Raw genomic sequence first — 230,686 nt, 5'->3', positions numbered from 1 at the left:
CGTGCTCGCCGCCTTGCGTCGCAGTCCGCTGATCTGTGGTGGGCAAGCCGGGCCGTTGCGGCCGCTGCGGATCGTCGAAGCCGATGCCGAGGGCGGCGCGCTGCTCTACCTCGACCGGTACTACCAGCAGGAACAGACGCTGCGGCGGGTGCTCACCGAGCGCAGCGCCGATCACCCGTCGGTCGACACCGAACTGGTGCGCGCGGAACTCGATCGGCTCTTCGCCGACCCCCTCGGTGCGGGCCCGGACCGGCAGCGACTGGCGGCCGCGCTCGCCGCCACCCACTGGACCACCGTCGTCGCGGGTGGACCCGGCACCGGCAAGACCCACACCATCGCCCGGATCCTCGCCCTGCTCACCGCGCATCGCCGCGCCACCCCGAAACTGCCCGCCCTGCGCATCGCGCTCGCCGCGCCGACCGGCAAGGCCGCCGCGCGACTCCAGGAAGCGGTGCGCGAGCAGGCCGCCGAGCTCGGACTGCCCGAGCTGACCGCCGCCACCCTGCACCGCCTGCTCGGCTGGCAGCGCGGACGCACCACGCGGTTCCGGCATCACGAACACAATCGGCTGCCCTACGACGTGGTGGTGGTCGACGAGACGTCCATGGTGTCGCTCACGATGATGAGCCACCTGTTCTCCGCGCTGCGGCCCGACACCCGGCTGGTGCTGGTGGGTGACCCGGACCAGCTCGCCTCCGTCGACGCCGGCGCGGTGCTGGCGGATCTGGTCGCCGGGCCGATCGGCGGTGCGCCGAACCCGGCACTGCGAGAGTTGCTTCAGTCCGATTCGACGCTCGGCGCGCAGGCTGCGACGGGGACCGACGCGGTCGAACAGGCGGTAGCGGGTTCGCCCGCAACGGAACACCGGACGGCGGCTCCATCCGCGACGGAACACCAGACGCCTGGGGTGTCGGGTCTGCCCGCGACGGAAAGCCGGATTGCGGCGGGGTCGGCCAGCGAGGACGAGTCGTCGCTCTGGACGGGCGCGTCAGCGAATCTGTCTGGAGCGCAATCGGAGACAGAGTCGCTCAGCGCACTGGAGCAGCGCCGCCTGCGCGGCGGCATCGTCCGGCTGACGCGGGGCAGGCGCTTCGGCGGCCGGATCGCGGACCTGGCCGTCGCCGTGCGCGCGGGTGACGCAGATGCCGCGCTGGCGATTCTGCGGGCGGGCGGAGACGACGTCTCGCTGTGCGCGCCCGACGACACCGCCGCGGTGCGCGCGGACGTGACCACCGCGGCCCTCGCCGTCACCGGCGCCGCGAACGCGGGCGACGCTGTCGGCGCCCTCACCGCACTGGAATCGCATCGACTGCTCTGCGCCCACCGGCAGGGCCCGTTCGGTGTGGAGCGCTGGGACCGGATGGCCGCGGACTGGGCGGCGGCAGGTGGCGCGGGACCGGAAGGGCCGCACTCGGTCTGGTACCCGGGCCAGCCGCTGCTGGTCACCGCCAACGACCACGAAGCCCGCATCTACAACGGCGACACCGGGGTGATCGTGCGCCGCCCCGACGGTTCCCTGCGCGCGGCCCTGCAGCGGGGCAGCGAGCCGTACCTGGTGCACCCGACCCAGTTCCCCGCGGTGGTCACCGTGTTCGCGATGACCATCCACCGCAGCCAGGGCAGCCAGTACGACACCGTCTCGGTGGTGCTGCCCGAGCCCGAATCCACGCTGCTGACCAGGGAATTGCTCTACACCGCCATCACCCGCGCGCGGGTTCACGTGCGGATCATCGGCACCGAGGAGTCGATTCGCGCCGCCATCGGACGGCGGGTGCTGCGGGCCAGCGGACTGTCCCGGAGCACCCCGCCGTCGTAGCGGTCAGCGGGCGGAACTGCGCGAGAAGTTCCAGGACCACCAGTGGTCGTCGTCGAGGTCGGCGCGGATGGGGTCCTCGATCTCGGTGCGGAGCTCGGGGGGCAGCTGCGTCAGCGCGGGAATGATATCGGGGGAGAGGTCGCTCAGATAGGCGGTGTCGAGGCGTTTGCCGTGCTCCCAGCGATCGATATTCCGATCGGCGACAAGATGTTCCGGGTTGAGGACCGCCAGCGCGATGAGCGTGCCGAGCGCGGTGCCGACCGCGGCGCGTGGCACCCAGCTCCATCGCAACCGGGTGATCGCGACCAGCACGAGGACATACACGAGGCCCACCCACAGCTCACACACCTCCACCAGCAGCCGCAGCACCGTGAACCCGTACGCCTGCTGATAGGTCCACATCCGCGCGAGCGCCGACCCGACGATCACCAGCGCCAGCACGCTCACCGCGCTCAGCAGAATCCGCAGCCAGCGCCGGTCGGCGGCCGTCTCGTGCGAGGACCAGCGCAGCACCGCCAGGATCACCGCCAGCGTCAGGATGCTCACCGCCGACAACTGCCAGAACCCACTGCGCGCGTACTCGGCGTAGGTCAGGCCCGCGGTCCGCTGCACGTAGTCGTCACCACCGAACAGCGCGACGAACTGCGCACCGACGAACACCCCGAACAGTACGGTCAGCGCACCGACCGGCAGCACCCACTCACTCCGCGACCACAACCGCGCGGGCCGCGGCGACACCGCCGCCGCGGCAGGCGGACCGGCGAGCAGATACAGCGCACCGAGCGCACCCGCAGCGACCACGCCGAACAGCAGAATCCACTGCCAGGCGGTCGCCGCATCCACGGTGGGCACCAACCCGCTCAACAAGTCGGCGAACGTCGCATCCGCCCCACCCAGCAACGGCACGAACACCACCAGCAACGCCACCGTCGCCGCGACCGACACCCCGTACCGCCGCACACTCGACAACTCCGCGGGCCGCGCCTCCCGCAACCCCGAAAACGCCCACGGCACAGCACCGAACGAGGCGAACGGCACCGCCACCATGTCGTGCACGATGCCCCGCGACGTCCGCCGGCCCAGCACCGCCAGCGAACCCGCGACACACGCCGCCAGCACACACAGCACGAACAGCCACCCGGCGGCGCGGACCGTGCCGACCCCGAGCAGCACGAGTGCGGCCACGGTCCACCACAGGCGATCACGAGCGGTGATGGGCTCGGCGCTCGGCGCCTTGCCACGGCCGGTGGCGTCGTCAGCGCCTTGCGCTTGCTTCTGGACCGATGCGTTGTCGGGTGCTGTGCGCGAGGATTCCCCGGGCGGGGTTGCAAGCGAAGGCTTCCCGGCTTCTGCCGACGAGGTGTGACCTGCTGCTACCGCGGGCGAAGAGCTGCCCGGCGCCGCGGCAGCTGAATCCTTGTCGACCACTGCCGGCCGATCGGTGTCGGTCGCGTCCACTGCAGCTGCGGACGTTTCGCGGGACGATTCCGTCGTGCGGGAGGATCCCCCCACGCTCGCAGGCAGTTTCGCTGCCACGTGGCCTTCGTCGGTGCTCGGGACAGAGTCCGCTTCGACATCGGCTGACCCCTCGACAGCCGATGTCGACGCGGCAGCCTGAGCGTTGCCGGCGGGCTCCTGCGCCGCTGCCTGGACCTCCGCGGTGGCCTCACCTGTCGCAGGCATCGGTGGAGTGGTCGAGTGTGCTTCTACCGCACCGCTCTCAGCGGTTTCGGTGGCGGATGCCGGGGCATCGTCGTCGGTGTTGCGGGAGCGGGCGCGGTAGTCGACGACGCACAGGGCACCGGTGATCACGCCACCGGCCAAGAGCCAGCCGATGCCGGGGCGGTCGACCGGAATCACTGTCGCGCCGACGATTCCGGCCACGGCGGCAGCCGGGAGGACCCCCGCAGGTCGGGCGACACGTTGCCAGCGCTGCGGGGCCGGGGGTAGTGGCGGAGGTAGGGGTGACATGGGGCGTACTGGGGACATCGTGGCGGCGGCCTGCCAGCCCGCGGTCCATGGCTGTGGTGTGTCGGTACTGTTTTGTCCCGCAGGCGATGTCGTGCCGGAACTCGGCTTGTCGGCGACGGTGACGGTTGCTTCCGGCCCGTCGGGTGTTCGCGGGGTCGCGGGCTTGTCGGTCATGGTGTCCCCTCACGTGGGTGTGCTGGATCGTCCCGGGACCTGAGGTCCGGGATGGTGTGCCTGGATGTGGTCGGGTCAGTCGGCGGGCAGGACGACGCGGATGCGGGAGCCGGGGTCGGCGACGGCGATGGTGCCGCCGTGCAGGTCGATCACCCAGCGGGCGATGGCGAGGCCGAGGCCGGTGCCGCCGCCGTCGGTGCGGCCGCCCCGGGTGAAACGGTCGAAGACGGTGGCGCGGTCGGCTTCCGGGATGCCGGGGCCGTCGTCCTGGATCTCGAGCACGGTCGCCCCCGGCACGGTGCGCGCCCAGATCCGGACCTCACCGCCCGCCGGGCCGTGCCTGGCGGCATTGTCGAGCAGGTTGAACAGCACCTGGTGCAGCCGAGCGCGGTCGGCGTGCACGGTGGCGTCGGCCGGTTCGATCGAGGTGGTGAAGCGGACACCGCGACCGAGCGCGGCCGTCATCACCTCGGCCTCGGCGATCACCTCCGCCAACAGCGGTGCGAGCGGCAGGTTTTCGCGGTCCAGCGTGAACGCGCCCGCCTCGATGCTGGACAGATCGAGCAGTTCGGACACGAGCAGGCCGAGCCGTTCGGTCTGGGCCAGCGCGGTGCGCAGTGTCGCCGGATCGGGTTCGCTGATCCCGTCGACGATGTTCTCCAGCACCGCGTGCAGCGCCGTCACCGGCGTGCGCAATTCGTGGGAGACATTGGCGATGAGGTCGCGGCGCTGCCGATCGGCCGCGGCCAGATCCGCCGCCATCTGGTTGAACGCGGTAGCCAGCTGGCCCACCTCGTCGCGGGAGCTGGCCCTGACCCGGAAGCTGTAGTCGCCGTGCGCCATTCGCCGCGCGGCCGCGGTCATCTCGCGCAGCGGGCGGGTGATGCCATGTGCGAGGAACTGCGAGGTGACCAGCGCGATGATCATGGCGGTGAGCGTGGTGAACGTCGGCAGCCAGCCGATCCGCAACCAGAAGTAGGCGAACGCGACCGCACCGGAACAGACCATGAGCACGGCCAGCTTCAGCTTGATCGAGCGCAGCGGGTCCAGCGGTCGCGGCATCCGGTCGGCGACCCGATCGAGGAAGCTGCGCGGCGCCTCGGTAGCCAGCTCGCTCATCGCGCGTCCAAGGCGTAGCCGACGCCGTGCACGGTGCGGATCAGATCGGCGCCGAGTTTGCGGCGCAACGCCTTGATGTGGCTGTCGACCGCGCGGGTGCCCGACGCGTCCGACCAATCCCAGATGTCCTCGAGCAGCCGCTCCCTGGCCAGCACCGCCCGCGGCCGTTGCGCGAGACGGGTGAGCAGATCGAACTCCAGCGGCGTCAGCCTGGCCTCGGTGGCGCCGCGCCAGACACGTCGTTCGTCGAGGTCGATACGCAGATCACCGACGACGATCGCGCTGTCACCGCGCTCGGCGGCCCGCTCGACCCGGCGCAGCAGGGCGTGCACCCGGGCGGCCAGCACCCGCATCGAGAACGGTTTCGTGAGGTAGTCGTCGGCGCCGACACCCAGCCCGATCAGCTGGTCGGTCTCGTCGGTGCGCGCGGTGAGCATGAGCACCGGGACATGCCGGTCGGCCTGGATGCGCCGGCACACCTCGAGCCCGTCGAACCCCGGCAGCATCACATCGAGCACCACCAGATCGGGTTCCCCCGCGGCAGCCGCAGCCACCGCACCCGGACCGTCGTGCGCCAGGTCGACCACGAACCCCTCGGCCCGCAACCGCGCCGCGACCGACTCGGCGATCGTCACCTCGTCGTCGACGACGAGGATCCGCCGCGCGGGCTGTCCTGTCCCGCCCCCACTGAACTCCATGGTCAGACCCTAGCGAGCGGGTGTGGAGGGTTGCGTCGCCAATTGTGGAGATTCTGTGTGCAGCGCGCTGTGTACGATGACGACGTGCCTCAGTGCTTCCGTTCCACGCCGCCGCCCGCCTCCTGAGCGAGGTGCGCCGAGCGCCCGTATCGCCCGTCGCCGGGTAGGTACGCGAGTCGCTCGGGCGTCGATGGCCCGTGCCTGGACGGCAACTGTTCGCACCTCGCTTCCGCGACCCCCACCCCCTCTGTCGCAGGAGCGAATTCCCTGATGTCTGTTTCCCTTTCCGTGTCCGCACCCGCCTGCGGTGGCCTGCTTGCGCTCGTCGCCGCCGGGATCCTGTGGGGCACCGGTGGCCTGCTCGGCGCTCTGGTCCAGGATCGGACCGGCCTCGCCCCGATCGCGGTCGCGGCCTATCGCCTCGGTGTCGGCGGCGCGATCCTGGTCCTGGTCTCGCTGCTCGTCCACCGCGGTATCCCGCGCGGTCGCGCCGCCTGGCACCGGATCGGCGCCGTCGGTGCGCTGGCCGCGATCTTCCAGGCGTGCTACTTCGCCGCCATCGCGGCCTCCTCGGTGGTGCTGGCCACCCTCGTCACGATCGGCGCGGCACCCGTGGTCGTGGCTCTGTTCGACCACGTCACCGGCCGCAGACCGGTGGATCGACGACGCGGCGCGACGCTCTTTCTCGCGGTGACCGGCCTGGCGATCCTGGTCGGCGTCCCCACCACCGGCGCGGCCGGGCTGATCGCGGGCGCGGCGCTGTCGCTGATCGCGGCCACCGCGTTCGCCGCCGTCACCATCGTCACCGCCCGCCCCGTCCCCGATCTCGACGCGGTCACCGCCACCGGCTACGGATTCCTGGGCGGCGCGGCCCTTCTCACCCTCCCCGCCGCGGGAACCGGCCTCACCATCACCCCCGCGCCCGCCACCCTGCTCGCCGTCGTCGCCCTCGGCCTGGCACCCACCGCCGTCGCCTACGCCCTGTTCTTCCACGGACTCCCTGCCGCGGGCGCGGCCACCGCCGCCGTTCTCACCCTGCTCGAACCCCTCACCGCCACCGTCCTCGCCGTCATAGTCCTCGGCGAACGACTGACTCCCGTGGCCTGGACCGGCGCAGGCCTCCTCGCGATCGCGCTGGTGCTGACCGCGACGACGACCGCGCGAGAGCCGGTGACCGCCGATGCCGGCGACCGCTAGGCGGCATGGAGTTTGGCGGGCATGGAGCGGTAGCTGTTCAGGTTCACCAGGCCGCGCGGGATCGGTGGGCCGTCCAGGTGGAGGTCGGGGTACCGCTCGAAGAGTGCTCGCAGTGCGATGGTGCCTTCCAGGCGGGCGAGGCTGGATCCCAGGCAGCTGTGCACGCCGCCGCTGAACGAGAGATGTTCGGCGGCATTGGGTCTGGTCACGTCGAATCGTTCGGGATCGGGGAAGACGGTGGGGTCCTTGTTGGCGCCCGCCAGCAACAGCAGGACAAGCGATCCGTATTCGACGTGCTGGTCGGCGATGTCGATGTCGGAGCTCGCGATGCGGCCGGTGATCCGGATGGGACCGTCGTAGCGCAGGATCTCCTCGACCGCGCCCGGCCACAGCTCCGGCTGCTCGAGCAGCATCTGCAACTGGTCCGGATGTCTTGTCAGCAGGGCGATTCCGTTGCCGAGCATGTTCACCGTCGTCAAGAATCCGGCATCCAGCAGCAGGGCCGCGTTGGCGACCTGCTCGCGGTGGGTGAGCTCGCCACCCGTCACCAGCGTGCTGAGCACATCGTCGCCCGGTTCCTCGGTGCGCTTGGCGATCTGCTCGTCGAAGTACGCCTGCCCCTCGGCCATGTCTTCGACGGCGCGGCGGAACGTGGCCCAGGTCAGGCCTCGGTCGAGCAGCGGCGCACCGGTGTCGCCCCACCGCAGCAGGGTGGAATGCATGTCGGCGGGCAACCCGAGCAGCTCGGCGATGATCGCGATGGGCAACCGCTCGCAGAACTCGTCGATCAGATCCGGTCGCGGCGTCGATGTCAAGCCGTCGAGCAGGTCGTCGGTCACTTCGACAACCCGCTCCCTGAGCTTGGTGATCGCCTTCGGCGCGAAGGCCTGCCCGACCAGGCGGCGGTAGACGGTGTGTTCCGGCGGATCGGTCACCAGCATCGAGGGCGGTTCGGCGAGGTTGGGGAGTTCCAGATCCGTCTTGGTCATCACCCAGCGCATCAGCTGCGGCAGGGCCCGATTGTTGGGGGTGACCACGCCGAAGCGACGGTCCCGCAGGATGAGCTTGCATATTTCGTGGTCCGCGGTCACGCGCACCTTCGAGACGGTGGGCATCCGGCCCAGCTGCCGGATCTCCTCGATGGAGCGCGGCGCGCCACGCCCGCGATCCGGTCCGGCCAGGATCAGCGCGAGGGGATCGCCGCGTCGCGCCGACATCAGGAGATACGTCCGGGACAGGCGATGGACGACCAGCCACCGAAACCATGCGCGTGTCAACATCGTCGTCACCTCCCACGCAGGATCTCCCCATGGTAGAGCGCCTCAGGCATGGTTGGCTAATTCTCGGCTAGCCTGGATCGACAAGCCTTCAGCTCGGGTGAGGGGCACGATGGACAGGCGCGGTTTCATCAAAGGTGTCGGCCTGGCAGCGACAATGCTTACCACGGGCACGTCCACAGGCACGTCCGCGGCGTGGGCGCAGGACTACGGTCTCGGCCCGCATGCGTTGGTGTACCGCGCACTGGTGCCGGAGATCTTCGCGCCGCTGCCGGACCCGGCCGACCATGTGCCCGCGATCGTCATCGGCTCGGGATTCGGGGCGTCGATCACCGCGCTGCGCCTGGCACAGTCCGGGACCGAGGTCGCCGTGCTCGAGCGCGGGTCACGCTGGCCGAACGATCCGTGGCGTGACATCTTCGCCGTCGACACGTTTCCGGACGGCCGCGGCTTCTGGCAGCGCACCGCCTTCACCGCCGTGACCGGGAGGCCCATCGCGCTCGATCCGTTCGGCGGGGTCCTCGACGTCACCAGTTACCCGGGCATCGACGTGTGGCGCGGTGCGTGTGTCGGCGGCGGCTCGGTGGTGTTCACCGGGGTGATGATCGAACCCGAGCAGCGGTTCTTCGAGCAGGTGTTCGGCGGGGTGGTCGACTACCGTGAGATGCACGATGTCTACTACCCCAGGGTCCGGGAGACCTTGCGGCCGAGCCCGATACCGGACGACATCTACCACTCCATCGCGTTCGCGCACTCGCGGGCCTGGGACGGTCAGGTCCGCGCGGCCGGCTACACGCCGCAGCGCACCGACGGCATGTGGAATTGGCACATCATCCGCGACGAGCTGGCCGGGCGATCGATGCCGTCGGCGACAGTCGGCTGTTCGAACCTCGGCAATTCCAACGGCGCGAAGTTCGATCTCAACCAGAACTACCTGCGCTATGCCGAGGCCACCGGCCGTGCCCGGATCTACCCCGGCCACCGGGTGGACGCCATCGCCGTGGAAGCGGGAGGGGCGGGTCGTTATGTCGTCGGCGTGACCAAACTGGCACCGACCGGCGAGGTGCTCCGAACCCGGACGCTGACCTGCGACAAGCTGTTTCTCGGCGCGGGCTCCATCGGCACCTCCGAGCTGCTGGTGCGCGCGCGGGACACCGGCGCGCTGCCGAACCTGAACGAGCACATCGGCGAGGGCTGGGGCACCAACGGCGACGTCGGCCTGGCGCGGCCCCTGACCTCGCTCGAGGTGGGCACCCAGGGCGCGCCGTCCGCGAGCCGGATTCTGGACGAGGCGGGCGCACCGGTGTCGCTGGAGAGCTGGTTCATTCCCGGCGCGCCGCCGTTCGACATCGGCACGCTCGGATCGCTGGGCATGGTGCTCGACGACACCCGAGGCAGGTTCGCCTACAACCCGGCCGATGGGCGGGTGAACCTGCAGTGGCCGCCCAACGGCCAGGCGGGCTACCTCGCGCGAGCGCAGGAAGTCAACGGCGCGATAACCGCGGCCTGCGACTGCGTGCCCATCGGCCAACCGGCCTCGGGTGGGGACGCCTCGTTCACCTCACATCCGCTGGGTGGCGCGGTGATCGGTCGCGCGACCGACGGATATGGCCGGGTGCGCGGTTATCGTGGCCTGTACGTCATGGACGGTGCGGCTGTGCCCGGTAGCACCGGAACGGTGAACCCGTCGTTGACGATCTGTGCGCTGGCCGAGCGCAATATCGAACAGATCATTAGTTCTGGGGAGTAATAGACGACCGCGAGTGTGGCAGATGTACTCGGCAATTAGGCGTCGAAGTAATTGCAGTGGGGTATCGAATTTTCGCTGTATATCGCTTTCGTAAATTTGTTCATTACTTCGCGGTCAGGATCGTCGGTCGGGGGTAACCGCGGCCGATCAGTCGGCCTAGACTGGCGCGGTGGGGTCTGGAGGCGGCTGATGGCCATTGCGCGACAACAGTTTCCATCCGACGGTGGTCATCGGCCGGTGCCACTGTCGGCAGGGCAGCGGGGGCTGTGGATGGCGCAACAATGGAGCCCTGACGTGCCGATCTGCGAGGCGCAGTATCTTGAGTTTCATGGGGATCTGGATCTCGAGATACTGCGTAAGGTGTCAATTCAGACCGGTCACGAATTTCAATCGGGTTATTTGCGGCTGGTGGAGATCGACGGTGAGCCGTATCAGTTGTTCGACCCGTCCTTGGCGTCGCGCGGACCGCTCATCGATCTGCGTGGGGAACCGGACCCCATGGCGGCGGCCTTGCGGTGGATGCACAGGGAGTACACCACGCCGTTGGACATGACCAGGGACCGGTTGGTCGCCTGGGTGGTGGTGCAGGTCGGGGATCGGCATTTCCTGTGGTACCTCAGGGTTCACCACGTCGCTGTGGACGGTTACGCTGCGATGACGATCGTGAACCGGGTCGCGGCGCTGTATACAGCGGCGGTGGAGGGCCGGACCGCCGAGCCGAATCGGGCGGCGGACCTGCGCACCCTCTACGAGGCCGACCGCAGTTACCGGGAGTCGACGCGGTTCACCAGTGACCAGGCCTATTGGGTGGACAGACTCGCCGACGTCGATGGCGACTCCAGCCTGGCCGCCGGGTCCGCACCCGCGAGTGCGGACAGTGTGGTCGCGAAAGCCGAACTGCCCACCGTGACGGTGGGACGGATCGATCATTCCGCGACCCTGCTGGAGGCGACCCCGGCCGCGGTGGTGATCGCGGCATTCGGAATGTATCTGGCCCGGATGACCGGCAAAGACGAGGTCATGGTCAATATTCCCGTTTCCGGTCGCACCACCGCGGTATTGCGGCGGTCCGGAGGAGTCTTCGTCAACGTTGTGCCGCTGCCGATCGTGCTCGGCCAGGGGGACACGGTCGCGTCGCTGGTGCGGCGGGTGCAGGCCGACCTGATCGGGGCATTGCGGCACCAGCGGTGCGGCCTCGTCGACATTCGCGCCGCCGCGGGGAACAACGGGCAGCGGCGTTTCGCGGGCCCGGTGGTGAACGTGATGTTCTTTCCCCAGGAACTCCGGCTCGGGTCGATGACCGCGGAATTCCACATTCTCAGCTCGGGGCCGGTCGACGATTTGCTGGTCGACGTGTATCAGACCGGAGACCCGCCGCAGACGATCCTCCATTTCCTGGCCAATCCCCACCGCTATACGGAGCAGGAACTGTCGGCGCATCACACCGGGTTCACCGAGTTTCTCGACGCGTTCGCCGCCGCCGCGCCGGACGCTGATCTCGGGCAGGTCCACCCCGACAGCGCCCGCCACGGCGCCGGGATTAGGCGCCGGCGCGAGAACCTGGCGTTCTGGCGAGCCACGCTCGCGGACCTTCCCCTGGAGCTTCGTCTGCCGGCCGACAGGTCGCGGCCCGCGGTGCTGTCGAATCGGGCAGCCACCGTGGATTATCCGGTGGCAGCCGAGGTAACCCGGGCGTTGGAAAGATTTGCGCGGCAATATTGTTCGTCACTGTCGGTGGTGATTCAGGGCGCGCTGGCTGTCCTGCTTGCCCGGTTGAGCGGTACAACCGATATTCCGATCGGCATGCCGGTCGCCGGGCGGCACGGAGCCGCTCTGGTTCTGCGGACCGAGATCGATCTCGATGAAACGTTCACCGATCTGCTCGACCGGACCAGACACATCGATCTGGATGCCGTGGAGCATGCCGACGTTCCGTTCGAAGAACTGGTGGATGAACTCGCCCCGCAGCGGTCGCAGTCCCGGCATCCACTGTTCCAGGTGCTGTTGGCATTCCAGAGTCCGGATGGGGAGACGCCGGAGCTGCTCGATGCGGCGCCTCCGCTCGATCTGCGGATTGTGCTGTCGGACAACGACGACGGTGGCGGGATGGCGGTAGCGATCACCTACGCCACGGATCTGTTCGACCCGGCGACGATCGATTCTCTGATGCGCCGGTGGATTCGGATACTCGAGTCGGTGGCCACCGATCCGACGGTGCCGGTCGGGATGATCGAAATCCTCGATCCCGGCGAGCGAGCCGATCTGTTGTCGCGCTCCGGCGCACCCACCGCGCCACCTACCACGCTGGCCGCATTGCTGGCGGCGGCAGTTGCGCACGATCCCGAGGCTGCGGCGATTGTTTTCGACGGGCAGCGGCTGAGCTACGGCGAGCTGGACGAGCGTTCGAATCGATGGGCCCGACTGCTGATCCAGCGTGGTATCGGCCCCGAGGATGTCGTCGCCATCGGTATGCCGCGTTCTCCTGAATCCGTGCTCGCGGTGTGGGCTGTCGCCAAATCGGGCGCCGCGTTCCTGCCGATCGATCCGACCCACCCCGGCGGACGCATCACGCACATGCTGACCGATTCGAAAACCGCGATCGGTCTGACGCTTTCGTCGGTGCGAACTCGGTTGCCCGGCACCATCGAATGGTTGACGCCGGAGGACCTCGACGCGGGTGCGGACCGTCCCGTGGCCGACGGTGATCGGGTGCGCCCGCTGCGTGTCGACGATATCGCCTATGTCATCTACACCTCCGGTTCGACCGGGCTACCCAAAGGTGTCTCGGTCACCCACCGCGGACTCGGCAACTGCGCCATCGAGCATCGCCATGCCATGCGCATCGAATCGAATTCCCGTACTTTGCATTTGGCTTCCCCGAGCTTCGATGTGTCGGTCTTGGAATTGTTGCTGGCTTTGTGTGCGGGCGCGACGATGGTCATCGCACCCCACGATGTCTACGGCGGCGACGAACTCGCCGCACTGCTCGACCGCGAACAGGTCAGCCACGTCCTCATCACACCCACGGCATTGTTCACCATCGACCACACGCGGTGGCCGCTACCTGATTTGCGGTATCTGCTGGTCGGTGGCGAGAACTACGGCAGCGAGCTGGTCCAGCGCTGGAACGGCAGCCGGAGCGTGTTCAACGAGTACGGGCCCACCGAGACCACCATCGCCGCGACGATGTCCGCACCGTTGGTGACGGGTGAGCTGGTCACGATCGGCGGGCCGATTCGCGGTGTCTCGCAATGGGTGCTGGGTCAACGGCTGCAACCGGTGCCGGTCGGTGTGGCGGGTGAACTGTATGTCGCGGGTCCGCTGCTGGCCCGTGGATATCATCGCCGGGCCGATTTGACGGCCGAGCGTTTCGTCGCGTGCCCTTGGCTACCTGGTGAACGGATGTACCGGACCGGTGATGTGGTCCGGTGGACGGCCGAGGGGACGATTCAGCATCTCGGCCGGTCCGATTTCCAGGTGAAGATTCGTGGTCTGCGGATCGAGCTCGGCGAGATCGATGCCACCCTCGCTGCGCACGAGACCGTCGGTTTCGCTACCACCATCGGCCATCACAGCGAATCCGGGGCCGCCTCGCTGGTTTCGTATGTCGTTGCCGCACCGGGTGCTTCGATCGATACGACGGTCCTCACCGAGTACCTCACCAGCCGGTTGCCATCCTATATGGTTCCGGTTTCGATCATGGTGCTGGACCGGATTCCGTTGACGCCGGTGGGCAAACTGGACCGAAAGGCGCTGCCGGATCCGGTATTCACCGACCGCAAACCCTTCCGGGCACCCGAGACACCGATCGAACGCGTGATCGCCGAATCTTTCGCCGACGTCTTGGGTATCGACTCGGTCGGTCTCGACGATTCGTTCTTCGCCCTCGGCGGCGACAGCGTGGTCGCGACCCGGGTGGCGGCGCGACTCGGAGCCACGCTGGATACCGAGATTCCGGTGCGGGTGATGTTCGAGGCCCCCACGGTAGCGGCGCTCGCGGCCCACATAGCGCAGCATTCCGGCACCGGGCGACGACGCCCACCACTGACCGCCGGGCCGCGCCCCGATCTCGTACCCTTGGCGCCGGCCCAACAGCGGATGTGGTTCTTCAACCAGTACGACACCGGTTCGGGTGCCTACAATGTGCCGATCGCCCTCCGGTTGCGTGGCGAGTTGAACGTCGAGGCCCTGCGATCGGCCATGGGCGACGTGCTGCGCAGGCACGAGTCCTTGCGGACGCGGTACCCGGATAACGACGGAATGCTGATTCAGCTGATCGAACCCGCCGACGAGGTAGACCCCGAACTGGCCCTGGTCTCGGTGCTGCCGAGCGAACTGGACGCAGCGATCACCGAATTCGTCACCGAAGGCTTCGACGTGAGCGTTCGGGTGCCGGTGCGGGCCCGATTGTTCCGCGCTGCCGGTAGCGAGGAGCCCGACTACGTGCTGGTCGTCGTGGTGCACCACATCGCCGCGGACGGCTTCTCCATGACACCGCTGGCCCGCGACGTGACGACCGCGTACACCGCTCGGATCCGCGGAGAGGCCCCTTCGTGGACACCGCTGCCTGTCCAGTACGCGGACTACGCACTGTGGCAACGAGCCGCCCTCGGCTCGTCCGATGATCCGGAATCGCTGGGTGCCCAGCAGATCCGATACTGGACCGCGACGCTGGACGGGGTCGCCGAGGAACTTCGGCTACCGGCTGACCGGCCGCGGCCGGTGGTGGCGTCCCATCGGGGTGCCACCGTCGACTACACGGTCGATGCCGAGGTGATCCAGGCCTTGGGAACGCTGGCGCGGCAACGCAATGCCTCCCTGTTCATGGTGATCCACGGCACGCTGGCGGTGCTGCTCGCCCGGTTGAGCGGTACCACCGACATTCCGATCGGCACACCGATCGCCGGACGCGGCGCGGCCGAACTCGACGACGTGATCGGCATGTTCGTCAACACCCTGGTCTTGCGGGCCGGAATCGAGCTCGATGAATCGTTCACCGACCTGCTCGACCGGATCAGGCAGATCGATCTGGATGCCTTCGGACACGCCGACGTTCCCTTCGAACAACTGGTGGATCAACTCGCTCCGCAACGCTCCCCGTCCCGGCACCCCCTGTTCCAGGTAATGCTGGCATTCCAGAACCTGGAACAGGTGCGGCTGACGTTGCCCGGTCTCGACATCGCAGTGCTCGACCTGCCCACCGCGGTGTCGCGCTTCGACCTGCAGATGGTGCTGTCGGACAACCAGGTCGGCGGCGAGATGGCGGTGGCGGTCACCTACGCCACGGATCTGTTCGACCCCGGCACGATCGATGCCCTGATGCAGCGGTGGATTCGGATACTCGAGTCGGTGGCCACCGATCCGACGGTGTCGGTGGGGGCCGTCGAGATACTGGACTCCGCCGAACGAGCCGATCTGCTGGCACATTCCGGTGCGCCCATGACCGTGCCCACCACGTTGGCCGACTTGCTGACCGCAGCTGCCGCACGGGATCCCGACGCCACCGCGATCGTGTTCGAGGGGCAGCAGCTCAGCTATCAGGAGCTGGACGAGCGTTCGAACAGATGGGCCCGGCTACTGATCCGACGCGGTGTCGGCCCGGAAGATGTTGTCGCGATAGCGATGCCACGTTCCACGGATTCCGTGCTCGCGGTGTGGGCTGTCGCCAAATCGGGCGCCGCGTTCCTGCCGATCGATCCGACCCACCCCGGCGAGCGCATCACGCACATGATGGCCGAGTCGAGAACCGCGATCGGTCTGACGGTGTCGTCGGTGCGCGCGCAATTGCCCGACGATATCGAGTGGTTGACACCGGACGATCTCGACCAGGGGGAGAACCGTCCGGTCGCCGACAGTAACCGGGTGCGCCCGCTGCGCGTCGACGATATCGCCTACGTCATCTACACCTCCGGATCGACCGGGCTACCCAAAGGTGTCGCGGTCACCCATCGCGGACTCGGCAACTGCGCGACCGAGCACCAGATCGCCCTGCACATCGAACCCGATTCCCGGACTTTGTATTTGGCGTCACCGAGCTTCGACGTCTCGGTGCTGGAATTGCTGTTGGCGACGTGCGCGGGCGCGACCATGGTCATCGCGCCCAGCGATGTCTACGGCGGCGACGAACTCGCCGAACTGCTCGACCACGAACACGTCACCCACGTCCTCATCACGCCCACCGCACTGTCCACCATCGACCACACCCGGTGGCCGCTACCGGATTGGGGGCACCTGGCGGTCGGTGGTGAGGACTACGGCACCGAGTTGGTCGAGCGGTGGGGCACCGCTCGCGACATGGTGAACGAATACGGACCGACCGAGGCCACGATCACGACGAATCAGAGTGCTCCGCTGGTGGCGGGTGAGTTGGTCACGATCGGTAGCCCGATTCGCGGGGTGTCGGAATGGGTGCTGGATCAGCGGCTGCAGCCGGTGCCGGTGGGTGTGGCGGGTGAACTGTATGTCGCGGGTCCGCTGCTGGCGCGCGGATATCATCGCCGGGCGGCGCTGACGGCCGAACGTTTCGTCGCGTGTCCCTGGATGCCGGGTGACCGCATGTACCGCACCGGTGATGTGGTCCGGTGGACAGCGGATGGGACGATCCAGCACCTGGGCCGCTCTGATTTCCAGGTGAAGATCCGTGGTCTGCGGATCGAACTCGGTGAGATCGATGAGACGCTCGCGGCGCACGAGACCGTCGGTTTCGCCACCACCATCGGTCATCACAGCGATTCCGGGGCGGTATCGCTGGTTTCGTATGTCGCTGCCGCACCGGGTCGTTCGATCGATACGACGATTCTCACCGAATACCTCGGCGGCCGGTTGCCGTCCTATATGGTTCCGGCTTCGATCATGGTGCTGGACCGTATTCCGTTGACGCCGGTGGGGAAGCTGGACCGTAAAGCGCTGCCGGAACCGGTATTTGCCGACCATACACCGTTCCGGGCACCCGAGACCCCGATCGAACGCGCGATCGCCCAATCCTTCGCCGACGTGTTGGGTATCGACAGTGTCGGTCTCGATGATTCGTTCTTCGCCCTCGGCGGCGACAGCATCATGTCGATCCAGGTGGTCACTCGCGCCAGGGCGGCGGGTGTGGTGTTCTCCGCACGCGATGTCTTCGAGCGTAAGACGGTCGCCGGGCTGGCCGCGATCGCCGTTCGCGACAGCACCGTGACGACCGGCCTTCCGGAGGAATTGCAAGGTGGGGGTGTCGGGCCGATACCGCTGACGCCGAGCATGCGATCGCTGATCGAACGCGCGGAGTCGGGGTTCGACCGTTTCTCGCAGGGAGTAGTGCTGGAGCTGCCGGTGGGGATCGACCGGCGGCAGCTGGCGGGCGCGGTGCAGGCCGTACTCGATCGGCACGACATGCTGCGCGCGCGGCTGCGCCCGGGCGCCGACGGGAGCTGGATGTGGGAGGCGCTCCCGGTCGGGACGATTCGAGCCGAGGACGTTGTCCACCGGGTGCCGATGCCGGGCAGCGTCGAGTTCCGTGCGTCGGCGGCGGCGGAGCTAAAAGCCGCCGCGGACCGGCTCGATCCGGGCACCGGGACTGTGCTGCAGGTGGTCTGGTTCGATCCGGCCGACGCGGCAGAACCGGGCAGAGTGCTTGTGCTGGTGCATCATTCGGCGATCGATACGGCTTCCTGGCCGGTTCTGGTGGCGGACCTCGCGGCCGCGTGGACGCGGATCGCCTCCGGCGAGCTACCCGACCTGGCCCCCGTCGGGACATCGATGCGCAGGTGGGCGCACGGGCTGGTCGAGGTGGCCCGGCGCCCGGAACGGGCCGCCGAACTCGAAGTGTGGCAAGCGATGACCGTCGGGGACGATCCGGTGATCGGGTCCCGGCCCCTCGACCCCGCCGTCGACGTGGCTGCCACTACCCGCACCGTCGAGGTCGAAGTCTCCGCCGAGGTGACAGAGGCACTGCTGACCGAGGTGCCCGCGGCATTCCACGGCAGCGTCGACGACGCGCTGCTGGCCGCGCTGGCGATAGCGGTGACCAAGTGGCGGCGCGAGCGTTCGGCGGCCTCCGGCGGCCAGCTCACGGATGTGGTGATCGGTCTCGAAGCGGACGGTCGCGAGGAAGACGCCGTCCCCGGCTCGGATCTGAGCCGGACGGTCGGCTGGTTCTCGACGAGTTATCCGATGCGCCTGGACCTTTCGGGTATCGATCTCGACGACGCGGGTACCGGTGGGAAGGCGCTGGGTGCGGCGGTCAAGTCCGTCAAGGAACAGCTCCTCGCTGTCCCGGACCACGGAATCGGCTACGGCTTGCTGCGGTACCTCAACGACGACACCGGCCCGCTACTCGCGACTCTGTCGGCACCGCAGATCAGGTTCGACCATGTCCGCCAAGGAACACAGTCGGCCGGAGGGATGCCGGCGGACGACGACCTCGCCGGTGCGCAGAATCCGGAGATGCCGGTGTCGGCGGCGCTCGACATCCATGCCCGCACCCTCGACAGCGACGGCAGGCCGCGGTTGCGGGCGGCCTGGTCGTACCCGGAGGGGGTGCTGACCGCCGACGAGGTGCGCGAGGTGGCGCAATCGTGGTGCCGGGTACTGACCGCCGTGGCGACACACATCCACCGTGCCGGGGCAGGCGGCCGGACGCCGTCGGATCTCGAGGTGGTCCGGCTCGGACAGTCCGAGATCGAGCGACTCGAAGACAGCTATCCGGCACTGAGCGACGTCTGGCCGTTGACGCCGCTCCAGGAGGGGCTGCTGTTCCATGCGCTCGTGTCCGAGGACTCGACGGACGCCTACCTGGTGCAGCTGGTCCTCGAATTGGGTGGGCAGGTCGATCCGGGACGGCTGCGCCGAGCCGCGCAGATACTGCTCGACCGGCATCCGAACCTGCGCACCGCCTTCGTCACCGACACCGCCGCGGGACCGGTGCAGGTGGTCGACGACGACGCCGAGGCCCCCTGGTCGGAGGTCGACCTGTCCGGACTGGACGACGCTGCACGCGGCGAGGAGTGGGATCGGCTGATGGCCGCGGACCGGGCGACCCGGTTCGACCCGGCTCGGGCCCCGCTGCTGCGCTGGATGCTGGTCACCACGGGGCCGCAGCGCTACCGGCTGGTGCTGACCAACCATCACCTGCTGCTCGACGGCTGGTCGACGCCGCTGCTCCTCGAGGAGTTGCTGATCCTCTACGCCACCGACGGCGACCCCGCGATACTGCCGGATGTCCGTCCCTATCGGGACTTCCTGGCGTGGATCGCCGGGCGGGACACGGCCGCCTCGCTCGACGCCTGGGCCCGCGCGTTCGACGGCACCGACGGGCCGACCCTGGTGGCCCCGCCCGACCCCGGCCGCCGATACACCGCATCACGCGCGGTGCTCGGCGAACTGACCGAGGAACAGACCGCGGCGCTGACCGAGTTCGCGCGGGCCCGTGGCATCACCGTCAACACCGTGATCCAGATGGCCTGGGCGATCGTGTTGGGCGCGTCGACCTCCCGGGAGGATGTGACGTTCGGTGCCACGGTGTCCGGACGGCCCGCACAGGTCGCGGGCATCGAATCGATGATCGGGCTGTTCATCAACACCCTGCCGGTGCGTGTCCGGCTCGACCCCGCCGAGCGCGTGGGGCAGCTGCTCGACCGGATCCAGGCCGAGCAGGCCGCGTTGCTCGATCACCACTACGTGGGCCTGACCGACATCGAGCGGGTGGCCGGGCCGGGGACGATATTCGACACGATCACGGTGTTCGAATCCTTCCCGATCGATCGTGGTGGGCTGACCGCGGACACCGATATCGCCGGCATGCGCCTGCTCGACGTGACCGGCACCGACGGCGCGCACTATCCGCTGGGCGTGATCGCGCGGGTCGACACGCGACTGCACCTCGACATCAAGTACTTGCCCGAACTCTTCGACCAGGACACGATGGCGGCGACCCTGCAGCGGGTCCTGCGCGTGATCGAGACCGCCGTCGCCGACCCGGATCTGCCGCTGGCCCGGCTGGATCTGCTGTCTCCGGCCGACCATCGCGAGTTGACGCCGGTGTCGGGTGATCCAGCTGGGCCGGAGCGGGTGTTGCCGGAGTTGCTGGCGGCAGCAATGCAGCGGGATCCGGAGGCGGTCGCCGTCGTCTGCGGGGATCGGCGGTGGACCTACGGCGAGCTGGAGGCGGAGTCGAATCGGTGGGCTCGCGTGTTGATCGGCCGGGGAGTGGGGCCGGAGTCGAGCGTCGCGGTGGGATTGCCGCGATCGATCGACGCGGTACTGGCGGTATGGGCGGTGGCCAAGTCGGGGGCAGCGTTCGTACCGGTGGATCCGCAGTACCCGGCAGGCCGGGTCGAGCACATGCTCACCGATTCGGGTGTGACGGTGGGAATCACCCTGTCGGAGTGGTGTGCTCGGCTGCCCGGGCCGGTGCGATGGCTGGTTCTCGACGAACCGGCCTTCGCAGCGGAGGCCGCGCAGTTGCCCGCGGGACCGGTGACCGATGCCGAGCGAACATCGCCGGTGCGGCCCGACAACGCGGCGTACGTGATCTACACGTCCGGCTCGACCGGTGTGCCGAAGGGGGTGGTGGTGTCGCATCGAGGGTTGGCGAATCTGGTGGCCGAGCAATGTGCGCGATTCGGTATCGGGCCGAGCGCGCGGGTGCTGCATTTCGCGTCGCCCAGTTTCGATGCGGCGGTGCTGGAACATCTCTGGGCGTTCGGGGCGGGCGGGCGACTCGTCATCGCACCCCCGACCGTCTACGGCGGGGGCGAATTGGCGCAGATCCTGGTGCGCGAGAAGGTGTCCCACGCCGCGCTGACGCCCGCGGCGCTGGGCACGGTCGATCCGGAGGGTCTCGACGACCTCCGGACCGTCGTGGTCGGCGGCGAGGCGCCCTCACCCAAACTGGTGTCGCGGTGGGCGCCCGGCCGCAGATTCTTCAACACCTACGGTCCGGCGGAGGCCACGATTCTCACCGATGCCGGTCCGCCGCTGGCGCCGGGCGCGGCCGTGACGATCGGCGGACCGATTCGCGGGGTCGGGCAGGTCGTGCTCGACGGGTGGTTGCGGCCGGTGCCGGTCGGGGTCATCGGGGAGCTGTATCTGGCAGGCCCCGGTCTGGCTCGCGGGTACCGCAACGCGAGGGGTTTGACCGCGTCGCGGTTCGTCGCCGATGCGTTCGCGGGTCCGGGCCAGCGCATGTACCGGACCGGTGACCTGGTCCGGTGGCTGCGGCAACCGGACGGGAGTCTGGCGCTCGACTATGTGGGCCGGTCGGATTTCCAGGTCAAGGTCCGTGGTTTCCGTGTCGAGCTCGGCGAGGTCGAATCGGCGCTGGTTGCCTGTCCCGGCGTGGCCGACGCGGTGGCGACGCTGCGCCGGGACCCCGTCATCGGCGACCGGTTGATCGGGTACGTGGAGCCCGAGCCCGCCGCCGATCTCGACGCGGCCGCGGTGCTCGCGTTCGCCGGCGAGCGGCTGGCCTCGCACATGGTGCCCGCGATCGTCGTCGTCCTCGACGCGCTGCCGGTGACGGCGAACGGCAAGCTCGACCGCACCGCGCTGCCCGAGCCGGACTTCACCACGGGCCGAACCGAATTCCGGGCACCGGCCACCGAGGTGGAGACGACGCTGGCGGGTCTGTTCGCCGAGGTGTTGGGGATCGACACGGTCGGTCTCGACGATTCGTTCTTCGCGCTCGGCGGCGACAGCATCATGTCGATCCAGCTGGTGACCCGGGCCAGGGCGGCCGGTGTCGCGTTCTCCGCGCGCGAGGTGTTCGAGCGCAAAACCGTTGCCGGGCTGGCCGAGATCGCCGTTCTCGACGACAGCGCGGCGGCAACCGCCCTGCCCGCGGAACTGCCCGGCGGGGGAGTGGGGCCGATACCGCTGACGCCGATCATGTGCTGGATGTTCGAGCGCGGCGGCTTCGACCGGTTCTGCCAGTGGGTGCTGCTCACACTGCCGGTCGACATCGATGCCACCGGCATCGACGCCACCGTCCAGGCGGTGCTCGACCACCACGACATGCTGCGGGCCCGCCTGCACCCGGACACCGCGCACAGCTCGGGCTGGGCGCTGCGGGTGCCGCCGACCGCGCCGCCCGCCGGCGAACTGATCCGGCACGTGCCGGTGGACGCGGCGCCCGGCAGCAGCGCCTTCGGCGCGCTCTTGGATGCCGAGGCGAATGCCGCGGCCGAGCGCCTCGACCCTGCGGCCGGAATCACGGTGCAGCTGGTCTGGTTCGACCGGGCCGGACAGCCGGGCAGGCTGCTCGTCGTCGCACACCACCTGGTCATCGACGGCGTCTCCTGGCGGATCCTCATTCCCGATCTCGCCGCGGCCTGGGCACAGCGCAGCGTCGGGCAACGGCCGCGGCTCGCGCCGGTCGGCACCTCGATGCGGCGCTGGGCGCATGCCCTGCAGACCGCCGCCGAGGACCTCGACGAACTCGACTGGTGGCGGTCCACGCTCGGCGCCGCCGATCCGCCGATCGGTGCCCGCCCGATCGATCCGGCCGTGGACGTGCACGCCACCGCCGCCACCGTCGAGGTGGCGCTACCGCCCGCGGTAACCCGCGCCGTCCTCACCACCCTGCCCCGGGCGTTCCACGGCAACGTGGACGACGCCCTCGTCGCCGGTCTCGCGCTGGCGCTGACTCGATGGCGGCGCCGCCGCGGCAACACTGTCACCGGGACGCTGCTCACCCTCGAAAGCCACGGCCGCCACGACACGGTGCTCCCCGGTGCCGATCTCACCCGCACCGTCGGATGGTTCACCACCAACTACCCGGTGCGGCTCGACCTGTCCGACATCGACATCGACGACGCGTTCGCCGCCGGTGCCGCCGCGGCGGCGGTCGTCAAGTCGGTCAAGGAGCAACTCCGGCAGGTCCCCCACCGCGGGATCGGCTACGGGCTGCTGCGCTATCTCAACGCCGACACCGCGCCGATCCTGCGTGAACTGCCCTCCCCGCAGGTGAGTTTCAACTACCTCGGCAGGCTGGACACCACGCCCGCCGCGGTGCGTGATGCCGGGTGGCTGCCCGCGGGCGAGGGCACCGACGGCGGCAGCATCCAGAACCCCGACGCACCCGTCGCGGCCGTGCTCGGTGTCAACGCGGTCACCGTCGACACCGCGGACGGGCCGACGCTGACCGCCGCCTGGGAGTTTTCGACGGGCCTGCTCACCGCCGCCGAAGTCACCGAGCTCGCAGAACTGTGGCGGGACGCGGTGACCGCGCTGGCCACCCACGCGTCCCGGCCCGGTGCGGGCGGCCTGACTCCCTCCGACCTCGACCTCGTCGACCTCGACCAGGAGGCGATCGACCAGCTCGAGGCGGGACGTTCGGCGCTCGACGACATCTGGCCACTCACGCCGCTCCAGACGGGGTTGCTGTTCCACGCCCAGCTCGCCGACGGCACCATCGACGCCTACCTGGTGCAACTTTGGGTGGAACTCGGCGGACACGTCGACCCGGACCGGCTGCGCCGCGCGGCGCAGACGCTGCTCGGACGGCACCCGAACCTGCGGACCGCGTTCCTGCGCAAGGGCATCGGCGACGCGGTCCAGGTGGTGCACCGGTACGTCGATGTGCCGTTCACCGAGCTCGACTGGACCGAGCGCGACGACATCGAGGCCGCGCTCGACCAGCTCATGGACACCGACCGCCGCGCCTGCTTCGACCTCACCACCGCACCGTTGCTGCGACTCACGCTGATCAGCACCGCACCCCAGCGGTACCGGCTGCTGGTGAGCATGCACCACATCCTCATCGACGGCTGGTCGACGCCCCTGCTGATCCGGGAACTGCTGACCCTCTACGCCGGTGCGGGCGACGCCACGATGCTGCCCCCGGTGCGCCCCTACCGTGACTACCTGAGGTGGCTGACCGCGCAGGACCAGGACGTGGCGGAAACCGCCTGGGCGCGGGCACTCGACGGTGTCGCCGAGCCGACCCTGCTGGCGCCCGCGGACCGCGGCCGCCGGACCACCGTCGCCGCGCGCGAAGTCCGGGTGCGGCTGAGCGAACAGCGCACCGCCGCTCTGATCGCGGCGGCCCACCGGCACGAGGCCACCCTCAACACCGTCGTCGAAGCGGCCTGGGGGATCGTGCTCGCCACCTCGACCGCCCGCGAGGACGTGGTCTTCGGCACCACCGTCTCCGGGCGTCATCCGCAGATTCCCGGCATCGAATCGATGGTCGGGCTGTTCGTCAATACCGTGCCCGTCCGGATCCGGCTCGACCATCGCGAAACCCTGGCTCAACTGTTGCGGCGCATCCAGACCGAGCAAGCCTCGCTGCTCGACCATCAGCACCTCGGGCTCGCGCAGATCCAGCGCGTGGCCGGACCCGGCGCGATGTTCGACACCGTGACCGTCCTCGAGTCCTACCCGGTCGATCGGGCCGGGCTGTCCGCGGACACCGACATCGCGGGCATGCGGGTCCTCGACGTGCACGGCCGCGACGCCGCGCACTATCCGCTCGGCCTCGTCGTCCACCACGACACCCAGGTGCACCTGACGTTCAAGTATCTGCCGGAGTTGTTCACCCGGAACCAGATCGACGTCATCGCCGACCGGATGCTGCGCGTGCTCGACACCATCGCCGAACACATCGACCTCCCGCTGGTCCGGCTGCATCTGCTGTCACCGGCCGAGCGAGCCACGCTGGTACCAGTGCACGGCAGGCCGAGCGCGGTGATGTCGGTGATGCCGCAGGTGCTGACGGCCGCGATGACGCCGGACACGGAAGCGGTGGTCTGCGACGGTGTCCGGCTGTCCTACCGCGAACTCGACGACACCTCGAACCGATGGGCGCGGGTACTGATCGATGCGGGCATCGGACCGGAATCGTTGGTGGCCATCGCGTTACCGCGCTCGATCGACGCCGTCGTCGCCGTGTGGGCGGTTGCCAAATCCGGCGGCGCGTTCGTCCAGATCGACCCCGCCCATCCGCACGACCGGATCACCCGCATCCTCACCGATTCCGGTGCGGCCGTTGGGCTGACACGGCACTCCTACCGAGATCGGCTGGCGGACACCACGAGCTGGCTCGCCCTCGACGACCCTGCCTTCGCCGCGGCGACAGCGTCGGCGTCGCCCGCCGCGATCACCGACGCCGACCGTCCGCGCCCGCTCCGGCCACAGCACCCGGCCTACCTGATCTACACCTCCGGCTCCACCGGAATTCCGAAAGGTGTCCTGGTCACCCACAGCGGGATCGCCGATCTCGCCGCCGAAATCCGGGAGCGGTTCGGCCTCACTCCGGACTCGCGCGTGCTGGCCGCCGCCGCGCTGACCTTCGATGTCTCGGTCCTCGAATTGCTCAGCGCCGCAGCGGCAGGCGCCACCCTGGTGCTCGCTCCCGCATCGGTGGTCGCCGGCGCCGAACTGGCCGAGTCGATCGCCGCCGAACACGTCACCCATGCCGCCTTCACCCCGACGGTGCTCGCGTCGCTGCCTTCCGGCGAACTCGACACCTTGCGCACCGTGATCCTCGGCGGCGAGACCTGCCCACCGGCCCTGGCCCGGCAATGGATTCCGGGCCGCACGGTGATCAACTCCTACGGTGCCACCGAAACCACCATCATGAGCTGCGCCGAAGCTCCCCGGACCAGCACCGACGACACCCCGATGACCTTCGGCGGCCCGACTCGCGGATTCACCGCTGTCGTCCTCGACCGCAGGCTGCGTCCTGTCCCACCCGGCGTCGCGGGCGAACTGTACGTGTCCGGACCCGGCCTCGCCCGCGGCTACCACAATCAGCCCACCACCACGGCGGCCCGGTTCGTCGCCGACCCCTACGGACCACCGGGGACACGGATGTACCGCACCGGCGACCTGGTCACCTGGACCGCCGACCGCACACTGCACTACAGGGGCCGCAGCGACCTGCAACTCAAAATCCACGGCCACCGCATCGAACGCGGCGACATCGAAGCCGCGCTGCGCAGCCACCCCGACATCAGCTACGCCGCCGTCACCGTCCACACCCACCCCAACGGCACCGACCAGCTCACCGGCTACGTCGTTCCCGTCCCGGACACCACACCCGACACCGGCGCGCTGACCGGCTACCTCGCGACCCGGCTGCCCACGCACATGATCCCCACCGCCATCCTCACCCTCGAGCGAATTCCCTTGGCCCCCACCGGGAAACTCGACTATAAGGCCCTCCCGGCCCCAGCGCTGGGGCCGTCCCGGTTCCGGTCACCGTCCACCCCGCTCGAGGCCACCGTCTGCGACGCCTTCGCGCGGACCCTCGAGATCGAACGCGTCAGCGTCGACGACGGCTTCTTCGCCCTCGGCGGAAACTCGCTGGCCGCCACCCAACTCGTCGCGCGGCTGGTGGAGTCGACCGGTGCCGACGTACCGATCCAATGGGTCTTCACCGATCCGACACCGCAATCGCTGGCCCGCCGCATCGACGCCCGCCTGCGCGGCCTCGACGAACAGGAACCCGGCGACGCACTCGCGGTCCTGCTCCCACTGCGTGCCGCAGGCTCCGAGCCACCGCTGTTCTGCGTCCACCCGGCCATCGGATTGGCCTGGGGTTTCAGCGGACTCGTGCAGCACCTCGACCACGACCGACCTGTGCTCGGGCTGCAATCCCCGGCGCTGAGCGACCCCACCGCGCAGTTCGGCTCGCTCGACGACCTCGCCGCCCGCTACGTCCGCGAGATCAGGTCCGTCCAGCCGCACGGCCCCTACCACCTGCTCGGCTACTCGCTCGGCGGCACCATCGCCCACGCGATCGCCGTCCGGCTGCGCCGCGCCGGCGAACCCGTCGCCACGCTGGCCATGATGGACACCCGCGTCGTCACCGACCGCAGCAGCCGCACTCCCGAACCCACCACCGTGGACCTGCTCACCGAGTTCGGCGGCCTCACCGCCGCGGAGCTCCCCGCCGAGCCCACCATGGAGGTCGCGGCCGAGTTGCTGCACCGGCAAGGCGGCCTCTTCACCGCCCTCACCGCCGAGCATCTGGTGACCCTGCACCGCGACTACACGCGGCTCGTCGACCACACCCGCGACCACCGGCCCGCACTCTTCGACGGTGACCTGATCTACTTCAGCTCCGCCGCGGACCACACAGACGACGGCGCCTCGCCTGCTCTCGCCTGGCACGACCACATCACCGGCCGGATCACCGAACACCGCATTCCCGTCCGGCACGAACGGATGACCGACCCGGACGCCCTCCGCGCCATCGGCCTCGTCCTCGCCGAACACTTCAGGCGCGGCGGTTCCGGGGTGAGCGCGGGTCAGGCGTCGCGGAAGAGGCCGGGCAGCTCCATGGCGTAGGCGAGGTCGTCGCGGGTGCCGAGGGTGACCAGCAGGACACGGATCATGGTGACGCGGGCTTCGGAATCCAGCGCCGGATCGGGATCGCTGCCGGGTTCGGTGCCCGCGGTGAGGCGGTAGACGATGTATTCGCAGACATGCAGCGCCGCGTCCATGTCGAGGGGCGCGGGGACAGGGCGGTCCAGTTCATCGAAGGTCTTGCGCACCAGGTCGCGGATGTCGTCGAGGGCACGCTCGCGGTAGGCCGAGACGGGGGAGCCGGGGTCGTGGAGCTCGGCGAAGAGGGGACGCAGCATCGGGCCGTGGCCGCGCGCCCAGTCGACATAGGCGTCGATCAGCCGGATACCCAGCTGGACCGGCTCGTCGGTGCCGGTCAACGCCTCCCGGATCGCGCCGACCAGGCCGTCGTTGGACGCGGTCAACACCACGTGCAGCGGCTCGGAGGCATTGCCGAAATAGCGGTAGAAGGTGGGCCTGGCCAGCCCGGCCTGCTCGATGATCTGGGCGACGCTCAACCCGCGCGAACCGTTACGCGCGAACACGGCGGCGGTCGCCTCGACGATCCTGGCGCGGACCTCCTCGGCCTGCTCTTGCGTCTGCGGCGGGCGCCCACGGCGCACCGTGGCGGAATCACCGGACATCGCACCTCCCTCACAACCGCGGGTCAACCACGGAAAGCTTGACACGGTACCGCCATCAACCATTAATCTAACACTAGTGTTCAGGCAAATAGCCGAACCTGCGCGATCGATCCGCGCGACCCATCTGTTGAGGAGAAGGGCCGACAATGACGACAGCCCCCGAGCTGACCGCCGAACCAACCGCGCTGCCGACCGCGCTGGTCAAGCCCCTGTTCGACCGTGCGGTGGCAGGTGGCGCCGCGTCGGTGCCGGTCTTCGCCCCGGCCACCGGACACAAGATCGGCGACCTGCCGCAGTCCTCGATCGCCGACATCGACCGTGCCTTCGCCGTGGCCCGCCACGCGCAGCGCGACTGGGCCAAGGTGCCGGTCAAGCAGCGCGTGGAGATCGTGCGCCGCTTCCACGACATCGTGCTGGCCGAGCAGGACACGATCCTCGACATCGTGCAGACCGAGACCGGCAAGTCGCGCCCGCACGCGTTCGACGAGGTCGCCGACGTCGCGCTGAACTCGCGCTACTACGCCGCCGTCGCGCCCAAGCTGCTCGCCGACCGCAAGCCCCGCGGCGTGCTGCCGGTGCTCACCTCGGTCGACGTGCGTCACCGCCCCAAGGGCGTCGTCGCGGTCATCTCGCCGTGGAACTACCCGCTCGCGCTGTCGGCCTCCGACGCGCTGCCCGCCCTGGTCGCGGGTAATGCCGTCATCGCCCGCCCGGACAACCAGACCGCGCTGTCGGCTCTGTGGGCCATCGACGCCGCCGAGCGCGCCGGTCTGCCGCGCGGCCTGTGGCAGGCCGTGCTCGGCCGTGGCCGCGAGATCGGTGGCGACGTGATCGCGCGCGCCGATTACGTCGACTACACCGGTTCCAGCGCCACCGGCCGCACCATCGCCCAGCAGGCCGGTGAGCGCCTGATCGGCTACTCGCTCGAGCTCGGCGGCAAGAACCCGCTGCTCGTGCTCGCCGACGCCGATGTCTCCAAGGCCGCCAAGCTGGCCGTGCGCGCCTGCTACTCCTCGGCCGGTCAGCTGTGCGAGTCGATGGAACGCATCTATGTCGACGCCTCGGTCTACGACCAGTTCGTCGCCGAGTTCGTCGGCAACGTCAAGAACATGACCCTCGGCGGCGACCTCGACTACAGCAAGGACATGGGCTCGCTGACCTTCCAGCGTCAGCTCGATACCGTCACCGCGCACGTCGACGACGCCGTCGCCAAGGGCGCCAAGGTGCTCGCCGGTGGCCGCGCCCGTCCCGACCTCGGCCCGTACTTCTACGAGCCCACCGTGCTCGCCGACGTGGCGCCCGGCATGACGGTCTACCGCGAGGAGACCTTCGGCCCCGTCGTGTCGGTGTACAAGGTCGACTCCGACGAGGCAGCCATCGAGGCCGCCAACGACACCGCCTACGGCCTCAACGCCAGCGTGTGGAGCAAGGACGCCGAGCGCGGCAAGGCGGTGGCCGCACGGATCAACGCCGGTTCGGTGAACGTCAACGAGGGCTTCAGCGCCGCCTGGGGCAGCGTCGACGCGCCCTCGGGTGGCCTCGGCATCTCCGGTCAGGGCCGTCGCCACGGTCCCGAGGGGCTGCTGAAGTACATCGACACCCAGACCATCGCCGTCCAGCGGGTGCTGCCGATCGCGCCGCTGCCCGGCATGTCCGAGCAGATGTGGGCCAAGACGATGACGCTGGTCTTCGGCGTCATGAAGACGCTACGCCAGAAGTAGCGGCAAGCAGGAAACGAAGCAGGGGTAGGCATTACATGAAACTGGAGACGGTCGCGGGCAAGCGGGTGCTGGTCACCGGCGCCGCCATGGGCCTTGGCAAGTTGTTCGCCGAGACGGCGGTCCGCGAGGGCGCCGACGCGGTGGTGCTGTGGGACGTCAACGAGATCGCCCTGCGCGAGACCGCGGCGCAGCTGACCGCCCAGGGCGGCAAGGTGCACTCCTACGTCGTCGACGTGTCCTCGCAGGACTCGATCCGCGAGACCGCCGACGCGGTGCGCAACGAGATCGGCGGGATCGACATCCTGGTCAACAACGCCGGAATCGTGCGCGGTAACACCTACTTCTGGGAAACCGAGAACCGCGCTGACATCGACATGACCATGGCGATCAACTCGCTGGCCCCGATGTACATCGCCCTGGAGTTCCTGCCGGGCATGGTCGCCGGTGCCGGACAGGCGCGGGTGCTCAACATCGCGTCCTCGGCCGGTCTGGTCGCCAACCCGCGCATGGCCGTCTACGCGGCGTCGAAGTGGGCGGCGCTGGGCTGGTCGGACTCGGTGCGCCTGGAGCTCGAGCAGGCGGGCCACGACCACGTCAAGTTCACCACCGTCTGCCCGACCTACATCAACACCGGCATGTTCGACGGCGCCAAGGGCATCCTGTTCACGCCGATGCTCGAGCAGAACGAGGTCGTCGAGACCTCGTGGCGGGAGATGAAGAACGGTGGCGCCCTGGTGGTACTGCCGTGGACCTCGCGGATGAACCGCGCGCTGACGGGTCTGCTGCCGATCAAGGTGCGCGACTTCTACCTCAACGCGGTGGGCGTGTACCACTCGATGGATCAGTTCACCGGACGCAAGTAGGCACCGGGTGGGGGATGCCCCCGTCGACCGGCCGCGGATGCGGTTGTCGGCGGGGACATCGTCGTTCCGCTACCTCGAGCGGATACCGAGGACGACGGTGGCGTAGTACTCCTCGGAGTGCTCGACCCGCGGCACGAGACCACGCTCGGCGAGCACCGCACACGCCGTGTCGACCTGTCCCGTCGAGGTTTCCACCAGCACCGTCCCGCCCGGCGCCAGCCAGCTCGCCGCGCCCTCGGCGACCCGCCGGAACACGTCGAGCCCGTCCGCGCCGCCGTCGAGTGCAACGAGCGGTTCGTGCTCGCGCGCCTCCGGCGGCATATCGGCGACCCGCTCGCTCGGTACATACGGCGTATTCGCCAGCAGCACATCGATGCGCCCCCGCAGATCGCCGGGCAGCGCGTCGAACAGATCACCACCGAACACCGGCGCGCTCAACGGCGCCAGATTCTCCCGCGCGCAGGCGACGGCCACCGGATCGATATCGGCGGCGACCAGCTCCACAGCGCAGCCGCGGGCGGTGAGTTCGGTGGCCGCGGTCAACCCGAGCGCCCCACAGCCACAACACAGATCGACCACGCATGCCTGGGCCGTCCCCGGCGCGACCCCGGCCACCGCCTGCTCGACCAGGAACGCGGTGCGCTGCCGCGGTACGAAAACGCCGGGCCGCACGCCGACCCGTACCCCGCGGAATTCGACCCAGCCGAGCAGATATTCCAGAGGTGTCCCCGCGACACGCTGTGCGACGAGCGCGTCGAGGCGGGCCGCGTCCCCGGCGGCGGCCGCCAGCAACAGGGCGGCCTCGTCCTCGGCGAAGACACACCCTGCGGCACGCAGCGCGACGATCACGTCGGCGGGGTCGGAAACACTCATGCAGCGATTGTCCCTGAGCGGACAACCGATTTATCAGCGTGCGCTGTCGAGCTGGAACGTGCGGGTGGCGTCCAGGTAGATCCCGCGCTGCGCGGCCCTGGCAGGCGGCGGCAGCTCCGAGACCAGCTGTTCGAGCGAGGTCATCGCCCCGACGACATGCGTACCGGCCACGATGAAGTCGGCTACCGCGCGCCGGATGTGGTTCGGCGAGGTCACCACCACGGCACCGGTCGCGCCGAGTTCACGCAGCATGCGGGAGCTGAACAGCGCGTTCTGCACCGTCGACCCCGCCCGGTCCTCCACGTAGATCCGCGCGCTCGGCAGACCACGCCCGACCAGCCAGTGCCGCATCGCCTCCGCCTCGGAGATCCCGTTCTGCGGATTGCCGCCGGTGACGATCACCGGCGAGAGCGGCGCCGCGACGGCCTGGACCCAGGCCGCGGTGAGCCGGTTCTCCAGCTCCGGCCGCAGCGCGCCGTCGGGCAGCAGCCCGTAGCCGAGGACCACGATCCCGGTCTGCGGACCGACCAGCGCCGGCAGCGGGTTGGGCAGCGTCGACGCCGCCGCGGTGACCGCGCGCAGCACGTTGGCGGTGCCCGCGGCCATGCCGGCGTCGACCGCGCCGAGCCGGGCCATCGCCTCGCCGACCCCGGCGTGGTCGCCCGCGTAGTGCGACCAGATGGCCTGCAGCGCGAGGGCGTCGGCGTCGTTCGGGTCGGCGGCGATGAGGGCGCGCAGGTCGGCGCGGCCCGCGGCATCGTCACCGTCGGTGAAATGCCGCTGCGCGGAGTTGTAGAGCGCGGTCACGTCCGCTTCGGCCGCGGCGGGGCCGATGGTGGCGCTCGTGACCGCGGCGACCGCGGCGACCGCGGCAGCCACCTGTTTCCAATGCCTCGAGATCTTCACGACAGTCGACACCCTTCCCGCGAACGGTTTCGGCACGTGCTGGTAAAGCTGCTGGCAGAGCTGCCGACACCCTACGACCGCGTGCGGCGGGCACCCCGGATCCCGACGACGTTCCGCGCGTCGCCGCCCGGTGGACCGCGCAGGGGGTAACGGCGGATAAGCTGACCCACCGTGGATACCGCTTCGCTGACCGGCAAGGAACTCGCCGCCGCCATCAACGCCGACACGAAGGAGCGCGCAGCCGCGCTCACCGCCGCGGGCACCGCGCCGACGCTGGCGCTGATCGTGGCCAACGACGACCCGGCCAGCGCCTGGTACGTGAGCTCCCTGCGCAAGGCCGCCGAACGGCTCGGGATCGCGTGCGAGCGCATCGATCTCGGCGCCGACGCGAGCGCGGAGACGATCCGCGCCGAGCTGACCGCGCGCAGCGCCGACCCCGCCACCGACGCGATCATGCTGCAGACCCCGCTGCCCGCAGGCGTCAGCCTCGACGACGTGAGCTCGGCGATCGCGGCGAGCAAGGACGTCGACGGCGTCAGCCCGCTGTCCCTCGGCCTGCTCGCCTCCGGCCTGGACGGCTTCGTTCCCGCCACCTCCGAGGCCGTGGTCGAGTTGCTGAAGCATCACGGCATCGCGCTGCAGGGCCGCCTGGTGACCGTCGTCGGCCGCTCCAACATCGTCGGCAAGCCCCTGGCCCAGCTGCTGCTGGCCGAGAACGCCACCGTCACCGTCGCGCACTCGCGCACCGCCGACCTGGCCGCGGTCACCACCCCCGCCGACATCGTCGTCGCCGCCGCGGGCCGGATCGGGCTGGTCACCGGCAAGCACATCGGTGACGGCGCCGTCGTGATCGACGTCGGCACCAACGAGGCCGCCGACGGTGGCATCGTCGGCGACGTGGACGCGGCTTCGGTCGACGGCAAGGCGGCGGCGCTGAGCCCCGTCCCCGGCGGCGTCGGCCCGGTGACCACCGCGCTGCTGATGCGCCACGTGGTCGTGGCGGCCGAGAAGGCCCGCGCCTGAGCAGGTTTCGAGTCGGCCTCGATCGGGTCTAGCGCACCGGCCCGATCGAGGTGATCAATGTCTTCCCGCCGACCTTGGCGGTGCCGACCAGCTGCGGGTTGTAGATGATCGGCGCCGAGTCGGGCCGGAACTCGGTGATCACCACGAAGTACTGTCCGGCGAACGCCGAAGGCGTGATCGACAGGCAGTGGGTGGTGCCCACCGGGATGGTGTCGATGCCTGCCTGGATCTCCGCGCCGGACGGCAGTGCCGCATCGCCGGATACGAGTGTCCGGGCCTGATCGCCGGAGCGCGCAACGTAATACGCGTGCTGGAACGCGAGGATGGCCGCGACGCCGTTCTCGGTGCCGCCGGGACCGTTGCCCTGGATCTTGCTGCCGACCTGTTCGGGGGGACAGTCACCGGCGACCGGAGCCGCACTCGCTGGTGCGGGCTCGAGCACGGTGCTCGCGGCCGCGGATTCCGGTGCGGGACCGCGCAATTGGTAGTAGCCGCCGCCGATCAGCAGCGCGCCGGCTACCGAGGCGGCCAGCGGCGCCGCCCAGCGCGGCGGGCGTCGCTTGCGCCGGGCACGGTCGATCATCCGCGCGAAGACCTCGTCGTCACCGGAATAGTCGGGTGTCGGCCGCGGTTCCTGGTCGGCCGTGACCCAGTCCACCCAGGTGCCTTCGGGCGCGGGGGCCAGGATCGGCAGTTTGTCGGTGGTCGGCCCGTTGTCGGGTTCGGGTCTCGCCTGCGGCGGATCCGGAAGTGCGTGGCGCGCACCAGGATCGAAAGGTCCGCCGACGATGGGCAGCCGATCGGTGGCGTAATTGTCCGCCGGGGCGAGACTGTGCACGGCAGCGAACTGCCCGGTCCGCTCCGGCGCGTGCGCCGCGGACAGGGAGATCACCGGAATGCCCGCCGGGGTCGCAGGCCCCTCGATCCGGTGCCGCGGGCCGGTCACCGGCTGCGGACCAGACGTTTCGGTCAGCCTGCGCGGCCGCGGCGCCCCCCGGTCACGACCGGGCCGCCACGGCGTGGCAGCAGTGAACGGATCACCGGCCGAACCGGGGTCGTGCTGTCGAGCCCCGGTCGGTCTGTGTGCATCCGGTCGATCCATCGCCCCACCTTCATCAGGGGAGTCGCCGTCAGGTTCCGTCCCGCAACGATTTCGTTACGGGCACGATACTGCGCTGACGGTGGGAACGCCGAATGCCACGAGGGAATTACTCACCAGTGAATGTAGACCGGGTCACCGATGCCGACATTTTCGTAGTACCAGGCCGCGTCGCCGGGGGCGAGATTGATGCATCCGTGGCTCACGTTGGCATAGCCCTGCGAGTCCACCGACCACGGTGCGGAGTGCACGAATACGCCACCCCAGGTGAGCCTTTCGGCCCACTCGCCGTCGATGATGTAGCCCTCGGGGTCGTCGAGTGGGATGCCGATGGTGCGCGAGTCGAAGACCACCGACCGGAACTTCTCCAGCACCGTGAAATTGCCCGTCGGCGTTTCGAAACCGGGCTTGCCCATGGACGCGGGCATGTCGCGGACGACCTGTCCGCCCATGCTGACGATGAACCGGTGCGACGACAGGTTCGCTTCGGCGTAGACACCCTGGTTGGTCTGGAACTCGGTGCGCTGGTTGCCGAATTGCACCGAGATCGGTGAGCTCGCGGGCAGCGTGCCGGTAGGTGTCCAGCGCAACTGGGTGTCGTCGACCCAGGCGAAGGTGCCGGGCAGCGCGTCGGTGGACCGGATCGCGGCGGCGCGTTCGGCGCTCGCGCGGTCGGCGACCGGCGCCGCGAAGGTGAACGTGACCGGCGCGGCGACGCCGACGACCTGTCCGTTCGCCGGTGATATCGCGGTGACCGTCGCGGTCGGAGTTCCGCTGATCAGAGCCGCCGATGCGGAACCGGACCAGAATGCGGCCAGCAGGGCCGCCATGGCCGCGACGAACAGGAAACGAAGTGCGTTTCTCATAAACGCCACCCCTTCAGTCACTCGTAGGCGGATTCCAAGTCTAGGCCGCCATGATCAACTAGACCTATCGAAGTGGTAACGGCCGACAGGTCTTACGGTGTGTCGTCTTGTGTTTGCGCTGGTGCGGAACTCGGGAAATCGTTCCCGGATCGACGTCGTTCAGCTGCGTACCGCGTGCAGGACATCGGCGTGCAGGGCATCGGCCCGGGCGGCGATCGTGTCGACGCGCAGCAGGGCCGCGGCGAACGCGTCGCCCAGCGCCGCGGGCAGCGAGCCGACATTGATCTCGATATTGAGCTGCGAGCTCATGGCCGCCGCGCGGGCGGCATCGGCGGCGGCGCCGATGTCGGTGACCACGTTGGGATTACCGATCGGCAGGAGTTCGGCGGCCAGCGACAGGATCTCGTCGGCCTCGTCGACCACCGCGGCGGGCACCCGCGCCGCCTCGACGAGCGCGGCATTGATCGCCTCGGTGCGAGCGGCGATCTCGTCGTCGGTGTCCTTGGGCAGCTTGTAGGCGGCGCCGACGGCGGTGAACGCGGCGGCGTCGGCATCGGCCAGCGCCAGCGACCGCGCCTGGGCGGCATCGGCGGCCTCGATGATCCGGTCGACGATCGGCCGGTGCACGGCATCCTTGGCGCGGGTGGTGTAGCGCGCGACCATCGCGACCAGCGCCGCGGCCTGGGCCGCGTGCAGGGCAGCCACGGCCCCGCCGCCCGGTGCGGGCACCTTGGCGCCCAGCTCCGACAGATAGTGCTCCAGGGTCACCGACCCGAACGAAGGGGCGATCTGCTGCGGCGAGGCGGTGGGCTGCGACACGACGTGGTGACCTTTCGATGCGGCGAGAACTGCGGTGGTACTCGCCTTTAACGCTACCGCGTGGCGACCGGAACACCCCGCCCGACCAGCACCTGCGTCGACAGACCGACCGGTCGGGGTCGCTGTGTGCGCCGGGGCTATGTTGGGTGTCATGCGGATCGGATTGAGCATCAACTACTCGGGCGGCTTCAAGGAGGTCGCGGCCGAGGTCGCCGACCTGGAACGGGCCGGCCTCGACATCGTCTTCGTGCCGGAGGCGTACTCGTTCGACGCGGTCAGCGCCCTGGGCTTCCTGGCCGCCCGCACCGAGCGGGTGCAGCTGGCCTCGGGCATCCTGCAGCTCTACACCCGTACCCCCAGCCTCACCGCGATGACCGCGGCTGGCCTCGACTTCGTCTCCGACGGCCGCTTCATCCTCGGTATCGGCGCGTCCGGCCCGCAGGTCATCGAGGGCTTCCACGGCGTGCCCTACGACGCCCCGATCGGCCGCACCCGCGAGCTCGTCGAGATCTGCCGGAAGGTCTGGCGCCGCGAGAAGCTCAACTACCAGGGCAAGTACTACCAGATCCCGCTGCCCGCCGACCGCGGCACCGGGCTGGGTAAAGAGCTCAAACTGATCAATCACCCCGTGCGCGAACGCATTCCGGTGCTGCTCGCCGCGCTCGGCCCGAAGAACGTCGAGCTGGCCGCCGAGCTCGCCGAGGGCTGGCAGCCGATCTTCTTCCTGCCCGAGAAGGCCAAGGATGTCTGGGGCGACGCGCTGGCCGCGGGCAAGGCCAAGCGCGACCCGTCGCTGGGCGAGCTCGAGATCTTCGCCGGCCCGCCGCTCGCGATCGGCGAGAACGTCACCCCGCTGCTGGACTTCGTGAAGCCGCACCTTGCGCTCTACATCGGCGGCATGGGCGCCAAGGGCAAGAACTTCTATCACACGCTGGCCACCAAGTACGGCTACGGCGAGGCCGCCGACCGCATCCAGGAGCTGTACCTGGCCGGTGACAAGCAGGCCGCCGCGCAGGCCGTGCCCGACGACCTGGTCCGCGACGTGTCGCTGATCGGCCCGGAGGGCTTCGTCAAGGACCGCATCGCGGCCATGGCCGAGGCGGGCGTCACCACGCTGAACGTCACGCCGCTCGCCGAGAACGCCGCGGGCCGGGTCAAGCTGATCGAGCAGCTGCGCGCGCTCTGCTGACCTGCCGACGACAACGCGCCGCCGCCCGGAGAACTCTCCGGGCGGCGGCGCGTTCTTCTGGGGTCAGGACGTGAACGACGCCAAGGCGGCGGCCAGCGTGGTGTGCATGGCGAACACCTGGTCCAGGCTCGTCATCTTCAGCTGACGGCTGGTGGCAGGCCCGTCGGCGACGATCGCGATCGCTGTCGTCTGGCCTGCCCGCTGATGCGCGGCGACCAGGGTCGCCATGCCCGCCGAGGCCAGGAACCCGACCGCGGTCAGGTCGATCACCAGCGTTGCCGGTTTGTCGGCCAGGATGGCCTCGATCGTGGCATCGAGCGCGGGTGCGGTCGCCAGGTCGACCTCGCCGGTCACCGTCAGCACCGTGACGCCGTCGTGTACCGCCGTCGTGGTGGTCATCGTGTCCGTGAGTGGATACGCGTCTCCGGATGAGTTGGTCACGACTCAACAACACACAACTTCGCCCGAATACGCAAGCCATTGCCGGTGCCGACCCGGTCGCACCTATACTGGAAAACCTGTGTGAGTCCTCCGTTGACCCGCCGGGCCAGCGCCTTTGTCAAGGGAGTACCGATGCTGCCCGATCCCGTCGACGCGACCGACCTCAACATCTACGGCACCGACCAGCTGCCCTGGAGCCGGGCGCGCGCCGCCATCGAGAACGGCCTCGCCGCCCTGGAGACCGCCCAGTTCCTCGGCACCGTCGGCCCGGACGGCCGACCCCATTCGGCAGGCATCGGCGCGACCCTCGTCGGCGAGCATTTCTACTTCACCAGCGGCCCGGGCACCCACAAGTCCCGGTACCTGGCCGCGAACCCGGCATGCACGCTGTCGTTCCGCTTCCCCGACGACGTCGACCTCGTCTTCGAAGGCACAGCGGTCCGCACCACCGACCACGCCGAGATCGATCTGGTCACCGCCGACTACCGAGCCACCGGCTGGCCCGCCGAACGGGAGGGCGACGCGGTCACCGCCCCCTTCAGCGCCCAGAGCGCGGGCCCGGCCCCCTGGCACCTCTACCGCTTCACCGTCCACGCCGCGGTCGGCGTCGCCCTGACCGATCCGCACGGCGCCACCCGCTGGCGGTTCACACAGCCGTCGTGAGCTGTACTGCCGACGGGGGCAACGGCTGGTGTTATCCGGAAGTCGTCGTACTGTGAGGGCGTGAACATCGATGTGACGCCATTACCGGGGATCGGCGTGTGCAAGGACTTCCCGCTGGCGCAGGCGCGTCGCCGGATCGGCGTGATCGAACACCGGGACGGCAGCGTCGATCTGGTCGTCTCGCGGGCGGGGGACTACGACACGACCACGTCGATTCCCTTGTCCAGCACCGAGATCGGCGTGCTGGCCGGGCTGCTCGGTGCGCCGCAGGTGGTGCAGAAGACCGCGGACGTCCATGGCGTCGGGGAGCTGTCGACCAGGCAGTTCGCGATCGATCGCGGCAGCCCGTTCGACGGTCGGCCGTTGCGGGACACCGCGATGCGCACCCGCACCAAGGCCTCGGTCGTCGCGGTGGTCCGCGCGGGGGATGTGACCCCTTCGCCGGGAACGGATTTCACCTTCATCGCCGGTGATCTCGTCGTCGTCGTCGGCACCGACGAGGGGCTCGAGGCCGCCGGAAGGTTGCTCGACCAGGGCTGAGCGGCCGTGCGGATGGTAAAGAGAAGGTAAGGTGTTGCCTAGCTGAGGTTAGGTGATCCAATGAATGTAGATGTGACTTCCCTGCCGGGAATCGGTGTCCGGAAAGAGTTTTCGCTGACGAAGGTGGACCGCCGCATCGGCGTCGTCGACCATCGCGACGGTGGCACCGATCTGATCTTCACCAAGGTCGGCGACCCGGATGCCACCGTGCAGATTCCGCTGTCGAGCACCGAGGCCCGTGCCCTGGCCGGTTTGCTGGGCGCGCCCCAGCTGGTCGCGCAGCTGCGCGAAGAACACCGCGACCTCGACGGGGTGAGCACGCGGTCGATGCCGGTGCCGTCGAACTCGGCCTACGCCGGACGGCGCCTCGGCGAGACCGAGATGCGGACCAGGACCCGCGCCTCGATCGTCGCCGTACTGCGGGCCGGGCAGGTCCATGCCTCACCGGGACCGGAGTTCGAGTTCCTCGGCGGTGACATGGTCGTCGTGGTCGGCACGCACGCCGGACTCGACGCTGCCGCCGCGATCCTCACCGACGGCTGAGCCGGTGCAGATCAGTGGATCCGCGCTGGCTTTGATCCAGCTCGGGGCGGTGTTCTTCGGTTTGGGTGTGCTCGGGCGAATCGCGGCCCGCGTCGGCCTCTCACCCATCCCGCTCTACCTGCTCGGGGGTTTGGTCTTCGGGACCGGCGGCCTGATCGAGCTGCACGAGGTGGAGGACTTCATCCACATCGCCAGCGAGATCGGCGTCGTCCTGCTGCTGCTGTTGCTCGGCCTGGAGTACACGGCGGGGGAACTGGTCACCGGCATGCGCAAGTCGTGGACGGCGGGCCTGCTCGACCTGGTGCTCAACGCGACACCGGGCGTCATCGTGGCGTTGATGCTGGGGCTGGGGCCGACCGGTGCGATCGCGATGGCGGGCGTCACCTACATCTCCTCCTCCGGCATCGTGGCGAAGGTGCTCAACGACCTGGGCAGGCTGGGTAACCGGGAGACCCCGGTGGTCCTGTCGATCCTGGTGTTCGAGGACCTGGCGATGGCGGTCTATCTGCCGGTGCTCACCGCCGTGCTGGCCGGTCTCGGCTTCGTGGCCGGGTTGACCACCGTCGGCATCGCGCTGGTCGCGGTGACCGTGGTCCTCGTCGTCGCGCTGAGATACGGCAAGTACGTCTCGGCGATCGTGGCCAGCGAGGATCGGGAGATCTTCCTGCTCAAGCTGCTCGGTTCGGCGCTGCTGGTGGCCGGTGTCGCCTCGGCGGTGCAGGTGTCGGCGGCGGTCGGCGCGTTCCTGCTCGGCATCGCGATCTCCGATTCCACCGCGCACGACGCGACCAAGATCCTCGAACCGCTGCGCGATCTGTTCGCGGCGATGTTCTTCGTCCTGTTCGGGCTGAGCACCGATCCGGCCACGATTCCGCCGGTCCTGGGCTGGGCGGTGCTGCTGGCCGTGGTCACCACCACGACCAAGATCGCCACCGGCTGGTGGGCTGCCAAACGCGCGGGCGCGTCCCAGCTCGGCCGGGCCAGGGCGGGCACGGCGCTGGTCGCCCGCGGCGAGTTCTCGATCGTCATCGCCGGTCTGGCCGTGGCCGCCGGTGCGGTGCCCGACGGGTTCGCCGCGCTGGCGACCACGTATGTGCTGCTGATGGCGATCATCGGCCCGATCGCGGCGCGCGTGGTCGAGCCGGTCATGCGGGCCACGGTCGGCCGCAAGCAGCGCGTCGCGGTGGACCCGACCGCGGAGTGAGGCACGTCCTCGGCCCCCCAGCCGTCCGGCGCGGGGGCCGTCGACGTTCTCACGGCTCGATCAGCCCCGTCCGGATCGCGTAGCGGGTGAGTTCGAGCCGGTCGCGCAGCCCCAGCTTCTGCAGGATGTTGGCGCGATGCCGGTCGACGGTCTTCGCGCTGATCACCAGCGTGGTGGCGATATCGCGGGCCGAACAGCCCTCGGCGATCAGCTTGAGCACCTCCTCCTCGCGCGGAGTCAGAATCGCCTCGGGTAACGCCGAACCCTGCCTGACCAGCTGGAGGTAGTCGCGGACCAGGGCGGTGACCGCGCCCGGGTACAGGAAGGACTCGCCGCGCATGGTGGCCCGGCACGCCTCGATGAGGTCGCGGTCGGCCACCGATTTGAGCACGTAGCCCGACGCGCCCGCTTTCAGCGATTCGAAGAAGTACTGCTCGTTGTCGTACATCGAGAGCATGAGGATGCGCACCCCGGGCCGGGTACGGGTGATCTCGCGGGCGGCCTGGATGCCGGTCATCCGCGGCATGGCGATGTCGAGGATCACCAGATCGATCCGGTCGTCGGCCAGCGCGGTCACCGCGTCGTATCCGTTGGCCGCCTCGGCGACGACGCGCAGATCCGGCTCGTTGTCCAGGATCATCCGCAGCCCGCTGCGGACCAGGGCGTGGTCGTCGGCCAGCAGGATCCGGGTCGGCTCGCTCATGACGGTGCTCCGTTCTGCCGCACGGGAATCGCGAGTTCGACCGCGGTGCCGCCCGCGATCGGGGAGGTGATGGTCAGCGTCGCGTCGATGAGCATGGCGCGTTCACGCATGCCACGGATGCCGGTCCCGTTCTCGAGCACGCCGCCGCGGCCGTTGTCGGACACCCGCAGGATCACGGTGTCCGCGCGCGGTGTCAGCTCCAGGTGCACCTCGTCGGCGCCCGCGTGGCGCAGCACGTTCGTCAGGCTCTCCTGCGCGATGCGGTAGCAGACGAGTTCGACATTCGGGTCGAGCCGGTCGATGTCCGGGTCGAGCCGACGGTGCACGGGTATGCCCGCGGTGCGGGTGAATTCGTGACACAGCGCGTTGATCGCACTGTGCAGCCCCAGATCTTCGAGCACGTCGGGCCGCAGGCGTGCGGCGATCCCGCGGACCTCGTCGAGGCATCCGCGGACCGTTTCCTGCGCCTCCTCGACCTCCTCGCGCAAACCGGCGGGCGCACGGTCGAGTACCCGTTTGAGCCGCAGCAGCGCCACGGTCAGGCTCTGCCCGATCTCGTCGTGCAGCTCGCGCGCGATGCGCTGCCGCTCGCCCTCCTGCGCGGCCAGCGCGGTCGCGCCGGCGACGGAGCGTTCGGCTTCGAGCCGGTCCAGCATGGCGTTGAACGTCTCGATCAGGTGATGGAAGTCGCCGCTCGCGCGCCGGTCCAGCCGGGCGGCCCGATTAGGTGGGTCGACCCGGCGCATCGAGGCGACGAGCTCGTCGAGCGGCGCGAAGCTGGTGCGCAGCGCGATCGCGTTGGCGGTGAGGATCACCGCGAGCCCGATGACCAGCACGGGCACCTCCGTCAGCCGGACCCTGGCGGAGACGGTGGCGGGGGAGAGCGCCAGGACCAGCGTGCCGAGGGTGAACACGACACCGTTGAGCAAGCAGACCCGCCAGAACAAGGCCGTCACCGGTGTCCGGGCTGCTAGACGGTTCATACGACCCAGCATGCTGGTGCGCCTGCGCTGTGTCCATGGGGTCCGGCACCCATTCGGCACTCTCCCCGCCTGCCCCTGAGCAGGGGGAAATGGGTGTCACGGCCGATGGTGGCGACGGCCACGTCCACCGAGACTCGGTGGGTAGACGCATTCGATCACGTCGGGAAGGACTCGCTCTCCGATGGACACCGATCGCACGACGATCCCCGGCACCGGCGTGCTGCACAACTTCCGCACCCGCGCCGGCACCCGCTTCGCGCTGCTGACCGAGTCGACGGGAACCCGCCACCTGCTCACCTACACCGCGGGCAGCGACGAACCGGCCGCCGATATCGCCCTGACGCCCGACGAAGCCGATCAGATCGCCGAACTCCTGCACAGCAGTTCCGTCCGCGACCGGCTCGCTCGGCTGGAGCAGCGCATCGAGCACCTCACCGATCGGGGATGAATCACGATGCGCGCCAGGGATATCGCGATGAACCTGCCGACCGTGCGGCCCACCGACCCGGTCGCCAAGGCGGTGCGGCTGATGGTCGTCAACCGGCTGCCCGGCCTGATCGTCGTCGACGACGCCGACCGGCCCGTCGCCGTGCTACCCGGCACCCAGGTGCTGCGCCTGGTGATTCCCGGCTCCTACCAGAATGATCCGACGCTGGTCCGCACGATCGACGAGGTGCACGCCGACCTGTTCTGGCAGGAACCGGGCAGCCTGACCGTCGGTGACTGCCTGCCCGACGGCGCGGTCTCCCCGGCCACCGTCACCCCGGACGCGACGCTGCTAGAGATCGCGATCCTGATGGCGCGCAAGCACAGTCCGCTCATCGCCGTGGTCGACCGCTCGCGCATCCTGCGCGGCGCGATCACGCTGGAGCGGCTGCTGACGAGCCTGGCCGTCGCCGGTCCCGGCGACTGAGGCAGGACCGATGGCCGCAGCCCTCGCCGTGCTGATCTTCGTGGTCGCGTTCTTCTTCATCGCCACGGAGAAGGCCGACAAGGTCAAGACCGTGCTGATCGCGGCGGGCCTGATGGCGGTATTCGGGCTGATCCCCGGCGAGCGGGTGTTCTTCTCTCCGCACGAGGGTATCGACTGGAACGTCATCTTCCTGCTGCTCGGCATGATGATCATCGTCGGCGTCGTCAAGCAGACCGGCCTGTTCGACTACCTGGCGATCTGGTCGGCCAAGCGGTCCCGCGGCAAGCCGTATCGCCTGATGGTGATGCTCATGCTGATCACCGCGGTGGCCTCGCCGTTTCTCGACAACGTCACCATCATCATGCTGGTGGCGCCGGTGACGGTGGTGGTGTGCCGCAGGCTCGGGCTCGCCGCGCAACCGTTCCTGATCGCCGAGGTACTCGCCGCCAATATCGGTGGCGCGGCGACGCTGATCGGCGATCCGCCCAACATCATCATCGCCAGCCGCGCCGGCTTGACCTTCAACAACTTCCTGGTGCACATGGCACCGATCGTCGTGCTCACCTTCGCCGTGTTCGTCCTGATGACCCGGCTGCTGTTCTGCTCGGCCCTGCGCACCGAGCCGGGATCGGTCGACGCGGTGATGGCTTTGCAGGAGCGTCGCGCGATCCGCGATCCGACACTGCTGGTCCGCTCGCTGATCGTGCTCGCCGGGGTGATCGTCGGATTCTGCCTGCACGGCATCGTGCACGTGTCGCCGTCGGTGATCGCCTTGGTCGGCGCGGGCACCATGGTGCTGGTCTCCGGGCTCGACGTCGGCGACATCCTGCAGGAGGTGGAATGGCCGACCCTGGTGTTCTTCCTGGGATTGTTCGTGATGGTCGCGGGACTGGTCCACACCGGCGTGATCGCCGCGATCGGCACCGCCGCGACCGAGGTGGTCGGTGACAACTACTTCCTCGCCGCCACCGCGCTGGTGTTCGGCTCGGCGCTGCTCGGCGCGTTCGTCGACAACATCCCGTACACGGCCACCATGGCGCCGGTGGTCGAGGGCATCGTCGCCGACGCCCCCGACCCGGAAACCGGCCGCTCCCTGTGGTGGGCCTTCGCCCTCGGCGCCGACTTCGGCGGCAACGGCACCGCGGTCGCGGCCAGCGCGAACGTCGTCGCCCTCGGTATCGCCGCTCGCGCCGGGCAGCGGATCTCCTTCTGGCAGTTCACGAAGTACGGCATCCTGGTCACCGTGGTCAGCACGACGATGGCCTGGATCTATGTGTGGCTGCGCTACTTCTGACCCCGCGATCTCACTCGGCGGGCAGCGTCACTCCGGTCGCCTGCGCGATGTCGGCCAGCATCCGCTGCGCCGCCTGCACACCGATACCCGACATCCAGGTCTCGTCCGGCACCTCGAACACCGTGCCGGCCTTGACCGCGGCCAGATCGCGCCACACCGGGCTGCCCGTGACGGCGTTCTTCGGCGTCTTGCCCGGATCGTCGATGGTGGCGACGAAGATCATGTCGGCGTCGGCGCTGTCGATCTGCTCCGGACTCACCTCGACCATGATCTTCTTGGGGTCGCTCGAGATCTGGTTGGCCGGGCGGTTCAGGCCGACATCGGCCAGGACCACGCCGCTGAACGACTGGGTCAGGTACAGCCGGGTCGGGCCGGCAAGGAACCGGACCACCGAGGCGGTCGGCGCGGTGCCGTTGTGCTTGGCCTTGATCAGCTCACCCAGCGCGTGCGCGCGGGACTCGTACTTGCGCAGTGCGTCGGTGGCGCGCTGGTCGAGGCCGAGCGCGGACGCGTGCACGGCGAGGTTGGCTTTCCACGGGCCACCGGTGGTTTCGGTGAGCACGGTCGGTGCGATGCCGCTGAGCTTGTCGTAGATCTTCTCGTGCCGGATCTTCGAGGACAGGATCAGATCGGGCTTCAGCGAGGCGATGCGCTCGAGGTTCGGCTCGAGCAGCGGACCGACATCGGTGACGTCGGCCAGGCCCGCCTTCAGGTAGTCGGGGAACCCGCCGGCGGTCTTGGTGTGCGGGACGACCGCGCCGACCGGGGTCACCCCGAGCAGGGTGGTCGAGTCGAGTTCGGCGGTGTCGAGGACGACGACGCGTTGTGGGGCGCGGGGGATGGTCACCTGCCCCATGACGGTGTCGAGCGTGCGCGGGAAGCTCGCCGCGTCGGCGCCGGTGTTCGCGGTACCGGTCTGCGCGGTGTCGGCACCGCAGCCGACGAGCGTGCCGAGCGCGATGAGCGCGCCCGCGGCCACGGCGCCTGCCCGGCCGAATCCGCGGGTGCGGAGACGTCGTAGGGACATGAGGTCCTCATTTCTGGTCGGAGGAAGCGGCGACCCGAGCCGGGTCGCCGTGTGGTGCGGGAGTTCAGACGCGGGCCCTCGCGGCACGACCGAGCGGAACAACCAGTGGGGTACCGGTTTCCGGATCGGGGATCACCCGGCACTCGACATCGAAGACGGTGCGCACGAGATCGGCGTCGAGGACGTCGGCCGGCGGTCCCGCCGCGGCCAGTGCGCCGTCGTGCAGCACGACGAGGTGGTCGGCGTAGCGGGCGGCCTGCCCGAGGTCGTGCAGCACCATGACGACGGTGCGGCCCGCGTCGGCATTGAGGTCGGCCACCAGATCGAGCACATCGAGCTGATGGCGCAGATCGAGGAAGGTGGTCGGCTCGTCGAGCAGCAGCAGGTCGGTGTCCTGCGCGAGAGCCAGTGCGATCCAGGCACGCTGGCGCTGCCCGCCGGAGAGCTGGTCGACGGGGAGGTCACGCAGGGCCGTGGTGCCGGTGCGCGCCATGGCCTCCTCGACGGCCGCCTGATCGGTGGTGGACCAGGGGCGCAGCAGCTTCTGATGCGGATAGCGCCCGAGCCGTACCAGCGCTTCGACGGTGATCGCTTCGGGGGTGATCGGTTGCTGGGGGAGCAGGCCGAGCCGCAATGCCAGGGTGCGCGCGGGCATCCGGTGGATGTCGGCGCCGTCGAGGGTGACGGTGCCGCCCGCGGGGCGCAGCAGCCGGGTCAGCCCGCGCAGCAGCGTCGACTTGCCGCAGGCGTTGGGACCGACGATCGCGGTGACCGCGTGACCGGGCAGCACCAGGTCGAGCCCGTCGATGACGGTGCGATCGCCGTAGCGCAGAGCCAGTGCGCGCGTGGCGAGTTCGTTGGCTGGGTGCTCGGTCATGCGGTCCTCCGATTCGCCGGGCTGCTGTCGCGCACCAGCAGCCACAGCAGCCACGGTGCGCCTACGGTCGTGGTGACGACGCCGACCGGGAGTCCCTGCACCGGCAGCAGGTTCTGCGCGACGAAGTCGGCGGCGGTGAGCAAGGTCGCCCCGGCCAGCCCGGTGACGGCGAGGGTCGCCGCCGTCGGCGGCCCGCACAGCAGCCGCACCATCTGCGGCACCGCGAGCGCGACGAACACGATGGGACCGGAGATGGCCACGGCCAGTGCGGCCAGCGCGACCGCGGTGAACAGCAGTCGCAAGCGCGCGCCCGAGACTCCGACGCCGAGCCCGCCCGCCGATTCGTCGCCGAGATCGAGCACGGCGAGGGTGCGGTACTGCACGCACAGCACCGCGAGCACCAGCACGGAGCCGACGGCAGCCCCGGTCACCTCCGCCCAGGTCCGGCCGTAGAGCGAACCGGCCGTCCAGTGCATCGCCGATCCGGCGAGTTCCTTGGGGAATCGCACGATCACCAGGTTCACCGCGGCGGCGAGCCCGGCCTGGATCGCCAGACCGACCAGAACCAGCCTGGCCGTGGACAATTGCGTGCGCCAGCCGATGGCGCCGAGGGCGACCGCGGCCACCATCGCGCCCGCCAGCGCGGCGACCGGAATCGAGTACTGGCTCGCGCCTGCGGCCAGCACGACCACCGCGCCGAGGGAGGCGCCGCCGGTCACGCCGATGACGTCGGGGGAGGCCAGCGGATTGCGGAACAGGCGTTGCAGCACAGCGCCCGCGACGGCCAGCCCCGCGCCCGCGATCAGCCCGGCCGCGATCCGGGGCGCCCGGAACTCCTGGACGACATAGATGTCACCGCGATCACCGAGCCCGATGGCGGCTCGCAGCGCGGTGACCGCGTCCATCGGCACATCACCGGTGGCGAGGGCGACCGTCACGATCGCGCAGAGCGCGAGGACGAGCCCGGCGGCGAGCATCCGGACGCGCGTGGCCATCGATGTCACGACAGTGGTCATCGGCGAACCTTTCTCGTGGCGAGCACCGCCAGCAGCGGCGCACCGAGGAACGCCGTGACGATCCCGACCTCGACCTCGGTGGGCCGCACGATCAACCGGCCGACGATGTCGGCGCCGAGCAGCAACAGCGGACCCGCGAGGAGGCAGCCGGGCAGCAGCACCCGATGATCGGTGCCGGCGACCAGCCGCACCAGATGCGGCGCGGCGAGCCCGATGAAGGCGATCGGCCCGGCCACGGCCACCGCGGACCCGGCCAGCAGGACCACCGCCACCATCCCGGTCACCCGAATCCTGGTGACCGGAACGCCGAGCGCTTCGGCGGCCTCGTCGCCGAGCGCGAGCGCGTTGAGACCGGACACCAGCACCAGCCCGGCGACGGCGCCGACCGCGAACAGCGGGAGGAGCGGAATCAGGATCGGCAGTTCACGTCCCGCGATCGAACCGACCAGCCAGAACCTGGCCTCGTCGAGTGTGCGTTCGCTGAGCAACAGGACCGCCGAGGTCCACGAGGCCAGCACCAGTTGCACGACCGTGCCGCCGAGCACCAGCCGGATCGGGTCGAGATCGCCCGCCCTGCGCCCGAGCGTGAGGGTGATCATGGCGGCCGCGGCGGCGCCGGCGAACGCGAACCAGACGTACTGCGCCGGCTGGCTCAGTCCCAGCGCGTAGATGGCGACGACCACCGCGAGCGCCGCGCCCGCGTTGATGCCGAGGGTTGTCGGCGCGGCCAGCGGATTGCGGCTCACCCCCTGGACGATCGCGCCCGCCAGACCCAGCGCCGCCCCGACGACCAGCCCGACGACGGTGCGCGGCCACCGCATGCCGGTGATCACCGCCGCATCGCGATCGGTGCCGTGACCGAGGACGGCGTCGACGACGGTGCCGACGGGCACCGACCGGGATCCGAGCGCGAGGCTCAGCACGACGCACAGCGCCAGCGCGGCGATGCCGAGCGCGAACACCGCGGCATGACGCAGCGCCGGACGGCTCAGAGCGAGAGTGGACACGGTGGATTTCCCTCATCGCGCACGACCGAGCGCGCCTGGCCGTCGGGCAGGCGTTGGACGCTGTGGTGCAGTGCGGATCGGTCGAGGTGCGGGTGCGGGACGACGGCGCGGTCGTCACCCCCGCCGAGATGCGAAGGTTGCGAACCGGATCGCGGCAAACATTAGGGTAGGCAAGCCTTAATGCGCAAGACCGTCGATTCCGCTGCCCCCGTGCCGGGTGATGATGCGGTGCAGCAGTCGCGCTGCGGTGCGGGCGGTGCGCTGGTCGATATCGAGACCGGGGTTGAGTTCGGCGACATCGACAACGGCGAGCTTGCCACTGGCGGTGACCTGATCGCAGACGGCCTGGACCGTCGACAGCGCGACGCCGTAGGCGGCGGGCGCGCTCACGCCGGGTGCGACCGCGGCGGGCAGCACATCGAGATCGATGGTCAGGTAGAGCAGATCGATCCCGGCCAGGAAATCCTCGACGAACGTGGCGACCCGCGCCGGTTCGCAGTCGTCGTCGAGCAGATACCGCACGCCGAATCGGTCGGCGGTGTCGAACAGGACGTTGGTGTTGCTGGGCTGGCTGATCCCGATCACCGCGTAGCGCACGTCGGGGTCGGCCTCGAGGATCTGCCGGAACGGGGTCCCCGAGCTGGGCACCGGATCGGGGCGCAGGTCGAAATGCGCGTCCAGATTGAGGATTCCGACGATGGTGCCCGGCGTGCGGCGCGCCGCACCGGCCACCCCGAGATAGGTGCCGTAGGCGACTTCGTGCCCGCCGCCGAGGACGACCGGGAACGCACCGGCGTCGAGCAGGTCCGACACCGTCGCACCGAGCCGGCGCTGGCCGTCCTCGAGGCGGTCGTCGGTGACCGCGACGGTCCCCGCGTCGAACGCGCGCACCGGCGCGCCGAGCGCCATCGGTGACAGCGCGCGGCGCAGCGCCTCCGGTCCGTGCGCCGCACCCTGGCGACCCTTGTTGCGCCGCACCCCTTCGTCACTGGCGAAGCCGACGAACACGCACGCACCGGGATCGGTGCCCGGTTCGTACGACGTGACCGCCTGGTGCCAGCGCAGATGCTCGGGCGTGGTGCCGTCGATCCGGCCGGTCCACGAGGATTCGGACGTCATCGGGCAGACCTCATTTCGAGTAGGCGAGCACGCCGCCGCGCCACACCTGGCTGATCAGCGGGACTCCGGGACGGTAGGCCAGATGCAGGTGCGATGGCGCGTCCAGCGCGATCGCGTCGGCCCGCACACCGGGCCGCAAGGCGCCGATATCGGTGCGGCGCAATGCTTGTGCGCCGCCCGCCGTCGCCGCCCAGACCGCTTCGTCAGGCGTCATGCGCAGGTCACGGACCGCCAGGGCGATGCAGAACGGCAGGCTCGTCGTGTAGCTCGTGCCGGGATTGCAGTCGGCGCCCAGCGCCACGGTGACGCCGGCGTCGAGCAGGGCCCGCGCGTCGGGATAGCTGTTGCGGGTACAGAAGTCGGCGCCCGGCAACAGCGTGGCCACGGTCTCGCTGCCTGCCAGCGCGTCGATATCGGCGGCGCTCACATGCGCGACGTGATCCACCGACGCGGCGCCGAGCTCCACCGCGAGCTGCACACCGGGACCCTGATGCAGCTGATTGCCGTGCACGCGCGGCACCAGACCGTGCGCGATGCCCGCGGAGAGCACCGCGTGCGCCTGCTCGCGGTCGAAGGCGCCCTGCTCGCAGAAGACATCGATCCATCGAGCGTGCGGCGCGCAAAGCGGGATCATCTCGGCGCACACCATCGCCACGTAATCGTCGGCGCGTCCGGCGTACTCCGGCGGCGGCACGTGCGCGGCGAGCAGGGTCACCTCGTCGGTGAACCGGCCCGCGATCACCACGCTGCGCAGTTCGTCGGCGACGGTCTGGCCGTAGCCGCTCTTGCATTCGACCGTCGTGCTGCCCGCGCGCAGCGACTCGTCCATGAGCCGCGCCACATTCGCGGCGAGCTGCTCGTCGGTCGCCGCGCGGGTGGCCTCGATGGTGGTCCGGATGCCACCGGCCCCGTACGGGCGCCCGGCCATCCTGGCCGCGAACTCCTCGGCGCGGTCACCGGCGAACACCAGGTGCGAGTGGGTCTCGACGAATCCCGGCAGCACGGCCCGCCCGCCGAGGTCGACGCCGGTGTCGGCGGCGGGCGCGGCGGCGCTGTCGCCGACCCACACGACGGTCTTGTCGTCGAAGACGACGGCGGCGTCGCGCCGGATGCCGAGCGGACCGTCACCGAGGGCGGGATCGTTGGTGACGAGGGTGCCGATATCGGTCAGTGCGGTGGTGGGCACTGGGGGAGTCCTCCTAGCTGCGGGTGTCGACCATCTCGGTGTGCGTGGGGTAGATCATCCGCGCGGGCGGGTTGGCCGTGCGGCGCGCGATCGGGTAGTAGATCGCGCCGGTGAACACGATGCCGACGATCCAGGAGATATCGGCGCCGCCGAGCAGGTGCGTGATCGGACCGGTGTAGAGCTTCTGCGCGAGGAACGGGATCTGGGCGAGGACGCCGAGGCCGTAGCAGAGCAACGCGGGCACGTTCCATGCCCCGTAGCGCCCGTTCGGATCGTAGAGCGCGGGCAGGTCGACCCGTTCCTTCGAGATCAGGTAGTAGTCGATCAGATTGATCGCGCTCCACGGCGTGAACACCATGAGCAGCACCAGCACGAAGTTCTTGAAGTTGTCGAGGAAGTCCGCGCTCGCGGCCAGCGCGATGAGCATCGAGACGCCGACGAACCCGACGATGTAGAGCGTGCGGGCGCGGGTGGAGATCTGCGAGCGGCCGTCGAACGCGGTGACGGTGGTCAGGATCGACATGAACCCGCCGTAGGCGTTGAGCACGTTCACCGTCAGCTTGCCCACCACGATCACCAGATACACGCAGAACGCGAGCACCGCGGGCCCGGCGAGCTTGCCGAGGAACCCGACCTGGTCGGCGAGAAACGACTTGCCCGCGACCGCGGCCACCAGCGCGCCGAAGGTCATCGCCCACTGCGAGCCGAGCACGCTGCCCAGGAACGTCGACCAGAACGTGGTGCGCTCGCTGGTGCTGCGCGGCAGATACCGGGAGTAGTCGGCGACATACGGTCCGAAGGTCAGCTGCCAGCCCGCGCCGAGGGAGATCGCGAGCAGGAAGGTCGCCGCGTCGAACCCGATCACGCCGACGAAGTCGCCGACCGGATACTCGGCGAACAACCGGACCGTCAGATACGTGAAGCCGACGATCCCGATCACCGTCGCGACCCGGCCGACGACATGGATCAGCCGATACCCGGTGACCGCGACGAACGCGGTGAGCGCACCGAAGATCACGATGCCGATCACCGGATTCTCGACATGCAGCATGTTGTTCACCGCCTGCCCGGCCAGCACGGTGCCGGTCGCGGCGAAGCCGAGGTACATCAGGATCACCAGCACCAGCGGGACCACCGCGCCCTTGACCCCGAACTGGGCCCGGCTCGAGATCATCTGCGGCAGGCCCATGCGCGGTCCCTGCGCCGAGTGCAGCGCCATCACCACGCCGCCGAACACATTGCCCAGCAGGAGGCCGATGATCGCCCACAGGGCGTCGGCGCCGAACACCACCGCGAGCGCGCCGTCCACGACCGCGGTGATCTGCATGTTCGCCCCGAACCAGAGCGTGAACTGGCTGCGCGGTGTGCCGTGCCGTTCGTTGTCGGGGACGACGTCGATGGTTCGGCGTTCGGGCGTGAGGAGATCCTCGGAGCCGGTCGTTGTCATAGCGGCCTGTCTTTCTGCGGGGACGCCGTCGACCCGAGCGTGTGCGCTGGGTCACGTTCGATATGTATATGCCTGTATAGACAGGTACGTCAAGCGCTAGGCTGCCGACCGACCCGTCGCGCATTGACACGGCTGTATATACAGGTTTATACATGTACCGGTCGCTGTGACCGGCCCCACAGGCGAATCCATCGGGTCATCACCCGCTCCGTGCGCCTTTCCGATCCCGGGAGAATGGTTTGAACAAGCCCGTTGCTGTGCTGACGCGTGGACTCACCGCGCGCCACATCCGTTTCATCGCGCTCGGCTCGGCCATCGGCACCGGCCTGTTCTACGGCTCGGCGGAGGCGATCCACCGCGCCGGCCCGTCGGTGCTGCTGGCCTACCTGATCGGCGGCGCCGCGATCTACCTCGTGCTGCGCGCCCTGGGCGAGATGGCGGTCAGCAACCCGGTCTCTGGTTCGTTCGGCGAATACGCCAGCAAGCACCTCGGTCCGCTGGCCGGCTTCCTGACCGGCTGGACCTACACCTTCGAGATGCTCATCGTCTGCCTGGCCGACGTCACCGCGTTCGGCGTGTACATGGGCTTCTGGTTCCCCGACGTGCCCCGCTGGATCTGGGTGCTGTCGATCATCTTCTTCATCGGCGCCGTCAACCTGCTCAGCGTGAAGGTGTTCGGTGAGGTCGAGTTCTGGTTCAGCCTGGTCAAGATCGTCGCCATCGTCGCGATGATCGCCGGCGGCATCGCCATCCTGATCTTCGGCTTCGGCATCCACGACACCAGCGGCGGCGTACAGAATCTGTGGACCGACGGCGGATTCTTCCCGACCGGCTTCGGCGGTTTCGTCGCCTGCTTCGCCATCGTGATGTTCGCCTTCGGCGGCACCGAGATCATCGGCATCACCGCGGGAGAAGCCGAGGACCCGCAGCGCACGATCCCGCGCGCGATCAACACCGTGCCCATCCGGATCATCCTGTTCTACGTACTCACCCTCGCGGTGATCATGGCGATCAATCCGTGGCAGAGCATCGGCGACGAGGGCAGCCCGTTCGTGCAGATCTTCCAGAGCCTCGGCCTCGGTCCCGCGGCGGCGGTGCTGAACATCGTCGTGATCACCGCGGCGCTGTCGGCCATCAACAGCGACATCTTCGGCGCGGGGCGGATGATGTATGGCATGGCCCAGCGTGGTCAGGCGCCCGCGGTGATGCAGCGGGTCTCGCGCAACGGCGTGCCGTGGATGACGGTGGTCGTCATGACCGTCACCCTGCTGGTCGGCGTGCTGCTCAACTACCTGATCCCGGACAAGGTGTTCCTGGTGATCGCCTCGATCGCCACCTTCGCGACCATCTTCGTCTGGCTGATGATCCTGTTCTCGCAGTACCGCTCGCGACAGCGGATGTCGGCGCAGCAGGTCGCCGCGCTGAAGTTCCCCGTGCCGTTCTGGCCGTACGGGCAGCTCATCACGATCGGCTTCCTGGTGTTCGTGATCGCGGTGATCGCCTTCGACGCCGACAGTCGGGTGGCGCTGGTCGTCGGCGCGGTCTGGCTGGCACTGCTGTGCGTGGCCTACCGCCTGTGGGTGCGCCCCGTTCCGGCCGAGCCCGACGCGGTTCCCGCGCCGGAACCCGTCGCCGATATCGCCTGAAAGTTTTGTCCCGCAGATAGTTCGGAATGGAGAAGCATAGTGAGCATCGACTCGGACCGGTCCGCGCCGGTCACCGTGGAACCGGTCGTCGTCGGCACGGGTCCGGTGGCGCCGCAGGACGTGGTGCGGGTGGCCAGGGACGGCGCCGCGGTGCGGCTGTCCGACGAGTCGCTCGCGGCGATGGGGGAGAGCAGGCGGCGGATCGAGGCGCTGGCGGCCGACCCGAAGCCGGTGTACGGCGTGTCCACCGGGTTCGGTGCGCTGGCGGTCCGGCACATTCCGCTCGAATTGCGTAAGCAGTTGCAGCGCAGCCTGATTCGCTCGCATGCGGCGGGTTCGGGCGCCGAGGTGGAGCGGGAGGTGGTGCGCGCGCTGATGCTGCTTCGCCTGTCGACCCTGGCCACCGGCCGGACCGGCGTGCGGCCGGTCGTCGCGCAGACCTATGCCGCGCTGCTGTCGGCGGGGATCACCCCGGTGGTCTACGAATACGGCAGCCTCGGCTGTTCCGGCGACCTCGCACCGCTGGCCCACGTCGCGCTGGCCGTCCTCGGTGAGGGTGCGGTTCGCGACGCCGACGGCGCCTTGCTGCCCGCCGCCGAGGCGCTGGCCGCCGCGGGCATCGCCCCGGTCGAGCTGGCGGAGAAGGAGGGCCTGGCGCTGATCAACGGCACCGACGGCATGCTCGGCATGCTGGTGCTCGCCTGCCACGACCTGCGCAATCTGCTGCGGCTGGCCGACGTGACCGCGGCCATGAGCGTGGAGGGCCTGCTCGGCACCGACAAGGTCTTCGCCGCCGACCTGCAGGCCCTGCGCCCGCAGCCCGGCCAGGCCATCGCGGCCGCCAACATGACCCGGCTGCTCGCCGATTCGGCGATCGTGGCCAGCCACGCGACCCCCGACTGCACCGTCGTCCAGGACGCCTACTCGCTGCGCTGCGCACCGCAGGTGGCGGGCGGCGCCCGCGACACCCTCGCCCACGCCGAACGTGTCGCCGGGTACGAGCTGGCGTCGGCTGTCGACAATCCCGTGGTCACCCTCGACGGCCGGGTCGAGTCCAACGGCAATTTCCACGGCGCCCCCGTGGCCTACGTGCTGGACTTCCTCGCCATCGTCGTCGCCGATGTCGCCAGCATCAGCGAACGCCGCACGGATCGTTTCCTGGACAAGGCCCGCAATCACGGCCTGCCTCCGTTCCTCGCCGACGATCCCGGCGTCGACAGCGGCCACATGATCGCGCAGTACACCCAGGCCGCCATCGTCTCCGAGCTCAAGCGCCTCGCCGCGCCCGCCTCGGTGGACTCGATCCCGTCCTCGGCCATGCAGGAAGATCACGTCTCCATGGGCTGGTCGGCGGCCCGCAAGCTCCGCCGCTCCATCGACGGTCTCACCAGGGTCCTCGCCATCGAGGCGCTCACCGCCGCGCGTGCGCTGGACCTGCGCGCCCCGCTGACCCCGGCCCCGGCGACAGCGGCGGTCCGTGATGTTCTGCGCGCGCACGTCGACGGCCCTGGCGCCGACCGCTACCTCGCGCCCGAAATCGATGCGGCGGTGCGCCTCGCCGCCTCCGGCGCCCTCCTCGCCGGCGCCGAATCGGTCATCGGCCCGCTCGGCTGACTCGTATCACTGACGGTGCCCCTGTCGAAATCGGCAGGGGCGCCGTTGTTTCCGGCTCGTGCTTGCGAGAAGTCGGAGGATCAGCGGCTCGCTTCCTCCGGAAGCAGGTGGGCGAGAAGAAGTTTGATCAGCAGTACCGGCGCGAACCAGGCCACCTCGGCCGGGACGGCGAGAACGCCGGTGACCCACAGCAGCGCGAAAGCCGTGACGGCGAAGGCGATCGGCCTGCGCAGCGGGGCGGGTGCCACGGTCACGATCAGCGCTCCGGTTATCGCCAGTACGTAGATGGTGACGGCGGCGGTCCAGCTGAACGCGGGCACCACCCAGGCCAGAAGGAACGGCTGGATGTGGATCGCGACGAAGCCGAGATGGTGGACGGCGGTGCGCCCCGGGCGGTGATACCAACGCTTGGCCGAACCCATCGCGTTGACGACGGATCCACCGAACAGATCGAACGCGAGCACCGCGATCACGGCGACGACCGGCCACGGATGGTGCGCCCGAATCGCCAGTGCCGCTGCACCGGCGGCTCCGCCGATCGCGACGGAGAATCCGAGGGTGACCTCGGCCCTGGTCGCACCCGGCGCGATCAGCCGATCGGTGAGTGTCATCGCCGGATCCCTTCCACGCAGACCTGCAGAACCGGCTCGGTGAGATCCGGCAGCGACAACTCCGGGTCAACCAATGTCTGGATGAGACACCCCTCGATGGCCCCGATGATCACCGCCGCGTGCCGATCATCGATCCCGTCGCGCAGCGCGCCCTCGGCATCAGCCGCACGCAGCAATGCGGTGACAGCCGCCCGATATTCGCGATAGACGGCGACCATATCGATGGGCGGTTTCGCGGCCCACACATCCAGCAGGACCCGCGCGTGATCAGGGTGCTCGGCCAGCATCGCCACGGCCCCGCGGATCAGCCGCTCCAGCCGTTCGAGCGCAGGCCCGTCACCCATCTCCTCGAGCACCGACGCCGACCGCCGCGCATAGCTCTCGAACACTCCGGCAAGCAGCGAATCCCGACTCGGAAAGTACAGATAGACACTGCCTTTGGCGATCCCCGCCTCGGCAGCCACATCCTCGATCCGCGCAGCAGAAAAACCCTTCCGGGCGAACACGGCAGCCGCGGCCAGCAAGATCTCCTCCCGCCGCGCGGCCCGATCCACAATCTTCGGCATGGATTTATTATGTCTGACTGGTCAGTCATAATAAACCGTGAATTTGCGACACCCCGAACCGACTGTGCGGCACTCGATTCGCCTGCTGCTACTGGACCACCACGACCGACTGCTGCGGCCTGAGCGGCGGCCACCCGACGAGCCGATCGCTCTCGCTACCTGAGAGGCCGGTGCGTCGGTGGAGTGGGCGAGTGTGGCGTGGACCCAGTGCAGGGCGCGGCCGACGGGGATTCGATCGCCGAAGAGTCGCCCTGTCATAGCGCAGTAGCGACGAATACGCCGGTCGGCGTCGGCTGCCTCGATCTGACGCGGTGACCGATCCACCGCCCGCACCGAGCGGTGCGGGCGGCGGACGGGGATCAGTTCTCCTGCATGGGGATTCGCACTCCACGTTCGCGGGCGACGTCGGCTGCGTGTTCGTAGCCGGCGTCGACGTGGCGGATGACGCCCATGCCGGGGTCGTTGGTGAGGACCCGTTCGAGCTTCTGGGCGGCCAGGGGAGTGCCGTCGGCGATGCAGACCTGGCCTGCGTGGATGGAGCGGCCCATGCCGACGCCGCCGCCGTGGTGGATCGAGACCCAGGAGGCGCCGGAGGCGGTGTTGAGCAGGGCGTTGAGCAGGGGCCAGTCGGCGATGGCGTCGGAGCCGTCGGCCATCGCCTCGGTTTCGCGGTAGGGGGAGGCGACCGAACCGGAGTCGAGGTGGTCGCGGCCGATGGCCAGTGGTGCCGAGAGTTCCCCGGAGGCGACCATCTCGTTGAATTTCAGGCCCGCGCGGTGGCGTTCGCCGTAGCCGAGCCAGCAGATGCGGGCGGGCAGGCCCTCGAACTGCACCTTCTCGCCCGCCATGGTGATCCAGCGCTTCAGGTGCTCGTTCTCGGGGAACAGCTCCATGATCGCGCGGTCGGTGGCCGCGATGTCCTTCGGGTCGCCCGAGAGCGCGGCCCAGCGGAACGGGCCCAGGCCCTCCTCGAACAACGGGCGGATGTAGGCGGGCACGAAACCGGGGAACGCGAAAGCCCGTTCGTAGCCGCCCTTTCGGGCCTCGTCACGAATCGAGTTGCCATAGTCGAACACCTCGGCGCCCTTGTCCAGGAACCCGACCATCGCCTCGACATGCTTGGCCATCGACGCCTGTGCCTCGGTGGTGAACCACGCCGGATCCTTCTCGGCGAGGGTGTGCCAATCCTCGAGCACGACACCGATCGGCAAGTAGGACAGCGGATCATGGGCCGAAGTCTGGTCGGTCACGATATCGATCGGCGCGTCCATGGCCAGCAGCTGCGGGAACACCTCGGCGGCATTGCCGACCAGACCGATCGACAGCGCGCGGCGTTCGTCGCGTGCCGCGATCGCGAGATCCAGTGCCTCCTGCAAGGATTCGGCCTTCGTGTCGAGGTAGCCGTGCGCGATCCGACGATCGATGCGCGCCGGATCGCAGTCGACGCACAGCGCGACGCCCTCGTTCATCGTCACCGCCAACGGCTGCGCGCCACCCATGCCGCCCACGCCCGCGGTGAGTGTGATGGTGCCTGCCAGCGTGCCGCCGAATCGCTTGCGCGCCACCGCGCCGAAGGTCTCGTAGGTGCCCTGCAGAATGCCCTGGCTGCCGATGTAGATCCACGACCCCGCGGTCATCTGGCCGTACATCATCAGCCCGAGCTGCTCGAGCTTGCGGAAATCCTCCCAGTTCGCCCAGTCGCCGACCAGATTGGAGTTGGCCAGCAGCACGCGCGGCGCCCACTCGTTGGTGCGGAACACCCCGACCGGCTTGCCCGACTGCACCAGCAACGTCTCGTCGTCGGCGAGGGTCTCCAGGGTTCGCACGATCGCGTCGAACGCCGCCCAGCTGCGCACCGCACGGCCGGTGCCGCCGTAGACGACCAGGTCGTCGGGACGCTCGGCGACCTCGGGATCGAGGTTGTTCATCAGCATCCGCAGGGCGCCCTCCTGCTGCCAGCCCAGCGTGTGCAGCTGCGATCCGCGCGGGGCGGACACGGGCCGGGGGCCGGAAGGTGGCGGGGTGGCGGCGTCGGTCATCGGTTCACTCCTCGAAAAGACGGCTGTGTCCTGGGTCACTGAAATCCAGACTAGTGGTATAGTCCTGTATATACAAGTAGCTGTCAAGCGTGCTGTGCCGTCCGGGCGCAACGTATTCTCTGGACAAACTGAGTGAACGGATACCGGTGGTGGCGATCGAAGTGGTCGATGCGGACCTGGCCGCGCTGTACGGCGAACTGGGGACCGAATTCGCGGCGTACGAACGCGTCAAGCAGCTGATCATGGCGCAGATCAAGGGCGGCCGGTGGGTCGAGGGCGAGCAGATCCCCTCGGAGAATCAGCTGGTCAACGCCCTCGGCCTGTCCCGGATGACGATCAATCGCGCGCTGCGTGATCTCACCGCCGACGGCGCGCTCAACCGGGTGATGGGCGTGGGTACCTTCGTCGCGCCGACCAAGGCTGCCTCGCCGCTGTTCGAGGTCAGGAATATCGCCGACGAGATCTCCCGGCGCGGGCACCGGCATCGCACCGAAGTGGTGTTCGTTCGCGCGGAGGAGGCGGGCGACCGGCATCCGGTGCTCGGAAATGCCATGAGCGGCAGGGTGTTCCATTCGCTGCTGGTACACATCGAGGACGACGTGCCGATTCAGGTGGAGGACCGCTACGTCAATCCGGCCCAGGCCCCCGACTACCTGGCCCAGGACTTCACCACCGTCACGCCGAACACTTACCTCAGCGAGGTCGCGCCGCTGATCCGCGGCGAACATGTCGTGGAGGCGGTGCGGGCCAGCCGGGAGGAGTGCAAGCTGCTCGATATCGACCGCGACGAGCCGTGCCTGCTCATCCGGCGCCGCACCTGGTCTTCGGGTGGGCTCGTGAGTGCGGCTCGGCTGATCCACCCGGGATCACGCAATCGGCTGGAAGGCAGCTTCGGTTCCGGGTCGAATCATGCCGAATAAGAACCTCGAACTCGCCGCGCGATTCCGGGCGCAGTGTGCGCACCGGCCGGTGGCCCTTCCCGTGCGCTCGGAATTGTTACGCGATCTGAATGCAATTGGCTGTCAGCAAATTGTCCGCTAACTACAAATGTGCCCCTGAACTGGGAATACAATTTGCGGCAGGGTGACCAGCCATCTCGGGTTATCACTGTTTCGTGACGAATCGCCTGGGGGCCCTGGTCCGGGCTGTACGTTTAGTAGCCCATGGTTCGCTCGGTTCCATTCAGGTAACGGAGAGGCGGAAATGGCTACAGTCGCACGGCAGTCGGGGCCGCGCAGGATGACCTCCCGGCAGGGCATTTCCGCACTGAAATCGTCGATGTCGCCGTCGGCTCTGGTGACCGTCGGCTTGATCTTGCTGATTCCCGTTCTCGCTACCGCCGGCCCCATCGCGGCCTCGGCCTTGATCGCCAGGTACGCCGGCGTCGGCCGGTCGGGTGTGCTGGTGCTCTTGCTGATCGCGGCCGTGGTGTGCGCCGCCGTCGTGGCCGCGACCATGGCGTTCCGGCTCGCGTGGCGCCGTGGCGCGGCCACCGGGCAGCACTCGTTCGGTTCCCTCGTTCGGTAGGAGTTCGCCATGCAGACGCACCGTCCGACGGGCTCCGCCGTCCCCGCGATCGATCCGATCCACACTCCCGACGTCGACGAATGCCGCCGCCTGCGCATCGTCGCCCGCATCGACGACTCCGCGGTGTGGCACTCGGCCGCCGCGCGCCTGCTCGACTGCGGCCGCCGCCGCTGGCGCGCGCGGCCCGACATCGCCGACCATCCGGCATTGTGCCGCTGGTCGCGCATCCAGGACGCCCAGCAGGTGCCCGAACAGCCCTGCCTGCGACCGCTTTTCGCGGCGGTCGCGGCCGGTCGGGAGATCGCCACGGACGACCCGTATGCAGACTTCGCGACCGCGGTGATGCTGCTGTCGAGCTGCCCGGCGGCGGTGATCTGCCAGTCCGACCCGATGAACGATCCACGCGCCGTGCGCTTTTCGGTGTACGGGTACCGCGAGGACGACCTGCCCCTGGCGGAGGACCTGATCACGACGACGATCCATGCCTGCGGTGCCGTCCTGGTCCGCCGCTGCACGGTTCTGCGTCGCGGCGCGCCGGTCGTGCCGGCCACCCCGCTCGTCGATCACCCGCTGCCGGAGCTGCTGGTCGTCGGCGGTTCCGCGGCGCGCTGACCCGCGGTTATCCCTCGGCGAGAATCTCGGTCACCGCCGCGGTGATCGTTGCGCGCAGCCCGTCGTGCCGTGCGCTCAGCGCGTGCTCCGGTGCGAAGCGTTCCGCACCGTACAGGTGGACCGGGCCGACCCGCAGCTGCTCGGGTTCCCAGGCATAGCGCGCGTGGATATGCCCGTGAAGGTGCCCCCAGGTGTTGCCGAGCACCTCGTAGTTGATCCGCAGAAACGCCGGATCGGCTGCGCGGCAAGCGCGTTCCACCGCCTCCCCGAGGACCACCATGTCCGCCATGAACGCGACCCGCTCCGGCCGCGGCAACTCGGTGAGCTGATCGGCATCGCCGTCGTGGATCAGCACGCAATATCCGGGCAGGTGCTGAGTATCCCCGATGACGGCCCACCCGGTGGTCAGCCGGCACAGCACCGTCGGATTCGTCCCCGCCGCCGCCGCGCCGACCCGATCGCTCCGCCAGTCGTCGGGTTCCCGATCCTGCGCCATGCTGCCCCATTTCCTTTCCTGTGCCGACAATGCTTGTGCGAGAAGGGGCCTCGATCGTACGGCGACAAGAGTCCAGGCATGCCGGGAAGTCGCGCGGCGAGCTGAGTGTCGCACTCCGGACTTCTCCGGTGCAGGATCGACGGAATGAGCGAGTACGACGTCTTTCTGGCCGATTGCCCGGCCCGGACCCGCAGTGCGGCTACGGAAGGTCGAGGTCGAAGCGGACACCCGTGCGCAGGAATCCGGAGGCGGACATGCCGAACAGGTCATGGAAGGTCTCACTGAAGTGGGACGGGGTGGCGAAACCCGCGTCGACGGCGCAGCGGGTGAGGTCGCGGCCCGCGGCGGCGTCCCGGATCGCGTGGACGACCCGGGTCCAGCGCTGATAGCCACGAAAGGTGGTGCCGCACTGCCGGGCGAACAGCCGCAGGAAGTGCGTCGTCGACAGGCCGAGGTGGGCGGCCATCGCCTCGGCTCGGAAGGCCCGGTCGGGGTTGCGGTTGATCGTGGACGCGGCCCAGGCGATCCGCGGATCGGCGACCGGGGTGTGGCCCGCGACCGCGTCGGCGAAGATCCGGTCCGGCTCGACGACAGTGGCGCGGCACAGCTCGACTAGCTCGCGTTCGCGCCGGTGGGCGAGTCCGTACGGTCCGGCGACGGCGGTCATCTCGTCGGCGATCGTCATCGCGGGCGCACCGGCGGGATCGACGAACAGCAGCAGGATCCAGCCGCCGGGGGCATTGACCCGATGGACCGAGCGGGCGGGCGCGAAGCAGCTGCCGGTGTAGATCTCGCCGTGGGTGGCGGTGTCGAGGACGAACGGCCCGTCCAGGCCGACACTGAGCACCGCCACCGAGGGCGCGTGCAGGTCGACGCCGAGTTCGGGCCCGATATAGCCCACGTGCCCTGGCCGCATCCACACCACCGGCGACCGCGCCGGACCGCACTCTTCCGACAGCACACCGGTCACGGCTGCCAGCGTATCGGGCCCTCGCTCAGTCGAAGGCCACGGTCGCGAGCATCTCGCGCGCGATCAGCTCCGGATCCGCGGAGGTCGCCAGCTCGGACCCGTCCAGCGCGCCCTCCCGCCACAGCGTCGCGAACCCGTGCACCAGCGACCACGCGGCCAGCCGCGTCGCCCGCTGCCGTCCCGGATCCTGATCGGACTGCAGCTCGGCGATCCCGGCGCGCAAGGCGGCCCCCGATCGTTCCCGTGCCGCCACCAGCTCCGGATCGTCCGCGCGCAGCACCTCCCGCCGGTACATGATGTCGAACCGGCCGGGATTGCTCAGCGCGAAGCGGATATAGGCCAGGGCCACCTCCCGCATGTCCTCGCCCGCCGCCGCCAATTCCGTTGCCAGCAGGTCGAATCCCTCGATCGCCAGCGCGGTGAACAGCCCGGCCCGATCACCGAAGTGATGCGCGGGCGCCGCGTGCGAGACCCCGGCGCGACGGGCGAGCGCCCGCAACGACACGGCCTCGATGCCCTCGGCCGCGATCTGCTCGGCCGCCGAGTCGAGCAGCGCGGTCCGCAGATCCCCGTGGTGATACCCGGTTTTCGTCATGTCTCGATCCTGACGCACAAACTTGTCATTGACAAGTTACGTCGCCGCTGTCAATCTTTCCAGTGTCAAGATTGGCGGTAGGCCAGTCGACGTTCGCCTCGAGGAGTTCCCATGGCCCCCTTCATCGTTCTCGCCGTCGTCACCGTCCTTGCCAGGGTGCTCGGGCGGCTCACCGGCCTCGCCTGGCTGGATTCGTGGCCCCGCGCGGTAGCTGTCGGCCTGGCGGCGATGTTCGCCCTCACCGCGAGCGCGCATTTCGTCGAACCCCGCCGCGCGGCCCTGATCGCGATGGTCCCGCCCAGCCTCCCCAACGCCCCGGCTCTCGTGACCCTGACCGGCGTTCTCGAACTGGCCGGCGCCGTCGGTCTGCTGATTCCGGCGACCTCGCGCCTCGCCGCGGCCTGCCTGTTCGCGCTGCTGCTCGGCATGTTCCCGGCGAATATCCGGGCCGCGCGGGCGGATCTGGGCATCAAGTCCATGCCGCTACCTGCCCGCACCGTTCTGCAAGGACTCTTCCTCGCCGCCTGCGCCCTGGTCGCCCTCCGCTGAAGAGGACCGCACGTTTCCGAAAGCGCACCGCCTGACCGCGACGTCACAGTATTCGATACGCCGCCCGTTGCGCGGCCGCACAGACGCGAGAGGAACGACCATGACCATCACCGACGTGGCCGAGGTGCGGGAATCCCCACCCGTGGCCGACGCCGCGCCAGCGGGACCGACCGTCGCGGGCCTGCTTCGCCCCTACCTGGGCGGCTTCACCGCTGTGGTGATCCTGCAGGTGATCGGCGCCGTGGCGGGCTTGGCGCCGCTGCTGGCCGTGGTCGAACTGGGCCGAACAGTGTTGTCGCCCGGTCCGATCGATCACGGACACGTCTGGCTCGTCGTCCTCGCCGGCGCGGCGGGCCTGTTCGTCCGGCTGGTGTTCACCGCCGCCTCCGCCGGTCTCGGGCATCTGCTCGACGGCCGGGTGCAGCTGTCGTTCCGCAGGCAGCTGGCCGCGCGGCTCGGCCGTGTTCCGATCGGCTGGTTCGGGCAGCGCAGGACCGGTGAACTCGCGAAGGTCGTCGGCGAGGACGTGGACGCGGTGCACCCGTTCATCGCCCACGCTCCCGGTGAACTCGTCGCCGCGTTCGTGGTGCCGGTGGTGTCGCTGGTCTACCTGTTCACCATCGACTGGCGGCTCACCCTGATCACCTTGATCCCGGTAGTGCTGGCGATGGCGCTGATCCCGCTGCTGATGACCCCGACCCGGCAGCGCGAGCAGGAGGAATTCGACGCCGCCATGGGTCGCATCGCGGATTCGGTGATCGAATTCGTCCGGGGCATTCCGGTGGTCAAGGTGTTCGGCGGATCCGGACGCGCCCATCGCGCATTCCGCACGGCCACCGACGATTTCGTCGGCGCCTTCTACCGGATGGTGCGCGGACTCTCGGTGATCGCCGCGGGCATGCAGCTGGCGCTGTCGCCGCCGTTCGTCCTGCTGGTCGTGCTGATCGGCGGCACGGGGCTGATCACGAGTGGAAGCATGGCCCCGGCCGATCTGCTGCCCTTCGTCCTGCTCGGTCTCGGCCTGACCGCGCCGGTGGCAGCCCTGCTCGGCCACGGTTTCGACGACCTGCAGGCCGCCCAGCGCGCCGTCGGCCGGATCACCGACGTGCTCGCTGTGCCGCCGCTGCCCGAGCCCGCGCACCCGGTCGCGCCCACTGGCCATCGAGTGGAGTTGCGCGACATCCGATTCGGCTACGAGGCGGGCCACGAAGTCCTGCGCGGTATCGATCTCGTGCTGGAGCCCGGGACGACCACCGCGCTCGTCGGTCCGTCGGGCAGCGGGAAATCCACACTGGTCCAGCTACTTCCGCGATTCTTCGACCCGGCCCACGGCACGGTCACCCTCGGCGGCGTCGACGTGCGCGAGCTCGGCAGCGACGAGCTCTACCGGCGGGTGTCGTTCGTCTTCCAGGACAGCACCCTGCTGCACGCCACGATCGCCGACAATATCGCGCTCTCGGTGCCGCACGCCGACCTCGACGACGTGGTGCGCGCCGCCAGGCAGGCCGGCATCCACGATCGCATCGTCGAACTGCCCGACGGCTACCAGACCGTGCTCGGCGCCGAGGTGGCACTGTCCGGCGGTGAGGCGCAACGGATCTCGCTCGCCCGCGCCCTGCTCGCCGCGACACCCGTCCTGGTCCTCGACGAGGCGACCTCCTTCGCCGACCCGCAGACCGAGCTGGCGGTGCGGCGCGCGCTCGCGGCGGGAGCCGCCGACCGCACGACGCTGGTCATCGCGCACCGCATGGAAACCATCGCCGACGCCGACACCGTCGTCGTCCTGGACGGCGGGGTGATCGTCGAACGGGGCAGGCCCGCCGACCTGCTGGCCGCAGGCGGCCGGTTCGCCGCGCTCTGGCACGCCCATCGATCGGCGCTCGCCGACGGACCTCGAGGAGACGATCGCCGATGATCCGGATGCTGCTGCGCGTGCTCGGCCACGAGTACGCCGGGCCGGTGCGTCGCACCGTCGCCCTGATGACGGTCACCGCGATCGTCGAAGGACTGTCCTACGCCCTGCTGGTTCCCGTTCTGCACACCCTGTTCGGCAGCGATCCCGGCGAGGTCCGGCCGTGGCTGATCGCCTTCGGCGCCGCGGTCGCGGCCTACGCGGTGCTGCGCTACCTCAGCGATCTCGCCGGTTTCCGCAGCGGAACGACCCTGCTGGCGGGGATGTATCACCGGATCGGCGACCATCTGGCCCGGCTGCCTCTGGGCTGGTACAGCGCCAGCCGGGTCGGTGAGGTGTCGGCGCTGGCCAGTCGCGGTGTGCTCGACGCGATGGGCGTCATCGCGCATCTGCTGTCGCCGTTCATCTCCGCCGCGGTGACCCCGCTGACGATCGTCGTCGTGATGATCGCCTACAACTGGCAACTCGGCCTGGCCGCCGCGCTCGGCGCACCGGTCGTCGCGGCCGTCCAGATCTGGGCGGGCCGGTCCACGGCGGCGAGCGACGCGGACACCGCCGCACGCGGCGCCGAAGCCACCGGGCGGGTCATCGAGTACCTGCAGGCCCAGCCGGTGCTGCGGGCGGGCGGCCGGACCGGGGAACGGTTCGGGCTGCTCGACGACTCCCTGACCGCACTGCAGCGGGCATCGCGCCGGTCGACCCTGTCGGCGCTGCCCGGCGTGGTCGGCCTGGCGCTGACCGTGCAGGCGATATTCACCGTCCTGCTGGTCCTCGGCGCGTACCTCGTCCTCGACGGAAGTATCGGTGCCGCAGAGATTCTGGCGATCCTGGTGCTGGCCGCCCGCTGCGCCGACCCGCTGCTGTCGCTGGCCGACATCGGCGGCAAGCTGCGCGCCGCACGGTCGGTGCTGGCGCGTCTGGACGAGGTCCTGCGCACCGAACCGCTGCCGGAACCGCGCGAACCGGCGCTGCCCGCCCGCCACGACCTGGCCTTCGATTCCGTCGGCTTCCGACAGGGTGACCGCACCGTGTTCGACAACGTGTCGCTGACGGTGCCCGACGGGAGCACCCTGGCCGTCGTCGGCCCGTCGGGCGCGGGCAAGACCACCCTGCTGCAACTGCTCGCCCGCTTCGCCGACGCGGACGCGGGTGCCGTCCGGGTCGGGGGAGTGGACGTGCGCGACATCAGCACCGAGGAGCTCATGTCCCGGATCGCCGTTGTCTTCCAGGAGGTCTACCTCTTCGACGGCACCATCGAGGACAACGTGCGGCTCGGCCGCCCCGACGCCACCGACGCCGAGGTGCGCGCGGCAGCCGCGGCGGCCCGGCTCGACGAGGTGATCGAGCGCCTGCCCGGCGGCTGGGCCGCGCATGTCGGCGAGGGCGGCGCCCGCCTGTCCGGCGGTGAGCGCCAACGTGTTTCGATCGCCCGCGCGCTGCTCAAGGACGCGCCGATCGTGCTGCTCGACGAGATCACCTCCGCGCTCGACCCCGTGAACGAAGCGGCGGTGCACGAGGGCATCGAGCGCCTGATGGCAGGCCGGACGGTGGTGACGGTGGCGCACCGCCTGCGCACCGTCCAGCGCGCCGACCGGATCGTGTTCGTCGACGGCGGGCGCATCGTGGAACACGGTACCCATGACGAGCTGCTGCGCGCGGGCGGCCGCTACGCCGGGTTCTGGGCGAGCTCCGGCGCCTCCCTCACGGGCAGGTGAGCCGATGGTGGCCGCGGCATGCGCGAGCAGGCGCGGCCACCGGTTCCACCGGCCGGCAGGTAGCGCCGTCCCGGAGCCGAATCTGAAAATCTCGCTGTGCTGCTTTGACAGCGATCGGTGAATTGTCCAGTACCCGTACATATCTCGAGACCGTGTCCGATCGGGTTGGGAAAGACGCCAAACGCCGCGTTTCGATCCAAGGGGATCTCATCAAGCGCCGGGCTCGATTCGCGGCATCGCGGTCGCGGCCGTAGAGTCGGCATTCGAGCGTCGTTCGCACGTTCCCCCGGTGACCGCCCGCAGGACGATGATGTCCTCGGTGAACGGTCTGAACAGGCGGTTCCCGGCATCCCGGGGACGCGCCTCGTAGTCGGCGTGACCCTACAAGGGGTCGTCACGTCCGAACATCTCTGTCGCAGCGCCGCGTCAGCCCACGGTATTTACCTTCGTGCAACACGCGTCTACCCATCCGTCGGCTAGGGTCACGAAATCGGTTGGGGCGCTGGTTATTTCAATACCGCTGGGTCCGCTTTCGGGGCAGGTTCAGCGTTTTCGCAGCGCACATTACGCGCGAGTTACCTTGTGGCACTGTCCAATACCACGTTCATAGATTGAAACATGTTGTAGCGCTTGACAAGTCGGCTAGCGGTCTACAAAACTACCCGTCGGTAGCCGGCGATCGGGAAGCTCAGGACCGGTAGTTGTGACACGTCACTCCCCGTGACTGCCCCGCCTGAACCCCCGTGAACCCTTGTGCACCAGTCGGGGTGAACCTCACTGCCACCGTGACCACACCAAAGGAGTTCAGCGCTATGGACAATCCCGCGCTACCCTCAGCGCACCGTCAGGATGCTCGTCCGACAGTGCACCCGGAGCACTCGGGCGATCAGGTGGCGGTGCTGCCCAGGCCGTCGGTCACCCCGGTCGAACTGCTTCCGCTGGTCACCGAGCGACTGCACGAAATACTCATCACCGGTGGCGATTTCGACGACATCTACCGGCACGTCCTCGCCGCTCCCGGCAAGCGAGTCCGGGCCCGCCTGGTACTCGCGTGCGCGGGCCTGCTGCCCGATGCCGCGGCCGCCCCACAGCAGGCCGCCGTCGACCTGGCCTGTGCGATGGAGATGCTGCACGAGTCCTCGCTGCTGCACGACGACATCTGTGACGGTTCCCTGCTGCGCCGCGGCGCACCCTCGGTGCCCGCCGCGTTCGGCGTCCGCGTCGCCGCCAGGGCGGGATTCCACATGGCAGGTGCCGCGATGCAGGTGGTCGCCGAGGTGTTGACCGACAACCAGGCAGTGTTCGCCGGGATCGGTGACGCGCCGGGCGTGACCTATGCCGACCGGCTGTCGGACCTGTCGTACGGCCAGCTCATCGAGACCTTGCCCCCCGCGGTCGACGCGACCGCGCTGCGCCGCCACTACGAACTCGTGGCCGGCGCGAAGACCGGCACGCTGTTCCGGCTGTCGTGCTCCTACGGCGGGACGGCAGGCGGGGCCGACCACGACCGGCTCCATGCCCTGATGCAGTACGCCGACCAGCTCGCGCTCGCCTTCCAGATCATGGACGACGTCCGCGACATCGAGGGCGGCCCCGAGCTGGGCAAGGACGCCTGCGGCGACCTCGACCGGCGGGTGCCGACCTGGCCGGTCATCGAATGGCTGGCGATGCGCCCCGGCGCGCGCGACATGTGGCTCTCGGCGGAAACGTCCAGCGCCACGCTGCAGGCCGACCTGGTCGAGAGCGGCGCCACCCAGGCCGCGCGCGTCGTCGCGGTGCAGGCCACCGAGACCGCGAGCGCGGCCCTGGACATCTTCCCGTCCACGCCGGCGCGCGCGGACCTCCGCGAACTCCTCCAGCAGGTGATCAACCGATGAGACAGACCAGAATCGGCTCCCTGGCCTACGGCCTGCGCCACCTGCGGCGCGCACCGGACATGGCAGCGCTGCGGGCCGCGTCCTCGCCCGAGGAACTGGCACGGCTGGCGCTGATCCCCGCGGGCCGCAACCTCGGCATCTCGGTGAGTTTCCTGCCCGCGCACCTGCGGGCCGAGGCCACCGCCGCCCTGCTGGCCTGCCGGGTGCTCGACGCCTTCGAGGATCTCAGCGATCGCGCGGTCGCGAGCAGCGCCGTGACAGCGGCCGCCGACTACCTCACGGGCGCCACCGACACGCCGCCGCCCGCCCTGCCCGCCGTCGCCGCGGAAGCTCGCGACAGCGAGGCCGTCGACCGGCTGCTGGCCGAGCGCATCGGCGACATCAGGGCGCTGCTGTCGGCGCTGTCGGCGGAGGGCCGCCGACGGGTCGATGCGGTGATCGTCGACGTGGCCGGTGTCATGGCCCGCAATATCGACGCGCCCCTGTCCCGGGTCGCCTACAGCGAAGGCGTGCTCGGGCGGGTCACCCACTACGCGTGCGCGCTGGTCGCCGAAGACGTGCTCTCGGAAGCGGATCTGCGTGAACTGACCGGCTGTGTCGCAGTGATCGCCCAGTCCGCGAACGACCTGCGCGACAACGAGTTCGAGATCTACGGCGTCGCCGACCACGAAGAACTGAAGCGGATGGTGATGCTGCAGCTGCTGGCGCCTGCGCTGGGTGGCTTCGCCCTGCTCGCCCGCCTCGGCCCCGGCACGCCGAGTCGCGGGGCGCGCGCGGCGATGGCGTACATGACCATCACCACGACCGCGTTCCTGTGCTCGGTCGTCGACGCGCCATCACCCTACCGGCGCAAGGTCGGCGCCGCGCTGCTGGCCGCGTCGTCGGCCACCTACTGGGACAAGATGCTGGACCGGCTGCGCCGCACCGCCGACCTGGCCATCCACCGGATGCTCGACGCCTCACCGGATTTCGCCGACGGCGCGAACCAGGCGACCCAGGTACTCGGTGCGGGCGACCCGCGCTCGATGCCGACCTCGCTGGTCCCGCTGATCGTCGACACCACCTTCGCGCTCGTGCAGACCCTGCCGGAGGGCCCGCTGACCGGCGAGCTCCCCGACGCCGAAGTGCGCACCATGATGATCGCCGATCACCTGGCCTTCGGCGCCATGGAACGGGTGCCACCGCACGAACCCGAAGCGCTGCAGGCGCTCGCCACGAGACTCCAACTCGCTGCCCTCGACACCAGCACCCAAGGGAGCCGCCCATGAGCATCGTCACCAGACCCGCGCTCACCGTCCTGGACACCACTAGCGAAGGAGCTCTCCTATGAGCACCGAAACGCCCGTCGCGCCGGAGCACACCCCGTTCAGCAAGCGCGTGCTCAAGCTCGAGCACGCCTCGAATGTCGGCCCGCTGCTGCACATCGCGCTGTGGATCGGCATGCTGGCCCTCGGCCTGTTCGTGCCGATCGCCACGAACTGGTACATCGCGATCCCGCTGATCATCGTGCTGTCGCTGCTGAACCTCTCGCTGACCATCGGCGTGATGCACATGCACACCCACCGGCCGCTGTTCGTGTCGAAGTTCCCGAACCGCGTCGTCGACTTCCTGTGCTGTCTGCCCGGTAACCTGACCGCGGCCGAGATGCGCGAGGTCCACGTCCTCAACCATCACCGGTTCAACGACGGGCCCGGTGACGTCACCTCCACCACCGGTATGGAGAAGGGCCTTGGTGCCATCTGGTACTGGGTCCGCTACGGCGTGATCGTCAAGATCCACACGATGCGCACCATCTTCGCGGCCGATCCGGCGCCGCGTCGCCGCAAGACCCGCCACCAGTTCCTGCTCGACATGGCGCTCTACGCCGTGGTCATCGGAACCGTCTGGTACCTGGTCGATTTCGATCGCTTCGTGCTTTTCTACTGGGTGCCGTTCCTGATCACCCAGGTCAACGCGGGCTACTTCGCCTGGCTGAGCCACGCGCCCGCCAAGGGCTTCGAGGACGACCCGAGCACCTCGCTCAACAACGCGGGCAACATCCTGAACTTCCTGATCTTCAACCAGGGCTACCACAGCGTGCACCACCGATACCCCGGTATCCACTGGAGCCAGATCCCGGACAAGCTCGACTACATGCGTGATGTCAACCCCGGCGTCATCGTCCCCTACTGGATGGTGGCCCAGTCGGGCTGGCGCCTGTTCTGGCCCGGCGGCTTCCTCAACGAGCGCTACGGCACCAAGTGGAAGGCCAGGCTGGAGCAGCGCATCGAAGAGGGGACCGTGCGTTCGCGGTACCTGCCGTGGTTCGCATGGATCTGATCACGCCGACTCCCAGCCAGGCGCGGGACGTGCTGAGTAGCCGTGCGCGGCTCGTCCCGTTCCTGTTCTCCTTCGCCGTCTACGGCGTCGCCGGCATCACCGTGCCGCTGATGCTGTTGTTCGCGGGCGGCTGGTTCCTGCCGAAGACGATCGACAAGGGCCCGCACCTGTCGACCGTCCCGGCGATCGCCATCGACGTGTTGCTGCTGGCGCTGTTCGGCCTGCAGCACTCGGGCATGGCCAGGCCCGCGTTCAAGGCCTTCGTCACCCGCTGGGTGCCCGAGGCGCTGGAGCGGACTGTGTACATCGTGATGGTGTGCCTGGTCATGTGGGTGATCATGCTGGCCTGGCAGCCGATTCCGGCGGTGATCTGGTCGGCCGATGGCACCGCGGGGCTGGTGCTCGACGCCGGGTTCTGGCTCGGGTTCGTGCTCGTCTACGCGGCGACGCTGTTGCTGAACCACTTCCACCTGCTCGGCATCAGCCAGGCCTACCGCGAGTACGTCATCCAGGTGCCCGACGCGACCGTGGATCGGCTGCAGGTGAACGGGGTCTACCGCCTCGTGCGCCATCCGCTGATGACCGGCCTGCTGGTCTCGTTCTGGTTCGCCAGCACGTTCACCGTCGGGCACCTCGTGTGGGCACTCGGGTTGACCGGCTACATCCTGCTGGGCACCTACCTGGAGGAACGCGACCTGATCGCGCGCTTCGGTGCGTCCTACCGCGCCTACGCCGCGCAGGTTCCCGCCTTCTTCCCGTCCGTGCTCCGCATCTTCGGCCGATCGACTCGGCAGCCGTAAAGGCATGCCGCCCGGCGCGTTTCCCGTTCGGGGACGCGCCGGGCGGACCCTGCCCGAGTTCGGGAGAGGAATCGACGTGAACGGTCATCCTGTTCGAGAGCGCATCAGACACAACTCCACCGGCACGGGCCTCGTTCCCGGCGTCGGCCATTCCTATGCCAAGGCGATCCTGCTCGGTGAGCACACCGTCGTCCACGGCACTCCCGCGATCGCGTTCCCGCTGCCCGCACTGCCGGTGCGCGCCCTCGCCCGTCGCGGCGCGGTCGGTGTGCAATCGGATGTGCCTGCCGAGGGCGGTTTCCGCTTCCTCGCCGGCGATCCGCACACGGTGACGACTGCCTCCGGTCCGCGGGTCGCGGTCGAAGAAGCGTTGCGGCGGTGGGGATTCGACGGCGATGTCGTCGAAGTCGTTGTCGAGTGCGATATCCCGCTCGCACGTGGCCTCGGCTCCAGTGCCGCCTGCGCGGGCGCGGCGGTGCGCGCGGTCGCCGACCTGTACGGCCGCACCGTCGATCCCGGCACGCTCTACGAGCTCGTGCAGTGCGGCGAGCAGGTCGCACACGGCCGGGCCAGCGGCATCGACGCCGGCGCGGTCCTGGCGAGCGGCCCGATCCTGTTCCACCGCGGCTCGGCTCGTCCGATGGATATCGGCCTGGACGCGGCGCTGGTGATCGCCGACACCGGCGTGCCCGGTTCCACCCAGCTCGCGGTGGCCGGTGTGCGGCGCACCCTGGAGCGCGATCCGCGCGCCGCGGAGCGACTGATGGCGAGGGCCGCAGACCTGATCGGTTCCGCCGCGGCCGACCTGTCGGCCGGGCGCGCCGAGTCGCTGGGCACGACGATGCTCGAGTTCCAGGGTCTGCTCGCCGAGCTCGGTGTCAGCACACCGCATATCGACACCCTCGTCACCGCGGCGCTCGACGCGGGCGCGTACGGCGCGAAGCTGACCGGCGCCGGCCTCGGCGGCTGCGTCCTCGCGCTCACCGAGACCGGCGCCGCACCCGCGGTGAGCGCCGCTGTGCGCCGGGCCGGTGCCGTGCAGACCTGGACGGTCGGCACCGCGAGCCTGCGCTCGGCCTCCCTGTCCCCCTCCGCCTCGAGACCGGAACCCGATACACGCCCATGACATTCCCCTCCGCAGTATCCGTAGCGTCCGAGCGGTCCGAGGATCGCGACGGCGAGGCCGTCGCGGTCGCCTACCCGAACATCGCCCTGGTGAAGTACTGGGGCAAGCGCGACGAAACCCTGTTCCTCCCCGTCACGGGGAGTCTGTCGATGACGCTGGACATCTTCCCGACCACGACATCGGTGCGGCTGATCGACGGTCCCGCCGACACCGTCGAGCTCAACGACGCCGCCGCCACCGGCACCGCGCTCGCCCGCGTCGAGAAGTTCCTCGACCTGGTCCGCGCCAAGGCCGGCCGCACCGATCGGGCCGCGGTGGTGACCGCCAACGCGGGCCCGACCGGTGCGGGCCTGGCGTCCTCGGCGAGCGGGTTCGCCGCACTGGCCACCGCGGCGGCCGCGGCCTACGGCCTGGACCTGGACGGTCGCGCCCTCTCGCGCCTGGCCCGCCGCGGCTCCGGTTCGGCCTCTCGCTCCATCTTCGGCGGCTTCGTCGTCTGGCACGCGGGTGACGGCGACGGCGAAGCGGGCGATCTGAGCTCCTACGCGGAGCCGATCGGCGGCGACGAACTCGACCCGGCGCTCGTGGTGGCCGTCGTCGAAGCGGGTGCGAAGGCGGTGTCGAGCCGCGTCGCCATGCGCCAGACCACCGAGACCTCGCCGTTCTACCGGCCGTGGGCCGAATCTTCGGTGCTCGACCTCGCCGAGATGCGCAAAGCTGTTGCCCGCCAGGATCTTCCCGCGATCGGTGAGATCGCCGAGCGCAACGCCCTCGGGATGCACGCCACCATGCTCACGGCGCGACCGGCCATCCGCTACCTGTCCCCACACTCGCTCGCCATCCTGGACGCGGTGCTTGCGCTGCGCGCCGACGGCATCGTCGCGTACGCGACCATCGACGCGGGTCCCAACGTGAAGGTGCTGTGCACCCGCGCCGATGCGCCCCTGGTGGCCGCCACGATCGAGGGCCTGGGGGAGTTCGTGACCACCCGGACCGCGCACATCGGTCCGGGCGCACGGCTGACGACGGGTGGCGACGGTGAGTAGCAGCGGAGATCTTTCCGGGACCCTGACTGCGGACAGCCGGCGATCGCCGACCGGCCCCGCAGGTCGGCTCGGGAGCGCGGATGGCGACGGGCCTGTGATCAGTTGTCGCGCACCAGGAAAGCTGTTCATCGCAGGTGAGTACGCCGTCGTCGAGCCCGGGCATCTCGCGGTGCTCACCGCCGTCGACCGTTATGCCACCGCCACGGTCGCCGACGCGGCTGCCGGGGTGGCAGGGGAATTCGGCACAGCGATCGGCGCGCCCGTTGGGGTGCACGAGGCGTCTGCCGCGGTGACCGGCGCGGTCGCCGGGGTGGCGGTGACGCTGCGGTCGGATCTGGACGGCGGCGTGACGCTGGACTGCGGCCGTGACGGTGAGCGTCTGGTCCCGTTGACGCCCGATGCCGTTGTGCCCGCGGCATTCGCTTATGTTTTCGCCGCAGCGTCGGTCATCGATCGTTTGCTCACCGAGCGTGGAATCCCTTCCCGCCCTTACGAAGTGGACATCGTAGCCGATCTGGGCGATGCCGACGGCCGCAAGTACGGTCTCGGCTCCAGCGCGGCCGTGACGGTGGCCACCATCGCCGCCCTCGGGCAGTTCCACGAGCTCGAACTCACGGCGATGCAGCGGTACCGGCTGGCCATGCTGGCCACCATCGCGGTCAACCCGCGCGCGTCCGGCGGCGATGTGGCCGTGAGCACCTGGGGCGGCTGGCTCGCCTACGGTTCCCCCGATCGCGCGGCCGTCGCCGAGATCGCCGCTGCCGACGGCATCGACGCCGCCGTGCATGCACCGTGGCCCGGGCTGTCCGTACGCCCGCTGCCCACGCCGACCGGACTCGCCTTGCAGGTCGGCTGGACCGGAAACCCCGCCTCCACACCGGCATTGGTCGCAGGACTCGGCACGGCCACGCGCACGCCGGGTGATCGTGCCACGTTCAACGCCCGCAGCAACGACTGCGTCCAGCGCCTGCTGACCGCGATCGAAGCCGACGACTCCGCCGCAGTCGGCAGCGAGATCGACCGCGCGCGTGAGCTTCTGCTCGACCTCGACCAGACCTCCGGACTCGGCATCATGACGCCACGCCTGCACGCGCTGTGCGCGGCGGGTATCGCCGTCGGCGCGGCGGCCAAACCGTCCGGCGCGGGCGGCGGCGACTGCGGCATCGCGCTCGTCGACCGCACCCGCACGGCCGCGATCGCCGAACTCACCGGCCGGTGGATCGCCGCCGGTATCCAGCCGCTGCCGTTGCGGACCCACCCGTTCGAAGGGGAGACCGCATGATCGCCGATCGCAAGGATGACCACGTTCGCCACGCGGTGAACCAGCGCAGCGCCGACACCGCCGCCAACGACTTCGACTGCGTCACCTTCGTCCACCACGCGCTGGCGGGCATCGACAGCGACGACGTGTCGCTGGCCGTCGATGTCGCCGGAAAGCAGTGGGCCACACCGCTCTACGTCAACGCGATGACCGGCGGCAGCGCCAAGACCGGCGAGATCAACCGCAAACTGGCCATCGCCGCTCGCGAAACCGGCATCCCCATCGCCACCGGCTCGATGAGCGCCTACTTCCGCGACCCCGCGGTCGCCGACACCTATCGCGTGCTGCGCCAGGAGAATCCGCACGGATTCGTCATGGCCAACGTCAACGCGACGGCCTCGCTGGATCAGGTGCGGCGGGCGATCGATCTGCTCGAGGCCGACGCGCTGCAGATCCACCTCAACGCCGTGCAGGAAGTCGTGATGCCCGAGGGCGACCGGTCCTTCGGATCGTGGCCCCGCCAGATCGAGCACATCACCGCCAATGTGCCGGTCCCGGTGATCGTCAAGGAAGTCGGGTTCGGCCTGAGCAGGCAGACGGTCACGTGGCTGCGCGACGCCGGAGTCTCGGTGGCCGATGTCGGTGGCCGCGGCGGCACCAACTTCGCGCGCATCGAGAACGAGCGGCGCCCGGCCGCCGACTTCGCCTTCATCGAGAGCTGGGGCCAGTCGACCCCCAACTGCCTGCTGGACAGCGCAGGCCTCGACGGGATCGGTATCGCCGCGTCCGGTGGCATCCGGTCACCGCTCGACATCGCCCGCGCGCTGGCGCTGGGCGCCGACGCTACCGGTGTGGCGGGTGCGTTCCTGGACACGATCGTGCGCCAGGACACCGACGCGCTGGTCACGCAGATCCGCACGTGGCTCGATCAGCTGCGCCAGATCCTGACCGTGCTCGGCGCCCGCACTCCGGCCGAGCTGGCCGGCTGCGACCTGCTGATCACCGGGGACGTGGCGACCTTCTGCGCACTGCGCGGCATCGACGTGGCAGCACTTGCCCACCGGAGTCCCCGGTGGCACGAATCGAACGACCGAGGAGGAGTCATCCATGAATGACATGTCGTACGCAGCGGTCCCGCTGCAGTGGGTGGGGCCCTTGCGCATTACGGGCAGTATCGTCGACGATGCCGTCGACGTCCCCTTGGCCACCTACGAAACGCCCCTGTGGCCCTCGGTCGGCCGCGGCGCCCGGATCTCCACCCTCACCGAGCGCGGCATCGTCTCGACGCTCATCGACGAGCGGATGACCCGCTCGATCCTGCTCGAAGCCGACGACGCCTACACCGCGCTCACCGCGGTCCGGCAGCTGAAGGATCGCTTCGCCGAGTTGCAGGAGGTCGTCACCGGCAGCAGCCGCTTCGCCCGCCTGATCGACCTGCACCACCAGATCAACGGCAACCTGCTGTTCCTGCGGTTCGAGTTCAGCACCGGAGACGCGTCGGGTCACAACATGGCCACCCTGGCCAGCGACCACCTGATGGACCACATCCTGGCCACGGTCTCCGGCGTGCGCTACGGCTCCATCTCCGGCAACTTCTGCACCGACAAGAAGGCCACCGCGGTCAACGGAATCCTCGGGCGCGGCAAGAACGTCGTCACCGAGCTGCTGATCCCGCGCGAGGTGGTGCAGCAGCGCCTGCACACCACCGCCAAGCAGGTGGTGGAACTCAATATCCGCAAGAACCTGATCGGCACGCTGCTGGCGGGCGGAATCCGTTCCGCCAACGCGCATTACGCCAACATGCTGCTGGCGTTCTACCTGGCCACCGGGCAGGACGCCGCGAACATCGTCGAGGGCTCCCAGGGCGTCACCCACGCCGAGGACCGCGACGGTGACCTGTACTTCTCGTGCACGCTGCCCAACCTGATCGTCGGCACCGTCGGCAACGGCAAACACGCGAGTTTCGTGGACGAGAACCTCGAGCGCCTCGGCTGCCGCGAGGACCGCGAGCCCGGCGAGAACGCCCGCCGCCTCGCCGTCATCGCCGCGGCGACCGTGCTGTGCGGCGAGCTGTCGCTGATGGCCGCACAGACCAATCGCGGTGAATTGATGCGCGCCCACACCCAATTCGAGCGGTCAACCACGAGCAACGGAACACAACGATGAATACAACTCCGGTCGGCATCCACGACCTGTCGTTCGCCACCACCCACTACGCCCTCGACCACGCCGTCCTCGCCGAAAGGCTCGGGGTGGACCGCGACAAGTTCTACCTCGGCATCGGCCAGGAGAAGATGAGCGTCGCCGCGGCCGACGAGGACATCGTCACCATCGCCGCGGCCGCCGCGCAGCCGATCATCGAGCGCCACGGCACCGACAACATCCGCACCGTGCTGCTGGCCACCGAGACCGGTGTCGACCAGTCCAAAGCCGCTGCGCTGTACCTGCATTCGCTGATCGGGCTGCCCAACGCCGCACGTGTGGTCGAGCTCAAGCAGGCCTGCTACGGCGGCACGGCGGGTCTGCAGTTCGCCGCGGGCCTGATCGCGCGCGACCCGTCGCAGCGGGTGCTGGTCATCGCCGCCGACATCGCCAAGTACGAGCTCGACACCCCGGGCGAACCGACTCAGGGCGCGGCCGCTGTCGCGATGCTCGTCAGCGCGAATCCGGCCATCCTGCAACTGGATCCGCAGTCCGGGCTCTACAGCGCCGACATCATGGACTTCTGGCGGCCCAACTACCGGACCGCCGCCATCGTCGACGGCAAGACCTCGGTCAACGCCTACCAGAAGGCGGCCCAGGAGGCGTGGACCGACTACCGCCGCCAGGGCGGGCGCGACCTGTCGGAGTTCGCCGCGTTCTGCTACCACCAGCCCTTCACCAAGATGGCCTACAAGGCGCACCGCCACCTGCTCGAGAGCCAGGGCCACACCGTCGACGCCGCCGAGATCGAGGCCGCGATCGGCGACACCACCCTCTACAACCGCACGGTCGGCAACAGCTACACCGCCTCGCTCTACCTCGGCTTGGCCTCGCTGCTCGACCACGCGGGCGATCTGACCGACCGGGCGCTGGCCATGATCAGCTACGGATCGGGCAGCGTCGCCGAATTCTTCAGCGGCACAGTGCAGCCCGGCTACCGCGAGCACCTGCGGACCGAGGCCAACCGGGCGGCGATCAGCTCTCGGGAGCTGCTGGACTACGACCACTACCTGCAGCTGCACGAGGCCACCTCGCCCAGCGACGGCGCGTACCACGCCATGCCGGAGGAAACCCGACGCCCATACCGGCTGGCCGCCGTCTCCGGCCACAAACGCATCTACGAATCCCGCTGAGGTCGCCACATGAGCAGTAGCAACACGTCGACGTCGCGGCGGCACATCCAGGTCATGATCATCGGCAGCGGACTGTCCGGACTCGGCACGGCCATCCGGCTGAGCCAGCGGGGCGTGACCGACTACCTCGTCGTCGAACGCGGCGCCGACGTGGGCGGTACCTGGCGTGACAACACCTATCCGGGGGCGGGCTGCGACGTACCGTCCCACCTCTACTCGTATTCGTTCGCGCTGAACCCGCACTGGTCCCGCTCGTTCTCGCCGCAAGCCGAGATCGAGCAGTACCTGCGGCAGGTGGCCGACCGCTACGGCGTGCGCGACAAGCATCTGTTCGACACCACGATGACAGCCGCGCGCTGGATCGATGCCGACGGCCGGTGGGAGGTCGACACCAGCAACGGTGCCTTCACCGCCGACTTCGTGGTGTCGGCCGCCGGCGTGCTCGCCGAGCCGAATGTTCCCGATATCAAGGGGATCTCGAGCTTCGAGGGCGAGATCTTCCATTCGGCGCGCTGGAACCACGACGCGAGCTTGGCGGGCAGGAAAGTCGCCGTCATCGGCACCGGCTCCTCCGCGGTCCAGATCGTCCCGTCGATCGCACCGCAGGTCGAGCGACTCGATGTGTACCAGCGCACCGCGACCTGGGTGATGCCGCAGCTGAATCGGCCCTACCTGGCGCCGGAGCGCTTCGCCTTCCAGCATGTTCCAGGCCTGCAGCGGATGATCAGGGCGTTGATCTACATCGCCCGCGAGGCATTCGTCGTGACCCAGGTGAAGCTCCCGTGGACCGGCCTGCTGCTGGAAACGGTCGGGCGGGTGAAGATGTGGCTCGAGATCCGGGACCCGGAGAAGCGGCGCAAGGTTCTGCCCAAGCACCGCATCGGCTGCAAGCGCATGCTGGTGTCGAACAAGTTCTACGGCGCGCTCGACCGCGACAACGTCGATCTCGTCACCGACGGTATCGCCGAGGTGCGCGCGCGCTCGATCGTGACCGAGGACGGCACCGAGCGTGAAGTCGACGCCATCGTGCTGGCCACCGGCTTCCACGTCGCCGATTCGCCGACGTTCAACCTCTATACCGGCCGTGACGGCCGGACGGTGTCGGAGGCGGCCGACGCCGAGGGCTACCAGATGTACAAGGGCACCACGGTCGCCAACTTCCCCAACATGTTCTTCATGCTTGGCGCCAACTCCGGGCTGAACTACACCTCGCTGATCTACATCATCGAGTCCCAGATCAACTACGTCGTCGACGCGGTGACCACGATGCGCCAGCGAAACCTGCAGTCGTTCGAGGTCAAGCTGGACGCACAGCACGAATACAACCGCGGGCTCGCGCCCAAGATGGCCCGCACCGTGTGGGTCACCGGCGGCTGCACCAGCTGGTTCCTCGACAAGCACGGCAACAACTCCGCGCTGTGGCCGGACTTCAGCTTCCGATACCGGAAGCTGGTGCGCGCGTTCGACATCGAGGCCTACGAAACCACGGCGAAGACGCCGTGACCGAGATTCCCCGCCGCCACGTGCGGGTGGCGATCATCGGGGCCGGGTTCGCCGGGCTCGGCGTGGCCATGCGGCTACGCCGGCTCGGGATCACCGACTTCGTCGTGTTCGAGCGCGCGAGTGACATCGGTGGCACCTGGCGTGACAACACCTATCCCGGCGCGGGCTGCGATGTTCCGTCCCAGCTCTATTCGTATTCGTTCGCGCCGAATCCGAACTGGACGCACTCGTTCTCGACGCAGCCGCAGATCCAGCAGTATGTGCAGGACGTCGTCGACCGCGCGGGGGTGCGCGAGGCGATCCTGCTCGACTGCGAGGTGACCGACGCGCGCTGGAACAGCGCGACCGCGCGCTGGGATATCCGGACCGGCAAGGGCGCGTTCACCGCCGACATCACGGTGTCGGCGGCGGGTCCGCTGAGCGCGCCGAAGTTGCCGGAGATCAAGGGCATCAGCACGTTTCGCGGTGCGCTGTTCCATTCCGCGCGGTGGGATCACGACGTCGATCTGGCCGGTAAGCGGGTCGCGGTCGTCGGTACCGGCGCCTCGGCCATCCAGATCGTGCCGTCGATCGCGGGCGAGGTCGGCAGGCTCGACCTGTACCAGCGCAGCGCGCCCTGGGTGCTGCCCCGCCTCGGCCACCGGTACACCCTGCTGGAACGCCTCGCCTACCGGCATGTCCCCGGGGCACAACGGGTCGCCCGCGCCGGCGTCTACTGGCTGCGTGAGTCCTTCGTGCTCTGGCAGTCGAAATACCCGCCGCTGGCCGACTTCTTCGCCTTCGGCGCTCGCCTGAAGCTGTGGTGGGTGATCCGGGACGCGGCGCTGCGGCGCAAGCTCACCCCGGCCTACCGGTTGGGCTGCAAGCGGATGCTGATCTCGAACGAGTACTACCCGGCGCTGGCGCGCGAGAATGTCGAGGTCGTGACCGACGGCATCGAGGAGATCAGAGAGCACTCGATCGTCGCGAACGACGGCACCGAGCGCGAGGTCGACGCGATCGTGCTGGCGACGGGGTTCCGGATCACCGACTCGCCGACCTATGACCTGATCAGCGGCCGGGACGGGCGCACCCTGGCGGAGGTGTTCGGTGCCGACGGTCTCAGCGTGTACAAGGGCACCACGATCGCGAACTTCCCGAATCTGTTCCTGATGATCGGCCCGAACGCCGCCTTGAGCTACACCTCGGCGGTGTTCACCATCGAATCGCAGATCAATTACATCCTCGATGCGATCACGACGATGGACGCTGCGGGCCTGCGGACCGTCGAAGTCCGCGAACAGGCACAGGCCGACTACAACCGGGACCTGCAGACCAAATTCGCGGGAACCGTCTGGAACGGCGATTGCACCAGCTGGTTCGTCGACGAACGGGGCGAGCATTCCCGCCTGTGGCCGGACTTCAGCTTCCGATTCCATCGGATGCTGCGTTCCTTCGATGTCGAGGCCTACGAGACGACCACGCACAGCGAGCAGGCCGCGACGACCTCCTGAGACAGCTGCCCCCGGGACGGCGCTTGGCCCTCCCGGGGGTCAGTGCTGCGCTACTACGCGGCGGCCGACAGCGTTTCGACCAACGTCACGATTACATCGAGGAGGTCACCGAGAAAAGCAGAAAACATGAATCTCTCCTTTCGGTCGGATGATCGTCCCGCAGGCGTGCACGAAATCGACGTGCGAATGTCGACTTCTTCGAAGCTGTAGAGACTGGCGAAACTCTGCAATTCAGATTGCGGGGAGATCGCTGGAATTTTCTGGGTCACACCGGGATGGTGTGGAATCGCGTTCACACCGTAGCAAACGTGGTTTCACGCGTTCAAGGATCGTGAGTACTGCTAACGGAATCTTGTATTTCTACTGAATGGCCTGGTCAGGGCGCTTATTTGCGATGGACGCCGATTTGGACCCGGTCACGGAATGTCGATGTGACCGGCTGTCCTCGTCGCCGCGGCGGGTTCCCGGCTGTTATCGGAATGTATTGTTGGGTGACTGTTCGGGTGCGCGCGTGGACCCACGCAGGGGATTTGCTGTCGGAAATGTGATCGACGGCAGGGTCACCCACATGCGGACCCGGGTGCCGTTCTCGTCGTGACTGAATTCCAGATCCTCGGTCAGTACCCGCATCATCTCCACGCCGCGGCCGCGATAACCGGGATCGGTCGGTGTGGGAATCCAGCGGCCGAAGTCGCTGATCTCGATGACCACGCGGTCGCCTTCGCACGTCGCGGTGAGCGTGACGCGCCCGGGCTCGGTATCGCGGTAGGCGTGCTCGACACTGTTACTACACGCCTCGTTGGCGGCGGCGACCAGATCGGCGGACAGGTCGTGCGGGACGGCGGCGGTCGCGAACCAGCGGTAGAGGTTGCGCCGCAGGCCGGTCAATTCCGATGCGGCAGCGGGGATGTCGAGGTGCAGCGGCTCTGGCGGCTGCCGGTAGACGACCATCGCGACGTCGTCGTCGTAGCCCGCGGGCGGACACAGCCGGGACAGGACGGCGTCGGCGACATCGCGGGGGAGTGCGCCGCCGGTCTCGCTGAGCACGCCGGCGATCTTGACGAAGCCCTCTTCGATGTCGTACCCACGCTGCTCGACGAGCCCGTCGGTGAACAGCACCAGGGTCGCGCCCGGCGGCAGCGCCGTGGTGGCCTCCGGCCTGCGCGGGGTGTCGAAGGTGGCCAGTGGCACAGCACGTCCGCCTTCGAGGACCCGGCCCGGTCCGCCGGGCGGCGCGAGGACGGGGGGCATATGCCCGGCGTTGGAGTAGCGGACCATGCCGCGCTCCGGATCGAGCACGGCCGCGCACACGGTGGTGCACATGGCGCCGGGGATCCGGGCGGCGACGGCGTCGAGCTCGGCCAGCAGCTGTGCGGGACCGGCGCCGCGGAGCAGCAGAGCCCGTGCCGCCGTCCGCAATTGGCCCATCACCACCGCGGCCGACAGGCCACGGCCGACGCAGTCGCCGACCACGACACCGATGGTGCCGTCCCGCAACGGCACCACGTCGTACCAGTCGCCGCCGATCTCGAGCGGCGGCAACGCGGGCTCGTAGTGCACCGAGAAGCGCGGCGGCAGCTCGATCGGGCCGAGCATCGCACGCTGCAGGGTGAGCGAGGTCGCGCGGGCCTGATCGAAGTTGCGGGCACGCTGCAGCGCGACACTGAGATGTCCGACCAGCAGTGAATACAGCGCCCAGTCGGCCGCGCTGATCGCGCGCGGCGCACCGAAACGCACCCACAGCGCGGCATCGCCGGTCTCGCCGAGCGGCGCGATCACGGCGTCGACGCCGCCTTCCTCGCCGGTGATGGCCGAGAGGCCGCGCGCAGGCTGCCTGCGCGAGCGATCGAGCAGCGTCCGCACCTCGTCGTCGAGGACGACCCGGCGTGTGGGGTCCGAGACCGGAGCGGCGACGAATCGCGGTGCGCCCTCGATGCTTTCGGTGGCAGGAGGGTCGGGGAACGGCGGCTCGCCGCAGGAATACACGTCCGGCTGCCCGGTCCGGCTCGGCCACACCGCGACGAGCGCGGTCTGCGCGCCCATCGTCCGGCGCAACTCGTCGAGCCCGACCGCGAGCACCTCCACCATGCTCGTCGCCGCGCCCACCGCGGTGGCCAGTCGTGAGGCCGCCTGATCGCGGGCCTGCGCATCGTGTTCGGCGGTGACGTCGCGCACGGTGCCGACGAAGATCTGCTCGTTGTTCTCCTGCCTCACCAGCGAGCTGGCGCTGACCGCCAGCCAGCGCTCCCGGCCGTCACGGTGACGCACCGGCATCACGAAACGCGATGCCTCCGTACCGATCTGGGGATAGCCCGGCTTGTCCGACAGCGCCCACGGATGGGGCAGCCGGTACGGCACGTCGTCGGCGCCGTACCCGGTGAGCACCCCGAACGCCGAGTTCACCTCGACGATGGTGCCCTGTGAATCGGCGACGAAGAACCCGTCCTGCAGCGACTCCACCAGCGCGGTGCGGAACGCGTCGCGGCCCGCCAGATCCTCGGCCCGCGAGCGCTGCTGCTCGTAGCGGCGGGTGCCGTCGAGATAGCCGCGGGTGGCGATGTCGAGCGCGGCCATCGTCTGCAGCAGGAACTCCAGCGCCACCTCGGCGCTGCGTGGATCCCCCTCGGTGCCGGTGTACTCCGCGACCGCCCGGAAATGGTGCTCGGTGAGGTCGAGCAAACTGATGCCCTCGACGAGGGCACGTCTGCCGAGGTCGTAGCCGTCGGTCAGGCCCGCCTGGCCGGGCGCGGCGACGTGGCGGCGCAAGGCAGCCGAGTAGTCGTCCAGAAATGCGGCCAGGCCAGCGGTCATCGGCAACCTTTCACGGGCAGGCTCCGCGGAAGCGGGCCGCGAGCACGAGTGCGTCGTCGGTGTCCTTGGCGTCGCGGGCGAGTAGATCGCCCGCGATCGCGGTGGCGGGGCGGGCCAGGTCGATCGACTCGGGGCCGACCGAGACGATCCCGTCGGTCGCCATCAGCAACAGGTCGCCGGGGCGGATCGGCAGCGTCTGCGGTTGCAGATGCGAGGGCAACCGGTAGCCGACGATACCGCCGGTGAGCAGCATCGTCGCCCGGAGTTCCGGACCTGCCGGGCCAAGCGTCAGCAGCCGCGACTCGACATTGCCGACACCGAGCCACTGCAACGTCTCGCCAGGACCCATCAGCGCCAACGAGACCGCGGCGCCGCGGGTTTCGACCATCGCGCGATGACACAGCACCATCAGCACATCCAGCGGTTCGCCGCGGTTGTCGGACAGGATGACCATCGCGCGGTCGGCCGCGTCGGCCGCCGCCGCGCCGTGCCCGAGCCCGTCGAGCACGCCGAAGAGCGCGCCGCCGTCGCCGGTGTCGAGGACGACGGCACGATCACCGGAGACTTCCTGGCCGGGCAGTGCCCGACCGGCCGTCGACCACTCCGTGCGGCCGATAATCCCGTCTTCATGCACCGTCGGGTACCCACTTCCACATCTCGATCAACGTCCCGCGACCCGGGGCGGAATCGATGGTGAGCCGGTCCATCAGCCTGCGTGCGCCGGGCAGGCCGAGACCGAGGCCACGGCCGGTGGAGTAACCGTCCTCCAGTGCACGAGGGATGTCTCTGATGCCGGGACCCTGGTCCTCGGCCTGGACGACGAGCGCGCGTCTGCCCTCGCGCAGGTCGACGAGCAAGCGAATCTCCCCGCTGCCCGCGTAACTGGTGATGTTGCGGGCGATTTCGGAGATGGCGGTGGAGATCATGGTGCGGTCGGTGAGAGTGAAGCCGAGTGTTGCTGCCAGTTCGTGTCCGGCCTGCCGGGCGATGACGATGTCACCGGACACCTTGACCGCGATCGCCACCTGCTCAGCGGCCACTGTCACGGCCGTCTCGTCGACGCGGGTGCCGGTTCAGCCAGGCGAGGCCTTCTTCCAGATCCAGCGCGGTGTGCATGTCCTCGAAGGTCAGGCCGAGCTGCACCATCGCGAAGGCGACCTCGGGCTGTAGACCGACGATGACGGTCTCCGCGCCGCGCAGCTGGGTCATGTGCGCGATGGTGCGCAGCGAGCGCGCGGCGAAGGAGTCCATGACGTCGATCGCGGTGACGTCGACGACGATGCCGGTCGCCCGGTAGTAGCTGACCTGCTTCATCAGGTCGTCCTGGAGTCGCTCGGTATCGGCGTCGGTCAAGGCCGACTGCACGGAAGCGATCAGGAACGTGCCCTGTTTGAGAATGGGTACCGGCATGGTGGCCTGTTCAGCGCCCGTCTCGCTCGCTCAGACGCTCGGTGCCACGGGAGACCTCGTAGCCGAGCAGCCGCTCGGCCTCTTCGATACCGCCCTGCAGGTCGCCGACCGCGTTCATCTTGGACAGATCCAGGCCGATGGTGACCAGCGTGAGTGCGATCTCCGAGGACAGGCCGGTGATGATGACGTTGGCGCCCATCAGGCCCGACGCGTCGACGGTCTGCACGAGGTGGTTGGCCACCACCGAGTCGATCGCGGGCACACCGGTGATGTCGATGACGACGACCTTGGCGCGATTGGCGCGGATGGCGCGCAGCAGCTGCTCGGTGAGCTGGCGGGCGCGCTGCGAGTCGAGCACACCGATGATCGGCAGGATGAGCAGTTGCTCGCGCACCTGCAGCACCGGCGTCGACAGCTCGCGAATGGCTTCCTGCTGCTGGCGGATGACGCGCTCGCGCTCCTGCACGAACGAGATGGCCACGGTGCTCGCGATGCGGTTGGCCGCGGGTTCGTAGGCGTCGAGGACCTGGTTGAGCAGGTCGAAGTCGGCCTGGTACTTCTCGAACAGTGAGCGGGCGAGGACGTCGCGCAGGAGCAGGACGATACCGAGGACCTCGTCGGTCTCGACGCCTCGCGGAATGATGCGCTCGGACAGGTCGCGCGCATAGGCCTGCAGGGCCTCGACGCTACCGGTGACCAGCACCTCGACGTAGTTGTCGTACATCGAGGTGGCCTCGGAGAAGATCTCCTCCGGGGTCATCGCGGTCAGGAGTTCCGCCTCGGTGATGCGCCGCGCCCACTCCTCGCGCAGTCCGGTGCGGTTCTGCCGGAGGTGCTCGACCAGTTGCGGCAGCAAGTTGTCTACCGGGCGCGCCGGCAGCGAATCCGCCGAAAGACTCATGGACACCTCGGACATGGAAACTCCTGCCCCTTTCGACGGACATTCTCGGTGCGCACAGCGCGCGTTGACCCGAGCCTACTCATACCCCAACCCTGATGCCGCCCAAACCTGCGGGTTTTCGCCGCGCGCGGGCTACTCCGGGGCGAACCCGCGTTCCAGGGCACGCAGCGCGCGGTCGAGATAGACCGTCAGATCGGCGTCACCGCGCTCGAGCCAGGCGTCGAAGGCGGCCCGCGCCGCGGCCAACGTGGTGCGCCCGACGGCAAGGGGGACCAGGTCGCCCGCGGTGGTGCCGAGCCGGCGGGCGGCGAACTCGCCGACCGCGCGTTCCCAGGCGTCGTAGTGCGCGCCCGCGCCGGCCGAGAGCGCGGGGACGCCGGAGACCAGGCGCATCCTGGTGCGCAGCTCGGGGATGTCTTCGGCGCGATATCTGTTGGCCGCCACCACGATTCGGCGCACCGCGGCCATCATCGGCTCGTCGTCGGGTACCGCGGCGAAGGCGGCGCGCAGGTCGGCGACCTCGTTGTCGAACTGGTGCCAGAGCACCTCGGCCTTGCTGGGGAAGTACCGGAAGAAGGTGCGTTCGCTGACACCGGCCTCGGCCGCGATGCGTTCGACGGTGATGTCGTCGAACCCGTGCTCGGCGAACAACTTCATCGCGATGACTTCGAGTTCACGGCGCGTGGTGCGCGGTGGGCGACCGCGATGAGCGCGCGGTGTCGGGGCTGACATGGATACAGACTAGGGACTCGGCGCGCTCTTGATTATGTCAGTGACTGTCGTTAATGTCGGAACCATGTTCGTGGCCCACCTCACATGGCCCGAGGCGGGCACATGTGCCGCCGCGGGAGTGATCCTGGTCATCCCGCTCGGCGCCACCGAGCAGCACGGCCCCCACCTGCCCCTGTCCACCGACACCGATATCGCCGCCGCCGTGTGCGCCCGGGTCGCCGCCGAGCGGGCCGATGTCGTGGTCGCGCCCGCTGTGCCCTACGGCGCCAGCGGTGAGCACGCCGGGTTCGCGGGCACCCTGTCGATCGGGCAGGCCGCGCTGGAACTGCTTGTCGTCGAGCTGTGCCGGTCGGCCACCGACACCTTCTCGCGGATCGTGCTGGTCAACGGACACGGCGGCAATGTCGAGGCGCTGCGCCGCGCGGTGGCGCTGCTGCGGTCGGAGTCACGCGATGTGCGGCTGTTCTCGCCCGGCTACGGCGGCGACCCGCACGCGGGCCGCACCGAAACCTCGATCCAGCTCGCGCTGTCGCCGGAGCACGTGCGCGCCGAGCTGGCCGAACCGGGGGACCGGCGCCCGCTGATCGACCTGCTGCCGCTGCTGCGCGCGGGCGGCGTCCGGGCCGTGAGCCCCAACGGAATTCTCGGCGACCCCACCGGGTCGAGCGCCGACGAAGGCGCCGCGCTGTTGCGCGCGGCCACCACCGCACTACTGGAAGACCTGGGCCGATGGTGGCCACAGGATCGTGAGGAAGGACCACTTCGATGAACCCCTGGTTCGAGACCGTCGCCGAGGCGCAGCGCCGCGCCCGCAAGCGCCTGCCGAAATCGGTGTACGGGGCGCTGATCGCGGGCTCCGAGCGCGGCCAGACCATCGAGGACAACCAGACCGCCTTCACCGAACTCGGCTTCGCCCCGCACTGCGCGGGCCCGATCGGCGAGCGCGACCAGTCGACCACCGTGCTCGGCCAGCAGCTGTCGATGCCGGTGATGATCTCGCCGACGGGCGTGCAGGCGGTGCACCCCGACGGTGAGGTCGCCGTCGCCAGGGCGGCTGCCGCGCGCGGCATCGCGATGGGCCTGAGCTCGTTCGCGAGCAAGCCGATCGAAGAGGTCATCGCGGCCAACCCGTCCACGCTGTTCCAGCTGTACTGGTGTGGCAACAAGGATCAGATCCTCGAGCGGATGGCCAGGGCGAAGGCGGCGGGCGCGGTCGGGCTCATCCTCACCCTGGACTGGTCGTTCTCGCACGGCCGGGACTGGGGCAGCCCGGTCATCCCGGAATCGCTGAACCTGCGCACCATGATGAAGTTCGCGCCGCAGACCCTGGCCCGCCCGCGCTGGCTGGCCACCTACCTGCGCTCGGGCTCCATCCCCGACCTCACCGCACCCAACATGGCGGTCGGTGGCGGCGCTGCCCCCGGCTTCTTCGGCGCCTACGGCGAATGGATGCAGACACCGGCGCCGGATTGGGACGACGTCGCCTGGATCTGCGAGCAGTGGGACGGTCCGGTGCTGCTCAAGGGCGTGATGCGGGTCGACGACGCGCTGCGCGCGGTCGACGCGGGCGTGGCGGGCATCTCGGTGTCCAACCACGGCGGCAACAACCTCGACGGCACCCCCGCCGCGATCCGGGCGCTGCCGGTGCTCGCCGACGCGGTCGGCGACCAGATCGAGGTCGTGCTCGACGGCGGTATCCGCCGCGGCAGCGACGTCGTCAAGGCCGTGGCGCTGGGCGCCCGCGCGGTGCTGATCGGCCGCGCCTACCTGTGGGGCCTGGCCGCCAACGGGCAGGCGGGCGTGGAGAACGTGCTCGACATCCTGCGCGGCGGTATCGATTCGGCGCTGCTCGGCCTGCGCAAGACCTCGATCGCCGACCTCGACCGCGGCGACATCATCGTGCCCGCCGGTTTCGAACGAGCCCTCGGCGTGCCCGCCGACCTCGAACGACCGCTCACCACAGCGGATCTCGTCCAGCAGTAGCACCTGCCCCGCCGGCGGCGGGTCTCGTCTACGACGAGGTCCGTCGCCGCGGTCGTTCGCGGTCGCGGGCGCCTAGGCCAGATCCGCGGCGGGCTCGTCGGACGGCTGTGCCGGGGCGCCGCGCCCGGTCGGCCCGAATCCGTCTGCCGCACTGCGGTGATGGTTGATCAGCACGTCGTAGATCTCGGCGAGCGCGGCGAGCTGGCCACGATCGAGCACGTCGATCATGTGCCGCCGCACGCTGCGTACGTGCGCCGGCGCCGCGGTCGTGAGGAGTTGCCCGCCCGCCGTGGTCAGCCGGGCGACGGTGCGGCGTTGATCGTGCGGCATCGTCTCCCTGGCCACCAGCCCGCGCTTCTGCATGCGGGTGATCTGATGCGAGAGCCTGCTCTGCGACCACTCGAGCGCGCCGGCCAGATCGGCGAAGGTCAGCCGCTGGCCCGGTGCGTCGGCCAGATAGACCAGCACGGAGTACTCCACCCAGCTGAGGTTCGCTGCCCGGCCCGCGTCACGCCCGATCGCCGCGGCGATCAGGTCGCGGGTCCGGACATAGCCCAGCCAGGCACGCATTTCGACATCATCGAGCCACTGTGGATCGGTCACGATCGAGCTCCAGATTCTCCGGTGCAGGCTTCGGATTGGAACGGTGCACGCCCCGCCACCGTCCGGAGAATGGGTAGCACCGTTTGGGTTGAACGTGCAACCTCGATCTTGGTTCAGGCAATTGTCGTGCGTCACATAGGGTTGCCTAACCAGCAGGTGGGTGCGGGTGGTGGATAGGCTTCCGAGTGCTTTGTGACCAGCCACCCGAGGAGTGCGATTCGTGACCGCGCCGGAGTTCCGCTATTCCGATCTGCTGCCGATCGGCGCCGACGACACGCCGTACCGCTTGCTCACCACCGAGGGGGTCAGCACCTTCGAGCACAACGGTCGCACCTTCCTGCAGGTCGAGCCCGAAGCGCTGCGGCTGCTCACCGAGACGGCGATCCACGACATCAGCCACTACCTGCGCCCCGCGCACCTGCGGCAGCTGCGCAAGATCATCGACGATCCGGAGTCCTCGGGTAACGACCGCTTCGTCGCGCTGGACCTGCTCAAGAACCTCAACATCTCCGCGGGCGGCGTGCTGCCGATGTGCCAGGACACCGGCACCGCGATCGTGATGGGCAAGAAGAGCGAGGGTGTGCTGACCGGTGTCGACGACGCCGAGTGGATCAGCCGCGGCGTGTTCGACGCCTACTCCACGCTGAACCTGCGCTACTCCCAGCTCGCCCCGATCACCATGTGGGACGAGAAGAACACCGGCTCCAACCTGCCCGCGCAGATCGAGCTGTACTCGACCGAGGGCGACGCCGACAACCCGGTCTACAAGTTCCTGTTCATGGCCAAGGGTGGCGGTTCGGCCAACAAGTCGTTCCTGTACCAGGAGACCAAGGCCGTCCTGAACCCCGAGCGGATGCTCCAGTTCCTCGACGAGAAGATCCGCTCGCTGGGCACCGCGGCCTGCCCGCCCTACCACCTCGCGGTGGTCATCGGCGGCACCAGCGCCGAATTCGCCTTGAAGACAGCGAAGTACGCCTCGGCGCACTACCTGGACAACCTGCCCACCGAGGGCTCGATCACCGGGCACGCGTTCCGTGATCTCGAGCTCGAGGAAGAGGTCTTCCAGCTCACCCGTGAATTCGGCATCGGCGCGCAGTTCGGCGGCAAGTACTTCTGCCACGACGTGCGGGTGGTCCGCCTGCCCCGCCACGGCGCCTCCTGCCCGGTCGCCATCGCGGTGTCCTGCTCGGCCGACCGCCAGGCGCTGGCCAAGATCACCAAGGACGGCATCTTCCTGGAGCAGCTGGAAACCGAACCGGCCCAGTATCTTCCGGAGCAGACCGAGGACATCCTCGGCGGCGACGTGGTGAAGATCGACCTCAACCGCCCGATGGACGAGATCCGCGCCGAACTGTCGAAATACCCGGTGAAGACCCGGCTTTCGCTCACCGGCCCGCTGGTCGTGGCCCGCGACATCGCGCACGCCAAGATCAAGGAGCGCCTCGACGCGGGCGAGCCGATGCCGCAGTACCTGCGCGACATGGCCGTCTACTACGCGGGCCCGGCCAAGACCCCCGAGGGCTACGCGTCGGGCTCCTTCGGCCCCACCACCGCGGGCCGCATGGACTCCTACGTCGACCAGTTCCAGGCCGCAGGGGGCTCGATGGTCATGCTGGCCAAAGGCAACCGCTCCGCCCAGGTCACCAAGGCCTGCAACGAGCACGGCGGCTTCTACCTCGGCTCGATCGGCGGCCCCGCCGCCCGCCTCGCCCTGGACTGCATCAAGAACGTCGAGGTCCTGGAATACCCCGAGCTCGGCATGGAAGCCGTCTGGAAGATCGACGTCGAGGACTTCCCCGCCTTCATCGTCGTCGACGACAAGGGCAACGACTTCTTCGCCGAAACCTCCAAGCCCATCGCCCTGCGCGTGCGCACCCGCTCCAAGGAACGCGTGTAATCGGTCGCAGAGCCCGAAGACCCCGGCCTCGCCACGGTGCGATCCGGGGTCTTCGTGCGTCCGGCCGTGCGCGGTCGCGGTGCGGTGTAGGGTGACGCGACATGCGCTGGACCGGCTCGACGGGGGTGGATATGGCGACCTCCGGAGTTCCCTCCGGCCGAGTGGCGCGCGGCGGGAAGCTGGGCAGGCTGGCCGCCGAGCAGACCGTGCGCGGGGTCGGGACGCGGCTGTCGATGATCGGGCGCACCGAGGAGGCCAGGCAGGTACTGGCCGAGCGGTCGGCGATGAAGACCGCGCAGCAGATCGTCGCGGTGCTCGGCAGCATGAAGGGCTCGGCGATGAAGCTGGGCCAGATGCTGTCGGTGCTCGATCTCGACTTCGTCCCCGAAGCGCACCGCGCGCAGTTCACCCGCCAGCTCGCGGCGCTGCGCGACCGGGCTCCCGCCGTCGAGTTCCCCACCATGCGCCGCGTGATCGAGGAGGACCTCGGCCCGCTGTCGGGGATCTTCGCCGACTTCGACGAGACCGCGATCGCCGCGGCCTCGATCGGTCAGGTGCACCGGGCGACCCTGCGTGACGGCCGCGCGGTGGCGGTCAAGGTGAAGTACCCCGGCGTGGAACGCGCCGTCCACGCCGATATCGGCAATCTCGAATTCCTCAGCAAGATGGCCAGATCCGTACTCCCGAGCATGGCCGACACCGGAGTGCTGGAGGAGATCGCCGCCAATCTGCGCAGCGAGCTCGACTACCTGCGGGAGGCGCGGACCCAGCACCGGGTCGCCCAGCGCTACCGCGGCCACCCCTACATCACCGTGCCCGACGCGATCGAGCAGCACTGCTCGCACAACGTGCTGGTGACCGAATATGTTGCGGGCCAAGGCTTCTCGCACCTGCAAGCGCTGCCCGCCGCGGACCGTGACCACTACGGCGAACTGATCTATCGCTTCTACCTCGGAACCCTGTTCACCGACAACGAGTTCTGCGGCGACCCGCATCCGGGCAATGTGCTGCTCGCCGAGGACGGCAGGCTCGCCTTCGTCGATTTCGGGCTCTACAACCGGATGGACCCCGAGCACGTCGATTTCGAGCGCTCCTGCCTGCGGGCCGCCGCCGAAGACCGGCCCGAGGACCTGTACGCGGCCTGGGTCGGCCGCGGCATCATCGACCCGGACGCCGGCGTCACCGTCGAGGAATGCCTGGCGTATGTCTGGGCGGCCTGCGGGTGGCATCTGCTCGACGAAGAAGTCACCATCACCCCCGAATTGGCCACCAGCGCCGTCCTGCTCGCCGTCGACCCGCGCTCGGTCGAATTCCAGGGCATGCGTCAGCAACTGCTCCCGCCCGAACACGTCTTCTCCCGGCGTGCCGACCTGTTCACCTTCGCCACCCTCGGCCAGCTGCGGGTGCGCGCCAACTGGCACCAGCTGGCTCGCGAATGGCTCTACGGCGAGCCGCCCGCCACCGGGATCGGCCGCGCGATCGCCCGGTGGCGGGCGGGCCGCTAGCCTCCACCACGCCCGGATCGCCCGGTCCGACGGCGCTGACCTGTGTCTACGCAATGACGTAGTAGCTTGGTCGGCGTAGGTCACCGGCGACGAGCGGAAGGAGGCACGGTGGGTCATCGGACTGACCGTCTCTCGCCTCGCCGCGCGGGTGTCCTGTGCGCGTTCGTCATGATCGTGGCCGCCGTGTGCGCGCTCGTGATCGACTGCGCCACGGTGCATCACGACGACCACCACGGTGTGGACGCGCCGCTCGGCGTGGTCGCCGCCGTCGCCGACGGGGCCGGGCTCGCCGTTCCCGATCATCCGCTGCCCGACCACTGCCTGGTCGGTACCGCGGCGCCCGATTCCGGCCTCGTGCTCCCGCTGCTCGGCGTGTTCGGGGCGCTGGTCGTCGTTCTTCTCGCGAGCCTCGGTCATCTAGCGGCCGCACCCCGCGCACCGCCGCGCGCGGGTCCGCGGTACCGCCAGGGCCGCGACATCCTCACCCAGTTCTGCATCTGTCGACGCTGATCGGTCAGCGCCAGGCCTGCCACACCCGTGGCAGGCCGGAGTCCGCGTGCCCGTTCTCGTCCGCGCCGTCGTGCCCGGCGGCCGACACAGGAAGTGACAGACATGCAGGAATACGTGCTCGACCGGACCGTTGCCTCGATCGCCGAGCGTCCACAGGGACTCGTCGGCAATACCCCGGTGATGTGGGTGGGAGCGCCGCTGGCCACCGCCGACCGGGGGTTCTGGGCCAAGCTGGAAGGATTCAACCCCGGCGGGATGAAGGATCGTCCCGCTCTGCACATGGTGCGCAGGGCCGAACAGCGCGGCGACCTCGCCCCGGGTGCGCGGATCGTCGAATCCAGCAGCGGCACACTCGGGCTCGGGCTCGCCCTGGCCGGGCTTGTGCACGCTCATCCGGTCACCGTGGTCACCGATCCCGGGCTGGAACCGATCGTCGCGCGGATGCTCGCCGCCTTCGGCGCCCGGGTCGAGCTGGTCGAGCGGGCCCATCCCACCGGGGGCTGGCAGCAGGCGCGCCGGGACCGGGTCGCCGAACTCCTCGCCGCCGAGCCCACCGCGTGGTGCCCGGACCAGTACAGCAATCCCGACGCCGCCGACGGCTACGCCGGGCTCGCGCACGAACTGATCGACCAGGTCGGGCGCGTCGACGTACTGGTCTGCGCGGTCGGCACGGGCGGCCATTCCGCGGGCGTCGCACGGGAATTGCGCCGTCGGTATCCCGGGCTTCGCCTGATCGGCGTCGACACGGTGGCCTCCACGATCTTCGGCCAGCCCGCGGGGCCGCGGCTGATGCGTGGCCTCGGCTCGAACATCCACCCGGCCAATGTCGACTACCGGGCCTTCGACGAAATCCATTGGGTCGCACCGGCGGAAGCGGTCTGGGCCTGCCGGACACTGGCCGCCACGCACTATGCCTCCGGCGGGTGGAGCGTCGGCGCGGTCGCCCTCGTCGCCGGCTGGGCCGCCAGGACCGCCGACGCGGAGACCCGGATCGTCGCCATCTTTCCCGACGGCCCGCACCGCTACTTCGACACGGTCTACAACGACGGCTACTGCCGGGAGCACGGCTTGCTGACGGGGCCACCCGCCACCGACCCCGACACGATCGCCCACCCGGCCGAGCGGGTGGTCGAGTCCTGGACGCGCTGCACGACGGTGCTCGATCCCGGCGCGCTCGCGGCCGAGAACGCGGCAGGACCGGTGCGCGCATGAAGACGCTGCGGGCCTTCGCCGGTTTCGACACACCCGCCCGGCTGCTCATGATCAACCAGTTCGGCATCAACCTCGGCTTCTACATGCTGATGCCGTATCTGGCCGGGTATCTGTCCGGCCCGCTCGGCCTGGCCGCGTGGGCGGTCGGGCTGGTGCTCGGCGTCCGGAACTTCTCGCAGCAGGGGATGTTCCTGATCGGCGGCACACTGGCCGACCGCCTCGGCTACAAACCGCTCATCGTCGCCGGATGTGTGCTGCGCACCGCGGGATTCGCCGCCCTGATCTTCGCCACCTCGCTGCCGATGCTGCTGATCGCCTCCGCCGCAACGGGATTCGCGGGGGCCCTGTTCAACCCGGCGGTGCGCGCGTACCTGGCCGCCGAAGCGGGCGAGCGGCGGGTCGAGGCGTTCGCGGTGTTCAACGTGTTCTATCAGGCGGGCATCCTGGCGGGTCCGCTCGTCGGCATCGCCCTGCTCGGCGTGGATTTCCGCTGGACCGCCGCGGCGGCGGCCGCCGTGTTCGCGGTGCTCTCGGTGGCGCAGCTGTGCGCGCTACCCCAGCGCTCCGGCGTGAGCACCACCTCGTCGGTGTGGACCGACTGGCGCAGGATCGCCGGTAACCGGCGCTTCGTGGCGTTCGCGGTGGCGATGGGCGGCACCTATGTGCTGTCGTTCCAGGTGTATCTGGCCCTGCCCTTGCACGCCGGAGCTATCTCGGGCGCCGGCGCGCAGGAGCTGACCGCGCTGGTGTTCGTGGTATCGGGTGTGGTCGCCGTCGCCGGTCAGGTGCGGATCACCGCGTGGTTGCGAGCGCGCTGGGGGATCGGGCGCGGTCTCGTCCTCGGCGTCGGTGTGCTGGCCGCGGCGTTCCTCCCGCTCGCGCTGGTACCCGGGGCGGGGCCGTTCGGGACGGTGGCCGCGGCCGTGGCGCTGCTGCTGTCCGCCGCGGTGCTGGCGGTCGGGACGGCGGCGGTCTTCCCGTTCGAGATGGACACAGTCGTCTCGCTGAGCGAGGGCAAGCTGGTGGCGACCCACTACGGGTTCTACAACACGATCGTCGGGGTGGCCATCCTGGCGGGCAACCTGGGGACCGGCGCGGTCCTCGACGTCGCGCGCTCGGCGGGCGCCGACCGGCTGGTGTGGGTGGGACTGACGCTGATCGGCGGGCTGACCGCCCTCGCGGTGCATCGCGCTATCCGGCCGGTTGCCGGTCGGCACCGCCAGCCCGGCGCACTGCCCGCCTACACCGCGGCACCGGGCCGCTGGCCGGTCCGGTCACCCGGTGCGTCCTCGGCCGAGCTGACCCGCACACCGTGACGGTCGCTGACCCGGCGGAATGATCCGCCGTGACCGCCGTGCACCGCGCTCGAGCCCCCTCGGTGGTCGGCTCGGGCGCGGGCCGGTCGATAGACTCCTGCCATGACTACTGTGCTCGGCCGGGTGGCCGACCGGATGCTGGTGACGATGACGGCCGCCGCGGCCGTGACCGCCGTCGGCATCGGCATCGCCGAGGCCCAGCCGGGCGCCACCGACCAGCGCGAACAGTTCCAGTCCGCCGCGGGCACCGAGGGCCTCGACCCGCCGCTGGCCCTGGCCTACACCCTCGCCGAACAGCAGGCGCACGCCGAGGGCGTACCGCTGTCGATCACCTCGGGCTACCGTACCCACGAGCAGCAGGAAATGCTGTGGCAGGACGGCCTCGCCACCTACGGCACCCCCGACGAGGCCCGCCGCTGGGTCCTGCCCCCGGAGGAGTCCACCCACGTCTCCGGCCACGCCGTCGACGTCGGCCCCCAGACCGGCGCCCACTGGCTGGAAACCAACGGCAACCGCTGGGGCCTGTGCCGCACCTTCGACAACGAATGGTGGCATTTCGAGCTGGTCACCGCCCCCGGCACGCCGTGCCCGCCCCGGGTGCCCGACGCCAGCATGCGGTGACGCCGGGTGGCCGGTCTGCGGTAGCCGACCGAGCCGGGCAGCGTGACGCGTGCCCGGCTCGATGCGGCTCAGCGCAGGGCGGCGAAGAAGGTGCGGATGTCGGTGACGTGGGCCGTGGGTTCCTCCATGGCGACGAAGTGGTTGCCCGGGTTGCCGGAGGGCCAGTGGGTGATCTTGTTGTCGCGGTCGGCGAGTTTGCGCATCAGGGGTGAGCCGCCGCCGTAGACGCCGGTCGGGACCAGGTTCTGGCCGGTGGGCCAGGCGAAACCGCCGTCGCGCAGGCCGTTGTACATCGGCCAGGACGAGGTGCCGGTGGTCTGGGTGAACCAGTAGATCGCGATGTTGGTGAGCAGATGGTCGCGGTCGATCACGTCTTCGGCCAGGTCGGCCATCGGGGTGAACTCCTGGAATTTCTGCATCATCCAGGCCAGCAGTGCCACCGGGGAATCGTTCCAGCCCAGCGCGAAGGTCTGCGGCGCGGCGCGCAGCAGGGTGTGGTGGTCGACGCCGCCGGTCATCCACTGCTGCATCTCCTCCCACTGCAGGAGGTCCTCGTCCGACATCGTCGGCACGTCGGCCTCTGTCGGCATCCCGATCCCGCCGTCGAGATGCACGCCGATGACGTGCTCGGGCGCGGCGAGCGCCATCTCGGGGGCGATGTAGGCGCCGAGGTCACCGCCCTGGGTGCCGTAGCGGTCGTAGCCGAGGCGGTCCATCAGGGTCGTCCACATGCGGGCCACCCGGGCCGTGCTCATCCCGGTGTCGCGCGGCGCCGCCGAGAAGGCGAAGCCGGGGACCGACGGCACCACGACGTGGAAGGCGAGGGCCGGATCGAGCCCGTGGGCCCGCGGATCGGTCAGCGGGCCGATGGTGCGGGTGAATTCGACGAACGACATCGGCCAGCCGTGGGTGAGCAGCAGCGGCACCGCCTCCGGCTCGGGGGAGCGGACGTGCAGGAAGTGCACGTCGAGCCCGTCGATCTCGGTGACGAACTGCGGGAACTCGTTGAGCGCGGATTCCTGTGCGCGCCAATCGAAGTCCTCGGCCCAGTACTGCGCGAGCTCACGCACGTAATCGGTCGGCACGCCACGGTCCCAGCCCGCACCCGGCAGTGGCGCCGCCCAGCGGGTCCGGCGCAGGCGGTCGCGCAGGTCGTCGAGGTCGGCCTGCGGGATGTCGATACGGAAGGGGCGAATGGTCGTCATACGAACTCCTCGGTCGGTTGTGTTCACCACGTTAAAAGACATCTAGGACAGTTTCGGTCCTAGATGTAAGGGAGAATTTTCGGCATGACCGATACCGCCGCCCGCCTGCTCCGTTTGCTCTCGCTGCTGCAGATGCCGCGCGAGTGGCCCGGCAGCGAGCTCGCCGAGCGGCTCGGCGTCACCGACCGCACGGTCCGCCGCGATGTCGACCGGCTCCGCGAGCTGGGCTATCCCGTGGTGGCGGCGATGGGCGCGACCGGCGGATACCGGCTCACCGCCGGATCGGCGCTACCGCCGCTGGTGCTCGACGAGGACGAAGCGGTGGCCGTCGCGGTCGGCCTGCGGGTCGCGGCCGGACAAGCCGTCGCGGGCATCGAGGATGCCTGCGTGCGCGCGCTGACCAAGCTCGAACAGGTCCTGCCCGCGAAGCTGCGCAGGCGGGTGCGGGTGGTCGGCGCCGCCGTCGCGGTGCGCGCGGGCACCGGGCCCGCGGTCGATCCGGAGGTGCTGACCAACCTCGCCGCCGCGGTGAGCAACCGGGAACGGCTGCGGCTGCGCTACCGGGACGCGGCCGGGGTGCAGTCGCGCCGCCATGTCGAGCCGGTGGGCGTCGCGGCGGCGGGCAAGCGCTGGTATCTCGTCGCCTACGACCTCGATCGCGAGGCGTGGCGCAGCTTTCGCGCCGACCGCATCGAGAATCCGCAGCCCACGGGCGTTCGCATCGTCGCCCGGCGGCTCCCCGCCGCGGATGCCGCCGAGTTCGTCGGTGGCAACCGGACCGATTGGGGCACACCGGAATACCGGGTCGACGTGACGATCGACGCGCCGCTGCGGCGGGTCGCGGGCAGGCTCGGCGAGTCCGTGGACGCGTTGGTCGCCGACGGCGACACCGCCTGCAGGCTCACCGAGACCCGCGACGACGACCCGGAATGGCTTGCGGTGCAATTGATATCACTGGGCGTGCGCTTCCGGGTGTCCGAGTCGCCCGAGCTGCGCACCAGGTTGCGGCAGCTGGCAGGGCGCGTCGCGTCCGCGCTGGAAGAATGAACCGAGCTACAACCTGCCCGCGTCCTTGAGTACCCGCCGCGACTGGGCGAAGAGCATGCCGACGTTGACCGTCTTGCGACAGACCACCACAACCACCAGATCGTCGCGGCTCTCGGCACGCAGGAACAGGTGGGTGAGGTTGTTGGAATTGACCAGGATCTCCTGGAAATAGTGGTCGTCGCTGCGGATGCCGCGCCGTTCCTTCCAGATGTCCTCGATCATCACCACATTGCGGCCCTGGAACAGGTCGAGGGTGGCGGCCGCGAGCAGGTCGAGGACCTCCGGCGGGTGATTGTCGACGGTCTCCACCGACAGCAGCATGCCGGTCGACATGTCGATGATGCCCGCGGCGACGCAGTCGGGTACCTCGGCGCGCAGCGATTTCACTGTCGCGCCGAGGTGTTCGGTCATCGTGGCGGGGGTGCCGTTGGGGTTCATGAGATCCTCTCGGTTCTCCGCCGTGGCGAAGAGTCGGGCACGTCCACGGCGGTCGTGGACGGGGGAGCGGGCTGCGGTGGGCGCGGCCGCAGGGTGTCGTTGATGCCGCTGGCGCCACGGCGACGGCGCGGGAGTGCCGGGTCGACCATGCCCGCGTCCGCGGTGCCGGGTGCTCGGTCGGCGGCGTGCCGGGCAGGAATGGTCAGCTGGTCGCCGGCGAGGAGGCGGGCGACCTCGACGGTGACCGGGTAGAGCGGGCGGCCGAGCAGGAACGCCAGATCACGGCAGCTGCGGGTGCCGTCGACCAGGCGCAGAATGGCGGCGTTGTCATCGTTGTCACGCCGTGTCTGACCGAACTCGGTGAGCGCCAAGATGTTCCGGTGCGGCGAGAAGCCGGCGTGGGCGAGTGCGGCCAGTCGGCGCGCGGTCTCGCCGAGCAGCCACCCGGTTTCGTAGCCGGGATCCTCGGCCGCGAGGACCTCCGGGTCGGCGTCGATCCAGTGGCAGCGATCGATCCAGCCCGCCGCGATGGCGAACAGGCCGTCGACGGTCGCCGTCATCCGCAGCAGGCGGGTACGGGCCGCGCCGAGCGGCTGCGCTTCACGGTCGAGAGCATCGAAACCCGGTGCGCCGCAGGTGTTCACGGCGATGACCCGGCCGTCGGCGAACCGGATGTCACCGCCCGGTTCGCCGGTGACCCGCAGGATGCCGGAGCGCCGGCCCGTGCCCGCGTCGATGAGTGCGGTGTCGAGCGGAAGGGTGGTGTCCCGCAGGGGGACAGGGAGCTGCATGGTGGTCACATCCCGCGGTGGGCAAGGGAAGGTCGGCGCCGGATCGAGGGAATGTCGACCGCGGCGCAGGCGGGCCAGCAACGGCCACCGACCAATTCCGGCGAGCATTTCCGGCACCTTCATCGGGCTGATGGGCCGAGTTCCGGCGAACTCAGCGCATCGGTGAATGCGGCGACCACGACAGGTCGGAACACGCGAGTGCGCGGCCCCGCGCGGCAGTGGAAATCTGCCGGTCGAACCGGGGCGGGAGGTGTTGATTCTGTCGGTATCGCACGACGATCCCCTGAAGACTTGCTGACGGCGTGCGGTGTCGCCCGCACCGTGATCGTGCCGGCTCGACCGGGTCGTCGCCGTCACGTGTGCAAAATCCTGGCAGCACCGAGGATTTCGAGCAACCGATTCCGCGAAATTAAAGTCGACAATTCCCGCTAGAGAAAACCGGTCGGTCTCGGGTGTCCGGCAATTCCCTGGACACCACGCCGCCGGGGCCGCGTGGTGGCGTCAAGGGTGGTTGGCGAACCGGGGGTGTTCAGCCCACCGGGGCCGGCTCGCCCGGCATGCCCTCCAGGGTGAGTCCGCCCTCGATGGTGTTGGGGACACGACGCCGGTTGGGTGAGCCCAGTGCGGTGGTGAGGTCGCCGCCGTCGTGTTCGGCCAGCAGTTCGCCGCTGTCCCACACGAGCAGCGTCGCGCTGACGGTGTTCTCGGCGGTCGAATGCGCGAGGTCGTAGTGGGCGCAGCCGGGGACGTGCCCGTAGGTGATCCACAGGTCGTAGCCGGTCATGAACAGGTCGAGGTCGAATTGCACACTCAGGCCGAGCAATTCGCTGCGGCCGTTGTCGTCGACACCGGCGAAGGCCTCGTCCAGCGCGAGCAGGCGTGGTGCCTGCGGGTCGGCGGAGTCGAGCATCACGTGCGCCGCCGCGAACAGCGGCAGGTGCAGCGAGACCGACTGCTCGCCACCGGAGAGCGCGCTGTGCCGGGCCACGGTCAGCTTGTCCTCGCTGCCGTCGCCGTTGACGAGGGTGAACGAGAACACCCGCCAGGTGCGGTAATCGAGGGTGGCAGCGAGGATCTCGGGGTAGGACCGCTCCGGGTGGGCGGTGCGGGCCGCGCGGATCTCGCTGGCGAAATGGGCACGCACGGAACCCAGATCTTCCGGGCTCAGTGCCGCGGTGTCGCGGTCGAGCAGCTTGCACATGGCGCGGGCGGCCTCGGACAGGCCGTCGGCCAGCACCCAGTGCACCCCGATGGTGTTGCCCGAGGACATCCGGCGCTGCTTCATCTCCGCGCCCATGCGGGAGATGAGTTCGCGTGCGTCGCTGGTGCGTTCGTGGATCTGCTGAGCCAGGCCGGTCAGCAGCGCGTCCTCGAGGATGCGGCGTTCGGCGTCGGTGAGCAGCAGCTCCTGATCGCGGCGCGCGGCATCGATGCGGGCGGCGAAATCGGCGAGGGCGGCCTGGCCGTTCTCGTCGTGCACGGCCACCACGGTGAGCCCGTCGGCGGCGTCCCAGTGCAGCCGGTAGTCGCGGCCCGAGGCGGTGAGCGCGGCGTCGAATTCCTGCAGCGCGCTGGTGACCGCCGAGCGGGTGGACTTGCGGCCTGCCTCGGTGGCGCGCACCTGGGCGGTGGCGGTGTCGAGATCGGTGAACAGGGCGGCTACCTCGTCGGGCAGGACCACAGGGTCGAAGTCGGGGCCCGCGGCGACGATCCGGTACTGGAGCTGTTCCGGGGTCGACCAGGCGGCGTCGGTGCTCGGCCAGCGGTGCTCGACGGACGCGCCGAGCAGACTGAGCAGGTCGGGCCGGGCATAGGGCGCCAGCGAGCGTACCTCGGCCAGTACCTCGGTGAGGGCGGTGGCGAGGGCTTCGTTGGCGGTGCGATAGGCGGCCTCGGCGTCGCCGACGGCCTCGATCGCGGCATTGGCGGCCTTGCGGGCGGCCCGCTGCTCGGCCTTGGCCGCCTCGATCGCGGCGCGCGCGGCCTCGAGTTCCCGATCGATATCGGCGGCGCTCGCACCCAGTGCCTCACGCAGCGTCTCGAGCTTGCGTTGCTGCTCGGTGTATCCGAGACGGGCGGCCTCGGCCTCCTCGGCGAAGGCCTCGGCCAGTGCCCGCGCCTCGTCGTGGCGGTCGGCGCCCTCGCGTTCGCGTTCGCGTTCCCGCTCGTGCTCGGCGCGCAGGCGCAGCAGGCCGGTGCCGGTGTTCTCGAAGTGCCGGATCGCGGCGGCCAGCGCGTCGAGTTCGCGCGCTTCGGTCGGGGTGCGGTGCGCCTGGGCGGTGGCGCGCAGCTTCTTGTCCATCGCGGTGGCCTCGCCGACCGCCTGATCGAGTTCGCGTTCGGTCTGGGTGACGGTCTCGGACCTCGACCGCATGAGACCGGCGGTCTCGGCGACCGCGCGGAGGGCCGAGGTGATCGCCGAGGGGCGGGGGAGCGCTTTGGTCGCCGCGCTGATGGCCGCCAATTCGGCTGTGGCCGTGGCCTCGTCGGCCTTCGCCGCGTCGGCCTCGGCGGTGGCGGCGTCGATCGCCGCATCGAGCTCGGCTTGGCGCTGTTCACGTCGGCGGGCGCGCGCGGTCGCGCCGAGGAATTCGGCCTCGGACTTCGTGTGGCGGCCCACGTGGAGGCCGTGGCGATAGGCGCCGGAGGTGCCGATGATTGCCACGTCGCCCGAGGCCGGTGCGTCGTCGAGGGCGATCGAGGCGAGGACGTCGGCGACGGTCGCGGTCGGGATCGACAGGTCGTCGGAATTCTCCTCGACGACAAGGACTTCGGCGAGGGTGCGGCCGGTGGGGCGATCGGCGACGGGCAGCGGGAGCAGGGAGCGGACGCCGTCGGCGTCCGGGGTGAGGGCCGGATCGCAGATCCAGGCGTCGAGCAGTCCGGAGGCCTGGAGGGCTGCCTCGATTCCCGCGGCTTCGGCCGGGGTCACCGTGTCCGCGAAGCGGACGGATCGCCAGAAGGGTGCGCCGGGGAGGTTTTCGCGCTCGCGGGAGTCGGTCGGGTGCACCGGCGGCGCGTCGTCGCGTTCGGCGGCGACCTTCTTGCGCTCGGCGACCAGGGTTTCCCGGCGGGCGATGGCAGCCGATGCTCGGGCCTTGGCTTCCTGACGGCGGGTGCGGATCTGCTCCTGCAGGGGCTCGCAATACTCGGCCAGCACCTCGTGCGCGGAAGGAGCGTCCTCGGCGCCCGCCGCGGCGACAGCCGATTCCAAGGCGGCGAACAGGCCGGGGCGATTCGGATCGGCGATGAGCGGTGTGTCGGCGCCTGCCATGCCGTCGGCAATCGGTGCGAAGACCGCCGAGTTGGTCTGCCACCAGGTGCGCAGGGCGGCAGCGGATTCGGTGCGAGCCAGGGCGACGGCGGCCTCGGCATGGGCCACCTCGGCGGCCGCGGCATCGCGCAACTCGACCGCACGTTCGGCCAGGCGCTGGGCGCGGGTGCGGTCGGCGGCCAGGGATTCCCAGCGGCTCAACGCTTTTCGTACCGCGCGGACGTCGGCATCGCGTTCCTCGGCGTGCCCGCGCACGGCGGCGGTGATCTGGTCGCCGCGGCCGTCGGCGCTCGGCGTCACCCACTCGATGCCGGCTTCCTCGGCGGCGGCGCGCAGGGCGTCCTCGCCCCGGACGAGCGCGGCGGCGGCCGTGCGCACCGCCTCGGCGGCCCGCTCGGCCTCTTCGGCGCGACGCTGCAGGGTCTGGCCTGCCTCGGCGGCCTTGTCGCGGTGGACGGCGGCGGAGGTCTCGAGCCTGCGGACCGCGTCGGCGAGGTCGTCGAGTTGCTGTTTGCCCTCGTAGGCGCTGGAACGCTGCAGGTTCTCGCGGTCGGCGATGGCCTGCTCGTAGGCGCGGTCGGCCTCTTCGGCCCTGGTCTCGGCTTCGGTGCGGTCGGCCTCGCGGCGGGTGCGCAGGGCCGTCGCCGCGAACAGGGCGGTCGAGGCGTTGGTCACCGCGTCGAGGCGGGTGCGGACCTGGTCGACATCGGTCTTCGCCTGTACCGCAAGATATTTGCGGTACACATCGACGAAACGGCGGGTCGCGGTGTCGGCCTGGACGAGCCCGTCGAGGGTGCGCCCGACCTCCTCCATATCGCTGAACGAGCGGGCCGCGTCCAGGATCAGCTGCTCGTCGAGCGGGCGCAGGCCGTCGGTCAGCGCCTGCGAGAGGCCACGCGGGTCGAGGTTCTTGGCCAGCTGCGGCCTGCGCAGGGTGAGGATCAGGTTGATCAGCTGGTCGTAGCGCTGTACACCGAGCCCGAACATGCGCGCGTCGATGGCGGCGCGGTACTCCACCGGCCGGTCGACGATGGCGTCGCTGCCGATCTGCTCGGCGAGCTGCTTGCGGGTCAGCGGGCGGTCGTCGGGACCGATGAGGGAGAAGTCGACGCCGGCGCGGCCGTCGGCGACGAAGTACCAGCGGGTCACCTTGTCCGAGGACCGGGTGGCGCGCATACCGATACCGACGGTGACGACCTCGGGATCGTCCCAGCTGCCGCGCGCGAACTCCATCCACACATACGAGTAGGCCGATTCCTGCTTGCGGTACAGCAGATTCGACTTCATGGTGCGTTCTTCACCGGCGAACGGGTTGAGCCTGCGCGGTTCGATCCGCCCGTCGAGCACGAACGGGAACAGCACTTCCAGAGCTTTGGTCTTGCCGGACCCGTTGGGTCCGCGCAGCACCAGGCGGCCGTCGGCGAAACAGAACTCCTGGTCGCGGTAGTCCCACAGGTTGACGATGCCCGCGCGGGTCGGGACGAAACGCACTCCGCCGTGAATGAGCGACATCTCCTCAGTTCCCTCCCGTTCCGGTGCTGCTGCCGTCGGTGTCGGCGGCGGTGACGAACAATTCCTCGGCTTGCCGGACCCGCACGGTGACCACCGCGCCCCGGTATCTGGCCAGCGCCGGCAGCACGAGCAGCCCGCCCTCGACCGGCCGGATCAGCCGCAATTTCGTGAGCAGGGCGAGCACCTCGGTGGTGAGCCCGCCGACGTCGGCCTGCCATTGCGCGGCGAAGGTCGCGCCGTAGCGGTCGGTCAGCGCGGTGACGGTGCTGCGCACCCAGGCGTCTTCGAGGAACGGGTAGGTGACCGGCCCGGTGTTCTCGAGGTCCGCGTCGAGGGAATCCGCTGTGGTGTCGAGGGTCTCGGCGTCCTCGGCCAGCGGGGCGAACACCCCTGCCTCGGGAATGGCCGCGTCGAGTTGGTCCAGCAGTGCGTCCTCGTCGGCGGCAGCGGGGCGGTGCGGCACCGGATTGTCGATGTCGAGGACCACGTCGGCGATCTCGCCGATGAGCAGCAGCGCCACCTGCGCGAGGGTGCCGGTGCCGGGAAAGCGGGTATCGGACAACCTGCCCGAGATGTCGATCAGCGCGACACCCTCGGCGCGGCGCTCGGCGCGCAGACCCGTGCAGTACTCAACCTCACCCACCAGCCGGTCCTGGCCGAGCAGGGCACGTTCGGCGGGCGGGAGGTCTTCCAGGTACACGACGGGCCGCTCCACCAGGGCGCGGCGCACCCGGCGGGCCTGCTCGGCGGGCGCCTGCTCGGTGTCGTCGGCGAGCAGGCCGCGCACGCTGTGCAGGTGCTGCAGCGCCCGCGGCGGCCGGAACAGCGCGAACACCACCGGCCGGTCGATGTCGTAGAGCGCCTCGCCCGCCTCGGGATCGCTGGCCCAGCCGCCGGCGTCACCGTCGGCCAGCGTCAGCGCGCCCCTGGTGCCCAGCCAGCCGACCGCGTCGACGAAGGCGTCCCGGTCGGCGGCGCGGTCGGTGGACAGCTCGAGGCCGTCGATGCGGCTCGCGTAATCGGCCACGTGCTCGGCCAATTCGGACAGGGTGATCTGGTCGCCCGCCCGGCCGAGCGCGGCCAGCGCCAGGGCGAGATAGGCGTAGCGGCGGCGATCGAAGACGCGATCGTTGACGCTGCGCGCCGGCATGGTGTCGTCGAGCCGGTCGTGCACCGGATACAGGCGCGCCGTGGTCTCGGTGACCTCCAGGCGATAGCCGAACAGTTCGGCGAGGTCCTCGCGCAGTTCGGTGGCCCAGCGCCGGATCAACGGCAGCGCGATCCGGTCGGGATAGACCCGGGTGACCAGGTGGTTGGCGAGCATCACCCGGGCGGCGCGCTGGTAGCTGTCCAGGGCGAGGGCGTCGATGCGGCGTTGCTGTCTCATCGTGGCGTCCCCCGTCGCGTCGTCGCGGTGACCTCGAGGCGGCGATTGTTCAGATGCAGCAGGCCCGCCGCGGTGCGGATGATCGTCGACCCGTCACAGGGACGGACCGTCAAAGTGACGCCGTTGTCGGAACCCGTTGTGCCGTCGACCTTTCCGCTGACCGGCACCCACGCCGTCGACGCCGCGTCGAGCAGTCGCAGCAGCACCTCGGTCTCACGCTGGTCGAGCACCCGCTCGTGCACGGCGCCGGTGGCCAGCGATGCCGCGGCCTGCGCGCGTTCGCGCTGGGCGGCCAGCTGTGCCTCGCGCAGCCTGCGGATGCCCGCGTCGTTGCGCGCGATCCGGGCGGGCGCGCCCGCGGTCGGCGCGCGACCGGTTTCCGCGAGCGTTCGCGAGATCTCCAACGGTGGCGCCTCCCACCAGGATCGACCCGCCGGAATCACCTCGGCATCCGGATGCTCCAGCGCCAGATGCCGCGGCCTGCCCAGGCCGAACACCGCGTCGTAGAGCGCGTGCGCGCTCCCGGCAGTCGGGGTGTCGACGAACCAGGCGGCCAGATGCCGCAGCGCCGATTCCCGGCTGACCCCGCCGCGGCGGGTCTCGGTGACCCGACGCAACAGCGACAACACCGCGGCGATCGCACTCATCGTCGCCTCCCGCAGCCGGTCGGCCTCGCACGACTCGTTCGCCTCGCCGCTGCCCGCGCTGACGAACCAGGTGCGCAGGCCGTCCCAGCGCGACTGCCAGTCCGCTTCCCGCTCGGCCGGGCTCAGCAGCACCCGCTCGTCGCAGCTCGCCGCGCGCCCGATCAGCTGCTCGACGCCGGTGTCCTCGACCTCACCGATCGCGGCCGCCAGCCGGGGCGCGAAACGCGCCAGGTCCATGCTGAACTCGCGCATGTGCGCGAGCAGCGCATCCTTGTGCGCGAGAAACGATTCCGGGGTGATCTCGGTGGTGCGCACCAGATCACCCAGCGACAGGTAGAAGTGCGCCGCGCGGGCCGCCATGTCGGTCAGGGTCGCGTCGAGCCTGCGCAGCGTCGTGTAAACGCGCTCGGCGTCGCCGTCGCGGTTGGCGGTGGCCAGGGTGCGCAGATCGGTGAGCAGCTCGGGCAGCACCAGGCGCGACAGCGACGCGTCGTCCATCCTCGCCGTCAGCACGCCCGCCACCGCCCGGTACGCCTGGAAACCGGCCTGGGCGAACTGGTAGACGTAGTGCCGGTTGCGGTACTCGGCGAGGGTGGCCGCGCGGGTGCCGTCGTAGCTGCGTTCGAGCACGCCCCAGCGATGCAGTTGCTCGAGCAGCGGGCCGATCTCGACGGCGGGCAACGGCACGCCGGCCGGTCCCGCGTGCGCGCCCGTCTCGGCCCTGGCGATCCACTCGGCGACGTCGTCGGCGTGCAACAACACCACGTACGCGGCGCGGGCGCTGTCGAAAGCGCGCAGCACCCGCAGGTAGTCGGCGCGCTTCTCGGCGGTCGCGAACGAGAACAACCGCAGACGCTCGTCCCACAGGGCGGGTACGGCGCTGGGCAGGCCGTCGGCGAGGTCGGTCACCGTAGACAGGTTAGTGGTGGCCGCCGGGAGGTCATGGGGACCCGTCCCGGATCGGCGCGCCTCCCGCGTCTGGTATTCACCGCTCACCCGACGTTGAGCGAGCGCAGCTGCGCGAGGAACGACTGGGTGCGCGGGTCGCCTGGGTAGCGTTCGATGATCTCCCTGGCCGCCTCGCCCGCGATCCACGCCAGCGACGGCAACGAGCGCCGACCCGCGGTGAAGGCCGCGACGCCCTCCTCGACCGCGCGTTCGAGATCGCGGTCGCGCACCGCGACAACGGCCAGCGTCAGCCGCGCCTCCGACACCCGCATCGGATTGCGGATCGACCCGTCGGGCCTGGTCGAATCGCTGATCACCTGCTGGGCATAGCGTTCGGCCAGCCGGTCCTGACCCGCGACGCGGCAGCAGTCCATGGCGTAGAAGTCGAACTTCGTCGCGTCGATGACGAAGTGGTTGGCCAGATCGGCCGGATGACCCATCCGCGACAGGATGGCCCTGCCCTCGTCGAGCGCGGTCTGCACGGCGCGGTGGTCGCCGAGCCGGGCCCAGCCCTTGGCGCGCTGGGCGGCCAGCTGCACCCCGACACTCATCGAGGTGGTGCCAGGCATCGCCTTCTCCGAGACCTCGATCGCGCCCCGGAAATTGCCCTGGGTCAACGCGAACCAGGCCGACATCTCGGCCGCCCACGCGGAGATCTCGACATTGCCCGCCTCGCGCCCGAGCGAATCGGCGGCCCGGCGGGTCGCCTCGGCACCCGCCCGCTGCCCGAGGTCGTAGTCGACGCAACCGACCAGCAACGCCACCCAGCCCGCCAGCACGAGGATTTCCCGATGCTGGCTCAGGGTGAGCCTGCCGTCGAGCAGCGAGGTGATCCGGCGCAGCCACGCGGTGCCCTCGGTGTGCAGCTCGCGCGGGTCGGCGTAGGCGTATTCGCAGCACAGCCGTTCGGCGGTGATCCGCACCGCGTCCAGCGTCGCGCTGTTGACATCGGACATCCGGAGCCTGCCGATGAACTCCAGGGTGTCCATACCGGTTGCCGATAACAGCTCGTCATCGCGGTTGGGCCGGGACTTGGGGAAGAACGCGGCGGTGACGGTGTCGAACGCGGCCGCGATGATCGGCGCGTAGAACTCGTCGGGGCGCGATTCCCCGGATTCCCAGCGCCGCCAGTTGCGCAGCAGAGTACTGTCCGTCGGCAGGTTGTGGGAGGACTTGGCACGCATCGCGCGGACGGCATCGGCTTGCGACCATCCCCTCGCGTCACGTTCCGAACGCATCCGAACAGCCCAGACGGGTCGATCATCAGTTGCGGTCACGGCGGTAGTATCCCACCAGTTAACGTTCGGCGTCCCGAATAGGGCATGTAGATGTCATCGGCTTGACATCTGCTGCGGCGGGCCGCGAATACGCATGCTGTAAGCAGGTGCTCGGCCCGCAGACCGGACACCCGCTTTGCAGGAGAGCTTGCAGGGCAACGCAGTACCCCCGCGCGACGCACGGCGTGGCGCGGGGGGATCCGACAACAGAACAGCGATCCCTATCCAACGGAGGTTCGGGTGGAAGCGTTGATCTATGGATACTTGCGGGACGACCTGGCCGATGGCCAGAGCGACCAATTGGAGGACGCGCTACGCAGCCTGGCGCGCACTGCGGGGATGTGTTTCGCCGCGACGTTCCATGAATCGACCGCGGGTGACGGTGCGGCGTTCGCCGAGCTCACTCAGGAATTGAAGCGTGCCGACGCCCACCATGTGGTGGTGCCGTCACTCGATCACCTTGCCGGCCAGACGATCCCGCGTGACATGTTGATCGCGAAGCTGGCGCACGAAGCGGCCGCCCAGGTTCTGACCTTGGAGCGCTAGCCGTGGCCACCTCCGCCGACACCGAACCACCATCCCGGTAGCGACGGCTCCGGCCGCGAGACAGGCGAACAGTGCGAGCAGTCGCTGGTCGCCGAACACCGGGTACACCTGCCAGTGCAGCAGGTACGCGAACAAGGAGCTGTCGGCCACCGTCACCGCCACCACGGCGACGACGGCGGGCACGCGCAGCGCGGGCAACCAGACGAGCACCAGGACGCCCGCCATGACCAGGCGTTCCCGATCGGTGACGCCGAAATACCCGGGCACACTTGCCAGCAGCACGGCGCTGACGATCAGCCGCTGCCAGACTGCCGTCGCCTTCGCTCCGGCCCAGCCGAGAACGAAGTACCAACAGGCCAGCGGTGACAACGGAATATCGCGTTCGGGGTAGAGCCCGAACGAGTGCCAGCGCAGCACCAGGGTGAGACCGAGCAGCGCGAGGGCGAACCAGAACGGCGCGCGCCGCTCCCACCGGTCGATCCGGGGGATCCGCAGCAGCAGCGCCGCGGCCACCGTGCAGTAGACCAGCACCTCGAGGAACCACAGATGCCCCGCCGTGTCGTTGCGCGGGCCGAGGATCTTGTTGAGCAGCAACACATTCTGCCAGCTGTAATAGCCGGGCTGGACGATCATGGTGATCAGCACCCACAGCGCCGTCGGCACCGCGATCATCGCCACCGCGCGGCCCGTGTGCCGCAGCCGCTGTGCGGCGGGCGCCGAGCTCACCGCGAAGCGGGCGAAGTTGTAGCCGGCCACCGCGAGCAGCACGTGCGCCGCGCCCCATACTTCGAACAGCTGGATGTGCGAGCCGAGGATGAGCACCATGCCGATCGCGCGCAAGGCCGTCGACGTGTCCAGCGCCCGGCCGAAGCCGGTGCGCGAGCGCGGTGTCCGCTCGAGCCGGCCGATCGGCTGCTGCGGCCAGTCGGCGGGCAACCGGCCGATGACCCGTTCGAGCCGGGCCGCCGTGCTGACGTAGCTGAGCGAATTGCCGCCCAGCTCCACGAAACTCTGCTCCGGTGAGATCCGTTCGGCGGGGATCGCCAGCGCATCGGCGTAGATCGAGCGGATATCGTCGCCCGTCGAGGCCGGTTCCGTGGCCAGCGCCCGCACGGCCGGATAGTCGATCTTGCCGTTGGCCAGGCGCGGCAGTTCGCCGACGGTCACCACCGCGATGGCCGTCGCGGGCAGCCCGGACACCCGGGCGATCAGCGCGGCGGGATCACCACGGCCGGTGCCGGTCACCGCCGCGATCAACCGCGCACCGTCCTCGGCGCAAGCCGCGCCGAAACCGGCTGCGGAGAGCTCGGATTCGATCCGGCCGAGGTCGATGCGCAGCCCGAACAGCTTCGCGAAGCGGCTGCGTCTGCCGACGACCTGGAAGAGGCCGTCGGCGGTGCGTCGCGCCAGGTCGCCGGTGCGCAGGGCATCGACGGTACGGCCGAGCGCGAGGTCGGCGGGTCGGCGCGCATAGCCGAGCATGACGTTCGGACCGTGGTAGACGAGTTCGTCGGCGGCGCCGTCGTCGACCGGCTCCAGCGTGAAATGCCCACCGGGCACCGGTATCCCGATGCAGTCGGGATGATCGGCCGCCAGTTCCGGTGGCAGATAGGCCATTCGGGCCGTGGCCTCGGTCTGCCCGTACATCACGAAGAACCGCCAGCCCGCCGCCGCGCCGAGCCGCGCGTAGGCGCGCACCCTGTCCGGTTCGAGCCTGCCGCCCGCCTGGGTGACAGAGCGCAGATCGGGCAGGGACATGTCCGCGAAACCGATCCGGTCCAGCAGTTCCACCGTGTACGGGACCGCGGCGAACGAGGTCGCCCGGTGCGCGCGGAACTCGTCCCAGAACTCGGGGTCGCTCACCGAGCGGTCGGTGAGCAGCAGGCTCGCGCCGCGCAGCAGATGACTGTGCACCACCGACAGCCCGTAGCAGTAGAACAGCGGCAGCGTGGTCGCCGCGCGATCCCGCGGCTCGATCTCGAGGTAGCGGGCGATGGAGTCGGCATTGGCGCGCAGATTCCGCGCCGACAGCCGCACCAGCTTCGGCGACCCGGTCGATCCCGACGTGCTCAGCAACAGCGCCAGCTCCGGATGCAGCCGGTGCGCCGAGCTCGCGCGCTCGGTGACGATCCGCCCGTGGTCGACGACGACGTCCGGCTCGTAGGTTGCGGCGAGTTCACCGGAGAGCGCGCCGGTCAGCAGCACCACGCACCCCGCGTCGAGCGCGCCGAGGTAGGCGACGAGCGAGTCGAGGTCGTTGCCCGCGGTGAGCGCGACCAGCCGCCGCGCGGGGCCCAGCCGCGCCGCGAACGCCGCGACACGGTCGGCCAGCTGGGCATAGGTCACCCGCTGCAGGGTGTCGGCGGGCGCTGCCGGGTGCCGGTGCAGCACCGCGATCCGGTCGTCGAATCCCCGGAGATGAGCGACGATCGGGTGGTTCGGCACCCGAGGCAGTCTAGGCGGCGTGCCGCCGGCAACCGGAAGGCTCCCCCGTGGCGAACTCCTGGTGAACGAAGGTCAGAGGCCGAAACTGCCCGGTCCGCGCCTGCGCAGGTACTTCTCGAACTCCGCCGCGATGGCGTCGCCGTCGATCTTCGACATCGTCTCGTTGAGGTCGATCGCCGCGTCGCCGCGCTCCTCGAGCGAGCGCACGTACTCGTTGATCTCCTCGTCGCCGACGGTCATCTCGTTGACCGCCGCCTCCCATTCCTCGGCCTGGGTGGGCAGCTCACCGAGCGGAACCTCGATGTCGAGGACGTCCTCGACGCGGTGCAGCAGCGCGATCGTGGCCTTCGGGTTCGGCGGCTGCGACACGTAATGCGGCACCGCCGCCCAGAACGACACCGCGGGCACCCCGGCCTTGACGCACTGGTCCTGCAGCACCCCGGTGATCCCGGTCGGGCCCTCGTACCGGGTCTGCTCCAGGCTGAACCGCTCGGCCGCCTCCGGGCTGTACGCCGAACCGGTCACCGGAACGGGCCGCGTGTGCGGCGTGTCGGCCAGCAACGCGCCGAGGATGACGACGGTCTCCACGCCCAGCTGCTCGATGAACTCGAGCAGGTCGTTGCAGAAGCTGCGCCACCGCATGTTCGGTTCGATCCCGCGCAGCAGCACGACGTCGCGGTCGCTACCGGGGGGCGAGCACACCGACAACATGGTCGAGGGCCACTGGATCTCCCTGGTCACCCCGTCCACCTGGCGCACCGTCGGGCGGTTCACCTGGTAGTCGTAGTAGTCCTCGGAATCGAGTTCGGCGAGCGGCTCCGCGTCCCAGATCAACTCCAGATGTTCGACCGCGCCACTGGCGGCGTCACCGGCGTCGTTCCAGCCCTCGAAGGCCGCGACCAGCACGGGATTGCGCAACGTCGGCAGTTCCGTCTCGGGGGTTTCACTGGCATCCACCCGGTCAGCCTAGTGTCTTCGGCGAATTGTTTTGCGGTGACCGGCGCTGTTGCGTGTTTCCCGCGAAAGCTGTGTCCGGCGCCACTCGATTCACCCGCAGTGGTCCTGTGCGTCGGAGCCGCCCATTAGTCTTGATTCATGTCTGCGTCCTTGCCCACCGGGTTCGATACCACGCTCCTCGACACGCTGCGACGGCGTGTCGTCATCGGCGACGGTGCGATGGGCACGATGTTGCAGGCCGCGGATCTGACGCTCGACGATTTCCGTGGCCTCGAAGGATGCAACGAGATCCTCAACGACACCCGCCCCGATGTCCTCGCCGACATCCACCGCGCCTACTTCGCGGCGGGCGCGGATGCGGTGGAGACCAACACCTTCGGCTGCAACCTGCCCAACCTCGCCGACTACGACATCGCCGACCGAATCCGTGACCTGTCCGAGCGTGGCACCCGCATCGCCCGCGAGGTCGCCGACGAGATGGGCCCGTCCGCCGACGGCACCCCGCGCTACGTCCTCGGCTCGATGGGCCCCGGCACCAAGCTCCCGACGCTGGGCCACGCGCCGTTCGCCTCGCTGCGCGACGCCTACACCGAGGCCGCCCTCGGCATGCTCGACGGTGGCGCCGACGCCATCCTGATCGAGACCTGCCAGGATCTGCTGCAGGTCAAGGCCGCGATCACCGGCAGCAGGCGGGCCATGATCGCCGCGGGCCGCCGGATCCCGATCATCACCCACGTCACCGTGGAGACCACCGGCACCATGCTGGTCGGCAGCGAGATCGGTGCGGCGCTGACCGCGCTGGAACCGCTCGGCATCGACATGATCGGCCTGAACTGCGCGACCGGTCCCGACGAGATGAGCGAGCACCTGCGGCACCTGTCGCGGCACGCGCAGATCCCGGTGTCGGTGATGCCGAACGCGGGCCTGCCGGTGCTCGGCGCGAACGGCGCGGAGTACCCGCTGACCCCGGAGGAGCTCGCGGTCGCGATGAGCGGCTTCGTCTCCGAGTTCGGCCTCGCGATGGTCGGCGGTTGCTGTGGCACCACGCCGGAACACATCCGCCAGGTCGCCGAGGCGGTGCGCGAGGTCGAGACCACGCTGCCCCCGATCGAGGCGCGGCGCACGCCCGAGCACGAGCCGTCGGTGTCGAGTATGTACACCGCGGTCCCGTTCGAGCAGGACGCCTCGATCCTGATGATCGGTGAGCGCACGAATGCCAACGGCTCCAAGGCTTTCCGTGACGCCATGCTGGCCGAGGACTGGCAGCGCTGCCTCGAGATCGCCAAGGACCAGACCCGCGACGGCGCGCACATGCTCGACCTGTGCGTCGACTACGTCGGCCGCGACGGCACCAAGGACATGAACGAGCTGGCCTCGCGCCTGGCGACGTCCTCGACCCTGCCGATCATGCTCGACTCCACCGAACCGCCGGTGCTGCAGGCCGGTCTGCAGCACCTGGGTGGCCGCTGCGCGGTGAACTCGGTGAACTACGAGGACGGTGCTGGCCCGGATTCGCGGTTCCAGCAGATCATGCGGCTGGTGTCCGAGCACGGCGCCGCCGTGGTCGCGCTGACCATCGACGAGGAGGGCCAGGCGCGCACCGCCGAGGCCAAGGTCGCGATCGCCGAGCGGCTGATCGAGGACATCACGACCAACTGGGGTCTGCTGGAGTCCGACATCATCGTCGACACGCTGACCTTCACCCTCGGCACCGGTCAGGAGGAGTCGCGCAAGGACGGCGAGGAGACCATCAAGGCCATCCGCGAGCTCAAGCGCAAGCACCCGGACGTGCAGACCACCCTCGGTCTGTCCAACATCTCCTTCGGCCTCAACCCCGCCGCCCGGCAGGTGCTGAACTCGGTGTTCATGCACGAATGTGTCGAAGCCGGACTGGATTCGGCGATCGTGCACGCCTCGAAGATCCTGCCGATGAGCCGGATTCCCGACGAGCACCGCCAGGTCGCGCTGGATCTGATCTACGACCGCCGCGCCGAGGACTACGACCCGCTGCAGAAGCTGATGGCGCTGTTCGAGGGTGTCTCGACCGCGTCGTCGAAGGCCTCGCGCGCCGAGGAACTGGCCGCGCTGCCGCTGTTCGAGCGGCTCGAGCGGCGCATCGTCGACGGTGAGCGCAACGGCCTCGACGTCGACCTGGACGAGGCGATGCAGACGGTGCCGCCGCTGCAGATCATCAACGAGACGCTGCTGTCGGGTATGAAGACCGTCGGTGAGCTGTTCGGCTCGGGCCAGATGCAGCTGCCGTTCGTGCTGCAGTCGGCCGAGGTGATGAAAACCGCTGTCGCGCATCTGGAACCGCACATGGAGGCCACCGACGACTCCGGCAAGGGCCGGATCGTGCTCGCCACGGTGAAGGGCGACGTGCACGACATCGGCAAGAACCTCGTCGACATCATCCTGTCGAACAACGGCTACGAGGTGGTCAACCTCGGCATCAAGCAGCCGATCGCCACCATCCTCGACGCCGCCCAGGACAAGAAGGCCGACGTGATCGGCATGTCCGGGCTGCTGGTGAAGTCGACCGTGGTGATGAAGGAGAACCTCGAGGAACTCAACGCCAAGGGTGTGGCCGAACAGTTCCCGGTGCTGCTCGGTGGCGCCGCGCTGACCCGCGCCTACGTGGAGAACGACCTCACCGCCGTCTACGAGGGCGACGTGCACTACGCCCGCGACGCGTTCGAGGGCCTGCGGCTGATGGACGAGATCATGACCGTCAAGCGCGGCGGCGGTCTCGATCCCGACAGCCCCGAGGCGATCGCCGCCAAGGAGAAGGCCGCCGAGCGCAAGGCGCGCCACGAGCGCTCCAAGCGGATCGCCGCCGAGCGCAAGGCCGCCGAGGTGCCGATCGAGGTGCCGGCGCGGTCCGACGTTGCCGCCGATCTGCCGGTGCCGACCCCGCCGTTCTGGGGCACCCGTGTGGTGAAAGGCCTGCCGCTGCAGGAGTATTCGGGCCTGCTCGACGAGCGGGCGCTGTTCCTGGGGCAGTGGGGTCTGCGTGGTCAGCGCAGCGGCGACGGGCCCTCCTACGAGGAACTGGTGGAGACCGAGGGCCGTCCGCGGCTGCGGGCCTGGCTCGACCGGCTCGCCACCGAGGGTGTGCTGCAGCACGCCGCCGTGGTCTACGGGTACTTCCCGGCGGTGTCGGAGGGTGATGACGTCATCGTGCTCACCGAGCCGGACGCCGATGCGCCGGAGCGGTACCGGTTCACCTTCCCACGGCAGCAGCGCGACCGGTTCCTGTGCATCGCCGACTTCATCCGCTCGCGCGAGCAGGCCCGCGCGACCGGCCAGGTCGACGTGCTGCCGTTCCAGCTGGTGACCATGGGTCAGCCGATCGCGGACTTCGCCAACGCGCTGTTCGCGGCCGACAACTACCGCGACTACCTCGAGGTGCACGGCATCGGCGTGCAGCTCACCGAGGCGCTGGCCGAGTACTGGCACCGCCGGGTGCGCGAGGAACTGACCCTGGACGGCCAGTCGGTCGCCGACGACGATCCCGCCGACATCCAGGACTACTTCAAGCTCGGCTACCGCGGTGCGCGGTACTCCTTCGGCTACGGCGCCTGCCCGGAGCTCGAAGACCGGGCCAAGCTGGTCGACCTGCTCGAGGCGGGCCGGGTCGGAGTGACCCTGTCGGAGGAGCTGCAGCTGCACCCGGAACAGTCGACCGACGCGTTCGTGCTGCTGCATCCGGAGGCGAAATACTTCAACGCCTGAGACACTGACAGGCGACGGCTGATCGGACCGGTCCCCGCGGGACCGGTCCGAAGTCGTTGGGCCGGTTGTGAGTCTGGTCACGAAGCGGCCGGGAGTCCATGGACCGAGGCCGCCGGAGACTGGGGCAAAGCAGTTCAGCACGTAGGATTTTCGAAAGTTTCATCCCGCTGTGGCGCGGAGGGCTGGACGACTCGGCGGTATTGCAGGAGGGGCACACGTTATGACATCGGATCGGTTGATCGCGGGACGCTATCGACTCACCGACCCGATCGGCACCGGGGCCATGGGGGTCGTGTGGCGCGCCACCGATGTCCGGCTGCGCCGCACCGTCGCGGTGAAGCAGTTGCTGCTCGCGCCGGGGCTCACCGGATCGCAAGCGCTGGAAGCGAAGCTGCGCGCCATGCGCGAGGGCCGCATCGCCGCACGTCTGCACCACCCGAATGCCATCACCGTCTTCGACGTCGCCGAGGAAGACGGCCAGCCGTGGCTGGTCATGGAATACATGAACGCGCCGAGCCTGGCCGTGAAGCTGGCCGGTGGTGCGACGCTGCCGCCGATCGAGGTGGCCGGGATCGGCGCGCAGGCCGCCGCGGCGCTGTCGGCGGCGCACGATGCCGGGATCATGCACCGGGATGTGAAGCCGGCCAACCTGCTCGTCGGTGACGACGGCACCGTGAAGCTCACCGACTTCGGCATCTCGCATGCCACCGGCGACGTCACGGTGACCGCCACCGGGTTCCTGGCGGGCACGCCCGCTTATCTGGCGCCCGAGATCGCCCGCGGCGACGATCCGAAACCCGCCGCCGATGTGTTCGCGCTGGGGTCGACCCTGTACGCCGCAGTCGAGGGCGCGCCGCCGTTCGGCGAGGGCGACAACCCTCTCGCGGTGCTGCACGCGGTTGCTCGCGGCGTGGTGCCGGAACCGAAGCACGCCGGCCCGCTGGGGCCGGTGCTGATGTGGCTGCTGACCGCGTCCACCGCGGAACGGCCGACCATGGCGCAGGCCCGCAAGGCGCTGGAAGATGTTGCGGCAGGGCGTGTTCCGGCGCTGCCCGCCACCGCGACGAAGGTGCTGCCGGTGGGCGAGGCGGCCACGACGTTGCTGCCACGGCCCGGTACGCCCGCGAACGGGGCGCCGAAATCCGGTGCGGCCGGGCTGCTGGGCAGCGGGCTGGCGCTGGCCAAGGCGGCCAGGTCGGCGATCACGGGCGGGTCGTCCGCCGCGGGAACCGGTGGGGACGTCGGCCTGCCCGAGTCGGCGGGGCGGCAATCCGCGCCGGGCTCGGACCACACGACGTCGGCGGCAGGTGCGAACGCGGACCGGGCAGGTGTGGAACCGCGCGGGGCACAGGCCGACGCCCGCGAGCGCGCCGGGTCCCCTTCCGGTCCACCGCCGCTCGGCCCGAATCCGCCCGCGCGCACCGATTCGCCGAACAACAGCCGGGCCATCCTGCTGCTCGCCGCCGCCGTCGCCGCCTTCACGGTGATGCTCGTCGTCCTGGTCGTCACCCGCGATCGCGGCGCCGATCCCGGTCAGCGGGCGCAGAATCCGGTCACCGTGACCACGATGGTCGACGGCAAGGTGAGCACCGTCGTGATCGTGCCCGAGCAGGAGACGGTCACCGTGTCCGCGCCCGCGACCGCATCGGCGAACGGGCCGACAAGCACGGCCCCCACCTCGAGCGCCCCGGCAACGAGCACCTCGGGCAAGCCAACCTCCACGCCGTCGCCGACCAGCACGACGATCACCACCACGCCGTTCGGCCCGCCAACCCCGGACCGGGTGGCCCAGTTCATCGCCGGGTACTACGGGATGCTGCCCGGCAACATCGGTGGCGCCTGGGCTCAGCTCGCCCCCGGCTATCAGGCGCAGACCGGCGGCTTCGGCCAGTACTCCTCGTTCTGGTCGACGGTGCGGTCGGTGACTGTCGGCTCGATCACGCCCAACGGAGAGAACCGGGCGGTCGTCTCGCTCACCTACCACCTCACCAACGGCACCGTGAGCTCGGAGAATCGCTGGATTCAGGTCAGCGGCACCGGCAACGCGCTGCAGATCGCCGGCTCGGGAGTCTGAGGCGTACCCGCTACCCTGAACGCGGCCCGGTGACCGCCGGTCCGACCCCGACGAGAACGAGGCGAGAAACAGGTGAGCGCGCGACCGGCCGCGGTGCTGTGGGACATGGACGGCACGCTGCTCGATTCGGAGAAGCTGTGGGACATAGCGGTCCGCGAACTGGCCCGTGAACACGGCAGCGAGCTGACCGACGAGATCCGCCACGCGCTGATCGGCGCCTCCGGCCCGAACGCGCTGCGCATGCTCTTCGCCGGTATCGGCGTCGAGGCCACGCCGCAGGTGATCGGCGAGGCGGGGGAGTTCCTCGAGCGCCGCGTCACCGAGTTGATGCTCGGGCCGATCCCGTGGCGCCCCGGCGCCAAGGACGCGCTCGCCATGGCGCGCGCCGAGGGCCTGCGCTGCGCGCTGGTCACCAATACCAAGCGCTCGCTCACCGAATACGGCCTCGACACACTCGGCCGCGACTTCTTCGACACCTCGGTCTGCGGTGACGAAGTGCCGCACGGCAAACCCGATCCCGCCAGCTACCGCAAGGCCGCCGACCTGCTCGGACTCGACCCGCTCGACTGCGTGGCCATCGAGGATTCGCCCACCGGGGCACTCGCGGCACAGGGCGCGGGCTGCGGCCTGATCGTGATTCCGTGCGAAATCGCGGTTCCCGAGGCCCCTGGACGGGTATTCCGGGAGTCGCTGGTGGGTTTGTCGGTCGTTGATCTGGGTGCCGCGCTGGCGGCGCGGGACGAACATTTCGGCAGCGCAGCGAGATAGGGCGAAATAGCCTACCGTGATTATTCCGCTACCGACAGGGAATGTGTGAAAACTGTTGCCGCACAGTCGATTTCATGACGCTGTGATCTGCCTGGGATAGTCCGGATTTGCCGAAACCCCGGGCGTGTCGACGAAAGTTCCCGCAAACTGAATACATGACAGGGACGCGGGGGCTTGACGAAATCGTCGACATCGCACGGTATCCGCTCACCGATCTCGGTGGTCCGGGCCGGCAAGCTGCGGTGGCGGCCGCCCGCGCGGAACTGGCCGAGGACGGCTGCACGGTCCTGCGGGAATTCATCCGCCCGGAGCTGTGGGAGACGCTGCGGGTCGAGGGGGAGCGGATCGCCCCGCACGCCCACTACAAGGTGGAGCGGGTCAACGCCTACAACATCCCGCTCGACGCCGATCTGCCCGCCGATCATCCGGCCCGGATCGTGCTCGACCGCGGCAACGCCTTCGTGGCCCGTGACCGCATCCCCGCCGACGCGCTGATCCAGCGCCTCTACACCGATCCGGTTTTCCAGCGGTTCGTCGCCGATTGTTTCGAACTCGACGAACTGCACGAATTCGCCGACCCGCTGGCCGGTCTGTGCCTGAACGTGGTCGAGCCGGGCATGTCGCACCCCTGGCATTTCGACACCAACGAGTTCACCGTCAGCATGCTGACCCGGCGTCCCGAATCGGGCGGTGTCTTCGAATACTGCCCCAACATCCGAGACCCGCACGCCGAGCACCTCGACGACGTGCGCGCCGTGCTCACCAGTGACGGCGAGCGGTTCATCCGCGCGCTGGAACTGCGTCCCGGCGACCTGCAGCTGTTCAAGGGCCGCTTCTCGCTGCACCGCGTCACCGAGGTGGCCGGTGCGGGACAACGACATTCGGCGATCTTCGCCTACACGGACCGGCCAGGGGTGATCGGCACTGTCGAACGCACCAGGCAGCTGTTCGGCCGTGTTCTGCCCGACCATGTGGCCGCCGCGGCCGACGCCGTCCGAGGTGACCGACTGCTCGACTGAGAGGAACCGCCCATGTCCGTTCCGTTGCACACCACCGGCAAAGCATCCTTCGACGACATCTACGAAAGCCCCGATCCGCGTGCCTACTTCGCGCGGATGAACGAGCTGGACTACCGGATCCCGGAACTGGCCAAGCCGCACTTCCAGGAGCAGTTGCGGCAGCTGCGGGCGGCGCGACCGGACCGGATCCCGACGGTGCTCGACCTGGGCTGCTCCTACGGGGTGAACGCGGCGCTGCTGCGGACCGACACGACGGTCGACGAGCTGGCCGGGCACTATCGCGACCACGCCGAGACCGACAAGGTCGGGCTGATCGCGGCGGACCGGGAGCGGTTACGCGCCGATCTGATGCCCGACGTACGCTTCGTCGGGATGGACGCCGCACGCCCGGCGCTGACCTACGCCCACGCCGCCGGATTCCTGCACGACTACGTGCACGCCGACCTCGAGGCCACCGAGCCGACCGAGGCACAGCGCCGTGTGCTCGCCTCCGCCGATCTGGTGATCTCCACCGGATGCGTCGGCTACATCACCGAGAAAACCCTGTCCAGGGTCGCCCAGGCGGATCCGCACCGGCGACCGTGGATGGCGCATTTCGTGTTGCGGATGTTCGATTTCGGTCCCATCGCCGAGGAACTCGCCGCGCTCGGCTATCGCAGCGAGCAGCGTCCCGGTATGTTCCAGCAGCGTCGCTTCGCCTCCGACCAGGAACGTGCACAGGTGCTGGAAGCGTTGGCGGCCAAGGGAATCGACACCACCGACCACGAAGCCGAAGGCTGGCTCTACGCCAACCTGTTCGTGTCACGCCCGCATCCCATCGAGACCTGAGGATCTGGATTGAACCAACCGACGTTCGCCGCCGAAGACAGCCTGCCCCGGGTACCGCTGCCGACACTGGAGGACAGTTGTGCGCGGTTCCTGCAGTGGTGTCAGCCGCTGCTCGGCGCCGACGAACTCGCCACCACCGAGGCCGCAGTAGACGAACTGCTGCGGCCCGGTGGGGCAGGCCGGACCCTGCACGCCGCACTCGCCGAGTACGACGCCACGCCGGGGGTCGGCAGCTGGCTCGACGAGTTCTGGCCGTCGCGGTATCTGGGCCGCCGCGACCGGATCGCGTTGAACGCCAACTTCGTGTTCCTGTTCCGTGACGACACACCGCTGGCCGCCTCGACCGTGGCCGGCCAGGCCGAGCGGGCCGCCGCGCTCATCGGCGCCGCCGTGGACTACAAGCTGGCACTGGATCAGGAGCAGATCCCGCCGGTCACCCAGCGCGGGCAGCAGTTGTCGATGTGGCAGAACAAGTACCTGTTCTCGGAGACCCGCATTCCGGGTGAGGTGCAGGACACCGTCCGCAAGCCCTACAGCCCGGAATGGCCGGGACCGTCGGACGCCCGCCACATCGCGGTCTTCTACCGCGGCAACATCTTCCGGATGGACGTGATCGGACCCGACGGCGCGCCGTACGCGTTCGACGACGTGGCCGACGGGCTGCGCGCGGTCATCAAGGGTGGCACCAGGCCCGCGTCGACGGACACCTCCGTCGGCCACCTGACCACCAAGGCCAGGGCGGAATGGGCGCGCAGCCGGGCCGCGCTGCGCACCGAGGCGGCCAATGTCGCGGCGTTCGACACGATCGAGACCGCGCTGTTCGCGGTGTGCCTGGAGGACTTCGCCCCGCGCGACGAACTGCACGCCTGCGATCAGCTGCTGCACGGTGACAGCGCCAACCGGTACTTCGACAAGTCGGTGTCGTTCATCGTCTTCGCCGACGGCCAGGCGGGCATCAATATCGAGCACTGCGGGCTCGACGGCACCACCGTGCTGTCGTTCGTGGACGCGCTGCTCGAGCGGACCGCGCAGGATCACGCCGCCACCAGCGGCGCCCGCGCCCAGGGACTGCCGCCGGTGGAGCCGATCGAGTTCGTCCTCGACTCGGCCGCGCGCGCCGACATCGCCGCGGCGGGCGCCGACTTCGCCCGCTTCGCCGCCGACACCGCGACCGCGCTGGTCTCGTTCGACGACTTCGGCACCGGCGACGCCAAGAAGCTCGGCATCTCGCCCGACGCTTTCGCCCAGCTGGCCTACCAGCTCGCGCACCGGCGCAGCAAGGGCCTGACCGGCGCCACCTACGAGTCCATCGCGACCCGTCAGTTCCGCAACGGCCGCACCGAGGCCATGCGCGTGGTGACCCCGGAGATGGTGGCGTTCGTCGACGCGATGGTCGACGACACCGTCGACCGCGAGAACAAGCTGGCCGCGGCCCGCACGGCGGCGTCCGCGCACGTCGGCCGGGCCAAGGAATGCCAGGCCGGGCAGGCGCCCGAGCAGCACCTGTGGGAACTGCAGTGGATCCAGCGCCGGCGCGGTGCGGAACTGGGTGTCGCCGACGAGCAGATCGCGCTGTTCGACAGCCCCGGCTGGACGATCATGCGCGACGACTACCTGAGCACCAGCTCGGCTCCGTCGGTGCACATCCGCTACTTCGGTTTCGGCTCCACCAGCCCCACCTGCATCGGCATCGCCTACGTGCTGCTGCCGGACCGCTGGAACATCTACCTGGCCACCCCCAAGTCCGTGGCCGACCAGATGTACGCCTTCGCCGACCACCTGCGCACCGCGGTCGCCGACCTCCGTGAGCTGCTGAGTTAGTCGGCGGCGCGGGCGCCGCGTGTTCGCGGCCCCTGAGGGCCACCGGTCAGGCACCGTTGCTTGCTCCTTCGTCGCCTACGCAACGGCGCCTGACCGGCGACCCGGCCGCGAACCGGCCACTTCGTGGCCGCCGCTCCTCGGGGTCGCGGGTGCGGGGCTGGGGATGCGGTCATGGGCGCTTCCCGCGGGCGTGGGTGCGGTGTGGAAAATGTAGTGGCGGGCGTGTGAAACAATCTTTCCTCGTGAAGAACTTCGAATCCCTGTTCGCCGAGCTGACCGAGCGTGCCCAGACCCGTCCCGAGGGATCGGGCACCGTGGCCGCGTTGGACGCCGGCGTCCATTTCCAGGGTAAGAAGGTGCTCGAGGAGGCCGGCGAGATCTGGCTGGCCGCCGAGCACGAGAGCGACGATGCCCTCGCCGAGGAGATCTCCCAGCTGCTGTACTGGGTCCAGGTGATGATGGTGGGTCGCGGGCTGAAGCTCGAGGACGTGTACCGACATCTGTGACGGCTGATCCGTCCGGTCGACACCTCCTCCCGTCTTCTCCCCGAAAGGACCCCATTCCCATGTTGCGCGTCGCAGTTCCCAACAAGGGTTCGCTGTCGGAATCCGCCGTCTCGATCCTGAGCGAGGCCGGTTACCGCAAACGCACCGACTCCCGTGAGCTGACCGTTCTCGACCCCGTCAACCAGGTCGAGTTCTTCTTCCTGCGGCCCAAGGACATCGCCATCTACGTCGGCTCCGGTGAGCTCGACCTCGGCATCACCGGCCGCGACCTGGCCCTGGACTCCGGTTCGCCGGTCAGCGAGCGCCTCTCGCTCGGCTTCGGCCGCTCCAGCTTCCGCTACGCCGCCCCGGCGGGTGCGGACTGGAAGGTCGAGGATCTGGCGGGCAAGCGCATCGCCACCTCCTACCCGAACCTGGTCCGCGCCGACCTCGCGCGCTTCGGCATCGAGGCCGAGGTGATCCGCCTCGACGGCGCCGTCGAGATCTCGATCCAGCTCGGCGTGGCCGACGCGATCGCCGATGTGGTGGGCTCCGGCCGCACCCTGCGTCAGCACAACCTGGTCGCCTTCGGTGACTCGCTGTGCGATTCCGAGGGTGTGCTGATCGAACGCACCGGTTCCGACCAGAACGACCGGGCGCGCAATCAGCTCATCGCCCGCATCCAGGGTGTCGTGTTCGCCCAGCAGTACCTGATGCTCGACTACGACTGCCCCAAGTCGCTGCTCGACGAGGCCGTCGCCATCACGCCGGGCCTGGAGTCGCCGACGGTCTCCCCGCTCACCGACCCCGACTGGGTCGCGGTGCGCGCCCTGGTCCCGCGCAAGCAGGGCAACGACCTGATGGACCGCCTCGCCGACCTCGGCGCCAAGGCGATCCTGGCCACCGACATCCGCTCCTGCCGCGCCTTCTGACCCGATTCGCCCCGATCCGCGAGGAACGGCCCGACGAGCTAGATTCGCTCGTCGGGCCGTTCGCGTAGTCAGCCGGGTGGGGGCCGTGCTGCGCGAGATCGGTTCAGGGTGAGCACAATCGGTGTGGGGTGGGGGAGTGCGTTGCTACCTTGCGGTTTCTCGATGAGGAACACAAGGAGTCACCGTGTCGCAGACACCGCCCGAGCCGCGGCCGGGTAGCGCATTCACCTGGAACGAGGACTGGCTGGCCACGGCCGTCGGCCTCGCGCTGATCAGCCTCGTGCTGGTCGGGGCGATTCCCGAGTGGCTGGTTCCGTGATGAGCGAGCCGAAGACGACGACCGAAACCGCGGCGCTGCAGGCCAATCCGCGCCCGACGGTGACCGATATCGTGGCGGGGATCCTGCTGGTGCTCGCCCTCGGCGCGCTGACCCGGTTCTTCGATACGCAGGTGCCGCAGTGGGCGGCGGACACGCCGTTCAAACGGGTGGCCAAGACGATCGAGTATCCCGTGTACGCGATCGCGATCGGGCTCGCCGGCAATGTGGTGCTGAGCAAACTGGGTCTGCGGGAACGGCTTTCGGCCGGGTTCCGGACCGAGTTCTTCATCAAGACCGGGGTGGTGCTGCTCGGTGCGTCGATCAACCTGAAGATCCTGGTGACGGCGGCGGGGCCGTCGATCATCCAGGCGCTGGCGTTGATCACCATCGTCTTCGGGTTCACCTGGTGGTTCGGCGGCAAACTCGGGCTCGACGACAAGCTGCGGGCGCTGCTGTCCTCGGCGGTGTCGATCTGCGGGGTGAGCGCGGCGATCGCCGCGGCGGGTGCGGTGCAGGCGCGGCGCGAGCAGATCGCCTACGCGGCGTCGCTGGTGATCATCTTCGCGCTGCCGTCGATCTTCCTGTTGCCCTGGCTCGCCGAGGCTTTCGGCCTGTCCGACGCGGTGGCGGGCGCCTGGATCGGCGGCAATATCGACACCACGGCGGCGGTGGCCGCGGCGGGCGCGCTCGCCGGTGAGGACGCGCTGAAGATCGCCACGATCGTCAAGACCACGCAGAACGCGCTGATCGGGCTCGTCGCGATCGCGCTCACGGCCTGGTTCGCCTTCCATGTCGACCGCACCCCGGGCGCGGCAAGGCCGAGCCTGGGCGAATTCTGGTCCAGGTTCCCGAAGTTCGTGCTCGGCTTCATCGCCGCCTCGATCATCGGCACCCTGTATCTGCAGTCGGTCGACAAGAAGACCGGCGCCGCGCACATCGCGATCGTCAACGATCTGCGCACCTGGTTCCTGATCCTGGCCTTCGTCTCCATCGGCCTGGAGTTCTCGCTACGCGGACTGCGCGAGGCGGGCTGGCGGCCGATCGCAGTCTTCGGATCGGCCGCCGTGGTGAACCTGGCTGTCGGCCTCGGTCTCTCGGTGCTGTTGTTCCGCGACTTCAGCGTGTGATCCCGTCGCGCGGCCGTCGGTGATCGGCGGCCGCGCCGTGCAGGTCCGGCGGGGGAGCCCGGCGCTCAGACGTCCTCGGGCGGCCGCACGTCCGGCAGACCCAGCTCGACCGGTGCCGAATCCTGCTGCGGCCACCCCGGATACGGCGGCGGGGTGCCACCGAACTCCGGGCACAGGCTCTGGAAATCACAGAAGCGGCACATGGCGTTGCGGTTCGGCGGGAAGTCGCCGGTGCGGCCCGCCTCGAGGATCGCCTGCCACAGCGCGATCAGAATGCGCTCGAAGCGCTCCAGCTCCTCGCGGTCGGGGGCGTAGGTGAGCAGTACCTTGTCGGCCAGGTAGATCAGGCGCAGCTGGGCGGGCACGATGTCGCGGGTGCGCAGGATCATCAGCGCGTAGAACTTGAGCTGGAACAGCGCGCGCGCCTCGTGCAGCGGTCCGGGGGCGCGGCCGGTCTTGTAGTCGACGACCCGCAGCAGACCGTTCGGGGCGACATCGATGCGGTCGACGAACCCGCGCAGCGGGATCTCACCGGCCAGATCGACCTCCACCCGCTCCTCGAGCGCGTGCGGCTCGAACCTGGTCGGGTCCTCCAGCTCGTAGTAGCTCTCGACCAGCCGCCGCACCTCCTCGAACAGCGCCTCCGGGCCGCCGGCCGCGACCAGCTGATCGATATCGTCGCGATCGGCGCGCACCCGATCCCACGCACCGGGCACCAGCTCCGCGGCCCGCTGCGGATGACGATCGGCGGCGGGCAGCCCGAACAGGTCCTCGAGCACCGCGTGCACGACGGTGCCGCGCACGGCGGCCCGCGACGGCGGCTCCGGAATCCGGTCGACCGCCCGCAACCGGTACTTCAACGGGCACTGCTTGAAATCGGCTGCCCGCGAAGGCGACAACGCCGGACGCGACCGGCGAACCGGTTCGTCGGCGGTGTCGGCGGCGAGGGATACGGACACGGGCACTGACATACTGCGCAGGGTAACGGCAGCCACCGACACCGATCGCGACGATTCGGTGCGCGCGGCGCCCGCTGCCGAGATCGCGGCATTCCGACGACAACGGGTAGCCGGAGCCGGTCACCCCGTTCGGTGGGTGGTCACGCGGACCTGGCAGGCTGGAGGCTTCATTCGAAGAACGGAGATACATGACGGCCAGACGGACCGGTCCATTCGCCATCGGGGACCGGGTGCAGCTGACCGATGCCAAGGGGCGCCTCTACACGGTGGTGCTGGAGGAGGGGAAGGAATTCCACACCCACCGCGGCGGCATCAAGCACGACGACCTCATCGGTACCGACGAGGGCACCGTCGTGAAGTCCACCAACGGCACCCCCTACCTGGCGTTGCGCCCCCTGCTCGTCGACTACGTGCTGTCGATGCCGCGCGGCGCGGCCGTCATCTACCCCAAGGACGCCGCGCAGATCGTCCACGAGGGCGATGTGTTCCCCGGCGCCCGGGTGCTCGAGGCAGGTGCGGGCTCGGGTGCGCTGACCTGCTCGCTGCTGCGCGCGGTCGGTCCCGAGGGCGAAGTTGTCTCCTACGAGATCCGCGACGACCACGCCGAGCACGCGATTCGCAATGTCGAGACGTTCTTCGGCGAACGTCCGGCAAACTGGTCGCTGACCGTCGCCGACGTCGCCCAGTACGAGGGTGAACAGGTCGACCGCGTGGTCCTGGACATGCTCGCCCCGTGGGACGCGCTGCCCGCCGTGTCCAAGGCGCTGGTGCCCGGTGGCGTGCTGATCGTCTACGTCGCGACCGTCACCCAGCTGTCGAAGGTTGTCGAGTCGCTGCGTGAGCAGGAATGCTGGACCGAACCGCGCTCCTGGGAGTCGATGGTCCGTGGCTGGCACGTCGTCGGCCTGGCTGTGCGCCCCGAACATCGGATGCAGGGCCACACCGCGTTCCTGGTGAGCGCGCGCCGGCTCGCCGAAGGTACCGTCACCCCCAAGCCGCAGCGGCGTCCGTCGAAGGGCTGACGAGGTTTCGGCACCTCGGATCCGGGGCAGCTTTCGATGTGGGCGCGCGAGCGCCCACATCGAAAGCCGCCTCCCGGGGGGGAGCGGTGTGAATCCGGCTCATCGGCCGGGGCACAGGGAGGGAACCCCATGTCGAGAATCGAACCGACCGCCGCGAAGGACCCGTCCGCCGGGACGCTGTATCCCGGTGAGTCGCCGCGGATCTACCGCGCGCTGTTCAACGTCTTCCCGCCGTATCTGTTCGGCGGGGTACGGGTGAAACACATTGCCGCCGACTGGACTTCGGTCCGGGTCGATTACACGGTGCGCCCGTGGAACCGCAACAATCCCAACCGGGCCGCGTTCGGCGGCACCCTGTACTCGATGACCGACCCGTTCTTCGCGATCATGGCCTACGGCCAGCTCGGCCGCGGCTACCGGATCTGGAACATCACCGGGTCCATCGAGTTCCTCGTCCCGGGCCGCGGCACCGTCACCACCACCATGGGCCTGTCGCGCGAGCAGGTCGCCGAGATCCGGCAGGCCACCGAATCGGGGGCGAAGTCGATCACCGAGCACAGCGCCGAGATCGTCGACGGGCGCGGCACACTCGTGGCCCGCGCCGCCCAGCAGCTCTATGTCCGGCGGCTGCCGGACTGAGCGCCTCACACCGGAAACAGGCTGTGCTTGCGGGGATTCGGTTCCACGGACTGCTCCTTCTCCCGCAACAGGCGCAGGGCGTGCCGGATCTCCAGGCGGGTCTGGGACGGCTCGATGACGGCATCGATGTAGCCGCGTTCGGCGGCCACCCAGGGCGTGGCGACGGTGGCGTTGTAATGGTCGATCATCGCCTCACGCACGGCCGGGCGCTGGTCTTCGGGCACCTGCTGGAGTTGCTTGCGCCCGATCAGGTCGACCGCGCTCTCGGCGCCGATCACGGCGATCCGCGCGGTCGGCCACGCGAAGCTGACATCGGCGCCGATCTGCTTGCAGGCCATGAATCCATAAGCGCCCCCGTAGGATTTGCGCACCACGAGATTGATGATCGGCACCGTCGCCTCGATGATGGCGCGAAACACCCGGCCGCCGCGCACGATCACCCCGTTGCGTTCCTCCTCGATGCCGGGCAGCACGCCGGGGGTGTCGGCGACGAAGACCAACGGCAGCCCGAACGCGTCGCAGAGGCGGATGAAGTGGGTCGCTTTGTCGGAGCATTTGGCGTCGATCGCACCGCCGAGCACCAGCGGCTGATTGGCGACCACACCGACCGGCCTGCCGTCGACGCGGGTGAAGCCGGTGATCAGGTTCTGGGCTGTGCCGGAACGGATCTCGTGGAAATCGCCGTCGTCGAAGATCCGCAGCAGGATCTCGTGCATGTCGTAACCCTCCCGATCCGAGTCGGGGATGATCGAGTCGAGTTCCCGGTCGGTGACGGTGGTCTCGGGTTCCAGACCGGGATTGACGATCGGCGGCTGCTCCAGGCAGCTCGACGGCAGGAAGCTCAAATACGCTCTGGCCCAGGCGAAGGCCTCCTCCTCGGTGGAGCTCACGTGGTGGATGGTGCCGTTGCGGACCTGATTGTGCGCGCCGCCGAGCTCCTCCATGCTCACGTCCTCGCCGGTGACGGCCTTGATCACCTCGGGCCCGGTGACGAACATGTACGAGTTCTCCGTGGCGACGAGCACATCGGTGTTGACCGGCCCGTAGACCGCGCCCGCCGCGCACTTGCCGAGCATGATCGACACCTGTGGCACGAAACCCGACAGCCGCTCCTGGCGGCGACTCATCTTGGCGAACCAGGCCAGCGAGGCGACGGCGTCCTGGATCCGGGCGCCACCGGAATCGTTGATCGCGACCACCGGGCAGGCCTTGTCGAAGGCGAACCGCAGCGCGTTCTCGACCTTGCGGCCGAACATCTCGCCCGCGGTGCCGCCGTAGACGGTCTGATCGTGGGCGATCACCACGACGGGCCTGCCGTCGATCAGGCCGCGTCCGGTGACCACCCCGTCGCCGTACATGGCGTTCGGATTGCCCGGCTGCCGGGCCATCGCCCCGATCTCGAGGAAGCTCCCGGGGTCGAGCAGCGCGCGCACCCGTTCGCGGACGCTCGGGATCCCCTTGGCCGCGCGCTTGGCGACCCCGCTCGCCCCCGCGGGTTCGGCGGCTTGCGCCAGCGCCTCCCGCAGCTGCTCCAGCTTCTCTCGCGTACCCGGCATCGCGTCCAGCCCTTCGCCCACACGGTCATGTCTCGCGACACGCTAGGGACGGCCGTCACCGGGAAACGGCGACCGCGGGTTCTCTGTGCAGTTCACAGCGAGCGAAAGGCCCCGGCTGTACTCGCGGACTACCCGGGGCGCGCGCGGGCCTCAGGCGGGCGTGCAGGGGGCCTGGGCGAAGCCGAGCAGCAGGCAGCCGCTGGCGTCGGAGAGCTTCCAGGTGCCGTCGACCTGCTCCCAGGTGACCGGGAAGGCGGGCGCGGTGCCGTGCGGGGAGGTGATGGTGACATCGGCGGTCGCGGTGTTTCCGCTGGTCGCGACGTTGTCGACGGCGAAGGTAAGGGTGTAGCCGGCCAGCATGCCGTTCATCTGGTCGATGTTGGACTTGCGCGCATCGCCGTTGACGATCAGCTTCGCCTTCTCGTCGGTGGACAGCGCGGGATCGGCGAACTTGATCAACGTCGCCTTCAGGGAATCGGCCGTGGGGGCGGCGGCGTTGTCACCGGACGGAGCCGGGGTTGCCGAAATGCTGGACGGAGCGGCCGCGATACTGGTACTGCTGCTGTTGGCGTTCGTCGAGGAATCGTCGGAGCCGCCGCAACCGGTCAGTCCGACGGTGACGGCGAGTGCCGCAGCGGCGGTAGCGACGGTGACACGGATCGTGCGGGTAGGAAGGAGCATGCTCAGCAACCTTTCGGCTCGATGGGCGAGTGCACTCGCCGAGTGCCCCGGGGCGGGGTGTTAGGGGAGCCTAACACGGCCCCGGACCGGCCCATCGCCGTACAAGATGTGATCACGACGAAACCATGTCGGAAAGCGAGAACGGACCGCGCCCGGTAGCGTTGAAAGACCGGGACTGGGAGGAGCAGCATCATGAGCCCCAACGAGAATTCGGATTCGGCGGCCTGGCGAGAGCTCGAGGCGGTACGCGCCGAGGCGGCTGCTCTTCGCAGGCAACTCGCCGACTCGCCGGATCGCGCACGCGAATTGGAAGCACGGATCGATTCGCTGACCATCCGCAACGGCAAGTTGATGGACACGCTCAAGGAAGCGCGCCAGCAACTGATCGCCCTGCGGGAGGAAGTCGATCGCCTGGGCCAGCCGCCCAGCGGCTACGGCATCGTCATCCACAGCTACGACGATCAGACGGTCGACGTGTTCACCTCCGGTCGCAAGATGCGCCTCACCTGCTCGCCCAACATCGACGTCGCGACGCTCGAGTACGGCCAGACGGTCCGGCTCAACGAGGCGCTCACCGTCGTCGAAGCCGGAAAGTTCGACGCCATCGGTGAAATCGGCACGCTGCGCGAGATTCTCGACGACGGCAGGCGCGCCCTGGTGGTCGGCCACGCCGACGAGGAGCGTGTCGTCTGGTTGTCCGGGCCGCTGTCCAAGGTCGCCGAGTACGACGATCTCGACGATCCCGACTCACCGATTCGCAAACTGCGGCCGGGTGATTCGCTGCTGGTCGACACCAAGGCCGGCTTCGCGTTCGAGCGCATTCCCAAGGCCGAGGTCGAAGACCTTGTGCTGGAAGAGGTTCCCGACGTCGACTACACCGACATCGGTGGCCTGGGCCGCCAGATCGAGCAGATCCGCGACGCCGTGGAACTGCCGTTCCTGCACAAGGATCTGTTCCGCGAGTACGCGCTGCGCCCGCCCAAGGGCGTGCTGCTCTACGGTCCGCCCGGTTGCGGTAAGACGTTGATCGCCAAGGCCGTCGCCAACTCGCTGGCCAAGAAGATCGCCGAAGCCCGCGGTGAGGACGCCAAGGAGGCCAAGTCCTTCTTCCTCAACATCAAGGGCCCCGAGCTGCTCAACAAGTTCGTCGGTGAGACCGAGCGCCACATCCGGATCATCTTCCAGCGGGCGCGCGAGAAGGCCTCCGAGGGCACGCCGGTGATCGTGTTCTTCGACGAGATGGACTCGATCTTCCGCACCCGCGGTTCGGGTGTCTCCTCCGATGTGGAGACCACCGTTGTGCCGCAGCTGCTTTCGGAGATCGACGGCGTGGAGGGGCTCGAGAACGTCATCGTGATCGGCGCGTCCAACCGCGAGGACATGATCGACCCCGCGATCCTGCGGCCGGGCCGCCTGGACGTGAAGATCAAGATCGAGCGGCCGGACGCGGAATCGGCACAGGACATCTTCTCCAAGTACCTCACCGAGACGCTGCCGCTGCACGAGAGCGATCTGCGCGAGTTCGACGGCGACAAGGCCGCGTGCGTGGAGGCGATGATCGAGAAGGTCGTCGAGCGGATGTACGCCGAGAGCGACGACAACCGGTTCCTGGAGGTCACCTACGCCAACGGTGACAAGGAAGTCCTGTACTTCAAGGACTTCAACTCCGGCGCGATGATCCAGAACATCGTCGACCGGGCGAAGAAGTACGCGATCAAGTCCGTGCTCGACACCGGTAACCCGGGTCTGCGGATACAGCACCTCTTCGATTCGATCGTCGACGAGTTCGCCGAGAACGAGGACCTGCCCAACACGACCAACCCGGACGACTGGGCCAGGATCTCGGGCAAGAAGGGTGAGCGGATCGTCTACATCCGCACGCTGGTCACCGGCAAGAACGCCTCGGCAAGCAGGGCGATCGACACGGAGTCGAATACGGGTCAGTACCTGTAGAGATCGACACGGAAGGCCGCGTTCCGCCGGGACGCGGCCTTCCGTGCGTCCGGAGTTCTGTGACTTTTTTTCACGAAAACGCCACGCGACTCAGTGTGGATAGGGCACGCTTCACATGTTCGTTACACCTGATGAGGACACGTAAACGAGGAGTGTTGTCATGGCCGGTTCCGCCGCTGAATTGCTGACCGAGATCATCCTGCAGACCATCCAGAACCTGTTCAGTTCGATCAGCGCCGGCTGATCCACCAGCCGTACGACGAGGGCCGCGTCTCCCAGCCGGGAGACGCGGCCCTCGGCCGTTGCTCAGCCCTGTGCGGTGGTCACCGCGTTGAAGACCACATCGGCCACCGGGGTGCCGTCGCCGCCGCCACCGGCGACGCCGGCGTTCGCGATGGTGGTGAGCGCGTCCATGCCCTCGGTGATCCGGCCGAACGGGGTGTAGCTCGGGGGCAGCTGGGTGTCGCGGTAGACCAGGAAGAACTGGCTGCCGTTGGTGCCGGGGCCCGCGTTGGCCATGGCCACGGTGCCCGCCGGGTAGACCGCGCCGGCGAGGTTCTCGTCGCCGAACTTGTAGCCGGGGCCGCCCATGCCGGTCGCGGTGGGGTCGCCACACTGCAGCACGTAGATGCCCTGGGTGGTGAGCCGGTGACAGCGGGTGTGATCGAAGTAGCCCTCACCTGCGAGGAAGGCGAACGAGTTCACCGTGCGCGGCGCCGCGGCGGCGTCGAGCTCGATCGTGACGGTGCCGCAGGTGGTGTCGAGCGTCGCGGTGTAGGCCGCGGCGGGGTCGATGGTGAGGGCGGGCTCGGTGGGCCACTGCTTGCCGTTGGGCGCGCCAGCGGCGGCCGGGGCGCAGCCGGGGACGACCGCCTGGTGGACGGGCACGGCCTGCGCGGCGGGGGCGATCGCGACCAGCGTGGCCACGACGGCGCCGAGGCCGAATGCGGCGCGCCGGGCGGTGCCGGCGATGGAACGGTCCTGCGAATGACTGCTCACCTGGACGGTGTCTCCTCGAACTGGGGTGCTGCCGGACGATGTACCGCGCATCCTGCCAGTCCCGGAGGCCGCGCGGGGAGGGACCGCGGCAACTCGCCGCTCGCGGCTAACGCGCCCGCAACCGCCACAGTGACGTCGTCTCCGCGGTGCGTGCTGCGGCCAGCGGATCGTCGCGGTCGGCGGCGCGCGGATGGCGCGGACGCGTGGTGAGGCGGCCCATGACGTGCAGTCCGGCAGCGTCGAGCAGGCGCGGGATGTGCTCGGCGGGGCGCAGTCCGAGCAGCTCGGCGAGGTCGGAGAGCACCAGCCACCCCTCGCCATGGGGCGTGAGGTGCGCGCGCAGGCCGTGCGCGAATTGGGTGAGCATGGACTGATCCTGGTCGTAGACACCACGTTCCAGGTCGGAGGTCGGCGTGCCGGGCAGCCACGGCGGATTGCAGACGACGAGATCGGCGCGCCCGTCCGGATACAGCGTGGGACCGGTGACGGTGATGCGGTCGGCGTAACCGAGGCGGGTCAGATTGCCGGTCGCGCAGCGCACCGCGCGCGGGTTGATGTCGGTGGCGGTGATCCGGGAGACGCCGCGCTGGGCGAGCAGCGCGGCGAGCACACCGGTGCCGGTGCCGAGATCGAAGGCGGTGCGCACCTCGGGATCCAGCGGCGCGTCCGCGACGAGATCGACGTATTCGCTGCGGGTGGGGGAGAAGACGCCGTAGCCGGGGTAGATCCGGGCGCCGAGCGCGGGCACCTCGACCCCCTGCTGCTGCCAGCGATACGCGCTCAGGACGCCGAGCAGCTCCGGGAAGGCGACGACCCGGCCCGCGCTCGCCGGGCCGTAGGCGGCGGTGCAGGCCGCCTGGACATCGGGCGCGCGACGCAGGTCGAGATCGTTGGCGTCGTCGAGCTGGACCAGCAGGGCGCCGAGAATGTCTGCGCGACTGCGCTTCCTGGCCCGCTCGTGGTCGTAGCGCGCGCTCAGCTCACCGACGGGCGGTGCGGTGGCCGTGCGATCGGCGCGGCGGCCCAGCGCCTGCAACAGCTGGCGGCCGTTGTGGAAATCGCCCTGCCAGAGCAGCGATTCCCCCGCCCGGATCCGGCGATAGGCCTGGTCGGCGGAGAGCCGGTCGTCGGCGATCGAGACGGCGGCCGGTGCGGGCGCGCCGTTCTCCGAATGCCAGCGTGCGGTGTGCTGAATATGGTCTTCGGTCCAGTCGATGGTGGACACGGGTATCTCCCGGTAGTCGGCGGTGCTGGTGACACGACGAGCACTTCGACGCCGGGGGCGAGAGGGAACGCCTCTTTCGCTACCGCGCCGAAATGCGCGAGCCTGCGTCGCCGAGGACCATGCCGAGCGTCACCACTGCTGCCTTTCGAGGGGAGGAACCGTCCAGTCTGCCGCATCGCCGCCCGCCGTCACCGGGCAGGGCGGTGCCGAAGCTTCGATTGGGCCCTCGAAGGTCAGTGTGGAGTCAGCTGGACGACCACGCCGCCCTGTTGCCAGGTCTGGTAGATGTCGGCCTTGGAGGGTTCGCCGCCGGAGGTGTAGCCGATGCCGTTGAACTTGGCGTTCTGCTTGTTGTCGCGGGCGATGACGGTGTAGAGGTCGAGGACGCTGTGCTCGTCGGAATACACGGTGGCGGTGCAGGTTTCGGGGGTGCTGCCGCGGGAGATACGTACTTCCGCGCCGCCCTGGAGGTTCTTCACCCACGGGCGCAGGGATGTACCGATCAGGAGGGTGCCGTCGTGGACGGTGTAGGCGACCGGGACGTCGTAGACCCTGCCGGATTTGCGGCCGGTGACGTGCAGGGTGGCCAGTCGCTTGCCGATGATGCCCGCGAGTACCGGGACCTTCAGCAGGCTGCGGACGACGGTGTCGACCTTGGCCTGGTAGGACCGGATCGGTTCGGGGCCGGTGGTTGTCGGTGTGCCGTACGGGTTTTCGGAGGGCGCGGAATCGGTCATGGTCCCAGTATCGGGCGGTGCGCCCGCGCCCGCATTCTGTGTTCTCGCCCGCCTATTACGCTGCGAGTATGACCGAGATCTGGCACAACCCCCGCTGCACGAAGAGTCGCAATGCCACCGCGCACCTGGATGCCGCCGGGGTCGAGTACACGGTGCGGCGCTACCTCGACGACCCGCCGACGGTCGACGAACTGCGTGCGGTGCTGACCCGGCTGGGCGCGCAGCCGTGGGATATCACCCGTACCGGCGAGCAGATCGCCAAGGACCTGGACATGGCGAGCTGGGGTCGCACCGACGCCGATGTCGACCGGTGGCTGGCGGCGCTGGCCGAGCATCCGAAACTCATCCAGCGACCCATCGTGCTCACCGCCGACGGCGGCGCGGTCGTGGCCCGCGACGAGGAATCCCTGCGCTCGCTCGACTGAGCCCGCGCAGTCAGTCGGCGAGCAGGTCGTCCAGGATGACGCGGGTGTCGGGGACGAAGGGCCATGCCGGATCGCGCAGGTGCGCACGCAGTTCGGCGTCGCGCCACCACCAGCCGTCCGCGATCTCGGACGGCTGGTGGCGGATCGGGCCGTCGTAGCGGACCTCGTAGCCGAACAGGTGGCAGCGCAGCGGTTTTCCCGCCCAGACGCCGTCCCACGCCGCGGTGGCGCGCAAGGTCGGTGCGGTGCCCGCGGGCAGTGTGATGCCGAGTTCCTCGTGCAGTTCGCGGGCCGCGGTGTCGGCGGGGTCCTCGCCCGCGTCGACGACCCCGCCCGCCAGGCAGTCGTGCAGGCCGGCGAAGACGAGTTTGCTGTCGGTGCGCCGATGCACGTAGATCCGGCTGCCGTCCCCGGACCGCACCAGCACCCCGGCGCTGCCGTGCCAGAGGCCCTCGCGATAGACGGTGCCCCGATCTGCCTCGCCGATCACCTGGCCTGCGGCGTCGTAGACGGCGAGCAGTTCCGACTCCGGGTTCACAGACACCGCCCGAGGGTAACCCCGGCTCACCGGGGCTGTCGCTGTGGCTTCACCCCCGGACGCGGTGCGGCGGCTCGGGCTCGCGCGCCCGACTTCGCCGCCACGGTTGCCGCCTCGGCATCGAGCTTGCGCCGGATCAGATACTGCTGGCCGCACGTCCACGCCGCATTGGTGGCGAAGTAGACGAGCACCGCGACCGGCAGGATCGCGCCGCTGACCAGCGCGCCCGCCGGAAACACCCACAGTGACAACCGACGCAGCAGCGCAGCGGTTCCGTCCTGCGCGGGCGGGGTCAGCCGGGCGGTGAGATGCGTGGCGAGCGCGGTGATCAGCACCAGCGGGATGGCCGGCGCCGCCACGGAGACGAACAGATCACCGGCCCCGGTCATGGTCGCCGACAGCGGTGCGCCGAACACTCGGGCGTCGAGGAAATCCTGGACCTCGGAGATCCCGAGCAGATAGTTCGGCGTCGTGCTGTTGGCCTCGACCGACATCGGCGTCCCGGTCGAGGCGAACGGGCCGACCGCGAAGGCGCCGGTCCGGTCGAACGACCGCAGCACGTGGAACAGGCCGAGGAACACCAAGCCCTGCACGATCATCGGGACCAGCCCGCCGAAGAGCCGGACACCGTGTTCGCGGTGCAGCGCCCTGATCTCCTCGGCTTGCTTGCGCTGATCGTCGGGATGCTTCTTACGGATCTTGTCCATCCGGGGTTGCAGGGAACGCAGGACCGCCTGGGAACGGGCCTGGCGCACTGCGGGAACGACCAGCAGGGCGCGGACCGTGATCACGAGCGCGGCGACGGCGAGGAGCCAGCCGAGCCCGTCGGCGGGTCCGAAGGGGAGGGCGAAGAGCCGGTGCCAGCACCACAGGGCGGCGGACACCGGAAAGTACACGACATCGAGCATGACGGAACGACCTGTCCGGAGGGCGTGCGTGAACGCACGAGAAGGGGAGTGGGATCACGGAATCCGACAGGCGGCGCGGACAGCGCTGCGCCCGTCAGCGGTGATCGATCCCCGGTGCTCGTGGCCGCGGCCTGCCCGCGGTATCCGGATTGCTCTGTGGCAGAAAGGAACCACGCAACCGGCGCTGCGCCGATCCCGGTGGACCGGCGACGGCGACGCGCACCGGAAGCTGCCGGTGGCCGGTGATCGCGACCAGCGCGCACACCATGGCCGCGGCGACCGCGCCGAAGGCGAGCATGCGCGCGGTGTCGTGACCGGGCGTGGACAGGAGCACGAAGGCAGGCAGCACGCACGCGAGAACCGCGTACGCCAAGATCACTGCCCGTGCCTGCATGTCGTCGAGCATACCGGTCGGCGGCGGGTGCCTCAGAGCTGTTCGAGCGGGTAGGGCGGCACGCCGGTACCGGTGATCCGCAGATTTCCCCACGGGTCGCGCTCGGTGAGCCGGGCGGGGGTGGGGGTCTGGCCCGGCAGCGCGAGCAGGGCGGTCACCCGGGTCGGCTCCGGGAGTGCGCCGTCGACCGGGTCGAGGCGTCCGTACCAGTGGTAGCGGCCGTCGATCGGATCGGCGTGCCCGGCGAGTGTCGCGATGACCGGATACTCCGCACCGGGCAGGTCGAGCAGGGCCGGGCCCTGATAGTCGTGGGCGGGGTGCCGGTCGGCGGCGACGGTGATGTCGAAGTGGTGCGGTTTCGGTCCGCCGAGGCGACGCGGGCGCCTGTCGGTGCGGTGCAGTGCGAGCCTGCGGTGGTACTCGTGCTGGGTGCTCGCCCTGACCTCGATGCGGGTGCCGGAGTGCCTGCGCAGCGCGCTGATCCAGGCGGTGATGTGGTCGATCTGGGTCTGCTGCCGGGAATGCCGAAGCGGGGCAAGGGGATCGGGACCGCCGAGGAGGAACAGGTTGGGAAAGCCGTGGACGGCGATGCCGCGGAAGGTGATCGGTCCGTCCGCCCACGCGGCGTCCAGGGTGCGGCCGTCGCGACCGGTGACGGGGAGTGGCCGGGCCGGGCGGCCGCGTCCGGTGGGGAGCGACGCGTCGACCGTGTCCGCGGTCAGGACGACGATATCGGCGGTGGCCTGCTCGCCACCGGAGAGCTGGATCAGCCACCGATCGGCCTGCTCGTCGAAATCGAGACCGAGGACATCGATCCGGTGCCGTGGTGGCGGCGGGTCGGTGCGCCCTCGTGCCCATGGCCGTATCGGTGGCGGCGCCGCGGCGGGTTGGTAGACGACGACGTCGACGACCCGCACCGCCCGCAAGGCACGCGTGAGCGGCGCGGCCTCGGCACCGATGATCGCGACGGTCACAGCAGACCCACCGCCCGCCACCACCGGCGCCCGACCGGCCCCAGCAGACCGTGCTCCTCGAGGAACGCGGCGAGATCGGCCGCCCCGATGGCCCTGGCCTCCCTGGCGACAGGATTGCGCAACGCGATGCCGTGCGCCCGTCGGCCGTCGAGTCCGGCACGCTCGTACATGTGCCGATTGAGGACCAGCGACACGAACAGCGGTCCGGCGACCGCCACACACAGCCGGGCGTACACCCGCTCGCCACGCGACATCGTCGGTACCCGGCGCGTCAGCGCGTCCCTGGCGAAACCGATGTGCCGCGCCTCCTCGGTGACGTGGATGCGCATGGTGCGCGCCACGATCGGCTGCAGATCCGGATCGTCGAGCACCCGGCGTTGCAGCGCGTCGAAGATCTCCTCGCCCACCAGCGCGGCCACCCAGACCATGCTGCCGCGCAGGAGGGCGGGCAGCGCGGTGATCGCCGGCCGCACCGGCGGACGCGGCCAGTACGGCCGCGCTTCGTTGCGTTCGATGAGCTTGCCGAACATCATCATGTGCCTGCACTCGTCGGCCATCTCGGTGAGCGTGTAGTGCGAGGTCGCCGAGGTGGGGTCGCCGGCGAGCAGCTCGCGCAGCAGCAGACGCTCGAGCAGGTTCTCGAACCAGATGCCGACCGAGAGCATGTTGGCCAGCTCCTGCCGGGACAGCTCGCGCCGTTCCGCGGCCGACATCGCGTCCCACAGCTCGGTGCCGCAGAGCGAGACGACGCGGGCGGGCAGGAACAGCTTGTCCGGGTCGAGCGGCTCGGCCCAGTCGATGTCGACCACCGGATCGTAGGATTTTCGCACCGACCCGATCAGCAGGCGCTGGGCGAAGGAATCGCGCGGGGAGGTAGCGTTGCGCATCGCGGGCTCACTCTCGGCAGCAGTGCCGCACTAACTGTTACAGGCCGTATCACCAAGGTTAGTGGAACGTCATGTCACGGTCAATATCGACACGCGTATCGTTGGCACTGTGACTGCACCCTTCGCCCAGGCCGAGCAGCCCGTCGGCGACGGCCGCGCCACCCGCTGGCACGGCCATAAGGCGCGCCGCCGCGCGGAGATGATCGATGCCGCGATCGAGGTGATCGAGGAACACGGGCTCGAGATCTCGGTACAGCTGATCGCCGAGCACCTCGCGCTGCCGCGGCCCGTGGTGTACCGGCACGTCGGCGGCCGCGCCGAACTCGACGCACTGGCCCGTCAGCGCATCCTGGAACTGCTGCTCGCGGAGTTGCTGCCCGCGCTGGAGCCCGACGGGACCCTCAAGGACGCGGTCCGCGGCGCCATCGGCACCTACCTCGGCTGGATCGAACGCCACCCCAATCTGCACCGCTTCCTCGGTGACGCCGCGCCTGAGGGCACCGGCACCCTGGCCGGGGCCGGACGCGAGGTGGGTGGGCAGCTGGCCGACATGTTCGCCGCGAGCCTGGCCCGTTTCGGTATCGACCCGGCGCGCGCCAGGCCGATGGCCTTCGGCATGGTCGGGCTCGTCGACGGCGTGGTCGCCAGCTGGCGGGCCGATCCGGAGCCGGTGCTCACCACCGAACAGGTGCAGGGCATTCTGACCGAATCGGTGCTGTCGCTGTTCGAGGGCAACGCCCGCAGTCTCGGTGTTCCGCTGGAACGCGATTCGCTCGTCGCCGACCTGCTCGTCGCGCCCGACGCCGCCCCGCCGCCCGCGGAGCGGCTGCGCTGACTCAGCCGGCCAGCAGCTGATAGCTGCGGTGCCACAGCCACTCCACCGGCCCGCGCTCGAACCGGCGCAGCCACAGGTGGGCGAAGGCCGTGATGAGCACGACGACCAGGACATAGATCCCGATCGTGAACGGGACGCGTGCGGATTCAGATACCCGCGCCGCCAGTCCGAAACCCCAGCCGTAGCAGAGGATTCCGGCGAGCAGGTTCTGCAGGATGTAGCAGCTGAGCGCCGTCTTGCCGACCTCGCTCAGGCGTGATCCCGCGAAGCCGACCCGCGGCCTGCGCAGGTAGAACTCCGCGACCGCCGCCAGGATGCCGAGTGCCACGAACGGCGCGAGGCCGTAGCGGGTCGACAGCACCAGATCGCCGCCGCCGAAGACGCCGATCGTGAAATCCAGCGGTGCCGCGACCGCGAAGCCGATCACCATGAGCCACCGGCGGATTCGCGTGCCTTCCGGCCGGAACACACCCGCGCGGTACAGTCGCGCGCCGACGAGGAACAGGGCCACCGACATCGGGAACACGAAGACCGCTTCCAGCCGGAACTCGAGCGCGTGGTCGAGCCGGAACAGCACCAGATCCCAGAAGGAGCCGTCCGCATAGGGATTCGGGTCGAGCGGTTCCGAGGTGGCGGGCTCCTGGGCGGGTGCGAAGGCGAGGGCGGCCGCGATCAGCGTCAGCATCGTCACGTGGATCGAGGCCGCGGTGATCAGCCAACGGCGTCGGGCCCGTTCGCTGGTCGCGAGAAGATAGGCGACGACGAGGCCGGTGACCGCGTAGCCCATCAGCACATCGAACTCGGCCACCAGCAGGAAGTTCAGCAGACCGTCGAGGAACAGCAGCGCGGCCCGCCACGGGTACTTGCCCGGCCAGCGCCGGCCCGCGCGCTGCGCCGAGGACTGCTGGATGGCCAGCCCGATGCCGAACATCACCGTCAGCAGGCCGAGGAACTTGCCCTGGGCCAGCTGCTGCAACACCCGTTCCGACCACATCCAGCCGGTCTCCGCCGCCGACCCGAGCCCGCCGACATAGCCGACGAGCCCCTCGGGATCGGTGAAGATCCAGATATTGGTGCCGAGGGTGCCCAGGATCGCGATGCCACGCAGGACATCGAGCGCGATGAGCCGGCCGGGCCGGTTCGGGACGTCGGTGGCGAGCTGCTGGACGGATTCGCTCATGGTCCGAGTATCGCCACCGGGCCTGCCGATCGGATCGCCCGCGAGGACCACCCTCAGGTCCCCCCGGAGGTGGACCTAAGGGCGCACACCGCACTCGGTCGCGGTGTGCCAGAACCTCTTCCACCAGGGTGACCGCCTCGGCAGGTCGATGCGGTCGTCGGCGTAGGCGCCGAGGTGGCGACCGCTCGGCAGCACGACGGCACGGGCGCCCAGGCCGCGGACCAGGAGCTCGACATGCTCCATCGGGTCGGCGGCGTTGACCGGGTCGTCGATGGCCGACAGCAGCCGGAAATCGCCCGCCGCGGACCGGATGCGCGACCAGTCGAAGGGGCCGTCGAAGAACTCGGCGAGGATGTCGTAGCCGACCTCGTGCGCCGACGTCGACACCGGCACCGCGCCCGCGAACGGGGTGCCCTCGTACTGCTCGAGCATGCGCAGCACGTTGACATGTGACCTGTCCTTCATTAATCGAAACGCGACGTAGCGTTTGAATTGAAATGGCAGCGAATTAGGGTGGTCGAAAGGCTGACGCGGAGGTGACATGGGTAACACCGCGGGCTCGCGGACCGGTGGACGGGTGCGCAGCGACGCGGCGCGCGCCGACGTGCTGCGGGCCAGTGCCGAGATCCTGGAGGAGCGCGGCTACGGCCGGATGACGATCGAGGGCGTCGCGGCGCGCTCCGGCGTCGCCAAGAGCACCATCTACCGCTGGTGGCGCTCGCGCGCCGAACTGGCCATGGACGCCTACGCCGAGGCGGTCGCCCGGCGGATGCCCGAACCCGACACCGGCGCGGTCGAGACCGACCTGGTCGAGTTCGTCACCGAGCTCTACCGCGTCACCGAATTCCCTGTTCGCGCGCAGGCTTTGCGCGGAATGACGGCCGAGGCCCAGCTCGATCCGGAATTCGCGCGGCACTTCCGGGAATGGGTCGGCACCCGCCGGGCCGTGGTCGCGGGCATCCTCGCGCGGGGTGTCGACCGCGGTGAGCTCGCCGCGGACATCGACCTGGATCGGGCGGCGGACCACCTGTTCGGGCTGTTCTGGTACCGGCTGCTCGTGGAACACAGTGCGGTGCGGCCTGATCAGGCCGCAGGCGACATCGCGCAGCTGCTGACCGGTCTGCGCCCGCGGGCCTGAGCCGGGGCCCACAGAGCCCGCTGGGCCGAGATGCCGGTGCGTGTCCGGCGCGTCGCCTAGGCTCGACAGCATGCAGCGCATCATCGGAATCGAGGTCGAGTACGGCATCTCGACCCCCACGGAGCCGACGGCCAACCCGATCCTCACCTCCACCCAGGCCGTGCTCGCCTACGCGGCCGCCGAAGGGGTGCCGCGGGCCAAGCGGACCCGGTGGGACTACGAGGTGGAATCCCCGCTGCGTGACGCGCGTGGTTTCGATCTGAGCCGGATGAGCGGGCCTGCCCCGGTGATCGACGCCGACGAGGTCGGCGCGGCGAACATGATCCTCACCAACGGCGCCCGGCTCTACGTCGACCATGCCCACCCGGAGTACTCCGCGCCGGAGGTCGTCGACCCGCTCGACGCGGTCATCTGGGACAAGGCGGGCGAGCGGGTGATGGAGGCCGCCGCCCGGCACGCCTCCAGCGTCCCCGGCGCGCCGCGCCTGCAGCTCTACAAGAACAACGTCGACGGCAAGGGCGCCTCCTACGGCACCCACGAGAACTACCTGATGAACCGCGACACCCCCTTCAGCCACATCATCGCGGGCCTGACGCCGTTCTTCGTCTCCCGCCAGGTGATCTGCGGGTCCGGCCGCGTCGGCATCGGCCAGTCCGGTGACCACGCCGGCTTCCAGCTGTCCCAGCGCGCCGACTACATCGAGGTCGAGGTCGGCCTGGAGACCACGCTCAAGCGCGGCATCATCAACACCCGCGACGAGCCGCACGCCGACGCCGACAAGTACCGGCGCCTGCACGTGATCATCGGCGACGCCAACCTGGCCGAGATGTCGACCTACCTCAAGGTCGGCACCACGGCGCTGGTGCTCGACCTGATCGAGGCGGGCGAGGACCTCTCGGAGTTCCAGCTGGCCCGTCCGGTCACCGCCGTGCACCAGATCAGCCACGATCCGTCGCTGCGCGCCACCGTGGCGCTGGCCGACGGCCGCGAGCTGACCGGCCTTGCGCTGCAACGGCTCTACCACGAGCGCGTCGCCAAGTTCATCGACCGCGAAGGCAACGACGACCCGCGCGTGCGCGACATCGTCGACAACTGGGCCATGGTGCTCGACCTGCTCGAGCGCGACCCGATGGAATGCGCGAACCTGCTCGACTGGCCCGCCAAGCTACGCCTGCTCGAGGGAATGCGCAGCCGTGAGGGCTTGGGCTGGGCCGCGCCGAAGCTGCACCTGATGGATCTGCAGTATTCCGATGTGCGCCTGGACAAGGGCCTCTACAACCGCCTGGTCGCGCGCGGCTCGATGAAGCGGCTCGTCAGCGAGCAGGACGTGCTCGACGCGATGACCAAGCCGCCGACCGACACCCGCGCGTACTTCCGTGGCGAGTGCCTGCGCCGGTTCGGCGCCGATATCGCCGCCGCCAGTTGGGATTCGGTGATCTTCGATCTCGGCGGTGATTCGCTGGTGCGAATCCCGACGCTCGAGCCGCGGCGCGGGACGAAAGCGCACGTCGGCAAACTGCTCGATGCCGCCCAGTCGGCGGCCGAACTCGTCGACCAGCTCACCCACTGAGGCGATTTCCGGCACGACAGGGCGACAATCCGATTGCTAATAGACCACCTTGTCGGATCCGCTCGGTAGGGTTGTGGGACGAGCACGAACATTGCTCATGATCGTCGACCGTGCTCATCCCCAAGGTCGCGGTCATGATGAGGAAAGAGGAGGTCGGCTGCCATGGCACAAGAGCAGACCAAGCGCGCCGGGGGTGGCGACGAGGACGAGGGTCCCGAGGGTGTCGACGCGGCGGGTCAGGAGCGCCGCGAAAAGCTCGCGGAGGAGACCGACGACCTGCTCGACGAGATCGATGACGTGCTCGAGGAGAACGCCGAGGACTTCGTGCGGGCATATGTGCAGAAGGGCGGCCAGTGACCTCAGGTGATCCGTTGCGCCTCCATGCGGGGCAGGCTCTCTCCTCGTTCACCGAACATCTGCGAATGCACGCTCCCGACCTGTTGCCCGGCAACAGGTTTGCTGCCTCGGACCTGACCGCGGCGAAGGATCTGGCGCCTCACGGCACCACCATCGTCGCGGTCACCTACCGGGGCGGCGTGCTGATCGCGGGCGACCGCAGGGCCACCATGGGCAACCTGCTCGCCAGCCGCGACACCGAGAAGGTGTACATCACCGACACCTTCTCGGCGGCTGGTATCGCGGGCACCGCGGGTATCGCGATCGAGATGATCCGGCTGTTCGCGGTGGAGCTCGAGTACTACGAGAAGATCGAAGGCGTGCCGCTGACCTTCGACGGTAAAGCCAACAAGCTGTCGAAGATGGTCCGCGACAACCTGCCCGCGGCCATGCAGGGCCTTGCGGTCGTCCCGATCCTGGTCGGCTACGACGACCAGGCCACCGACGCCGACCGCACCGGCCGCATCGTGTCCTACGACGTGGTCGGCGGGCGCAGCGAGGAGCGGTTCGGCTACACCGCGGTCGGGTCCGGTTCCGGTTTCGCGAAGTCGTCGCTGAAGAAGCTCTACCAGCGCGGCATCGATCAGGACCGGGCGCTGCGGATCGCGGTGGAATCGCTGTTCGACGCCGCCGACGACGACACCGCCACCGGCGGTCCCGACCTGTTGCGCGGGATCTATCCGACAGCGGTGGTGATCGACGCCGACGGTGCGGCCGAGGTCGGCGAGGATCTGCTCGCCGAGGTGGCCAGGGCCGTGATCGCCGATCGGGAAGCCGCGGAAGAAGGGGGCGCCGTCCGATGACGCTGCCGTATTACGCCTCGGCCGAGCAGATCATGCGCGACAAGACCGAGCTCGCCCGCAAGGGCATCGGTCGCGGTCGCAGCGTGGTGGTGCTGGTGTACGACAAGGGCGTGCTGTTCGTCGCCGAGAATCCCTCGGCGACGCTGCACAAGGTCAGCGAACTCTACGACCGCATCGGCTTCGCCGCGGTCGGCAAGTACAACGAGTTCGAGGCTCTGCGCCGTGGCGGCATCCTGCAGGCCGACCTCAAGGGCTACCAATACGACCGGCGCGACGTCACCGGTCGTGGGCTGGCCAACCTGTACGCCCAGAGCCTGGGCTCGATCTTCACCGATCAGCTCAAGCCCTACGAGGTGGAGCTGTGCGTCGCCGAAGTGGGCTATCCGGAGCAGCAGGCGCCGACCTCGGTGCTGTACCGGATCACCTTCGACGGGTCCATCGTCGACGAACGCGAGTACGTCGTCATGGGCGGCACCACCGAGCCGATCCTGACCGCGCTCAAGTCCGCCTACAAGCCGGGTCTGTCCCTGGACGACGCGCTGAAGGTGGCCATCGGGGCGCTGCAGGCCGGTCAGCCCGAGGCCGACAAGGACAAGCGCTCGCTCGGTGAGGCCTCCCTCGAGGTGGCCACGCTCGAGCAGGCGCGGCCGCGGCGGGCGTTCCGCAGGCTGCAGGGTCCCGCGCTGGAGCAGGCGCTGGGTACGCCGAAGGCGAAAGCCGTGAAAGAGGCGAAGCTGCCCGAGCCCGAGGAGGACGGCGCGGGGGAGTAGATCCCGCCGTCACGATCATGAACGGGCCCGCGGACGCAATGGTTCGCGGGCCCGTTCTCGTCGTGCCCGCCCGGTCGTTCGCTGTCCGAATCGTTGTGAACACGTATGCAGATGGGTTGTCCGGAGCGCCGCGCGGGCACTGGTCATGGCTGTAGTGTCGATAATGTGCAGCGACGAATCATGGGGATCGAGACCGAGTTCGGTGTGACATGCACCTTCCACGGTCACCGTCGGCTGTCCCCCGACGAGGTAGCCCGGTACCTGTTCCGCCGGGTGGTGTCCTGGGGCCGTAGCTCTAATGTCTTCCTTCGCAACGGTGCCAGGTTGTACCTCGACGTCGGATCGCATCCCGAGTACGCCACCGCAGAATGCGACAGCCTGGTGCAGCTGGTCACCCACGACCGGGCCGGTGAGCGGGTCCTGGAAGACCTGCTCATAGACGCCGAACAGCGTCTCGCCGAGGAAGGCATCGGCGGCGACATCTACCTGTTCAAGAACAACACCGACTCCGCGGGCAACTCCTACGGCTGCCACGAGAACTTCCTCGTGGTCCGCGCCGGCGAGTTCTCCCGGATCTCCGATGTGTTGCTGCCGTTCCTGGTCACCCGCCAGCTCATCTGCGGTGCCGGCAAGGTCCTGCAGACGCCGAAGGCGGCCACGTTCTGCCTGTCGCAGCGCGCCGAGCACATCTGGGAGGGTGTCTCCTCGGCGACCACCCGCTCGCGCCCGATCATCAACACCCGCGACGAGCCGCACGCCGACGCCGAGAAGTACCGGCGCCTGCACGTGATCGTCGGCGACTCGAACATGGCCGAGCCGACCACCATGCTCAAGGTGGGCACGGCGTCGCTGGTGCTGGAGATGATCGAGGCCGGTGTGTCGTTCCGCGACTTCGCCCTCGACAACCCGATCCGGGCGATCCGCGAGGTCAGCCACGATCTGACCGGTCGCCGCCCGGTGCGGCTGGCAGGCGGACGCCAGGCCAGCGCGCTCGAGATCCAGCGCGAGTACTACGCCCGCGCCGTCGAGCACCTGCGCAATCGCGACCGCGATCCGCAGGTCGACGCGGTGGTCGACCTGTGGGGCCGCACCCTCGACGCGGTCGAGGCGCAGGACTTCGCCAAGGTCGACACCGAGATCGACTGGGTGATCAAGCGCAAGCTGTTCCAGCGCTACCAGGACCGCTACAGCATGGAGCTGTCCGATCCGAAGATCGCCCAGCTGGACCTGGCCTACCACGACATCAAGCGCGGCCGCGGCGTCTTCGACCTGCTGCAGCGCAAGGGTCTGGCCAAGCGGATCACCGAGGACGAGGCCGTCGACGCGGCGGTGGAGACCCCGCCGCAGACGACGCGAGCCAAGTTGCGCGGTGACTTCATCACCGCTGCTCAGGAGGCAGGCCGCGATTTCACGGTCGACTGGGTGCATCTGAAGTTGAACGATCAAGCGCAGCGCACCGTGCTGTGCAAGGATCCGTTCCGGTCGGTCGACGAGCGCGTCGATCGGCTGATCGCCTCGATGTAGGCGTACCCCCTCAGCCGGGGGGATCGGCGACGGGACCGGCGGCGCATGGGAGCGATTGCGTAGGCGCCACCGGTCCCGTTGTCGCGTGCGGGCTCAGCCGTCGGTGACGACACTCGCGTAGGTGGCGCTCAGGCCGGCGATGAACGAGGTCAGGGCCAGCTCGAAGCTGTCGTCGTCGATCTCCTCGGCTACCGCGCGCAGCAGATGTGCCTGGTTCAGGTGCGGGTAGCGGTCGCGGTAGACCTGCACGTCGTCGGCGAATCCGCCCGCGAACGAACCGACCGTCGAGCCCATCACCAGGTAGCGGGTCGCCGCGCCGATCATGGTCGCGTAGCGTGGCGGCCAGCCGGCGCCGACCAGGCCGCCGTGCACGGCGTCGGCCGCGCGCAGGTTCTCGGCGCGGCGGCCGGGGCCCGCGGCGAGGTACGGCACGAAATTCGGGTGCGCGACCAGCGCCGACCGGTAGCTGCGCGCCCAGGCGGCCAGTGCCTCGTCCCAGCCCACGGTGTCGAACGCCGAGGTGTCGACGTGGCTCATGATGCCGGTGGCGATGTCGTCGAACAGGTCGTCTTTGTTCGGATAGTGGCCGTAGAGCGAGGCGGCCTGCACGCCGAGTTCGGCAGCGAGCTTGCGCATGGAGACCTCGGCGAGGCCGTCGCGGTCGATCAGGGTCAGCGCGGTGTCGCGGATGCGCTCGCGGCTCAACAGCGGTACGCGCGGCCGCGCCATGTGCCACTCCTGTCTGCTCGGGGTCCGGTCGGGATTCGAACGCTATCACCGATGGGCATTTCGGCACTTGATTAACCGAACGGCGTTAGGATACGGTGCCCGAGTAAACCTAACACCGTTTGGTTCAGGAGTGGTCCGATGGATCTCGCACTCACACAAGCGCACAGCGATCTGCGCGAGCTCGCCCGCACGTGGGTGGACAAGGAAGTCGTGCCGCATGCCGCGCACTGGGACCGGGAGGAATCGGTCGACCCGGCGATCGTCGGCAAGCTCGGCGCGCTGGGGTTCCTCGGAATCGGGATCGGCGAGGAGTACGGCGGTTCCGGCGGCGACGCCCTGGCCTACTGCGTGCTGCTCGAGGAGCTCGGCCGCGGGGACAGCGCGGTGCGCGGCATCGTGTCGGTCTCGCTCGGGCTGGTCGGCAAGTCGATCGCCGCGTACGGCACCGAGGAGCAGAAGCGCCGCTTCCTGCCGCCGCTGTGCGCCGGCGAGCAGCTCGGCTGCTTCGCGCTCACCGAGCCTGGCACCGGGTCCGATGCCGCGAACCTGATCACCCGCGCCACCCGCGACGGGTCGGACTGGATCATCGACGGCACGAAGATCTTCATCACCAACGGCACCTGGGCCGATATCGCGCTGGTGTTCGCCCGCACCGGGGGACCGGGACCGAAGGGCGTGACCGCGTTCCTCGTGCCGACCGATGCGCCGGGCTTCGGCCGCACCGAGATCAAGGGCAAGCTCGGTCTGCGCGGCCAGGCCACCGCCGAACTGGTCTTCGACCGGGTCCGGGTGCCGGACGCACTGCGCCTCGGCGAGGAAGGGCAGGGTTTCCGGATCGCGATGGCGGCGCTGGACAAGGGCCGCATGGGCGTCGCCGCGGGGTGCGTCGGTCTGGCGCGCGCGTGCCTCGAGGCGGCGGTGCGCTACGCGGGGGAGCGGGAGCAGTTCGGCAAGCCGATCGCCGGCTACCAGCTGGTGCAGGAACTGCTCGCCGATATCGCCGTCGAGACCGAGGCCGCGCGCCTGCTGGCCTGGCGCGCGGCCGATCTCGTCGACCGGGGCGAACCGTTCGGCACCGCGGCGTCGATGGCGAAATTGTTCGCCTCCGAGGCCGCGGTGAAGGCGGCCAACAATGCCATCCAGGTGTTCGGCGGATACGGCTACATCGACGAGTACCCCGTCGCCAAGTATCTGCGCGACGCGCGCGTGCTGACCCTCTACGAGGGCACCACCCAGATCCAGAAACTGCTCATCGGCCGCGCGCTGACCGGCGTGAACGCCATTGTCTGACACAGGAGTACGACCCATGACCCACAGAACTGCCTTCGTCACCGGGGCGGCCCGCGGAATCGGCGCGGCCACCGCGGCCCGGCTGGCGGCGGCCGGATTCGCCGTCGCCGTCGTCGATCTCGACGCCGATGCCGCCGTCCTGACCGCCAGGAAGATCAACGCGGCGGGCGGCATCGCCATCGGCGTCGGCTGCGATGTCGCCGAGGAAGCGTCGGTGGCCGACGCGGTGGCGCGCACCGTCGCCGATCTCGGCTCGCTGGACGTGCTGGTGAACAACGCGGGCGTGCTGCGCGACAACCTGCTGTTCAAGATGTCGGTGGACGACTGGGACACCGTGATGGCGGTGCACCTGCGCGGCGCCTTCCTGTGCAGCAAGGCCGCGCAGAAGCACATGGTGGAACGCGGTGGCGGCGCGATCGTCAACACCTCGAGCGTGTCGGCGCTGGGCAACCGCGGGCAGGCCAACTACGCCGCGGCCAAGGCGGGTATCCAGGGCCTGACCCGCACGCTGGCCATGGAGCTGGGCCCGTTCGGTATCCGCGTCAACGCGGTCGCGCCCGGCTTCATCGCCACCGAGATGACCGCCGCCACCGCCGCGCGGATCGGGGTGAGCGCCGAGGAACTGCAGGCCAAGACGGCCGAGATCACCCCACTGCGCCGGGTCGGCACGCCCGACGACATCGCCAATGTCGTCGCGTTCCTCGCCTCCGACGACGCCGGGTTCGTCACCGGCCAGACCGTGTACGTCGACGGCGGACGCCGTCTCTAAGAGATTTCCGGAGATCATCATGCAGCGCACAGTTTTCACCGATGAGCACGAGGCGTTCCGCAAGACGGCGCGCGCGTTCATCGAATCGCAGGTCGTTCCCGTGTACGAGCAGTGGTACGAGGCGGGCATCGTGCCGCGCGAGTTCTACCGCAGCCTGGCCGATCTGGGCGTCTTCGGCATCGAGGTGCCGGAGGAGTACGGCGGCGCCGGGATCGACTCGTTCAAGTTCCAGGCGATCCTCATGGAGGAAACCGCCCGTGCCGGTGTGTCTTTCGGTGGTTCGGGCGTCCACGTCGGGTTGTGCCTGCCCTATCTGAAGACCCTGGCGACCGACGAGCAGAAGCAGCGGTGGCTGCCGGGCTTCGTGTCCGGGGAGATCATGTTCGCCATCGCGATGACCGAGCCGGGCACCGGATCCGATCTGGCGGGCATGCGCACCACCGCGCAGCTGTCGGAGGACGGCACGCACTATGTGCTCAACGGTGCGAAGACCTTCATCACCGGTGGTGTGCACGCCGATCGGGTGATCGTCTGCGCCCGGACGGCTCCGCCCTCGGAGTCCGATCGCCGCCACGGCATTTCGCTGTTCGTGGTCGACACGAAGTCGCCGGGGTACACCGTCGGCCGCAAGCTCGACAAGCTCGGCTTGAAGGTGTCCGACACCGCCGAACTGTCCTTCACCGACGTCGTGGTGCCGGCCACCGATCTGCTCGGCGAACCGCATCAGGGTTTCAGCTACCTCGGACAGAACCTGCCGCAGGAGCGGCTGTCCATCGCGGTCGGCGCTTACTCGCAGGCCAAGTCCGCCATCCGGTTCGCCCTCGAATACACCAGGGGCCGCACCGTTTTCGGTCAGCCGGTGTCGCATTTCCAGAACACGAAGTTCGAGCTGGCCGCCTGCCGGGCCGAGGTCGACGCCGCCGAAGCCGTGGTCGACCGCGCGCTCGACGCCCTCGACCGCGGCGAACTCACCCCGGCCGACGCCGCCTCGGCGAAACTGTTCTGCACCGAGATGGCCTCGCGGGTGATCGACCGCTGCCTGCAGCTGCACGGCGGCTACGGCTACATCAACGAGTACCCGGTGGCCCGGTTGTACGCCGACAACCGGGTGAACCGCATCTACGGCGGCACCAGCGAGGTCATGAAGATGATCATCGCCAAGGACATGGGCTTGTGACCGGCCCCGCGTACCTGATCGACGGCGTCCGCACGCCGTTCGGCCGCTACGGCGGCGCGCTGGCCGCCGTGCGCCCCGACGACCTGGCCGCCCACGTGATCACCGCGCTGACGCAACGGCTTCCGGCTGTGGACTGGGCGGCCGTCGACGACGTCGTGTTCGGGTGCGCGAACCAGGCGGGCGAGGACAATCGCAATGTCGCCCGGATGGCGGCGCTGCTGGCGGGGTTGCCGGTGCAGGTGCCCGGCGTGACGGTCAACCGGCTGTGCGCGTCGGGGCTGGACGCGGTCGGTTACGCGGCCAGGGCGATCAAGTCGGGCGATGCGGATCTGGTGATCGCGGGCGGCGTCGAATCCATGACGCGGGCGCCCTATGTGCTGCCCAAAACCGGTGCACCCTGGGAGCGTGCGGCCCAGCTCGCCGACACCACGCTCGGCTGGCGGCTGGTGAACCCGCGGATGCGGGAGCGGTACGGCATCGACACGATGCCCGAGACGGCCCAGCACGTCGCCGACGACTACGGCATCGCCCGCGCCGATCAGGACGCGTTCGCGCTGCGCTCCCAGCAGCGGGCGGCGGCGGCGATCGCGCGGGGCAGGCTCGCCCGCGAGATCACCGCGGTCCCGGTGCCGCAGCGGCGGGGCGAACCCGTCGTCGTCGAGCGCGACGAGCATCCGCGCGAGACCAGCATCGAGGCGCTCGCCGGCCTGCGGGCCGTGGTGCCCGGCGGGTCGATCACCGCGGGCAACTCCTCGGGGATCAACGACGGTGCCGCCGCGGTGCTGCTGGCTTCGGAAGCCGCAGTGCGGCGCTACGGCCTGACGCCGCTGGCCGAGGTCGGCGCGGTCACGACTGCCGGTGTGCCGCCGCGCACCATGGGGATCGGCCCGATCCCTGCCGTCGAAAAGCTGCTTGCGCGAACCGGTCTGGGTATCGGCGACATCGATGTCGTCGAACTCAACGAGGCCTTCGCCGCGCAGGCGCTGGCCGTGCTGCGTGGACTCGGCCTGCCCGACGACGCCGAACACGTGAACCCGAACGGCGGCGCCATCGCCCTCGGCCACCCGCTCGGGGCCAGCGGCGCGCGCCTGGCGCTCACCGCCGCCATCGAGCTCGCCGACCGCGATGCCCGGCTTGCCGTCGCCACGCTGTGCGTCGGCGTCGGGCAGGGCCTCGCGGTCCATCTCCGACGCTGAGACCGGGTTCGACGTCGGCCGAGCTATGGCCGACGTCGACGGGGCAGGGCCGTGTACCCGCACCGAGCACGCGCCCGGTGTGGGCGAGCCCGTTCCCATCGCCGACCCGATGTGGTCTCACCACGGCGCGGCACCGCCGGTGCGCGCCGCTTCGCCGAAGAAGTCGACACTAGGAAACCCTGTGAATGCCACTCTCTCCCTGGCGAGCATCCTCGCCGAACCGGCCCGCCGCCGCCCGAACCATCTCGCGCTGATCGAGGGCGAACACCGCATCACCTTCGCCGACCTGTGGCGGCAGGCGCGCGAACAGGCGGGCGCCCTGATGGCGCGCGGGGTCCGTCCGGGTGATCGGGTGGCGCTGCTGTGCCCGAACACCGCGGACTTCCCACGTGCGTACTTCGCGATCCTCGCCGCGGGCGCGACGGTGGTGCCCGTGCATCTGCTGCTCACCGCGCCGGAGATGGAGTACGTGCTGCGCGACAGCGAGGCATCGCTGCTGGTCTGTCATCCGATGGTGGCGCAGACCGGCGCCGCGGCGGCGAGCGGCGCGGGCATCGACATCGTCGCCCCCGACGAGCTTGTCGGCGAACCGATTCCGGCGTTCGTCTCGCGCGGACCACTCGACACCGCGGTGGTCTTCTACACCAGCGGGACCACCGGCACCCCCAAGGGCGCCGAGCTCAGCCACCTCAACATGGTGATGTGCGCGACGGTGAACACCTTCGACGCCAACGAGATCCACCGCGACGACATCGCCCTGGGCGCCCTGCCGCTGTTCCATGTGTTCGGGCAGACGGTGTCGATGAATTCGCACTGGCGGGTCGGCGGCACGCTGGTGCTCATGCCGCGATTCGACGCGGCCGCGGCGGTCTCGTTGATGGCGGCGGAGAACGTCAACCTCTTCCACGGCGTCCCGACGATGTACATCGCGCTGATCGAGGCCGCGTCGAGCGCGCCCGAACTGCCCGCGCTGAAACTGTGCGTCAGCGGCGGCGCGGCGCTGCCGGTGGCCGTGCTGGAGGACTTCGAGCGGGTGTTTCACGCACCGGTACTCGAGGGCTACGGCCTGTCGGAAACCTCGCCGACCGCGGCGGTCAACCAGCCGATCTACGGCACCGAGGCGGGCACCGTCGGACACCCGGTGTGGGGTGTCGACGTGGAGATCGCCGACCCCGCGATCACCGACCGGATCGTGTTGCTGCCGGTGGGCGAGACCGGTGAGGTCGTGGTGCGCGGGCACAACGTGTTCAGCGGCTACACCGGAAGGCCGGAAGCGACCGCGGCGGCCGTCGTCGACGGGTGGTTCCGTACCGGCGATCTGGGCACACGTGACGAGACCGGCCGGGTGCGGATCGTCGACCGGATCAAGGAGATGATCCTGCGCGGCGGATTCAACGTCTATCCGACCGAGGTCGAAGCGGCGCTGATGCGGCATCCGCGGATCGCGCAGGTCGCCGTGATCGGGGTGCCCGACGAGCACTACGGTGAGGAGATCGTGGCCGTCGTCGTGCCGGACGGCGAGCTGACCGAGCGCGACGTGATCGAGTTCGGCAAGGAACAGGTCGCCAGGTACAAATACCCGCGCCGCGTCGAGTTCGTCACCGAACTCCCGCTCGGGCCCACGCACAAGGTGCTCAAGCGCGAACTGCGCCGTCGATTCGGAGGAGCAGCATGACCACGGATTTCGCCGATTTCAACGCCCTGCGCGCGGCCGCCGGGACCGAACTCGGCCCCGGCGACTGGATCACGATCGATCAGGACCGGATCGAACGGTTCGCCGAGGCCACCGGTGATCACCAGTGGATCCACGTCGACCCGGTGCGCGCCGCCGCGGGCCCGTACGGCGCGACCATCGCGCACGGCTTCCTCACCCTGTCGCTGATCGTGCCGATCACCCAGCAGGTGATGACCGTCAGCGCCGCGAGCGCCGCGATCAACTACGGCCTGGACCGGGTTCGCTTCCTGACTCCGGTGCCGGTCGGCAGCCGGATCCGCGGCCGCGTTGCGCTCACCGAGGTCACCGAGGTGCCCGGCGGCGTGCAGGTGCACCGTCGCGTCACCGTCGAACTCGAAGGCGCCGAACGGCCCGCCTGCGTGGCCGACGCCATCGCCCGCTACCTGAGCTGAGCTAGCCGACCGGCGGCACGGACGCGATAGTGTCGCCGGTCGCTAGTGGTCGTCGGCCAGGTACCGCTCGACCGTCTCCACCTTCGCGGTGAGCATGTCGGTGACGCCCGGCCGCAGATCGGCTTTGAGCACGAGGCTGCACCGCGGCGCGACCGCGAGAATCGCGTCGCAGGCCGCCTTCACCACGGCCATCACCTCGTCCCAGTCACCCTCGATCGTGGTGAACATCGCATCGGTGCGGTTCGGCAGCCCCGAGGCCCGCACCACGCGCACCGCCGCCGCCACGGCTTCCCCGACCGAGCCGTCGGCCTTGGCCGCGCCACTGGGCGCCACGGAGAACGCGACAAGCATAGTGATCCTTTCGCTACGGGTACCCGGATCATCATGCCGCCCCGCCGGGCCCGCAACCGTGCGCCGACGCGCCGTGACCGCAGCGCGACCATTACCCTCTATCGCGTGGCGATATCCAAGGTCGAGCGGCTGATGAATCTGGTCATCGCGCTGCTGTCGACCCGGCAGTTCCTGAGCGCGGAGCGCATTCGCGCCAGCGTGGCCGGTTACGAGGACTCCGCGACCGACGAGGCGTTCAGCCGGATGTTCGAGCGCGACAAGAACGAACTGCGCGATCTGGGCATTCCGCTGGAAGTCGGTCCGGTGGGGCGGTTCTCGACACTCGAGGGATACCGGATCAACCGGGACGCCTACGAACTGCCCGACATCGACCTGTCCAGCGAGGAAGCGGCCGCCGTCGCCGTCGCCGTGCAGATGTGGGCGTCGCCGGAACTCGCGAGCGCCGCCGAGGGCGCGCTGCTGAAGCTGCGTGCGGCGGGCGTCACCGTCGAAACCGAGAACGTCGGGGTGTCGGTGCCCGCGGTCCCCGCCCGCACCCGCGGCTCGGAACCGGTGCTGCGCGAGCTGCTCGCCGCGATCGACGCCGGGCAGGCGGTGCGCTTCGGGCACCACAGCGCGGTCACCGACCCGTTCGTCACCCGGGACGTCGAGCCGTGGGGTGTGGTCACCCGGCACGGGCGCTGGTACCTGGTCGGGCACGACCGGGAGCGTGACGCCGTGCGGACCTTCCGGCTCTCCCGCATCGGCGGCGAGGTCACCCCGTACGGTCCGCACAACGCGGTCCGCAAACCCGAGGACGCCGACCTGCGCGCCATCGTCGACCGGGTCACCGGTGACGCGCCCGTCACCGGATCGGCCACCGTGTGGGTCGCCAAGGGCCGCGGCCGCGAGCTGCGCCGCATCGGCACCGAGGTCGGCACCAGGGAACTCGGCGGCCGCGACGGTTCGGTCGTGGAAGTGCCGGTCCGCTCGCGCGACTGGGTGGCCCGGCTGATCACCGGCCTCGGCCCCGATGTGCTCGTGCTGGATCCGCCGGAACTGCGCGCCGACGTGATGAACCGGCTACGGTCGGTACTCGACCACACGGAGGTGGCGTCGTGAGTTCACGTCTGTCCCTACGCCTTTCGCGCCTGCTGAACATGGTGCCGTACCTGCTCGCGCACCCGGGCATCAGCGCGGCCGAGGCCGCCGCCGAGCTGGGCGTGACCACCAAGCAGCTGATGAGCGACCTCAATCAGCTGTGGATGTGCGGGCTGCCCGGCTACGGGCCCGGTGACCTGATCGACCTGTCGTTCTCCGAGGAGAGCATCGAGGTCACCTTCTCCGCGGGCATCGAAAGGCCACTACAACTGACCTCGACCGAGGCGACCGCGCTGCTGGTGGCCTTGCGCTCGATCGTGGAGATGCCGGGCATGGTCGACCCGACCGCCGCGCACGCCGCGATCGCCAAGATCGAATCGGCCATCGCCAGCAGCGATGCCGTCGTCACCGGTAAGCCGGTCGACGTGCCCGTCGAGCAGCCGGTCGTCGCCACCGTGCGCGCCGCGCTCGCCGACACCCGCGCCGTGCGCCTGGTCTACTACTCGGCCAGCCGCGACGAGGTCTCGGAACGGATCGTCGACCCCATCCGGGTGGTGCTGGTCGACAACAACAGCTACCTGCAGGCCTGGTGCAGGCAGGCCGAGGGTGTGCGGCTGTTCCGGTTCGACCGGATCGAGGACGCCACCGAACTCGACGAACCCGCCCGCCCGCCCAGTCACGCCGCCGCCGACGCGGCCGCCCTCGACCTGTTCCAGGACGATCCCGACGTGCCGCTGGCCCGGCTGCGGATCCGCGCCGACTACGCCTGGGTGCTCGACCAATACCCGATGCACCGCATCCAGTCCAGGCCCGACGGCAGCATCGAGGCGGGCATGCGGTTCGCGACCGCGGACTGGATGGCGCGACTGCTGCTCGGTTTCGGCACGGGCGTGAGCGTGCTGGGACCACCGGAGCTGGTGACGGCGGTGCGTGACCGGGCCGAGGCGGCGCTGGCCGCGTACGCGGCCGCCGGACTGCCGGGGGAGACCGAACCCGCGTGAACCAGCGAGTACTGGTCCTCGGCGCGGGCAGCATCGGGGTCTTCATCGGCGGTCATCTGGCCGCGGCGGGCATGGAAGTGATCTTCGTCGGCCGTCAGCGCGTCCTCGACGACATCGCCGAGCACGGTCTGCAGCTGACCGACCTCGACGGCGGCGTCACCGATGTCCCGCCCGACCGTTTCGGGCTCGCCCTGGAACCGGACGAACCGGAACTGGCCGACCTCGTCCTGGTCACGGTCAAATCCGCCGCCACCGCGGCCGTCACCAGGACCGTCGCGGGCAGGCTGCGCCCCGGCACCCCGGTGGTGAGCCTGCAGAACGGCATCGGCAACGACACCCTGATCCGGGAGATCCTGCCCACCAGCATCGTGCTGGCGGGCATGGTGATGTTCAACGTCGTGCACAGCGGCCACGGCCGTTTCCACCGGGCCAGCGACGGCGTCGTGGCGATCCAGGACGACCCGGTCGTCGACCGGTTCGCCGAGCGCTTCCGGGCCGCCGGCCTGCCGTTGCGCCGCCATCGCGACCTGCGGCCGGTGCAGTGGGCCAAGCTGCTGCTCAACCTGAACAACCCGATCAACGCGCTCTCGGGACGTCCGCTGCGCGAAGAACTCGCCGAGCGCGACTACCGGCGCTGCCTCGCACTCACCCAGGCCGAGGCACTCGCAGTGATGAACACTGCGCGAATTCGGCCCGCTCAGCTGACGCCGGTACCGCCCGAGCTGATGGTGCATCTGCTGCGCGTGCCCGACTCGATCTTCCGCCGGGTGTTCGGCCGGGTACTGGCCATCGACCCGCTCGCCCGCTCGTCCATGGCCGACGACCTCGCCCTGGGCAGGCGCACGGAAATCGCGTGGTTGTGCGGTGAAATCGTGCGGCTCGGTGAGATGGTCGGGCGCCCGACGCCGGTCAACCGCAGGCTCACCGAGCTGATCAGGAACGCCGAATCCGGGGACACCCGACGCTTCAGCGGAAGCCGGTTGTTCGCGGAGCTGACCGGGGCGGCGGCCGCCGTCGAGGGTTGAACGAGTGGCGAACACCGCTGCGGGTGACCGGTCACCACCGTCACGGTGCAGGTAGCATCGGTAATCACCACAGTCTTTGGAGGTATCTGATAATGGGCACGTTCAGCTGGACGCACCTGCTGATCATCGCGTTGCTGTTCGTCCTGCTCTTCGGCGCGAAGCGGCTGCCGGACGCGGCGCGCGGTCTCGGCCGGTCGCTGCGGATCTTCAAGAGCGAGGTCGGGCAGATGCAGTCGGAGTCGGCCACGCCGGCGAATCCGGCCGCCACTCCCGCGCCGCCGCAGCAGCTGCCCGCGTCCGCACCGCAGACGCAGGCACCGATCGCGGATCCGCAGCAGAGCCACAAGTCGCTCTGACCTCGGTATTCTCCCCGGGGTGGCGTCGACTGCTCCGGGGTTGAGTGCTGTTTCGCCGAGCATCCGCCGAAGTCGAGGGTTAGAGGCCACCACCCACCATGCGCATTCCGTTCGATCCACGGCGCAGCAAGCGCAGGACGAATCCCGACGGCACCATGTCGTTGGTCGAGCACCTGCAGGAACTGCGCACCCGGCTGTTGCTGGCGCTGGCCGCGATCGCGGTCACCACGCTGATCGGCTTCTTCTGGTACGCGCATTCCCTCTTCGGCATCGAGAGCCTGGGCGAGATCCTGCGCGGGCCCTACTGTTCGCTACCGGAATCGGCGCGCGCGAGCCTGAGCCCCGACGGCGCCTGCCGCCTGCTGGCGACCGCGCCGTTCGAGCAGTTCATGTTGCGCTTGAAGGTCGGCTTCACCGCGGGCGTTGTCATGGCGGCGCCGTTCTGGCTGTACCAGCTGTGGGCGTTCATCACCCCCGGCCTGTACGCGAAGGAACGCAAGTACGCGGTCGGATTCGTGGTCTCGGGCACGGTGCTGTTCGTGACGGGCGCCGTGCTGGCCTACCTCGTCGTCTCGCATGCGTTGTCGTTCCTGTTGACCATCGGTGACAACGTCCAGATCACCGCGCTCAGCGGTACCCAGTACTTCGGCTTCATCATCCAGCTGCTGATCATCTTCGGCGTCAGCTTCGAGACGCCACTGGTGATCATCGGGCTGAACCTGGTCGGCGTGCTGCCCTACGTCAAGCTCAAGGCGTGGCGGCGCGGCATCATCTTCGGCCTGTTCGTCTTCGCCGCGATCGTGACACCGCAGGACCCGTTCTCGATGCTGGCGCTGGCCATCGCGCTGACGGTCCTGTTCGAGCTGGCGGTGCAGTTCGCCCGCTTCAACGACGCCCGCCGCGCCCGCCGCGCGGCGAACGAGGGCTGGGGCGCGCTCTCGGACGAGGAAGCCTCGCCGCTGGACACCCCGGAACCCGTTCGGCCCGCCGACCCGGTCGCCGACCCGGAGAAAACCACCCGTCCGGTGTCGGACTACTCCGATACGCTCTGACGGGTGACCGATTCTCCCGCGCGGGCCAACGAGTTGGCGCAGTTCGCCAGCGAAATCTCTTTCGAACTGGACCCGTTCCAGCGGACCGCCTGCGCGGCGCTGGAAGACGGGCACAGCGTGCTCGTCTGCGCCCCGACCGGCGCGGGCAAGACGATCGTCGGTGAATTCGCGGTCCACATGGCGCTGGCCTCGGGCGGCAAATGCTTCTACACCACGCCGATCAAGGCGCTGTCGAACCAGAAGTTCGCCGACCTGACCGCACGCTACGGCCGCGACAGGGTCGGCCTGCTCACCGGCGACCAGTCGATCAACCCCGACGCACCGGTGGTCGTGATGACCACCGAGGTGCTGCGCAACATGCTCTACGCGTCCTCGGATTCGCTGCGCGGACTGTCCTACGTGGTGATGGACGAGGTGCACTACCTGGCCGACCGGTTCCGCGGCGCGGTGTGGGAGGAAGTCATCCTGCATCTGTCGCCGGACGTGCGGCTGGTGAGCCTGTCGGCGACGGTGTCCAACGCCGAGGAGTTCGGCGCGTGGATGGAGACCGTGCGCGGCGACACCGCGGTGGTGGTCGACGAGACCAGGCCGGTGCCGCTGTGGCAGCACGTGATGGTCGGCCGGCGGATGTTCGACCTGTTCGACACGAAATCCAGCGACCAGAAGGTACTGGTCGACGAAGACCTCGTGCGGTTCATCCGCCAGCGCGAAGCCGCCGACCGGATGCAGGGCTACGGCGGCCCGCGCGGTCGTGGCGCGCGCGGCAATTTCCGGCCGCTGCCGCGTCCGGAGGTGCTGGCCCGTCTCGACGAGGAAGGCCTGCTGCCCGCGATCACGTTCATCTTCAGCCGCGCGGGCTGCGACGGGGCGCTCGCGCAGTGCCTGCGGGCGCGGCTGGACCTGAGCAGGCCGGGCGAGGCCGAACAGATCGACGAGATCATCGAGAAGCACACCGGTGACCTGCCCAAGGGCGATCTGGAAGTGCTCGGCTACTGGGAGTGGCGCGAGGCGCTGCAGCGCGGTCTGGCCGCCCACCACGCGGGCATGCTGCCCGCATTCCGGCACACCGTCGAGGAATTGTTCGTCAAGGGCCTGGTGCGCGCGGTGTTCGCCACCGAGACCCTGGCGCTGGGCATCAACATGCCGGCGCGGACCGTCGTGCTCGAGCGCCTGGTGAAGTTCAACGGTGAATCCCACGCCGAGCTGACCCCGGGCGAGTACACGCAGCTCACCGGGCGCGCGGGCAGGCGCGGCATCGACATCGAGGGTCACGCGGTGGTGCTGTGGCAGCCCGAGGTCGACACCAGCGCGGTCGCCGGCCTGGCCTCCACCCGCACCTACCCGCTGCGCAGTTCGTTCCGGCCCGGCTACAACATGTCGATCAACCTGATCGACCGGATGGGCGCGCAGGAGGCGCGAGCACTGCTGGAGAGGTCCTTCGCCCAGTTCCAGGCCGACCGCTCGGTGGTCGGGCTGGTGCGTGGCATCGAACGCAATCAGGGCGCGATGCGCAAGCTGGAGAGTCAGCTCGGCGGCGTCGACGGCGGATTCATGGAATACCTGTCGTTGCGCGAGCGGATCAAACAGCGCGAGCGCGAGATCCAGCAGCAGGGCAGGGCCGACCGGCGCGGCGCCGCGGTGAAGGCGCTGATCGAACTGCGCCGCGGTGACGTGGTCGCGATCCCGTCGGGCAGGCGCGCCGGCCTCGCGGTGATCCTGGAACCCGATCAGACCCCCGGTGACCCGCGTCCGCTGGTGCTCACCGAAGACCACTGGGCGGGCCGGGTCTCGGCCGCGGACTTCCCCGTTCCCGCCGAGGCGCTGGGCCACATGCGGTTGCCGCGGCGCGTCGACCACCGGACCGCCCGCATCCGCCGCGACCTCGCCTCGGCGCTGCGCAGCACCGGCATCTCCGCGCCGGGCAGGCGCAGGCGCAACGACCACACCCGCGCCGGCGAGGACCGCGAACTGTCGACCCTGCGCCGCAGCCTGCGCTCGCACCCGGCGCACACCCGGCCCGATCGGGAACAGCTCAGCCGCACCGGCGAGCGCTACGCCCGGCTCGCGCGCGAGACCGAGACGATGCGCCAGAAGGTTGCCGCGACGACGAATTCGCTGGCGCGCACCTTCGACCGGATCGTCGGGCTGCTCGAGGAACGCGGGTTCGTCGAGCATGGTGAAGTGACCGCCGACGGCAGGCGCCTGGCCCGGATCTACGCCGAGAGCGACCTGGTCGTCGCCGAGGTGCTGCGGCAGGGGCTGTGGCGCGGACTCGGCCCGGCGGAGCTCGCCGCGGTGGTGTCCACGCTGGTCTACGAGTCGCGCCAGGAAGGCGGCTTCCTGACCGCGTCCGGCCCCACCGAACCGATCCGCAGGGCCGTCGGGGCCACCATCGAGGTGTGGACGCAGCTGCGTGCCGACGAGGCACGGCACAAGCTGCCGCCGACCCGCGAACCCGACCTCGGCTTCGTCACCGGGGTCTACAAGTGGGCCCGTGGCGACGCATTGGCCGAGGCGTTGCTGGCCAGCGGTGATCAGGGCACGCCGCTGTCGGCCGGTGATTTCGTGCGCTGGTGCAGGCAGGTCATCGACTTGCTCGACCAGATCCACAACACCGCCGACGATCCCGAGATCGCGGCCACCGCGGCCAAGGCCGTGCGCGCCGTCCGGCGGGGTGTCGTCGCGGTGGACGCCGCGTAGTCGATTCGTCTGTGATTTGATTTCCTGGCGTACCGACCGTGATGGCGGAGTCGTGCGAAAGCGGCTGGCCTGGCGCGGGGGGCTACCGTATGTACAACGATGCGAGTGGAGGCGAGTGGATGAGCGGCCCGTACGGACCGAACGGCCCAGGGGAGGGAAGCAACGATCCCACCCAGCACTGGGGAGGTCAGCAAGGGGCCGGTGGCGCCGGTCCTACCCAGCACTGGGGTGGAGCGGCACAGCCACCGCAGCAGCCGCAGCAGGCCCAGCCCACCCAGCACTGGGGTGACCCGAACGCACAGCAGCAGCCGCAGCAGCAGTGGGGACAGCAGCCGCAGCAACCCGGCCAGCAGCCGCAGTGGGGGCAGCAGCCGCAGCAGGGTGGCGTGCCGCAGCAGCCGACCGGCCCACAGCAGCAGTGGGGCCAGACCCAGCCGCCGCCGCAGGACTGGAATGCCCAGGCGGGCAACGCCGGACAGCAGTGGGGCCAGCAGCCGCCCGCGCAGCAGTGGGGCCAGCAGCCGCAGCAGCAGTGGGGCCAGCAGCCCCCGTTGCAGCCGTCCTCCGGTGGCAAGGGCAAGGGCCTGGTGATCGGCCTCGTCGCGGCAGGCGTGCTGGTGCTCGCCGCCGTTGTCGCCCTGCTCCTGTTCGTGTTCTCCTCCGACGAACTCGACAATGCCGCGGTGCAGGACGGCGTCTCGCGCGTGCTGAAGGACTCCTACGGCATCGCCGACGTGACCGATGTGTCGTGCCCTTCCGGTCAGGAAGTGAAGGTCGACGCGACCTTCACGTGCGACCTGAAGGTCAGCGGTGAGGCGAAGAAGGTCACCGTCAAGATCACCAAGGACGACGGCACCTACGAGGTCGGCCGCCCGAACTAGGCTGGCGCACCCCGGGTTCCGGGCCGTCCGCGAGCACGCGGGCGGCCCGGCGTCGTCTCCGGGTCACTCGACGACGCGGTGCACCGCCGTCAGCGCGGTGACCAGGCGGGTGATCGGGCTCTCGGCGTTGTAGGTGGTCGCCAGCTCCAGCAGCCGGTCCGGGTCGGCCGGCGTCGCGGGCAGGGTGTCGGGGCCGGACAGGATCACCTCGGCATCGCGCACGACCTGGACCACCGGCGCGGCGACCTTCAGATAGTCCTGTGCCGCAACCAGTTTCGCCCGCGCGCCCTTGGCCAGGTCGGAGCCGGGGTCGTCCACGGCCGCCAGCAGCGCGTCCAGCGAGCCGAACTTCGAGATCAGCTGGGCGGCCGACTTGTCACCGATGCCCGCGACACCGGGCAGGCCGTCGGAGGCGTCACCGCGCAGGGTGGCCATATCGGCGTAGGCCGGGCCCGCGTTCTGTTCGGGCACACCGTATTTCGCGGACACCTCGGCGGGGCCGAACAGCTCGGCCTTGGCCAGCCCGCGGCCCGCGTAGAGGACCCGCACCGGCGGGGCCGGTTCGTCGCGGACCAGCTGCAGCAGGTCACGGTCACCGCTGACGACCACCACCGGGTCCGTGCGTTCCCGGCTGGCGAGTGTGCCGAGCACATCGTCGGCCTCGAGCCCCTCCGCGCCGCCGGTGCAGATGCCCGCCGCGGCGAGCACCTCCAGGATCATCTCCACCTGTGGGGTGAGCGTGTCGGGCACCTCCTCGGCGCCGGGCGCCGCGCCGCTGCTGGTGTCGAGCCGGTGCGCCTTGTAGGACGGCACCAGCGCCACCCGGAACGGTGGCCGCCAGTCCAGGTCGAGCCCGACGACGAGCCTGCTCGGCCGGTGCTTGGTGATCAGCGAGGCCACCATGTCGGTGAAACCGCGCAGCGCGTTCACCGAGCGTCCGTCGGCGCCCCTGAGCTTGTCGGGGATCGCGTAGTAGGCGCGGAACCAGAGGCTGGCGCCGTCGAGGATCAGCAGGGGTCCGCGGGAGGTCTGGTCAACGGTCACACCGGTGATTGTGCCCCGAAGACGGGTCCCGGTGCCGTGACGGCACCGTCCTGCGCCGCGACGGGACCGTGGCACGATCCGATTCCGCTCCGGTTGCCGATACTGCGACGGTCGACGCGGGGCGGGTAACGTCGCATCCTATGAGCGCGCAGACGGAGACACGGTTCGCGGCGGAGGTCTACGGCAGGCGACTGGAGCGGGCGGTCGAGGCGATGCGCGCGGCGCATCTGGACGCCCTGCTCATCACGCCGGGCCCCGACCTGCAGTATCTGATCGGTTCGAGGGCCCAGTCCTTCGAGCGGCTCACCTGCCTGGTGATCACCTCAGACGGGGCCACCCCGGCGGTCGTGATCCCGAAACTGGAACTGGCGTCGCTGGCGGAGTCGGCAGCCGGTGAACTCGGGTTGCGGGTGCTGGACTGGGTCGACGGCGTCGATCCCTACCAGCTGGTGCACTCGACGCTGCACGCCGGTTCCCGCATCGCGGTGGCCGAGGCCATGCCCGCCCTGCACCTGATCCCGCTGGCCCAGTCGACGAGCGGGCTGCCCGCCTCGGCGACACCGGTGCTGCGGCGCTCGCGGATGATCAAGGACGACGCCGAGATCGCGGCGCTGCGCCGGGCGGGCGCGGCCATCGACCGGGTGCACGCCCGGATAGGGGAGTTCCTGCGCCCGGGGCGCACCGAAGCCGAGGTAGCCGCCGACATCACCGCCGCGATCGTCGAGGAGGGCCACACCGAAGCGGCGTTCGTCATCGTCGGCAGTGGCCCGCACGGTGCCGACCCGCACCACGAGGTCTCCGATCGGACGATCCAGAAGGACGACGTGGTGGTCATCGACATCGGTGGTCCCGTCGAGCCCGGATACTTCTCCGACTCCACCCGCACGTACGTGCTCGGCTCCCCGGGCAAGCAGGTCGCCGCGCAGGTGGCCGTGCTCGAGGCCGCCCAGGCGGCCGCTGTGGCCGCTGTGCGTCCCGGGGTGACCGCGGAGTCCGTCGACGCCGCCGCGCGCACCGTGCTCGCCGACGCGGGCCTCGGCGACGCGTTCGTGCACCGCACCGGCCACGGCATCGGCCTGTCGGTGCACGAGGAGCCCTACATCGTGGCGGGCAACGACCTGGTGCTCGAGCCGGGCATGGCCTTCAGCATCGAGCCTGGTATCTACTTCCGCGGCAAGTGGGGCGCCCGCATCGAGGACATCGTGGTCGTCACCGAGGACGGCGCCGAGTCGATGAACCACCGGCCGCACGGTCTGACGGTCCTGTAAGCGGTTCGCGCGCAGGCTATTTCAGCGTGCTCGACGACAGCACCCGCCGCACCTGGATCGCGACGACGACCCGCGTCGGGTTCTCGCGCGGTACCCGGTAGCGCTCGGCATAGCGGCGCACGGCCTCGGTGACATCGGCGGCGTCGTCGAGCACCGTCGCGGGCCCTTCGAGGGTGAGCCAGCGCGCACCGTCGACCTGGCTCACCGCCGCATAGCCACCGCGTCCGGCATTGCGGGCCTTCACCGACGCGCCGTCGGTGATCACGCGGGCGATCCCGCTCTCGGGATCCCAGGTGAAGCCGACCGCGACCACGTGCGGGGTGCCGTCGGCGCGCAGGGTGGTGAGGGTGGCGAGGTGCCGCTCGGCGACGAATTCGAGGGCGGCGGGGGACAGTTGTGCGGTGGCGGTCGGCATGGGGAAACGGTAGCCGGGCCCACCGGCGGCCGGGTCCGCGGGTTTCGGCCCTCGACCTGGATCGGCGACCTCGGTCGGATCGGGCAGACTGACCCTATGGGAAAGCAGCAGAACGAGGGACCGGTGCTGGTCCTGGGCGGGCGCAGTGAGATCGGCCTCGAGGTGGCGCGCAGACTGGCCCCCGGACGTGTGGTGATCCTGGCCGCCCGCCGGTCCGACGCGCTGGACGCCGAGATCGAGCAGGTGCGCGCGGCAGGCGCGAGCGCCGTGCACACCGTGGAATTCGACGCCGACGACACCGCCACCCACGCACCGCTGCTGGACAAGCTCGCCGCCGAACACGGCGGCATCGCGACCGCGGTCCTCGCCTTCGGCGTCCTCGGTGACCAGGAGCGCGCCGAACACGACCCGGCCCACGCGGTCGCCGTCGTGCACACCGACTACGTCGCCCAGGTCAGCGTGCTGACCACTCTCGCGAACCTGATGCGCGCCAAGGGCTCAGGCCAGATCGTCGTCTTCAGCTCCATCGCGGGCGTCCGCGTGCGCCGGGCGAACTATGTCTACGGCTCGGCCAAAGCGGGCCTGGACGGCTTCGCCAGCGGCCTCGGTGACGCTCTGCACGGCACCGGCGTGCAGCTGCTGCTGGTCCGGCCGGGTTTCGTGATCGGCCGCATGACCACCGGCATGGACCCCGCACCGATGTCGAGCACGCCTGACCAGGTCGCCGAGGCCGTCGTGCGCGGCCTGCACAAGGGCGCTACCCGCGTCGCGGTACCCGGCAGGCTCGCTGTGGCGTTCTTCGTGATGCGGCTGCTGCCGCAGTTCGTCTGGCGCCGGATGCCGCGGTGACCGAGGCGGAATGGGCGGGTCGGCCGATCGTGGTGGTCGGGATCGGCGCCGACGGCTGGTCCGGGCTCGGCGAGACCGCGCGGACGGCGATCCTGGAGTGTGACGTCGTCTTCGGCTCACCGCGTCAACTGGCCTTGCTCCCGCCCGGCACTGCCGAACAGGTGCCGTGGCCGAGCCCGCTGCTGCCTGCCCTGCCGGAGTTGTTCGGGCGCAATGCCGATCGGCGTATCGGCGTGCTGGCCAGCGGCGACCCCATGTTCTACGGCATCGGCGTCACCCTGGCCCGTCGCTTCGGCGCGAGGGCGCTGCGCGTGTTCCCGCAGCCGTCCTCGGCGTCGCTGGCCTGCGGGCGACTCGGCTGGCCGCTGGCCGAGACCCCCGTGGTGAGCGTGGTTGCCCGGCCGTTGCCGACGGTCCTGCCCGAGCTGGCCGACCGCCGCCGCGTCCTCGTGCTCAGCGAGGACGAGTCCACCCCGACCCGGTTGGCACAGTTGTTGTCCGACAACGGTTTCGGCGACTCCACGCTGACCGTCCTCGAACAACTGGGCGGCCCCGCCGAACGCCTGCTCACCGGCACCGCGACGACCTGGTCGCACCCCCACGGTGACCCGCTCAACCTCGTCGCCGTCGAGTGCGTCGCCGACCAGGGCCGCCGCCGCGACACCCGCCTGCCCGGCCTGGCCGACACCGCCTTCACCGGTGACGGTCAGCTCACCAAGGCCGAGGTCCGCGCGCTGACCGTCACCGCGCTGGCGCCGGCGCCGGGGGAATTGCTGTGGGATGTCGGTGGGGGATCGGGGAGCATCGCCATCGAATGGTGCCGCACGCATCCGCTGTGCCGTGCCGTCACCTTCGAACGCCTTCCCGCCCGCCGGGAACAGATCGCCGCGAATGCCACCGCCCTCGGCGTCCCCGGAATAACGATCCGCGGCGAAGTGCGCTCGGAGTTTGCCGAGGCGGAATTTCCCGCGCCCGACGCGATATTTCTCGGCGGCGGTCTCACCCAGGACGGGATGTTCGCGCAGTGCTGGCAGCGTCTGCGCCCCGGCGGCAGGCTGGTCGCCAACGCGGTCACCGCGGAATCGGAAGCGCAGCTGCTGGACTGGTCAGCAACCTACGGTGGCGTCCTGCGAAAGTTTCAGGTCTACCGTGGCGAAGCACTCGGTGGGTTCACGGCGTGGCGGCCGCACCTGCCGGTCGCCCAGTGGATCGTCGGAAAACCCGCTGGTTAGCGGAGGACGGGCGCGTTGGTTCGATCACAGTCAGATCACGCGCAGATCACGGTGAAACCGTTCGTGCAGGGTCGTGAGGCCATGAGAGTTACGAACCGAAGGTGTAAAACGCGTGCCTCGGGGGTAGGGTCGTGGCCATTCCGGTAGAGGAGTTACATGAAATACTCGAGTTTCACCGCGCTCGCGGACACCACTACGACCGGCAGCGGCGGCACGTCGCTGGTCGGCGCGGGTTCGGCCGGCGTCGGCAGGCAGCCCTGAGGGTCCTGATCCTCGGCGGCACGGGCGAAGCCCGGGAGCTGGCCCGGATCGCATCCGACGAGCGGGGGCTCGACATCGTGTCATCCCTCGCCGGACGGGTCGCTCATCCGCGGCTGCCGGTCGGTCCGGTACGCATAGGCGGTTTCGGTGGTGTCGAGGGCCTCCGAACCTGGCTGCGTGAGAACGCGATCGACGCCGTCGTGGATGCGACCCATCCCTTCGCGGCCCAGGTCAGCGCCCATGCGGCGACCGCCGCGGACGAACTCGGCATTCCCGCGCTGCACCTGCGGCGGCCGGAATGGGTGCAGCGCCCCGGTGACCTGTGGACGCGCGTGCCCGATCTGACGTCGGCGGCCGCGGTGCTGGCCACCCACGGTGAACGCGTGCTGCTCACCATCGGCCGTCAGGGGGTCGGCGCCTTCGCCGGCTGCGCCAGGCATCGGTTCGTCATCCGCTCGATCGACGCGCCCACGGCTCCGCTGCCCCCGCGCTACGAATTGCTGCTGGCGCGTGGACCGTTCACGTTCGACGACGAACTCGTCCTGATGTCACGGCATCGGATCGATGTGCTCGTCACCAAGAACAGCGGTGGTGAGCAGACCGAGGCGAAGATCTTCGCCGCCCGCACCGCCGGGCTCCCGGTCGTGATGATCGACCGGCCGCCGCTGCCCGTGGACGCGGTGACCGTCGACGAGGTTGCCGCCGCCGTGGATTGGCTGCACGACGCCGCCTCGCACCGGGTGCGCTGAGCGCGCGGTCAGTCCAGGTTCGGCGGGGTGAAGATGTGCGGGAGCTGGTCGAACCAGTGCAGCACCGCGCGTTCGTAGGCGATGCCGAATTCGAGGGTGGCGCGCTGGTGCGGCGCGAGGGCGGTCGGGTCCTCGTCGAGGTAGCGGTCGAGGCGATCCTGATGGATGTTGCGGTTGGCGGCGATGATCCGATCGCGATGGGCCGGTTCGAGGTGCTCGCCGAAGGACAACGTCAGCAGCAGTGGCACTCGGATCGTCTCGGCGCCGGGATCGCGGGCGATCCACTCGGCGAACGCTTCGCGCCCCGTGTCGGTGATCCGGTACGGCGTGCGCTCCCTGGCGCCCCGCTCGCCCTTGGTGACCAGACCGGCCGAATCCATGGCGGACAGTTCGCGATACACCTGGCTCTGGGTGATGGTCCAGAAGTCGCCGATGCGGAGCTGGGCCTGGGTGGCCAGGTCCCAGCCCGACATCGGACCTTCGTGCAGGAACCCGAGTAGCGAGGCCGCGGTGGAGTTCAGCGGGCGGCGTCGAGTCGCGGTGTCGGTCAACGGTCAACTCCCTTCGAACTACATTCCTAAGTGGAATGTTACGCCCTGGGTGTGTCGGCAACCAAGACTGCCGGTGTTGCGGTGTGTTCGCTACTCGCCGGTGCCGTACCGGCGCGCCGTGAAGACCCTGGTGCCCTCGGCGGTGTCGAAGGCGGTGGTGGTGGACGCGCCGATGATGAGCAGCGTACGCATGTCCACCTCGTCGGGATCGAGCGCGCCGAGGGTGATCACCCGGACCGACTCGGTCGGTCCGCCGACATCGCGACCGAGCACCACCGGCGTCTCCGGCGGCCGGTGCGCGAGCAGCACATCGCGCATGGCGCCGACCTGCCAGCGCCGCTGCGAGGAGGCCGGGTTGTAGATCGCGATCGCCATGTCCGCGGCCGCGACCGCCGAAAGTCGTTGGACGACAACATCCCACGGCTTGAGCCGGTCCGAGAGCGAGATCATCGCGTAGTCGTGCCCGAGCGGCGCGCCCACGCGACTGGCGACGGCATTGGCCGCGGTCAGTCCGGGCAGCACCCGCACCGGAACGTCTTTGAACTGCGGTTCGGCCGACACCTCCAAGACCGCGGCGGCCATCGCGAAGACACCGGGATCACCCGACGACACGACCGCGACGCGCGCACCGCGCTTGGCCAGATCCAGTGCCATGGCGGCCCGTTCGGATTCGACCTTGTTGTCGCTGGCGTGCCTGCGCTGACCCGGCTGCTCGGGGACGCGGTTGATGTAGGTGGTGTAGCCGACGAGATCGGTCGCCTCGGCCAGCGCCGCGGTGACCTGCGGGGTGGTCCAGGCGGTGTCGCCGGGGCCGAGGCCGACGACGACGACTTCGCCCGGGAGACCGGTGGATTCGGCGGCCTCGTGGGGCTCGGCGTCGATGGTCGGTCGGCTTGCTTCGGCTGCGCCGGCGCCGGCGGTGTGTGCCGCGCGGCCGGATTCACCCGCCGAAACGTGGCCGTCGACGCGCTCGGCGGCGGAATGGGCGCGAATCGGTGTGGTCGGCTTCGGTCCGGGTACCAGGGTGATCGCGAAGTACGGCACGTCGGCGTCGTCGACATCGGCGGCGGCCAGGACGCGTTCGCGGGTGCTGCTCGCGCGTTCCACGTAGTAGGCGTCGGCGAGCCGTCCGGAGTCCGAGAGTGCCTGGCGCACACCGGGATAGGTGCGGCCCAGCTTCATGATGGCGGCCGCGTCGGTATTGCGCAGGCGCTCGGTCAGCTGGTCGACGGGCATGGTGCCGGGCAGCACGGTGAGCACCTGCTCGCCCTCGACGAGCGGGGTGCCCAGGGCGGCCGAGGCCGCGCTGACCGAGGTGATGCCGGGCACGATCTCGGCCTCGAACCGGTCGGCCAGCCGCCGGTGCATGTGCATGTAGGAGCTGTAGAACAGCGGGTCACCCGCGGCGAGCAGCGCGACGGTGCGCCCCGCCGCGAGGTGCGTAGCCAGGCGGGCGGCGGCCTGCTCGTAGAACTCGTCGATCGCGCCCTGGTAGCCGCCGGGATGATCGGTGGTCTCGGTGGTCACCGGGTAGACCAGGTGCTCCTCGATCTGGCCTTCCCGCAGATACGGTGCCGCGATGCCGCGCGAGATGCTGCGTCCGTGGCGCGCGCTGTGGAACGCGACGACGTCGGCTTCGGCGATGAGGCGGGCCGCCTTCACCGTCACCAGTTCGGGATCGCCGGGGCCGAGGCCGATACCCCACAGTTTGCCGGTGCTGATCTCACTCACTCCTGTTCGCTCGCAATCGCGTTGAGCGCCGACGCGGTGATCGCGCTGCCACCCCGCCTGCCGCGCACGGTGAGGAATTCGATCCCACCGAAGTCGATCAGCGCCTGCTTGGATTCGGCGGCGCCGATGAAGCCGACCGGGATCCCGATGACCGCGGCGGGCTTGGGTGCGCCTGCGTCGAGCATGTCGAGCAGGTGGAACAGCGCGGTGGGGGCGTTGCCGATGGCGACGACGGCGCCGTCGAGCTGGTCGCGCAGCAGTTCCAGCGCCGCCACCGACCTGGTGTTGCCCAGCTGCGCGGCCAGCGCGGGGACGCGCGGGTCGGCGAGGTTGCAGAGCACCGGATTGTCGGCGGGCAGCCGCTTGCGGGTGACACCGGAGGCCACCATGTTGGCGTCGCAGAGGATCGGCTTGCCCGCGTGCAGGGCGGCGCGTGCCGCGGCGACCACGCCGGGGGAGTAGGCGATGTCGCCCGCCAGGTCGACCTGTCCGCAGCCGTGGATCATCCGGACCGCCACCCGCTCGATGTCGGCGGGGAAACCGGCCAGGTCGGCTTCGGCGCGAATCGTCGCGAACGAGCGCCGATAGATCTCGGCCCCGTCGGTGAGGTAGCTGGCACGCACGTCGGACATGCGGTCAACCCTAGAACCTGGGCCGGACGTGGTGTTCGTCGCGGGTCGCTCAGGTGCGTGGTCGCTCGAGGATGCGCGACATCACCAGGGAGCTGCGGGTGCGGCCGACCCGCGCGTTCTCCCTGATCCGTTCGACCGTCACCTCGATCTCGGCCATGTCGGTGGCCATCACGTGCACCAGCGCGTCGGCCTCGCCCGCGATGGTCCAGACACCGACGACCTGCGGAATCGGTTCCAGCGTTCGGCGCAGTTCGGCGGGGGAGATGTTGTCGCGGTAGTAGACCTCCACGTACGCCTCGGTCTTCCAGCCCAGCGCCGCCGGATTGACCTGCGCGGTGAAGCCGGTGATCTGCCCGCTGGCGACCATCTTGTCGACCCGCCGCTTCACCGCGGGCGCCGAGAGCCCGACCACCGAGCCGATCTCCTGGAACGAGGCACGCGCGTGGGTGAGCAGCACTGCCAGGATGCGCCGATCGATATCGTCCATGTCACTCTTCCCTCGCTCAGACGCAATGATTCCTCATTCTGGCATCGGAATGCGCAACAAATCGGTGTTCCCTGTGCAATGCGACGACATTTACCTTCGTAGGAATACTCGAACCGCGCAGCCACCGGGAGTCTTGATGACCGCCGCAGCCCCCCTTCGCGCCACAGCGCCCGCGCGGGTCGCCACCTCGCGCCGCTATGTCTTGTGCAGGCCCGACCACTTCGAGGTCGCCTATGCGATCAATCCGTGGATGGACCCCGCCACCCCGGTCGACCGGCCGCGTGCCCTGGCCCAGTGGGAGATCCTGCGCGCCGTGCTCGAGGATCACGGCCATTCGGTGGAGACGGTGCCCTGCGAACCCGGCCTGCCCGACATGGTGTTCGCCGCCAACAGCGGAATCGTGATCGGCGGGCACGCGCTGTCGGCGCGCTTCGCCCACCCCGAACGCGCCGCGGAGGGCCCCGCGTTCCACCGCTGGTTCGCGGCCAGAGAACTGCGCTCCCTCGCGCCGGCGAGCGAAACCAACGAGGGCGAGGGCGATTTCGCCTTCGCCGGGCACCGGATCCTGGCCGGTGTCGGCTTCCGCTGCTCGTTATCCGCGCACGCCGAGGTCGAACGGTACTTCGATCTGCCGGTGGTCTCCCTCGAACTCGTCGACCCCCGCTTCTATCACCTCGACACCGCGCTGATGGTTCTCGACGACACCACCATCGCCTACTACCCGGCCGCGTTCAGCCCCGCCGCCCGCGACGTCCTGACCACCCTCTACCCGGACGCGATTCTCGCCGACGAGAACGACGCCCTCTCCTTCGGACTCAACGGCGTCAGCGACGGCCACCACGTATTCCTCGACCCGGGCGCGACCAACCTCATCGCGGCACTACGGGCCCGCGGGTTCGCGCCGATCCCGGTGGACATGTCCGAACTCCGCAAGGGCGGCGGCGGCGTGAAGTGCTGCGTGCTGGAGTTACACACCCGCCGTGACACGCCGCCGCCCCACTCACCCGCGTAGTCCGTCGGTCCTCACTCGAACTCGGTGCCGCCGTCGCGGAGCAGGTACGCGTCGGAGACGATCTTGCCGATCGACCGCCCGCCGAGCACCGGCGACTGCCGCTCGGTAGCCGGGCGGACCACCAGGCCCTCCCGGATGTTCGCGCCCGCACCGCTGACCGTCTCGGTCCCCTCGGCCAGCGTAAGCAGCAGGTTCGCATCGTAGGGGCCCTCGTAGAGGACCGGCACCCGCGGCACGGTGATGCCGAGTTCGCCGAGCAGCGTGCCGATCTCGTGGTGGTCGAGCCAGCGCACCGGCTCGCCGGCGCGGTCCACCGCGATGTCGAACAGGCCGAAGCCCAGTGACTCGTCGTGCGCGGCCGAGGCGCCGTAGTGCAGGTCCTGCACGCCCGCGCCGTAGACCTCACCGAACAGCCCGACCCGATCGGTGTCGAGCTCGGCGGCGATCTTCCTGGCGGCCTCGTCGAGTTCGTGGGCGCGGATCGCCCGCCAGTACAGGTTGCCCTCGGACGCGGTCAGCGACAGCGACTTCCCGCCGACGCCCTTGGAGGACACCAGGATCCGGTCGTCGGCGCGGACGTGGGTGAGCAGGCAGGCGGTGCCGTGGATCTTCTCCGTGGCCACCACCGGCTCCCCGGCGGTGAAGATATCCGGAAAGCGTTTGATGTTCTCGACGTCGATCCACCGCAGCAGGTCCGGGGCGGGCTCGACCTGCCCGGCCATCGACACCGGAATGGGCGGAACCCATTTGACGATCCCGAGCCGCTCGGCGAAGTCGGTGCGCTCGAGCGCGGCGGATGCCAGATCCACCCCGCTCAGCGCCACCGGCGTGCACACGATGCCCTGCGACACCTCCCCGCGAAGCCGCACCGCCTTCACCCGATTGCGCTGCGACCCGGCCAGTTTCCCGGTCAGCCCGAGTTCGGCGATCAGCTCCTCGGGCAGGACGGCCTGCTCCGGGATGTAGAGCGCGTGATCCCCGGTCGTGAACTGGCCCTTGGCGACCACCGCCCGGTACAACCCGACCTGGGCGAGCTCGAGCCGATCGGCGTTCGGATGTGGAAGGACGACGAGCCGCTCGGCCGTCACCCGCAGTGTGGACATGGAAACCCCCTCGTGATGAGAAGGTCAGCGTAGGAGCCCGCACCGACAGGGTCGATCGAATTTCCCTGCGGGACAACCACCCAGCGGGCGCGCGGTCACGACGGGTCGACGCGGTAGCCGTCGGGTGTGGCAACGACATCGGTGACCGGCCCGGTGGGACGGCCGCAGCGGCGCTCACAGCCCGACCAGTGCTGACGGCCCGCCACGGTGACGTCCTCGGCGGGCACGAGCATCTCGGCCGTGCCCGGTTCGCCGGGCAGGACGCGATCGGAGTCGACGGCGGCGGTGAGGTCGGCGCGCACATCGGTGAGCGACTTGGCGCATCCTGGTCGGCCCGCGCAGGCGCTGACCTGCAACCACGGCGACTGCGCGTCGAAGATCAGGCCCATCGGCGCCAGCACCCGCACGACGGTTTCGGCGGGACCCTCGTCGAGATCGGTGATCACCAGGCTGCGCCACGGGGTGACATAGACGGGCCGCTCGACGGCGGCGACGAATTCCGCGGTGCGGGCGGGCAGGGTGCCCAGCGGCACGCCCGCGCCGAGGCTGACCAGGCCGTTGTCCTGATCCAGCCAGCCGATCGGAAGGGTGTGTGTCGCACCGAGTTCGAGCCGGTCACCGGCGGGGGAGCGGTCCAGGGTCTCGGTGACGCGCTCGGCGCCGCCGGGGATCTCGTGCAACCGCCACTGCCCGTCGTCGCCGGTGCCGCGCAGGTCGAGGAAGCCACGCGCCGCGTCGAGCATCACGTCGATCGCTTCGCTCGCCGTCACCCGCACGCCGGTGTCGGCGCCGGCGAGCAGGAGCGCGAACTCGTCCGCGCCGACCGCCTGGACACCGATGTCGCCGCGCAGCGTGCTCACATCGCCGCGACCGTCGTCGAGCGTGAACAGCACCCGGCCTGGCAAATCCGCCAGCCGTGGATCCGCGCGCAGACCGGCGTCGAGGCCGACGGCGAGTCCGTGCACATCCGCCCAACCGCCGACCCGGCCGGACAGCGGCGAGGCGACGATATTGCGGACCCGCTCGTGGGTGCGGCTCGGCAGCAGACCGGCCGCGTCGAGCAGGTCGGCGAGCGCGGCGGCGTCACGCACCTGCCGCAGCTGGATATTGCCGCGGGAGGTCAGTTCGAGGTGGCCGTTGCCCAGTTCGACGGCCGCGTCCGCGAGTGCCTGCACCTGCTCGGGTTCGAGCCTGCCGCCGGGCACCCGGATCCGGGCCAGCGGCCCGTCGGCGGCCTGGTGCAGTCGCAGGACGCCGGGGCAAGAGTCGGGAGTGCTCCTGGTCATGATCCGTCCAGCCTACGACCGCCGACGCGGGCGGCTACGCCAGGCATTGCCGGGCCGCGTCGCCTAGGGTGGGCGGGGAATCCTTCGCCGACAGGAGAGGTCGCCGCATGCTGCGTGAATTCGTGGACAAGCGTGTCGTTCCCGCACTGGACAAGGCGGCGCACGCGCAAACCGCCGCGGTGGGCCGCTATGTCGACTGGCTCGAACGCAGGCATCCGGGCGACGCGCCGGTCGAGACGCTGCGGCGGCTCTCGCGCCAGTACCTGGTCGTCGTCACCACCAGCGGCGTCGTGGTCGGGCTCACCGCCGCCGTGCCCGGTGTCGGTACGTTGCTCGGCCTGGCCGCGACCGGCGTCGATACCGTCGTGTTCCTGGAGGCGTCCTCGGTGCTGTCCGTCGGCGCCGCCGCGGCCTACGATCTCGATCCCGCCGATCCGCGCCGCGCGCAGCTGGTGTCGAAGGTGGTGCTCGGTGACGCGGGCACCAAGCTGCTCGACGAGACCGCGGGACACAAGACCGGCCAGTGGCTCTCGGTCGTCACCGACCACATTCCCGGCCTGGCGAGCATGCCGGACTCACCGGCCAAGCGTTTCCTCGTCAACTACCTCGTCAAACGCACGCTGCTGCTGTTCGGCACCCTGATCCCGGCCGGCATCGGCGCGGTCATCGGCGGCGTCGGCAACAACGCCCTCGGCCAGATGGTGGTCGCCAACGTGTACCGCAACCTCGGCACCGGCTCCCCGGAGATGCTCGCCGCGGGCACCACCCGCGGCGACTGACCGTACGGCGGCATCGATCTCGACGCCGCCGCACATCGAGCTGAGCGGGCGGACCGTCGCGGCGAAGCGCGGACTCGCGTCGGCTTGACCTTCGAGCCACTCGAACCCCGATGATGAGCCGATGTCCGAATCCGAACTGCTCACCATCGGTGCCTTCGCCCGCGCGTGCGGTCTGAGCACCAGCGCCCTGCGCTTCTACGCCGACGCGGGCGTCCTCGTCCCCGCCGTGGTCGACGAGGCCACCGGCTACCGCTACTACGCGCCCGACCAAGCCGGCACCGCCCAGCTGATCCGCCACCTGCGCGCCGTCGACATGCCGCTGCCCGTGGTCGTGGCAGTCCTCGCCGAGCACGACCCGGCCCGAGCCGCGGAACTGGTCGACGCCCACCTCGCCGGCCTGGACCGCCAACTGCAAGCGGTGCGCGCGGCGGCCGACGCGGCCCGCGCCGCAGTGCATCTCGGCCCGCGCCCGGCATCGGTATCGGATCCGACTTCGGCGATTAGCCCAGTGGCAGAGACGGGCTCGGTGCCGGCGATCGGCGCGGTAGCCGGCGCCGACTCGGACCCCTGTGCCGACGGCGTCCTGTGGGTGCGCGGGCCGATGCTCGCGGCCGCGGTCGACCAGATCGCGACCGCGACGGTCATGGATCCGGATATGCCGGTACTCAACAGCATTCACCTCGAGGCACGCGGACAGGAACTGATCCTCACCGCCACCGACCGCTACCGGCTGGCGACCCGGAGCCTGCGGCCCGCTCGCGCGACCACCGCGGAGTGGACTGCGACCGTCGACGCCGACGACCTGCGCGCCGCCGCATCCTGGCTACGCCGTCGGCACACGGTCGCGCTCCGGCCCGGTGCCACCCACCTCGAGATCACCTCCGGCGATCCGGTCGAGGCACCAGGCACAGAACCGGCCGGTGGATCCGCCGAGACAGCAGGAGCGCAGTCGGTCGGGGGGACCGCCGAGAGCGGTGAACCAGGTGCACCCGGCCCGGATCGCCGACACTGCCGCCGGGCGGCCGACGAGTTTCCCGACTACCGCGCGATGCTCGCGGCGCTGCCCGCCGTCGTCACCCGCGTCGTTCTGAACAGGGCCGAACTGCTGGACGCGCTCGAACAGACCGGTTCACCCACGATCACCCTGCACGTGACCTCCGGGTGCGGTTTCGACGAGCTCGCGCAGACCGATGCCGTTGCCACCCCCGCCACCCTCGGCCGCGAACCCGACCCGGTCCGCGCGGCATCGAGCAGTGGCGCGACCGCCGATCCGGCAGGGGCGGTGCGGATCACCAGGGACGGCGATGCCGTGCAACTGCCCGCGACCGTCACCGGCCCCGGCATGACGATCCATTTCGCCGTCATCACCCTCTATCCCGCCGTCGCGGGCGCCGTTGGCCCCGACGTGATGCTCGACCTCATCGCCCCCGACCTGCCCGCCCGCATCCGCTCCGCCGACGACGGCGACCAGCTGACCCTGGCCATGCCGTGCCGCCCTGACACCGAGGAGACCTCCCGATGACCGCCGCCCGCGCCTCAACCCGCCGCCCGCACCGATCAAGATCACCCCGCTCCGGTGCGGGTCCGCTCTCGGCCGTCGCTCGCACCAGCGCGTGGTGATCGTTTGTCCAGTCGCGGGATGCGGGCTGGAAAGTTGCGGTTCGAGGGCGGCCAGTACGATCGGGATGCTCGGCGGGCGTCGAGGAAACCGGTGGAAATCCGGTGCGGTCGCGCCACTGTGAACAGCCAGACCCTCTCCGGCGAGCACCACACCGCATCCCGATGGGCGCGTCACCCGAGGAAGGCCACACCCTGTGATCCTGCTGCTGTCCACCTCCGACACCGATCTGCTCAGCGCGCGTGCGAGCGGCGCCGACTACCGGTGGGGCAATCCCGCCCGGTTGCTGGTCGAGGATCTGCCGGGGTTGCTCGACGGCGCCGATCTGGTGATCGTGCGAATCCTCGGCGGCAAGCGCGCCTGGGAAGAGGGCCTGGACGCGGTGCGGGCCAGCGGGGTGCCGATGGTGGCGCTCGGCGGCGAGATCGCCCCCGACGCGGAACTGATGGAGTGCTCGACCGTCCCGGTCGGCGTCGCGGCCGACGCGCACAACTACCTCGCCGCAGGCGGCGCGGACAACCTGCGCGAGCTGCACAACTTCCTCTCCGACACGGTCCTGCTCACCGGCCACGGCTTCGAACCGCCCGTGGAACTGCCGACCTGGGGTGAGCTCGACCGCACCGCCCGCATCCTCGAACCGCACGCCCCGACCGTCGCCGTCGTCTACTACCGCGCCCAGCACCTCGCGGGCAACACCGGCTACATCGACGCACTGTGCACCGCGATCGAGGCCAAGGGCGCCCGCGCACTGCCCGTCTACTGTGCCTCGCTGCGCACCGCGGAACCGGAACTGCTCGCCCTGCTCGGCCGCGCCGACGCCCTCGTCGTGACGGTCCTCGCGGCAGGCGGCAGCAAGCCCGCCACCGCCTCGGCGGGCGGCGACGACGAGGCGTGGGACGTGGCCGCGCTGGCCGCCCTCGACGTGCCGATCCTGCAGGGCCTGTGCCTGACCAGCGGCCGCGCGCAGTGGGAGGCCAACGACGACGGCCTCTCGCCGCTCGACGTCGCCACCCAGGTCGCGGTGCCGGAGTTCGACGGCCGCATCATCACGGTCCCGTTCTCGTTCAAGGAATTCGACGCGGACGGCCTGTCGACGTATGTTCCCGATCCTGAACGTGCCGCCCGGGTCGCCGGCATCGCCGTGCGCCACGCCCGCCTGCGCCACATCCCGGCCGCCGACAAGCGGATCGCGATCATGCTCTCGGCCTACCCGACCAAGCACGCCCGCATCGGCAACGCGGTCGGTCTCGACACCCCGGCAAGCGCGATCCGCCTGCTCACCGAATTGCACACCGCCGGTTACGATCTCGGCGATCTCGGGGAGATCCCCGGCCTGGTGGAACGCGACGGTGACGCTCTGATCCACGCCCTGATCGCCGCGGGCGGCCAGGACCCGGACTGGCTCACCGCCGAACAGCTGGAGGGCAACCCGATCCGCATCGGCGCCGCCACCTACACCCGCTGGTTCGAGTCCCTTCCCGAGGACCTGCGCGAAGCCGTGGTCGAGGCGTGGGGCCCGCCGCCGGGCGAACTGTACGTCGACCGGTCGGCCGATCCGAAGGGCGAGATCGTCATCGCCGCATTGCGTTTCGGCAATGTGGTGCTGATGGTGCAGCCGCCCCGCGGCTTCGGCGAGAACCCCGTCGCCATCTATCACGACCCCGACCTGCCGCCCAGCCACCACTACCTGGCCGCCTACCGCTGGCTGTCCGCGCCCGACGGTTTCGGCGCCGACGCGATGGTGCACCTCGGCAAGCACGGCAACCTGGAATGGCTGCCCGGCAAGACCCTCGGCATGTCGGCCTCCTGCGGCACCGACGCCGCGCTCGGCGACCTGCCGCTGATCTACCCGTTCCTGGTCAACGACCCGGGTGAGGGCACCCAGGCCAAGCGTCGCGCGCACGCCACCCTCGTCGACCACCTGATCCCGCCGATGGCGCGCGCCGAGACCTACGGCGACATCTCCCGGCTCGAGCAGCTGCTCGACGAGCACGCCAACATCTCCGCCCTCGACCCGGCGAAACTGCCCGCCATCCGCCAGCAGATCTGGACGCTGATGCGCGCCGCCAAGATGGACCACGACCTCGGCCTGGCCGAACGCCCCGAGGAAGACGTCTTCGACGACATGCTGCTGCACGTCGACGGCTGGCTGTGCGAGATCAAGGACGTCCAGATCCGCGACGGTCTGCACATCCTCGGCCAGGCGCCCGAGGGCGAGATGGAACTCGACCTGGTGCTGGCCATGCTGCGCGCCCGCCAGCTGTGGGGCGGCGAGCAGAACGTGCCCGGCCTGCGCGAAGCCCTGGGGCTCAGCGAAGCCGGTGACGAAGCCCGCGAGCGGGTCGACGTGGTCGAGGGCCGCGCCCGGGAACTGCTGGCTGCCCTGCAGGCGGCGGACTGGGCCGTCGACGCGGTCGAGCGACTGGTCGCCGACTTCGAGACCGCGATCCTCGACGGGCACCGCGCCGCGACGGGTGACGGACACCGCGATGCCGAGCGCCTGGACAAGGTCGCCATGATCCTGCGGTTCGCCGCGACCGAGGTCGTGCCCCGCCTGCGGGAAACCGGCATCGAGATCGCCCGCGTCCTGCACGCTCTCGACGGCGGCTTCATCCCCGCAGGCCCGAGCGGTTCCCCGCTGCGCGGCCTGATCAACGTGCTGCCCACCGGCCGCAACTTCTACTCCGTCGACCCCAAGGCCGTCCCGTCGCGACTGGCCTGGGAGACCGGCCAGGCGATGGCGGAGTCGCTGCTGGCCCGCTACCTCGCCGACCACGGCGAATACCCGAAGTCGGTGGGCCTGTCGGTGTGGGGCACCTCGGCCATGCGGACCTCCGGTGACGACATCGCCGAGGTCTTCGCGCTGCTGGGTGTGCGGCCGGTGTGGGACGAGGCCAGCCGCCGCGTCACCTCCCTGGCGGTGATCCCGCTCGACGAACTCGCCCGCCCGCGCATCGATGTCACCGTGCGCATCTCCGGCTTCTTCCGTGACGCCTTCCCGCACGTGCTGGCCCTGCTCGACGACGCGGTCCGGCTCGTCGCCGAGCTCGACGAGCCGGCCGAGTCGAATTATGTTCGCGCGCACGCCCAGTCGGATCTGGCCGAGCACGGCGACGCCCGCCGCGCCACCACCCGCATCTTCGGTTCCAAGCCGGGCACCTACGGCGCGGGCCTGCTGCAGCTCATCGACTCCAAGAGCTGGCGCACCGACGACGATCTCGCGCAGGTGTACACCACCTGGGGTGGCTACGCCTACGGTCGCGATCTCGACGGCGCCCCCGCCGCCGACGACATGCGCACCGCCTACAAACGCATCGCGGTGGCCGCCAAGAACACCGACACCCGCGAACACGACATCGCCGATTCCGACGACTACTTCCAGTACCACGGCGGCATGGTCGCCACCGTGCGCGCGCTGACCGGCAAGAACCCCGAGGCCTACATCGGCGACTCCACCCGCCCCGACGCCGTGCGCACCCGCACGCTCTCGGAGGAGACCGCCCGCGTGTTCCGTGCCCGCGTGGTCAACCCGCGCTGGCTCGAGGCGATGCGCCGGCACGGCTACAAGGGCGCCTTCGAGATGGCGGCCACCGTCGACTACCTGTTCGGCTACGACGCCACCACCAATGTCGTCGCCGACTGGATGTACGAGAAGCTGTCGGAGAGCTACGTCTTCGACGATGTGAACCGCAAGTTCATGGAGCAGTCCAACCCCTGGGCCCTGCACGGCATCGCCGAGCGGCTCCTGGAAGCCGCCGAGCGCAAGCTGTGGGAGCACCCCGAGGCCGAGACCCTGGACAAGCTGCGGCAGATCTACCTCGAGACCGAGGGCGAGCTGGAGTGAGTACCGAGCAGCCCGCCGCGTATTTCCGGCGTGACGGCGAGGTGTACACGCCGACATCGTGGGGCCGGAGCCTGTGGGCCGACGGCATCCTGTCCGGCCCGCCGGTGTGCGGACTGCTCGCCCGCGAGATCGAGAACCGGTACCGCACCGGCGAATTCGTGCCCGCCCGGTTCACCGTCGACCTGCATCAGCCCGTGCCCGCCGTCCCGTTGACCGTGGACAGTGAGCTGACCCGCGACGGCAACCGGGTGCGCGCGGCGCAGGCGGTGCTGCGCGCCGAGGGCGTGGTGGTCGCGCGGGCCTCGGCGGTACTGCTGAAGCGTTCGGCGCAGCCGCCGGGAGAGGTGTGGCGCGAGGTGCGGCGGCCGCCGCTGCCGCCGGCGGAGCTGCTGGCCTCGGTCGCACCGACCGTGCACCTGTTCGACAGTGACGGGTCCGGCGACGGCTGGTCCGTCGAGATCTCCCGCCACGAGAACGACACCCGCAAACGCAAGTGGGTGCGCGGCATCCCGGTGGTGGCCGGGGAAGCCGGGTCGCCGTTCGTCTTCGCCGCCATGGCGGGCGAGCAGGCCAGCCTGGTGACGAACTGGGGCACCGAGGGAATCGGCTTCATCAACACCGATGTCTCGATCACCTTCGCCCGGTTGCCGATCGGCCCGGAGATGGGCATCGAAGCGGGCAATCACCTCAGCCACGACGGCATCGCGGCGGGCTCGGCCGTGCTCTACGACGCGGACGGCGAATTCGGTGTGTGCACCGTGTCGGCCGTCGCCAACGAGCGCAGACAGATCAGCGGCGCGGCCATCGACGCCTACATTCCGCAGCGCGGCGGCAGGCAGCGCGCCTGAGCTGCCCGACTTGCCGGAAAACTAGAACGCGTTCTACTCTGATCGTGGTGCGTGGGCGCACCACGGCACGCGGGTGCCGGTAGCAGGGCAGAAGAGAGTCGCAATGAGCAATTCTCCGGCGTACTTCACGCAGGACGACGGCGTTTTCCAGCCGACCCGGTTCTCCATGAGCCTGTGGGCCCCGAGCACGCTGTCCGGGCCGCCGGTGTGCGGGCTGATCGCCCGCGAAGTCGAGGCGCGCTACTGCGACGACGGGTTCGCGCCCGCCCGGCTCACCGTCGATCTGCACCGGGCGGTGCCCGCGGTGTCGCTGACCGTCGACAGCGAACTGATCCGCGACGGCAAACGGGTCCGCGCGGTGGCGATCGTGCTGCGTTCCGGCGGCGAGCCGGTCGCGCGGGGCAGTGCGCTGCTGCTGAAGCGGTCGACCCAGCCGCCGGGGGAGGTGTGGCGGCCCGAGCGGGAACGGCCGCTGCCGCCGCGTGACGCGCTCGCCACCGTCGACGCGGCCATGCACCTGTTCGGCAGCGACGGCAACGGGTGGTCGGTGAAGATGACCGAGCACCAGAACGACGCCAGGAAACGCAAGTGGGTGCGCAATATCCCCGTGGTCGCGGGCGAGGAGTCCTCCCCGTTCTGCTTCGCCGCCATGGCCGGTGAGCAGACCAGCCTGGTCACCAACTGGGGCACCGAGGGCATCGGGTTCATCAACACCGACGTCTCGATCACGTTCTCGCGCATGCCGATCGGGCTCGAGATGGGCATCGAGGCGGAATCGCATCTCAGCGACGACGGCATCGCCGCGGGCGCTGCGGTCCTCTACGACGCCGAGGGCGCGTTCGGTATCTGCACCACCACGGCGCTGGCCAACGAGCACCGGCAGATCCACGGCTCGGTCATCGACACCCTGTCCGAGGAGTTCGCCCTGACCCAGGTCACGCCGGATCGAGGCCGCTGAACGTCAGGCCAACGGTGGTCGCGCACAGCACGAACCCGGTGGCGGTGGTGGTGAGCAGATAGCCGAGCGCGATCATCCGGGCCGCGGGCAGCAGCGCCAGCAGCAGGGTCGGGGTCAGCAGCGCGGCCAGGGTCAGCGCCCAGCTCAGCCAGTACGAGGTCTGGATCGGCTCGATCTCCGCGAATGCGATCGTCCGCGGCACCGGCACCTCCCAGGCGTCCTGCACCGCGAAGGTCGCGGGCACCAGCACGAATACGGCGACGAACAATCCCGCCGCCACGCCCCAGCCCGCCCGCCACCTGACCTGCCCAGGAACCGCTGCCCGCACCCGCCCACACACCTTCCCTGCCACCCGGTTCACCCATTCCGCCGCGCCTCATGCTGCCTCGAGCAGCGCCCCGACGCGGGTAACCGCGCACCGTGTCACCGCCGCGACGGCGGACTCCGAACAGGCCCTAGGTGCCGGTCTGCTCGGCGAAATGGAATTCCACGGACACGGCGTCGGTCGGAATGCCTTGTGCGCGAAGGCTGTCCAGAATCTGGTGCGTGAACCGGGGAGCCGGGCGGTAGTGCGTGCTGTGATCGGAGACCAGGATGATCCAGCCGTCGCGCGCCACCAGCTCGCCCGCGGCGGCGACAGGGCCACCGGCCAGGAAACTGGAATGGTGGAATCGGCCGAGCAGGTGGCGGGGCGAGCTGTAGATGACGCCGTCGGCGTCCATGACGAAGATCGCGCGACCGCCGGTGGGGGACCACAGGGTGCTCGCCTCGGTGGTGTCGAACAGGGTGCCGTCGGCGGTGTACAGGAGTCCGTCGCGCGCGTGCAGGCGGAATCGCGCGCGGTCCGTCGCGCCGAGATAGGCGACGTGACTGTCGTGCCAGACCCGGTTCCCCGGCAGGTCTTCGCCGCTGAACTCCGGGCGCAGCGGTGTCGTCGCGAAGGCCGGGTGCGCGGCGCCGCGGCGACGGAACAGTCCGCGTAGTCGATCCAGGGCCGACGAACTCATGCCGGGACCAGGGTCACGATCAGCTCGTCGGCGATGGACTCCGCCTTCACCATGCCCTCGCCGAGGTACAGCGTGGCGGCCTGCGGCCTGCCGTCGGGGAGCGGGACGACCGAGACCGCGTCGACCCGGCGGCCCGCGAGCACGTCGTAGGGCGGTTCGTCGGTGACGTCGAACGCGGTGTATTTGCCCGAGATGGCGACGTATTCGATGTTCACCGGGTCGACCAGCGGTTCGAACGGGTCACGCCACGGTGCCGCGCCGATCCGTAGTTCCGCGCCGTCGACGCCGGCGTCGAGCAGCAGCGTCGAGCCGTTGTGGAAGGTGAATTCGATCGGGCCCTCGGTGCGGTCGATGTCGTCGCCCAGGACGTAGAACATCCGGCGGACGGCGACGATGGTCCCGTCGACCGCGGCGTTGAGCGCGGCGCGGCCGTACTCGTCGTTGTCGGACACAGGTTTCCTCTGACGGTCGATCTCGCACGCGGTGCGTGCTGCCGGGCAGATGAGCCATCATGTCGCCCGACCTGCGCGGCACGCAACTCGGTCCGGCGTGTTCACCGCCGCGACCCGGCCGCCCGCCGTCCCGGCGACCGCTCGTACAGTGGATTAATGGTGGATCCCGCCCCGGACGACACCGCGGTGGAGCGCGCGGCCGACCTGCTGGCCGGGCGCCGCCTCGTGGTGATCTCCGGAGCGGGCCTGAGCACCGACAGCGGCATCCCCGACTATCGCGGGCCCGACTCGCCGCCGCGCAACCCGATGACCTACCAGCAGTTCGTCGGCGACGCCGAGTTCCGGCAGCGCTACTGGGCCCGCAACCACCTGGGCTGGCGGCGGATGGACGCCGCGCGCCCGAATCGGGGACACCGGGCCGTCGCCGAGCTGGAACGCGCCGGGGTGGTCTCCGGCGTGATCACCCAGAACGTGGACCTCCTGCACACCAAGGCGGGCGCGCGGCGCGTGATCGACCTGCACGGCACCTACGCGCGGGTGTGCTGCCTGCGCTGCCCCACGATGATCTCGCGCATGACGCTGGCCGAGCGGCTGGAAGAGGCGAATCCCGGTTTCGCCGAACATGTTTCAGCGGCGACCGGTATCGAAGTCGCCCCCGACGCGGACGCGGTGGTGACCGATACCGCGCGGTTCCGGATGCTCGACTGCGCGACCTGCGGCGGCATGCTCAAACCCGACATCGTCTACTTCGGTGAATCCGTGCCCGCCGACCGGGTGGCCGCGGCCTTCGACCTGGTCGACGACGCGCAGGCGCTGCTCGTGGCGGGTTCGTCGCTGACGGTGATGTCGGGCCTGCGTTTCGTGCGGCGCGCCGCGAAAAACGGTGTGCCGGTGGTGATCATCAACCGAGGCGGCACCCGCGCCGACGAACTGGCCGCCGTGCGCATCGACGCAGGCTGCTCGGAGACGCTGTGCGCCTTGGCCGAACGGCTCACCACACCGAGCGCGGTCGCCGGGCGATGAGCGATTCCGTCGACGCCGCGATCGAAACCTTCTTCGCGGGCAAACCGCATTCTCTCGAGATCTTCACCGTGCTGCGGGAATTGATCGCGGCCGACGGTCCGGCGGAACTGTCGGTGGCATCGCAGATCACCTTCGGACTCGTCCGCAAGTTCGCGTGGGTATCGCTCTACAACATCACCGGCCGGAATCCGGAAGGCACCGTCCAAATCATGCTCGCGATCGACGAGGAAATGGCGCGACCACCGGTGTATCGGGTGAATCAGGTCGGCAGATCGCGCTGGAATCACCTGGTCGTCGTGCATTCCATGGCCGAGGCGCGTGATCCGGAACTGGCAGTACTGATCGCCGCGGCCTATCGATTCGGTGCGAAATGAGCGGTCACTTGATCCCTCGTTGACGGCGGCGTATTCGACGTGGGTAAGCTCTGCGCACCAGTGCATGAAGAGTTCCACCCGCGGCGCAAAGTTTTCCTCGCAGCGGGGTTGTCGGCCCTCGTGTGGGCCGCATGATCGACCCCCACTTGCCAGCCGATCAGAACCAGGGCTTTTCCATGACCGATACCGTCGTTGCCGAACCACGCCTCACGCACCGCCAGACACTCACGATTCTGTCCGGCCTGCTACTCGGGGTGTTCCTCGCCGCGCTCGACCAGAACATCGTCAGCGTCGCGATCGTGCGGATCGCGAACAGTCTCGACGGCTTCGACGAACAGGCGTGGGCGACAACGGCATACCTGATCACCGCCACCGTCACCACGCCGCTCTACGGCAAACTGGCCGACATCTACGGGCGCAAACCGTTCTATCTGCTGGCGATCGCCCTGTTCGTCATCGGCTCGGCGGCCTGCTGCTTCGCGACCACGATGTACCAGCTGGCCGCCTGCCGCGCGTTCCAGGGACTGGGCGCCGGCGGGCTGATGTCGCTGGCGTTCACCATCGTCGGCGATATCGTGCCCGCTCGCGAACGGGTCCGCTACCAGGGGTATTTCCTCATGGTGTTCGGCATCGCGACGGTGCTGGGCCCGGTGGTCGGCGGGTTCCTGTCCGAATACGAGAGCCTGGGCGGGATCGAGGGCTGGCGCTGGGTGTTCCTGGTGAACGTGCCGGTCGGCGTATTGGCGTTCCTGGTCGTCGCGCGGGTGCTGAATGTGGGGCACATCCGCAGGCGCAGCCGGATCGACTGGCTCGGCGCGCTCACCCTCGTCGTCGCTGTCGTGCCGTTGCTCCTCGTGGCCGAGCAGGGCCGGGTGTGGGGGTGGACCTCGCCGAAGTCGTTGCTCTGCTACGGAATCGGCGCGGGCGGGCTCGTGCTGTTCCTGATCGTCGAGTTCTTCATGAAGGACGCGGCGCTGATCCCGCTGCGATTGTTCCGCAGTTCGACCTTCAGCATCGCCATCCTCGGCGGCTTCCTTGTCGGTGTCGCGATGTTCGGCGCGATCACCATGGTTCCGCAGTACTTGCAGGTCGTGCGTGGTTTCTCGCCGACCGAGGCGGGTCTGCTGATGCTGCCGCTGGTGCTGGGCATCATGGTCGGCGCGCACCTGTCGGGCCTGATCACCAAGGCCAGCGGACGGTACAAGGTACTGCCGGTCCTCGGCGCGCTGATCCTGGCGATCGGCTGCGCGCTGTTCGCCCACGTCGGCTACGACGGCCCGCTGTGGCAGCCGCTCGCCTACAGCGCGATCATGGGTTTCGGCCTCGGTGGCTGCATGCAGACGCTGATCATCGCCGCGCAGAACGCCGTGCCGAGCACCGAGATGGGGGTGTCGACCGCGTCGGCGACCTTCTTCCGCCAGCTGGGCGGCACCCTGGGTGTCGCGGTGTTCCTCACCGTCCTGTTCGATCGGCTGCCCGGATCGATCCTGTCCGCGTTCGGCGGCAGCCTGCCCGCCGGTCTCGACGCGGCGGGTCTGGATGCGCTGCAACGGGATACCTCCGGCATCGCCGCGCTGCCCGACGAGCTGCGGATGCCGATCCTGGCCGGTTTCACCGACGCGATGCAGGGTGTCTTCCTGCTCGCCGCGGATCTCGCCATCGTGGCCTGCCTGGTGATGGTGTTCATGAAAGAGATTCCGCTGCGCGAGGATCCGGCGCCCGAGGAGGGTTCCGACGGCACGCTGCTGCGGGACGTGAGCCTGCACGACGCGCACGAGATGGTCGATCACCTGCGGCCCGCCGCGACCGGCCGGGTCATCGCGGGGCTGTTGCGCCGCGACGATGCCCGCCCGGTGCCCGCGGCCATCCTCACCCTGATCGACCAGCACGGTCATCAGGTGGCGCGCGGCAACGGCGACGCCGACGGCGCCTATGTCATCGCGGCGCCGCAGCCGGGAAACTATGTCCTCATCGCCGCCGCGGCGGGACACCAGCCCGAGGCGGTGAGCGTGTCACTGGGGGAGCGGGCGCTGCACGTCGACCTGATGCTCACCGGGGCGGGTGAACTCACCGGCACCGTGCGGTCGGCGCGGCGCGGCGAACCGCTGTTCGGCGCCACCGTGACCCTCACCGATCCCGAGGGTGACGTCGTCGGTGCGGCGATCACGGGCGAGGACGGAGTGTACGTGTGCCGCGATGTCGTGAGCGGGACGTACACGCTGGTCGCGGTCGCCGACCATATGCGCCCGTCCGCGGTCGCGCTGACCGTCCCGGAGACGGGCTCGCTGCACCACGACATCGATCTCGAGCCGATGGCCATCCTGGTCGGCTCGGCCTGGGTCGACGGTGACCGCCCCGTCGCCGATGTCCAGATCACCGTCCTCGCCGCGGGCGGCGATCCGGCGGCCACCACCCGCACCGACGAGAAGGGCCGGTACCTGGTCCCCGACCTGCCGGAAGGCGAGTACACCGTCGTGGCGCGCGGCTACCCGCCGGTCGCCAGCCAGGTGTCGGTGACCCGCGGCGAGATCACCCACGACGTCACCCTCGGCTACGACAACGAGGAGTCGATGCACCACCGCTGATCGCGCGCCGCGTGGGATCACCACGCGGCGCACGATTCACGCGCTGACCGATGCCTCGCGCTGGAGTTCCAGGGCGATGTCGACGAGCTGGTCCTCCTGGCCGCCGATGAGCTTGCGGCGACCCGCGCGGACGAGGAGTTCGGCGGCGGAGACGCCGTAGCGTTCGGCTTGGCGTTCGGCGTGACGCAGGAAGCTGGAGTAGACGCCCGCGTAGCCCATCATCAGGGCTTGGCGGTCGAGGAGGCATTCCGACGGCATGGCCGGGCGGACGACGTCCTCGGCGGCGTCGGTGACGGCGAAGAAGTCGACGCCGGTCTTGATGCCGAGCTTGTCGCAGACGCCGATGAAGGCTTCGACCGGCAGGTTGCCGGCGCCCGCGCCGAAGCGGCGAGCCGAGCCGTCGATCTGGGTGGCGCCCGCGCGCACCGCGTACACCGAGTTGGCGACGGCCAGGCCCAGGTTCTCGTGGCCGTGGAAGCCCACCTGCGCGTCGTTGCCGAGCTCGGCGACCAACGCGGACACCCGGTCCGAGACCTGTTCCAGGACGAGGGCGCCCGCGGAATCGACGACGTAGACGCACTGGCAGCCCGCGTCGGCCATGATGCGGGCCTGCTTGGCCAGGGCCTCCGGCGGCTGGGTGTGCGACATCATCAGGAAGCCGACCGTTTCCAGGCCGAGCTCGCGGGCCGCGGTGAAGTGCTGCACGGACACGTCGGCTTCGGTGCAGTGGGTGGCGACGCGGCAGATCGCCGCCCCGTTGTCCTGCGCGATCTTGATGTCTTCCTTGATGCCGACTCCCGGCAGCATGAGGAAGGCGATCTTGGCGGTCTTCGCTGTCTCCGCGGCGGTCTTGATGAGTTCCTGCTCAGGGGTTTTGGAGAACCCGTAGTTGAACGAGGAACCGCCCAGGCCGTCACCGTGGGTGACTTCGATGACCGGCACACCGGCGCCGTCGAGGGCGGCGACGATGTCGCGGACCTCGGTGGCGGTGAACTGATGGCGCTTGTGATGCGAACCGTCACGCAGCGAGGTGTCGGTGACGCGGATGTCGAGATCTGCGGAGTAGACCATGATTTGAGCTCCTTACACCCGGGCCGACAGGATCTGACCGGCGACGACTTCACCGACGCGGGTCGCGGCAGCGGTCATGATGTCGAGATTGCCCGCGTAGGGCGGCAGGAAGTCACCCGCGCCTTCGACCTCCACGAACACCGACACCTTCGCCAAACCACCGGACACCACCGACGGCTCGTCGAACTGCGGTTCGTTGAGCAGCCGGTAGCCGGGCACGTACTGCTGGATATCGGCGACCATCTGATGGATCGAGGCGCTGATCGCGTCGTGGTCGGCATCCTCGGGAATGGCGCAGAAGATGGTGTCGCGCATGATCATCGGCGGCTCGGCCGGGTTCAGGATGATGATCGCCTTACCTCGCTGAGCACCACCGATGGTCTCCACACCGCGACTGGTGGTCTTGGTGAACTCATCGATATTGGCGCGGGTACCCGGACCGGCCGACACCGAGGACACCGACGCCACGATCTCGGCGTAGGTCACCGGCACCACGCGGGAAACGGCGGCGACGATCGGAATCGTCGCCTGTCCACCGCAGGTGATCATGTTGACGTTGGGCGCACCCAGCAGCGAGGCCAGGTTGACCGGTGGCACGACAGCCGGACCCACCGCGGCGGGAGTCAGATCGACGGCGCGGATACCGAGCTCGGCATACCGCGGCGCGGCGGCGCGATGGACGTAGGCGGAGGTGGCTTCGAAGACCATGTCGGGCTTCTCGTCCTGGGCGAGCAGCCAGTCCACACCCTCGGCCGAGGTCTCCAGACCCAGCCCGCGCGCCCGCTTCAACCCTTCGCTGTCGGGGTCGATGCCGATCATCCAGCGCGGCGTGATGGATTCCGAGCGCAGCAGTTTGTAGAGCAGGTCGGTGCTGATGTTGCCGGATCCGACGATCGCGGCGGTGACGGTCCCGGTATCGGACACGTCGGCCTCCTAAGGCAGTGGATGTCTACGCGAAATGCAGACGGACGGAACCGAGTCCGGTGAACTCGGCATGGAAGGCGTCACCCGGACGGGCGTCGATGGCGCGAGTGCAGGAACCGGGCAGAACCACGTCACCGGCCTTCAAGCGCACACCGAAGCTCGCGACCTTGCGGGCCAGCCAGGCGACGGCGATCACCGGGTCGCCCAGCACCGCGTCGCTGCGGCCCTCGGCGATGACCGCACCGTTGCAGGTCAGGGTCGCGTCGATGCCGGTGATATCGATGTCGGCGGGGGCGACGCGCTCCTTGCCGAGCACGAATCCCGCCGAGGACGCATTGTCGGAAATGGTGTCGCACAACCCGATCCGCCAATCGGTGATGCGGGAGTCGATCAATTCGATCGCGGGCGCGTAGGCGACGGTCGCGGCGAGGACATCGGCCTCGGTGCAGTCTTCGCCGGGCAGATCGGCGCCGAGCACGAAACCGACCTCGACCTCCACCCGCGGCAGCAGGAACTTCGAGGTGTCGACGGGGACGTCCTCGGACAGCTCCATGTCGGCGAGCAGGTGACCGTAATCGGGTTCGTCGACGCCCATCATCTGCTGCATCGCCTTCGACGACAGCCCCACCTTGTGCCCGACGATCTTCCCGCCGTCATCCAGCTTGCGCCGGATATTGAGGAGCTGGATCTCGTACGCGTCGACCACGTCGATGCCCGGATACCGGTCGGCGATGGGCGACACGGCCACCCGATCCAGCTCCGCCCGCGCCAGTTCGGCGGCGAGCTCGGCGCGCATGCTGGTTGTCAGCATCCTGGCTCCCTCTTCTCGTCTGGTGATGCCACCCCATGCTCGTGCTCGAGACGGCGCAGCGGGCCCGCCCTTCCCGCTGGATGGGCAGGAAATTGCGCGGCCCGGCCGGGGATCGCCGCGCACGCCGCCACCAGCACGACGGTCATCGCCGCGATGGTCGCGAACACCAGGTGCACGGCGGCCGACAAGGTCTGCGGCGACGGCGCGTCCGCGCTCCCGAGGCGCGCGTTGACGATCGCACCGAACACGGCGACGCCCACCGCGCTGCCCAGTGACCGCGCGAACATGTTCGCCGAGGTGACGACACCGCGCTCGGTCCACGCCGCGCTCGTCTGTGCCGCGATGAGCGTCGGCGTCGCCACCAACCCCATGCCCGCGCCGACCACGAAACACGAGACGGCGACCTGCCACAGCGCCGAGTTCTCGCCGAGCAGCAGCGTCGTCGCCGCACCGATCGCCGCGACCGCACTGCCGAGCACCGCGCAGGTGCGGAACCCGAAGCGCAGGTACACCTTTCCCGCCCTGGCCGCGGCCAACGGCCAGCCGAGGGTGAGCGCACCGGTGACGACCCCGGCGACCAGCGCGCTCGAGCCCAGCACACCCTGATTGAACATCGGCACATACGTGGTGAATCCGAACAGCAGTGCCCCGCCCAGCATGGCGGCGACACTGCTCGCGATCACCACGCGCCGGGTGAACACCCACAGCGGCAGAATCGGTTGCGCGGCCCGTGATTCCACGATCACGAACAGCGTGAGCGACAGTGCGGCGCAGGCGAAGACGGCCAGACCGGCCGGCGAGCCCCAGGCCCAGGCGCGGCCACCTTCGAGCAGGCCGAGGACGAGCGCCCCCGCGCCGAGCGTCAGCAACACCGAGCCCGCGTAGTCGACGCTGCGGTGCCGCCGGGGTACGGACTCGTGGAAATTGCGGACCAGCATCCAGGCGGCGAGCACGGCCAGCGGCAGATTGGCCAGGAAGATCCACCGCCAGCCGACATAGTCGGCACAGATGCCGCCGAGCAGCGGCCCCGTCACCGATGCCACCGCCCACACCCCGGCCAGATAGCCCTGGATCGTGGCACGTTCGGCCAGCGTGTACAGATCACCCGCGATGACCATGGTCGTCGGCTGGATGGCCCCGGCCCCGATGCCCTGGACGGCGCGGAACACGATCAGCGCGAGCATGCTGCTCGCCAGCCCGCACAGCAGCGAGCCGAGCGCGAACACCGCGATCCCGAACAGCATCACCGGCTTACGGCCGAAGGTGTCGGCGAGCGCGCCGTAGATCGGCACCGTCACCGCCTGGGCGAGCAGGTAGCTCGTGAACAGCCAGGGGAACAGCGCGAAGTCACCGAGGTTGTCGGTGATCGACAGCACCGCGGTCGCCAGGATCGTCGAATCGAGCGCGACGAGTCCGGTGGCGAGCATCAGCGAGGCGAGCACGGGGCCACGGTCCGAGCCGAACCCGACCTCGGATCGGGCGGTATCGGTTGCCACAGAACACCTCTCGGGTCAGAAGCGGATGCGGACCTGGTCGGTGCGCGGACGAGCCTGGCAGGCCAGGGCGTAGCCGGCGTCGATGTCCTCCTGATCGAGGATCGCGGCATTGGTCATGCTGACCTCGCCGTCGACGACGGTGCACGCGCACGAACCGCATTCGCCTTCGCGGCAGGAATAGGGGACATCGAGTCCGTCGGCCAGCATGACGTCGACGAGGGTGCGCGAGCGCGGCCAGCTCAGTGCGTGCACGGTGCCGTCGAGCTCCACCTCGACGCGGGCGGCGTCTTCGGTGTCGGCGGGATCGAGCGGCTCCGGCTCGGCGAACGGATCGCCCGAGAGCGAGACGAACACCTCGGTGGTGACGCGCTCACGCGGCCACCCGGCACCGGCCAGCGCGTCGGTCACCGCCGACATGAACGGGCCCGGCCCGCACACGAACGACTCGTAGGTCGAATACGGCGCGGCGAACCGCGCCAGCTGGTCGGTGCTCGGCAGGCCCTGGAGCGATTCGAGCCAGTGCACCACGGTCACCCGGCCGGGATAGCGGGCGGCGAGCTCGCGCAGGGCGGCGGCGAAGATGACCGACTCCTGGTCGCGATTGGCATAGAACAGCACCACCCGGCCCGAGCCGCGGGCCAGGGCGGACCGCAGGATCGACATCACCGGGGTGATGCCGCTGCCCGCCGCCCACAGCAGCAGATCGGTGTCGAGAGAGGCCGGGGTGAAGGTGCCCAGCGGGGGCAGCACATCGAGGGTGTCGCCGACGGAGATGTTGTCGCACAACCAGTTCGAGCCGTAGCCGCCGGGTGTGCGCTTGACGGTCACCTGCGGTGCTTCACCGGTGAACGGTGAGCTCGCCAGCGAATAGCAGCGCGCGACAGGTCCGGTCTGCTCGCTCGGGATGCGCAGCGTGAGGAATTGGCCGGGCCGGTAGGAGAAACGGTCGGCGGCGTGGTCGGGTACGTCGAACACGAGCGTGCGCGCGTCCGCGGTCTCCTCGATCACGGCCGCTACGCGCAGCGTCACCACCCGCGAGCCACGCGGTACGTCGACAGTCGCCCTCGTCACTGGTGTCCTCCTCGATCACAGAACCGGTGTGCGGGCTACCGTCGCAGCTCTGCGCGATCCCGTGGCCGGTGGCTCCCGGTGGACGGGAGATCGCCGCGCACTGCCCACTGACCGGGAAGACCAGGTCGGAGACCTCGGGCGGCGACCCTAGCGTCGGCGCCGTGGACACTCGACCTTCCGGGGGCGCCCGATGAATCGCATGCAGAACACCGTCGCGCTGGTGACCGGCGCGGCCGGCGGGATGGGCCGCGCCCATTGCCGCCGCCTGGCCGAGGAAGGCGCCGACATCATCGCCCTCGACATCGAGCCGGCGGCCGCCGAACTGGCGCAGACCGCGGCGGAGGTCGAGGCCACGGGTCGCCTGTGCGTGACCGCGGTGGCCGATGTGCGCGACCAGGCGTCGCTGGACGTGGCCGTCGCCGACGGGGTCGCCGCGCTGGGCCGCCTCGATGTGATCGTGGCCAACGCCGGGATCTACCGCGACCTGGGCCTGTCCTGGGAACTGTCGGATGACGCCTGGCAGCGCACCATGGACATCAATCTCACCGGCATGTGGCACACGGTGCGCGCCGGTGTCCCGGCGCTGAGCGACGGCGGCTCGATCGTGATCGTCAGCTCCACCAACGGCATCACCGGCGCCGCCACCGCCTCGCACTATTCGGCCAGCAAGCACGCCGTGGTCGGGCTCGCCCGCACCCTGGCCAACGAACTCGGCCCGCGCGGAATCCGGGTCAACACGGTGCATCCCGGCTCGGTGGCGACGCCGATGATCCTCAACGACACGGTCTACGCCAAACTCCGGCCCGACCTGACGAACCCGACCCAGCAGGACGCGGCCGAGGCACTGGCCGCCCGCACCCTGCTGCCGGTGCCGTGGGTCGACCCGGTCGACATCAGCAATGCCGTGCTCTTCCTCGCATCCGACGAGTCCCGTTACGTGACGGGAACCCAGCTCGTGGTGGATGCCGGACTGACTCAGAAGGTGTGACATGGGACGGGTTTCGGGCAAGATCGCGCTCATCACCGGCGCCGCGCGCGGCATCGGCCGCGCCCAGGCGATCCGGCTGGCCGAGGAGGGCGCCGACATCATCGCGATCGACATCTGCGGACCGGTCGACACCGTCGTGACGCCGGGGGCGACCCCCGACGACCTCGCCGAGACCGTGCGCGCCGTCGAGGCGACGGGCGCACGGATCGTGGCCGCCACCGTCGACGTCCGCGACGGCGCGGCGCTGCGGACCGCCGTCGACGCCGCGGCCGGCGAACTGGGTGGCCTCGACATCGTCTGCGCCACAGCGGGAATCAGTTCCAGCGGTGGCGCACTGGACCTGACCGAACAGCAGTGGCAGACGATGATCGACGTCAACCTGACCGGCGTGTGGCAGACCTGCAAGGCCGCCACTCCGCACCTGATCACCCGCGGCGGTGGCGCGATGATCCTGACCAGCTCGATCGCGGGGCTGCGCGGCCTGGTCGGCGTCGCGCACTACACCGCCGCCAAACACGGGGTGGTCGGACTGATGCGCTCACTCGCCAAAGAGCTCGCCCCGCATCACGTCCGGGTCAACTCGGTCCACCCGACCAATGTGGACACCCCGATGATCCAGAACGACATGGTGCGCAAAGTGTTCCGGCCCGACCGCGAGAATCCGACGCGCGAAGAATTCGCCGAGGCGGCGCGATCGATGAACATGCTCCCGATCCCCTGGGTCGAACCGGTCGACATCGCCAACGCCGCGCTGTTCCTCGCCTCGGACGAGGCTCGCTACATCACCGCGGTGACTCTGCCCGTCGACGCGGGCAGCACCCAGCGCTAGCGCCGCCTACGCGGGCTGCCGATCAGCAGCCCGCGCGGGCGTCGGCCCACCGGAAGCCGAGGTCCCGCCCGATGCGGCTGCGCGGGTGGCGTCAGCGCTGGACAGGTCGCCGGGTGCCTCCGGTCCGCACGGTGCGGGTGGCGTCAACGCGCCGGAACGGGCGCGGGGGCGTCGGCAAGTCCGCGCAGCGCCGGCGGCAATTCGCCGCGGTGCAGCACGCCGAGGCGCTGGGTGGCGCGGGTGAGTGCGACATACAACTCGGCCGCGCCGCGTGGCCCGTCGGCGAGGATGCGTTCCGGTTCCACCACCAGGACCGCGTCGTATTCGAGGCCCTTGGTCTCCGACGCGGCGACCGTGCCCGGCACATCCGGCGGGCCGATCACGATACTGGTGCCCTCGCGCTCCGCTTCGTCACGCACGAATTCCGCGATGGCAGTGGACAAGTCCGCCGGATCGACGCGCCGGGCCCACGGCTGCACGCCGCACGCGCGGACCGATTCCGGCGGCGTGACCTCCGGCGCGAACTCGGCGAGGACCGCCGCGGCGACGGCCATGATCTCCGCGGGGGTGCGGTAGTTCACCGTCAGCGCGCGGTAGGCCCAGCGGCCGGGGACGTAGGGCTCCATCACGGTGGCCCACGATGTCGCGCCCGCCGCCGAGCGGCGCTGGGCGAGGTCGCCCACCACGGTGAACGACTTGCCGGGGCAGCGCCGCATCAGCACCCGCCAGTCCATCTCCGACAGTTCCTGCGCCTCGTCGACCACAACGTGCCGGTAGGTCCAATCCCGGTCCGCGGCAGCGCGTTCGGCGAGTTCCCTGGTGTCGCGCTCCAGGAAGCGTTCGGCCAGGTCCTCGCCGAAGAGCATGTCCTGGGCGAAGAGGTGGTCCTCGTCGTCCATGTGGTCTTCGCGGCTGACCATGGTGTCCTCGAGCACGCGCGCGGCGTAGGCGGCCTCGGCCTTGCGTTCCCGCTCGGCGGTGTCGTCGACGGGCTTGTCCCGGCCCAGCAGGTCGACGAGTTCGTCGAGCAGCGGGACATCCGACACCGTCCACGCGTCACCCTCGGCGCGGTACAGCGATTCGTCGGCGCCGGCGGCGCGCAGCCGCTCCGGCGACGAATACAGCTGGGCGAGGAAGGTTTCCGGCGTCAGGATCGGCCACAGGTCGTCCAGAGCCGCGGTGAACGCCTCGCTCTCGGCGAGCTCTGCGACCAGATCGGTGCGCAGCTGTTCCCACGCCTCACGGTCGTCGCGGGTCAGCCAGCCCTTCCCGATCCGGCCGATGGCCCGCTCGGTGAGCACATAGGTGACGATCTCGCGGAACACCTCCCGCGCCTCGTTGTGCGGCCGCCCGCTCGCTCGCGCCTCCTCGGTCGCCCACTGCGCGGTCTCGGCGTCGATGCGCACGGTGACATCCGCCAGCTCGATCGGCACCGGCTCCACCGGCAGCCGCTGCCGATCGGCGACGGCGGCCGCGAGCACGTCGAGGATCCGCAGGGACCCCTTGAGCCGCGCGGCTGCTGGGGCGTCCTCCGCCGTGACGTGCAGTCCCGGCAGCAGATCGCCCGCGGTCGTGAACACCACATTGGTCTCACCCAGCGAGGGCAGCACGTGCGCGATGTGATTCAGGAACGCCGGATTCGGGCCCACCACCAGCACACCCTGGCGCTCCATCCGCTCGCGCTGGGTGTAGAGCAGGTACGCGACACGGTGCAGCGCCACCACCGTCTTGCCGGTGCCGGGGCCACCCTCGATCACGAGCACGCCCGGATGATCGAGCCGGATGATCTCGTCCTGCTCGGCCTGGATCGTCGCGACGATGTCGCGCATGCCCGCACCGCGCGGCGCGTTGACCGCCGCGAGCAGGGCCGCGTCGCCCCGCTCGTCACCGTCTGGCCTGCCGAGCACCTCGTCGGTGAAGTCGGTCACCTGCCGCCCGCGCGTGTGGAATTGGCGGCGCCTGCGCATGTCCTCCGGCGTCGCGGCGGTCGCGACATAGAACGCGCGCGCCGCGGGCGCCCGCCAGTCGAGCAGCAGCGGCTCGAACTCGTTCGCCTCGTCGAACAGGCCGATCCGGCCGATATAGGACGCTTCCCCCGACAGCGAGTCGAGCCTGCCGAAGCACAGCCCGTTGTCGGCCACATCCAGGCGCTTGGCCTGTTTGCCCAGCGCCCGCACCTCGAAATCGCGTTCCATCGCCGAGACGCCCTTGCCGCGCAGCGCCGCGCTGTAACGGCCCTTCACCCGGGCACGCTCGGCATCGAGCCGCGCGTACAGCCCGTCCACATAGTTCTGCTCGGACCGCAGTTCGTCCTGATACCCCTGAGTTGACACATGCCCTCACTTTCCCGGTTCGTCGATCCCGGCGGAGCGCGTCGATCACTCCCATTTCCGCAGCTTCTGGCTTCGGCCGACGATTATGCGGCACACACGGGGCCTTGCGGCAAGGCCCCCTGTGCGCTATATGTTGGAAAGGGAAGAGAGTGAGGACTCCTCCTTCCCGCGTCACAGGGGGCAGCAGAACCGTCGATCACACCGTCCGGTCGACATCCTTGCGGGTCAGGAACGCCAGCACCGCCGACTCGAACTCGTCTTTGCGCTCGATCATCGCCCAGTGCCCGCAGTTCGGGAACACATGCAGTTCGGCGCGCGGAATCGTGCGCATCGGGATCAACGCCATATCCAGCGGGCTCACCCGGTCGTCACGGCCCCAGGTGATCAGCGTCGGCGCCTGCACCTTGTGCAGCATCGCCCACGGCGGCGGCGCGTCGGAAGCCTCCATCGCCCGCACCATCATCGCGAACGCGGTCTTGCCGTACATCCGCCGCGCACTGTCGAGGGTGGCCGGATCGGTGGCCTGGGTCCAGCGCTCCTCGATCAGCTCCTCGGTCACCATCGCCGGGTCGTAGACCATCGAGTGCAGCCACTGGATCAACCTCTCCCGGGTGGGTTCCTCGGTGAACTCCTGCAGCAGCTTGATGCCCTCACCGGGGCCGGGGCTGAAGAGATTGCGCCCGATACCGCCGATCGTCACCAGCTTGCCGACCCGATCCGGATGCGCGATGGCGTAATTGAGCGCCACCCCGCCACCCATCGAGTTGCCGATGATGTCGACACTGTCCAGGCCGAGCGCGTCGACGAAGCGGACGACCGCGTCCAGCGCGGTCACCATCGGATGACCGCCGAAGTCGTCACTCACCCCGAAACCGGGGAATTCCAGGACCAGACAACGGAATCGGTCCGCGAACGTCGCGAGATTGCCGCGGAAATTGCGCCACCCGGTGACACCGGGACCCGACCCGTGCAACAGCAACAGCGGCGGACCCTCACCCGCCTCGTGATAGCGCAGCACGCCCGCGTCGGTGCGGATCTCGCGCAGGGTCGCCTCGTAGCTCAGCTCGGTCATGCGTGGGTGCCGCCGTCGATGCGGATCTCGGTGCCGGTGATGAAGGCGCCGTCCTCGGAGACCAGCATGGCGATCACGCCGGCCACCGCGGTCGGGTCGCCCATGCCCGCGCCGCCGGATTCCCGGTCGGTCGGCAGGACGGGGGACAGCTTCGAGAACAGCGCCCAGTCGGCGTCGGCGGGGACGTATCCCGGTGTGGCGTCGGTGATTCCGGACTTGATGCTGCCGGGGGCGACGCAGACCGCGCGCAGGCCCTTGCCGCCGTATTCGAGGGCGAGTGCGTGGGTGAAGGACTGGATGCCGCCCTTGCTCGCCGCGTAGGCCGCCATGTACGGGTGGGCGAAGGCCGCCGAGGTGGAGCTGAAGTTGACGACGGTCGCGCGCGGGTTCGCCAGCAGCGCGGGCAGCGCCTCGCGGACCACCAAGAACGTTCCGGTGAGGTTCACCCGGATGATCAGGTCCCACAGGTCCAGGGAGGTCTGCTCGGTGTGCGAGGCGCGCAGGATGCCCGCCGCGTTCACCAGCGAGTCCAGACCGCCGAGGGTCTCGACCGACGAGCGGACACCCGCGATGACCGACTGTTCGTCACCGATATCGATGGTCAGCGTCGTGAGCCGGTCGGCGGTGCCGCGTTCGGCGGCCTGCGCCTTGGTGGCGGCCAGGCCGTCGGCCGAGACGTCGGCGCCGACGACCGTGGCGCCCTCGTCGAGCAGCCGCAGCACGGTGGCCTGGCCGATGCCGGACGCGGCGCCGGTCACCAGCGTGCGGTGATCGTCGAGTCTGTTCATGGGTTTCTCTCCTTGTCTGTGGGGTCAGCCGAGCCGGCCGGGGACCGGCTCGTGCCGCAACTGATCGGTCGCCAGAGCGCCCGCGCGGACCGCGTTCTCGATGGAATCGCGCAGGGCGGGGCAGGTGGGGATCCAGCTGCTGTGCTCGCCGAGCGCGGCACGGCGGGCGAACTCCGGGCACGCGGACTCGGCGTCGTCGAGCCACTGGATGCTGGTGTGGCTGGGACTGAACTTCTCGGCCAGCACCTTGTTGCCGCAGGTACCGCATTCGACGGGTTGCATGACTACCGCCTCATCGCTCGCCCGCGGCATGCCGCGCGCCGACGTAACCGAACACCATCGCGGGGCCGATGGTCGCGCCCGCGCCCGCGTAGTCGTTGCCCATCACGGCGGCCGAGGTATTGCCCGCGGCGTAGAGACCGGGAACGGGTGTGCCGTCGGCGCGCAGGACCTGGGCGTCGGCGTTGTAGACCAGTCCGCCCTTGGTACCCAGGTCGCCGATCCGCACCCGCAGCGCGTAGTACGGGCCCTTGTCCATGACGTCGAGCGCCGGGGTGTCCAGGGTCGGGTCGCCGTAGTAGTTGTCGTAGGCGCTGACGCCGCGGCCGAAGTCCGCGTCGTGACCGTCGCGGGCGAAACCGTTGAAACGGTCGACGGTTTCGCGCAGCGTGGCGACGGGAACACCGATCGCGGTGGCGAGTCCCTCGATGTCCGGCGCGATCTGCACCAGACCGGTCGACGTCCACGAGGCGGGGAACTTCTGGCCAGGCACGAGTCCGCCGATGGGGTAGCGGCTCTTGGCCTTGGCGTCGAAGATCAGCCACGCCGGGTCGTGGCCGCCCGCGAGCTGGGCGTGCACGAACGTCACATACGGCGACGCCTCGTTGGTGAAGCGCTTGCCCGTGCTGTCGACGATGATCGAGCGCGGGATCGACCGCTCCGAGACCAGCACCTGATTGATGCCGTCGGGCCGCTGGAACGACGGCATCCACCACGCGTCGTCCATCAGATCCACTGCCGCGCCGACCTTCTCACCCGCGACGATGCCGTCACCGGTGTTGTCGGTCGAGGCCGCGCTGAAGTTGTCGCGCCCGCCCTCGGGCAGATAGCGCTTGCGCATGGCCTGATTGTGCTCGAAACCGCCCGTGGCCAGCAGCACGCCGTCGCGCGCCCTGATCCGGATCTCGCGGCCGTCGCGTTCGGCGACCACGCCGAGCACCGCGCCCGAGTCGTCGGTGATCAGCGAGCGCAGCGGCGTGTTGAGCCACAGCGGGACACCCGCGTCGCGCAGGGCCAGCCGCAGCCGGGCGATCAGCGCGCGGCCGAGCGTGTCCATGTGCCTGCGCAACACGATCGCCTTGATCGCCCGCAGACCGGTCAGCAGCGCGGTCCAGCGGGCCTTCCAGGTGCGGGTCACCATATTGAGCTGGACGAAATCCTTGGACGTGATGAACAGTCCCGGCGGTGTCGCCAGCGCGGCGGGCCGCAGCAGATCCTCGTCGTCGCCGAGCTGCTTGAGGTCCACCGGCAGCGGCTCGATGGACCGGCCCGCCGGCCGCCCGCCCGGCGCCTCGGGGTGGTAGTCGGAATAGCCGGTGCACCACTGGAAACGCAGGTGCGGGCTGGTCTCGAGGAAGGCCAGCATGCGCGGGCCCTCGTCGATGAACGCGTCGAGATTCTCCGACGGCACCCGGTCCCCGACGACGGCGTCGAGGTAGGCACGCACGTCGGCGCGCGAATCGCCGAGGCCTTCGCGCAGCAGTACCGGATTGTTGGGCACCCAGATGCCGCCGCCCGAGAGCGCGGTGCTGCCGCCGTAGACAGCGGCCTTCTCGATGACGAGGGTGTCGAGCCCCCGGTCGGCGGCGGCGAGCGCGCCGGTGAGCCCGCCCGCGCCGCTGCCGACGACGAGGAAGCCGACTTCGTGATCCCAGTGTTGTTCGGTCGCAGTCATTCTCGCCTCAGCTCAGCCGACGACCATGTCGTCCTGGGACCAGAACGCGCGCATGCTGGTGATGCGGGCGTCCTCGTCGAAGGTCATGACATCGATCGGATCGAGGGTGAACTTCTGGTCGCCGAACTCGGTGACCACGCGGAAGCTGAACGCGGCGCTGTTGCCCGCGACGCGCACGGTGAACAGTTCGGTCGAGCGCTTCAGCGGCTCGATGGCCTCGTAGAACTTGGTGATCGCCGCGTGGCCGACGTGCGGTTCGGTGCCGACCGGGTCCTCCACCGTCGCGTCCTCGCGGTAGAGGGCGACGACGTCGGCAGCCGTACCGCTGCCGACGGCCTCCACATATTTGCGCACCGTCGCGCGAATGTCGTCCGCTGAAGCCATCGTGTTGCTCCTGAAATGTCGAGAAGGGGGATATGTGAACGGAACCACACTCTGTGGCCGCTGCGGACAGGTCCCTCCCGGCCAGCGGGAGGGACCCGTGCTCGCTCAGTCGCCGAGGATGTGCCGCACGGCGAGGTGGCTGAACAGCATGGACGCGCCGATCGGGTTGCCGCCGCCGGGGTAGACCTCGCCGCTGACCGCGGCCATGGTGTTGCCCGCCGCGTAGAGGCCGGGAATCGGCTCGCCGTCGCGGCCGAGCACCCGGGCCGCGGTGTCGGTGCGCAGGCCGCCCTTGGTGCCGAGATCGGAGATGCCGAACGCGGCCGCGTGGTACGGGCCCTTGTCGATGGTCACCAGCGGCGGTTCGCCGCCGGAGAAGGCGCGATCGTAGGCCTCGTCACCGCGCCCGAAATCCGGGTCGACGCCGGTGGCGACCATGCCGTTGAACCGCTCCACGGTGGCCTCGAGATTCGCCGCGGGCACGCCGATCTTCGCGGCCAGCTCGGCGAGGGTGTCGGCGGTGTGCCACAGGCCCGCGTCGACGTACTTCTGCGTCTCGACCATGGACACGTTGGTGGCCTTGATCGGCGGAACCTCGCCTTCCTTATCGTCGTAGATCATCCAGAACGGCAGCGTCAGACCGCGGTCGTTCATCTGCCGGATCACCTCGCGGCCGAGGCGGTCGTAGGGCGCCGACTCGTTGACGAACCGGTTGCCCTCCTGGTCGACGAAGATGCCGCCGGTGAACCACAGCGCGAACGCCGAGCGCCCGTCCGGATGGGTCAGCCCGGGCGACCACCACGCCTGATCCATGAGATCGGTGTCGGCGCCCGCCGCGATGCCTGCCTGGTGCGCCAAGCCCTGATTTCCCCAGGGCCCCATGGTGTCTCGCGCCTCGCCGGGCACGCCGTAGTGCTTGCGCAGCTCGTCGTTCTGCTCGAAGCCGCCCGCGGCGAGCACCACACCGCGGCGCGCGCGGATCGCGACCCGGTCGCCGTCGCGTTCGACGATCGCACCGGTCACCACACCGTCCTCGACGACCAGCTCCACCAGCGGCGACTCCAGGTAGAGCTTGGCGTGCGGGTAGGTCGACAGCGCGCGCAGCATGCGCCCGATCAGCGCCTGCCCGCCGATCAGCAGCTCCGGCAGGGGAGCGCCGAGCCGATCGGTGTCCAGCGGTCCGCGCAGCGACTCGCGCAGCTCGCCCAGCTCGGCGGCGGGCAGCGGTGTGGGCATGATGTGGCGCTGCCCGTCGAGCCTGGCCTTGGGCGCCTTGCCGAAGTAGTCCGGCCACGGCAGCATCTGGAACTCGAAATGGTTGTCGGCCTCGAGGTACTCGATGAGGTCGCGACCCCGCCGGACATAGGTCTGCTGCAGCTCGTCGGGGGTGCGGTCACCGACGACGGCGCGGTAGTAGGTGAGCGCGTCGTCGATCGTGTCGTCGGTGCCCGCTCGCTCGAGGACCGGGTTGCACGGGAACCACACCCCACCGCCGCCCGAGTACGCGGTCGTGCCGCCGAACTTGTCGGTCGCCTCGACCACCGCGACGCTGAGCCCCTCGCGGGCGGCGGTATAGGCACCGGCCAGGCCACCGCCCGAGCCCGCGACCAGCACATCCACCTCGTCGTTCCAGTCCACCACTGTTTCCTCCTGGTACCACCTCGTAGTGCCGATGACGGTAGGTCCGGTGACGGCGGTCACGCAGCGGAGCATCCCGATCACCGGGAGGCGATCGATGCGCGAACGTGCCGGTCAGCGGGAAGGACATCTGCTCTCGCGGCCCGCGCGTCCCTAGCGTCGCCCGCAGAGAACCGGTCTCCATCGAAAGGTAGGCACTGTGAACCCCGAGACCCCATCGGCACCAGCGATCCGCCCCGCCGACGTCGACGTGGTCGTCGTCGGTGCCGGCATCGCCGGCCTGTACGCCCTGCACCGATTCCGCGGCAGCGGCCTGACCGTGCGGGTGTTCGAGGCAGGCGAGGGCGTCGGCGGCGTCTGGTACTGGAACCGCTACCCGGGCGCGCGCTGCGACGTCGAGAGCGTCGACTACTCGTACTCCTTCGACGACGCGCTGCAGCAGGAGTGGAACTGGAGCGAGAAGTACGCCACCCAGCCCGAGATCCTGGCCTACCTCGAGCACGTCGCCGACCGCTACGACCTGCGCCGCGACATCGAATTCGGCACGCGCGTCACCGATATCGTGCTCGACGAGCAGACCCTGCGCTGGCAGGTCGCCACCGACACCGGGCGCGCGGTGTCGGCCCGGTTCGTGGTGCTGGCCACCGGGCCGCTGTCGAACGCGAACACCCCCGCCATCGACGGCCTCGACACCTTCGCCGGTCAGATCCTGCACACCTCGCACTGGCCGCACGAGGGCGTCGACCTGACCGGGCAGCGGGTCGGCGTCATCGGCACCGGATCCTCCGGTATCCAGACGATCCCGTGCCTGGCCGAGCAGGCCGCGCGACTGCACGTCTTCCAGCGGACCGCCAATTACAGTGTGCCCGCGGGTAATACACCGCTGAGCGAGGAGGATCGGCAGGCGCAGAAGGCGAACTACGCCGAGCGCAGGCGGCTGTCGATGGCCAGCGGCGGCGGTTCCCCGCACCAGGCGCACCCGAAGTCCGCGCTCGAGGTGAGCGAGCAGGAACTGCGCGAGGCCTACGAGAAGCGCTGGGCGCTGGGCGGCGTGCTGTTCAGCAAGACCTTCCCCGACCAGCTGGTCACCCTGGCCGCCAACGACACCGCGCGGCTGTTCTGGGAGGAGAAGGTGCGCGCCGTGATCGACGACCCGCGGGTGGCCGACCTGCTGGTCCCGCGCGATCACCCGATCGGCACCAAGCGCATCTGCACCGACACGAACTACTACCAGACCTACAACCGCGACAATGTCGAGCTCGTCGACCTGCGCGCGACGCCGATCACCCGCATCGACGCGGCGGGCGTGCACACCGGCGACACGCACTACCCGATCGACACCCTGGTACTTGCCACCGGATTCGACGCGATGACCGGATCGGTGTCGCGGATGAACATCGTCGGCCGCGGCGGTGAATCGCTCAACGAGGCGTGGCGGGAAGGGCCGAAAACCTATCTGGGACTGGGGATGACGGGCTTTCCCAACCTGTTCAACCTGACCGGGCCCGGCAGTCCCTCGGTGCTGGCGAACATGGTGCTGCACTCGGAACTGCACGTCGACTGGGTGGCCGAGGCCATCGCCTTCCTCGACGGCAGGGGAGCGACGGCACTCGAGGCGCGCCCGGACGCGGTGGCCGACTGGGTGCGCGAATGCGCGACGCGGGCCGCGGGAACGCTGATGACCCAGGCGAATTCGTGGTACCTGGGCGCGAACATCGAGGGCAGGCCGCGGGTGTTCATGCCCTTCGTCGGCGGGTTCGGCGTCTACGGCGAGATCATCGCCGAGGTCGCGGCCGCCGGATACAAGGGCTTCGACGTCATCGAGGCGTGAGACACGGCGACGGGGTGGTCCGAGCTGATCGGACCACCCCGTCGTCGTCGTTCAGGCCGCGAAGCCGCCGAACCCGCCGCGATAGAACAGCAGCGGCCTGCCGTCCTCGGCCGCGCGCAGGTCACCGATCCGGGCCAGCACCACCGTGTGATCGCCCGCGTCGTGCTCGAGCTCCACACTCACCTCGATATGGGCCAGCGCCCCGGCCAGCGCTGGTGCGCCGTTGCCCGCGCGATCCCACTCGACGCCGGCGAACTTGTCGGCGCCGCTCACCGCGAACTGACGGCACAGCGCGCTCTGCTCCTCGGCCAGGATGTTGATGCACAGGGCGCCCGCCTCCCGCAGCAGCGGCCAGCTGGTGGAGCTCTTGGCCGGGCAGAACGACACATACGGCGGGTCCAGCGACACCGACACCACCGACTGACAGGTGAAACCGAGCGGTCGCGTCCCGTCGTGGGCGGCGATCACCGCGACGCCGGTCGCGAAGTGACCGAGCACTCTGCGCAGGTCGGCGGGTGCTGGGATACCTGCGTCGACGGCGACGTTGTCTGCATTCATAGGGGTCCTCCCGAACGGAACTCGATGCCCCCACGATCCGGGGTCAGCGGTGGGCGGCTCAAGACGTTCTCCCGGTCAGCGGTTGTCGGCGGGTAAATAGTGGTACGCGCGGTTGCTAACATTCAGCGATGGCGACTCCCGATCCCGATCCCGGCGTGCCCAATCTGCCGCCGACCAGCTGGGCGGTGCTCGCCATGCTCTCCTACGAGGAGGAAGTCTCCGGCTACGACCTGAAGAAGTGGGCCGACTGGAGTCTGCGCTACTTCTACTGGACCCCGTCCTACAGCCAGATCTACGCCGAACTGAAGAAGCTCGAGAACCACGGGTTCGCGAGCTCGCGGCTCGACCACGACAACGCCATGCGGGGCAAACGGCTTTACCAGATCACCGATGCCGGCCGCGCGGCCGTCACCGCGTGGTGGAACAAGGCGCCGGTCGACGCCTCGGTGCTCAAACACCATGTGCTGCTGCGCGTCATGTTCGGCCATCTCGGTTCACCGGACCGGATCAAGCAGATCCTGCGCGACCACATCGCCGACGTCGAACAGCTCGAACAGCGGGCCGCGATCGACGCCGAAGCGGCGAAGTCCGAACCGGGCTGGGCCTATTCGCAGCTCGTGCTGCAGTGGGCGCAGCGCCACTACACGGCCGAACGGGAACTCGCCCAGCAGTTGATCGACGACATCGACAACGCGGCCACCGTGCTGGCGGGCGCCGAGCACGACGACCGCGCCGACTATCCCCATCCGACGCCGGGTCGCTGGCGCGAGATCGAGCAGCGCGTGCGCGAAGAAGAGGGCATGCACGACCCGGCCGACCGGTGAGCCGGCCGGGCCGCCGCGGCGATCACGCCATCACGCGCTCGATCTCGTCGATGATCTGGCCCGCGCCGATGACGCCGATGCCCGGCATCCAGGTGTCGTCGGAGACCTCGTAGGCGCGTCCCGCCGTCACCGCGGGCAGCGAGCCCCACAGCGACACCACCCGGCTCTTGGTCGGCGTGGAAGACCACCTCACCGTTGATCTGCTCGAACTGCTCGGCCCGCTCGGTGATCGCGGCCAGCTGATGCCCGGTGACACGAGCGCGTCGAGGTGCGGGGAATCGAGGACGACGATGCGCTGGGGCTGCGCGAGCACGGTCGCCGCGGTCGTGTTGTTCGGCGTGTGTGTCGCCAGCCTGGCTATCGGCGCCAAGTCGATTCCGATGCGCGAGGTGGTCGCCGCGCTGTTCGGGCAGGGTGACGGCAGCGTGCGCGTGATCATCGGGGACTGGCGGTTTCGTTCCGGTTCTGGCGGATCGGTTCGCTGGCGGCCCGCGATCTGGACGACGTGCTGGGCGGCCGGGTCATCGGCGGTGGTGAACCAGTTCCGGTCGGGGTGATGACGGCCTTTCTCGGCAGTCCGCGCTGATCGCCCTCATCGTCTGGAGTCCACGGATGGGAGCCGAAGCGTGACGGCCTTACTGTCGGGGCGGGCGAGCACGGCGGTTCGCGCGGGCCGGGATCACGCGCACCGATCAGGTGCTGCTCGTCGGCCGCTACACCGTGCGCTTCGACCGCAGGGCCACCACGGTCACCGCGATCCTGCTGGGGCTGGTCGTCGTCCTGGTGCTGGTGTCGCACATGGTCGGCGAGTACATGGTCGGGCCGCGGGCGCTGTGGGACGTCGTGACCGGTCATCCGCGGCGCAGGCTCGACCGGTTCTTCGTCGTGGACCGGCGACTGCCGCGTGAGCTGGTCACCCCCGAACTCGTCCGGGAGGTGTTCGATCTCGACTGTGTGGTCATCGACGATCCGCTGACCGGGGCGCCGATGATCGTCCCCGGGCGACGCAGCGGGTCGCGACCGTAGGCGACTTCCTTCGGCCGCGAATCGCCGTCGAGGCCAACCGCTACGCCGGACCGAGCACGTCGCGCACCATCGCCCAGACCTCCGTGCGGGCAGCTCGGGTAGCGGCCAAGGACGGGATGGTGAGGAAGCCGTGGAACAGCCCGTTGTAGCGGCGATGCCGCACCGCGACGCCGTCACCGGCCAGGCGCTGCGCGTAGGCGTCCCCGGCCGAGCAGGGCGGGTCGAGTTCGGCGGTGACCACCACCGCGGGCGGTAGGCCGGCCAGCGACGACGCCCTGGTCGGCACAAGACGCACGTCGTCGGTCCCGTGCGGTGCGTAGTTCTGCCAGTACCACTGCATGGCACTGGTCGTGTTGTAGTGCCCGGTGCCGAACCGCTGATAGGACTCGGTCTCGAAATCGTCGTCGATGACCGGATAGATCAGAATCTGCGCCGCGACCTCGGGGCCACCACCGTCCCTGGCGGCGATCGCCACGGTGGCCGCAAGATTTCCGCCCGCACTGTCACCGGCCAGCGCGATCCTGGCCGGATCACCGCCGAACGCGCCGGCGTTCTCGGCTGCCCACCGCAACGCGGCAAGCATGTCGTCGTGGGCGGCAGGGGCCGGGTGCTCCGGCGCGAGCCGGTAATCGACCGAGATCACCACCGCACCGACCCCCGCCGCCATCGAACGACAGAACTCGTCATGACTGTCGAGATCACAGAACACGAACCCGCCACCGTGCGCGAACACGATCACCGGCAGCGCGTCACCATCGTGATGCGGCCGGAACACCCGCAGCGGCAACTGCCCACCGGGCCCGTCGACAGTGAGGTCGCGCGCCGCACGCATATCGGGAAGACGTTGCAGCGGAGCACGTCTGGCGCGGATCGCAGCCCGCACCTCGGCGGCCTCCATCGCGGCGACATCGGGAAATCCGGCGTCGAGCGCGGCGAGCATCGCCGCGACTTCCGGATCGCGAACGGCGCCGGGGCCTGTGGTCGGGAAAACTCGTGCAGTCATGCAGGTCACGGTAGGTTCGGGCGGCGCGGCCGGAACCGCGTTCTCCCGCTGGGCGGAAACACCAGGCCGCGCCCGCTTGCGCGCGCCTGCGGTTGGCGGAGCACTCCGAAGCTCAACCGGGGTGTAGCTCCCGCCGAGGTGGCGGGAGCTACGCCCTGGCGAACTCACTCACTGCCGAGGCGTGTCAGCCGCAGCAGCTCGCGCCGGAGGCGACGGCCTTCTGCTTGGCCTCGGTGCCGCAGCAGGCGCCCTCGGCCTCGGCTTCGGCGGCAGTGCCGCAGCACACGTCGACCGCTTCGGCGTCGGTCCGGCCGAGTTCGGGTGCGGTGCCGAAGGTTTCGCTGTCGGCCAGCACCGTGTAGACCTCCCACCGCTCGGACCCCGGGCCGGTCACCCACACCTTGTCCTGGGTGGCGAAGCAACACGTGGTCGCGATCTGCTCCTCGGTGAACAGGCCCGCTTCGGAGAGTCGGGCGATCTCGCCGTGGACCTGCTCGGAGGTTTCGACCTCGACGCCGAGGTGGTTGATGGACCCGCCCTGGCCTGCGTTCTCGATCAAGACGAGCTTGAGGGGCGGCTCGGTGATCGCGAAGTTGGCGTAGCCGGGCTTGCGCTTGGCCGGTTCGGCATCGAACAGGGTCGAGTAGAACTGCACGGCGGTGTCGAGATCGTCGACATTGAGGGCCAGCTGGATACGAGACATGATCGAACCTCCACTTGTGTGACATATATCGAAGAACTTCTGATGCCGAGTCTGCTCACCTTTTCGACATATGTCAATACCGCGGGTAGTCTCGATTTCATGCCCAAGGCGCTACCCGTGATTGATATGTCCGCCCCGGTCTGCTGCGCTCCCGTCGCGGCGGGACCGGTCGACGACGCCGCCGCCCTCGAGGTGGCGTTGCGGCTCAAAGCGATCGCCGACCCGGTCCGGGTCAAGCTGCTGTCGCTGCTGCTGACCACCCCGCTCGGCGAACGCAACGGCGGCGACCTCGCCGCCGCGGTCGGCCTCGGCGAGTCCACGGTGTCGCATCACCTCGGCCAGCTCCGCAAGGCCGGGCTCGTGGAGTCCGAGCGGCGCGGGATGAACACCTTCCACCGAGCCCGCCGCGACGCACTCTCCGCGCTGTGCACGGTGCTCGATCCCAACTGCTGCAGCTGACCATGGTTTCCCGAGGTCAGGACGACTGGGTGCCGGACGCGTGCACCCTGCCGATCGCGGAACAACCGACCCGAGTCGCCGAGTTCGATCGGTTCTTCGCCGAGTCGGTGTGCGGCATGGCCCGGCCCACGCCGACACGGCTGGACCTGCACGTGGCCGCCGCCGCCGAAGCCGCCGCCCTGGATCTCGCGGCGCGGGAATCGCCGTGCTGCTCGTTCTTCACCTTCGACTTCGACACCACCGGCACCGGCCTGGTCATGCGGGTCGGCGTCCCGGCGGCCTACGTCGAGGTGCTCGATGCCTTCGCCGCACGGGTCGAGGCCTCGATCGAAGACCGGCGATAACTGCCCTGACTGCGAACCGGTTTCGGGTTATCGCAGGGCGCCGGGTGGTGGGACCGGTTCCGCAATGCGGCGGGTGAAGGTTCCGTGGAAGCCCCACGGGATGTGGTGCTCGAGCCACGCTGTCGCCAGCGGTCCGTGCTCGACATCGCGGGCGTCGAGAATCACCAGCTGGGAGCGGTGTTCGGTGAGGTCGTGGTTGAGGAACAGCAGCCAGCCGTCGTCCTCGCCCGCATCGGGAGTGCGGGGCACGAACAGTGGTTCGCCGACGGAGCTGACGGCGAAGTCGCAGCTTGTCACTCCGCCCGTCTGGTGGTCGACCTTGACGATCGAGTCGTATACCGCCGCGCCCGCGCTCTTGCCCGAGAGGTAGCTGTAGCGGTGTCGATGTGTGGAGCGCCGCCAATCGTATTGCGGGAACTCCACCGAACGGTTGGTGAGTTCGCGCTCGATTACCGTGCCTCCCGCGGTGATTCGGTACTGCATCAACCGCGATGCCGGGAATTGTGGGCCTTCGGCCGATTCGGTGTTGACCGTATTGGTGAGTCTGCGGACTTCGTTCCAGCGGGTGTCGAAGCGGACCAACTCGATCACGACGTCGTTGCTGTCGTCGTAGGCGTTGGTCAGGTGAAAGTGCAGCAGCGCCTCGTGCTCGACGATGCGCGGCCGGCCACCGGCCTTGGGTACCAACAGGAATCGGGTGCCCTTGGACTTCTTGAAGCGCAACGAGTCGATATACGAATGGCGAGCCAACGCGATTTTCGCGATATCGGGCACCAGCGGATCGAGCACGAACACCAAGTACCGCTCGGTGAGTGCGAAGTCGTGGTTCCAGCTCAGGTCCGACATCGGCACCGTGGTCAGCCGGTGCAGTGTGCCGCGGCGGTCGACTTTGTAGGTCCGGATCCGGGGCGTCGGCAGCAGGTCGAGGCCGAAGTTGTACATCTCGCCGGTGGCCGGGTCCCATTTCGGGTGCGCGGAGAACGCGCCGAGGAATCCGAGTGTGCCGTCGAAATCGACAGCGCCCACCGTGTCCAGGGTGTCCGGGTCGACCCGGTGGGGGTTGCCCAGCTCCCAGAGCGCCAAAAGGCCGCCGTCGTAATTGACGATGTTGGTGTTGGCGACATTGCCGGGTCGCCGACCGATATTGGCTGCCGGACCGCCGGGAATCTGGGTGCCGACGCCGCGATAGCGGATGCGGTCCGAGCGTTGGCCGTGCTCGAAATGCCGGGTGCGGACATACCGGTTGCGGTAGTGCACCGACGTGCCGTCGAGCCTGAACTGCGACACCATGCCGTCGCCGTCGAAGATGCTGTGCAGCAGTGTGCGGCCGACTTGATGTTTGCCAGGCCCGATCCGGTACAGGGTGCCGGTCAGATCCTTCGGCAACGCCCCATCGATCTGCGCGACACGGTAGTCGTGCTCGTCCAGCAGTGGCGCGTACACCCGCCGGTACAGGTTTTCGGTGGCGATCGTCATGGTTCTCCCTTGAACCGGAATATCTGGTGACGTTCGTCCTCCAATTTACGGAGTGGCCTAGAGTGAGTCAATGACCAGGGTTGGGGTGGTGCGGGCCTACGGCGGGATCAGCGCCGAGGACCGGCGCGCGGAACGCCGCAAACGTCTGCTCGCCGCCGGTCGCACCGCGTGGGCCGAATCCGGGCCCGCCGGGGTGAAAGTGCGCGGGATATGCGCGCTGTCAGGGCTCAACGACCGCTATTTCTACGAACATTTCGCCAACCGCGAGGCGCTGCTGGTGGCCGTCGCCGACGACGTGCGCGACCAGTTGCTGGCCGTGATGGTCGAGGCGGGGCTCACTGCCGAGGGGACAGCTTTCGAGCGGCTGCAAGCGGCGCTGCAAGCCTTTCTCGACACCGTGGCCACCGACCCGGACATCCTGCACATCGTCACCAGCGACACCGCGGGCATCCCCGGCCTCGCCGAACGCCGGCACGATGTGCTGACCACGATCGCCGACCTCGTCGTGCAGCACGCACCGGAGATCGACGACACCGAGCGCGACCCTGATCAGCTACGCCGCGCGGCGATGTTCATCACCGGCGGGGTGAATCAGCTCATCGAAGGCTGGCTCGACGGCGTCATCGCGATGACGACGGCCGAACTGGCCGCCGAGTGCACGCGCATGTGCATCAGTGTCCTGTACGGTCCCGGTCCGCTCGCCGGCTGAGTACCGCGGATACGCAGGCGCCGGGTCTCCCGCTGGGCGGAAATACCTGGTCGCCACGTGTCGGTGGGTGCCTACCGTCGGCGCATGAACACTGCGAAGGTCTATGTGATCGACACCGTGGTGACGAAACCTGGTCGGGCCAGGGACTTCGTCGACGCCTATCTGCGGGAGTACGCGCCGGGGGCGCGGGAGCGGGGGATGACGCTCGAGCGGATCGTGGTGAGTCCGCCGGTGTGGTTTCCCGACGAATCGAACACGGTGATGGCGACGTGGGTGCTCGACGGGGCCGAGGGGTGGTGGGAGATGACGTGGCGGGGGCGGTCGGATCCGGCGGTGCGGGGGTGGTGGGGTGGCGTGGACGACCTGATCGTTCGTCGCACGCGGTCGACCGGGGCCGAGGCCGCCGATATCGAGAGGCTCGGCAATGTTTGATGTTGTTCGGCTGGTGCATCTTTCCCCTGCGGCCGGTTCGGACGCCGCGAATCTGATGACCGAACTGCGCGCGGCGGCGGCCGGGGTGGCGCGGCGGGTGCTGGTTCAGCCCACTTTGCCGGGGGTGCGTAACGGCGGAGATGTGTTGGTGCACCTGCGATTCGATGAGCCCGCCGACTGGTCCGGCTGCGCATCGCGGGTGGACGCGGTGCTGGCCGATCCGCTCGTGACCCACGTCGACGGTGCCGAATACGAAGGCGGTGTCGGTGGGTTCGCCGAGCCGCGCTCACCGGGATCGGTGTACCGGGTCCTGCTGCTGCGGGTCGCGCCGGGGACCGCGCGCACGGTGGTGGACCGCTTCGAGGCCGACCTGCTGCGGATGCCCGGCTACATCGAGACGATGCGGTCCTGGCAGCTGAGCCGGGTGATCCGCGGGATCGGGTCCGCGCCGTGGACGCATGTCTGGGAGCAGGAGTTCACCGATCTCGACGGGCTCGACGGGCCCTATCTGATGCACCCGGTGCACTGGGCGCACGTCGACCGGTGGTTCGATCCCGAATGCCCGGACGTGATCGTGCGCGACCGTATCTGTCACAGCTTCTGCGTGAACGAGCTCGCCTGATTCCGGCCGCCGCCCGCTCCCGCCGGGCGGCGCACCGGGGTCACGCGTAGCGGTGCGTGCGGTGATCGGTGGCGACGCGGGTCGCCGGGCCGACGCCCAGCGGGCGCGGATGCTGCTGCAGGGTCGGGCGGACCCGCACCCGGCCGTCGTCGACGTGGCGCCAGATATTGAGCGCTGTCGTGCGGATCGGCGCGGAGAGGCGGTGGTCGAACACCATGCGATCCACCGGTCCGCACACCGACACCGCGGCCACGGCGGACTCACCGAGGTCGCCGATCGGGGCGGCGATGCAGCCGAAGCCGGCCAGCGATTCCTCCCGCTCGACCGCGATGCCGTGTGCTCGCACCTTGTTCAGTTCGGCGTCGAGCTGGGCGCGGGTGGTCAGCGAGTACTTGGTGCGGGCACCGGCCTGACCGGTGACGACCTCGGCGAGGCGGCGCTCGTCGGAGTAGGCCAGGATCGCCTTGCCGACCGCCGTACAGTGCGCGGGCCGCCTGCCGCCGACGCGGGTCGGGACCGCCGCGGCCAGATCGCCGCCGACCTTGTCCAGATACACGACGTCGGAACCGTCGAGGACGGCCAGGTGCACGACGAAACCGGTCACCCGGTGCAGCTCGTGCAGGAACGGCATGGCCGCGCGATGCAGCCGATCCTGGTGCACGGCCAGTGACCCGAGCTCCATCAGCCGGATACCCAGCTCGTAGTCGCGCCCCTCACGCCGTAGCCAGCGCAGCTGCACAAGCCGCTCCAGCATGCGATGTGCCGAGGACCGGGGTAGGCCGGTGCGGCGCACGATCTGGGCGAGGGTGAGCCTGCCCGGGCCGTCGAAGGCGTCGAGCAGCAGGGACGCGCGATCGAGGATCGCGCTGGGGGTGGTGGCTTCGGCCTGGATGACCATCGGGCGCTCCATTTCGGATCTACGAGCTGATGCCCACTCGCATATTTCGATTAGGCATATACCTATTGATACCATCCCGTGTGTTCGTTGTCACATGAATCCGCAATCTGCGTGCAACGACGACGGCCCCCGTGCCGAGCGGAGTGCTCGGCACGGGGGCCGTCGAAGGGGCTGTGCGGGGCAGTTACATGGCCGCGAGCGGCTCGCTACCGGACCAGTCGTGGCCCCAGTAGCTGTCGGCGGTGATCTCCTCGGCGGTGTAGTAGGTCTCGTCGACCTTCATGCCCTCGGTGCCGAACTCGATGTCCCAGCCACCGGGCGCGCGCACGTAGAACGACACCATCTTGTCGTTGGTGTGCCTGCCCAGCGTCGAGGACACCGAGAAGCCGTCCTTGGTGACGCGGTCCAGCGCCTGGCCGACGGCGTCGAGGGTGTCGACCTCCACCATGATGTGCACCAGACCCGGCGCGCCACCGTGCGGCGCCGGGCACAGGGCGAGGCTGTGGTGACGCTCGTTGACGCCGAGGAAGCGCACCCGCATCGGACCGAACTCCGGCGGCGCCGGGATGCGGAACGCGCCGCGCGGCAGGAACCCGAGCACATCGGTGTAGAAATCGAACGCGCCGTTGGGGTCCATGGTCGGCAGCACCACATGGCCCAGGCCCTGGGCGCCGGTGACGAACTTCGCGCCGAACGGCGTCACGACCGGGCTGTGGTCGAGCACCGCGCCGTGGAAGATCTCGAGCGTCGCGCCGGTCGGATCCTGGAAGGTGATGACCTCCTCGACCCGGCGCGCGTCGGCCTCCTCGACCGAGAGCGGCTTGACCGCGATGCCTGCCGCCGTCACGGCCTCCTGCACGCGGACCAGGGCGGCGTGGTCGCGCACCTCCCAGCCGATGGTCACGATGGCGTCGGTGTCGCCCGGCACGACCGTGATGCGCGCCGCGCGCTCGTCCATCCGCAGATACAGCGCGTTCTCGTCCGGTCCGCTGCCCTCGGCGAAACCGAGCACGTCGAACGCGAAGGTGCGCCACCGGTCCATGTCGGCGGTCTGGATCTTGACGTAGCCGAGGCCTTTGATGTCTGTCATTTCCGTTGTCCTTCTTGGTATTCGGTCAGATCATCGAGCGGAGGTGGTCCGCGGGCTCGAGACCGAGGGAGCTGATGGCCGAGGCGTGGTAGACCGTGCTCGGCACGTGGATGGCGTGCGCGAGGCCGACGTGGGCATCGCGCCAGTAGCGCTGCAGCGGCTTGTCCATGCGCATCGCGTTGCCGCCGGAACGGGCGAAGATCTGGTCGACGGCCATCACCGCGCGCCAGGCCGCGCGGACCTGGGTCCGCCGCACCGCGGCCCGCTCGGCGAAACTGATCTCCTGGCCCTTGTCGACCGCGTCGAAGATCCGGTCGGCGTTGGACAGCAGTTCCTGGCGGGCGGCATTGATGTCGGCGGCGGCCTCGCCGATGGCGAACAGCACGTACGGGTCGTCCTTGACGGCGGTGCCCTGGGCGCCGACCCGGTCGCGCTGGTAATCCAGGTGCGCGGCCAGCGCGCCCTCGGCGATGCCGACCACCGCGGAGCTGATGCCCAGCGGGAACATCGTCGACCACGGCATCTTGTACAGCGTCTCGGTGACGCCGTACTCCTTCTGCGCGGTGCCGTCGATGACGTGGTCACCGTTCATCACCCGGTAGTCGGGCACGAAGGCGTCCTTGACGATGATGTCCTTGGACCCGGTGCCCTTGAGGCCCACCACATTCCAGGAGTCCTCGACGATGGTGTAGTCCTGGCGCGGCAGGATCATGTGCAGCATCGTGGGCGGCAGGGCCATCGAGCCGTCGGGGTTGCCGAGCATGGCGCCGAGGAAGATCCAGTCGCAGTGGTCGGTGCCGGAGCTGAACTGCCAGCGGCCGTTGAAGATGTAGCCGCCGTCGACCGGGCGCGCGATGCCGGTCGGCGCGTAAGGCGAGGCCATCCAGGTGTCGTGGTCGTCGGCCCACACCTCGTCCTGCACCTTCGGATCGGCGAAGGCCAGCTGCCACGGGTGCACGCCGACGATGCCGGCGATCCAGCCACTGGCCGGATCCAGCGCCGCGGTGGCCATCACCGTCTCGGCGAACTCGCGCGGATGCGCCTCGTACCCGCTGTACTTCTTGGGCTGGAGCAGGCGGATCGGGCCCGCCGACTTCAGCAGCTGGGCCGTGGCGTCGGGCAGCTGTCCGAGCCGCTCGGCCTCCGGGGCCTGATCGCGCAGCTGGTCCGCGATCGCGGCGATGTTGTCGAGAACCTTGGTCATCGCAGGTGGTGCTTTCTGTTCGGGGTGGTGAGGGTCAGGACATGGTGTTGATGACGGCGCCGCGGGCGATGTTGTCGGCCACCTCGGCCTCCCAGCTGGTCACCGCGCGCTCGGTGTCGATCTCGAACTCGAACCGCTTGGTCATGTCGTCGGTGACGTCCTCGACGTCGACGTAGAACTGCTTGTACCAGCGTCGCAGCTGATAGACCGGTCCGTCTTCCTCCGAGAGCAGCGGGTTGTCGATCGGCGCCTTGTTCTTCCAGATCGCGACGTCCTGCTCGAAGCCGTACTCGACGCCCTGCGCGAACTGGGCGGCCATCGCGTTCGCGTCGTCGTCGGACATGCCCTGCGGCTTCTTGACCATCGCGCCGTACTGCAACACGAACGAGTTCTCGCTGACGGGGTAGTGGCAGTTGATCAGCACCGTCTCGATCGTCATGCCGTTGGCCTCGCTCCAGAGCCAGTCGATCATGTACGACGGGCCGAAATACGAAGCGTCCGAACGCAAGGTGGAGTTGGGGTCGTCGTAGCTGGTGCCGACCTCGATGTCGTGACGCGGGGTCGAGCGCATGTACTGGGTCGCGACCTGGCCCTCGAAGACGTTCTTGAAGTAGCGCGGGAACGCGTAGTGCACGTAGAAGAAGTGCGCCATGTCCACGACGTTGTCGACGATCTCACGGCAGTGCGAGCCCTCGATGAGCATCGAGTTCCAGGTCCAGTCGGTCCACTCCGCTGTGCCGTAGCCCTCGATCTCGGGGATGGTCACCTCGTCGGTGGGCTTGCTGCCCTGCGGGTCGTGCCAGACGTAGAGCTGGCCGTTGCGCTCGAGGGTCGGCCACGAGCGGGTCTTGGCCAGCGGGGGCACCCGGCGCGCATACGGGATGGCGGTGCACTTGCCGTTGCCGCCCCAGCGCCAGTCGTGGAACGGGCAGGCGATCGAGTCGCCTTTGACGGTGCCGTGCGCCAGATTGCCGCCCATGTGGCGGCAGAATCCGTCGAGCACGTGCAGCGCCCCGTCGGATTCGGACTGGAACACCACCAGGGTGGTGCCGAAGGCCTTCACTTCGTGCGGCGTGCCGTCGCGGAACGACGAGAGCAGGCCGAGGCAGTGCCAGCCGCGGGCGAAGCGGGCAGGCGCGGCAGCAGCCTCGATCTGACGGTAGTCGGCGGTGGCGTCCAGTGATCGGCCGTTCGGCGGGTTCTCCGGCATCGAAACCTCCATGTATCGGACGGAGTGGGGATGAGCTGTGCTGATGGTCACGCCGCGAGGGGGTCGTCGGGCTGCCGTGTTCCCGGTCAGCGGACATGTTTTCGGCGCGGACGGCCGGTGTCCCGATCAGCGGGAGAGGAACCGATCACAGCCTGTGCGCGGCCATTAGCGTGACGGCACCTGCAGGCAGGACGAGAGGAATGATCATGGGTAACGTCGCGGTGGTTCTGGAGACCGATGCCATCCGGTTGTTCGCCGAGGCGGCGCGCTCCCACAATCCGGCCTACCGGCTCGCCGACCGGCCGGTGGTCCCGCCGACCTTCCTGCCCGCCGACGGATTCGGCGCCGCGGTGGGCGAACGGGTGGAGACCGATCACCGGTTCTTCGGCCCGCCCCCGCGCGCGGGCGACCGGCTGACCGCGATCCGCGCGGTCGCGGGCGATCCGGTGGACACGCCCGCTGTCACGGCCGCCGAATCGCTGACCCGCTACTTCGATCGCACCGGTGGCCTCGTCGCCGAGTCGTGGGCCGCCGCCGGACCCGTTGCCGGCGAACCGGCCTCGCCGCAGGCCGCCGCGCTGCTGGCCACCTATGCCACCGACTGGCTGGGCGCGGAGAACATCCGGCGTTTTCGCACCAGGGTCGTGCGTCCGCTGCCGCCCGGCGATGTCATGACCTGCTCGGGGCATGTCACGCAGAGCTATGTGCAAGACGGTGAATCGCGCGTCGACGTCACCCTGTCCGGGGCCGATGCCGCGGGCGAGGTCGTCGTCCGGGCGTGGGCGACCTTCGCCTGCGACTGACTTCTCGCCGCGGCCAATCCGCTGATTCCGCACCGCGAGACGCCCGGCAATGGTGTGGTGTTCATAGTGCACATCGACGTTCGGAGGTAGTAGGACATGACGCGACGCTACGAGGGCAAGGTCGCCTTCATCACCGGCGCGGCCCGCGGTCAGGGCAGGGCCGAGGCGGTTCGCTTCGCGGAGGAGGGCGCCGACATCATCGCGATCGACGCCTGCGCGGATTTCGCCAGCACCAGCTACGCGGGCGCCACGGAAGAGGATCTGGCCGAGACCGTTCGCCTCGTCGAAGCGGCCGGGGGCAAGATCGCCGCGAGCAAGGTCGACGTCCGTGATTTCGCCGCGCTCTCGGCGGCGCTGGCGGCGGGGATCGAGCAGTTCGGCAGGCTCGACGTCGTCGTCGCGAACGCCGGTATCTGTTCGGCCGCGATGTCCTGGGAGATCACCGCCGAGCAGTGGCAGGAGACGATCGATGTCAACCTGACCGGCGTCTTCCATACCGCGAAAGCCGCGATTCCGCACCTGATCGAGCAGGGTGAGGGTGGCGCGATGGTGTTCATCAGCTCGGTGGCCGGGCTCAAGGGCATTCCGTTCACGGGCCACTACGTCGCCACCAAGCACGCCATCACCGGCCTGGCCAAGACGATGGCCAACGAACTCGGCGAGTACAAGATCCGGGTCAACACCGTGCACCCGGCCGGGGTGGCGACCGGCATGCAGATGGCGGAGATGGGCCCGCTGTTCGAGAAGCACGCGGCCACGCTGTCGCCGATCTTCATGAACGCGCTGCCCACCTACCTCACCGAGCCCGAGGAGATCGCCGCCACGGTGGCGTGGCTGTGCTCGGACGAGGCCGGACAGGTCACCGGCGCGCAGATCCCGGTGGACATGGGCAACCTGAACCGCTGATCGCCCGATTGGTATTTTTATACCGCCGTCACTAGGCTGGTATGAAAATACCAACTGGAGGCGTGATGGTGGAGCTGAAGTCACCCGCGGAGATCGAGCGGATGCGGGTGACCGGCCGGTTCGTGGCCGATGTGCTGGCGGGCGTGCATGCGCATGCCGCCGTCGGCGTGAATCTGCTCGAGCTGGAAATGTATGTGCGGGAACGGATCCGCGAGCGCGGCGCGGTGTCGTGCTACTGGGACTACGCGCCCTCGTTCGGTCGCGGGCCGTTCCGCAACACCGTGTGCCTGGCGGTCAACGACGCTGTGCTGCACGGACTTCCGCACGACTACGTCCTGCGCGACGGTGATGTGCTCACCGCCGACCTGGCCGTCTCCATCGACGGCTGGGCCGCGGATTCCGCGGTGACCACCATCGTCGGCACGCCGGACCCGGCCGATCGGCGGCTGGTCCAGGCGACCGAGGAGGCGCTTGCTGCCGGGATCGCGGCCGCGCAGCCCGGCAACCACATCGGTGACATCTCCGCCGCCATCTCGGCGGTCGCGCACGATTACGGCTACCCGGTCAACACCGAATTCGGCGGACACGGCATCGGCCGGACCATGCACGAGGATCCGCACGTCGCCAACGCGGGCAGGGCCGGTCGTGGCTTCCGCTTGCGCCCCGGTCTCACCGTGGCGATCGAACCCTGGTTCGCGGCGGGCACCGCGAAGGTCGTGACCGATGCCGACGGGTGGACGATCCGCTCCGCCGATGGATCGCGGTGCGCGCACAGCGAGCACACGATCGCGGTCACCGCCGACGGGCCGAGCGTTCTCACGCTCCGCGACTGAGCCGAAAACCCGGGCGGGTCAGGCGGATTCGGCGACCTGCTCGGCGCGGTAGACCTCGGCGAGCTCGGTCAGCGGGAGCGACAGCGCCTCCGCGAGGCCGACGACGGTGCCGAAGGCGGGGGAGGGCAGGCGGCCGGATTCGATCTTGCGCAGCGTCTCCGGGGAGATGCCCGCCGCGTGGGCGACCTCGGCGAGATCGCGCTCGCCGCGCGCGGAGCGCAGGCAGCGGCCGAGGCGACGGCCTGCTTCGACCTGGGCCGGGCTGAGAGGGAGACGCACCATGGATCCGAGGGTAGGTGGGGTATTTAAATACCGCAACCCGCGGACGGGCCGGTGAGTACCGACCCGTCCATGGGGCTCAGTGCGCGGTGCCGCCGGTGGCGGGCGTGCGGCCGTGTCGCATGATCACGGCGAGGACCAGGGCCACGGCCGCCGCGGCGCCGCAGACCCAGAAGCCCAGCTCGTAGCCGCGATCGCCGAAGACATCCGGAATCGGCGCCGGTGGTTGCGCCTGCCCGCCGACGCTGACCAGCGCGGTCATGCCGTTGGCGTGCAGGAACGCCGTGACGATCGCCAGGCCGACGGCCACACCCATCGACTGCATGACGCCTAGCATGCCCAGGCTGACGCCCTGCTGCTCCTGCGGGACGGCCTCCACCATGAGAATCGGCATGGCCGCGTAGTAGAAGCCGAAACCGATGCTGAACACGGCGTTCACGAGCAGGAACACGGTGCTGGTGTGCGGGAGCACGGCGAAGGCCACCGCCGAGCCGACGAAGATCACCAGGGCGATGACCAGCGGAATCCTGGCGCCGACCCGGCGTGCGATCACACCGGCGAGCGCGCCGCAGATCATCGTGACCACGGCGCCGAGCAGGGCGATGCGCAGCGCGAACTCCAGCAGGGTGTAGCCGCTGCCGTAGGTATAGCCCGGGTCGAGTGTCACCTGGACGGCTTCGGCGGGCAGTGGCTGACCGGTCGCGGCCTGCACCTTGGCGAGAATGCCCTGTTGCGCGCCCGCGGTGACGGTCGCCTCGTCGGGCGTCTGCGACATGTAGGCGATGGCGTAGGAGACGACGCCGATCTGCAACGAGGCGAACAGCGCGCCGGCCAGCACCAGCGCGACGCGCGGGTGGAACAGCAGTTTCATGTCCATGATCGGTTGCGCGACCCGGGTTTCCACCAGGACGAACAGGATCAGCAGGACGACGCCGGTGATCACCCAGGCCAGGGTGGTCGGCTCGGCCCATCCCCAGTCGTGGCCCTTGTCGACGTAGATCAGGATCAGCGCGGCGCCGCCGGAGAGCAGCAGCGCGCCGACGATGTCGATCCGCTCGCGCACCCGCAGCTTGGACTCCGGCACCACGAAGTACACCAGCGGCAGCATCACCAGGGTGAACGCGGCCAGGCACCAGAAGATCGCGCGCCAGCTGTAGTTGTCGACGAGGAAGCCGCCGAGCAGCGGTCCGGCGATGGCGGACACGCCCAAGCCGGTCGCGGTGACGCCGAGGCCGAGCGGGACGTACTTGCGTGGCATCAGGTCCCGGATCAGGCCGTAGGCGATGACCGCGGTCGCGATGGCGGTGGCCTGCAGACAGCGGCCGAGCAGGAAGATGCCCCAGTTCGACGTGGTCGCGTCGAGCACACAGCCGATCACGAACAGCACGCCGCAGATGAGGAACATCCGCTTCTTGCCCCAGACATCGCTCATCTTGCCGATGAGTGGTGACGCGGCCGCGCCGATCAGGCCGAAAACGATGATGGCCCAGTTGATGTTCGCGCCGACGCCGGGGAAGGTCGGGGAGATCTTCTGTAGCGCCGCCGAGACGATCGTGTACTGCATCGGGGCGATCTCGGTGAACAGCACGATGACCGCCAGGACGGTGAAGATCCGGGCGCGGGATGCGCCGTCGAGTCGTCCGGTGTCGTCGTTGCCCTTGGTGAGTTCGGGGCCCTCTGACGTGGGGGGATCTTGAGGAATGGTGGACATTGCCACGCTCCGTTGTTCGGGAACTTTGTTCGAAATGGAGTGGAACGCGTGCGCTTCGATGTGATGTAGATCGCACATGTTCCGCCACGGAGTATGTGACCTAGCGAGCGTTAGGTTGGTGTTATTTCGCGTTTGTCCCGCTGAGTGGGTCGTCGATTTCGGCAGGTGATTCGGGGGAGACCGATCGGTTTGCCCATGGATTGCGAATCCGCCTGTGCCGCAGACTGATCCGGATTCGGTCGAACTGGGTTTATGCGACATAGCCATGGCGCATCATGGGTGGGTAACACGCTGATCCCGGGGCAGGTCGGGTCGGCAAGTCGGAGGGAAATCCCATGAAGTTCAAGCAGTTGCTGGCTGCCGGTGTGCTCACCGTGGCAGCGACCGGCATCACCGCGGCCACCGCGCACGGCGCCCCCCTCGCAGGCCCCGGGGTGGCCGGTGTCGACGGCGCCCTCACCTATACCGCGGCCGTCGCCCCGGACGGGTCGGCGGCGACCGTGGCACTGGCGGCGGGCACCTTCGAGCTCACGCCCGATGCCGGGGTCGCCGTGCTGGCGCCCGACGGGAGCCGGGTCGGCTTCATCCCGACGACCGTGCAGACCGTGGCCGGCCCCGCGGTGCAGGTGATCCCCGAGGTCGACGCCGCGGCGACGACGCTCACCCTCACCCCCGTCGGCGCACCGGCGCCGAATCCGGTGGCGCTGCAGAACATCGACCAGACCGGCAATATCGTCGCCGGTATCGCGATCGGCTGTGTCGTCGGCGCGCTGATCGGGTTGATCTTCCTGTTCGTCAGCGCCATTCCCGGCTGTGTGATCGGTGCGGTGATCGGCGGGATCATCGGCGCGAACCAGTAGCCGCCGACGTGCGACGGGTGGTGGGGATCCACCCGTCGCCCGCCACTCCGTCCTGACCGGCTCGAACGGTGTTGTTCCGCAGAGTCGGTCAGGACGGTTGCCGGGCCGTGAAGGCGCCGTCGACGAGGACCGCAACGATGGGATCGGCGTCGAGTTCCGTCGCGAGGGCGACATCGTCGGCGAAACCGATGGCGGCGAGCTCACGGCCGGACGCGCAGGTGGCGATCAGGGCGGGGACGTCCGTCGATGACGTGAAAGTGGTTGCTGCCGACAGTGCTTCGGGCGAAGGATCCGTGGCGCCGCGATCGAGGAGCGCGGCGGCGAGCGCGCCCGCACCGAGCCAATCCTCCACGGCGGGCCGTGCCACCTCGCTGCCCGGCCAGTGCTCGCCCGCCGCGATGATCGCGATCGGCCGGGTGGGTGTGCCCCAGTTCCGGCTGATCAGCCACTCCGCGACGGCGCGGTAGTTACGCAGACATGCCGCGACCACCGTCGCCCCGGAGACACCGGCCGCGATGGCAGAACCATTGGGGGAGGGCAGAACCAAGCGCTCGGTGAACGGCCCGCGGCGAATCGCGGCGGGTGACAGCGACCAGGGCTGCGCGGCACCGACCTGACGCCTCCCGACGGCAAGGGCCGCGTCGTGCCGGTCGGCGAACTCCCGCGCCGACTCGTCCCGCCACCGATACGGAAACACCGCCGTGCCCGCACCGACCGCCACCGACACCGAGGTGGTGAACGACAACACGTCGACCACCACCACACAAACAGCTCCCACCCCGACGGCGCCGGCCCCCGCACGCCCCCACTCCACCCTGATTCCGAATCCCTGTTGTTGCGACCACTCCGGTGCCGGTTGCACGCTGCCTCCCCCTCACTCGATCGACGAATCCGCCAGTCCGCCAAGACCATCGCATCCGTTCCAGCGCTGAGATCATCCTGATCGTAAGCAGGCCGCGGACGATCGGTGCGGCGCGACTGCGGCCGACGGCTGACAGCGCCGGCGCGCTCGATTGCGCGACAGGCGCTGACGCGGTCCGGTCAGCGGGGCAGGGGTGGGGTCAGGTCGATGGTGGCGGGTGGGCGGAGACGGCGCAGGGTGCCGTCGATGCTGGTGACGAAGAGGGCCCAGGAGTTGCCGTCGGGGGCGATGCGGGCGGAGGTGGGGCCGATCGGCGGGCGCTCCGGGAGGGGTCCGCGCGGGGTGGTCCAGCCGGTGGCGATGGTGCACCGGTGGCCGGTGGCGGTGTCGATCTGGTAGACGCTGCCGGAGTAGTCGCCGGCGACGAAGGCCAGGCCGGAGGCGGTGGCGTCGAGGTCGTCGAGGCCGGGGAAGAGGCCGTCGGGCACGGTGGCCACCGTTGTCGGGTTGTGCGGGGCGTCGAGGGGGACGCGCAGGATGTGGGAGGTGGCCACGTCGTCGGTGAACACCGCTGCGCGGTCGGGGGTGAGGGCCAGGCCGTTCGGGCGGGGGACCGGAGACCAGGCGAGGGTGAATTCGCCGGTGGCGGGGCGGTATCGGCTGATGCCGACCGGGGGCCACGGGATCGACAGCTGGGAGATGAGCAGGTCGCCGTCGGGGAGCAGGAGCAGGCCGTTGGGCTGGACCAGGTCGGGCAGCAGCACGGTGACTTCGCCGGTCGGGAGGTGGAGTCGGCGCAGGGTGCCGCCGCCCTGGGGTGTAGTGCCGTCGCCGGTGATGAAATAGAGGATGTCGCCGGACAATCGGAGCCCGGCGGGGGCGTCCAGGCCGGTGAGGATCGTGGTGACCTTGCCGTCTTCGTCGACGTGCAGGAGTTCGCCTTCGACGATGCCGGTGACATAGAACCCGCCCGCGCCGTCGTACTCGAGGTTTTCCAGGCCGCCGAGATCGGCGGCGATGATGTCGGCCTGCCAGCCCTGCGCGCACCCCGCTTGGGCGTGCGCCGGGGCGATAGGGCCGAGGCCGGTCAGTGCGACAGCGGCGAGAGCGGTTGCGAGACAGCGGATCACCCGCGGGCCGGAGCGTCGGAGCATGGCCGAAGCCTAACCGCCGCCCGGCTCCGTGGCGCGTGCTCAGCCGGGTGTGGTGGCGATCAGCCAGGTCGCGAGGACCTCGGAGGCGGCGGCGTCGGTGGACAGGGCGGCGTGCTCGTCCGGGGTGAGCTCGACGGCCTCGAGTTCTGCCTTCCAGTGGGCGAGCCGATCGGAATCCGCTGCCGCGACGGCCAGTTCGGCGAGCGCGGCGTAGGCGCGGGCCCGGTCGACGACGGACGCGGTGGCGCCGAAACGATGTAGACCTGCTTCCAGGGCGCGGATCGCCGACCGGTCGTCGTTCTTGAAATCACGCAGAATGCGGGCATTGTCGAGCACCCGCGCCAGACCATCGAGCGCCCGCGAGCCGCCGTACTCGAGCTCCATGGGCTCGTCGCGCTGAATCACGAGCAGGGTGTTGCCGACCGGATCGACCAGGGAGAACCGGGACTGACCGGGCCGGTACCGGGTGATCCGCGGACAGCCCTTGGCCGGGATCTTCCCGTAGTGCGCGCGCAACGCCGCCGTGTACTCGGCGTGGCGAGCGGCGACGTCGTCGACCATCACCAGCGCCCCCACATGCTCGGCGGGCAGTTCGATCCCGGGCGGCGCGTCCGCGAAATGCAGCGCGCACCCGTGCCCCTCCACCGCGCCGTAGACATAGGGCCGGGTCTGCTCGTAGGTGACGGTGTAGCCGAGCGCTCGATAGAAGTCGAGAGTGCTCGGCAGGTCGCCGCTCCACAGCATCGGCACTGCGGTGTCTGTCATCGGTAGCCCTTCCGGAGAGTGAGTTGTCCGGATCCGAGGTTAGGAAGACTTTCGCGAGAGCGCCCATAACTTGTTCGGCGGCTAGGCTGCGGGCATGACGAACAGGCTCGGCGAACTGCAGACCGCGAACTTCGTGCTGCTCACCACCTTCCGCAAAGACGGCTCACCGGTGGGCACCCCGGTCTGGGCCGTCGCCCACGACGACAAACTGTTCGTCTGGACGGTCACCGACAGCTGGAAGGTGAAGCGGATCCGCCGCAATCCCGAGGTGACGGTGCAACCCTGCGATGCGCGCGGCAAAGCGCATGGTGTCGTCACCGGTGGCACCGCGCGGCTGCTCGATGCCACCGAGACCGAGCAGGTGCGCTCCTGGCTGCGCCGCAAGTACTGGCTGACCGGCCCGCTGGTCATCCTCGCCAGCAACCTGCGCCGTGGCAAGGCGGGCACCATCGGCATCGAGATCACCCCGGCCTGACCTCCCTGGTTACCTCGAACCAGTATCCAGTACCGCGGGTATCGGATACCGTGGGCTCAGCGGAACTTCCGAGGGGACTCACATGGCCGACCAACGCACCCGCGCCGTCGTCGTCGCGGGCGCGCGCACCCCGTTCGTGCGCGCGTTCACCGACTTCACCCGTCTCGACAGCATCGCCCTCGCCGGTGCGGCGGTCCGGGGTCTGCTCGAGCGCAGCGGTATCGCGCCCGGCGAGATCCAGTCCATCGTCTGGGGTGGGGTCATCCTGCCGAGCCACGCGCCGAACATCGCGCGCGAGGTGGCGCTCGACCTGAACCTGGACTTCGGGTGCGAGGGCTACACGGTGACCCGGGCGTGCGCGTCGGGCCTGCAGGCGGTCACCTCGGCGGCGGCGGCGATCGAACGCGGCGAATACGACATCATGATCGCCGGCGGCAGCGATTCCACCAGCAATGCCGAGATCAAACTCCCGCAGAAGGTCGTGCACGCGGTGGCCCCGGTGGCGCTGGGCAAACCCAAGCCCAAGGACTACCTCGACGTGGTCCGCCGGCTCGCGCCGTACACCGACATCCTGCCGCGCCAGCCGAAGATCTCCGAGCGCACCACCGGTGAGGTGATGGGCGAGTCGGCGGAGAAGATGGCCAGGATCAACGGCATCAGCCGCGCCGACCAGGACGAGTTCGCCGCCCGCTCGCACCACCGTGCCGCGGCCGCCATCGCCTCGGGCCGTTTCGACGACGAGGTCGTGCCGGTGACGACCCCGTCGGGCACCCGGATCGACACCGACGGCCTGGTCCGCGCGAACACCAGCGTCGACAAGCTCGCCACCCTGAGCCCGGTGTTCGCGAAGGGCGGCACGGTCACCGCGGGCAATGCCAGCCCGCTCACCGACGGCGCCGCCGCGGTGCTGCTCATGAGCGAGGAAAAGGCGCGCGCCCTCGGGTTCACTCCGCTGGCGGCGATCCGTTCGTGGAGTTTCGTCAGCGTCGACCCGGCCGACCAGGTCCTCATCGGCCCCGCCATCTCGATGCCGCGGGCCCTGGACAAGGCGGGCCTGACGCTGGCCGATATCGATCTCGTCGATATCCACGAGGCGTTCGCCGCGCAGACCCTGTCGGTGCTGCGCATGCTGGAGAGCCCGGAATGGGCCAAGACCCGGCTCGACCGGGACGAGGCCGTCGGTTCGGTCGACATCGACAAGCTGAATGTGCACGGCGGGTCGATCTCGCTGGGCCACCCCTTCGGCGCGACCGGCGCTCGCATGGTGACGACCATGGCGAACGAGCTGGCGCGGACCGGGAAGGAGACTGCGCTGCTCGGGATCTGCGCCGCGGGCGGGATCGGTGCCTCGGCGGTGCTCGAGCGCGTGTGAGCGTGGCGGAGGGCTGTCGACGGCGAGGAAAC

General features: G+C 69.5%; 204 protein-coding genes (1 of these 204 only partly in view). 109 read left to right on the top strand and 95 right to left on the bottom strand.

Annotated features, from left to right (window positions below):
* Positions 1-1,816: the 3' portion of an AAA family ATPase gene (locus tag IEY60_RS02020; RefSeq protein WP_189023172.1), read on the top strand. It extends 290 nt beyond the left edge of the window; 1,816 of the gene's 2,106 nt are visible here — the last part of the coding sequence; its start codon lies off the left edge, out of view; the stop codon is at positions 1,814-1,816.
* 3 nt (positions 1,817-1,819) lie between these two features.
* Here the strand turns inward: IEY60_RS02020 and IEY60_RS35470 are convergent, their stop codons facing one another.
* The 3 genes from IEY60_RS35470 to IEY60_RS02005 all read right to left on the bottom strand — a co-directional run bounded on the left by IEY60_RS35470 (position 1,820) and on the right by IEY60_RS02005 (position 5,778).
* Complete coding sequence (locus IEY60_RS35470; RefSeq protein ID WP_229739482.1) at positions 1,820-3,961, bottom strand: DUF4153 domain-containing protein; 2,142 nt, start codon at positions 3,959-3,961, stop codon at positions 1,820-1,822.
* Between the two features lie 75 nt (positions 3,962-4,036).
* On the bottom strand, positions 4,037-5,080 hold the full coding sequence (locus IEY60_RS02010; protein WP_189023170.1) for a HAMP domain-containing sensor histidine kinase: 1,044 nt from the start codon (positions 5,078-5,080) through the stop codon (positions 4,037-4,039).
* A complete protein-coding gene (locus IEY60_RS02005) occupies positions 5,077-5,778 on the bottom strand; it encodes a response regulator (RefSeq protein WP_189023168.1) in 702 nt (233 codons plus the stop codon). Before IEY60_RS02005 ends, IEY60_RS02010 begins: the two co-directional genes overlap by 4 nt.
* A gap of 270 nt (positions 5,779-6,048) precedes the next feature.
* On the opposite strand from IEY60_RS02005, the gene IEY60_RS02000 reads away from it, so the two are divergent.
* On the top strand, positions 6,049-6,975 hold the full coding sequence (locus IEY60_RS02000; protein WP_189023166.1) for a DMT family transporter: 927 nt from the start codon (positions 6,049-6,051) through the stop codon (positions 6,973-6,975).
* Here the strand turns inward: IEY60_RS02000 and IEY60_RS01995 are convergent.
* A complete protein-coding gene (locus tag IEY60_RS01995; RefSeq protein ID WP_189023164.1) occupies positions 6,972-8,255 on the bottom strand; it encodes a cytochrome P450 in 1,284 nt (427 codons plus the stop codon). The genes IEY60_RS02000 and IEY60_RS01995 overlap by 4 nt on opposite strands.
* Positions 8,256-8,364: 109 nt before the next feature.
* On the opposite strand from IEY60_RS01995, the gene IEY60_RS01990 reads away from it, so the two are divergent.
* Both IEY60_RS01990 and IEY60_RS01985 read left to right on the top strand, forming a co-directional pair.
* Entirely contained in the window at positions 8,365-10,002 is a 1,638-nt protein-coding gene (locus IEY60_RS01990) for a GMC oxidoreductase (protein WP_189023162.1), read from the top strand.
* Positions 10,003-10,191: 189 nt separating this feature from the next.
* Positions 10,192-27,273 carry a non-ribosomal peptide synthetase gene (locus tag IEY60_RS01985; protein ID WP_268241449.1) on the top strand — a complete coding sequence of 5,694 codons (17,082 nt, stop codon included), beginning with the start codon at positions 10,192-10,194 and terminating at the stop codon, positions 27,271-27,273.
* On the opposite strand, the gene IEY60_RS01980 is transcribed toward IEY60_RS01985, so the two are convergent.
* A complete protein-coding gene (locus tag IEY60_RS01980; protein ID WP_189023157.1) occupies positions 27,234-27,914 on the bottom strand; it encodes a TetR/AcrR family transcriptional regulator in 681 nt (226 codons plus the stop codon). The two genes, IEY60_RS01985 and IEY60_RS01980, sit on opposite strands and share 40 nt — an antisense overlap.
* Before the next feature lie 146 nt (positions 27,915-28,060).
* Here IEY60_RS01980 and IEY60_RS01975 point away from each other — a divergent pair, with 146 nt between their 5' ends.
* Together IEY60_RS01975 and IEY60_RS01970 are read left to right on the top strand one after the other, a co-directional pair.
* Positions 28,061-29,635, top strand: coding sequence for a succinic semialdehyde dehydrogenase (locus tag IEY60_RS01975; protein WP_189023155.1), 1,575 nt, complete (start codon positions 28,061-28,063; stop codon positions 29,633-29,635).
* 35 nt (positions 29,636-29,670) lie between these two features.
* Positions 29,671-30,498: an SDR family NAD(P)-dependent oxidoreductase gene (locus IEY60_RS01970; protein ID WP_189023153.1), complete on the top strand. Its 828-nt coding sequence runs from the start codon at positions 29,671-29,673 to the stop codon at positions 30,496-30,498.
* Between the two features lie 69 nt (positions 30,499-30,567).
* On the opposite strand, the gene IEY60_RS01965 is transcribed toward IEY60_RS01970, so the two are convergent.
* Both IEY60_RS01965 and IEY60_RS01960 read right to left on the bottom strand, forming a co-directional pair.
* On the bottom strand, positions 30,568-31,371 hold the full coding sequence (locus IEY60_RS01965; RefSeq protein WP_189023151.1) for a putative protein N(5)-glutamine methyltransferase: 804 nt from the start codon (positions 31,369-31,371) through the stop codon (positions 30,568-30,570).
* A 33-nt stretch (positions 31,372-31,404) separates the two neighbouring features.
* Positions 31,405-32,277, bottom strand: a complete 873-nt coding sequence (locus IEY60_RS01960) for a YdcF family protein (protein WP_189023149.1) — start codon at positions 32,275-32,277, stop codon at positions 31,405-31,407.
* A 171-nt stretch (positions 32,278-32,448) separates the two neighbouring features.
* Between IEY60_RS01960 and IEY60_RS01955 the strand changes: the two genes are divergently transcribed.
* On the top strand, positions 32,449-33,300 hold the full coding sequence (locus IEY60_RS01955) for a bifunctional 5,10-methylenetetrahydrofolate dehydrogenase/5,10-methenyltetrahydrofolate cyclohydrolase (RefSeq protein WP_189023147.1): 852 nt from the start codon (positions 32,449-32,451) through the stop codon (positions 33,298-33,300).
* Between the two features lie 28 nt (positions 33,301-33,328).
* Here IEY60_RS01955 and IEY60_RS01950 read toward each other — a convergent pair whose 3' ends face one another.
* The 3 genes from IEY60_RS01950 to IEY60_RS01940 form a co-directional block, all read right to left on the bottom strand.
* Positions 33,329-34,402: a DUF8176 domain-containing protein gene (locus IEY60_RS01950; RefSeq protein ID WP_189023145.1), complete on the bottom strand. Its 1,074-nt coding sequence runs from the start codon at positions 34,400-34,402 to the stop codon at positions 33,329-33,331.
* 110 nt (positions 34,403-34,512) lie between these two features.
* Positions 34,513-35,265, bottom strand: a complete 753-nt coding sequence (locus tag IEY60_RS01945) for a L,D-transpeptidase (protein WP_189023143.1) — start codon at positions 35,263-35,265, stop codon at positions 34,513-34,515.
* Between the two features lie 159 nt (positions 35,266-35,424).
* Entirely contained in the window at positions 35,425-36,084 is a 660-nt protein-coding gene (locus IEY60_RS01940) for a cyclodeaminase/cyclohydrolase family protein (protein WP_189023141.1), read from the bottom strand.
* A gap of 151 nt (positions 36,085-36,235) precedes the next feature.
* Between IEY60_RS01940 and IEY60_RS01935 the strand changes: the two genes are divergently transcribed.
* Positions 36,236-37,273, top strand: coding sequence for an LLM class F420-dependent oxidoreductase (locus IEY60_RS01935; protein WP_189023139.1), 1,038 nt, complete (start codon positions 36,236-36,238; stop codon positions 37,271-37,273).
* A 63-nt stretch (positions 37,274-37,336) separates the two neighbouring features.
* On the opposite strand, the gene IEY60_RS01930 is transcribed toward IEY60_RS01935, so the two are convergent.
* On the bottom strand, positions 37,337-37,672 hold the full coding sequence (locus IEY60_RS01930; RefSeq protein ID WP_189023137.1) for an STAS domain-containing protein: 336 nt from the start codon (positions 37,670-37,672) through the stop codon (positions 37,337-37,339).
* 174 nt (positions 37,673-37,846) lie between these two features.
* On the opposite strand from IEY60_RS01930, the gene IEY60_RS01925 reads away from it, so the two are divergent.
* Genes IEY60_RS01925 through IEY60_RS01910 form a run of 4 tightly spaced genes read left to right on the top strand, consistent with a single transcriptional unit; the run spans position 37,847 to position 40,664 of the window.
* Positions 37,847-38,377 carry a pyridoxamine 5'-phosphate oxidase family protein gene (locus tag IEY60_RS01925; RefSeq protein ID WP_189023135.1) on the top strand — a complete coding sequence of 177 codons (531 nt, stop codon included), beginning with the start codon at positions 37,847-37,849 and terminating at the stop codon, positions 38,375-38,377.
* Positions 38,378-38,437: 60 nt separating this feature from the next.
* The gene (locus tag IEY60_RS01920) at positions 38,438-38,917 is read left to right on the top strand and encodes a cation:proton antiporter regulatory subunit (RefSeq protein WP_189023133.1); all 480 of its coding nucleotides are present in this window, start codon (positions 38,438-38,440) and stop codon (positions 38,915-38,917) included.
* A gap of 60 nt (positions 38,918-38,977) precedes the next feature.
* Entirely contained in the window at positions 38,978-39,460 is a 483-nt protein-coding gene (locus tag IEY60_RS01915; RefSeq protein WP_189023131.1) for a cation:proton antiporter regulatory subunit, read from the top strand.
* Between the two features lie 10 nt (positions 39,461-39,470).
* A complete protein-coding gene (locus IEY60_RS01910) occupies positions 39,471-40,664 on the top strand; it encodes a cation:proton antiporter (protein ID WP_189024779.1) in 1,194 nt (397 codons plus the stop codon).
* A 49-nt stretch (positions 40,665-40,713) separates the two neighbouring features.
* Here IEY60_RS01910 and IEY60_RS01905 read toward each other — a convergent pair whose 3' ends face one another.
* Together IEY60_RS01905 and IEY60_RS01900 are read right to left on the bottom strand one after the other, a co-directional pair.
* Positions 40,714-41,367 carry a response regulator gene (locus tag IEY60_RS01905; RefSeq protein WP_189023129.1) on the bottom strand — a complete coding sequence of 218 codons (654 nt, stop codon included), beginning with the start codon at positions 41,365-41,367 and terminating at the stop codon, positions 40,714-40,716.
* Complete coding sequence (locus IEY60_RS01900) at positions 41,364-42,350, bottom strand: sensor histidine kinase (RefSeq protein WP_189023127.1); 987 nt, start codon at positions 42,348-42,350, stop codon at positions 41,364-41,366. The genes IEY60_RS01905 and IEY60_RS01900 overlap by 4 nt, the downstream gene beginning before the upstream one ends.
* 181 nt (positions 42,351-42,531) lie before the next feature.
* Between IEY60_RS01900 and IEY60_RS01895 the strand changes: the two genes are divergently transcribed.
* Genes IEY60_RS01895 through IEY60_RS01885 form a run of 3 tightly spaced genes read left to right on the top strand, consistent with a single transcriptional unit; the run spans position 42,532 to position 44,557 of the window.
* Complete coding sequence (locus tag IEY60_RS01895) at positions 42,532-42,798, top strand: cation:proton antiporter regulatory subunit (RefSeq protein ID WP_189023125.1); 267 nt, start codon at positions 42,532-42,534, stop codon at positions 42,796-42,798.
* A 27-nt stretch (positions 42,799-42,825) separates the two neighbouring features.
* Positions 42,826-43,263, top strand: a complete 438-nt coding sequence (locus IEY60_RS01890) for a CBS domain-containing protein (protein ID WP_229739481.1) — start codon at positions 42,826-42,828, stop codon at positions 43,261-43,263.
* Positions 43,264-43,273: 10 nt separating this feature from the next.
* The gene (locus tag IEY60_RS01885; RefSeq protein ID WP_189023121.1) at positions 43,274-44,557 is read left to right on the top strand and encodes an ArsB/NhaD family transporter; all 1,284 of its coding nucleotides are present in this window, start codon (positions 43,274-43,276) and stop codon (positions 44,555-44,557) included.
* A gap of 10 nt (positions 44,558-44,567) precedes the next feature.
* On the opposite strand, the gene IEY60_RS01880 is transcribed toward IEY60_RS01885, so the two are convergent.
* From IEY60_RS01880 to IEY60_RS01850, 7 genes are all read right to left on the bottom strand, one after another.
* Positions 44,568-45,584 carry an ABC transporter substrate-binding protein gene (locus tag IEY60_RS01880; RefSeq protein WP_189023119.1) on the bottom strand — a complete coding sequence of 339 codons (1,017 nt, stop codon included), beginning with the start codon at positions 45,582-45,584 and terminating at the stop codon, positions 44,568-44,570.
* A 64-nt stretch (positions 45,585-45,648) separates the two neighbouring features.
* On the bottom strand, positions 45,649-46,461 hold the full coding sequence (locus IEY60_RS01875) for an ABC transporter ATP-binding protein (protein WP_189023117.1): 813 nt from the start codon (positions 46,459-46,461) through the stop codon (positions 45,649-45,651).
* Complete coding sequence (locus IEY60_RS01870) at positions 46,458-47,477, bottom strand: FecCD family ABC transporter permease (protein WP_189023115.1); 1,020 nt, start codon at positions 47,475-47,477, stop codon at positions 46,458-46,460. Before IEY60_RS01870 ends, IEY60_RS01875 begins: the two co-directional genes overlap by 4 nt.
* Entirely contained in the window at positions 47,474-48,484 is a 1,011-nt protein-coding gene (locus IEY60_RS01865; protein ID WP_229739480.1) for a FecCD family ABC transporter permease, read from the bottom strand. Before IEY60_RS01865 ends, IEY60_RS01870 begins: the two co-directional genes overlap by 4 nt.
* Before the next feature lie 177 nt (positions 48,485-48,661).
* Complete coding sequence (gene hutG / locus IEY60_RS01860; RefSeq protein ID WP_189023113.1) at positions 48,662-49,603, bottom strand: formimidoylglutamase; 942 nt, start codon at positions 49,601-49,603, stop codon at positions 48,662-48,664.
* 10 nt (positions 49,604-49,613) lie between these two features.
* Positions 49,614-50,789, bottom strand: coding sequence for an imidazolonepropionase (gene hutI / locus IEY60_RS01855; protein ID WP_189023111.1), 1,176 nt, complete (start codon positions 50,787-50,789; stop codon positions 49,614-49,616).
* A 13-nt stretch (positions 50,790-50,802) separates the two neighbouring features.
* Positions 50,803-52,236, bottom strand: a complete 1,434-nt coding sequence (locus IEY60_RS01850; protein ID WP_189023109.1) for a purine-cytosine permease family protein — start codon at positions 52,234-52,236, stop codon at positions 50,803-50,805.
* A 239-nt stretch (positions 52,237-52,475) separates the two neighbouring features.
* Here IEY60_RS01850 and IEY60_RS01845 point away from each other — a divergent pair, with 239 nt between their 5' ends.
* Together IEY60_RS01845 and hutH are read left to right on the top strand one after the other, a co-directional pair.
* Positions 52,476-53,882, top strand: coding sequence for an amino acid permease (locus IEY60_RS01845; RefSeq protein WP_189023107.1), 1,407 nt, complete (start codon positions 52,476-52,478; stop codon positions 53,880-53,882).
* Between the two features lie 39 nt (positions 53,883-53,921).
* Positions 53,922-55,496: a histidine ammonia-lyase gene (gene hutH, locus IEY60_RS01840; protein ID WP_189023105.1), complete on the top strand. Its 1,575-nt coding sequence runs from the start codon at positions 53,922-53,924 to the stop codon at positions 55,494-55,496.
* Positions 55,497-55,576: 80 nt separating this feature from the next.
* Here the strand turns inward: hutH and IEY60_RS01835 are convergent, their stop codons facing one another.
* From IEY60_RS01835 to hutU, 3 genes are all read right to left on the bottom strand, one after another.
* A complete protein-coding gene (locus IEY60_RS01835) occupies positions 55,577-56,107 on the bottom strand; it encodes a hypothetical protein (RefSeq protein ID WP_189023103.1) in 531 nt (176 codons plus the stop codon).
* Positions 56,104-56,673, bottom strand: a complete 570-nt coding sequence (locus IEY60_RS01830) for a TetR/AcrR family transcriptional regulator (RefSeq protein ID WP_189023101.1) — start codon at positions 56,671-56,673, stop codon at positions 56,104-56,106. Before IEY60_RS01830 ends, IEY60_RS01835 begins: the two co-directional genes overlap by 4 nt.
* 359 nt (positions 56,674-57,032) lie before the next feature.
* Entirely contained in the window at positions 57,033-58,712 is a 1,680-nt protein-coding gene (hutU, locus tag IEY60_RS01825; protein ID WP_189023099.1) for a urocanate hydratase, read from the bottom strand.
* Positions 58,713-58,852: 140 nt separating this feature from the next.
* Between hutU and hutC the strand changes: the two genes are divergently transcribed.
* The 3 genes from hutC (at position 58,853) to IEY60_RS01810 (ending at position 60,851) form a co-directional block, all read left to right on the top strand.
* A complete protein-coding gene (hutC, locus tag IEY60_RS01820) occupies positions 58,853-59,632 on the top strand; it encodes a histidine utilization transcriptional repressor HutC (RefSeq protein ID WP_444543793.1) in 780 nt (259 codons plus the stop codon).
* Between the two features lie 283 nt (positions 59,633-59,915).
* Positions 59,916-60,239: a hypothetical protein gene (locus IEY60_RS01815; RefSeq protein ID WP_189023095.1), complete on the top strand. Its 324-nt coding sequence runs from the start codon at positions 59,916-59,918 to the stop codon at positions 60,237-60,239.
* Positions 60,240-60,248: 9 nt separating this feature from the next.
* The gene (locus IEY60_RS01810) at positions 60,249-60,851 is read left to right on the top strand and encodes a hypothetical protein (RefSeq protein WP_189023093.1); all 603 of its coding nucleotides are present in this window, start codon (positions 60,249-60,251) and stop codon (positions 60,849-60,851) included.
* Positions 60,852-60,858: 7 nt separating this feature from the next.
* Here IEY60_RS01810 and IEY60_RS01805 read toward each other — a convergent pair whose 3' ends face one another.
* From IEY60_RS01805 to IEY60_RS01795, 3 genes are all read right to left on the bottom strand, one after another.
* The gene (locus tag IEY60_RS01805) at positions 60,859-61,347 is read right to left on the bottom strand and encodes an HIT family protein (protein WP_189023091.1); all 489 of its coding nucleotides are present in this window, start codon (positions 61,345-61,347) and stop codon (positions 60,859-60,861) included.
* A gap of 199 nt (positions 61,348-61,546) precedes the next feature.
* Complete coding sequence (locus IEY60_RS01800) at positions 61,547-62,317, bottom strand: AraC family transcriptional regulator (protein WP_189023089.1); 771 nt, start codon at positions 62,315-62,317, stop codon at positions 61,547-61,549.
* 25 nt (positions 62,318-62,342) lie between these two features.
* Positions 62,343-62,912 (bottom strand): TetR/AcrR family transcriptional regulator, encoded by a 570-nt coding sequence (locus tag IEY60_RS01795; protein WP_189023087.1) that lies wholly within the window; start codon positions 62,910-62,912, stop codon positions 62,343-62,345.
* Between the two features lie 111 nt (positions 62,913-63,023).
* Here IEY60_RS01795 and IEY60_RS01790 point away from each other — a divergent pair, with 111 nt between their 5' ends.
* From IEY60_RS01790 to IEY60_RS01720, 15 genes are all read left to right on the top strand, one after another.
* Positions 63,024-63,461 (top strand): DoxX family protein, encoded by a 438-nt coding sequence (locus tag IEY60_RS01790; protein ID WP_189023085.1) that lies wholly within the window; start codon positions 63,024-63,026, stop codon positions 63,459-63,461.
* 100 nt (positions 63,462-63,561) lie between these two features.
* Positions 63,562-65,376, top strand: coding sequence for an ABC transporter ATP-binding protein (locus IEY60_RS01785; protein WP_189023083.1), 1,815 nt, complete (start codon positions 63,562-63,564; stop codon positions 65,374-65,376).
* Positions 65,373-67,088: an ABC transporter ATP-binding protein gene (locus IEY60_RS01780; RefSeq protein ID WP_189023081.1), complete on the top strand. Its 1,716-nt coding sequence runs from the start codon at positions 65,373-65,375 to the stop codon at positions 67,086-67,088. The genes IEY60_RS01785 and IEY60_RS01780 overlap by 4 nt, the downstream gene beginning before the upstream one ends.
* An 812-nt stretch (positions 67,089-67,900) precedes the next feature.
* Entirely contained in the window at positions 67,901-68,965 is a 1,065-nt protein-coding gene (locus IEY60_RS01775; RefSeq protein WP_229739479.1) for a polyprenyl synthetase family protein, read from the top strand.
* Complete coding sequence (locus tag IEY60_RS01770; RefSeq protein WP_189023077.1) at positions 68,962-70,233, top strand: hypothetical protein; 1,272 nt, start codon at positions 68,962-68,964, stop codon at positions 70,231-70,233. The genes IEY60_RS01775 and IEY60_RS01770 overlap by 4 nt, the downstream gene beginning before the upstream one ends.
* 58 nt (positions 70,234-70,291) lie before the next feature.
* Positions 70,292-71,284 carry a fatty acid desaturase gene (locus IEY60_RS01765; protein WP_189023075.1) on the top strand — a complete coding sequence of 331 codons (993 nt, stop codon included), beginning with the start codon at positions 70,292-70,294 and terminating at the stop codon, positions 71,282-71,284.
* Positions 71,275-72,084 carry a methyltransferase family protein gene (locus IEY60_RS01760; protein ID WP_189023073.1) on the top strand — a complete coding sequence of 270 codons (810 nt, stop codon included), beginning with the start codon at positions 71,275-71,277 and terminating at the stop codon, positions 72,082-72,084. The genes IEY60_RS01765 and IEY60_RS01760 overlap by 10 nt, the downstream gene beginning before the upstream one ends.
* A 76-nt stretch (positions 72,085-72,160) precedes the next feature.
* Entirely contained in the window at positions 72,161-73,210 is a 1,050-nt protein-coding gene (mvk, locus tag IEY60_RS01755; protein WP_189023071.1) for a mevalonate kinase, read from the top strand.
* On the top strand, positions 73,207-74,256 hold the full coding sequence (gene mvaD / locus IEY60_RS01750; RefSeq protein WP_189023069.1) for a diphosphomevalonate decarboxylase: 1,050 nt from the start codon (positions 73,207-73,209) through the stop codon (positions 74,254-74,256). The genes mvk and mvaD overlap by 4 nt, the downstream gene beginning before the upstream one ends.
* 94 nt (positions 74,257-74,350) lie before the next feature.
* Positions 74,351-75,538 (top strand): phosphomevalonate kinase, encoded by a 1,188-nt coding sequence (locus IEY60_RS01745; protein ID WP_189023067.1) that lies wholly within the window; start codon positions 74,351-74,353, stop codon positions 75,536-75,538.
* Positions 75,535-76,632 carry a type 2 isopentenyl-diphosphate Delta-isomerase gene (gene fni / locus IEY60_RS01740; RefSeq protein WP_189023065.1) on the top strand — a complete coding sequence of 366 codons (1,098 nt, stop codon included), beginning with the start codon at positions 75,535-75,537 and terminating at the stop codon, positions 76,630-76,632. The genes IEY60_RS01745 and fni overlap by 4 nt, the downstream gene beginning before the upstream one ends.
* Complete coding sequence (locus tag IEY60_RS01735) at positions 76,625-77,683, top strand: hydroxymethylglutaryl-coenzyme A reductase family protein (RefSeq protein WP_229739478.1); 1,059 nt, start codon at positions 76,625-76,627, stop codon at positions 77,681-77,683. The genes fni and IEY60_RS01735 overlap by 8 nt, the downstream gene beginning before the upstream one ends.
* Positions 77,680-78,852 carry a hydroxymethylglutaryl-CoA synthase gene (locus IEY60_RS01730; protein WP_189023063.1) on the top strand — a complete coding sequence of 391 codons (1,173 nt, stop codon included), beginning with the start codon at positions 77,680-77,682 and terminating at the stop codon, positions 78,850-78,852. The genes IEY60_RS01735 and IEY60_RS01730 overlap by 4 nt, the downstream gene beginning before the upstream one ends.
* 9 nt (positions 78,853-78,861) lie before the next feature.
* Positions 78,862-80,355: a flavin-containing monooxygenase gene (locus IEY60_RS01725; protein WP_189023061.1), complete on the top strand. Its 1,494-nt coding sequence runs from the start codon at positions 78,862-78,864 to the stop codon at positions 80,353-80,355.
* On the top strand, positions 80,352-81,848 hold the full coding sequence (locus tag IEY60_RS01720; RefSeq protein WP_189023059.1) for a flavin-containing monooxygenase: 1,497 nt from the start codon (positions 80,352-80,354) through the stop codon (positions 81,846-81,848). Before IEY60_RS01725 ends, IEY60_RS01720 begins: the two co-directional genes overlap by 4 nt.
* 53 nt (positions 81,849-81,901) lie before the next feature.
* On the opposite strand, the gene IEY60_RS01715 is transcribed toward IEY60_RS01720, so the two are convergent.
* The 7 genes from IEY60_RS01715 to mftR all read right to left on the bottom strand — a co-directional run bounded on the left by IEY60_RS01715 (position 81,902) and on the right by mftR (position 87,702).
* On the bottom strand, positions 81,902-82,117 hold the full coding sequence (locus tag IEY60_RS01715) for a hypothetical protein (RefSeq protein WP_189023057.1): 216 nt from the start codon (positions 82,115-82,117) through the stop codon (positions 81,902-81,904).
* Between the two features lie 202 nt (positions 82,118-82,319).
* Positions 82,320-84,659: a SpoIIE family protein phosphatase gene (locus IEY60_RS01710; RefSeq protein WP_189023055.1), complete on the bottom strand. Its 2,340-nt coding sequence runs from the start codon at positions 84,657-84,659 to the stop codon at positions 82,320-82,322.
* 10 nt (positions 84,660-84,669) lie between these two features.
* Positions 84,670-85,293 (bottom strand): PP2C family serine/threonine-protein phosphatase, encoded by a 624-nt coding sequence (locus IEY60_RS01705; protein ID WP_189023053.1) that lies wholly within the window; start codon positions 85,291-85,293, stop codon positions 84,670-84,672.
* Positions 85,286-85,699 carry an ATP-binding protein gene (locus IEY60_RS01700; RefSeq protein WP_189024773.1) on the bottom strand — a complete coding sequence of 138 codons (414 nt, stop codon included), beginning with the start codon at positions 85,697-85,699 and terminating at the stop codon, positions 85,286-85,288. Before IEY60_RS01700 ends, IEY60_RS01705 begins: the two co-directional genes overlap by 8 nt.
* Entirely contained in the window at positions 85,689-86,069 is a 381-nt protein-coding gene (locus IEY60_RS01695) for an STAS domain-containing protein (protein WP_189023051.1), read from the bottom strand. The genes IEY60_RS01700 and IEY60_RS01695 overlap by 11 nt, the downstream gene beginning before the upstream one ends.
* A gap of 10 nt (positions 86,070-86,079) precedes the next feature.
* Positions 86,080-86,985: an STAS domain-containing protein gene (locus tag IEY60_RS01690; RefSeq protein ID WP_189023050.1), complete on the bottom strand. Its 906-nt coding sequence runs from the start codon at positions 86,983-86,985 to the stop codon at positions 86,080-86,082.
* Positions 86,986-87,102: 117 nt separating this feature from the next.
* The gene (gene mftR, locus IEY60_RS01685) at positions 87,103-87,702 is read right to left on the bottom strand and encodes a mycofactocin system transcriptional regulator MftR (protein ID WP_189023048.1); all 600 of its coding nucleotides are present in this window, start codon (positions 87,700-87,702) and stop codon (positions 87,103-87,105) included.
* 64 nt (positions 87,703-87,766) lie between these two features.
* On the opposite strand from mftR, the gene mftE reads away from it, so the two are divergent.
* Both mftE and mftD read left to right on the top strand, forming a co-directional pair.
* Positions 87,767-88,471, top strand: a complete 705-nt coding sequence (gene mftE, locus IEY60_RS01680) for a mycofactocin biosynthesis peptidyl-dipeptidase MftE (protein WP_189023046.1) — start codon at positions 87,767-87,769, stop codon at positions 88,469-88,471.
* Positions 88,468-89,685 (top strand): pre-mycofactocin synthase MftD, encoded by a 1,218-nt coding sequence (gene mftD, locus IEY60_RS01675; protein WP_189023044.1) that lies wholly within the window; start codon positions 88,468-88,470, stop codon positions 89,683-89,685. Before mftE ends, mftD begins: the two co-directional genes overlap by 4 nt.
* A 72-nt stretch (positions 89,686-89,757) precedes the next feature.
* Here the strand turns inward: mftD and IEY60_RS01670 are convergent, their stop codons facing one another.
* Positions 89,758-90,288 carry a MarR family winged helix-turn-helix transcriptional regulator gene (locus IEY60_RS01670; RefSeq protein WP_229739477.1) on the bottom strand — a complete coding sequence of 177 codons (531 nt, stop codon included), beginning with the start codon at positions 90,286-90,288 and terminating at the stop codon, positions 89,758-89,760.
* 220 nt (positions 90,289-90,508) lie between these two features.
* Here IEY60_RS01670 and IEY60_RS01665 point away from each other — a divergent pair, with 220 nt between their 5' ends.
* From IEY60_RS01665 to IEY60_RS01640, 6 genes are all read left to right on the top strand, one after another.
* The gene (locus IEY60_RS01665) at positions 90,509-92,185 is read left to right on the top strand and encodes a fumarate hydratase (protein ID WP_189023042.1); all 1,677 of its coding nucleotides are present in this window, start codon (positions 90,509-90,511) and stop codon (positions 92,183-92,185) included.
* Between the two features lie 101 nt (positions 92,186-92,286).
* A complete protein-coding gene (locus IEY60_RS01660) occupies positions 92,287-93,690 on the top strand; it encodes an ABC1 kinase family protein (RefSeq protein ID WP_373291658.1) in 1,404 nt (467 codons plus the stop codon).
* A 108-nt stretch (positions 93,691-93,798) separates the two neighbouring features.
* On the top strand, positions 93,799-94,200 hold the full coding sequence (lpqS, locus tag IEY60_RS01655) for a putative copper homeostasis (lipo)protein LpqS (RefSeq protein WP_189023040.1): 402 nt from the start codon (positions 93,799-93,801) through the stop codon (positions 94,198-94,200).
* Positions 94,201-94,302: 102 nt separating this feature from the next.
* Positions 94,303-95,412, top strand: coding sequence for a PLP-dependent cysteine synthase family protein (locus IEY60_RS01650; RefSeq protein WP_189023038.1), 1,110 nt, complete (start codon positions 94,303-94,305; stop codon positions 95,410-95,412).
* Positions 95,409-96,728, top strand: coding sequence for an MFS transporter (locus IEY60_RS01645; protein WP_189023036.1), 1,320 nt, complete (start codon positions 95,409-95,411; stop codon positions 96,726-96,728). The genes IEY60_RS01650 and IEY60_RS01645 overlap by 4 nt, the downstream gene beginning before the upstream one ends.
* A gap of 102 nt (positions 96,729-96,830) precedes the next feature.
* Positions 96,831-97,349, top strand: a complete 519-nt coding sequence (locus IEY60_RS01640; protein ID WP_229739476.1) for a M15 family metallopeptidase — start codon at positions 96,831-96,833, stop codon at positions 97,347-97,349.
* A gap of 68 nt (positions 97,350-97,417) precedes the next feature.
* On the opposite strand, the gene IEY60_RS01635 is transcribed toward IEY60_RS01640, so the two are convergent.
* Entirely contained in the window at positions 97,418-98,554 is a 1,137-nt protein-coding gene (locus IEY60_RS01635; RefSeq protein ID WP_189023034.1) for an epoxide hydrolase family protein, read from the bottom strand.
* 84 nt (positions 98,555-98,638) lie between these two features.
* On the opposite strand from IEY60_RS01635, the gene IEY60_RS01630 reads away from it, so the two are divergent.
* On the top strand, positions 98,639-99,601 hold the full coding sequence (locus tag IEY60_RS01630) for a helix-turn-helix transcriptional regulator (protein WP_189023032.1): 963 nt from the start codon (positions 98,639-98,641) through the stop codon (positions 99,599-99,601).
* A gap of 6 nt (positions 99,602-99,607) precedes the next feature.
* Here IEY60_RS01630 and IEY60_RS01625 read toward each other — a convergent pair whose 3' ends face one another.
* From IEY60_RS01625 to IEY60_RS01600, 6 genes are all read right to left on the bottom strand, one after another.
* Positions 99,608-100,039 (bottom strand): hypothetical protein, encoded by a 432-nt coding sequence (locus tag IEY60_RS01625; protein ID WP_189023030.1) that lies wholly within the window; start codon positions 100,037-100,039, stop codon positions 99,608-99,610.
* A complete protein-coding gene (locus IEY60_RS01620; protein WP_189023028.1) occupies positions 100,036-100,938 on the bottom strand; it encodes a hypothetical protein in 903 nt (300 codons plus the stop codon). The genes IEY60_RS01625 and IEY60_RS01620 overlap by 4 nt, the downstream gene beginning before the upstream one ends.
* 421 nt (positions 100,939-101,359) lie before the next feature.
* Entirely contained in the window at positions 101,360-105,616 is a 4,257-nt protein-coding gene (locus tag IEY60_RS01615; RefSeq protein ID WP_189023026.1) for a TIGR02680 family protein, read from the bottom strand.
* A 4-nt stretch (positions 105,617-105,620) separates the two neighbouring features.
* Positions 105,621-107,003, bottom strand: a complete 1,383-nt coding sequence (locus IEY60_RS01610) for a DUF2398 family protein (RefSeq protein WP_189023024.1) — start codon at positions 107,001-107,003, stop codon at positions 105,621-105,623.
* Complete coding sequence (locus tag IEY60_RS01605) at positions 107,000-108,559, bottom strand: TIGR02677 family protein (RefSeq protein WP_229739475.1); 1,560 nt, start codon at positions 108,557-108,559, stop codon at positions 107,000-107,002. The genes IEY60_RS01610 and IEY60_RS01605 overlap by 4 nt, the downstream gene beginning before the upstream one ends.
* An 83-nt stretch (positions 108,560-108,642) precedes the next feature.
* Positions 108,643-109,782 (bottom strand): NsdA family TPR-like regulatory protein, encoded by a 1,140-nt coding sequence (locus tag IEY60_RS01600; protein WP_189023023.1) that lies wholly within the window; start codon positions 109,780-109,782, stop codon positions 108,643-108,645.
* A 333-nt stretch (positions 109,783-110,115) separates the two neighbouring features.
* Here IEY60_RS01600 and IEY60_RS01595 point away from each other — a divergent pair, with 333 nt between their 5' ends.
* Positions 110,116-110,421, top strand: a complete 306-nt coding sequence (locus IEY60_RS01595) for a hypothetical protein (protein WP_189023021.1) — start codon at positions 110,116-110,118, stop codon at positions 110,419-110,421.
* On the opposite strand, the gene IEY60_RS01590 is transcribed toward IEY60_RS01595, so the two are convergent.
* Complete coding sequence (locus IEY60_RS01590) at positions 110,323-112,866, bottom strand: AMP-binding protein (protein ID WP_189023019.1); 2,544 nt, start codon at positions 112,864-112,866, stop codon at positions 110,323-110,325. The two genes, IEY60_RS01595 and IEY60_RS01590, sit on opposite strands and share 99 nt — an antisense overlap.
* A gap of 72 nt (positions 112,867-112,938) precedes the next feature.
* Complete coding sequence (locus IEY60_RS01585) at positions 112,939-113,823, bottom strand: PAC2 family protein (RefSeq protein ID WP_189023017.1); 885 nt, start codon at positions 113,821-113,823, stop codon at positions 112,939-112,941.
* 138 nt (positions 113,824-113,961) lie between these two features.
* Between IEY60_RS01585 and metH the strand changes: the two genes are divergently transcribed.
* The 10 genes from metH (at position 113,962) to IEY60_RS01540 (ending at position 126,931) form a co-directional block, all read left to right on the top strand.
* A complete protein-coding gene (gene metH / locus IEY60_RS01580) occupies positions 113,962-117,558 on the top strand; it encodes a methionine synthase (protein ID WP_189023015.1) in 3,597 nt (1,198 codons plus the stop codon).
* Between the two features lie 220 nt (positions 117,559-117,778).
* Positions 117,779-119,632, top strand: a complete 1,854-nt coding sequence (locus IEY60_RS01575; RefSeq protein ID WP_189023013.1) for a serine/threonine-protein kinase — start codon at positions 117,779-117,781, stop codon at positions 119,630-119,632.
* Between the two features lie 72 nt (positions 119,633-119,704).
* The gene (locus IEY60_RS01570; RefSeq protein ID WP_229739474.1) at positions 119,705-120,400 is read left to right on the top strand and encodes an HAD family hydrolase; all 696 of its coding nucleotides are present in this window, start codon (positions 119,705-119,707) and stop codon (positions 120,398-120,400) included.
* A gap of 155 nt (positions 120,401-120,555) precedes the next feature.
* Positions 120,556-121,419, top strand: coding sequence for a HalD/BesD family halogenase (locus IEY60_RS01565; protein WP_189023011.1), 864 nt, complete (start codon positions 120,556-120,558; stop codon positions 121,417-121,419).
* 12 nt (positions 121,420-121,431) lie between these two features.
* Positions 121,432-122,247, top strand: a complete 816-nt coding sequence (locus IEY60_RS01560; protein WP_189023009.1) for a class I SAM-dependent methyltransferase — start codon at positions 121,432-121,434, stop codon at positions 122,245-122,247.
* A gap of 9 nt (positions 122,248-122,256) precedes the next feature.
* The gene (locus tag IEY60_RS01555) at positions 122,257-124,068 is read left to right on the top strand and encodes a choline/carnitine O-acyltransferase (protein WP_189023007.1); all 1,812 of its coding nucleotides are present in this window, start codon (positions 122,257-122,259) and stop codon (positions 124,066-124,068) included.
* Positions 124,069-124,310: 242 nt separating this feature from the next.
* Positions 124,311-124,574 carry a phosphoribosyl-ATP diphosphatase gene (locus tag IEY60_RS01550; RefSeq protein WP_189023005.1) on the top strand — a complete coding sequence of 88 codons (264 nt, stop codon included), beginning with the start codon at positions 124,311-124,313 and terminating at the stop codon, positions 124,572-124,574.
* A 59-nt stretch (positions 124,575-124,633) separates the two neighbouring features.
* Complete coding sequence (gene hisG / locus IEY60_RS01545; RefSeq protein WP_189023003.1) at positions 124,634-125,485, top strand: ATP phosphoribosyltransferase; 852 nt, start codon at positions 124,634-124,636, stop codon at positions 125,483-125,485.
* A 184-nt stretch (positions 125,486-125,669) separates the two neighbouring features.
* Positions 125,670-125,804, top strand: a complete 135-nt coding sequence (locus tag IEY60_RS36165; protein WP_268241448.1) for a hypothetical protein — start codon at positions 125,670-125,672, stop codon at positions 125,802-125,804.
* Entirely contained in the window at positions 125,804-126,931 is a 1,128-nt protein-coding gene (locus IEY60_RS01540; RefSeq protein WP_189023001.1) for a YeiH family protein, read from the top strand. Before IEY60_RS36165 ends, IEY60_RS01540 begins: the two co-directional genes overlap by 1 nt.
* 65 nt (positions 126,932-126,996) lie before the next feature.
* Here IEY60_RS01540 and IEY60_RS01535 read toward each other — a convergent pair whose 3' ends face one another.
* On the bottom strand, positions 126,997-127,902 hold the full coding sequence (locus IEY60_RS01535; RefSeq protein WP_189022999.1) for a RecB family exonuclease: 906 nt from the start codon (positions 127,900-127,902) through the stop codon (positions 126,997-126,999).
* A 176-nt stretch (positions 127,903-128,078) separates the two neighbouring features.
* On the opposite strand from IEY60_RS01535, the gene IEY60_RS01530 reads away from it, so the two are divergent.
* Both IEY60_RS01530 and IEY60_RS01525 read left to right on the top strand, forming a co-directional pair.
* Complete coding sequence (locus IEY60_RS01530) at positions 128,079-128,912, top strand: tRNA (adenine-N1)-methyltransferase (protein ID WP_189022997.1); 834 nt, start codon at positions 128,079-128,081, stop codon at positions 128,910-128,912.
* Between the two features lie 129 nt (positions 128,913-129,041).
* Positions 129,042-129,551: a DUF4442 domain-containing protein gene (locus tag IEY60_RS01525; RefSeq protein WP_189022995.1), complete on the top strand. Its 510-nt coding sequence runs from the start codon at positions 129,042-129,044 to the stop codon at positions 129,549-129,551.
* 5 nt (positions 129,552-129,556) lie between these two features.
* On the opposite strand, the gene IEY60_RS01520 is transcribed toward IEY60_RS01525, so the two are convergent.
* Together IEY60_RS01520 and IEY60_RS01515 are read right to left on the bottom strand one after the other, a co-directional pair.
* Entirely contained in the window at positions 129,557-131,107 is a 1,551-nt protein-coding gene (locus tag IEY60_RS01520; RefSeq protein ID WP_189024761.1) for an acyl-CoA carboxylase subunit beta, read from the bottom strand.
* Between the two features lie 150 nt (positions 131,108-131,257).
* On the bottom strand, positions 131,258-131,788 hold the full coding sequence (locus tag IEY60_RS01515; RefSeq protein WP_189022993.1) for a WKL family lipoprotein: 531 nt from the start codon (positions 131,786-131,788) through the stop codon (positions 131,258-131,260).
* Between the two features lie 192 nt (positions 131,789-131,980).
* On the opposite strand from IEY60_RS01515, the gene arc reads away from it, so the two are divergent.
* Complete coding sequence (gene arc, locus IEY60_RS01510; protein WP_189022991.1) at positions 131,981-133,741, top strand: proteasome ATPase; 1,761 nt, start codon at positions 131,981-131,983, stop codon at positions 133,739-133,741.
* A 306-nt stretch (positions 133,742-134,047) separates the two neighbouring features.
* Here the strand turns inward: arc and IEY60_RS01505 are convergent, their stop codons facing one another.
* The 3 genes from IEY60_RS01505 to IEY60_RS01495 all read right to left on the bottom strand — a co-directional run bounded on the left by IEY60_RS01505 (position 134,048) and on the right by IEY60_RS01495 (position 136,702).
* The gene (locus tag IEY60_RS01505) at positions 134,048-134,740 is read right to left on the bottom strand and encodes a peptidylprolyl isomerase (RefSeq protein WP_189022989.1); all 693 of its coding nucleotides are present in this window, start codon (positions 134,738-134,740) and stop codon (positions 134,048-134,050) included.
* 106 nt (positions 134,741-134,846) lie between these two features.
* Positions 134,847-135,965: a methyltransferase gene (locus IEY60_RS01500; RefSeq protein WP_189022987.1), complete on the bottom strand. Its 1,119-nt coding sequence runs from the start codon at positions 135,963-135,965 to the stop codon at positions 134,847-134,849.
* A 233-nt stretch (positions 135,966-136,198) separates the two neighbouring features.
* Positions 136,199-136,702 carry a nitroreductase/quinone reductase family protein gene (locus IEY60_RS01495; protein ID WP_189022985.1) on the bottom strand — a complete coding sequence of 168 codons (504 nt, stop codon included), beginning with the start codon at positions 136,700-136,702 and terminating at the stop codon, positions 136,199-136,201.
* Positions 136,703-136,770: 68 nt separating this feature from the next.
* Between IEY60_RS01495 and IEY60_RS01490 the strand changes: the two genes are divergently transcribed.
* A complete protein-coding gene (locus tag IEY60_RS01490) occupies positions 136,771-137,127 on the top strand; it encodes an arsenate reductase family protein (RefSeq protein ID WP_189022977.1) in 357 nt (118 codons plus the stop codon).
* 10 nt (positions 137,128-137,137) lie between these two features.
* Here IEY60_RS01490 and IEY60_RS01485 read toward each other — a convergent pair whose 3' ends face one another.
* The 5 genes from IEY60_RS01485 to IEY60_RS01465 form a co-directional block, all read right to left on the bottom strand.
* The gene (locus IEY60_RS01485) at positions 137,138-137,671 is read right to left on the bottom strand and encodes an NUDIX hydrolase (RefSeq protein ID WP_189022976.1); all 534 of its coding nucleotides are present in this window, start codon (positions 137,669-137,671) and stop codon (positions 137,138-137,140) included.
* 20 nt (positions 137,672-137,691) lie between these two features.
* Positions 137,692-138,573, bottom strand: a complete 882-nt coding sequence (yidC, locus tag IEY60_RS01480) for a membrane protein insertase YidC (protein ID WP_189022973.1) — start codon at positions 138,571-138,573, stop codon at positions 137,692-137,694.
* 94 nt (positions 138,574-138,667) lie between these two features.
* Entirely contained in the window at positions 138,668-138,967 is a 300-nt protein-coding gene (locus IEY60_RS01475; protein WP_229739473.1) for a DUF6412 domain-containing protein, read from the bottom strand.
* 32 nt (positions 138,968-138,999) lie between these two features.
* Positions 139,000-139,941: a DUF4873 domain-containing protein gene (locus tag IEY60_RS01470; RefSeq protein WP_189022969.1), complete on the bottom strand. Its 942-nt coding sequence runs from the start codon at positions 139,939-139,941 to the stop codon at positions 139,000-139,002.
* The gene (locus IEY60_RS01465; protein WP_189022967.1) at positions 139,938-140,828 is read right to left on the bottom strand and encodes an AurF N-oxygenase family protein; all 891 of its coding nucleotides are present in this window, start codon (positions 140,826-140,828) and stop codon (positions 139,938-139,940) included. Before IEY60_RS01465 ends, IEY60_RS01470 begins: the two co-directional genes overlap by 4 nt.
* Before the next feature lie 109 nt (positions 140,829-140,937).
* Here IEY60_RS01465 and IEY60_RS01460 point away from each other — a divergent pair, with 109 nt between their 5' ends.
* Positions 140,938-141,663, top strand: a complete 726-nt coding sequence (locus IEY60_RS01460; RefSeq protein WP_229739472.1) for a TetR/AcrR family transcriptional regulator — start codon at positions 140,938-140,940, stop codon at positions 141,661-141,663.
* Position 141,664: 1 nt separating this feature from the next.
* Here the strand turns inward: IEY60_RS01460 and IEY60_RS01455 are convergent, their stop codons facing one another.
* Both IEY60_RS01455 and IEY60_RS01450 read right to left on the bottom strand, forming a co-directional pair.
* A complete protein-coding gene (locus IEY60_RS01455) occupies positions 141,665-142,843 on the bottom strand; it encodes a DUF418 domain-containing protein (protein ID WP_189022965.1) in 1,179 nt (392 codons plus the stop codon).
* Between the two features lie 75 nt (positions 142,844-142,918).
* Positions 142,919-143,275: a hypothetical protein gene (locus IEY60_RS01450; protein ID WP_189022963.1), complete on the bottom strand. Its 357-nt coding sequence runs from the start codon at positions 143,273-143,275 to the stop codon at positions 142,919-142,921.
* 109 nt (positions 143,276-143,384) lie between these two features.
* Between IEY60_RS01450 and IEY60_RS01445 the strand changes: the two genes are divergently transcribed.
* The 6 genes from IEY60_RS01445 to pafA all read left to right on the top strand — a co-directional run bounded on the left by IEY60_RS01445 (position 143,385) and on the right by pafA (position 149,044).
* Positions 143,385-143,981, top strand: a complete 597-nt coding sequence (locus IEY60_RS01445; protein WP_189022961.1) for a TetR/AcrR family transcriptional regulator — start codon at positions 143,385-143,387, stop codon at positions 143,979-143,981.
* A 70-nt stretch (positions 143,982-144,051) separates the two neighbouring features.
* The gene (gene dop / locus IEY60_RS01440) at positions 144,052-145,551 is read left to right on the top strand and encodes a depupylase/deamidase Dop (RefSeq protein WP_189022959.1); all 1,500 of its coding nucleotides are present in this window, start codon (positions 144,052-144,054) and stop codon (positions 145,549-145,551) included.
* Positions 145,552-145,713: 162 nt separating this feature from the next.
* Positions 145,714-145,908 carry a ubiquitin-like protein Pup gene (locus tag IEY60_RS01435; RefSeq protein WP_019047503.1) on the top strand — a complete coding sequence of 65 codons (195 nt, stop codon included), beginning with the start codon at positions 145,714-145,716 and terminating at the stop codon, positions 145,906-145,908.
* Positions 145,909-145,973: 65 nt separating this feature from the next.
* A complete protein-coding gene (gene prcB, locus IEY60_RS01430) occupies positions 145,974-146,750 on the top strand; it encodes a proteasome subunit beta (RefSeq protein WP_229739471.1) in 777 nt (258 codons plus the stop codon).
* A complete protein-coding gene (gene prcA / locus IEY60_RS01425; protein ID WP_189022955.1) occupies positions 146,747-147,520 on the top strand; it encodes a proteasome subunit alpha in 774 nt (257 codons plus the stop codon). The genes prcB and prcA overlap by 4 nt, the downstream gene beginning before the upstream one ends.
* Before the next feature lie 165 nt (positions 147,521-147,685).
* Positions 147,686-149,044, top strand: a complete 1,359-nt coding sequence (gene pafA, locus IEY60_RS01420; RefSeq protein ID WP_186817494.1) for a Pup--protein ligase — start codon at positions 147,686-147,688, stop codon at positions 149,042-149,044.
* Positions 149,045-149,137: 93 nt separating this feature from the next.
* On the opposite strand, the gene IEY60_RS01415 is transcribed toward pafA, so the two are convergent.
* Positions 149,138-149,773 carry a TetR/AcrR family transcriptional regulator gene (locus IEY60_RS01415; RefSeq protein ID WP_189022953.1) on the bottom strand — a complete coding sequence of 212 codons (636 nt, stop codon included), beginning with the start codon at positions 149,771-149,773 and terminating at the stop codon, positions 149,138-149,140.
* A 138-nt stretch (positions 149,774-149,911) separates the two neighbouring features.
* Between IEY60_RS01415 and IEY60_RS01410 the strand changes: the two genes are divergently transcribed.
* The 6 genes from IEY60_RS01410 (at position 149,912) to IEY60_RS01385 (ending at position 156,332) form a co-directional block, all read left to right on the top strand.
* A complete protein-coding gene (locus tag IEY60_RS01410) occupies positions 149,912-151,063 on the top strand; it encodes an acyl-CoA dehydrogenase family protein (protein ID WP_189022951.1) in 1,152 nt (383 codons plus the stop codon).
* A gap of 16 nt (positions 151,064-151,079) precedes the next feature.
* Positions 151,080-151,832: a 3-oxoacyl-ACP reductase FabG gene (gene fabG / locus IEY60_RS01405; protein WP_189022949.1), complete on the top strand. Its 753-nt coding sequence runs from the start codon at positions 151,080-151,082 to the stop codon at positions 151,830-151,832.
* A gap of 19 nt (positions 151,833-151,851) precedes the next feature.
* Positions 151,852-153,009 carry an acyl-CoA dehydrogenase family protein gene (locus tag IEY60_RS01400; protein ID WP_189022947.1) on the top strand — a complete coding sequence of 386 codons (1,158 nt, stop codon included), beginning with the start codon at positions 151,852-151,854 and terminating at the stop codon, positions 153,007-153,009.
* Positions 153,006-154,205, top strand: coding sequence for a 3-oxoadipyl-CoA thiolase (gene pcaF, locus IEY60_RS01395; RefSeq protein ID WP_189022945.1), 1,200 nt, complete (start codon positions 153,006-153,008; stop codon positions 154,203-154,205). The genes IEY60_RS01400 and pcaF overlap by 4 nt, the downstream gene beginning before the upstream one ends.
* Positions 154,206-154,386: 181 nt before the next feature.
* Complete coding sequence (locus tag IEY60_RS01390; protein ID WP_189022943.1) at positions 154,387-155,880, top strand: long-chain-fatty-acid--CoA ligase; 1,494 nt, start codon at positions 154,387-154,389, stop codon at positions 155,878-155,880.
* Positions 155,877-156,332 carry a MaoC family dehydratase gene (locus IEY60_RS01385; RefSeq protein WP_189022941.1) on the top strand — a complete coding sequence of 152 codons (456 nt, stop codon included), beginning with the start codon at positions 155,877-155,879 and terminating at the stop codon, positions 156,330-156,332. The genes IEY60_RS01390 and IEY60_RS01385 overlap by 4 nt, the downstream gene beginning before the upstream one ends.
* Before the next feature lie 42 nt (positions 156,333-156,374).
* Here IEY60_RS01385 and IEY60_RS01380 read toward each other — a convergent pair whose 3' ends face one another.
* Complete coding sequence (locus IEY60_RS01380) at positions 156,375-156,683, bottom strand: thiamine-binding protein (protein WP_189022939.1); 309 nt, start codon at positions 156,681-156,683, stop codon at positions 156,375-156,377.
* A gap of 105 nt (positions 156,684-156,788) precedes the next feature.
* Here IEY60_RS01380 and IEY60_RS01375 point away from each other — a divergent pair, with 105 nt between their 5' ends.
* The 7 genes from IEY60_RS01375 (at position 156,789) to IEY60_RS01345 (ending at position 164,778) form a co-directional block, all read left to right on the top strand.
* Positions 156,789-157,784 carry a helix-turn-helix transcriptional regulator gene (locus tag IEY60_RS01375; RefSeq protein ID WP_189022937.1) on the top strand — a complete coding sequence of 332 codons (996 nt, stop codon included), beginning with the start codon at positions 156,789-156,791 and terminating at the stop codon, positions 157,782-157,784.
* Entirely contained in the window at positions 157,781-158,764 is a 984-nt protein-coding gene (locus tag IEY60_RS01370) for a helix-turn-helix transcriptional regulator (RefSeq protein WP_189022935.1), read from the top strand. Before IEY60_RS01375 ends, IEY60_RS01370 begins: the two co-directional genes overlap by 4 nt.
* Positions 158,761-159,789: a 2-dehydropantoate 2-reductase gene (locus tag IEY60_RS01365; RefSeq protein ID WP_189022933.1), complete on the top strand. Its 1,029-nt coding sequence runs from the start codon at positions 158,761-158,763 to the stop codon at positions 159,787-159,789. The genes IEY60_RS01370 and IEY60_RS01365 overlap by 4 nt, the downstream gene beginning before the upstream one ends.
* Before the next feature lie 92 nt (positions 159,790-159,881).
* Entirely contained in the window at positions 159,882-160,145 is a 264-nt protein-coding gene (tatA, locus tag IEY60_RS01360) for a Sec-independent protein translocase subunit TatA (protein ID WP_189022931.1), read from the top strand.
* Positions 160,146-160,243: 98 nt separating this feature from the next.
* Positions 160,244-161,197, top strand: a complete 954-nt coding sequence (gene tatC, locus IEY60_RS01355) for a twin-arginine translocase subunit TatC (protein ID WP_189022929.1) — start codon at positions 160,244-160,246, stop codon at positions 161,195-161,197.
* 3 nt (positions 161,198-161,200) lie between these two features.
* Entirely contained in the window at positions 161,201-163,897 is a 2,697-nt protein-coding gene (locus IEY60_RS01350; protein ID WP_189022927.1) for a DEAD/DEAH box helicase, read from the top strand.
* Between the two features lie 119 nt (positions 163,898-164,016).
* Complete coding sequence (locus IEY60_RS01345) at positions 164,017-164,778, top strand: DUF4333 domain-containing protein (protein ID WP_189022925.1); 762 nt, start codon at positions 164,017-164,019, stop codon at positions 164,776-164,778.
* Positions 164,779-164,841: 63 nt separating this feature from the next.
* Here IEY60_RS01345 and IEY60_RS01340 read toward each other — a convergent pair whose 3' ends face one another.
* Positions 164,842-165,822, bottom strand: coding sequence for a 5'-3' exonuclease (locus tag IEY60_RS01340; RefSeq protein ID WP_189022923.1), 981 nt, complete (start codon positions 165,820-165,822; stop codon positions 164,842-164,844).
* A gap of 140 nt (positions 165,823-165,962) precedes the next feature.
* On the opposite strand from IEY60_RS01340, the gene IEY60_RS01335 reads away from it, so the two are divergent.
* Positions 165,963-167,090, top strand: a complete 1,128-nt coding sequence (locus tag IEY60_RS01335) for a M24 family metallopeptidase (protein WP_189022921.1) — start codon at positions 165,963-165,965, stop codon at positions 167,088-167,090.
* Positions 167,091-167,106: 16 nt separating this feature from the next.
* Here IEY60_RS01335 and IEY60_RS01330 read toward each other — a convergent pair whose 3' ends face one another.
* Positions 167,107-167,505 carry a PPOX class F420-dependent oxidoreductase gene (locus IEY60_RS01330; protein WP_189022919.1) on the bottom strand — a complete coding sequence of 133 codons (399 nt, stop codon included), beginning with the start codon at positions 167,503-167,505 and terminating at the stop codon, positions 167,107-167,109.
* A 96-nt stretch (positions 167,506-167,601) separates the two neighbouring features.
* On the opposite strand from IEY60_RS01330, the gene dprE2 reads away from it, so the two are divergent.
* The 3 genes from dprE2 (at position 167,602) to IEY60_RS01315 (ending at position 170,596) form a co-directional block, all read left to right on the top strand.
* The gene (dprE2, locus tag IEY60_RS01325) at positions 167,602-168,354 is read left to right on the top strand and encodes a decaprenylphospho-beta-D-erythro-pentofuranosid-2-ulose 2-reductase (RefSeq protein ID WP_189022917.1); all 753 of its coding nucleotides are present in this window, start codon (positions 167,602-167,604) and stop codon (positions 168,352-168,354) included.
* Positions 168,333-169,586 (top strand): precorrin-6y C5,15-methyltransferase (decarboxylating) subunit CbiE, encoded by a 1,254-nt coding sequence (gene cbiE, locus IEY60_RS01320; RefSeq protein ID WP_189024756.1) that lies wholly within the window; start codon positions 168,333-168,335, stop codon positions 169,584-169,586. Before dprE2 ends, cbiE begins: the two co-directional genes overlap by 22 nt.
* Positions 169,587-169,843: 257 nt before the next feature.
* Complete coding sequence (locus IEY60_RS01315) at positions 169,844-170,596, top strand: cobalt-precorrin-6A reductase (protein WP_189024754.1); 753 nt, start codon at positions 169,844-169,846, stop codon at positions 170,594-170,596.
* An 8-nt stretch (positions 170,597-170,604) separates the two neighbouring features.
* Here IEY60_RS01315 and IEY60_RS01310 read toward each other — a convergent pair whose 3' ends face one another.
* The 4 genes from IEY60_RS01310 to IEY60_RS01295 all read right to left on the bottom strand — a co-directional run bounded on the left by IEY60_RS01310 (position 170,605) and on the right by IEY60_RS01295 (position 173,997).
* Complete coding sequence (locus tag IEY60_RS01310) at positions 170,605-171,147, bottom strand: PadR family transcriptional regulator (protein WP_189022915.1); 543 nt, start codon at positions 171,145-171,147, stop codon at positions 170,605-170,607.
* Between the two features lie 90 nt (positions 171,148-171,237).
* Positions 171,238-172,869: a precorrin-3B C(17)-methyltransferase gene (gene cobJ / locus IEY60_RS01305; RefSeq protein WP_189024752.1), complete on the bottom strand. Its 1,632-nt coding sequence runs from the start codon at positions 172,867-172,869 to the stop codon at positions 171,238-171,240.
* A gap of 5 nt (positions 172,870-172,874) precedes the next feature.
* Entirely contained in the window at positions 172,875-173,510 is a 636-nt protein-coding gene (locus IEY60_RS01300) for a precorrin-8X methylmutase (RefSeq protein ID WP_189022913.1), read from the bottom strand.
* Positions 173,511-173,559: 49 nt separating this feature from the next.
* Positions 173,560-173,997 carry an Lrp/AsnC family transcriptional regulator gene (locus IEY60_RS01295; RefSeq protein WP_189022910.1) on the bottom strand — a complete coding sequence of 146 codons (438 nt, stop codon included), beginning with the start codon at positions 173,995-173,997 and terminating at the stop codon, positions 173,560-173,562.
* Positions 173,998-174,133: 136 nt separating this feature from the next.
* On the opposite strand from IEY60_RS01295, the gene ddaH reads away from it, so the two are divergent.
* Positions 174,134-175,009, top strand: coding sequence for a dimethylargininase (gene ddaH, locus IEY60_RS01290; RefSeq protein WP_189022908.1), 876 nt, complete (start codon positions 174,134-174,136; stop codon positions 175,007-175,009).
* Between the two features lie 11 nt (positions 175,010-175,020).
* Here ddaH and IEY60_RS01285 read toward each other — a convergent pair whose 3' ends face one another.
* Both IEY60_RS01285 and cobG read right to left on the bottom strand, forming a co-directional pair.
* Complete coding sequence (locus tag IEY60_RS01285) at positions 175,021-176,112, bottom strand: RNA ligase (ATP) (RefSeq protein ID WP_189022906.1); 1,092 nt, start codon at positions 176,110-176,112, stop codon at positions 175,021-175,023.
* 95 nt (positions 176,113-176,207) lie between these two features.
* Positions 176,208-177,398, bottom strand: coding sequence for a precorrin-3B synthase (gene cobG, locus IEY60_RS01280; protein ID WP_189022904.1), 1,191 nt, complete (start codon positions 177,396-177,398; stop codon positions 176,208-176,210).
* A 107-nt stretch (positions 177,399-177,505) separates the two neighbouring features.
* On the opposite strand from cobG, the gene IEY60_RS01275 reads away from it, so the two are divergent.
* The 5 genes from IEY60_RS01275 (at position 177,506) to IEY60_RS01255 (ending at position 185,445) form a co-directional block, all read left to right on the top strand.
* On the top strand, positions 177,506-178,177 hold the full coding sequence (locus IEY60_RS01275) for a hypothetical protein (protein WP_189022901.1): 672 nt from the start codon (positions 177,506-177,508) through the stop codon (positions 178,175-178,177).
* Positions 178,178-178,298: 121 nt separating this feature from the next.
* The gene (locus IEY60_RS01270; RefSeq protein ID WP_189022899.1) at positions 178,299-179,699 is read left to right on the top strand and encodes a DNA polymerase III subunit beta family protein; all 1,401 of its coding nucleotides are present in this window, start codon (positions 178,299-178,301) and stop codon (positions 179,697-179,699) included.
* 292 nt (positions 179,700-179,991) lie between these two features.
* Entirely contained in the window at positions 179,992-183,639 is a 3,648-nt protein-coding gene (gene cobN / locus IEY60_RS01265) for a cobaltochelatase subunit CobN (protein WP_189022897.1), read from the top strand.
* Positions 183,636-184,487, top strand: a complete 852-nt coding sequence (locus tag IEY60_RS01260) for an acyl-CoA thioesterase domain-containing protein (protein ID WP_189022894.1) — start codon at positions 183,636-183,638, stop codon at positions 184,485-184,487. Before cobN ends, IEY60_RS01260 begins: the two co-directional genes overlap by 4 nt.
* A gap of 103 nt (positions 184,488-184,590) precedes the next feature.
* Entirely contained in the window at positions 184,591-185,445 is an 855-nt protein-coding gene (locus IEY60_RS01255; protein ID WP_229739470.1) for an acyl-CoA thioesterase domain-containing protein, read from the top strand.
* Here IEY60_RS01255 and IEY60_RS01250 read toward each other — a convergent pair.
* From IEY60_RS01250 to IEY60_RS01240, 3 genes are all read right to left on the bottom strand, one after another.
* Positions 185,423-185,773 carry a hypothetical protein gene (locus IEY60_RS01250; protein WP_189022892.1) on the bottom strand — a complete coding sequence of 117 codons (351 nt, stop codon included), beginning with the start codon at positions 185,771-185,773 and terminating at the stop codon, positions 185,423-185,425. The two genes, IEY60_RS01255 and IEY60_RS01250, sit on opposite strands and share 23 nt — an antisense overlap.
* A gap of 127 nt (positions 185,774-185,900) precedes the next feature.
* Entirely contained in the window at positions 185,901-186,452 is a 552-nt protein-coding gene (locus IEY60_RS01245; RefSeq protein ID WP_189022890.1) for an IQM protein middle domain-containing protein, read from the bottom strand.
* Complete coding sequence (locus IEY60_RS01240; protein ID WP_189022888.1) at positions 186,449-186,904, bottom strand: hypothetical protein; 456 nt, start codon at positions 186,902-186,904, stop codon at positions 186,449-186,451. Before IEY60_RS01240 ends, IEY60_RS01245 begins: the two co-directional genes overlap by 4 nt.
* Before the next feature lie 156 nt (positions 186,905-187,060).
* Between IEY60_RS01240 and IEY60_RS01235 the strand changes: the two genes are divergently transcribed.
* From IEY60_RS01235 to IEY60_RS01225, 3 genes are all read left to right on the top strand, one after another.
* Positions 187,061-187,927 carry an NAD-dependent protein deacetylase gene (locus IEY60_RS01235; RefSeq protein WP_189022886.1) on the top strand — a complete coding sequence of 289 codons (867 nt, stop codon included), beginning with the start codon at positions 187,061-187,063 and terminating at the stop codon, positions 187,925-187,927.
* Entirely contained in the window at positions 187,924-188,301 is a 378-nt protein-coding gene (locus tag IEY60_RS01230; protein ID WP_189022884.1) for a DUF5655 domain-containing protein, read from the top strand. Before IEY60_RS01235 ends, IEY60_RS01230 begins: the two co-directional genes overlap by 4 nt.
* 176 nt (positions 188,302-188,477) lie before the next feature.
* Positions 188,478-190,886, top strand: coding sequence for an MFS transporter (locus tag IEY60_RS01225; protein WP_189022881.1), 2,409 nt, complete (start codon positions 188,478-188,480; stop codon positions 190,884-190,886).
* 36 nt (positions 190,887-190,922) lie between these two features.
* Here IEY60_RS01225 and dmpG read toward each other — a convergent pair whose 3' ends face one another.
* The 5 genes from dmpG to IEY60_RS01200 are packed head-to-tail and all read right to left on the bottom strand — an operon-like array spanning position 190,923 to position 196,259.
* On the bottom strand, positions 190,923-191,957 hold the full coding sequence (dmpG, locus tag IEY60_RS01220) for a 4-hydroxy-2-oxovalerate aldolase (protein WP_189022879.1): 1,035 nt from the start codon (positions 191,955-191,957) through the stop codon (positions 190,923-190,925).
* Positions 191,958-191,969: 12 nt separating this feature from the next.
* Positions 191,970-192,881 carry an acetaldehyde dehydrogenase (acetylating) gene (locus IEY60_RS01215; protein ID WP_189022877.1) on the bottom strand — a complete coding sequence of 304 codons (912 nt, stop codon included), beginning with the start codon at positions 192,879-192,881 and terminating at the stop codon, positions 191,970-191,972.
* 25 nt (positions 192,882-192,906) lie between these two features.
* Positions 192,907-193,692, bottom strand: coding sequence for a 2-keto-4-pentenoate hydratase (locus IEY60_RS01210; RefSeq protein ID WP_189022875.1), 786 nt, complete (start codon positions 193,690-193,692; stop codon positions 192,907-192,909).
* Positions 193,686-195,188, bottom strand: a complete 1,503-nt coding sequence (locus tag IEY60_RS01205) for an MDR family MFS transporter (RefSeq protein ID WP_189022871.1) — start codon at positions 195,186-195,188, stop codon at positions 193,686-193,688. The genes IEY60_RS01210 and IEY60_RS01205 overlap by 7 nt, the downstream gene beginning before the upstream one ends.
* Positions 195,189-195,203: 15 nt before the next feature.
* Positions 195,204-196,259, bottom strand: coding sequence for a ferredoxin--NADP reductase (locus IEY60_RS01200; RefSeq protein ID WP_189022869.1), 1,056 nt, complete (start codon positions 196,257-196,259; stop codon positions 195,204-195,206).
* A gap of 190 nt (positions 196,260-196,449) precedes the next feature.
* On the opposite strand from IEY60_RS01200, the gene IEY60_RS01195 reads away from it, so the two are divergent.
* A complete protein-coding gene (locus IEY60_RS01195) occupies positions 196,450-197,247 on the top strand; it encodes a mycofactocin-coupled SDR family oxidoreductase (RefSeq protein ID WP_189022867.1) in 798 nt (265 codons plus the stop codon).
* Position 197,248: 1 nt separating this feature from the next.
* Positions 197,249-198,076 carry a mycofactocin-coupled SDR family oxidoreductase gene (locus tag IEY60_RS01190; RefSeq protein WP_189022865.1) on the top strand — a complete coding sequence of 276 codons (828 nt, stop codon included), beginning with the start codon at positions 197,249-197,251 and terminating at the stop codon, positions 198,074-198,076.
* 143 nt (positions 198,077-198,219) lie between these two features.
* Here IEY60_RS01190 and helR read toward each other — a convergent pair whose 3' ends face one another.
* From helR to IEY60_RS01155, 7 genes are all read right to left on the bottom strand, one after another.
* Positions 198,220-200,409: an RNA polymerase recycling motor ATPase HelR gene (helR, locus tag IEY60_RS01185; protein ID WP_189022863.1), complete on the bottom strand. Its 2,190-nt coding sequence runs from the start codon at positions 200,407-200,409 to the stop codon at positions 198,220-198,222.
* 196 nt (positions 200,410-200,605) lie between these two features.
* Positions 200,606-201,481: an alpha/beta fold hydrolase gene (locus IEY60_RS01180; RefSeq protein WP_189022861.1), complete on the bottom strand. Its 876-nt coding sequence runs from the start codon at positions 201,479-201,481 to the stop codon at positions 200,606-200,608.
* Positions 201,478-202,269, bottom strand: a complete 792-nt coding sequence (locus IEY60_RS01175; RefSeq protein ID WP_189022859.1) for an SDR family NAD(P)-dependent oxidoreductase — start codon at positions 202,267-202,269, stop codon at positions 201,478-201,480. The genes IEY60_RS01180 and IEY60_RS01175 overlap by 4 nt, the downstream gene beginning before the upstream one ends.
* A 24-nt stretch (positions 202,270-202,293) precedes the next feature.
* Positions 202,294-202,551 (bottom strand): hypothetical protein, encoded by a 258-nt coding sequence (locus IEY60_RS01170; RefSeq protein ID WP_189022857.1) that lies wholly within the window; start codon positions 202,549-202,551, stop codon positions 202,294-202,296.
* A gap of 10 nt (positions 202,552-202,561) precedes the next feature.
* Entirely contained in the window at positions 202,562-204,223 is a 1,662-nt protein-coding gene (locus IEY60_RS01165; RefSeq protein WP_189022855.1) for an FAD-binding protein, read from the bottom strand.
* Between the two features lie 12 nt (positions 204,224-204,235).
* On the bottom strand, positions 204,236-204,607 hold the full coding sequence (locus IEY60_RS01160) for a nuclear transport factor 2 family protein (RefSeq protein ID WP_189022853.1): 372 nt from the start codon (positions 204,605-204,607) through the stop codon (positions 204,236-204,238).
* A gap of 105 nt (positions 204,608-204,712) precedes the next feature.
* Positions 204,713-206,248 carry an FAD-binding protein gene (locus IEY60_RS01155; RefSeq protein WP_229739591.1) on the bottom strand — a complete coding sequence of 512 codons (1,536 nt, stop codon included), beginning with the start codon at positions 206,246-206,248 and terminating at the stop codon, positions 204,713-204,715.
* 196 nt (positions 206,249-206,444) lie between these two features.
* Here IEY60_RS01155 and IEY60_RS01150 point away from each other — a divergent pair, with 196 nt between their 5' ends.
* Positions 206,445-208,076 (top strand): flavin-containing monooxygenase, encoded by a 1,632-nt coding sequence (locus tag IEY60_RS01150; protein ID WP_189022849.1) that lies wholly within the window; start codon positions 206,445-206,447, stop codon positions 208,074-208,076.
* A gap of 51 nt (positions 208,077-208,127) precedes the next feature.
* Here the strand turns inward: IEY60_RS01150 and IEY60_RS01145 are convergent, their stop codons facing one another.
* Complete coding sequence (locus IEY60_RS01145) at positions 208,128-208,634, bottom strand: flavin reductase family protein (RefSeq protein ID WP_189022846.1); 507 nt, start codon at positions 208,632-208,634, stop codon at positions 208,128-208,130.
* Between the two features lie 128 nt (positions 208,635-208,762).
* Between IEY60_RS01145 and IEY60_RS01140 the strand changes: the two genes are divergently transcribed.
* Positions 208,763-209,458, top strand: coding sequence for a PadR family transcriptional regulator (locus IEY60_RS01140; protein WP_189022844.1), 696 nt, complete (start codon positions 208,763-208,765; stop codon positions 209,456-209,458).
* A gap of 22 nt (positions 209,459-209,480) precedes the next feature.
* Here IEY60_RS01140 and IEY60_RS01135 read toward each other — a convergent pair whose 3' ends face one another.
* On the bottom strand, positions 209,481-209,651 hold the full coding sequence (locus IEY60_RS01135; RefSeq protein ID WP_189022842.1) for a hypothetical protein: 171 nt from the start codon (positions 209,649-209,651) through the stop codon (positions 209,481-209,483).
* On the opposite strand from IEY60_RS01135, the gene IEY60_RS01130 reads away from it, so the two are divergent.
* Positions 209,635-210,015, top strand: a complete 381-nt coding sequence (locus tag IEY60_RS01130; protein WP_189022840.1) for a hypothetical protein — start codon at positions 209,635-209,637, stop codon at positions 210,013-210,015. The two genes, IEY60_RS01135 and IEY60_RS01130, sit on opposite strands and share 17 nt — an antisense overlap.
* Positions 210,016-210,154: 139 nt before the next feature.
* Positions 210,155-210,484, top strand: coding sequence for a hypothetical protein (locus IEY60_RS01125; RefSeq protein ID WP_189022837.1), 330 nt, complete (start codon positions 210,155-210,157; stop codon positions 210,482-210,484).
* Between the two features lie 40 nt (positions 210,485-210,524).
* Here the strand turns inward: IEY60_RS01125 and IEY60_RS01120 are convergent, their stop codons facing one another.
* Together IEY60_RS01120 and IEY60_RS01115 are read right to left on the bottom strand one after the other, a co-directional pair.
* The gene (locus tag IEY60_RS01120; protein WP_189022835.1) at positions 210,525-211,487 is read right to left on the bottom strand and encodes an alpha/beta hydrolase; all 963 of its coding nucleotides are present in this window, start codon (positions 211,485-211,487) and stop codon (positions 210,525-210,527) included.
* A 184-nt stretch (positions 211,488-211,671) separates the two neighbouring features.
* Positions 211,672-212,190: an ArsI/CadI family heavy metal resistance metalloenzyme gene (locus tag IEY60_RS01115; RefSeq protein WP_189022833.1), complete on the bottom strand. Its 519-nt coding sequence runs from the start codon at positions 212,188-212,190 to the stop codon at positions 211,672-211,674.
* Between the two features lie 99 nt (positions 212,191-212,289).
* Here IEY60_RS01115 and IEY60_RS01110 point away from each other — a divergent pair, with 99 nt between their 5' ends.
* Both IEY60_RS01110 and IEY60_RS01105 read left to right on the top strand, forming a co-directional pair.
* Positions 212,290-212,649, top strand: coding sequence for an Rv2640c family ArsR-like transcriptional regulator (locus IEY60_RS01110; protein WP_189022831.1), 360 nt, complete (start codon positions 212,290-212,292; stop codon positions 212,647-212,649).
* 2 nt (positions 212,650-212,651) lie between these two features.
* Positions 212,652-212,993, top strand: coding sequence for a hypothetical protein (locus tag IEY60_RS01105; RefSeq protein ID WP_189024748.1), 342 nt, complete (start codon positions 212,652-212,654; stop codon positions 212,991-212,993).
* 27 nt (positions 212,994-213,020) lie between these two features.
* Here IEY60_RS01105 and IEY60_RS01100 read toward each other — a convergent pair whose 3' ends face one another.
* A complete protein-coding gene (locus IEY60_RS01100; protein ID WP_189022829.1) occupies positions 213,021-214,469 on the bottom strand; it encodes a carotenoid oxygenase family protein in 1,449 nt (482 codons plus the stop codon).
* A gap of 70 nt (positions 214,470-214,539) precedes the next feature.
* Between IEY60_RS01100 and IEY60_RS01095 the strand changes: the two genes are divergently transcribed.
* The 3 genes from IEY60_RS01095 to IEY60_RS01085 all read left to right on the top strand — a co-directional run bounded on the left by IEY60_RS01095 (position 214,540) and on the right by IEY60_RS01085 (position 216,232).
* Positions 214,540-215,178 carry a TetR/AcrR family transcriptional regulator gene (locus tag IEY60_RS01095; protein WP_189022827.1) on the top strand — a complete coding sequence of 213 codons (639 nt, stop codon included), beginning with the start codon at positions 214,540-214,542 and terminating at the stop codon, positions 215,176-215,178.
* A gap of 84 nt (positions 215,179-215,262) precedes the next feature.
* Entirely contained in the window at positions 215,263-215,610 is a 348-nt protein-coding gene (locus IEY60_RS01090; RefSeq protein WP_189022825.1) for a hypothetical protein, read from the top strand.
* Positions 215,603-216,232, top strand: a complete 630-nt coding sequence (locus tag IEY60_RS01085; RefSeq protein ID WP_189022822.1) for a Dabb family protein — start codon at positions 215,603-215,605, stop codon at positions 216,230-216,232. Before IEY60_RS01090 ends, IEY60_RS01085 begins: the two co-directional genes overlap by 8 nt.
* Before the next feature lie 40 nt (positions 216,233-216,272).
* Here the strand turns inward: IEY60_RS01085 and IEY60_RS01080 are convergent, their stop codons facing one another.
* From IEY60_RS01080 to IEY60_RS01065, 4 genes are all read right to left on the bottom strand, one after another.
* Positions 216,273-217,130: an IclR family transcriptional regulator gene (locus tag IEY60_RS01080; RefSeq protein WP_189022820.1), complete on the bottom strand. Its 858-nt coding sequence runs from the start codon at positions 217,128-217,130 to the stop codon at positions 216,273-216,275.
* Positions 217,131-217,314: 184 nt separating this feature from the next.
* Positions 217,315-218,220, bottom strand: coding sequence for a biphenyl-2,3-diol 1,2-dioxygenase (bphC, locus tag IEY60_RS01075; RefSeq protein WP_189022818.1), 906 nt, complete (start codon positions 218,218-218,220; stop codon positions 217,315-217,317).
* Positions 218,221-218,245: 25 nt separating this feature from the next.
* A complete protein-coding gene (locus IEY60_RS01070) occupies positions 218,246-219,424 on the bottom strand; it encodes an acyl-CoA dehydrogenase family protein (protein ID WP_189022816.1) in 1,179 nt (392 codons plus the stop codon).
* Between the two features lie 34 nt (positions 219,425-219,458).
* Positions 219,459-220,634 carry a 3-ketosteroid-9-alpha-monooxygenase, oxygenase component gene (locus IEY60_RS01065; RefSeq protein WP_189022814.1) on the bottom strand — a complete coding sequence of 392 codons (1,176 nt, stop codon included), beginning with the start codon at positions 220,632-220,634 and terminating at the stop codon, positions 219,459-219,461.
* A gap of 206 nt (positions 220,635-220,840) precedes the next feature.
* Here IEY60_RS01065 and IEY60_RS01060 point away from each other — a divergent pair, with 206 nt between their 5' ends.
* The 3 genes from IEY60_RS01060 (at position 220,841) to map (ending at position 223,176) form a co-directional block, all read left to right on the top strand.
* Complete coding sequence (locus IEY60_RS01060; RefSeq protein WP_189022805.1) at positions 220,841-221,437, top strand: hotdog family protein; 597 nt, start codon at positions 220,841-220,843, stop codon at positions 221,435-221,437.
* A 96-nt stretch (positions 221,438-221,533) separates the two neighbouring features.
* Positions 221,534-222,343 carry a mycofactocin-coupled SDR family oxidoreductase gene (locus IEY60_RS01055; protein ID WP_189022803.1) on the top strand — a complete coding sequence of 270 codons (810 nt, stop codon included), beginning with the start codon at positions 221,534-221,536 and terminating at the stop codon, positions 222,341-222,343.
* Between the two features lie 65 nt (positions 222,344-222,408).
* Complete coding sequence (gene map / locus IEY60_RS01050; protein ID WP_189022801.1) at positions 222,409-223,176, top strand: type I methionyl aminopeptidase; 768 nt, start codon at positions 222,409-222,411, stop codon at positions 223,174-223,176.
* A gap of 18 nt (positions 223,177-223,194) precedes the next feature.
* Here map and IEY60_RS01045 read toward each other — a convergent pair whose 3' ends face one another.
* Together IEY60_RS01045 and IEY60_RS01040 are read right to left on the bottom strand one after the other, a co-directional pair.
* A complete protein-coding gene (locus IEY60_RS01045; protein WP_189022799.1) occupies positions 223,195-223,458 on the bottom strand; it encodes a helix-turn-helix domain-containing protein in 264 nt (87 codons plus the stop codon).
* 76 nt (positions 223,459-223,534) lie between these two features.
* Complete coding sequence (locus tag IEY60_RS01040) at positions 223,535-225,166, bottom strand: MFS transporter (RefSeq protein WP_189022797.1); 1,632 nt, start codon at positions 225,164-225,166, stop codon at positions 223,535-223,537.
* Positions 225,167-225,501: 335 nt separating this feature from the next.
* Here IEY60_RS01040 and IEY60_RS01035 point away from each other — a divergent pair, with 335 nt between their 5' ends.
* The gene (locus tag IEY60_RS01035; RefSeq protein WP_189022795.1) at positions 225,502-226,026 is read left to right on the top strand and encodes a DUF8020 domain-containing protein; all 525 of its coding nucleotides are present in this window, start codon (positions 225,502-225,504) and stop codon (positions 226,024-226,026) included.
* 88 nt (positions 226,027-226,114) lie between these two features.
* On the opposite strand, the gene IEY60_RS01030 is transcribed toward IEY60_RS01035, so the two are convergent.
* From IEY60_RS01030 to IEY60_RS01020, 3 genes are all read right to left on the bottom strand, one after another.
* Positions 226,115-226,789, bottom strand: a complete 675-nt coding sequence (locus IEY60_RS01030) for a 2-phosphosulfolactate phosphatase (protein ID WP_229739469.1) — start codon at positions 226,787-226,789, stop codon at positions 226,115-226,117.
* Between the two features lie 278 nt (positions 226,790-227,067).
* Positions 227,068-228,042 carry an SMP-30/gluconolactonase/LRE family protein gene (locus IEY60_RS01025; RefSeq protein ID WP_189022791.1) on the bottom strand — a complete coding sequence of 325 codons (975 nt, stop codon included), beginning with the start codon at positions 228,040-228,042 and terminating at the stop codon, positions 227,068-227,070.
* 39 nt (positions 228,043-228,081) lie between these two features.
* Positions 228,082-228,807, bottom strand: a complete 726-nt coding sequence (locus IEY60_RS01020; RefSeq protein WP_189022789.1) for a DUF8817 family protein — start codon at positions 228,805-228,807, stop codon at positions 228,082-228,084.
* Positions 228,808-228,901: 94 nt separating this feature from the next.
* Between IEY60_RS01020 and IEY60_RS01015 the strand changes: the two genes are divergently transcribed.
* Together IEY60_RS01015 and IEY60_RS01010 are read left to right on the top strand one after the other, a co-directional pair.
* Entirely contained in the window at positions 228,902-229,282 is a 381-nt protein-coding gene (locus IEY60_RS01015; RefSeq protein ID WP_189022787.1) for a PPOX class F420-dependent oxidoreductase, read from the top strand.
* Between the two features lie 82 nt (positions 229,283-229,364).
* Positions 229,365-230,654: an acetyl-CoA C-acyltransferase gene (locus tag IEY60_RS01010; RefSeq protein WP_189022785.1), complete on the top strand. Its 1,290-nt coding sequence runs from the start codon at positions 229,365-229,367 to the stop codon at positions 230,652-230,654.
* Positions 230,655-230,686 lie beyond the last annotated feature (32 nt).

Source organism: Nocardia rhizosphaerihabitans, from assembly GCF_014646295.1.
Taxonomy (GTDB): domain Bacteria; phylum Actinomycetota; class Actinomycetes; order Mycobacteriales; family Mycobacteriaceae; genus Nocardia; species Nocardia rhizosphaerihabitans.
This window is presented reverse-complemented; position numbering and strand designations above follow the sequence as displayed.

Bases quoted from the DNA above. Each gene is read 5' to 3' on its own strand.
- IEY60_RS01965 (WP_189023151.1), bottom strand. From the start codon at position 31,371: ATGAGTGTTTCCGACCCCGCCGACGTGATCGTCGCGCTGCGTGCCGCA.
- IEY60_RS01765 (WP_189023075.1), top strand. From the start codon at position 70,292: ATGAGCACCGAAACGCCCGTCGCGCCGGAGCACACCCCGTTCAGCAAG.
- IEY60_RS01650 (WP_189023038.1), top strand. From the start codon at position 94,303: ATGCAGGAATACGTGCTCGACCGGACCGTTGCCTCGATCGCCGAGCGT.
- IEY60_RS01905 (WP_189023129.1), bottom strand. From the start codon at position 41,367: ATGAGCGAGCCGACCCGGATCCTGCTGGCCGACGACCACGCCCTGGTC.
- fabG (WP_189022949.1), top strand. From the start codon at position 151,080: ATGACCCACAGAACTGCCTTCGTCACCGGGGCGGCCCGCGGAATCGGC.
- IEY60_RS01170 (WP_189022857.1), bottom strand. From the start codon at position 202,551: ATGCAACCCGTCGAATGCGGTACCTGCGGCAACAAGGTGCTGGCCGAG.
- IEY60_RS01345 (WP_189022925.1), top strand. From the start codon at position 164,017: ATGAGCGGCCCGTACGGACCGAACGGCCCAGGGGAGGGAAGCAACGAT.
- IEY60_RS01950 (WP_189023145.1), bottom strand. From the start codon at position 34,402: ATGGATCGACCGGATGCACACAGACCGACCGGGGCTCGACAGCACGAC.
- IEY60_RS01945 (WP_189023143.1), bottom strand. From the start codon at position 35,265: ATGAGAAACGCACTTCGTTTCCTGTTCGTCGCGGCCATGGCGGCCCTG.
- IEY60_RS01530 (WP_189022997.1), top strand. From the start codon at position 128,079: ATGACGGCCAGACGGACCGGTCCATTCGCCATCGGGGACCGGGTGCAG.
- IEY60_RS01890 (WP_229739481.1), top strand. From the start codon at position 42,826: ATGAACCTGCCGACCGTGCGGCCCACCGACCCGGTCGCCAAGGCGGTG.
- IEY60_RS01805 (WP_189023091.1), bottom strand. From the start codon at position 61,347: ATGGCGCAGGATCGGGAACCCGACGACTGGCGGAGCGATCGGGTCGGC.
- IEY60_RS01160 (WP_189022853.1), bottom strand. From the start codon at position 204,607: ATGGCTTCAGCGGACGACATTCGCGCGACGGTGCGCAAATATGTGGAG.
- IEY60_RS01985 (WP_268241449.1), top strand. From the start codon at position 10,192: ATGGCCATTGCGCGACAACAGTTTCCATCCGACGGTGGTCATCGGCCG.
- IEY60_RS01725 (WP_189023061.1), top strand. From the start codon at position 78,862: ATGAGCAGTAGCAACACGTCGACGTCGCGGCGGCACATCCAGGTCATG.
- IEY60_RS01230 (WP_189022884.1), top strand. From the start codon at position 187,924: ATGAGCGATTCCGTCGACGCCGCGATCGAAACCTTCTTCGCGGGCAAA.
- IEY60_RS01930 (WP_189023137.1), bottom strand. From the start codon at position 37,672: ATGACCACCACGACGGCGGTACACGACGGCGTCACGGTGCTGACGGTG.
- IEY60_RS01195 (WP_189022867.1), top strand. From the start codon at position 196,450: ATGAATCGCATGCAGAACACCGTCGCGCTGGTGACCGGCGCGGCCGGC.
- IEY60_RS01415 (WP_189022953.1), bottom strand. From the start codon at position 149,773: ATGGCGCGGCCGCGCGTACCGCTGTTGAGCCGCGAGCGCATCCGCGAC.
- IEY60_RS01575 (WP_189023013.1), top strand. From the start codon at position 117,779: ATGACATCGGATCGGTTGATCGCGGGACGCTATCGACTCACCGACCCG.
- IEY60_RS01235 (WP_189022886.1), top strand. From the start codon at position 187,061: ATGGTGGATCCCGCCCCGGACGACACCGCGGTGGAGCGCGCGGCCGAC.
- IEY60_RS01040 (WP_189022797.1), bottom strand. From the start codon at position 225,166: ATGTCCACCATTCCTCAAGATCCCCCCACGTCAGAGGGCCCCGAACTC.
- IEY60_RS01090 (WP_189022825.1), top strand. From the start codon at position 215,263: ATGAACACTGCGAAGGTCTATGTGATCGACACCGTGGTGACGAAACCT.
- IEY60_RS01380 (WP_189022939.1), bottom strand. From the start codon at position 156,683: ATGCTTGTCGCGTTCTCCGTGGCGCCCAGTGGCGCGGCCAAGGCCGAC.
- IEY60_RS01055 (WP_189022803.1), top strand. From the start codon at position 221,534: ATGACGCGACGCTACGAGGGCAAGGTCGCCTTCATCACCGGCGCGGCC.
- IEY60_RS01300 (WP_189022913.1), bottom strand. From the start codon at position 173,510: ATGTCCGACGTGCGTGCCAGCTACCTCACCGACGGGGCCGAGATCTAT.
- IEY60_RS01410 (WP_189022951.1), top strand. From the start codon at position 149,912: ATGGATCTCGCACTCACACAAGCGCACAGCGATCTGCGCGAGCTCGCC.
- IEY60_RS01970 (WP_189023153.1), top strand. From the start codon at position 29,671: ATGAAACTGGAGACGGTCGCGGGCAAGCGGGTGCTGGTCACCGGCGCC.
- IEY60_RS01010 (WP_189022785.1), top strand. From the start codon at position 229,365: ATGGCCGACCAACGCACCCGCGCCGTCGTCGTCGCGGGCGCGCGCACC.
- IEY60_RS01830 (WP_189023101.1), bottom strand. From the start codon at position 56,673: ATGCCGAAGATTGTGGATCGGGCCGCGCGGCGGGAGGAGATCTTGCTG.
- IEY60_RS01525 (WP_189022995.1), top strand. From the start codon at position 129,042: ATGTCGAGAATCGAACCGACCGCCGCGAAGGACCCGTCCGCCGGGACG.
- IEY60_RS01180 (WP_189022861.1), bottom strand. From the start codon at position 201,481: ATGACCGAGCTGAGCTACGAGGCGACCCTGCGCGAGATCCGCACCGAC.
- IEY60_RS01735 (WP_229739478.1), top strand. From the start codon at position 76,625: ATGAATGACATGTCGTACGCAGCGGTCCCGCTGCAGTGGGTGGGGCCC.
- IEY60_RS01450 (WP_189022963.1), bottom strand. From the start codon at position 143,275: ATGCTCGAGCAGTACGAGGGCACCCCGTTCGCGGGCGCGGTGCCGGTG.
- IEY60_RS01045 (WP_189022799.1), bottom strand. From the start codon at position 223,458: ATGGTGCGTCTCCCTCTCAGCCCGGCCCAGGTCGAAGCAGGCCGTCGC.
- IEY60_RS01080 (WP_189022820.1), bottom strand. From the start codon at position 217,130: ATGGTCATCCAGGCCGAAGCCACCACCCCCAGCGCGATCCTCGATCGC.
- IEY60_RS01870 (WP_189023115.1), bottom strand. From the start codon at position 47,477: ATGACCACTGTCGTGACATCGATGGCCACGCGCGTCCGGATGCTCGCC.
- IEY60_RS01975 (WP_189023155.1), top strand. From the start codon at position 28,061: ATGACGACAGCCCCCGAGCTGACCGCCGAACCAACCGCGCTGCCGACC.
- IEY60_RS01560 (WP_189023009.1), top strand. From the start codon at position 121,432: ATGTCCGTTCCGTTGCACACCACCGGCAAAGCATCCTTCGACGACATC.
- hisG (WP_189023003.1), top strand. From the start codon at position 124,634: ATGTTGCGCGTCGCAGTTCCCAACAAGGGTTCGCTGTCGGAATCCGCC.
- IEY60_RS01140 (WP_189022844.1), top strand. From the start codon at position 208,763: ATGGCGACTCCCGATCCCGATCCCGGCGTGCCCAATCTGCCGCCGACC.
- IEY60_RS01015 (WP_189022787.1), top strand. From the start codon at position 228,902: ATGACGAACAGGCTCGGCGAACTGCAGACCGCGAACTTCGTGCTGCTC.
- IEY60_RS01775 (WP_229739479.1), top strand. From the start codon at position 67,901: ATGGACAATCCCGCGCTACCCTCAGCGCACCGTCAGGATGCTCGTCCG.
- IEY60_RS01535 (WP_189022999.1), bottom strand. From the start codon at position 127,902: ATGTCAGTGCCCGTGTCCGTATCCCTCGCCGCCGACACCGCCGACGAA.
- IEY60_RS02010 (WP_189023170.1), bottom strand. From the start codon at position 5,080: ATGAGCGAGCTGGCTACCGAGGCGCCGCGCAGCTTCCTCGATCGGGTC.
- IEY60_RS01690 (WP_189023050.1), bottom strand. From the start codon at position 86,985: ATGTCCGAGGTGTCCATGAGTCTTTCGGCGGATTCGCTGCCGGCGCGC.
- IEY60_RS01625 (WP_189023030.1), bottom strand. From the start codon at position 100,039: ATGAACCCCAACGGCACCCCCGCCACGATGACCGAACACCTCGGCGCG.
- prcA (WP_189022955.1), top strand. From the start codon at position 146,747: ATGACGCTGCCGTATTACGCCTCGGCCGAGCAGATCATGCGCGACAAG.
- IEY60_RS01565 (WP_189023011.1), top strand. From the start codon at position 120,556: ATGACAGGGACGCGGGGGCTTGACGAAATCGTCGACATCGCACGGTAT.
- cobG (WP_189022904.1), bottom strand. From the start codon at position 177,398: ATGACCAGGAGCACTCCCGACTCTTGCCCCGGCGTCCTGCGACTGCAC.
- IEY60_RS01540 (WP_189023001.1), top strand. From the start codon at position 125,804: ATGAGCGAGCCGAAGACGACGACCGAAACCGCGGCGCTGCAGGCCAAT.
- IEY60_RS01490 (WP_189022977.1), top strand. From the start codon at position 136,771: ATGACCGAGATCTGGCACAACCCCCGCTGCACGAAGAGTCGCAATGCC.
- IEY60_RS01145 (WP_189022846.1), bottom strand. From the start codon at position 208,634: ATGAATGCAGACAACGTCGCCGTCGACGCAGGTATCCCAGCACCCGCC.
- IEY60_RS01165 (WP_189022855.1), bottom strand. From the start codon at position 204,223: ATGACTGCGACCGAACAACACTGGGATCACGAAGTCGGCTTCCTCGTC.
- IEY60_RS01110 (WP_189022831.1), top strand. From the start codon at position 212,290: ATGCCCAAGGCGCTACCCGTGATTGATATGTCCGCCCCGGTCTGCTGC.
- tatC (WP_189022929.1), top strand. From the start codon at position 160,244: ATGCGCATTCCGTTCGATCCACGGCGCAGCAAGCGCAGGACGAATCCC.
- IEY60_RS01520 (WP_189024761.1), bottom strand. From the start codon at position 131,107: ATGCCGGGTACGCGAGAGAAGCTGGAGCAGCTGCGGGAGGCGCTGGCG.
- IEY60_RS01445 (WP_189022961.1), top strand. From the start codon at position 143,385: ATGGGTAACACCGCGGGCTCGCGGACCGGTGGACGGGTGCGCAGCGAC.
- IEY60_RS01785 (WP_189023083.1), top strand. From the start codon at position 63,562: ATGACCATCACCGACGTGGCCGAGGTGCGGGAATCCCCACCCGTGGCC.
- tatA (WP_189022931.1), top strand. From the start codon at position 159,882: ATGGGCACGTTCAGCTGGACGCACCTGCTGATCATCGCGTTGCTGTTC.
- mftE (WP_189023046.1), top strand. From the start codon at position 87,767: ATGTTCGTGGCCCACCTCACATGGCCCGAGGCGGGCACATGTGCCGCC.
- hutG (WP_189023113.1), bottom strand. From the start codon at position 49,603: ATGACGTCCGAATCCTCGTGGACCGGCCGGATCGACGGCACCACGCCC.
- mvaD (WP_189023069.1), top strand. From the start codon at position 73,207: ATGACATTCCCCTCCGCAGTATCCGTAGCGTCCGAGCGGTCCGAGGAT.
- IEY60_RS02000 (WP_189023166.1), top strand. From the start codon at position 6,049: ATGTCTGTTTCCCTTTCCGTGTCCGCACCCGCCTGCGGTGGCCTGCTT.
- IEY60_RS01900 (WP_189023127.1), bottom strand. From the start codon at position 42,350: ATGAACCGTCTAGCAGCCCGGACACCGGTGACGGCCTTGTTCTGGCGG.
- IEY60_RS01035 (WP_189022795.1), top strand. From the start codon at position 225,502: ATGAAGTTCAAGCAGTTGCTGGCTGCCGGTGTGCTCACCGTGGCAGCG.
- IEY60_RS01790 (WP_189023085.1), top strand. From the start codon at position 63,024: ATGGCCCCCTTCATCGTTCTCGCCGTCGTCACCGTCCTTGCCAGGGTG.
- IEY60_RS01120 (WP_189022835.1), bottom strand. From the start codon at position 211,487: ATGACTGCACGAGTTTTCCCGACCACAGGCCCCGGCGCCGTTCGCGAT.
- IEY60_RS01795 (WP_189023087.1), bottom strand. From the start codon at position 62,912: ATGACGAAAACCGGGTATCACCACGGGGATCTGCGGACCGCGCTGCTC.
- IEY60_RS01610 (WP_189023024.1), bottom strand. From the start codon at position 107,003: ATGAGACAGCAACGCCGCATCGACGCCCTCGCCCTGGACAGCTACCAG.
- IEY60_RS01600 (WP_189023023.1), bottom strand. From the start codon at position 109,782: ATGCGTGCCAAGTCCTCCCACAACCTGCCGACGGACAGTACTCTGCTG.
- IEY60_RS01095 (WP_189022827.1), top strand. From the start codon at position 214,540: ATGACCAGGGTTGGGGTGGTGCGGGCCTACGGCGGGATCAGCGCCGAG.
- IEY60_RS01875 (WP_189023117.1), bottom strand. From the start codon at position 46,461: ATGACCGAGCACCCAGCCAACGAACTCGCCACGCGCGCACTGGCTCTG.
- IEY60_RS01620 (WP_189023028.1), bottom strand. From the start codon at position 100,938: ATGCTCGCCGGAATTGGTCGGTGGCCGTTGCTGGCCCGCCTGCGCCGC.
- IEY60_RS01275 (WP_189022901.1), top strand. From the start codon at position 177,506: ATGCTGCGTGAATTCGTGGACAAGCGTGTCGTTCCCGCACTGGACAAG.
- IEY60_RS01895 (WP_189023125.1), top strand. From the start codon at position 42,532: ATGGACACCGATCGCACGACGATCCCCGGCACCGGCGTGCTGCACAAC.
- IEY60_RS01835 (WP_189023103.1), bottom strand. From the start codon at position 56,107: ATGACACTCACCGATCGGCTGATCGCGCCGGGTGCGACCAGGGCCGAG.
- IEY60_RS01990 (WP_189023162.1), top strand. From the start codon at position 8,365: ATGGACAGGCGCGGTTTCATCAAAGGTGTCGGCCTGGCAGCGACAATG.
- IEY60_RS01025 (WP_189022791.1), bottom strand. From the start codon at position 228,042: ATGCTCCGACGCTCCGGCCCGCGGGTGATCCGCTGTCTCGCAACCGCT.
- IEY60_RS01285 (WP_189022906.1), bottom strand. From the start codon at position 176,112: ATGTCCACACTGCGGGTGACGGCCGAGCGGCTCGTCGTCCTTCCACAT.
- IEY60_RS35470 (WP_229739482.1), bottom strand. From the start codon at position 3,961: ATGACCGACAAGCCCGCGACCCCGCGAACACCCGACGGGCCGGAAGCA.
- IEY60_RS01495 (WP_189022985.1), bottom strand. From the start codon at position 136,702: ATGACCGATTCCGCGCCCTCCGAAAACCCGTACGGCACACCGACAACC.
- IEY60_RS01710 (WP_189023055.1), bottom strand. From the start codon at position 84,659: ATGACCGCTGGCCTGGCCGCATTTCTGGACGACTACTCGGCTGCCTTG.
- IEY60_RS01885 (WP_189023121.1), top strand. From the start codon at position 43,274: ATGGCCGCAGCCCTCGCCGTGCTGATCTTCGTGGTCGCGTTCTTCTTC.
- IEY60_RS01435 (WP_019047503.1), top strand. From the start codon at position 145,714: ATGGCACAAGAGCAGACCAAGCGCGCCGGGGGTGGCGACGAGGACGAG.
- hutU (WP_189023099.1), bottom strand. From the start codon at position 58,712: ATGACCGACGCCGCCACCCCGCCACCTTCCGGCCCCCGGCCCGTGTCC.
- dop (WP_189022959.1), top strand. From the start codon at position 144,052: ATGCAGCGCATCATCGGAATCGAGGTCGAGTACGGCATCTCGACCCCC.
- IEY60_RS01995 (WP_189023164.1), bottom strand. From the start codon at position 8,255: ATGTTGACACGCGCATGGTTTCGGTGGCTGGTCGTCCATCGCCTGTCC.
- IEY60_RS01335 (WP_189022921.1), top strand. From the start codon at position 165,963: ATGAGCGCGCAGACGGAGACACGGTTCGCGGCGGAGGTCTACGGCAGG.
- IEY60_RS01760 (WP_189023073.1), top strand. From the start codon at position 71,275: ATGGATCTGATCACGCCGACTCCCAGCCAGGCGCGGGACGTGCTGAGT.
- mftR (WP_189023048.1), bottom strand. From the start codon at position 87,702: ATGTCAGCCCCGACACCGCGCGCTCATCGCGGTCGCCCACCGCGCACC.
- IEY60_RS01105 (WP_189024748.1), top strand. From the start codon at position 212,652: ATGGTTTCCCGAGGTCAGGACGACTGGGTGCCGGACGCGTGCACCCTG.
- IEY60_RS01330 (WP_189022919.1), bottom strand. From the start codon at position 167,505: ATGCCGACCGCCACCGCACAACTGTCCCCCGCCGCCCTCGAATTCGTC.
- IEY60_RS01065 (WP_189022814.1), bottom strand. From the start codon at position 220,634: ATGCCGGAGAACCCGCCGAACGGCCGATCACTGGACGCCACCGCCGAC.
- IEY60_RS01100 (WP_189022829.1), bottom strand. From the start codon at position 214,469: ATGACGATCGCCACCGAAAACCTGTACCGGCGGGTGTACGCGCCACTG.
- IEY60_RS01385 (WP_189022941.1), top strand. From the start codon at position 155,877: ATGACCACGGATTTCGCCGATTTCAACGCCCTGCGCGCGGCCGCCGGG.
- IEY60_RS01475 (WP_229739473.1), bottom strand. From the start codon at position 138,967: ATGCAGGCACGGGCAGTGATCTTGGCGTACGCGGTTCTCGCGTGCGTG.
- IEY60_RS01615 (WP_189023026.1), bottom strand. From the start codon at position 105,616: ATGTCGCTCATTCACGGCGGAGTGCGTTTCGTCCCGACCCGCGCGGGC.
- IEY60_RS01770 (WP_189023077.1), top strand. From the start codon at position 68,962: ATGAGACAGACCAGAATCGGCTCCCTGGCCTACGGCCTGCGCCACCTG.
- mftD (WP_189023044.1), top strand. From the start codon at position 88,468: ATGAACCCCTGGTTCGAGACCGTCGCCGAGGCGCAGCGCCGCGCCCGC.
- IEY60_RS01980 (WP_189023157.1), bottom strand. From the start codon at position 27,914: ATGTCCGGTGATTCCGCCACGGTGCGCCGTGGGCGCCCGCCGCAGACG.
- IEY60_RS01210 (WP_189022875.1), bottom strand. From the start codon at position 193,692: ATGCTGACAACCAGCATGCGCGCCGAGCTCGCCGCCGAACTGGCGCGG.
- prcB (WP_229739471.1), top strand. From the start codon at position 145,974: ATGCACGCTCCCGACCTGTTGCCCGGCAACAGGTTTGCTGCCTCGGAC.
- IEY60_RS01455 (WP_189022965.1), bottom strand. From the start codon at position 142,843: ATGAGCGAATCCGTCCAGCAGCTCGCCACCGACGTCCCGAACCGGCCC.
- IEY60_RS01175 (WP_189022859.1), bottom strand. From the start codon at position 202,269: ATGAACAGACTCGACGATCACCGCACGCTGGTGACCGGCGCCGCGTCC.
- IEY60_RS01255 (WP_229739470.1), top strand. From the start codon at position 184,591: ATGAGCAATTCTCCGGCGTACTTCACGCAGGACGACGGCGTTTTCCAG.
- IEY60_RS01270 (WP_189022899.1), top strand. From the start codon at position 178,299: ATGTCCGAATCCGAACTGCTCACCATCGGTGCCTTCGCCCGCGCGTGC.
- IEY60_RS01190 (WP_189022865.1), top strand. From the start codon at position 197,249: ATGGGACGGGTTTCGGGCAAGATCGCGCTCATCACCGGCGCCGCGCGC.
- ddaH (WP_189022908.1), top strand. From the start codon at position 174,134: ATGACCGCCGCAGCCCCCCTTCGCGCCACAGCGCCCGCGCGGGTCGCC.
- dprE2 (WP_189022917.1), top strand. From the start codon at position 167,602: ATGGGAAAGCAGCAGAACGAGGGACCGGTGCTGGTCCTGGGCGGGCGC.
- IEY60_RS01645 (WP_189023036.1), top strand. From the start codon at position 95,409: ATGAAGACGCTGCGGGCCTTCGCCGGTTTCGACACACCCGCCCGGCTG.
- IEY60_RS01660 (WP_373291658.1), top strand. From the start codon at position 92,287: ATGCGCTGGACCGGCTCGACGGGGGTGGATATGGCGACCTCCGGAGTT.
- IEY60_RS01730 (WP_189023063.1), top strand. From the start codon at position 77,680: ATGAATACAACTCCGGTCGGCATCCACGACCTGTCGTTCGCCACCACC.
- IEY60_RS01070 (WP_189022816.1), bottom strand. From the start codon at position 219,424: ATGACCAAGGTTCTCGACAACATCGCCGCGATCGCGGACCAGCTGCGC.
- IEY60_RS01815 (WP_189023095.1), top strand. From the start codon at position 59,916: ATGGCTACAGTCGCACGGCAGTCGGGGCCGCGCAGGATGACCTCCCGG.
- IEY60_RS01780 (WP_189023081.1), top strand. From the start codon at position 65,373: ATGATCCGGATGCTGCTGCGCGTGCTCGGCCACGAGTACGCCGGGCCG.
- bphC (WP_189022818.1), bottom strand. From the start codon at position 218,220: ATGACAGACATCAAAGGCCTCGGCTACGTCAAGATCCAGACCGCCGAC.
- IEY60_RS01085 (WP_189022822.1), top strand. From the start codon at position 215,603: ATGTTTGATGTTGTTCGGCTGGTGCATCTTTCCCCTGCGGCCGGTTCG.
- metH (WP_189023015.1), top strand. From the start codon at position 113,962: ATGTCTGCGTCCTTGCCCACCGGGTTCGATACCACGCTCCTCGACACG.
- IEY60_RS01115 (WP_189022833.1), bottom strand. From the start codon at position 212,190: ATGTCTCGTATCCAGCTGGCCCTCAATGTCGACGATCTCGACACCGCC.
- IEY60_RS01020 (WP_189022789.1), bottom strand. From the start codon at position 228,807: ATGACAGACACCGCAGTGCCGATGCTGTGGAGCGGCGACCTGCCGAGC.
- arc (WP_189022991.1), top strand. From the start codon at position 131,981: ATGAGCCCCAACGAGAATTCGGATTCGGCGGCCTGGCGAGAGCTCGAG.
- yidC (WP_189022973.1), bottom strand. From the start codon at position 138,573: ATGCTCGATGTCGTGTACTTTCCGGTGTCCGCCGCCCTGTGGTGCTGG.
- IEY60_RS01640 (WP_229739476.1), top strand. From the start codon at position 96,831: ATGACTACTGTGCTCGGCCGGGTGGCCGACCGGATGCTGGTGACGATG.
- IEY60_RS01515 (WP_189022993.1), bottom strand. From the start codon at position 131,788: ATGCTCCTTCCTACCCGCACGATCCGTGTCACCGTCGCTACCGCCGCT.
- IEY60_RS01245 (WP_189022890.1), bottom strand. From the start codon at position 186,452: ATGAGTTCGTCGGCCCTGGATCGACTACGCGGACTGTTCCGTCGCCGC.
- IEY60_RS01630 (WP_189023032.1), top strand. From the start codon at position 98,639: ATGACCGATACCGCCGCCCGCCTGCTCCGTTTGCTCTCGCTGCTGCAG.
- IEY60_RS01810 (WP_189023093.1), top strand. From the start codon at position 60,249: ATGCAGACGCACCGTCCGACGGGCTCCGCCGTCCCCGCGATCGATCCG.
- fni (WP_189023065.1), top strand. From the start codon at position 75,535: ATGATCGCCGATCGCAAGGATGACCACGTTCGCCACGCGGTGAACCAG.
- IEY60_RS02005 (WP_189023168.1), bottom strand. From the start codon at position 5,778: ATGGAGTTCAGTGGGGGCGGGACAGGACAGCCCGCGCGGCGGATCCTC.
- IEY60_RS01400 (WP_189022947.1), top strand. From the start codon at position 151,852: ATGCAGCGCACAGTTTTCACCGATGAGCACGAGGCGTTCCGCAAGACG.
- IEY60_RS01850 (WP_189023109.1), bottom strand. From the start codon at position 52,236: ATGACAACGACCGGCTCCGAGGATCTCCTCACGCCCGAACGCCGAACC.
- IEY60_RS01060 (WP_189022805.1), top strand. From the start codon at position 220,841: ATGGGTAACGTCGCGGTGGTTCTGGAGACCGATGCCATCCGGTTGTTC.
- IEY60_RS01465 (WP_189022967.1), bottom strand. From the start codon at position 140,828: ATGCGCAACGCTACCTCCCCGCGCGATTCCTTCGCCCAGCGCCTGCTG.
- IEY60_RS01695 (WP_189023051.1), bottom strand. From the start codon at position 86,069: ATGCCGGTACCCATTCTCAAACAGGGCACGTTCCTGATCGCTTCCGTG.
- map (WP_189022801.1), top strand. From the start codon at position 222,409: ATGGTGGAGCTGAAGTCACCCGCGGAGATCGAGCGGATGCGGGTGACC.
- IEY60_RS01935 (WP_189023139.1), top strand. From the start codon at position 36,236: ATGCGGATCGGATTGAGCATCAACTACTCGGGCGGCTTCAAGGAGGTC.
- IEY60_RS01915 (WP_189023131.1), top strand. From the start codon at position 38,978: ATGAATGTAGATGTGACTTCCCTGCCGGGAATCGGTGTCCGGAAAGAG.
- IEY60_RS01880 (WP_189023119.1), bottom strand. From the start codon at position 45,584: ATGTCCCTACGACGTCTCCGCACCCGCGGATTCGGCCGGGCAGGCGCC.
- dmpG (WP_189022879.1), bottom strand. From the start codon at position 191,957: ATGGTCTACTCCGCAGATCTCGACATCCGCGTCACCGACACCTCGCTG.
- IEY60_RS01295 (WP_189022910.1), bottom strand. From the start codon at position 173,997: ATGGACGATATCGATCGGCGCATCCTGGCAGTGCTGCTCACCCACGCG.
- IEY60_RS01925 (WP_189023135.1), top strand. From the start codon at position 37,847: ATGCTGCCCGATCCCGTCGACGCGACCGACCTCAACATCTACGGCACC.
- IEY60_RS01635 (WP_189023034.1), bottom strand. From the start codon at position 98,554: ATGACGACCATTCGCCCCTTCCGTATCGACATCCCGCAGGCCGACCTC.
- IEY60_RS01225 (WP_189022881.1), top strand. From the start codon at position 188,478: ATGACCGATACCGTCGTTGCCGAACCACGCCTCACGCACCGCCAGACA.